The 230,686-nt window shown below is 63.9% G+C and carries 190 protein-coding genes and 5 tRNA genes (2 of these 195 only partly in view); 78 read left to right on the forward strand and 117 right to left on the reverse strand.

Features of this window, described 5'->3' with window-relative positions; translation table 11 throughout:
* A protein-coding gene (locus NFI08_RS16710; RefSeq protein ID WP_124804829.1) for a LysR substrate-binding domain-containing protein crosses the window boundary here: on the forward strand, positions 1–342 show its final stretch. The gene continues 588 nt to the left of window position 1, outside the view; 342 of the gene's 930 nt are visible here — the last part of the coding sequence; its start codon lies beyond the left edge, outside the window; the stop codon is at positions 340–342.
* A gap of 258 nt (positions 343–600) precedes the next feature.
* Complete coding sequence (locus tag NFI08_RS16715; RefSeq protein ID WP_124804893.1) at positions 601–1,548, forward strand: Gfo/Idh/MocA family protein; 948 nt, start codon at positions 601–603, stop codon at positions 1,546–1,548.
* 83 nt (positions 1,549–1,631) lie between these two features.
* Here the strand turns inward: NFI08_RS16715 and NFI08_RS16720 are convergent, their stop codons facing one another.
* A complete protein-coding gene (locus NFI08_RS16720; protein WP_349590843.1) occupies positions 1,632–2,858 on the reverse strand; it encodes an ROK family protein in 1,227 nt (408 codons plus the stop codon).
* Positions 2,859–3,528: 670 nt separating this feature from the next.
* Here NFI08_RS16720 and xylB point away from each other — a divergent pair.
* Both xylB and NFI08_RS16730 read left to right on the forward strand, forming a co-directional pair.
* Positions 3,529–4,302, forward strand: a complete 774-nt coding sequence (gene xylB / locus NFI08_RS16725) for a D-xylose 1-dehydrogenase (RefSeq protein ID WP_349590846.1) — start codon at positions 3,529–3,531, stop codon at positions 4,300–4,302.
* Between the two features lie 46 nt (positions 4,303–4,348).
* Positions 4,349–5,773: a sugar porter family MFS transporter gene (locus NFI08_RS16730; protein WP_108133332.1), complete on the forward strand. Its 1,425-nt coding sequence runs from the start codon at positions 4,349–4,351 to the stop codon at positions 5,771–5,773.
* 103 nt (positions 5,774–5,876) lie between these two features.
* Here NFI08_RS16730 and NFI08_RS16735 read toward each other — a convergent pair whose 3' ends face one another.
* From NFI08_RS16735 to tmpA, 17 genes are all read right to left on the reverse strand, one after another.
* Complete coding sequence (locus NFI08_RS16735) at positions 5,877–6,506, reverse strand: CDP-alcohol phosphatidyltransferase family protein (RefSeq protein ID WP_349590850.1); 630 nt, start codon at positions 6,504–6,506, stop codon at positions 5,877–5,879.
* A 105-nt stretch (positions 6,507–6,611) separates the two neighbouring features.
* Positions 6,612–7,376, reverse strand: coding sequence for a FadR/GntR family transcriptional regulator (locus NFI08_RS16740; protein ID WP_349590853.1), 765 nt, complete (start codon positions 7,374–7,376; stop codon positions 6,612–6,614).
* Between the two features lie 165 nt (positions 7,377–7,541).
* Positions 7,542–9,671 (reverse strand): site-2 protease family protein, encoded by a 2,130-nt coding sequence (locus NFI08_RS16745; RefSeq protein WP_349590856.1) that lies wholly within the window; start codon positions 9,669–9,671, stop codon positions 7,542–7,544.
* A 98-nt stretch (positions 9,672–9,769) separates the two neighbouring features.
* Positions 9,770–11,200 carry an efflux RND transporter periplasmic adaptor subunit gene (locus tag NFI08_RS16750; RefSeq protein ID WP_349590859.1) on the reverse strand — a complete coding sequence of 477 codons (1,431 nt, stop codon included), beginning with the start codon at positions 11,198–11,200 and terminating at the stop codon, positions 9,770–9,772.
* The gene (locus NFI08_RS16755) at positions 11,197–12,033 is read right to left on the reverse strand and encodes an efflux RND transporter periplasmic adaptor subunit (protein WP_348826463.1); all 837 of its coding nucleotides are present in this window, start codon (positions 12,031–12,033) and stop codon (positions 11,197–11,199) included. The genes NFI08_RS16750 and NFI08_RS16755 overlap by 4 nt, the downstream gene beginning before the upstream one ends.
* Positions 12,023–13,618 (reverse strand): TolC family protein, encoded by a 1,596-nt coding sequence (locus NFI08_RS16760; protein WP_348826462.1) that lies wholly within the window; start codon positions 13,616–13,618, stop codon positions 12,023–12,025. Before NFI08_RS16760 ends, NFI08_RS16755 begins: the two co-directional genes overlap by 11 nt.
* Before the next feature lie 23 nt (positions 13,619–13,641).
* On the reverse strand, positions 13,642–23,562 hold the full coding sequence (locus tag NFI08_RS16765; protein WP_349590864.1) for a VCBS domain-containing protein: 9,921 nt from the start codon (positions 23,560–23,562) through the stop codon (positions 13,642–13,644).
* Positions 23,563–24,029: 467 nt separating this feature from the next.
* Entirely contained in the window at positions 24,030–24,770 is a 741-nt protein-coding gene (locus NFI08_RS16770) for an ABC transporter permease (RefSeq protein WP_348826460.1), read from the reverse strand.
* 1 nt (position 24,771) lies between these two features.
* A complete protein-coding gene (locus NFI08_RS16775) occupies positions 24,772–25,485 on the reverse strand; it encodes an ABC transporter permease (protein WP_348826459.1) in 714 nt (237 codons plus the stop codon).
* Positions 25,486–25,623: 138 nt separating this feature from the next.
* A complete protein-coding gene (locus NFI08_RS16780; RefSeq protein ID WP_348826458.1) occupies positions 25,624–26,466 on the reverse strand; it encodes a transporter substrate-binding domain-containing protein in 843 nt (280 codons plus the stop codon).
* 30 nt (positions 26,467–26,496) lie between these two features.
* Positions 26,497–27,309, reverse strand: a complete 813-nt coding sequence (locus NFI08_RS16785) for an amino acid ABC transporter ATP-binding protein (protein WP_108133341.1) — start codon at positions 27,307–27,309, stop codon at positions 26,497–26,499.
* Between the two features lie 7 nt (positions 27,310–27,316).
* On the reverse strand, positions 27,317–28,501 hold the full coding sequence (locus tag NFI08_RS16790; protein ID WP_348826457.1) for a pyridoxal phosphate-dependent aminotransferase: 1,185 nt from the start codon (positions 28,499–28,501) through the stop codon (positions 27,317–27,319).
* Positions 28,498–29,253 carry a class II aldolase/adducin family protein gene (locus tag NFI08_RS16795; protein WP_222569465.1) on the reverse strand — a complete coding sequence of 252 codons (756 nt, stop codon included), beginning with the start codon at positions 29,251–29,253 and terminating at the stop codon, positions 28,498–28,500. The genes NFI08_RS16790 and NFI08_RS16795 overlap by 4 nt, the downstream gene beginning before the upstream one ends.
* On the reverse strand, positions 29,250–30,200 hold the full coding sequence (locus NFI08_RS16800; RefSeq protein WP_052704501.1) for an ABC transporter substrate-binding protein: 951 nt from the start codon (positions 30,198–30,200) through the stop codon (positions 29,250–29,252). Before NFI08_RS16800 ends, NFI08_RS16795 begins: the two co-directional genes overlap by 4 nt.
* Positions 30,201–30,283: 83 nt before the next feature.
* Positions 30,284–31,990, reverse strand: coding sequence for a 5-guanidino-2-oxopentanoate decarboxylase (locus tag NFI08_RS16805; protein ID WP_349590872.1), 1,707 nt, complete (start codon positions 31,988–31,990; stop codon positions 30,284–30,286).
* Positions 31,987–32,610 carry an HD domain-containing protein gene (locus NFI08_RS16810; protein WP_348828127.1) on the reverse strand — a complete coding sequence of 208 codons (624 nt, stop codon included), beginning with the start codon at positions 32,608–32,610 and terminating at the stop codon, positions 31,987–31,989. The genes NFI08_RS16805 and NFI08_RS16810 overlap by 4 nt, the downstream gene beginning before the upstream one ends.
* Before the next feature lie 17 nt (positions 32,611–32,627).
* The gene (tmpA, locus tag NFI08_RS16815; RefSeq protein ID WP_108450133.1) at positions 32,628–33,809 is read right to left on the reverse strand and encodes a 2-trimethylaminoethylphosphonate dioxygenase; all 1,182 of its coding nucleotides are present in this window, start codon (positions 33,807–33,809) and stop codon (positions 32,628–32,630) included.
* Between the two features lie 304 nt (positions 33,810–34,113).
* Between tmpA and NFI08_RS16820 the strand changes: the two genes are divergently transcribed.
* Positions 34,114–35,166, forward strand: coding sequence for a GlxA family transcriptional regulator (locus NFI08_RS16820; RefSeq protein WP_240184324.1), 1,053 nt, complete (start codon positions 34,114–34,116; stop codon positions 35,164–35,166).
* A gap of 20 nt (positions 35,167–35,186) precedes the next feature.
* On the opposite strand, the gene NFI08_RS16825 is transcribed toward NFI08_RS16820, so the two are convergent.
* A complete protein-coding gene (locus tag NFI08_RS16825) occupies positions 35,187–36,455 on the reverse strand; it encodes a TauD/TfdA family dioxygenase (protein ID WP_349590877.1) in 1,269 nt (422 codons plus the stop codon).
* A 305-nt stretch (positions 36,456–36,760) separates the two neighbouring features.
* Complete coding sequence (locus NFI08_RS16830) at positions 36,761–37,810, reverse strand: GlxA family transcriptional regulator (RefSeq protein ID WP_311767538.1); 1,050 nt, start codon at positions 37,808–37,810, stop codon at positions 36,761–36,763.
* A gap of 187 nt (positions 37,811–37,997) precedes the next feature.
* Here NFI08_RS16830 and NFI08_RS16835 point away from each other — a divergent pair, with 187 nt between their 5' ends.
* Positions 37,998–38,993 carry a GlxA family transcriptional regulator gene (locus NFI08_RS16835; RefSeq protein ID WP_045994548.1) on the forward strand — a complete coding sequence of 332 codons (996 nt, stop codon included), beginning with the start codon at positions 37,998–38,000 and terminating at the stop codon, positions 38,991–38,993.
* Positions 38,994–39,005: 12 nt separating this feature from the next.
* On the opposite strand, the gene NFI08_RS16840 is transcribed toward NFI08_RS16835, so the two are convergent.
* On the reverse strand, positions 39,006–39,680 hold the full coding sequence (locus NFI08_RS16840; protein WP_124804812.1) for a Fe2+-dependent dioxygenase: 675 nt from the start codon (positions 39,678–39,680) through the stop codon (positions 39,006–39,008).
* Between the two features lie 218 nt (positions 39,681–39,898).
* On the opposite strand from NFI08_RS16840, the gene NFI08_RS16845 reads away from it, so the two are divergent.
* The gene (locus NFI08_RS16845) at positions 39,899–41,254 is read left to right on the forward strand and encodes a 4-helix bundle domain-containing protein (protein WP_349590883.1); all 1,356 of its coding nucleotides are present in this window, start codon (positions 39,899–39,901) and stop codon (positions 41,252–41,254) included.
* Between the two features lie 168 nt (positions 41,255–41,422).
* Here the strand turns inward: NFI08_RS16845 and NFI08_RS16850 are convergent, their stop codons facing one another.
* The 5 genes from NFI08_RS16850 to NFI08_RS16870 all read right to left on the reverse strand — a co-directional run bounded on the left by NFI08_RS16850 (position 41,423) and on the right by NFI08_RS16870 (position 46,126).
* Positions 41,423–42,814: a BCCT family transporter gene (locus tag NFI08_RS16850; RefSeq protein ID WP_045994800.1), complete on the reverse strand. Its 1,392-nt coding sequence runs from the start codon at positions 42,812–42,814 to the stop codon at positions 41,423–41,425.
* Between the two features lie 130 nt (positions 42,815–42,944).
* A complete protein-coding gene (locus NFI08_RS16855) occupies positions 42,945–43,763 on the reverse strand; it encodes an alpha/beta hydrolase fold domain-containing protein (RefSeq protein WP_108450127.1) in 819 nt (272 codons plus the stop codon).
* A gap of 40 nt (positions 43,764–43,803) precedes the next feature.
* Positions 43,804–44,256 (reverse strand): thioesterase family protein, encoded by a 453-nt coding sequence (locus NFI08_RS16860; RefSeq protein WP_108133353.1) that lies wholly within the window; start codon positions 44,254–44,256, stop codon positions 43,804–43,806.
* Positions 44,256–45,209 (reverse strand): L-carnitine dehydrogenase, encoded by a 954-nt coding sequence (locus NFI08_RS16865; protein ID WP_349590888.1) that lies wholly within the window; start codon positions 45,207–45,209, stop codon positions 44,256–44,258. Before NFI08_RS16865 ends, NFI08_RS16860 begins: the two co-directional genes overlap by 1 nt.
* A complete protein-coding gene (locus tag NFI08_RS16870) occupies positions 45,206–46,126 on the reverse strand; it encodes a beta-keto acid cleavage family enzyme (protein WP_108133355.1) in 921 nt (306 codons plus the stop codon). Before NFI08_RS16870 ends, NFI08_RS16865 begins: the two co-directional genes overlap by 4 nt.
* Positions 46,127–46,360: 234 nt before the next feature.
* Here NFI08_RS16870 and NFI08_RS16875 point away from each other — a divergent pair, with 234 nt between their 5' ends.
* Positions 46,361–46,936, forward strand: a complete 576-nt coding sequence (locus tag NFI08_RS16875; RefSeq protein WP_349590891.1) for a carboxymuconolactone decarboxylase family protein — start codon at positions 46,361–46,363, stop codon at positions 46,934–46,936.
* Positions 46,937–47,316: 380 nt separating this feature from the next.
* On the opposite strand, the gene NFI08_RS16880 is transcribed toward NFI08_RS16875, so the two are convergent.
* Together NFI08_RS16880 and argF are read right to left on the reverse strand one after the other, a co-directional pair.
* Positions 47,317–47,619 carry a hypothetical protein gene (locus tag NFI08_RS16880; protein WP_045994794.1) on the reverse strand — a complete coding sequence of 101 codons (303 nt, stop codon included), beginning with the start codon at positions 47,617–47,619 and terminating at the stop codon, positions 47,317–47,319.
* An 84-nt stretch (positions 47,620–47,703) separates the two neighbouring features.
* Positions 47,704–48,624 carry an ornithine carbamoyltransferase gene (gene argF / locus NFI08_RS16885; RefSeq protein WP_045994793.1) on the reverse strand — a complete coding sequence of 307 codons (921 nt, stop codon included), beginning with the start codon at positions 48,622–48,624 and terminating at the stop codon, positions 47,704–47,706.
* Positions 48,625–48,861: 237 nt separating this feature from the next.
* On the opposite strand from argF, the gene grxD reads away from it, so the two are divergent.
* Positions 48,862–49,212, forward strand: coding sequence for a Grx4 family monothiol glutaredoxin (gene grxD / locus NFI08_RS16890; RefSeq protein ID WP_045994792.1), 351 nt, complete (start codon positions 48,862–48,864; stop codon positions 49,210–49,212).
* A 172-nt stretch (positions 49,213–49,384) separates the two neighbouring features.
* On the opposite strand, the gene rnt is transcribed toward grxD, so the two are convergent.
* Positions 49,385–50,050 carry a ribonuclease T gene (rnt, locus tag NFI08_RS16895; RefSeq protein ID WP_045994791.1) on the reverse strand — a complete coding sequence of 222 codons (666 nt, stop codon included), beginning with the start codon at positions 50,048–50,050 and terminating at the stop codon, positions 49,385–49,387.
* A gap of 207 nt (positions 50,051–50,257) precedes the next feature.
* Between rnt and NFI08_RS16900 the strand changes: the two genes are divergently transcribed.
* The 6 genes from NFI08_RS16900 (at position 50,258) to NFI08_RS16925 (ending at position 55,614) form a co-directional block, all read left to right on the forward strand.
* The gene (locus tag NFI08_RS16900) at positions 50,258–51,475 is read left to right on the forward strand and encodes an argininosuccinate synthase (RefSeq protein ID WP_045994790.1); all 1,218 of its coding nucleotides are present in this window, start codon (positions 50,258–50,260) and stop codon (positions 51,473–51,475) included.
* Positions 51,476–51,510: 35 nt separating this feature from the next.
* The gene (locus tag NFI08_RS16905) at positions 51,511–51,813 is read left to right on the forward strand and encodes an HlyU family transcriptional regulator (protein ID WP_045994789.1); all 303 of its coding nucleotides are present in this window, start codon (positions 51,511–51,513) and stop codon (positions 51,811–51,813) included.
* A gap of 194 nt (positions 51,814–52,007) precedes the next feature.
* Entirely contained in the window at positions 52,008–52,682 is a 675-nt protein-coding gene (locus NFI08_RS16910; protein ID WP_349590898.1) for a glutathione S-transferase family protein, read from the forward strand.
* A 314-nt stretch (positions 52,683–52,996) separates the two neighbouring features.
* A complete protein-coding gene (locus NFI08_RS16915; protein ID WP_045994787.1) occupies positions 52,997–53,962 on the forward strand; it encodes a sulfurtransferase in 966 nt (321 codons plus the stop codon).
* Between the two features lie 210 nt (positions 53,963–54,172).
* On the forward strand, positions 54,173–55,381 hold the full coding sequence (locus tag NFI08_RS16920) for a YeeE/YedE family protein (RefSeq protein WP_349590901.1): 1,209 nt from the start codon (positions 54,173–54,175) through the stop codon (positions 55,379–55,381).
* Between the two features lie 38 nt (positions 55,382–55,419).
* Positions 55,420–55,614, forward strand: a complete 195-nt coding sequence (locus NFI08_RS16925; protein ID WP_045994785.1) for a hypothetical protein — start codon at positions 55,420–55,422, stop codon at positions 55,612–55,614.
* Between the two features lie 187 nt (positions 55,615–55,801).
* Here the strand turns inward: NFI08_RS16925 and NFI08_RS16930 are convergent, their stop codons facing one another.
* From NFI08_RS16930 to NFI08_RS16980, 11 genes are all read right to left on the reverse strand, one after another.
* The gene (locus NFI08_RS16930) at positions 55,802–56,095 is read right to left on the reverse strand and encodes a hypothetical protein (RefSeq protein WP_045994784.1); all 294 of its coding nucleotides are present in this window, start codon (positions 56,093–56,095) and stop codon (positions 55,802–55,804) included.
* A 209-nt stretch (positions 56,096–56,304) separates the two neighbouring features.
* Positions 56,305–56,940 (reverse strand): endonuclease III, encoded by a 636-nt coding sequence (nth, locus tag NFI08_RS16935; RefSeq protein WP_108133358.1) that lies wholly within the window; start codon positions 56,938–56,940, stop codon positions 56,305–56,307.
* Positions 56,941–57,002: 62 nt separating this feature from the next.
* Positions 57,003–57,710 (reverse strand): electron transport complex subunit E, encoded by a 708-nt coding sequence (locus tag NFI08_RS16940; protein ID WP_108449417.1) that lies wholly within the window; start codon positions 57,708–57,710, stop codon positions 57,003–57,005.
* Positions 57,707–58,249, reverse strand: coding sequence for an RnfABCDGE type electron transport complex subunit G (locus tag NFI08_RS16945; protein WP_162816501.1), 543 nt, complete (start codon positions 58,247–58,249; stop codon positions 57,707–57,709). The genes NFI08_RS16940 and NFI08_RS16945 overlap by 4 nt, the downstream gene beginning before the upstream one ends.
* Positions 58,250–58,366: 117 nt before the next feature.
* Entirely contained in the window at positions 58,367–59,401 is a 1,035-nt protein-coding gene (locus NFI08_RS16950) for an RnfABCDGE type electron transport complex subunit D (RefSeq protein WP_349590907.1), read from the reverse strand.
* Positions 59,398–61,152, reverse strand: coding sequence for an electron transport complex subunit RsxC (gene rsxC / locus NFI08_RS16955; RefSeq protein ID WP_349590910.1), 1,755 nt, complete (start codon positions 61,150–61,152; stop codon positions 59,398–59,400). Before rsxC ends, NFI08_RS16950 begins: the two co-directional genes overlap by 4 nt.
* On the reverse strand, positions 61,139–61,705 hold the full coding sequence (gene rsxB / locus NFI08_RS16960; RefSeq protein WP_108133363.1) for an electron transport complex subunit RsxB: 567 nt from the start codon (positions 61,703–61,705) through the stop codon (positions 61,139–61,141). The genes rsxC and rsxB overlap by 14 nt, the downstream gene beginning before the upstream one ends.
* Positions 61,702–62,292: an electron transport complex subunit RsxA gene (gene rsxA / locus NFI08_RS16965; protein ID WP_045994778.1), complete on the reverse strand. Its 591-nt coding sequence runs from the start codon at positions 62,290–62,292 to the stop codon at positions 61,702–61,704. The genes rsxB and rsxA overlap by 4 nt, the downstream gene beginning before the upstream one ends.
* Before the next feature lie 63 nt (positions 62,293–62,355).
* A complete protein-coding gene (gene metG / locus NFI08_RS16970; protein ID WP_349590915.1) occupies positions 62,356–64,398 on the reverse strand; it encodes a methionine--tRNA ligase in 2,043 nt (680 codons plus the stop codon).
* 120 nt (positions 64,399–64,518) lie between these two features.
* A complete protein-coding gene (thiI, locus tag NFI08_RS16975) occupies positions 64,519–66,006 on the reverse strand; it encodes a tRNA uracil 4-sulfurtransferase ThiI (RefSeq protein WP_349590918.1) in 1,488 nt (495 codons plus the stop codon).
* Between the two features lie 131 nt (positions 66,007–66,137).
* The gene (locus NFI08_RS16980) at positions 66,138–66,419 is read right to left on the reverse strand and encodes a hypothetical protein (protein WP_045994775.1); all 282 of its coding nucleotides are present in this window, start codon (positions 66,417–66,419) and stop codon (positions 66,138–66,140) included.
* A 485-nt stretch (positions 66,420–66,904) separates the two neighbouring features.
* Between NFI08_RS16980 and NFI08_RS16985 the strand changes: the two genes are divergently transcribed.
* The 5 genes from NFI08_RS16985 to NFI08_RS17005 all read left to right on the forward strand — a co-directional run bounded on the left by NFI08_RS16985 (position 66,905) and on the right by NFI08_RS17005 (position 79,560).
* Complete coding sequence (locus NFI08_RS16985) at positions 66,905–68,749, forward strand: TolC family outer membrane protein (protein ID WP_240184261.1); 1,845 nt, start codon at positions 66,905–66,907, stop codon at positions 68,747–68,749.
* A gap of 271 nt (positions 68,750–69,020) precedes the next feature.
* On the forward strand, positions 69,021–71,126 hold the full coding sequence (locus tag NFI08_RS16990) for a type I secretion system permease/ATPase (RefSeq protein ID WP_349591295.1): 2,106 nt from the start codon (positions 69,021–69,023) through the stop codon (positions 71,124–71,126).
* Entirely contained in the window at positions 71,126–72,544 is a 1,419-nt protein-coding gene (locus tag NFI08_RS16995) for an HlyD family type I secretion periplasmic adaptor subunit (protein ID WP_349590923.1), read from the forward strand. Before NFI08_RS16990 ends, NFI08_RS16995 begins: the two co-directional genes overlap by 1 nt.
* Positions 72,544–73,143 (forward strand): response regulator transcription factor, encoded by a 600-nt coding sequence (locus NFI08_RS17000; RefSeq protein WP_349590926.1) that lies wholly within the window; start codon positions 72,544–72,546, stop codon positions 73,141–73,143. The genes NFI08_RS16995 and NFI08_RS17000 overlap by 1 nt, the downstream gene beginning before the upstream one ends.
* A 348-nt stretch (positions 73,144–73,491) precedes the next feature.
* Positions 73,492–79,560 carry a retention module-containing protein gene (locus NFI08_RS17005; RefSeq protein ID WP_349590929.1) on the forward strand — a complete coding sequence of 2,023 codons (6,069 nt, stop codon included), beginning with the start codon at positions 73,492–73,494 and terminating at the stop codon, positions 79,558–79,560.
* Between the two features lie 95 nt (positions 79,561–79,655).
* On the opposite strand, the gene NFI08_RS17010 is transcribed toward NFI08_RS17005, so the two are convergent.
* Entirely contained in the window at positions 79,656–80,237 is a 582-nt protein-coding gene (locus tag NFI08_RS17010; RefSeq protein WP_162816499.1) for a hypothetical protein, read from the reverse strand.
* 24 nt (positions 80,238–80,261) lie between these two features.
* Between NFI08_RS17010 and NFI08_RS17015 the strand changes: the two genes are divergently transcribed.
* Positions 80,262–85,265: a DUF5801 repeats-in-toxin domain-containing protein gene (locus NFI08_RS17015; protein WP_349590932.1), complete on the forward strand. Its 5,004-nt coding sequence runs from the start codon at positions 80,262–80,264 to the stop codon at positions 85,263–85,265.
* A gap of 76 nt (positions 85,266–85,341) precedes the next feature.
* Here the strand turns inward: NFI08_RS17015 and mtnN are convergent, their stop codons facing one another.
* The 3 genes from mtnN to folD form a co-directional block, all read right to left on the reverse strand.
* The gene (gene mtnN, locus NFI08_RS17020) at positions 85,342–86,079 is read right to left on the reverse strand and encodes a 5'-methylthioadenosine/S-adenosylhomocysteine nucleosidase (RefSeq protein WP_289105313.1); all 738 of its coding nucleotides are present in this window, start codon (positions 86,077–86,079) and stop codon (positions 85,342–85,344) included.
* Between the two features lie 28 nt (positions 86,080–86,107).
* Positions 86,108–86,575, reverse strand: a complete 468-nt coding sequence (locus NFI08_RS17025) for an S-ribosylhomocysteine lyase (RefSeq protein ID WP_108133369.1) — start codon at positions 86,573–86,575, stop codon at positions 86,108–86,110.
* Positions 86,576–86,658: 83 nt separating this feature from the next.
* Positions 86,659–87,537, reverse strand: coding sequence for a bifunctional methylenetetrahydrofolate dehydrogenase/methenyltetrahydrofolate cyclohydrolase FolD (folD, locus tag NFI08_RS17030; RefSeq protein ID WP_349590936.1), 879 nt, complete (start codon positions 87,535–87,537; stop codon positions 86,659–86,661).
* A 203-nt stretch (positions 87,538–87,740) separates the two neighbouring features.
* Here folD and NFI08_RS17035 point away from each other — a divergent pair.
* The 11 genes from NFI08_RS17035 (at position 87,741) to NFI08_RS17085 (ending at position 98,348) form a co-directional block, all read left to right on the forward strand.
* Positions 87,741–87,817 (forward strand) — tRNA-Pro (locus NFI08_RS17035).
* Positions 87,818–87,886: 69 nt separating this feature from the next.
* Positions 87,887–87,963 (forward strand) — tRNA-Arg (locus tag NFI08_RS17040).
* Between the two features lie 67 nt (positions 87,964–88,030).
* A tRNA-His gene (locus NFI08_RS17045) sits at positions 88,031–88,105 on the forward strand.
* Between the two features lie 58 nt (positions 88,106–88,163).
* Positions 88,164–88,238, forward strand: a tRNA-His gene (locus NFI08_RS17050).
* A gap of 286 nt (positions 88,239–88,524) precedes the next feature.
* A complete protein-coding gene (tig, locus tag NFI08_RS17055; protein ID WP_045993753.1) occupies positions 88,525–89,865 on the forward strand; it encodes a trigger factor in 1,341 nt (446 codons plus the stop codon).
* Between the two features lie 73 nt (positions 89,866–89,938).
* Positions 89,939–90,559, forward strand: a complete 621-nt coding sequence (gene clpP, locus NFI08_RS17060) for an ATP-dependent Clp endopeptidase proteolytic subunit ClpP (RefSeq protein ID WP_045993752.1) — start codon at positions 89,939–89,941, stop codon at positions 90,557–90,559.
* Between the two features lie 75 nt (positions 90,560–90,634).
* Positions 90,635–91,924 (forward strand): ATP-dependent Clp protease ATP-binding subunit ClpX, encoded by a 1,290-nt coding sequence (clpX, locus tag NFI08_RS17065; protein WP_045993751.1) that lies wholly within the window; start codon positions 90,635–90,637, stop codon positions 91,922–91,924.
* A 163-nt stretch (positions 91,925–92,087) separates the two neighbouring features.
* Positions 92,088–94,496 carry an endopeptidase La gene (gene lon, locus NFI08_RS17070; RefSeq protein ID WP_045993750.1) on the forward strand — a complete coding sequence of 803 codons (2,409 nt, stop codon included), beginning with the start codon at positions 92,088–92,090 and terminating at the stop codon, positions 94,494–94,496.
* Between the two features lie 177 nt (positions 94,497–94,673).
* Positions 94,674–94,946, forward strand: coding sequence for a nucleoid-associated protein HU-beta (gene hupB / locus NFI08_RS17075; protein WP_045993749.1), 273 nt, complete (start codon positions 94,674–94,676; stop codon positions 94,944–94,946).
* 193 nt (positions 94,947–95,139) lie between these two features.
* Complete coding sequence (locus tag NFI08_RS17080) at positions 95,140–96,960, forward strand: SurA N-terminal domain-containing protein (RefSeq protein WP_349590942.1); 1,821 nt, start codon at positions 95,140–95,142, stop codon at positions 96,958–96,960.
* A gap of 326 nt (positions 96,961–97,286) precedes the next feature.
* Positions 97,287–98,348: a CobW family GTP-binding protein gene (locus tag NFI08_RS17085; RefSeq protein ID WP_349590945.1), complete on the forward strand. Its 1,062-nt coding sequence runs from the start codon at positions 97,287–97,289 to the stop codon at positions 98,346–98,348.
* A gap of 62 nt (positions 98,349–98,410) precedes the next feature.
* On the opposite strand, the gene NFI08_RS17090 is transcribed toward NFI08_RS17085, so the two are convergent.
* On the reverse strand, positions 98,411–99,193 hold the full coding sequence (locus NFI08_RS17090) for a UDP-2,3-diacylglucosamine diphosphatase (protein WP_345840315.1): 783 nt from the start codon (positions 99,191–99,193) through the stop codon (positions 98,411–98,413).
* A gap of 58 nt (positions 99,194–99,251) precedes the next feature.
* Positions 99,252–99,752 carry a peptidylprolyl isomerase gene (locus tag NFI08_RS17095; RefSeq protein WP_045993746.1) on the reverse strand — a complete coding sequence of 167 codons (501 nt, stop codon included), beginning with the start codon at positions 99,750–99,752 and terminating at the stop codon, positions 99,252–99,254.
* Positions 99,753–99,924: 172 nt separating this feature from the next.
* On the opposite strand from NFI08_RS17095, the gene NFI08_RS17100 reads away from it, so the two are divergent.
* Positions 99,925–101,604, forward strand: coding sequence for a glutamine--tRNA ligase/YqeY domain fusion protein (locus NFI08_RS17100; RefSeq protein ID WP_045993745.1), 1,680 nt, complete (start codon positions 99,925–99,927; stop codon positions 101,602–101,604).
* A 1-nt stretch (position 101,605) separates the two neighbouring features.
* A complete protein-coding gene (cysS, locus tag NFI08_RS17105; protein WP_108133375.1) occupies positions 101,606–102,991 on the forward strand; it encodes a cysteine--tRNA ligase in 1,386 nt (461 codons plus the stop codon).
* A 2-nt stretch (positions 102,992–102,993) separates the two neighbouring features.
* Here cysS and NFI08_RS17110 read toward each other — a convergent pair whose 3' ends face one another.
* A complete protein-coding gene (locus NFI08_RS17110) occupies positions 102,994–104,133 on the reverse strand; it encodes a DUF1853 family protein (RefSeq protein WP_349590950.1) in 1,140 nt (379 codons plus the stop codon).
* Between the two features lie 87 nt (positions 104,134–104,220).
* Here NFI08_RS17110 and osmF point away from each other — a divergent pair, with 87 nt between their 5' ends.
* The 8 genes from osmF (at position 104,221) to NFI08_RS17150 (ending at position 114,175) form a co-directional block, all read left to right on the forward strand.
* Positions 104,221–105,123, forward strand: coding sequence for a glycine betaine ABC transporter substrate-binding protein OsmF (osmF, locus tag NFI08_RS17115; protein WP_045993742.1), 903 nt, complete (start codon positions 104,221–104,223; stop codon positions 105,121–105,123).
* Positions 105,124–105,144: 21 nt separating this feature from the next.
* On the forward strand, positions 105,145–106,299 hold the full coding sequence (locus NFI08_RS17120; RefSeq protein ID WP_342586445.1) for an ABC transporter permease: 1,155 nt from the start codon (positions 105,145–105,147) through the stop codon (positions 106,297–106,299).
* Positions 106,296–107,240: an ABC transporter ATP-binding protein gene (locus tag NFI08_RS17125; protein WP_045993740.1), complete on the forward strand. Its 945-nt coding sequence runs from the start codon at positions 106,296–106,298 to the stop codon at positions 107,238–107,240. Before NFI08_RS17120 ends, NFI08_RS17125 begins: the two co-directional genes overlap by 4 nt.
* Positions 107,233–107,967, forward strand: a complete 735-nt coding sequence (locus NFI08_RS17130) for an ABC transporter permease (RefSeq protein ID WP_045993739.1) — start codon at positions 107,233–107,235, stop codon at positions 107,965–107,967. The genes NFI08_RS17125 and NFI08_RS17130 overlap by 8 nt, the downstream gene beginning before the upstream one ends.
* Before the next feature lie 344 nt (positions 107,968–108,311).
* On the forward strand, positions 108,312–109,520 hold the full coding sequence (locus tag NFI08_RS17135; RefSeq protein ID WP_045993738.1) for a thiamine pyrophosphate-dependent dehydrogenase E1 component subunit alpha: 1,209 nt from the start codon (positions 108,312–108,314) through the stop codon (positions 109,518–109,520).
* Position 109,521: 1 nt separating this feature from the next.
* The gene (locus tag NFI08_RS17140) at positions 109,522–110,499 is read left to right on the forward strand and encodes an alpha-ketoacid dehydrogenase subunit beta (protein WP_045993737.1); all 978 of its coding nucleotides are present in this window, start codon (positions 109,522–109,524) and stop codon (positions 110,497–110,499) included.
* A 21-nt stretch (positions 110,500–110,520) separates the two neighbouring features.
* The gene (locus tag NFI08_RS17145) at positions 110,521–112,206 is read left to right on the forward strand and encodes a dihydrolipoyllysine-residue acetyltransferase (protein ID WP_349590957.1); all 1,686 of its coding nucleotides are present in this window, start codon (positions 110,521–110,523) and stop codon (positions 112,204–112,206) included.
* Between the two features lie 64 nt (positions 112,207–112,270).
* Positions 112,271–114,175, forward strand: a complete 1,905-nt coding sequence (locus NFI08_RS17150) for a protein kinase domain-containing protein (protein ID WP_045993735.1) — start codon at positions 112,271–112,273, stop codon at positions 114,173–114,175.
* Between the two features lie 140 nt (positions 114,176–114,315).
* On the opposite strand, the gene NFI08_RS17155 is transcribed toward NFI08_RS17150, so the two are convergent.
* From NFI08_RS17155 to NFI08_RS17170, 4 genes are all read right to left on the reverse strand, one after another.
* The gene (locus tag NFI08_RS17155) at positions 114,316–114,528 is read right to left on the reverse strand and encodes a YlcI/YnfO family protein (protein WP_108449394.1); all 213 of its coding nucleotides are present in this window, start codon (positions 114,526–114,528) and stop codon (positions 114,316–114,318) included.
* 287 nt (positions 114,529–114,815) lie between these two features.
* Positions 114,816–115,502 (reverse strand): DNA-binding transcriptional regulator CsiR, encoded by a 687-nt coding sequence (gene csiR / locus NFI08_RS17160; RefSeq protein WP_108449393.1) that lies wholly within the window; start codon positions 115,500–115,502, stop codon positions 114,816–114,818.
* 281 nt (positions 115,503–115,783) lie between these two features.
* On the reverse strand, positions 115,784–117,496 hold the full coding sequence (locus tag NFI08_RS17165; protein WP_045993732.1) for a SulP family inorganic anion transporter: 1,713 nt from the start codon (positions 117,494–117,496) through the stop codon (positions 115,784–115,786).
* A 99-nt stretch (positions 117,497–117,595) separates the two neighbouring features.
* Positions 117,596–118,753, reverse strand: coding sequence for an NAD(P)/FAD-dependent oxidoreductase (locus tag NFI08_RS17170; protein ID WP_349590963.1), 1,158 nt, complete (start codon positions 118,751–118,753; stop codon positions 117,596–117,598).
* Positions 118,754–119,038: 285 nt separating this feature from the next.
* On the opposite strand from NFI08_RS17170, the gene NFI08_RS17175 reads away from it, so the two are divergent.
* Entirely contained in the window at positions 119,039–121,468 is a 2,430-nt protein-coding gene (locus NFI08_RS17175; protein ID WP_349590966.1) for an EAL domain-containing protein, read from the forward strand.
* Here the strand turns inward: NFI08_RS17175 and rarD are convergent.
* On the reverse strand, positions 121,444–122,343 hold the full coding sequence (rarD, locus tag NFI08_RS17180; protein WP_349590969.1) for an EamA family transporter RarD: 900 nt from the start codon (positions 122,341–122,343) through the stop codon (positions 121,444–121,446). The genes NFI08_RS17175 and rarD overlap by 25 nt on opposite strands.
* A gap of 208 nt (positions 122,344–122,551) precedes the next feature.
* Between rarD and NFI08_RS17185 the strand changes: the two genes are divergently transcribed.
* Together NFI08_RS17185 and NFI08_RS17190 are read left to right on the forward strand one after the other, a co-directional pair.
* The gene (locus NFI08_RS17185; RefSeq protein ID WP_045993728.1) at positions 122,552–123,367 is read left to right on the forward strand and encodes an amidohydrolase; all 816 of its coding nucleotides are present in this window, start codon (positions 122,552–122,554) and stop codon (positions 123,365–123,367) included.
* The gene (locus NFI08_RS17190) at positions 123,367–124,062 is read left to right on the forward strand and encodes a pseudouridine synthase (RefSeq protein WP_045993727.1); all 696 of its coding nucleotides are present in this window, start codon (positions 123,367–123,369) and stop codon (positions 124,060–124,062) included. The genes NFI08_RS17185 and NFI08_RS17190 overlap by 1 nt, the downstream gene beginning before the upstream one ends.
* Before the next feature lie 155 nt (positions 124,063–124,217).
* Here NFI08_RS17190 and NFI08_RS17195 read toward each other — a convergent pair whose 3' ends face one another.
* The 7 genes from NFI08_RS17195 to gloB form a co-directional block, all read right to left on the reverse strand.
* Entirely contained in the window at positions 124,218–126,512 is a 2,295-nt protein-coding gene (locus tag NFI08_RS17195) for a sensor domain-containing diguanylate cyclase (RefSeq protein WP_222516775.1), read from the reverse strand.
* Positions 126,513–126,717: 205 nt separating this feature from the next.
* Positions 126,718–128,307 carry an ABC transporter ATP-binding protein gene (locus NFI08_RS17200; protein ID WP_349590973.1) on the reverse strand — a complete coding sequence of 530 codons (1,590 nt, stop codon included), beginning with the start codon at positions 128,305–128,307 and terminating at the stop codon, positions 126,718–126,720.
* Complete coding sequence (locus NFI08_RS17205) at positions 128,297–129,370, reverse strand: ABC transporter permease (protein ID WP_231498690.1); 1,074 nt, start codon at positions 129,368–129,370, stop codon at positions 128,297–128,299. Before NFI08_RS17205 ends, NFI08_RS17200 begins: the two co-directional genes overlap by 11 nt.
* 2 nt (positions 129,371–129,372) lie before the next feature.
* Entirely contained in the window at positions 129,373–130,446 is a 1,074-nt protein-coding gene (locus NFI08_RS17210; RefSeq protein ID WP_349590977.1) for a microcin C ABC transporter permease YejB, read from the reverse strand.
* Between the two features lie 190 nt (positions 130,447–130,636).
* A complete protein-coding gene (locus tag NFI08_RS17215; protein WP_349590980.1) occupies positions 130,637–132,463 on the reverse strand; it encodes an extracellular solute-binding protein in 1,827 nt (608 codons plus the stop codon).
* 45 nt (positions 132,464–132,508) lie between these two features.
* Positions 132,509–133,702 carry a transglycosylase SLT domain-containing protein gene (locus tag NFI08_RS17220; RefSeq protein WP_045993723.1) on the reverse strand — a complete coding sequence of 398 codons (1,194 nt, stop codon included), beginning with the start codon at positions 133,700–133,702 and terminating at the stop codon, positions 132,509–132,511.
* Positions 133,703–133,776: 74 nt separating this feature from the next.
* Positions 133,777–134,544: a hydroxyacylglutathione hydrolase gene (gene gloB, locus NFI08_RS17225; RefSeq protein WP_108449381.1), complete on the reverse strand. Its 768-nt coding sequence runs from the start codon at positions 134,542–134,544 to the stop codon at positions 133,777–133,779.
* A 208-nt stretch (positions 134,545–134,752) separates the two neighbouring features.
* Between gloB and NFI08_RS17230 the strand changes: the two genes are divergently transcribed.
* The 4 genes from NFI08_RS17230 to nudC are packed head-to-tail and all read left to right on the forward strand — an operon-like array spanning position 134,753 to position 137,512.
* On the forward strand, positions 134,753–135,454 hold the full coding sequence (locus tag NFI08_RS17230; RefSeq protein WP_231498691.1) for a class I SAM-dependent methyltransferase: 702 nt from the start codon (positions 134,753–134,755) through the stop codon (positions 135,452–135,454).
* Positions 135,451–135,912 carry a ribonuclease HI gene (rnhA, locus tag NFI08_RS17235; protein WP_045993720.1) on the forward strand — a complete coding sequence of 154 codons (462 nt, stop codon included), beginning with the start codon at positions 135,451–135,453 and terminating at the stop codon, positions 135,910–135,912. Before NFI08_RS17230 ends, rnhA begins: the two co-directional genes overlap by 4 nt.
* Before the next feature lie 47 nt (positions 135,913–135,959).
* Complete coding sequence (gene dnaQ / locus NFI08_RS17240; RefSeq protein WP_253556376.1) at positions 135,960–136,736, forward strand: DNA polymerase III subunit epsilon; 777 nt, start codon at positions 135,960–135,962, stop codon at positions 136,734–136,736.
* Positions 136,736–137,512: an NAD(+) diphosphatase gene (gene nudC, locus NFI08_RS17245; protein WP_349590986.1), complete on the forward strand. Its 777-nt coding sequence runs from the start codon at positions 136,736–136,738 to the stop codon at positions 137,510–137,512. The genes dnaQ and nudC overlap by 1 nt, the downstream gene beginning before the upstream one ends.
* A gap of 38 nt (positions 137,513–137,550) precedes the next feature.
* Here nudC and NFI08_RS17250 read toward each other — a convergent pair whose 3' ends face one another.
* Positions 137,551–137,859 carry an SCP2 sterol-binding domain-containing protein gene (locus NFI08_RS17250; protein ID WP_045993717.1) on the reverse strand — a complete coding sequence of 103 codons (309 nt, stop codon included), beginning with the start codon at positions 137,857–137,859 and terminating at the stop codon, positions 137,551–137,553.
* 143 nt (positions 137,860–138,002) lie between these two features.
* Between NFI08_RS17250 and sohB the strand changes: the two genes are divergently transcribed.
* Positions 138,003–139,034, forward strand: a complete 1,032-nt coding sequence (sohB, locus tag NFI08_RS17255; RefSeq protein WP_108133389.1) for a protease SohB — start codon at positions 138,003–138,005, stop codon at positions 139,032–139,034.
* A gap of 175 nt (positions 139,035–139,209) precedes the next feature.
* On the opposite strand, the gene NFI08_RS17260 is transcribed toward sohB, so the two are convergent.
* A complete protein-coding gene (locus NFI08_RS17260; protein ID WP_045993715.1) occupies positions 139,210–139,539 on the reverse strand; it encodes an ArsR/SmtB family transcription factor in 330 nt (109 codons plus the stop codon).
* An 851-nt stretch (positions 139,540–140,390) separates the two neighbouring features.
* Between NFI08_RS17260 and NFI08_RS17265 the strand changes: the two genes are divergently transcribed.
* Both NFI08_RS17265 and NFI08_RS17270 read left to right on the forward strand, forming a co-directional pair.
* On the forward strand, positions 140,391–141,080 hold the full coding sequence (locus NFI08_RS17265) for a 7-cyano-7-deazaguanine/7-aminomethyl-7-deazaguanine transporter (protein ID WP_108133390.1): 690 nt from the start codon (positions 140,391–140,393) through the stop codon (positions 141,078–141,080).
* Positions 141,081–141,294: 214 nt separating this feature from the next.
* A complete protein-coding gene (locus tag NFI08_RS17270) occupies positions 141,295–142,074 on the forward strand; it encodes an alpha/beta fold hydrolase (RefSeq protein WP_306168763.1) in 780 nt (259 codons plus the stop codon).
* Between the two features lie 295 nt (positions 142,075–142,369).
* On the opposite strand, the gene NFI08_RS17275 is transcribed toward NFI08_RS17270, so the two are convergent.
* The gene (locus NFI08_RS17275; protein WP_349590992.1) at positions 142,370–143,590 is read right to left on the reverse strand and encodes an ABC transporter substrate-binding protein; all 1,221 of its coding nucleotides are present in this window, start codon (positions 143,588–143,590) and stop codon (positions 142,370–142,372) included.
* A gap of 188 nt (positions 143,591–143,778) precedes the next feature.
* Here NFI08_RS17275 and NFI08_RS17280 point away from each other — a divergent pair, with 188 nt between their 5' ends.
* Positions 143,779–145,485 (forward strand): potassium/proton antiporter, encoded by a 1,707-nt coding sequence (locus tag NFI08_RS17280; RefSeq protein ID WP_306168761.1) that lies wholly within the window; start codon positions 143,779–143,781, stop codon positions 145,483–145,485.
* A 122-nt stretch (positions 145,486–145,607) separates the two neighbouring features.
* Here NFI08_RS17280 and NFI08_RS17285 read toward each other — a convergent pair whose 3' ends face one another.
* Both NFI08_RS17285 and gdhA read right to left on the reverse strand, forming a co-directional pair.
* Positions 145,608–146,384, reverse strand: coding sequence for a hypothetical protein (locus tag NFI08_RS17285; RefSeq protein WP_124804776.1), 777 nt, complete (start codon positions 146,382–146,384; stop codon positions 145,608–145,610).
* Between the two features lie 231 nt (positions 146,385–146,615).
* A complete protein-coding gene (gene gdhA, locus NFI08_RS17290; protein ID WP_306168760.1) occupies positions 146,616–147,968 on the reverse strand; it encodes an NADP-specific glutamate dehydrogenase in 1,353 nt (450 codons plus the stop codon).
* Between the two features lie 215 nt (positions 147,969–148,183).
* Here gdhA and NFI08_RS17295 point away from each other — a divergent pair, with 215 nt between their 5' ends.
* Positions 148,184–148,981 carry a M48 family metallopeptidase gene (locus tag NFI08_RS17295; protein ID WP_306168759.1) on the forward strand — a complete coding sequence of 266 codons (798 nt, stop codon included), beginning with the start codon at positions 148,184–148,186 and terminating at the stop codon, positions 148,979–148,981.
* A 62-nt stretch (positions 148,982–149,043) separates the two neighbouring features.
* On the opposite strand, the gene NFI08_RS17300 is transcribed toward NFI08_RS17295, so the two are convergent.
* The 4 genes from NFI08_RS17300 to NFI08_RS17315 all read right to left on the reverse strand — a co-directional run bounded on the left by NFI08_RS17300 (position 149,044) and on the right by NFI08_RS17315 (position 153,780).
* Positions 149,044–149,241 carry a hypothetical protein gene (locus tag NFI08_RS17300; protein ID WP_124804775.1) on the reverse strand — a complete coding sequence of 66 codons (198 nt, stop codon included), beginning with the start codon at positions 149,239–149,241 and terminating at the stop codon, positions 149,044–149,046.
* Between the two features lie 70 nt (positions 149,242–149,311).
* The gene (locus NFI08_RS17305) at positions 149,312–151,696 is read right to left on the reverse strand and encodes an arylsulfatase (RefSeq protein WP_349590997.1); all 2,385 of its coding nucleotides are present in this window, start codon (positions 151,694–151,696) and stop codon (positions 149,312–149,314) included.
* A gap of 295 nt (positions 151,697–151,991) precedes the next feature.
* The gene (locus tag NFI08_RS17310; RefSeq protein WP_306168757.1) at positions 151,992–153,317 is read right to left on the reverse strand and encodes an MFS transporter; all 1,326 of its coding nucleotides are present in this window, start codon (positions 153,315–153,317) and stop codon (positions 151,992–151,994) included.
* A 373-nt stretch (positions 153,318–153,690) separates the two neighbouring features.
* A tRNA-Ser gene (locus NFI08_RS17315) sits at positions 153,691–153,780 on the reverse strand.
* 319 nt (positions 153,781–154,099) lie between these two features.
* Between NFI08_RS17315 and NFI08_RS17320 the strand changes: the two genes are divergently transcribed.
* From NFI08_RS17320 to NFI08_RS17345, 6 genes are all read left to right on the forward strand, one after another.
* Entirely contained in the window at positions 154,100–154,771 is a 672-nt protein-coding gene (locus NFI08_RS17320) for a Bax inhibitor-1/YccA family protein (RefSeq protein ID WP_045991749.1), read from the forward strand.
* A gap of 121 nt (positions 154,772–154,892) precedes the next feature.
* A complete protein-coding gene (gene tusD, locus NFI08_RS17325) occupies positions 154,893–155,285 on the forward strand; it encodes a sulfurtransferase complex subunit TusD (RefSeq protein WP_045991750.1) in 393 nt (130 codons plus the stop codon).
* 81 nt (positions 155,286–155,366) lie between these two features.
* Positions 155,367–155,747: a DsrE family protein gene (locus tag NFI08_RS17330; RefSeq protein WP_108449308.1), complete on the forward strand. Its 381-nt coding sequence runs from the start codon at positions 155,367–155,369 to the stop codon at positions 155,745–155,747.
* Positions 155,748–155,859: 112 nt separating this feature from the next.
* Positions 155,860–156,150 carry a sulfurtransferase complex subunit TusB gene (gene tusB, locus NFI08_RS17335; RefSeq protein ID WP_108449307.1) on the forward strand — a complete coding sequence of 97 codons (291 nt, stop codon included), beginning with the start codon at positions 155,860–155,862 and terminating at the stop codon, positions 156,148–156,150.
* A gap of 9 nt (positions 156,151–156,159) precedes the next feature.
* Positions 156,160–156,513, forward strand: coding sequence for a TusE/DsrC/DsvC family sulfur relay protein (locus NFI08_RS17340; protein WP_108449306.1), 354 nt, complete (start codon positions 156,160–156,162; stop codon positions 156,511–156,513).
* Between the two features lie 10 nt (positions 156,514–156,523).
* Positions 156,524–157,099: an acyl carrier protein phosphodiesterase gene (locus tag NFI08_RS17345; protein WP_108449305.1), complete on the forward strand. Its 576-nt coding sequence runs from the start codon at positions 156,524–156,526 to the stop codon at positions 157,097–157,099.
* A 68-nt stretch (positions 157,100–157,167) separates the two neighbouring features.
* On the opposite strand, the gene NFI08_RS17350 is transcribed toward NFI08_RS17345, so the two are convergent.
* The 11 genes from NFI08_RS17350 to NFI08_RS17400 all read right to left on the reverse strand — a co-directional run bounded on the left by NFI08_RS17350 (position 157,168) and on the right by NFI08_RS17400 (position 168,029).
* Positions 157,168–158,391, reverse strand: a complete 1,224-nt coding sequence (locus NFI08_RS17350) for a molybdopterin molybdotransferase MoeA (RefSeq protein ID WP_108449304.1) — start codon at positions 158,389–158,391, stop codon at positions 157,168–157,170.
* Positions 158,381–158,893 (reverse strand): molybdenum cofactor biosynthesis protein B, encoded by a 513-nt coding sequence (gene moaB / locus NFI08_RS17355; RefSeq protein ID WP_108133422.1) that lies wholly within the window; start codon positions 158,891–158,893, stop codon positions 158,381–158,383. Before moaB ends, NFI08_RS17350 begins: the two co-directional genes overlap by 11 nt.
* A 20-nt stretch (positions 158,894–158,913) precedes the next feature.
* Positions 158,914–159,243, reverse strand: coding sequence for a DUF1244 domain-containing protein (locus NFI08_RS17360; RefSeq protein WP_045992216.1), 330 nt, complete (start codon positions 159,241–159,243; stop codon positions 158,914–158,916).
* Between the two features lie 149 nt (positions 159,244–159,392).
* Positions 159,393–160,436 (reverse strand): formate dehydrogenase subunit gamma, encoded by a 1,044-nt coding sequence (locus tag NFI08_RS17365; RefSeq protein WP_108449303.1) that lies wholly within the window; start codon positions 160,434–160,436, stop codon positions 159,393–159,395.
* 9 nt (positions 160,437–160,445) lie between these two features.
* On the reverse strand, positions 160,446–161,069 hold the full coding sequence (gene fdh3B / locus NFI08_RS17370) for a formate dehydrogenase FDH3 subunit beta (RefSeq protein ID WP_045992214.1): 624 nt from the start codon (positions 161,067–161,069) through the stop codon (positions 160,446–160,448).
* A gap of 34 nt (positions 161,070–161,103) precedes the next feature.
* Positions 161,104–163,959 (reverse strand): formate dehydrogenase subunit alpha, encoded by a 2,856-nt coding sequence (locus NFI08_RS17375; RefSeq protein ID WP_349591007.1) that lies wholly within the window; start codon positions 163,957–163,959, stop codon positions 161,104–161,106.
* An 18-nt stretch (positions 163,960–163,977) separates the two neighbouring features.
* Positions 163,978–164,190: a twin-arginine translocation pathway signal gene (locus tag NFI08_RS17380; protein WP_349591010.1), complete on the reverse strand. Its 213-nt coding sequence runs from the start codon at positions 164,188–164,190 to the stop codon at positions 163,978–163,980.
* 2 nt (positions 164,191–164,192) lie between these two features.
* Positions 164,193–164,852, reverse strand: a complete 660-nt coding sequence (locus tag NFI08_RS17385; protein WP_349591013.1) for a TorD/DmsD family molecular chaperone — start codon at positions 164,850–164,852, stop codon at positions 164,193–164,195.
* Positions 164,849–166,675 carry a 4Fe-4S binding protein gene (locus tag NFI08_RS17390; protein ID WP_349591016.1) on the reverse strand — a complete coding sequence of 609 codons (1,827 nt, stop codon included), beginning with the start codon at positions 166,673–166,675 and terminating at the stop codon, positions 164,849–164,851. The genes NFI08_RS17385 and NFI08_RS17390 overlap by 4 nt, the downstream gene beginning before the upstream one ends.
* A gap of 119 nt (positions 166,676–166,794) precedes the next feature.
* The gene (locus NFI08_RS17395; protein ID WP_306168756.1) at positions 166,795–167,601 is read right to left on the reverse strand and encodes a DUF3306 domain-containing protein; all 807 of its coding nucleotides are present in this window, start codon (positions 167,599–167,601) and stop codon (positions 166,795–166,797) included.
* Positions 167,598–168,029 carry a DUF3305 domain-containing protein gene (locus NFI08_RS17400; protein ID WP_045992209.1) on the reverse strand — a complete coding sequence of 144 codons (432 nt, stop codon included), beginning with the start codon at positions 168,027–168,029 and terminating at the stop codon, positions 167,598–167,600. Before NFI08_RS17400 ends, NFI08_RS17395 begins: the two co-directional genes overlap by 4 nt.
* 223 nt (positions 168,030–168,252) lie before the next feature.
* Between NFI08_RS17400 and NFI08_RS17405 the strand changes: the two genes are divergently transcribed.
* The gene (locus NFI08_RS17405) at positions 168,253–169,110 is read left to right on the forward strand and encodes a formate dehydrogenase accessory sulfurtransferase FdhD (protein ID WP_045992208.1); all 858 of its coding nucleotides are present in this window, start codon (positions 168,253–168,255) and stop codon (positions 169,108–169,110) included.
* Between the two features lie 31 nt (positions 169,111–169,141).
* On the opposite strand, the gene NFI08_RS17410 is transcribed toward NFI08_RS17405, so the two are convergent.
* Together NFI08_RS17410 and NFI08_RS17415 are read right to left on the reverse strand one after the other, a co-directional pair.
* Positions 169,142–169,774, reverse strand: coding sequence for a helix-turn-helix domain-containing protein (locus tag NFI08_RS17410; RefSeq protein WP_045992207.1), 633 nt, complete (start codon positions 169,772–169,774; stop codon positions 169,142–169,144).
* A 312-nt stretch (positions 169,775–170,086) separates the two neighbouring features.
* Positions 170,087–171,022: a histone deacetylase family protein gene (locus tag NFI08_RS17415; protein WP_213227883.1), complete on the reverse strand. Its 936-nt coding sequence runs from the start codon at positions 171,020–171,022 to the stop codon at positions 170,087–170,089.
* A 228-nt stretch (positions 171,023–171,250) separates the two neighbouring features.
* Here NFI08_RS17415 and NFI08_RS17420 point away from each other — a divergent pair, with 228 nt between their 5' ends.
* Positions 171,251–173,998, forward strand: a complete 2,748-nt coding sequence (locus NFI08_RS17420; RefSeq protein ID WP_222516791.1) for a bifunctional acetate--CoA ligase family protein/GNAT family N-acetyltransferase — start codon at positions 171,251–171,253, stop codon at positions 173,996–173,998.
* A 78-nt stretch (positions 173,999–174,076) separates the two neighbouring features.
* Here the strand turns inward: NFI08_RS17420 and pdxH are convergent, their stop codons facing one another.
* Positions 174,077–174,718, reverse strand: coding sequence for a pyridoxamine 5'-phosphate oxidase (gene pdxH, locus NFI08_RS17425; RefSeq protein WP_108133409.1), 642 nt, complete (start codon positions 174,716–174,718; stop codon positions 174,077–174,079).
* 264 nt (positions 174,719–174,982) lie between these two features.
* On the opposite strand from pdxH, the gene NFI08_RS17430 reads away from it, so the two are divergent.
* Complete coding sequence (locus tag NFI08_RS17430; RefSeq protein WP_108449296.1) at positions 174,983–175,810, forward strand: cytochrome b/b6 domain-containing protein; 828 nt, start codon at positions 174,983–174,985, stop codon at positions 175,808–175,810.
* 12 nt (positions 175,811–175,822) lie between these two features.
* Here NFI08_RS17430 and NFI08_RS17435 read toward each other — a convergent pair whose 3' ends face one another.
* The 5 genes from NFI08_RS17435 to NFI08_RS17455 all read right to left on the reverse strand — a co-directional run bounded on the left by NFI08_RS17435 (position 175,823) and on the right by NFI08_RS17455 (position 178,399).
* On the reverse strand, positions 175,823–176,311 hold the full coding sequence (locus NFI08_RS17435) for a c-type cytochrome (protein ID WP_045992202.1): 489 nt from the start codon (positions 176,309–176,311) through the stop codon (positions 175,823–175,825).
* 131 nt (positions 176,312–176,442) lie between these two features.
* A complete protein-coding gene (locus NFI08_RS17440; protein WP_045992201.1) occupies positions 176,443–176,847 on the reverse strand; it encodes a DUF2069 domain-containing protein in 405 nt (134 codons plus the stop codon).
* Complete coding sequence (wrbA, locus tag NFI08_RS17445; protein WP_045992200.1) at positions 176,844–177,464, reverse strand: NAD(P)H:quinone oxidoreductase; 621 nt, start codon at positions 177,462–177,464, stop codon at positions 176,844–176,846. Before wrbA ends, NFI08_RS17440 begins: the two co-directional genes overlap by 4 nt.
* Positions 177,465–177,535: 71 nt before the next feature.
* A complete protein-coding gene (locus NFI08_RS17450) occupies positions 177,536–177,886 on the reverse strand; it encodes an arsenate reductase family protein (protein WP_108133412.1) in 351 nt (116 codons plus the stop codon).
* An 81-nt stretch (positions 177,887–177,967) separates the two neighbouring features.
* A complete protein-coding gene (locus tag NFI08_RS17455; RefSeq protein ID WP_045992198.1) occupies positions 177,968–178,399 on the reverse strand; it encodes a gamma-glutamylcyclotransferase family protein in 432 nt (143 codons plus the stop codon).
* A gap of 169 nt (positions 178,400–178,568) precedes the next feature.
* On the opposite strand from NFI08_RS17455, the gene smrA reads away from it, so the two are divergent.
* Both smrA and NFI08_RS17465 read left to right on the forward strand, forming a co-directional pair.
* A complete protein-coding gene (gene smrA, locus NFI08_RS17460; RefSeq protein WP_349591025.1) occupies positions 178,569–179,186 on the forward strand; it encodes a DNA endonuclease SmrA in 618 nt (205 codons plus the stop codon).
* 245 nt (positions 179,187–179,431) lie between these two features.
* Positions 179,432–179,878, forward strand: coding sequence for a hypothetical protein (locus NFI08_RS17465; RefSeq protein ID WP_349591027.1), 447 nt, complete (start codon positions 179,432–179,434; stop codon positions 179,876–179,878).
* Positions 179,879–179,936: 58 nt separating this feature from the next.
* On the opposite strand, the gene NFI08_RS17470 is transcribed toward NFI08_RS17465, so the two are convergent.
* The 5 genes from NFI08_RS17470 to metH all read right to left on the reverse strand — a co-directional run bounded on the left by NFI08_RS17470 (position 179,937) and on the right by metH (position 188,775).
* The gene (locus tag NFI08_RS17470) at positions 179,937–180,926 is read right to left on the reverse strand and encodes an AraC family transcriptional regulator (RefSeq protein ID WP_306168754.1); all 990 of its coding nucleotides are present in this window, start codon (positions 180,924–180,926) and stop codon (positions 179,937–179,939) included.
* 404 nt (positions 180,927–181,330) lie between these two features.
* Positions 181,331–181,873: a DUF934 domain-containing protein gene (locus tag NFI08_RS17475; RefSeq protein ID WP_124804746.1), complete on the reverse strand. Its 543-nt coding sequence runs from the start codon at positions 181,871–181,873 to the stop codon at positions 181,331–181,333.
* Positions 181,866–183,518 carry a nitrite/sulfite reductase gene (locus NFI08_RS17480; RefSeq protein ID WP_124804745.1) on the reverse strand — a complete coding sequence of 551 codons (1,653 nt, stop codon included), beginning with the start codon at positions 183,516–183,518 and terminating at the stop codon, positions 181,866–181,868. Before NFI08_RS17480 ends, NFI08_RS17475 begins: the two co-directional genes overlap by 8 nt.
* Positions 183,519–183,658: 140 nt before the next feature.
* The gene (locus tag NFI08_RS17485; protein ID WP_185696458.1) at positions 183,659–185,074 is read right to left on the reverse strand and encodes an MATE family efflux transporter; all 1,416 of its coding nucleotides are present in this window, start codon (positions 185,072–185,074) and stop codon (positions 183,659–183,661) included.
* Positions 185,074–188,775, reverse strand: a complete 3,702-nt coding sequence (gene metH, locus NFI08_RS17490) for a methionine synthase (RefSeq protein ID WP_349591032.1) — start codon at positions 188,773–188,775, stop codon at positions 185,074–185,076. The genes NFI08_RS17485 and metH overlap by 1 nt, the downstream gene beginning before the upstream one ends.
* A 320-nt stretch (positions 188,776–189,095) precedes the next feature.
* Here metH and nfuA point away from each other — a divergent pair, with 320 nt between their 5' ends.
* The gene (gene nfuA, locus NFI08_RS17495) at positions 189,096–189,686 is read left to right on the forward strand and encodes a Fe-S biogenesis protein NfuA (RefSeq protein ID WP_045992189.1); all 591 of its coding nucleotides are present in this window, start codon (positions 189,096–189,098) and stop codon (positions 189,684–189,686) included.
* Positions 189,687–190,329: 643 nt separating this feature from the next.
* On the opposite strand, the gene NFI08_RS17500 is transcribed toward nfuA, so the two are convergent.
* The 4 genes from NFI08_RS17500 to NFI08_RS17515 form a co-directional block, all read right to left on the reverse strand.
* On the reverse strand, positions 190,330–190,557 hold the full coding sequence (locus NFI08_RS17500; RefSeq protein WP_124804743.1) for a hypothetical protein: 228 nt from the start codon (positions 190,555–190,557) through the stop codon (positions 190,330–190,332).
* A 398-nt stretch (positions 190,558–190,955) separates the two neighbouring features.
* Positions 190,956–191,318, reverse strand: coding sequence for a hypothetical protein (locus NFI08_RS17505; protein ID WP_349591036.1), 363 nt, complete (start codon positions 191,316–191,318; stop codon positions 190,956–190,958).
* Positions 191,296–196,116 (reverse strand): polymorphic toxin type 17 domain-containing protein, encoded by a 4,821-nt coding sequence (locus NFI08_RS17510; RefSeq protein ID WP_349591039.1) that lies wholly within the window; start codon positions 196,114–196,116, stop codon positions 191,296–191,298. Before NFI08_RS17510 ends, NFI08_RS17505 begins: the two co-directional genes overlap by 23 nt.
* Before the next feature lie 107 nt (positions 196,117–196,223).
* A complete protein-coding gene (locus tag NFI08_RS17515) occupies positions 196,224–199,472 on the reverse strand; it encodes a type VI secretion system Vgr family protein (protein ID WP_349591042.1) in 3,249 nt (1,082 codons plus the stop codon).
* Here NFI08_RS17515 and NFI08_RS17520 point away from each other — a divergent pair.
* Complete coding sequence (locus NFI08_RS17520; RefSeq protein WP_349591045.1) at positions 199,471–199,848, forward strand: hypothetical protein; 378 nt, start codon at positions 199,471–199,473, stop codon at positions 199,846–199,848. The genes NFI08_RS17515 and NFI08_RS17520 overlap by 2 nt on opposite strands.
* A 17-nt stretch (positions 199,849–199,865) precedes the next feature.
* On the opposite strand, the gene NFI08_RS17525 is transcribed toward NFI08_RS17520, so the two are convergent.
* Positions 199,866–200,900 (reverse strand): DNA-binding protein, encoded by a 1,035-nt coding sequence (locus tag NFI08_RS17525; RefSeq protein ID WP_181248715.1) that lies wholly within the window; start codon positions 200,898–200,900, stop codon positions 199,866–199,868.
* A gap of 537 nt (positions 200,901–201,437) precedes the next feature.
* Between NFI08_RS17525 and NFI08_RS17530 the strand changes: the two genes are divergently transcribed.
* A complete protein-coding gene (locus NFI08_RS17530) occupies positions 201,438–202,646 on the forward strand; it encodes a tyrosine-type recombinase/integrase (RefSeq protein WP_349591048.1) in 1,209 nt (402 codons plus the stop codon).
* A gap of 87 nt (positions 202,647–202,733) precedes the next feature.
* Here NFI08_RS17530 and NFI08_RS17535 read toward each other — a convergent pair whose 3' ends face one another.
* Positions 202,734–202,892 (reverse strand): hypothetical protein, encoded by a 159-nt coding sequence (locus NFI08_RS17535; RefSeq protein ID WP_156088610.1) that lies wholly within the window; start codon positions 202,890–202,892, stop codon positions 202,734–202,736.
* Positions 202,892–203,311, reverse strand: a complete 420-nt coding sequence (locus tag NFI08_RS17540) for a hypothetical protein (protein ID WP_349591051.1) — start codon at positions 203,309–203,311, stop codon at positions 202,892–202,894. Before NFI08_RS17540 ends, NFI08_RS17535 begins: the two co-directional genes overlap by 1 nt.
* Before the next feature lie 172 nt (positions 203,312–203,483).
* On the opposite strand from NFI08_RS17540, the gene NFI08_RS17545 reads away from it, so the two are divergent.
* Positions 203,484–203,909 (forward strand): SufE family protein, encoded by a 426-nt coding sequence (locus NFI08_RS17545; RefSeq protein ID WP_045992080.1) that lies wholly within the window; start codon positions 203,484–203,486, stop codon positions 203,907–203,909.
* Between the two features lie 34 nt (positions 203,910–203,943).
* On the opposite strand, the gene yidD is transcribed toward NFI08_RS17545, so the two are convergent.
* The 6 genes from yidD to NFI08_RS17575 form a co-directional block, all read right to left on the reverse strand.
* On the reverse strand, positions 203,944–204,243 hold the full coding sequence (gene yidD, locus NFI08_RS17550) for a membrane protein insertion efficiency factor YidD (protein WP_197037158.1): 300 nt from the start codon (positions 204,241–204,243) through the stop codon (positions 203,944–203,946).
* Positions 204,244–204,343: 100 nt separating this feature from the next.
* Positions 204,344–204,787: a phosphoribosyl-AMP cyclohydrolase gene (gene hisI, locus NFI08_RS17555; protein ID WP_349591055.1), complete on the reverse strand. Its 444-nt coding sequence runs from the start codon at positions 204,785–204,787 to the stop codon at positions 204,344–204,346.
* Positions 204,788–204,792: 5 nt separating this feature from the next.
* Positions 204,793–205,311 carry a Fur family transcriptional regulator gene (locus NFI08_RS17560; RefSeq protein ID WP_349591058.1) on the reverse strand — a complete coding sequence of 173 codons (519 nt, stop codon included), beginning with the start codon at positions 205,309–205,311 and terminating at the stop codon, positions 204,793–204,795.
* A 72-nt stretch (positions 205,312–205,383) separates the two neighbouring features.
* On the reverse strand, positions 205,384–206,364 hold the full coding sequence (locus NFI08_RS17565; RefSeq protein ID WP_045992077.1) for an alpha-L-glutamate ligase-like protein: 981 nt from the start codon (positions 206,362–206,364) through the stop codon (positions 205,384–205,386).
* A 3-nt stretch (positions 206,365–206,367) separates the two neighbouring features.
* Entirely contained in the window at positions 206,368–207,882 is a 1,515-nt protein-coding gene (locus NFI08_RS17570) for an inactive transglutaminase family protein (RefSeq protein WP_349591062.1), read from the reverse strand.
* A gap of 61 nt (positions 207,883–207,943) precedes the next feature.
* Entirely contained in the window at positions 207,944–208,795 is an 852-nt protein-coding gene (locus NFI08_RS17575) for an ATP-dependent zinc protease family protein (protein WP_124804736.1), read from the reverse strand.
* A gap of 450 nt (positions 208,796–209,245) precedes the next feature.
* Between NFI08_RS17575 and NFI08_RS17580 the strand changes: the two genes are divergently transcribed.
* The 3 genes from NFI08_RS17580 (at position 209,246) to NFI08_RS17590 (ending at position 210,770) form a co-directional block, all read left to right on the forward strand.
* Complete coding sequence (locus NFI08_RS17580; protein ID WP_349591067.1) at positions 209,246–209,929, forward strand: type 1 glutamine amidotransferase domain-containing protein; 684 nt, start codon at positions 209,246–209,248, stop codon at positions 209,927–209,929.
* 41 nt (positions 209,930–209,970) lie between these two features.
* Positions 209,971–210,186: a hypothetical protein gene (locus NFI08_RS17585; protein WP_349591070.1), complete on the forward strand. Its 216-nt coding sequence runs from the start codon at positions 209,971–209,973 to the stop codon at positions 210,184–210,186.
* Between the two features lie 71 nt (positions 210,187–210,257).
* A complete protein-coding gene (locus tag NFI08_RS17590; protein ID WP_349591073.1) occupies positions 210,258–210,770 on the forward strand; it encodes a GNAT family N-acetyltransferase in 513 nt (170 codons plus the stop codon).
* A 395-nt stretch (positions 210,771–211,165) separates the two neighbouring features.
* On the opposite strand, the gene NFI08_RS17595 is transcribed toward NFI08_RS17590, so the two are convergent.
* From NFI08_RS17595 to gorA, 12 genes are all read right to left on the reverse strand, one after another.
* Complete coding sequence (locus NFI08_RS17595; RefSeq protein ID WP_306169061.1) at positions 211,166–211,924, reverse strand: FadR/GntR family transcriptional regulator; 759 nt, start codon at positions 211,922–211,924, stop codon at positions 211,166–211,168.
* Positions 211,925–212,176: 252 nt separating this feature from the next.
* Positions 212,177–212,989, reverse strand: a complete 813-nt coding sequence (locus NFI08_RS17600) for an NAD-dependent epimerase/dehydratase family protein (RefSeq protein WP_306169060.1) — start codon at positions 212,987–212,989, stop codon at positions 212,177–212,179.
* Between the two features lie 50 nt (positions 212,990–213,039).
* Positions 213,040–213,903, reverse strand: coding sequence for an amidohydrolase family protein (locus tag NFI08_RS17605; protein ID WP_306169059.1), 864 nt, complete (start codon positions 213,901–213,903; stop codon positions 213,040–213,042).
* Entirely contained in the window at positions 213,900–215,042 is a 1,143-nt protein-coding gene (locus NFI08_RS17610; RefSeq protein WP_306169058.1) for a mandelate racemase/muconate lactonizing enzyme family protein, read from the reverse strand. The genes NFI08_RS17605 and NFI08_RS17610 overlap by 4 nt, the downstream gene beginning before the upstream one ends.
* Positions 215,043–215,115: 73 nt before the next feature.
* A complete protein-coding gene (locus NFI08_RS17615) occupies positions 215,116–216,396 on the reverse strand; it encodes a TRAP transporter large permease (protein WP_306169057.1) in 1,281 nt (426 codons plus the stop codon).
* 2 nt (positions 216,397–216,398) lie between these two features.
* A complete protein-coding gene (locus NFI08_RS17620; RefSeq protein ID WP_231498708.1) occupies positions 216,399–217,028 on the reverse strand; it encodes a TRAP transporter small permease in 630 nt (209 codons plus the stop codon).
* 57 nt (positions 217,029–217,085) lie between these two features.
* Positions 217,086–218,093 carry a TRAP transporter substrate-binding protein gene (locus NFI08_RS17625; protein ID WP_306169056.1) on the reverse strand — a complete coding sequence of 336 codons (1,008 nt, stop codon included), beginning with the start codon at positions 218,091–218,093 and terminating at the stop codon, positions 217,086–217,088.
* Between the two features lie 587 nt (positions 218,094–218,680).
* Positions 218,681–219,652, reverse strand: a complete 972-nt coding sequence (locus NFI08_RS17630) for a SphA family protein (RefSeq protein ID WP_052704298.1) — start codon at positions 219,650–219,652, stop codon at positions 218,681–218,683.
* A 258-nt stretch (positions 219,653–219,910) separates the two neighbouring features.
* Positions 219,911–220,303, reverse strand: a complete 393-nt coding sequence (locus NFI08_RS17635) for an ectoine synthase (RefSeq protein WP_045992068.1) — start codon at positions 220,301–220,303, stop codon at positions 219,911–219,913.
* A 194-nt stretch (positions 220,304–220,497) separates the two neighbouring features.
* A complete protein-coding gene (gene ectB, locus NFI08_RS17640; protein ID WP_045992067.1) occupies positions 220,498–221,763 on the reverse strand; it encodes a diaminobutyrate--2-oxoglutarate transaminase in 1,266 nt (421 codons plus the stop codon).
* A gap of 85 nt (positions 221,764–221,848) precedes the next feature.
* Positions 221,849–222,427: a diaminobutyrate acetyltransferase gene (gene ectA / locus NFI08_RS17645; protein ID WP_045992066.1), complete on the reverse strand. Its 579-nt coding sequence runs from the start codon at positions 222,425–222,427 to the stop codon at positions 221,849–221,851.
* A gap of 322 nt (positions 222,428–222,749) precedes the next feature.
* Positions 222,750–224,111: a glutathione-disulfide reductase gene (gene gorA, locus NFI08_RS17650; protein ID WP_239452524.1), complete on the reverse strand. Its 1,362-nt coding sequence runs from the start codon at positions 224,109–224,111 to the stop codon at positions 222,750–222,752.
* Positions 224,112–224,333: 222 nt separating this feature from the next.
* Between gorA and can the strand changes: the two genes are divergently transcribed.
* The 6 genes from can to NFI08_RS17680 form a co-directional block, all read left to right on the forward strand.
* Positions 224,334–224,981 (forward strand): carbonate dehydratase, encoded by a 648-nt coding sequence (can, locus tag NFI08_RS17655; RefSeq protein WP_045992064.1) that lies wholly within the window; start codon positions 224,334–224,336, stop codon positions 224,979–224,981.
* A gap of 397 nt (positions 224,982–225,378) precedes the next feature.
* Positions 225,379–226,950 (forward strand): ABC transporter substrate-binding protein, encoded by a 1,572-nt coding sequence (locus tag NFI08_RS17660; RefSeq protein WP_108133617.1) that lies wholly within the window; start codon positions 225,379–225,381, stop codon positions 226,948–226,950.
* A 104-nt stretch (positions 226,951–227,054) separates the two neighbouring features.
* On the forward strand, positions 227,055–228,101 hold the full coding sequence (locus NFI08_RS17665; RefSeq protein WP_045992062.1) for an ABC transporter permease: 1,047 nt from the start codon (positions 227,055–227,057) through the stop codon (positions 228,099–228,101).
* Positions 228,098–229,039: an ABC transporter permease gene (locus NFI08_RS17670; protein WP_045992061.1), complete on the forward strand. Its 942-nt coding sequence runs from the start codon at positions 228,098–228,100 to the stop codon at positions 229,037–229,039. Before NFI08_RS17665 ends, NFI08_RS17670 begins: the two co-directional genes overlap by 4 nt.
* Before the next feature lie 10 nt (positions 229,040–229,049).
* A complete protein-coding gene (locus NFI08_RS17675; RefSeq protein WP_349591088.1) occupies positions 229,050–230,072 on the forward strand; it encodes an ABC transporter ATP-binding protein in 1,023 nt (340 codons plus the stop codon).
* Positions 230,073–230,137: 65 nt separating this feature from the next.
* Positions 230,138–230,686: the 5' portion of an ABC transporter ATP-binding protein gene (locus NFI08_RS17680; RefSeq protein ID WP_349591296.1), read on the forward strand. 480 nt of this gene lie beyond the right edge of the window; only the first 549 of its 1,029 coding nucleotides appear in the window; the start codon lies at positions 230,138–230,140; its stop codon lies beyond the right edge, outside the window.

Below are 230,686 nucleotides of genomic sequence, written 5' to 3' on the forward strand. Positions count from 1 at the left end.
GTGGCCAACGCCGGCTGTGCCTGGCGAAAGCTTGCCCTGTCGGCGCTGGATGGGGCCAATGTCGACTATCGCATCGCCTACGTCAGCGAGAACTGCGCCGGCCATCTGGCGATACTCGACGCCGACCTGGCGGTGTCCGCCTTGCCTCGCAGCCTGGTGGAGCCGCCACTGGTCACCCTGGCAGAGTCCGAAGGGCTGCCGCCCCTGGGGCACTATCAACTGGTGCTGTTGCGAACACCAGGGGCAACCGCTGCGGTCGACGCCCTGGCCGAAGAAGTGGCCTCGGCGTTCAAGCAGTGGTCAAGCTCCGGCGCCCACCGCCCCGGCCTCCTGGGTGGCTGAAATCCCTGGTCCGGCGGCAGACCGTCTGGCCTGGCCCTGGCCCTGGCACCTGCTCTTGCCCTTGTTCTTGCGATAAGCTGGCGGCCTTTCGTCGGCCCGCCTGACGGTGGCGTGCGTCGACGGGAGGAAGGCAAGAGAGGGGGGAGAGGAAAGAGAGGAAAGAGAGCCAAGAGAGGCAGGAAAGAAGACGGGGGCGCTGATGGAGATGGAAGAGATGGATGAGGGGAAAAGTTGGAGGAGAGGGGAGAGATGGAGCAGATGAAAGCGAAGCCGTTTCGACTGGGCGTGGCCGGCGCCGGCAAGATCGTCCGAGACCAGCATCTGGACGCCATCCGTGCCACCGAAGGACTTGAGCTGGTGGCGTCGGCGGACCCTCATTCGCGCCTGGAGGGCGTGGCGTCCTACGCCAGTCTCGAGGAGATGCTCGACGCCGCGCCGGATATCGACGCCGTGGCGATCTGCACCCCTGCCCATCTGCGCCACAGGCTCGCCAGTCATGCGCTGGCCCGTGGCAAGGCGGTGCTGCTGGAAAAGCCGCCGGGTGCCACCCTGGCCGAGGTGCAGGACCTCAAGGCACAGGCCGAAAAGGCGGGACTTACGCTGTTCGCCGCCTGGCACTCGCGCTTTGCCCCGGGCATCGCCGCGGCCGCCGAGTGGCTCGCTGGACGCCGGGTAGAGAGCGTCGATATTCGCTGGCACGAGGACGTGCGGGTGTGGCATCCAGGCCAGGCCTGGCTGTGGGAAGCCGGCGGCATGGGGGTGTTCGATCCGGGCATCAACGCCCTGTCCATCGTTACCGCACTGCTGCCCGATCCGTTCTTCTTGAAGCGGGCCAATCTGGTGGTGCCCGCCAACGCCCAGACACCCATCGCGGCGACGCTTGAATGGCGTACCGCCGATGGCGTCCTGCTGAGCGGTGACTTCGACTTCCGCCACGAGGATCCGCCGTGCTGGGAGATGACCTTCGTCACCGATGGGGGAAGCTTGACCCTGGAGGCGGGGGGCGCCCGCCTGATCGTCGATGGCAAGACCCTGATCGATGAGCCGGAGCGCGAATACCAGGGGGTCTACGCGCACTTCCACAGCTTGCTCGAGGCTGGCCAGCGCGATATGGACATCACGCCGCTGCAGCAGGTGGCCGACGCCCTGATGCTGGGGCATCGTCAGGCCACCGAGGCCTTCGTCGACGATGATGGCAGCGCCTGAACACGCCACTTCGCGTCGATCTCTCGATGACCCACGACGTCGTCGCTCACTTGGTGTGAGCTGAACCCGCCAGAAGCAGCGGGTTACTCGTCAGTGGCGAATTCGTCGTGGCGAGCCAGCAGCTGGCACAGTACCTGGGCGGCAGCGCCGCGGGCGGCGGTCGCCAGGCTGTCGTCGAGGATGCGCACCGGGATCGGCGGCGCCTGCGGCAGCAGATGGTTCTGATGACGAGTGAAGAACGCAAGCGCCGGGTCCAGCAGCGGTGCGCCGAGCTTCACCAGCGAGCCACCGATGACGATGCGCTCGGGATTCAGGGTGAGGTGGAGATTGAGCAGCAGCAGGCCCAGGGCTTCCCCTGCCTGGTTGAGGGTCTCGGCCACCAGGTCGGGGTCGCGGTGATGCTTGATGCCTTCGCTCAAGGAGGCGCCGGCCTCGATACCCAGGGCATCTCGCAGGGCCCAGCCACTGACCAGGGTCTCGGCGCAGCCGTGGTTACCGCAGTGACATGGCTTGCCCCCCGGCGCCAGGAGTGTGTGGCCGATCTCGCCGGCCAGCCCATGCACGCCGCGAATCACCCGGGGCGGCGTACCTTGCACCACCAGCCCGCTGCCGATCCCGGTAGCCGCGCTGACGTACAACAGTGAGGACGGCGTCGCGGCTTCCTGGCCGCTGGACGGGCTGCAATAGAGCTCGCCAAAGGCCGCCGCCTTGGCCTCGTTGTCCATGCACCAGAATCGTCTCGAATCATCGTCGAGTTCCGGCAGGCGCTGCCTGAGCATCTCGAGCAGCGGGACGTCTCGCCAGCCCAGGTTGGGCGCCAGGCTAAGCCGCGACTGCTCCGGCGACGTCGGCCCCGGCACCGCCAGTCCCACACCGAGCAGTGTCCTGTGTGAAAGCGCCGTCCGGATCAGCTCGCGCACCATGGGCACGATCTGATCCAGGGTATCGTCTGGCCGGGTCGGCACCACGGCCTGGTGTCGCTGGGCCAGGATCAGGCCATGAAAGTTGATGGCCAGCACGTGCAGCCCATGGACCCCGATCTCGATGCCCAGGATGGCATGACTGTCGGGATTGAGGGACAGCGCCCGTCCGGGGCGGCCGCTACCCCCACGCAGCAGATCGCCTTCGACCAGCCAGCCCTGGTCCAGCAACGTCTGCACGGCGGCGCCGACGGTTACCTTGGTCAGGGCGGTGCGTTGGGCAAGCTCGGCACGGGTCAGGCCGGGCTGGCGGCGCAGCCACTCCAGCAGAGAGGCGCGGTTGCGTGACTTGAGCGCACCGAGGTCGCCGGCGGTGGAAGAGGCGGTCATGAACGAAAGTCTCCGACCCTGATAGGGATGGGGAAGGTCGCGTCGAGTGTATCAAGGCGGGCGACGGGCCGCAGCGCCGGACTTTAGGGCTTGTCTGAAAAGTGCCTGCGCTCGGTAATACGGCGTTAAAAATCGGCTGGTGCGCCAGCCCGGTCAAAATGCTCATTTACACCCCGTAAACTGCGCTTTCTCACCGATTTTTGCCTTGTCTAACCTTCGCTCGTCGACTTTTCGGACAGCGCCTAGCGCCGTACAGTAGCGCCCGACTGCATCGGCCGAACAAGGATCCAGAGTGAATCCGTGCGACGCCTGTGCCGCTTTTTAGAAGAGCACTGGATTTCAGAAGACCACCGGGCGCCATCAAGCACCTTTCCGCAGGGAGGCTACTGTTCGACATAAGTGCAATGGCACAAGGCGTCCGACTCGACAAGACTGTGCACTTAGTTAGGACAAATTACTAACGAAATATTAGTAAAGAGAAATAACAAACATCTCTCGTCGAACGCACGGATCTCGCCAGACCAACGGCTTCGCCGATCGAAAGGCGAAAGCGGTGACGCGCGCCGCCTCCAACAGGCCAAGCCGATACGTCGACGAGCGCAGGCGCTTCCAGGCAAGTCCTGGATGGCTTAGGTACAACCCCTACAACAGCAACGGGAGTCACGCTGACATGACGAAGGAATCTCGAGCGCCGGTGGCGCTTTATCCAGGCCTTGCGGGCAGGCGGGTGGTCATCACCGGTGGCGGCTCGGGAATCGGAGAGGGGCTGGTGGAGGCGTTTGTCGAGCAGGGCGCCGAGGTGCACTTTCTCGACCTCGCCGAGGCGCCATCACAGGCGCTGGTGGCGCGTCTGACTGAGCAGGGTGCCGGCCGCGATCGGCTGCAGTTCCATTACTGCGACCTGACCGATCTGGCGCGTCTCGACGAGGTGCTGAGCGCGATCGGTGATGTCGATGTGCTGGTCAACAACGCGGCCAACGACGATCGCCATCGTCTGGCGGACATCACCCCGGCCTATTTCGACGAACGCATCGCCGTGAATCTCCGCCACCTGGTGTTCGCCACCCAGGCGGTGGCGCCGGGCATGGCCAGGCGTGGCGGCGGTGCGGTGATCAACCTCGGCTCGATCAGCTGGCACCTGGGCCAGGCAGGCCTGGCGCTCTACGAGACGGCCAAGGCCGGTATCGAGGGGCTGACCCGGGCGCTGGCCCAGGAACTGGGTGAACAGGGCATCCGGGTCAACTGCGTGATCCCCGGCAACGTCAAGACGCCGCGCCAGTCCCGCTGGTACAGCGCCGAACAGGAGGCCCAGATCGTCGCCGAGCAGAAGCTCAAGGTGCGCCTCGAGCCTCATCACGTCGCGGCGATGGTGGTATTTCTCGCCTCCGACGCGGCCAGCGGCTGTACCGCGCACAACCACTGGGTGGACGCCGGCTGGCTGTGACCCAGCCTTTCTTCCATCGCGATATCACAACAACAAGGAGTTCAGCATGCCTATCGTATCCTCAGCGGCGGACGCCGCCTCGCTCAAGCGACAACGCTATGTGTTCGCCATCTGCTGTATCGCCGCCATCGGCGGTTTTCTGTTCGGCTTCGACAGCGGCGTGATCAACGGCACCGTCGATGGTCTGCAGACGGCCTTCGACTCCGACAGCGTCGGCACCGGCTTCAACGTGGCCTCGATGCTGCTGGGTTGCGCCATCGGTGCCTTCTTCGCCGGCCGCCTGGCCGATCGCTACGGCCGGCGTGCGCTGCTGATCGTGTCGGCGGTGTTCTTTCTGGTCAGCGCCTGGGGCTCCGGGGTGGCGACCGGCTCGCTGGAGTTCGTGATCTACCGGGTGCTCGGCGGCATGGCGGTGGGCGCTGCCAGCGTGATGACGCCGGCCTACATCAGCGAGGTGGCGCCGGCCGAACGGCGCGGACGGCTGGCCACGATCCAGCAGGTGGCGATCATTTCGGGGCTGTTTATCGCCTTCGTCAGCAACTATGTGCTGGCCAAGATCGCCGGTGCCTCCACCGCCAGTCTGTGGTTCGGCTTCGACGCCTGGCGCTGGATGTTCTGGATCGAGATGCTGCCGGCGGCGATCTTTCTGCTGGCACTGCTGGGTATCCCGGAGAGCCCGCGTTTTCTGATCAGCCGCGGACGCGACGACAAGGCGACACGGGTGCTGGTCACCCTGCTCGGCGAGCAGGCGGGGCAGGCCAAGGTCGCCGAGATCAAGGCGTCGCTGAACGCCGACCATGTGCCGAGCCTCAGGGACCTGATCAACGCCACCAGTGGCAAGGTGCACGGCATCGTCTGGGTCGGTATCGGGCTGGCGGTGTTCCAGCAGCTGGTCGGGATCAACGTGGTGTTCTACTACGGCGCGGTGCTGTGGCAGGCGGTGGGCTTCTCCGAGGGTGATGCCCTGCTGATCAACGTGATCAGCGGTGCGGTGTCTATCGGCGCCTGTCTGATCGCCATCGCGCTGATCGATCGGATCGGTCGCAAGCCGCTCTTGTGGGCAGGTTCAGTGGGTATGGCGCTGACCCTGTGCCTGTTGGCCTACGCCTTCTCCACCGCCAGCATGGTCGACGGAAAGCTGGCCTTGGCCGGTGACATGGGGGTGCTGGCGCTGCTGGCGGCCAACGCCTATGTGCTGTTCTTCAATGTGTCCTGGGGGCCGGTGATGTGGGTGATGCTCGGTGAGATGTTCCCCAACCAGGTGCGCGGTTCGGGACTGGCGGTCTCGGGGCTGTTCCAGTGGCTGGCCAACTTCGCCATCACCATGACCTTCCCGATCATGCTGGCGGGAATCGGCCTTGCCGGGGCCTACGGTGTCTACGCCTTCTTCGCGGCCTGCTCAGTGGTGTTCGTGATGAAGTGGGTCAAGGAGACCCGTGGACGGGAGCTTGAGCAGATGGCCTATGAGTAACCCATGCGTTCGGGTTGGACAGCAGGCGGGTTTCCCATGGTGAACGGGGCTGTCGTCCTGCATCTTAGGTGCCACGCCTGCTGATGGTGGGACCCCGGCGAGATCAAGGCGCCGGGGTCTTGTCGTCTCCAGTGACCTCGGCGATGCCACGGCGGACACGCAGGTACAGCGAGACCAGCATCATTGCCGCCATCAGCCAGAAAACTGCTGCGATAAACCAGCTTGCCGCCAGGCCCACCGCCACCACCAGGGCGAGTATGCCGATGACCAGGGCGCGATCGCTCTTGCCCATGGGGCCATCATAGCGTCGGGTCGCCCCGACCAGGGGGCCCATGACACCGGCGTATTCGACGATGATGGCCAGTACCAGGGCGAAAATGACGGCATTGGTACCCGCATCGGGCAGCAACGCGAAGGGAACGAACAGTGCAGCGTCCGAGACCACGTCGCAAAGCTCGTTGAGATAGCCGCCCAGGGCCGTCTGCTGGCCGTGTTCACGGGCGAGCATGCCGTCGATGGCGTTGAGCGCCATACGCAGGGGAAGCCACAGTGCGATCAGTACGAACCAGAGCTGCGTCTGCACGTTGAGGCCAACCACTGCCGCCACCAGCAGTGACAGCACGGCGGCCAACAGGGTGACCTGATTGGCGCTGACGCCACGCTGGTGAAGGCGGCCCACCAAGGGACGCAGCAGGGCTTGAAAACGAGGCTTGAAATCATACACGGAGGCCATGTCAAAGATCCTTTTTGACGGGCTAGGCGAGGGGGACGGGGCTGGCGGGTGCGTGGGCTGCGCCAGGCCGCCAGCTTAGCATGGCGGCTCCCACAGGACCTTGACTCAGCCGGTAGGAGGCAACTCCAGGTCGCTGCCGAGTATCGAGTCGCCGGGTTTGATGCCCAGGGCGTCGGCGGTACCGGCGAGCACCGCCTGGGCGGCGCGAAAGGCGTCCTGGGGGCGCCGCGTGCGGATCGCCTCCATCAGCTCGCGGTGACGCTCGAGGCTGTCCTCGGGGTCGCTGGCGCTTTCGTTGGAGGTCTCGATCAGCAGGTAGATCGAGGGGCGCAGGATATGCGAGAGCTGGGACCAGACGATATTGCGGGTGGCCTTGAAGATGGCCACATGGAAGGCGATGTCGTGATCGCTGTGCAAGCGCTTGGCGTCGCCCTCGGCGGCGTTCATGGCGCTCTCCATGCCCTCGAAGGCCTCCTCGATGGCGACCAGATCGCGGGCCGTCGCGCGGCGGGCTGCAGTCATCGCCACGTAGGGCTCGACGTCGAGGCGGAAGCTCAGGATCTCGCGCTGGATCTCGGGGTTGGGAGCCGCGTAACGGGTCATCCAGTCGGTGACCGACGGGTCGAGGATGTTCCAGGCCTCGACCTCGCGCACCTTGGAGCCGTGGCCGGAAATGCGTTCGATGATGCCCACGTCCACCAGCTGGCGCAGGTCGCTCCTGACCGCCGAACGGTTCAGCGCAAACTGTTCGGCCAGGTCGACCTCCTTGGGCACGAAGTCGCCGGGGCGATAGCGTCCGCCGAAGATGGCCTCGGCCAGGTAGTCGGCCACGCTGGGGCGTTTGCTGTTGCTGCGAGATGGGACGGCCACTGACTTGCTCCTGGCGAATGCAGTGACGATGCTAGCGAATGTGCAACATAGTGACAATGCGCCTTAGTGACAACGCGGCACAGTGACAACGGGGCATAGCGACAATAGGGCACAGTGGCAGCGCTGGTGGGCTCGCGGGCAGGCAGTCTAGAGGGAACCGTCTTCTCAGAAGCCACTCTCGCGGATCACCACCGAAGCGAGCCAGGTAGTGAACTGGCCGACCAGGCTCTGACGCTCGGCGTCGATGTGCAATTGGCCAGCGGCCTGCCTGCCGCCTGTCCAGGGGCTGTCCAGGCGGGCTTCGATCGCGATCAGCGCGCGTTCAAGACGCAACTTGCCGCGCTCCTCCGGGTCCTCGTAGGTGGACAACGGGCCGCCGTGGCGTGCCGCCAGCAGGGGGTGACTCAGGTGCTCGGCGCGGGTGGCACCGATGCTGGTGACGTGTCCGGCCAGTGGTCGGGTGTGCCCTTCCACCAGAAAGCGCACCCGAGCGCCAGGACTCAGGCGGTGGACCTCGTCCTGAGGCACGTAGGCATCGATGACCCAGGTCGAGGGGTCCACCAGTACGCCCAGCGGCTCCCGGGTGGCGACCCATTGCCCCGGCGTCTGTTGTCGATCGAAGCGCTGCCATTCGCCGGCGAAGGGGGCGTTGATGACCAGTCGCTGCTGCTCCCGCCGGGCGGCCTCTCGTCCGCTTTCGCTGACGCGGTGTAGCGCCAGGGTAGCGCTGTCGCGATTACGCCCATCGTCGGCGTCGAGCAGCCCCGCCAGTTCGGCCTCCAGCAGGTCGAGCTCGCTTTCCTGGGCCAGCTCGCGACGTCGGATATCCGGCTCGCTCAGCCGCACCAGGGCCGCCTCCCGCTCGACCCGTCCGGAGACGGCGATGGTCTCCAGGCGTGCGGGAAACGGCGAGTACAGGGTCAGTTCGCGCTCGGCGTGGAGCACGCCAGGCCCGCTGACGCGGGTCTGCAGGGGCAGGCAGGCCAGCAACAGCAGGGTGCCGAGGGCCAACAGCCAGGCCAGGCGAAAGCGCCGGGGGACGGCGCGGCGATGGGACCACCAGTGCTGCAGTTCTCGGGTGACAGGCATCAGGATGAACCAGGCTATTTCCACGGCGAACAGGACGATGCCCAGCGCCTTGAAGAACAGATGATAGACGGCCAGGGCGATGCCGAGGAACAGCACCAGCCGATACAGCCAGGTGGCGAAGGCGAACAACACCAGCGAACGTCGCTGATGACGGGGAAAGGGCTCCGGCCAGGCCTCGTCGAGCCCCAGCAGTCGACGGCGCAGCCACACACGGGCCTGGGCGCCGGCGCGCTCGTGCAGGTTGGGGAAGTCGAGCAGATCGGTCAGCACGAAGTAGCCGTCGAAGCGCATGAAGGGACTTGCGTTGATCGCCAGGCTCAGCACCCAGCTGGTGGTGGCCAGGTACAGAAGTGCCGAATTGACGGCGCCCGGCTCGGTCAGCACCCAGCCAAGGGTCGCCAGGCCTGCCAGGCCAAGCTCCACCAGCATGCCCGCCGACGAGATCGCCAGCCGCGATCGGCTGCGCCTGAGTTTCCAGCTCTCGCCGGTGTCGGTGTAGAGCATCGGCCACAGCACGATAAAGGCGACGCCCATATGCGCCACCTTTACCCCCAGCCGGGTCGCCACCAGGGCATGGCCGAGTTCGTGGCAGGCCTTGGCCACCACCAGCGCACAGGCGAAACTGAGTATGCCCGACAGCGAGAAGGCGTCCATCACCGCGTGGGTAAAGTGGTCCCAGCGGCGCACCACCAGCACCAGCCCGAGCAGTCCGAGCAACAGCACCGCCGTGACCATGCCACGGCTGAACAGCCAGGGCAGGGCCCGCACCACGGCGCCAAGAAAGCGCTGCGGGCGCACCAGCGGCAGGCGAAAGAACAGATAGTGATGCAGCCACCAGGACAGCTTGCGCCAGGCGGCGCCTGTGGCGGCCTCGCGGGCCATGCGGTCGGTAGCGTCGGGCCCGGCCCGCAAGAGACGGTGATGCTCGAGAAAGTCCACTAGTTCGAGCACCTGCTCGAGCGACGGCTGCATCGGCGTCTGGGCGGCGATCTCGTCGCGAATCCGCGCGGGACTCGCCCCCCAGCGCGCCAGACACTCGAACTCGAGCCAGCCGATCCGGTAGAAGCGATTGGTCACCGGGTCCTGGATCGACCACTGGGGCTCGCCATGGCGATCACGGCCCGCATCCACCAGCACCAGGTCCTCGCGCAGCGGTGGCGGCGAACGATCCGAGCGTTCATCGACGCCGGCGGTGTGATGGGCCATCGTCGCGCTAAAGGGACTGGCGTGGACGTCCGTGGGTGAGGCAGCCGCGCTATGGGAAGCCCCCGGGCCATGGCGTGCGGGTGTCGCTGAGGCCATGGCTACCACCCCGTCCAGGCGCGCAGGGCCGACAGCGGCCGGCGCAGCAGGTAGTAGCCGAGACTGACCTCTTCGCCGTAGACCTTGGCGGTGCCGTGCAGCCCCAGGCGTACCTTGTTCGCTGTCGAGTCGGCCTGGGTATTGGTCCCCTGGTCGAGGCTCTGTCCGGCGCTGTCTTTCACCTCGGTCGGCGCAAGCTCGGCCAGCAGGCGATAGGCGGCGACGCCATCTGCGTCGGTCGAGGCTTCGTAGCTGGTCTGGGTGAGGCGCGCGCCGATCGGTTCCAGCGGCCGGGCGCTGAGGAACACCTTGACCTCGGCCCCCGCTGCCAGGGTGATGGCGTCGGCGGCGGCCAGCTGGATCTCCACCGCCGGCTGATCGGGGTCGGCCAGGCGCAGGATGCGCTCGCCGGTGGCGACGGGGCGTCCTTCCCAGTCGTCGGGGTCGCTGTAGACCGCGACTCCCGCCGTCGGAGCCGTCACCAGGGTGCGTTCGAGCCTGGCCTCCAGTGCCTCCAGTTCGGCCAGGCGCTGTGCCTGCTGGCGCCTCAGGCGACTTATGTCGGCGAGCCGTGAGCGGTCGTCGAAGGCCAGGTTGCCGGCGGCGTCGAGCTCGGCGCTGGCCACCTCGAGCTGACGCCTGAGTACCTCGGCGCGGCCTTCGAGTTCGCTACGGTCCAGGCGAAACAGGGGGGTGCCGGCCTCGACGCGTGAGTTGGGCTCTACCAGCATCTCGGCCACCACACCGTCCAGCGGGCTGGTGATGGCGGCGCTGTCCAGCGACACGATCTCGGCCGGGGCCAGGGCCGACTGGCGCACCGGCAGGAACATCGCGGCGATCACTGCAACCAATAACAGCCAGCCGAGCCGACGACGCGGTAGCTGCCAGGCGCGTCGGCGTGGCGCCAGGGCCTGCCAGCAGTAGCGCCAGGTGGCGGCCAGGCCACCGAGCTGCTGGCGCAGCGCCTGGGGCGGCGGCTGCTCGAGCAGAAACAGCGCCCAGGCATGGTCGGTGGTCGACTTTCGGTCGGCGTCGGCACCGCCGGGACCCAGCGGCACCAGCCACAGCACCTCTGGCCACCACTGGGCCCAGCCTTCGGACAGGTCGTCGGGGAGTTCAAGTTGATCGCGCAGCAGCAGCCTGGGGCCATCGACGTCGTGTTGATCGAGCAGCCAGGCGCCGAGCCTTTCCACCCAGTTGACGAAGGGGGTGCGCTCGGTGGGCGTGGCCAGCCCCGAGACACAGCGCAGCCTGACCGCGCCTCGGGCGCGGCCCTCCACCACCAGTGCCTGACGAAAGCGCAGCAGCGGATAGGGGTCGTTGGCGATGGAGAAGGCCAGGGTGGTGCGCGAGTCGGCGTCCAGCGCGCGATCTCGCAGGGCCAGGCTCAATGACGCCAGCGACGCCGGGCGTGGGTGTTCGCTGGCGCTCATGGCGTGCCTTCGTCGCTGTCCTCTGTGGTGGGCGATTCGGCCACCAGGGTGGCACGCCCGGTCATGCCCGGCATCAGCTCGTCATGGGCCTGGTCGAGGCGTGCCTCGAGCTCGACGGTCTGGGCCACCGCATCGATGCGGGCACTCACCGCGCTGAGCGTGGCGGGGTAGCGCTTGCCGGTCTCGCTGACGTCAAGACTGAGTGGCTGGCCTTCGCCGAGCTCGGCCAGGTGCGCCGAGGGCGCATTGAGCCTGACCTTGAGAGGGCCATCACCGACCAGATCGACGATCGGCGTACCGGCGGCCATGGTCTGAAAGGGCTTGACATGTACCGCGGCGATGCGCCCGGTGAAGGGCGCCTTCAAGGTACAGCGATCACTCTGGACGGCGGCAAGGTTCAAGGCGCTCTGGGCCTTGTCGACCTCCGCGCGGGCCAGCGCCACCTCGAGATCGCCCACCGCGTCCAGGCGGCGCAGGCGGTCCTTGGCCTGGCTGTTGAGCCGGGCCACGCCGAGTTCGGTATTGGCCACGTTGACCCGGGCCTGTTCGATTCGACAGTCGAAGCGGGCAAGCACATCGCCCTCGGCCACCGTAGCACCCAGCGACACGGCCAGCTCGTCCAGGGTGCCTTCCATGCGGCTCGACAGGGTCGCCTCCTGCTGGGGGGCCAGCAGGGCGCGCATGGTCAGCTCGCTTCGGTTCTCCTGTATCGGCTGCTGGGTCGATTGAGGTGCCGACTGCTGGGCCGATGCCAGCGCCGACAGCCCGAGCAGGGGCAGTGCGAGGCCGAGGAACATCCCGGCCGAGCGCGGGCGAAGGCGACTAGACGGCATCGGTGCCCCCCTCATCGGCGCCTGTCCCCGGCTGCGGGCGACGCGGCTCCAGGGTGGGCCCGCCGGCTGGCGCCGGTGGCTGGCCCGGGTGAGGCGCAATGATGCCCTGGCGCTCGTGGGTGGTCATGATCCGTTCGATCTCGCTGGCCAGGGTCTGTACATCGTGCTGGGCGACGGTCTCGGGCAGCACGTCCAGGCCCACCGAGTTGAACAACCGGCCCCAGGCGGCCTGGGCGCGGGAGTAGGCCGCCTCGCGCTGGTACTGGGACAGCAGGTAGCGGCTCTCGGCGCGAATCACCTCAAGCTCCGAGCCGATGGAAGAGGAGGCCGCGGCCTTGGCGTAGGCCAGCAGGTCCTCGTCCACCTCGAGGCTCTCGTCGCTGTACTCGAGCTCCTCGCGGGCCAGGTGGTAGCGCAGGGCGCCCACCCGAACCTGGGTCAGTACCGCCATGGACAGCGCGGTACGGCGCAGGTCGTCGGCATCACCCTGGGTGTCCTGGGCTTCGTTCAGATCGGGATAGGACAACAGCTTCAACAGGTTCAAGGACACATTGACGCCGGTCTCGGTCCAGTCGTTGTTGTACAGGTAGTCGTTGGAGTCGTACTCGATGCCCGCGCTGACCGTGACGTTGGGCCACAGCCTGAGCTTGGCGGCTTCCAGGTCGTTCTGGTTGACCCGCTTGCGGTACCACTCCTCCATGATCTCCGGGCGGTGCTGCAGCGCCAGCTGTTCCAGGCGCTCGATATCGCTGACGTCCGGGGGAAGATCCGGTTCCGGTTCGTCGGCCAGGATCAGGCGGGTACCGGGGGGCAGCGACATCAGTGCGGCCAGTTCGGTCTTGGCCAGCTCCAGATCCTGGCGGCGCGCGGTCAGCAGGGTGGTGGAGTCGAGCAGGGCGCGCTGGTAGGCCAGCACCTCCTGTCGTGGCAGCAATCCCTGGCGCTGGGCCTCACGGGCGGCGTCCAGCGCTACCTCGGTGCGCGCCAGCAGCACATTGAGACGAGGAATCAGGCGTTGGGCGGCCAGCGCCCGCCAGTAGGCGTTGCGCACGTCGCGCAGCACGTTCTGGGCGACCTTGCGCCGACGTTCCTCGGCCATCAGCATCTGGTCGGCCTTCTGCTGGTTCTCGTAGTAGGCCAGGCCGAAGTCGAGCAGGCTCCAGGACAGGCCAAGGCCCGCGGTGGAACGGTAGCGCTGCTCCGAAGTGGAGGGCCGCAGGCTTTCCTCGCCGTCCTCGATACCGATGGAGGTGCCGCCGGAGTCGTTGCTGCGATCGCTGTAGCCGGCGTCGGCGACGATGCGTGGCAGCAGTTCATGGCGCGAGACGTCACGCAGGTTCGAGGCCAGGGCGCTTTCCATCAGCTTCAGGCGATAGTCGAGGTTGTACTTGAGTGCCCGGGCGGCGGCCTCGTAGAAGGTGACCGGCTGATTGAGCGGCTCCTGCAGGCGATACATCTGGGCCTGGTCGCTGATCGCCCGCTGACGGATCTCGGTGGCGTCGAAGGGCTGGGGCTCGAGGCTGGAGCAGGCACTCAGGGTCAGGCCGGCGGTGACCGCCAGCGTGGTGAGCGGTAGTCGATGCATGCGGTGTCCTTGTCGTTCGAATCTCACAGGTCGTGCTCCCCTCGCAGCGGCGCGGTGGAGCCGGCCATGGCCGTCAGTTGTGCGCGGAAGCCCGAGGCCACCCGCGGAGAAGCGCCGGAGGTCTCATCTGGCCCGCGCCAGCCGTCCTGGGCCAGCGCTGCCGACGCGAGGCGATCGCCCTGGTCACCATCGGCGATCCATTCGGCCCCCGGCGGCAGCTCAGGCCGGCCGTCATCTGCCGCGTTGCGGTTCGGCGCCTCGGCCGAGCCAGGTTGAGCGTCGCTCGGCGTCGAGCTTCGCGTCGGAATCGTCGGTTCGCTGTCGGCACCAGAGGCGTTGTTCAGCAATTGTTCACGGGTGGGAGCGTAGACGGAGGGATCGGCCAGCAGGCCATCCGCCGTCAGATCGGTGCGGCCGTGGCGGCCCAGCAGCAGCAATTGATCCTGCTCGGCATATAGGCGACTCAAGGCTACGCCGCGCAGCACGTACTGGCCTGGCACCTCCCCCAGGCCGTTGGCCAGCGACGGGATCTGCGTCTCCAGCGGCCTGACCAGCCAGGGCTGGGCGCCGTGGGACAGGCGCAGGTAGTCGAAGACCTGACGGCTGTTGCGCTCGACTTCCGGGGTGACGTAGACCACCGGGTCGACATCGCCGAGGGTGGCGCGCGACTGGCGCCCATCGTCCGGGCGCAGGAAATGGGGCCCGGCGCCATCCCTGATCGGAATATAGGGTGCGGCGATATCCAGGGTCAGGGTCAGGGTGGCGGTGTCGCTGGCGCCGGCCTGGTCGGTCAGGGTGTAGACGAAGACCTCCTGCAACAGCGGACCCAGGCCGCTGGCGCGCAGCACCTCGCTGTTGGTGCGGTCGATAAAGTAGCGGTAGCTGCCGTCCGCCTCGATGATCAGGGTGCCGTAGCGGCCCGCCAGGCGCTCGCCGGGCGCCGCGGTGACGCCATCCTGGGTCACCAGGGTGACACTCTGGGTCTCGCCGTAGCGCTCGGCGTCGACGTCTGTGTCGTTGGGCAGCACATTGCCGGTGGCGTCGGGGCGGCTCGCGCCTCCGCCGATGTCCACGGCGTCGCCGCTGTCGTCGCGGGCCGTCGGTGCGTCGTTACGCCCATCGATGGTGATCGTCAGGTTGGCACTGGCGGGACCGCCCCAGCGATCTTCCAGTGCATAGGTGAAGACGTCGACCAGGGTCTGACCGCTTTGACGCAACGCCTGGACCTCCGGGTTGTCGTCATCGACCTGGTAGCGGTAGCTGCCGTCGGCCTCCATCACCAGGCTGCCGTAGCGGCCCACAAGCGCGTTGCCGAGGGTGCCTTCGGTGCCAGCGCTGGGGTCATCGCCGGTGCGAACGCCGGTCACTGTCAGATTGGGGCCGAGCAGGTTGACGCCGAGGTTGATGTCTCCATCGACGTCGCTGTCGTTGTCGAGCACATTGCCCACGGCGTCCGCCCCGGGCGTGGCGTTGTCCCGGCCGCCGGCCTCCACCGCCAGGCCACCGTCGGCGCCGGGCAGCGGCGCCTGGTTCTGGCCGCGCACGAACACCGTCAGTTCGGCCAGGTCCACCAGTCCCGCCAGATCACGGGCCTCGTAGGTGAAGACGTCGCGGCGGAACTCCAGCGGGCCAAGCCCGAGGATCTCGGCGTTGGTCTGGTCGACCGCGTAGCTGTAACTGCCGTCGGTGGCAAGCGACAGGGTGCCGTACTGGCCTGTCAGGGTTATCGTGCCGGCGCTGGGGGTGGACAGGGCCCCGCCTGCGGCCTCGGTGCCGGGGCGGGCACCACTCGCGGCCAGTTGGTCACCGGCGTCGATATCACTGTCGTTGTCGAGCACATTGCCGCTGGGATCACGGCCGGTGCCCTGATCGCTGTCGGCCACCGCCAGGGCGATGTTGTCGGCGGCCACCGGGGCGTCGTCGCGTCCCTGAATGGTCACGGTCAGGCGCGCCGTGGTACTGACGCCCAGGGGATCGACGCTGCGGTAGACGAAGACCTCGGTGAGGGTATCGTTGGCGGTTCTTAGGGCCTCCACCGTCGGATTGCTGTTATCGACCACGTAGGAAAAGCTGCCGTCGGTGTTAAGGGTCAGGGTGCCGTAGCGTCCGGCCAGCGGTTGGCCGGCGGCCACCGTGGTAGCGTTGAAGCGGACCTGATCGACACTCAATGGCTGTCCATCCACGTCGTTGTCGTTGGTCAGGACATTGCCGGTAGGGTCGACGCCTGGGGTGGCGTTGGCGGTGCCCCCGGCCTCCACCGCGATGGCATTGTCGGCCACCGAGATCGGCGGATCGTTGGCGCCGGTGACGGTGACCACCAGCTCGGCCAGGTCTGGATTGCCGGCACTGTCGATCAGCCGGTAGGTGAATATCTCGCTCAGGGTGGCGCCTGCCGCCAGGGCCTGTACGGCGGCGTTGTCGCCGTCGACCACGTAGCGGTAGCTGCCGTCGGCGTTTACCGTGAGGCGCCCGTACTGACCATCGACGCTGGCGCTGATACCGCCGAGGCTAGTCATGGCGCCGCCGGCCGCCACGCTGCCGGGGCGAATGGCGCCGATGGAGAGTGCGCCCTGGTCGATCGCATCGACGTCAACGTCGACGCCATCGCCGTCGTTATCGCCGATCAGATTGCCGGTGCCGTCCACCGCTGGCGTGGCACCGTCGGTGGACGGTGCCTGGGCGCTGGTGGTGTTGTCGGTGGCGACGGGGTTGTCCTGGGCACCTTCGATGGTGATGGTCAGCACCGCGATGTCATCGAGTCCCAGGGCGTCGGTGATCCGGTAGCTGAAGGTCTCGCTCAGGGTCTCGCCTGCCGCCAGGGCCTCGACCGCCGCGGTATCGTCCTCGACGACGTAGCGGTAGTTGCCATCGGGGGTGATGGTCAGGATGCCGTAGCTGCCGAACACGTCGGTGGCGCCACTTACGTCGGTAAAGACGCCGAGAGGCTCATCGCCAACGCGGAGCCCGGACACCGCCTTGCTCTCGCCGTTGAGGTCGACGTCGGTGTCGTTGCTCAGCACATTGCCGCTGGCGTCCTGGCCGGCGGTGGCGTTGTTGATGCCGCCTTTCTCGATGGCCACGCCGCTGTCGTCGACGCCCACCGGGGCGTCGTTGGCGCCTTGGATGGTGATGGTGATGGTGGCCTGGGAGGTGACGCCCGCGCGATCACTGATTTCATAGACGAAGGACTCGGGCAGTGTATTACCGCTCAGCCTCAGGGCCTCTACGGCGGGGTTGTCGTTGTCGAGCTGGTACTCCGCCGAGCCGCTCGAGGAGATCACCAGGGTGCCGTAGGTGCCGACGATAAGGGTAGGTGAGGCGGGGTCGCTGTTGACCGCCTGCAGTGAGCCCGCAGTGGTGCCCGCCCGGACCACCGTCAGCACGTCGGGGTCGGCGTCATTGAGGTCGGCGTCGGTATCATTGAGGATGACCAGGCCGTTGGGATCGATACCGCCGAGATTGAAGCGTCCCCCGGCCTCCACGGCGATGGCGTTGTCGTTGGTCGCGATGGGGTCGTCGTTGACCGCGATCACTTCGATGGCCAGGGTATCGCGGTCGGTCAGGGCGTCGGCGCTCTCGCCGGGGGTGCCGTCGCCGGTGTCCGGGTGGTCGCCGAAGTTACCGTTGTCGCTGGTGACGATGGTCAGGGTATCGTTGCCGTTGAAGTTGGCGTTGCCGGTATAGGTCAGGGTGGCGAGGGCAGCATTGATCTGGGTGACGCTGCCGGTGAGGATCAGCTCGCTGGTGCCACTGCCTGACACACTGGCGCCACCGGCGCTGGAAGCGTTCAGGGTGCCGTTGTTCACACTCAACGTCGTGGTCAGGTTCTGGGCCCCGCTGGTACCGGGTGTCAGGGCGTCGGGATCGGCAATCGAGATGCCGGAGATGGCAAATTCGGTGTCTTCGTTGCCGGAGGCCGGCGAGGCCGGCAAGGCGTGGACCGGGGCGTCGTTGAGTTCGACATAGCCGATATTGGCGTCGAAGGTGGTGGCACCGTCGACGGCGCCGGTGATCAACGACAGGCTGCCGTCGCCGAAGGTGCCGCCATCTGAGTCGAGGCGCGCCTTCAGCTCGCCAGAGGTGGCGTCGGTGAGGCTTTCGCTGGCCGAGATCCGATAGCTGCCCTTGGCCAGCACACCGAAGGAGTAGTTGCCGTTTGCGTCGGTGAGCGTGGTGTAGCTGACGTCGTCGGCGTTGCCGAAGGTATCATCGCTGCCTGCCCAGGTCAGGGTCACACTGACGCCGGCCAGGCCATCGCCATCGGGTGCGGTGCTGGCGTCGGCGGAAAGGGTGTCATTCCACAGCGTGCCTTCGACAAGTCCGAGACTCGCCCCGGCGGTCAACACATAGTCATTGAGCCCGCCGCTGCCGTCGGCATCGGTACGCTCGCCGGTTGCCGTGCCGTCGGCGCCGACATCGCTGCCACCAAAACCATCGAAGCTGCCGTCGTCGGGCAGGCTGGACCAGGCAAGACGGGCCTCGGCGGCGGTGGCCGCCACTACCGCATCGTTGGGTACCTCGAGGCGATAGGACACGCTGACCTCGCTGCCCGGCTCGAGCTGTGCAAAGGTGAGCTCGATTCCCGAGGCGGTGGCGCTGGCCGTGACTCCTGCCGGCAGGCCGCCCAGGCTGTAGCTCTGGCCATCGATGACCACACTGTCGATGACATAACCGCTGCCCGAGGGAAAGGCGTCGGTCAGCTTGACGTCATAGGCGGGCATGCCGCCGTTCTGGGTAAAGGCAACGGTGACGCTGGCGGTACCGGTGGTGTCATCCGGGGCGGGATCGAAGGCCACCACCGTCTTGGTCATGTCGGTGAAGGACGGCTCGACGATACGTTCGATCAGGGTGGCGCTCTCGCCCCGGACCGTGTCGGCCCCGCCTCCGCTCGCGTCAATCAGTTCCCTTGCCACCACCGCGAGCTGGTCGCCTGACTGATTGCCCGACACATTGTCGACGCGCACGTTGAAGTCGATGGAGATGCCTTCGCGATTGGCGTCGGCGGTTTCGCTGTTTTCGAGCCGGCGGAAGTCAAAGGTGAGCACCTGCTTGCCGCCAACGGTCGTGATGGTCAGGATGCCGGCAGCGTGCAGCTGTATTGCCGTGGGTGACACCGCCTGGCCAAGGGTCAGTGCCTGGGCCAGGGCGCTGGTCTCGTCGCCGGCCTCGTTGAAGTCATCACCGATGCCCCGAATGTCGAGTGCCGAACTCGACAGCCCCCCGGCGTCGGAGATCAGTGCCAGGTTGATGCGGTTATCGCCAAAGTCGACAAAGGACAGGCCCGAATCCAGGGTAACCTCAAGCTTGTAGGACTGGTTGTCGCCGTCGGGGGCCAGGGCTACCACCCTATAACGGATGATCTCGCCCACCGCCACGTCGTTGCTGGCGGCCTGGCTGTCGCTGGCGTCGCCGGTGCTGGCAAGGCCACCGATGCGTGAAATATCCAGATAGCTCGCCACCGGTATCGCCAGGGTATCGCTGGTCCGGTAGTCATTGAGGACATTGACGCCAGGCTCGCCGTCGGCGCCGGTGCGCTCGACCACTGGGCTTGCCGGGTCGCCGTCGAGGCTGGTCCACTGCACGCTGGTCGAATTGTCCAGCGTCACCTGGTTGGGGGCATTGGCCGATACCGTCCCCTCGATGGTCAGGGTGACGACGTCTCCGTCCGCCAGGTCGAGATCGAATCCACTCTTGACGCTGACTTGATAGCCGTCGGTGGCGTTGCCAGTGATCTCGAAGGGATTGTCGGCGCCGCTGACGTTAATGACGGAGCCATTGGTCGTCACTTGGCTGATGGTGGGCGACACCAGTTCGGGCGAGATGTCGCCGTTGACGTCCAGATCGAAGGCATCGACTCCCGAGGTATTGGACAAGGTGATGGTGTAGCTGACGGGGTCATCGGCATCGACGCCAAGGCCCGGATCGGAAGGAGTGGTCAGCGCCTGTTCGATGGTGACCGTGGGTTCCACCAGGGTGGTGGTCGGGCCCGTACCGGGCTGACTGACGTCGCGATCCACGGCGGTGCTGCCGTTGACCTCATCACCGTCGACGTCCTGGTAGGTGAGGCTGGCCTTGTGTTCGTGCTCGGTACTTTGCTGGTTGTCGAGGGTATTGCTGGCGATCAGGCGTACCCGCAGCACGAAGGTGTTGTTGCCGGTGTCGTTGTCGCCGGTGGCGCTGGCGGCGCTGAAGGTGTACTGGGCATCGACGCCGTCAGCGCCCAGGGTGCCGCCGCTGCCGGCAAGCGCGCTGACGGAGACGCTGCCGGCGAAGTCTGCGCTCAGGTTGTCGCTGTCGGCGGCCAGGGTGATCAGTTCATAACCCGAGCCATTGAAGCTGGTATCCAGCGCCATGCCCGGCGGTATCAGGTCATTGATCACGAGGCTCTGGGTAGTGCCTTCCGGCAGGGTCACCACGATGTCGTAGAGCATCGACTCGCCGACCACCAGGTCGGCGCCGTCGGTGTGGCTGGCGCTTGAGTCGTCGTCAGTGGCGGCGCCGCCGTCCGCGAAGGTGGTGGTGATGGTTGGCGCCGCCACCTGCTGGGTGGCGTCGTCATCGAGATCCGTCGGGGTAAAGTCGCTGCCACCGTCGACGCTGGCGTAGTTGGTGAGCGTTGCCGTGGTGCCGAGGGTGCGACTGGCACTGACCGCCGCGGCCACGGTCACGTCGTAGGTGATGACGATGATGTTGGTGCCGGCGGCGTCGCTGGCGCTGCCATCCCGCCCGGCCTGCAGGGTGGCCTGGCCGCTGTCGTCGAGCAGGGTGATGGTGTTGCCACTGACGCTGTAGTCGGTGCCCTCGATCAGCACGCTGCCGTCACCGAGCGTCAGGGTCAGGTTGGCATCGCCCAGGCTGCCACCGACAAAGGCCAGGTCCGTGGGCAGCGCGATCTCGGTCGTCACGTCGAAGGCACCACCGCCGCCGGTGTTCTCGAGCAGCGTGGCCAGGCGCAGTGTGTCGCCGGCGTCGATGTCGGTGACGTCGCCGTCCACCGCCGCCGGGTCGGTAATGCTGCCGGTGAAGGGCGCACCCGCCGTGCCGGGCGCATTCCAGCTGCCGCTGGTGCCGCTGACGCTGCCGTTGGTCGAGGACACCGCCCCATGGGTGATGGTGACGACCGGCTCGGCCACCGACTGCACCTTGACCACGTCCTGGGTCACCAGTTCTGTCTTGTCGAGAGTGGTGGTCTGGCGCGATTCGGCCAGCACATCCAGCGAGCGGCCATCGGCGAAGGGCTGATCCCCCACCGTCATGGTAAAGCTCAGGGCGATGGTGCTGGCCTCTGTCGTGGTCAGGTCTGCCAGGGTAAAGACGATGGCGTTGCCGGGACCGCTCGCTACGCTGGTGATATCGCCCGCCCAGCTGTTGTCCGCTGCCAGGGACCACTGGCCGGGGCCAGTCCCTTCTGTCCAGCCGATGCCCGAGGTGTCGAGCAGCGGCAGCGGCAGGTAGGCGATCAACTGGAAGTTTTCGTGGTCGCCGGTGACCAGCTCGTAGCGCAGGGTGAAGGTCACCTGGTCGCCGGGGGCCAGTTCGCTGACGCCTCCTTCGATGGCGATGTCCACCTGGCCGGTGGGCACCGTCAGCGCTGTGCTGGAGTCGTCGGTCTCGCTCTCGCCGGTCAGGTTGTTCGGGTTGAGCAGCAGGGTGGCATCGACCTCGGCGGCATTGCCCAGGCTGTCGCCTTCGTTGATGGCAGGGTGGTCGGTCACGTTCGCGTAGGCGTCATCGATGACCGCGCGATAGCTGATCAGCGCACGGGTGGCGCCGGCGTCGATCACCCCATCGAAGGCGGCGTCGCCGGCGAGCCAGGCCTGGTCATCCAGGGCGTTCTCGATCGACTGGGCGATATCGAAGACAAGGGTGGTGGTGCCATCGGCATTGACGCTGGTGGTGACCACCAGATCGATGGTGGTGGCGTCATTACCGCTGTAGAGGATCAGCGTCGGGGTACCCGTGAGGGTCTGGCCATTGCCGAGGGTATCGGTGACGACAAACTGACCGTCGAGCTGAGTGTCCTCGCCGAAGGCGAAGTAGTCCGACAGTGCCATCTCCAGCTGGTATTCCAGGGTATCACCCGGGGTCAGGTCGCTGGTGCCGGTATCGATGGCAAGGGTGGCGGTCTTTTCCAGGGTGATCGACTTGGCAACGAAGCTCAGCGCATCGCCGGTCCCCTCGAAACTGACCTTGCCGTCGGGGTCGTCGGGATTGCGGTCGCGATCGTCCAGCGGCAGCCAGACGCCGCTGCCGGTCGGCGCGCCAAAGGTGATCGTCTTGTCGTTGCCGGTCACCGGGTCGAGGACAGGGTCGCCGTTGGCATCGGTCTCCGGCACATAGAAGTCTACCCGGCTGGACTGGGCCTCGGTGAGGTTGGCGTAGGTCACCGTGTAGGAGGTGATAAATTCGTCGCCGTCGATCAAGTCCTGGATCTCCGAGGCGTCGGTGTAGGTGCCACCGCTGGCCAGGGTGATGGAGGTCAGGGTGCCGTTGCCGGGATCGATGGCGGTGACCTGAACGTTGGTCGGCACCGGCTGGGTGATGACCACGTCGGTCAGGGTCTGGGCGGTGGCCCCGGCGCCTGCCGGGCGCACCGTGGTGACCAGGCTGTGGGGGTAGTTCTCGCCGGTGGTGGTGTCGCCCTCGCTCATGTCGAGGCTCTGCTCCACCGCGATGACCGTGGGGGTGATGGTGAAGGCGACCGCACTACCGATCAGGCTGGGGTCCTGTTCCGGGTTGGACAGGGCGTCGTTGCCAAGCTCGAAGCCGGCCATGGCCTGGATGACCAGGTTCGGACTGCCGTTGGTCTGGGAGGTATCGGCCAGTTCGCTCAGCTCGCCGGTAAAGGTAACGTCGATGCTTGGCTGGTCGCTGGTCAGGCTGGCAAAGGGTAGTGCCGCCACCACCAGGGTGTCGCCGGCCTGGGCCCCATAGGCCGAGGCCAGCACGGTGATCGGGTCGCCATTGGCGTCCTTTGCCAGGGGGTGCACCGCCTCGCCGTTGGCGTCGAAGGTCACCTGGTAGAGGTCGAGTTGCCCCCCCAGGTAGCTTGCCGAGGTGATGATGACGCCATCGTCGACCTCGGCGCCGGCGCCGTCCTTGCCGGTGGCGGGCACGATCAGCTGGACAAAGGGGGCGTAGCCCTCCTGGGCAGTGGAAGCATTGGACACGCTGACGGTGAACTGAAATTCCTCACCCAGCGGCACCTCTGTTGCAGATTCGCCGAGCGACGCCATGGGCTCGGCGTCGGCCAGCAGGCCATCCAAGGGTGCCAGGGCGGCGAGTGCCACGCCACGGTCGTCAGCCATTTGCCCCTGTTGACGCTCCAGTTCCCAGTCGCCGCCCAGGCCACTGTGGCCGGTATCATCGGTGGAGGCGCCCACGTCCATGCCGGTGGCGCTGGCGAGACCTTCCACCAGTTCGAGCCCAGCGTCGGTGGCGCCGATGCGACAGCCGTAGAGCAGCAGGTCGGCGTCGGCCGTCAGTGCCTCGCGCCACTGGCCGAGGCTCGCCGTCAGGCTCGTGAGAGTGTCGTTGCCGACCCGGGTATCGCCGAGCTGAAACTGTCCTGAGGCGCCGTGGCTGAAGATCTCCACGCTCTCGACCTGGTCCATGCCGGCCAGGGCTGCGGTGATGGCCTCGATACCGTTTTCGTCGGCGTCCACCTCGAGCAGTTCGGCGTCGTCGGCAAGACCCTCGCGGATCGTCTGGCGCTGGGCGTCGGAGAGGCGGGCGTCCACCACCACCAGGTGGCGAGCGGGAGCCCCGGCGCCAGCGGGGCTGTCAGCCTGGGTGGCCGGTGCCTGGCCGTCGCCGTCTGTCGGCTGGTGCTGGTTGGGTTTCCCACCGTCGCCATCGCTGGCGGGGTCGGGGGTGGCCGCCATGGCGCCATCGAACAGCAGGCGTGGCTCCAGCGCGATCAGCCGTGAACGAGTTCCCTTCATACCGACTCCTGCCTTTCCTTGTTGTCACTGTATCGATGGCAGATGACGCTTTTAATGCCATTTCTGCACAATACCCTAAACATAGACGCTGAATCTCTTTCTGTGCCGGAAAATTGGGGGGGCAAATGCTCAAGTCAAAACGTCGGGGGCAGGACTATGGTAGGGGACAGTGATCCGATACCTGGCCCTTCACCTGAGGGCTGGCGGCTACCTTTTTCGAGGTAGGGTGGATGCGAAAATAACTTTTCAGCATATAAAGTAAGCTTTGGCACCAAAAATCAACGCAAATCACAGGCGGCCCGCAAAGACGATTACCTGGTTGGCGGGGCGGGCAACCGTGAGCCTGCATCTGGTAGAGGGGCATCGACAGAGGTGTGCCAGCAAATGGTGGTCCATTGCCGGCACAGGAAAGGCGGGAAGGTCACATCGACATGGGCGTCGATGCCGGTGCGGATGGCGAAGCGCCTTTACACCCGACGAGGTTGTCCAAAGGGGCGCCAGGCGCGACGTACCGGTTGTACCCCCGGGAAGTGGTGCTCGACCTGACGCAGGCACAGCGTCAGCACGATGGTCAGCAACAGATAGACGGCGGCGATCAGCAGCAGCGGTTCGTAGGTCAGGAAGGTCTCGTCGCGAATGATGTTGGCCGCCTGGAGCAGATCCATCATGGCGATGGTCGAGACCAGCGGGATCGACTTCAGCAGCAGGATCATCTCGCCGGAGAGGGTGGGCAGACACAACTGTACCGCGCGGGGTAGCCACAGACGCCAGAATACCTGGAACGGACTGAGGCCGAAGGCCCGCCCGGCCTCGCGCTCGCCTGGCGGTACGCTGAGCAGGGCGCCGCGCAGGATCTCGCCGCTGTAGGCGCCGACCGAGAGGGTGAAGGTCAGGGTGGCGTAGAAGAACGGGTCGCGCAGCAAGCCCCAGAAGATGCTGTCCTGGATGCCGGGGATGCCTTCCAGCAGTCGACCCACGCCGTAGTAGAAGAAGAACAGCTGCACCAGCAATGGGGTGCCGCGAATGACCGAGGTCACCGCCGTGGCCGTCCAGGCCAGCGGTCGGGGGCCCCTGATGCGTGCCATGGCCATGCCGACGGCCAGGGTGAGGCCGGCGATGGCCGATACCAGCAGCAGCCACAGGGTATTGATCAGGCCTTCGATGAGGTATTCCTGATAGAAAGGGTCGCTCAACCAGCTGAAGTCCATGTCAGGTCTCCCGGCTCTGGGGCTGTCCACGCCTGACCCGGCGCTCGATCAGCGCGAAGACCAGGTTGGACGACAGCGTCATCATCAGATAGAGCACACCGGCGGCGGCGTAGAACAGAAAATGCGCACGGGTGCTGGCGGCGGCCTGTTGGATGGTGAAGAACAGTTCGCTGTAGCCGATCACGCTGATCAGGGCGGTGTCCTTGATCAGGATCAGCCAGAGGTTCGACATCCCTGGCAGGGCGTTGGGCAGCATCGCCGGCAGGGTGATGTGGAGAAAGCGTGCCCAGGGGGAAAAGCCGAAGGCGTCGGCGGCCTCGAGCTGGCCCTTGGGGATGGCGGAGATGGCGCCGCGGAACACCTCTGTCATGTAGGCGCCCTGGACGAAGGCCAGCACCCCCACGGCGGTGACGAAGCCGTTGATGGCGACCTGTCCGGGCAGGCCCAGGGCGTTGGTCACAGCGGTCAGGGCCTGGGAGCCGGCGTAGTAAAGCAGGATGATCAGCAAAAGCTCCGGCACCGCACGCACGCCGGTGGAATAAGCGCCGCCGATTCCGCGCAGCCAGGCGTGTCGAGACAGCCGGCAGGCGGCTCCGACAAAGCCAAGAAGCACGCCGATGGCGTAGGCCAGGCAGGCGATCTGCAGGGTGGTGAGGGCGCCGTCGAGGATCGGTCCGGCCCAGTCGGCCAGCCCCTCCTGAGAAGCGTTGTTCATGGGGCATTCTCGTCGTGGGTGAAAGTCGCGATGGCAGGGGGCCTGGTGCGCATCCGGCGGCTGTTGCCGGCGTTCGCCCAGGCCCCGGCCTCAGGCAGAAGCGTCGTTCACACGAGCGCAGACATTTTCGTACAGGCCCTAGCCCACGCAGACGTCGGTGCCGAAGTAGCGCTCGGACAGCTCGCTGCAGATGCCCTGCTGATTGACCGCCTCGATGGCGGCGTTGACGTCCTCGGTCAGGGCGTCGTCCTCCTGGCGCAGGCCGATGCCGACGCCTTCACCGTAGGCCTCGTGGTGCGGCGCCGTGGCCTTGATCTCGAAGTCGGCGGCTTCATCGCGTTCGACCAGCTCGGTCATGGCGATCTCGTCGGCCAGGATCAGGTCCAGGCGGCCGGAGAGCAGGTCGCGATTGACCTGTTCGGCTTGGTCGTACAGACGGATGTCGACGCCGCTGTCGCGCAGGGCGCGACGGGCGTAGGTGGCGTTGGTGGTGGCGCTCTGCACCCCCAGCACCTTGCCGTCCAGGCCCTCGGGCGGCTCGATGTCCAGTGAGCGGGCGGCGACGTAGGCACCGGGCGTGAAGTAGTAGGGCGAGCTGAAGTCGATGACTCGCAGGCGCTTCTCGGTGATCGACATGGAGTTCATGATCATGTCGATGCGTCCGGCCTTGAGCGAGGGGATGATACCGCTCCAGCCGGTCGGGGTGATCTCGCACTCACGGCCCATCTGGTCGCAGATGGCCGATGCCAGTTCCACCTCGAAACCGGTCCAGTCACCGTCGGAGGAGGTGTAGGTGAAGGGCGGATAGGGTTCGGCGGAGATGCCGATCTTGAGGGGCTCGCCAGCGTCCTGGTTGGCTGCCTGGTCGGTCGCATGGGCGCTGCCGATGGTGGCGGCGCCGAGGGTCGTGGCGAGCGCGACGCCCAGGGCAAGGCGACGAGCGAGGTCGGCTGACGGGCGCAGGGAATGGGATACGGTCATGGGAACTCCTGGTTGTTGTGTGACTGGCAGTCAAGCTGCGGGGGCGATGAAGCGCCGGCAGCGTTCGTTGTCGCTGTGTTCGAAGATGCGCTCGGGGGGGCCGGCTTCGCCGACGACGCCGCGGTCGAGGAACACGATCTGGTCGGATACCTCCCGGGCGAAGGCCATCTCGTGGGTCACCATCAGCATGGTGCGCCCCTCGTCGGCCAGGCCGCGGATGACCCCCAGCACCTCGTTGACCCTTTCCGGGTCCAGCGCCGAGGTAGGCTCATCGAACAGCAGGATCTCGGGCTCCATGGCCAGCGCTCGGGCGATGGCCACACGCTGCTGCTGGCCACCGGAGAGAAACGCCGGGTAGGCGTCGGCGCGCTCGGCCATGCCGACGCGCTCCAGATAGTGGGCGGCCAGGGCGTTGGCCTTCCTGCGTGAGATTCCCTTGACCCGCACCGGGGCCTCGCTGACGTTGCCGAGCACGGTCAGGTGCGGCCAGAGGTTGAACTGCTGGAATACCATGGAGACCTTGCCGCGCAGGCGTTGCAGTTGATGGCGACTGAGCGGCATGTCGGTGTGGCTGCTGCGGGGGCCCTGCTCGGTGAAGCGGATGCGTTCATCGGCGATGGACAGGCTGCCCTGCTGGGGCCGCTCCAGCAGGTTCATGCAGCGCAGCAGGGTGCTCTTGCCGGAGCCACTGGCGCCGATGATGGTGGTCACAGTGCCTTCGGCGACGCTCAGGGAGACGTCGCGCAGCACGCTGGTGTCCCCGTAGCGCTTAACGAGGTGACGAGCCTCGACCACGGGGGAGGTCGGGCTCAAGTCGTCGCTGGTGGTGACGGATGGTGGCATAGGCGACTCAGGGGCTGGTGACAAGACAGGCATCGGCAAACTCACGAAGCCGTGTTGCGGCGCGACTCAGGCGCTCCGGGGGCTGGGTCAGGCTCAGCCTCACAAAGCCAGCCGCCGAGGGGCCGAAGGCCTCGCCGGACAGCACCGAGATGCCGCATTCGTCGAGCAGGCCATCGGCGAACTCGGCCGATGACAGACCAGTGGCGCGGATGTCGACCATCACGAACATGCCGGCGTCCGGGCAGATCGCCTTGACCGAGTCGGCGCCGTCGAGGGCGCGGCAGACGCTGTCGCGGCGCTCGCGGTAGGCGGCGTGCATGGTGGCAAGCTCGGGGAGGTCGCTGTCGAGCGCGGTGATCGCCGCGTCCTGGATAAAGTCCGGGCAGCCGTACAGCATGCACAGCGCCAGATTGTCCAGGTGCTCGATCAGCGCCTCGGGCGCGACCACCCAGCCCAGCCGCCAGCCGGTCATGGCGTGGGACTTGGACAGGCTAGAGATCACCACGCTGCGATTGGCCATGTCGGGCAGCGCCAGCGGGCTGTGGTGCTCGCCCTCGAAGATCAGCTCGGCGTAGACCTCGTCGGAGATCAGCCAGAGGTCATGGCGGTGACACAGCTCGGCGATCTGCTCCCACTGCTGCCGGGTCATCGACTGGCCGGTGGGGTTGTGGGGGCTGTTGAGCAGGATCGCCCGGGTGTTGTCGGTGATCGCGGCGGCGATATCGGCCACGTCGAGTCGAAAGCCGGCCTCTGGCCGCAGCGGCACTCGGGCCAGTCGTGCACCGGTCGACTGGATCACCGCCTCGTAGGTGACGTAGCTTGGCTCCGGCACGATCACCTCGTCGCCTGGATCGAGCAGGCACTGGGCGGTGGCGTAGAGCCCGCACTGGGCGCCGGCCATCACGATCAGCCGCTCGGGGGAGACCTCGACACCCTGATGGCGACGATAGTGGCGGCTGATGGCTTCGCGCAGTTCACCCTTGCCCTGGACGTCGGCATAGTGGGTCGCGCCGCGGTCGAGGCTTTGCTTGGCCGCCTCGATGATCGGGGCGGGGGTGGTGAAGTCGGGATCGCCCACCGACAGTACGGTGATGTCTTCACCGCTGGCCTGGCGCTTCAGCGCACGCACATGGATGTCCCAGGCCGCGGCGCCTTCGCCGGCGATGCGTTGGGTCAGGGCGGAGACTTTCATGGTGAAGGGTCCTTGTTGTCGGAAGCGGCGGGAGCATCGATGCCGAGGCGGCGCAGTTCCGCCCGCCAGGCAAGCTCGGTGCCCTGGGGGCTCGCGGCCCAGTCGTCGTACTGGCGGGCGACCTTTTCGCAAAGCTCAGGACTGGCGCTGACCAGCGCCGCCCCGGTGGCCTGGGCCGCGAGCTGGGCCTGGCAGGAGCGCTCCAGGTCGCGCATGCGCAGAAAGGCGTCGCCGACGCTTTCGCCGACCACCAGCAGGCCGTGCTGGCGCAGGATCATGCTCATGTGCTCGCCGAGGTCACGCACCAGCCGTTCGCGCTCGTCCAGGTCGAGGGCGATGCCCTCGTAGTCGTGATAGCCGATGCGCCGATAGAACTGCATCGCCCACTGGTTCAGCGGTGCGAGGCCCTGCTCGAGGCAGGACACGGCGACCCCGGCAACGCTGTGGGAGTGCAGTACACAGTGGGCGTCGGGACGCGCCGCGTGGATGGCGCTGTGGATGGTAAAGCCGGCCGGGTTGATGCCGAGGCCGGTGGGATCGTCGAGCACCTGGCCGTGCTCGTCGACAGTCACCAGAGAGTCGGCGGTGACCTCCTCGAAGCGCAGACCGAAGGCATTGAGCAGGAAACGCCCCGGGGCGACTCGTGCCGAGATATGGGTCGAGATGCCGTCATCCATGCCATCCATGGCCATCAGCCGGTAGGCGGCGGCCAGGTCGCGGCGGATGCGCTGCTGGCGGCTGTCTTCGCTCACAGGCTCGCCTCCAGGGCGGCCAGGGCGTCATCGCCGTCGCGGGTGGTGACGCCTTCGAGGAAGGCAGCGCGCTTGTCGGGATGCTGCTCGAGCCACTCTCGGGCGACCTCATCGAGGTCACGCTCCTCGAGGCTGAAGGCCTTGATGAACTCGCTCTGCTCATGCGCGCTGAACACGAACTGGTCGAGCAGTCGGGTCAGGTTGGGATTGGCCTCGGCGAACTCGCTGGCGACGATGGTCTTGACGTCGCTGCGGCCGTTGTCGGGGCCGAACACGCCTTCGCTGTCGTCGAGAATGTGCACGTCGTACTCGGGGATCATCCAGTGAGGCGTCCAGCCGTAGAAGACGATCCAGCGTTGTTCGTTCACCGCCGCCTTGACCTCACTCAGCATTCCCGGGGTCGAGGAGGACATGACCTCCCAGTCACCGAGCCCGTGGGTGTCGCTGTCGATGGCGGCGTGGATGAAGTCGGTCACGGTGGAGCCGCTTTCGATCGAGTAGAAGGTGTGCTCGAAACGCTCGGCGTTCTGCGCCTCGCCCAACTGGGAAGCGTCGGTGATACCGGCCTCGGCCACGTAGCCGGGCACGGCGAATCCCATGCGCGCGCCGGTCACGTTGTTGCCTAGATCGACGATGGCGTCCGCCGCCATGGCGGCGTCGTAGCTTTCCTGCTGGGCCGGCAGCCAGCCGGCCAGAAAGGCGTCGCTGTCGCCGGTGGTCAGGGTCTTGTAGCCCACCGTGGAGCTGAGCTCCTGGCGTTCGACCTGGTAGCCCAGGGGCGCGACGAGCTGCGCCAGGATCTCGCTCTTGACGGTGACCCCGGGCCAGGGCGGGACGACCAGGCTCAGCTCATCGTCGCGGTCAGCGGCCTGGGCGGAGGCGGCGGCAAGGCCGAGCGCGGCTGCCAGGGCGATGGAACGGGGCTTGTGCGAGAAACATCGAGTCACGGGGAACTCCTTCGTTATTTTATGGATGCATAAGTGATGCATGGTCGGGACGCCGTCGATCCGCTCGGTGCCGGCGTCCTGCCTCAGTGTTCGAGCTGGCGACACCAGGCCAGGGCGTCGATCTCGACGATCAGCGGTGAACCGGCATCATTCAGGCTTGAAAGCGCCGACGCCAGGTCGTCGGCGCTGGCGGCCTGACGATAGCGGCAGTCGAAGGCCTGGGCGAGAGCAGCGAAGTTCGGAGGCGCCAGATCGACACCCACGTGAGCCACACCGTCGGCGCTCATGTAACGGCGTATCTCGTCGTAGCCGTCGTTGTTCCAGATCAGGATCGCCAAGGGCCTTGCCAGGGCGGTGTCGGCGCAGGCCGCATCGCTCGAATCACGGTCGATTGCCCCCTGCTCGGCGCGAGCGCGGTCGGCCTCCAGGGCGATATCCCGGGCGGTGGCTAGCTCTCCCAGCACGAACTGCAGGCCGCCGTCGCCGACCAGCGCCACCACCGGCAGATCCGGTCGTGCCAGCCCCGCGCCCAGGGCCGCAGGCAGGCCGTAGCCCAGGGTGCCGAAGCCGGTGGCGGCGTTGAACCAGCGACGTGGCGCCGGGCGCCTGGCCACCACGTTGCCGGCGTACACCGGGCCGGTGGAGTCGCCGACGATGATCGCCTCGGGCAGCACCTCGTCGAGGGTGGCAAACAGCGGCCGATACCGCGCGAGCTCCGGGTCATCGGCGAGGGCCAGCTCGTGGCGCACGCGCTCGCAGCGCTCGCGACCGACCTCTCGTTGCGGCCGGCCTTCATCTTCGCCGCGTTCCAGTGCGACCAGCAGGGCCTCGGCGGTCAGCCCGATATCGGCCACCAGGGCCAGGTCGGCGATGTGACTGCGCGCCAGCTGCTCGGCGTCCAGATCGACCCGGATCAGGCTGCCCTCGAGCTTGAAACTGTCGTCGAACACCAGGTCGTAGTCGGTTTCGCCGAGTTCGGTGCCAAGGGCCAGGATGACGTCGGCCTGCCGGGCCAGTCGGCGTGTCGCCGGCAGGCTGGCGGTGGCGCCCAGGTCCAGCGGATGGTCGGCACCGAGCAGCCCGCGGGCATTGATGGTGGTCAGGGTGGGGGCGTCCAGGTGTTCGACCAGGGCGGTGACGCTGGTGGCGGCGGCGCAGGCGCCACCTCCCACCAGTACCAGCGGGCGCTGTGCCTCGCCCAGCAGTCGGCTGGCGGCCGCGACGGCCTGGGGCGCTGGCGCCGGGGGAAAGACGCGCATCGCCGCAGGCATCGGTGCCTTGACCGGGGCGGCGAACAGATCGATGGGGATCTCGATATGCACCGGCCCCGGGCGTGCGCCCTGGAACACGGCGAAGGCGCGGGCCAGCACTTCGGGCAGCGCCTCGGGATCGAGCAGGGTATGGCTGAAGCGCGCCACCCCGGCCAGGGTCTGGCCCTGATGGGGCATCTCGTGGAGACGGCCCTGGCCGCGCCCAAGCGTCGACACGGTATTGACGCTGGAAATCACCAGCATCGGCACCGAATCGGCCAGCGCCTGGCCCATGGCGGTGGCGATATTGGTCATGCCCGGGCCCGTGATGATGAAGCAGGCGGCGGGTCGCCCGCTGGCCCGGGCGTAGCCGTCGGCCATGAAACCGGCGCCCTGTTCGTGGCGTGGCGTGACGTGGCGAAGTCGCGAATGCTCAAGGCCCCGGTACAGCTCGACGGTGTGCACGCCGGGAATGCCGAAGACGGTGTCGATTCCCTGGGCCTCGAGCAGCTCGATCAGGCGCTGGGCGCAGGTGGTCATCGGCAGGCCTCCTGGGCATTCGCCTGGGGCTCGGGGCTCGAGTCGCTGTCCTCCACCACGCTCGGCAGGCCGCCGAAGGGTTCGCGGCCCATGACGTTTTCGATCATCGGCAGGAAGGCGTCCAGTGGCAGGGTGTCGTAGTCGGGGTCGAAGCTGGTCTGGTCCCAGTCGTCGCAGAAGCGCACCGTGCGGGCGTAGGCCGGGTGGTCGCGATAGGCCTCACGGGCGTGGCGATCCTGGCCGAAGAAGTGGCGGTAGTGGTAGCCCTGAAACAGCTCGTGGTGACGGATCATCCAGACATTGAGCGGGTCGACGAAAGGCTCGAGGATGGCGGCGGCGATCTCGGCGTGATTGGCCGGGGCCAGGTCGTCGCCGATGTCGTGGAGCAGGGCACAGACCACGGTCTCTTCATCGGCGCCGTCACGCAGCGCGCGGGTGGCGGTCTGCAGACAGTGCTCGTAGCGGTCCACCGGATAGCCGTGGGTGTCGCCCTTGAGTCGCTCCAGGTGGGCGAGCACACGACGGCAGGCGTCGCTCTGGTAGGCACGAAAGTGCCGGTCGATCAGGCGCCACTCGTCGGCGGTGCTCTGGTCAAAGCGCGCGAAGCGGGCCTGGGTCAGTGCGAGATCGCTGGTGCTCATACGCTGGCCCCCTGGGTGGTTCGTGGGAGGTTGTCGGCGGTACCGGCTTCCGAGTCGTGTGCGGGCTTGAGCCGATCCTTCAGCAACAGGCGTCGACTGGCGGTGCTGTCACGGTCCACGTAGCCCTGGCGCAGGTGGCGTACGCCGCCTTCGAGCTGAAAGGCGGTACGCCCGTGCAGCAGGCGGTAGTTGTCCATGATCAGCATCTCGCCAGGGGACAGCTTGAGTTCGAGGGTGAGCTCGGACGAGCGAATCAGTTGGTAGAAGGCCTTGCGGGCGGCGTAGTAGCGGCGCAGCAGGGCGCTGTCCATCAGGTCGATACGCTCGGTGCGGTTGGAGTAGCGTACCCGCGTCACCTCGCCCCGGGCGTCGAGCTCGATCAGCGGACCTTCGCTCTCTAGACGGGTGGTCTCGTCGTGGTAGCGAAAGCGCGGGGTCACTTCAGTCAGGCAGGCGAAGGCGTCGGGATCCTGCAGACGCAGGCGTCGAGCGGCCTCGAAGCCGTCCACCAGGGTGCTGTCGCCACCATCGGCGGCGTTGGTCAGACAGTGCAGCCAGATGTAACCGGGGATCGGATCGCGATAGGGGTTGTCGGTGTGGGGCTCGAGGCCGCGCTGGGTCATGGTCAGATCGTAGGCGTTGGCCACCGACTTGACGTCGGCGATGCCGCCCCAGTTGGTCCGGCGCAGCGGGCCGATACGGTCGATCAACGGCTGCATGCCGTCTTCGCTGACAGGTACGTCCGTGACGCGCACGAAACCGAAGCGATGCAGCTGGTCGAGCAGATCGAGCAGCGCCGGATCGCTTTCCAGTGCTTGCTTGAAGCTGGCCTGCGGGGGTGTGGCGAGCGTCGAGTCCCAGTACACCCGTGAGGCGTTGTCGTCCGAGCGCTGGCAGCGCACGGCATCCACGAGTTCGTCGATCGTGATGCTGCCTCGATGGCCATCGGAGAAGGCCACGACCAGCCGCCCATCCTGGACGTCTGCCTGGGTGAGGATCAGATCCAGCGGTAGTTCGGCGGCCTCGATCAGACGCTGCCCGGTCTGGGGGTCCAGGGTTTCGGCATCGGGCAGGCGTTCGCGCAGCCACAGGGCATCAAGACGGTGATGCCCTTCACCAAGGGTCAGCGCCAGTTGGCGGCCGTCATCGGTCAGTTGCGGGGGCGTCTGCTGGGTCATCGTCGAGGCTCTCTCCGGATTCGATCGGTCTGGCGTTGTAAAAGGCTCACCAGGTCGAGGAAGGGCGGTTCGACACCTGGCGTCGCTGTCTGGGCTACAGGTTACTGTGCTATTTGGGATACAATTTGATCAAATTCGCCATAGCCTTGATAAAATTCGCCCCATGTCGGACGTTGATCACCACTTGCACAGTGACACAGAAAGCCACGCCAACAGCCACGCCAACCGCCGTGCCAACCGCCCGGCAGACAGCGAGGCCCGCTGGCCCGACAGCCATCCCTATCCGCGTCCGGACTCGCCGCCGCTGTTGTCGCCCGACCAGGCCGAACACACCCTGGACGTGTGGCTGGTGCCCAAGTTTTCGATGCTGACGCTGTTCTGCCTGCTCGAGCCGCTTCGGGTGGCCAACCGTTTTGGTCGGGATCTGTTTGCCTGGCGCCTGCTGTCCGCCGATGGCGAGGCGGTGACGGCCAGCAATGGCGTACGCATCGATGTCGATGGACGTCTGTCGGAGGTTACCGAGGCCGACTGGTACCAGGGGCTGGCGTCCAAGGGGCGTCTGATGGTGGTGTCGTCCTATGAGCCGGAAGCCTGTATCGGTGCCGAGGATCTGGCGCTGCTCAAGCGACTGGCGGCCCATGGCGTCTGGCTTGGGGGGGTGGACACCGCACCCTTTATCCTGGCCAGGGCGGGCGTACTGGAGGGCTATCCGGTGGCGCTGCACTGGGAAAGCGTGCCGGCCTTTCGCGAGGAGTTCCCTGAGCTGGAAGTGCGAGCGGACAGCTACGTCTGGGAAGGCGGACGTCTCACCGGCTCCGGCGGCGCCGCCAGCATCGACATGATGCTCGAGTGGATCGTGACCCTTTATGGTCCTTCGCTGGCCGAGGCGGTGGGGCGACAGATCGTGCATTCGCGGCCTGCGGAGGCGAGGGGAGCCGCAACAGCGCAGCAAGCAGCAGGGAGGGCTGGGGCCAGCACCGGCTGGGTAGCGGATCGGGCTTCGCCCAGGGAGCTGCCGCGTGGGGTGCTGCGCGCACTGGCGGTAATGGAGGCCAATCTCGCCCAGGCGCTGCCGATTCCCGACGTCTGTCGTCTGGCGGGCCTGTCCCAGCGCCAGTTGACCCGGCTATTCGTGCAGGAGTTCGGCGAGACGCCCAAGCAGTGCTATCTGAACATGCGGCTGGACCAGGCCCAGCGCATTCTGGCCGACAGTCGCATTGCGGTGACCGAGGCCGCGGTGGCGGTGGGCTTCAGCCACCTGGCGCACTTCTCCAGAGCCTACCGCAAGCGCTTTGGCGAGGCGCCGAGCGTGACCGCCCGGCGTGGGCTGCGGCCACCGGCGTCGGCGGAAGGCTAGCCGGTGGCCTTGCCTCGCCGCTAGGCCTGTCCGGCCTCGCCCAGTTCCCGCTCGCGGCGACGGCGCTGGACGATGCGATAGCGCGAGCGCACCTCATCGCGCTCGAGGTAGCAGCCCTGCAGCCAGCGGTGGCCGGAGTCGCCTTCAAAGGCGTCACGAGCGTGCAACAGGCGGCGATTGTCGAAGATCACCAGGTCGCCGGGGGCGTAGGTGAAGCGCAGGGCGAAGCGGGGCTCGCGCAGGCGCTGCTGGAGCGCCATCAGTGCCCGGTAGGCCTCCTCGACCTGGTCGAAATCGGTCATCAGCGGGCCGCGCAGAAAGTCGGCGATGCGCACCTCGAGCAGTTGCTGCTGTTCATCGAGCACGATCATCGGCGAGTGCCAGACGTAGTCGGTGGTCTTGGCGGTATTGGCGTAGCGCCAGTGGACGCGAGTCAGGGTAGCGAAGGCCTCGGGGTCTTCCTCGCGCAGTGCCTCGGCCACCGCGAAACCATCGAGCATTACCGCCTGGCCGCCGGCCACGCTGTTCTCGAGACAGTGCAGGAACTGGAGACCGGGATGGTACTCGCGGGTCGGCAGGTCCACGTGGGGCGGAAGGGCAATCGAGGTGTAGGCGTTGGAGTCCGGGTCCGGCTTGGCGCGAACGTTGAACAGGGTGCCGAAGTTGGTGGCCCGCAACGGCCCGAAGCGCTCGGCGATGTTCTCCAGGGTGCCGGGCTCGGTGGGCAGGCCGCGCAGCCGCACGAGGCCATGGCGCAGCAGCGCGTCAAGCGCCGGCGCCAGGATCGTCTCTTCTTCGGGGCTGTCGGTCTGCGTCGCGGTCCAGCCGCCGGCGTCCAGGGTGACCGGTTCCTTGTCCTGGCCGCCGAGCCAGGTCTCGACCGGTACCAGCGGCGCCAGCGGATCCTCGGTGTTGTCGTAGTCGTGGGCTCTCAACCAGCCGGGGTGAAAGCGCAGGCTGCGCTGTTCCGGCGTCATCAGCAGTTCGACGGCGCCGCTGGCGTCCAGCGTCGCTTGGGCAATTTCCGGCCAGGCGTCCAGGCTCGACAGATCGAGGATGCGCTCCCTTGTCGCCGGATTGATGGTGCTGTCGTCGGCGGCGTTTTCGCGCAGCCAGACGCTGTGATAGCGGCTGACACGGCCGTCCTGCCAGTTCACGGTCAGCACCCTTGGCGTCGAGGCTACGCTTGCGATGGGCACCTCGATGGGCCAGGCGTCATAGTCCGGGGTGCGCGGTAGATCGACCGACGCGGACTGCTGGTGTTCGCTGGTGTGCTGTGGCTGGTTCATCGGGACTCCGTCGAAGCTGGGACGGGCGCGTGGTGCGTCATGGATGACAGCGCCCGTGCTGTGCGTCATGGATGGCAGCGCCGGCTGGCGCTCAAGTGGGGACCAGCTTGCCTGTCAGGCAGCACCGAAGTCGTGCATAAATCGACAGGTATCGTGCAGAAGCCGACATTCAGGGCACGCCAGGTATGCCAACTGGCCAGGGCGAACAGGGCGACAGATGGTGGCCCGTGTCAAAGGAGGCGTCGTCTTGGCTCCCGGGGGGCTGGCGCCGTGGCGTGTAGTAGACAGAAGTTGGTGGGCCAGTGTTAAAGGAGGCGTCGTCTTAGCTCCCGGGGGCTGGCGCCGTGGTGCTGGCGAAAGGCGCGGGTGAAGCTCGAGGCGGAGGCGAAGCCGCTGGCCAGGGCGATGTCCATGACGCCGTGACGAGTGCTGGTCACCAGATGGTGGGCCAGCGCCAGGCGGCGCTCCAGATACAGCCGGCTCGGGGTACGGGCCAGGTGGTGCTGACAGTCGCGCTCGAGCTGACGCTCCGACAGGCCGATCTGGGCGGCCAGTTCGGCGATGGCCAAGGGGGACTCCAGGTGGCTGTCCATCAGGCCGATGACCCTGGTCAGGCGTTCGGGCAGCCGCTCGAATTCGCTGGCGTCACGCTGGCGACTGGCCGGCAGGCGACGATGGTCGTGCACCAGTTGCTGCTTGACCCGCCGGGTCAGGGCATCGCCGTGGCGGCGGCGGATGGTATCCAGCGCAAGGTCAATGGAGGCGCTGGCGCCGGCGCCGTAGAAGCCGACCGGGCCGACCTCGTAGAGCGACTCCACCGCTTCGATGTCGGGATGGCGACGGCGAAACTCGGGCAGGCTTTCCCAGTGCAGGGTCACGGTGTCCTCGATCAGCCCGGCGTCGGCCAGGCAGAAGACACCGGTGTCCAGCGCCCCCAGACAGGCGCCCTGAACCCGGCGCAGCGTCAGCCAGTCTTTGAGCGGCTGGTCCACTGCGGCCATCGGCTCGAAGCTTGCGCACACCGCCAGACTAGGGAGCCAGGGGGCATTGTCCAGGTCATGCTCGACGCTCAGGGGAATGCCGTTGCTGGCGGTGACCGGCTCGCCGTCGCGGCTGATCAGGTGCCAGCGAAACAGCGGCTGTCCGGCCAGACGATTGGCGATTCGCAAGGGGTCGATGGCCGAGAACAGCGCCACCATGGAGAAACGCGGCAGCAGCAGAAAGCCGATGGGTTCCGGGACAGGGCCCTGGTAGGTCAGACGCATGGTGGCCTCATGGATGGCGGGGGCGGGACGGCGCTGGCCGCGCCAGGATCGGTGGTTCGGGTATCGGCGCACCAGCGGCAGCGGATTCACGATCGGCTCGGTCCGCACCGCGCTGCAAGGGTGCCACCCTCGTACGCTGCTCTCAACTCAGGGCGCAGGCGAGACACGGCCAGCCAGGAGGCGCGGCCCCACTCTACTCAGCCTTTGGACGTTATCGTCGATGCCCTCATGCTATGCTGCGCCGCAGTCACGGGCGTCGGTAAGGAGGCGGACAGCGATGGTAGAGCTCAGTGGTCAACGCCTGGAGGCGAGCGCCGGTGAAATCGAGCAGGCCGAACAGCGGCTGGGTTTTCTGCTGCTGCCGCAGTTCTCGATGATGGCGTTTTTCTCGGCGGTGGAGCCGCTGCGCATCGCTAACCGTATCGCCGGTCGCGCTCTTTATGACTGGACGCTGATCGGGCTGGGCGGAGGGCCGGTGACCGCAAGCAACGGCATGACCCTGCTGGTGGACCACCCCATGGAAGACGTCCGCAATCTGCCGTGGCTGGCGGTATGCAGCGGCTTCGATCCGGAATTGTGGATCGGCCACGGGCTCAGCGCCTGGCTCAACCGGCTCGACCAGGGGGGCTGCTGCATCGGCGCGCTGGACACCGGCGCGGTGGTGCTGGCGGAGGCCGGCTTGCTCAGGGGGCATACGGTGACCCTGCACTGGGAGACGCTGCCCACCTTCAACGAACGCTATCCCTCGATTCGCACCTGCGACGAGCTGTTCCTGCTGGAGGAGCGGCGCTTCTTCTGTGCCGGCGGCGCGGCGGCCATGGACATGACCCTGGAGATGATCGCCCGTCGCCACGGTATGGCGCTGGCGGTGGACGTGTCCGAACAATTGATTCACGACCGCCTGCGCTCGCGCACCGACCAGCAGCGAATGAGCCTGGTCAGGCGTCTTGGCACCCACCAGCCGCGGCTGGTCGATGCGGTAGCGCTGATGGAGTCGCACCTGGAAACGCCCCTGCCGTTGGCCGAGATCGCACGCCGCAGCCGCGTGTCGAGTCGCCAGCTACAGCGCTTGTTTGCCGATGTGCTGGGCACCTCTCCCAGTGCCTACTACCTGTCGCTGCGCCTCAAACGTGCCGCCCAATTGCTCAAGGATACCGACCTCGATGTGCTGGCGATCGGGCTCAGCTGTGGATTTGGCTCGGCGTCGAGTTTTAGTCGCGCCTTCCGCAGGGCGTTCGGAACGGCGCCGCAGGCCTTTCGACACCACGGCTGACCGGGCCTCAGGTCAGATCTCGGCCCACATCCGCAGCAGATTGGCCAGGCTCTTGGAGATGCTGTCGAACTCGGCGGTCTTGCCGTCGCGCTCGAAGATCTGGCGGCGAGTGGTGTCGAGGTCGAACAGCACTTCACGCTGTTCAGGCTGGCGTACCTGGCTCTGCAGCCAGCCCACCGCGGCCAGTCGCTGCCCCTGGGTGACCGGGTCGACGCGATGCAGCGTCGAGGACGGGTACAGGATCATCGAACCCGCCGGCAGCTTGAAGCGCTGTTCGCCCTGGGTGGTCTCGGTGACCAGCTCTCCGCCCTCGTAGCTGTCCGGATCCCCAAGGAAGATGGTGAAGGACAGGTCGGTGCGCATCGGCCCCTGGGGGGTGGGCATCACCGCGTCGTCGACGTGATTGCCGTAGGTCATGCCTTGCTGGTAGCGACTGAACATGACCGGCTTCATTCGGCGCGGGCGCGCGGCGATCTGGAACAGGGTGTGTGCGGACAGGGTCTGCATGACCTCGTCACGCAGGGCGGCGATGGCGGGCTCCTGGCTGCTCGCCTGCTGGTTGCGCTTGACCGTGCGCGCATGCCAGCCGGCGGTCTCCCGTCCGTCACGAAAGTCGCTGGCGTCCAGTGTCTGGCGAATACGCTGGAGCTGGTCGTCGGTCAGCACCTTGTCGATACACAGAATCATCGGAGGCTCCCGCAAATGGCCGTCAGTATACCCGACTGTTAATCGTTTGCATTACACTTCGTGACACGCCAGTCTAGTGGGCAGGCACCTGATGGTTTGACTGGCGCAGACATTGCCAGATCGGACATGGGGTTGCGGCAAGTGGACCCTGGTTCCATCGAGCGCGAGCCCTGAACAAGAAATTGGCCCCAAGTAGACGTAGAAGGAAGGAGCACCCCATGACGCAAGAGACTCGTACCAAGCTGTGGATTGGCGTTGGCGCCAGCATACTGCTCGGATCCAGCGCCGCCTGGGCCGACCATCACGGCGATGGCGACGATATGCATAAGGACGACGCTGCCTACGAACAGAGCCACGGCGGTGAAGGTGGCGAAGGTGGCGAAGCCGGCCACGGTGGTGAAGGTGGCGAGAAGGGCCACGGTGGTGAAGGCGGCGAGCATGGCCACGGTGGTGAAGGCGGCGAAGGCGGTGAAGGTGGCGAAGCCGGCCACGGTGGTGAAGGCGGTGAAGGTGGCGAGCACGGCCACGGCGGTGAAGGTGGCGAAGGTGGCGAGAAGGGCCACGGCGGTGAAGGTGGCGAAGGTGGCGAGAACGGCCACGGCGGCGAAGGCGGCGAGCACGGCCACGGTGGTGAAGGTGGCGAAGGTGGTGAATCTGGCCACGGTGGTGAAGGTGGCGAAGGTGGTGAATCTGGCCACGGTGGTGAAGGTGGCGAGCACGGCCACGGCGGCGAAGGCGGCGAAGGCGGTGAAAGTGCCTCCCTCGCCAGCGATCCCTATGCGGTCTTTGCCTATCTGACGGCGTCTTCCGGTGGTGAAGGTGGCGAAGGCGGCGAAGGTGGTGAAGGCGGCGAAGGCGGTGAAGGCGGCGAAGGTGGTGAAGGCGGCGAAGGCGGTGAAGGCGGTGAAGGTGGCGAAGGCGGCGAAGGTGGCCACGTCGACGCGGCCAACCCTGGCGTCTACACCACTGAGCTCGCGCTGATGCTCGGCCACCTTGAGGTCGCCAAGGAGCTCTACACCGAGGGGGCCAAGACCGCGTCCTACCCCCACTTTGGTCATCCCTACCACGAGGTGTACCCCGGCATCGCGCCGGCGCTGGAAAGCCGTGGCATTGACGCTTTCGATACTGAGCTGGAAGCCTTCTCCGGCAAGGTGCAGCAGGGCGGTGACTGGAGCGAGGTCGAACAGGATTACGCATCGCTTCGCGAGACCATCCTCTCGGCCATGGCCGACGTCGACGATGGCCTCGAGCAGGATGCGGGCTTTCAGGCCAAGGTCCAGCTGGCGCTGTTGAAGACCGCGCTGCACGAGTACGAAGAAGCCGTGGATGACGGCGAGTTCAAGAACGTGGTCGAGTATCAGGACGGGCGTGGCTTTGTGCTGACCGCCCGGGAGTCGCTGGAGCGCCACGCCGACATGTTCCGTCAGGCGGGTGCCTACGATGCCCTGGTCGAGGGCTACGACGGGCTGCTCGAGGCCTGGCCGACGGCCAAGGCGCCGGAGTCTCCGGTGATGACGGTAGGCGAGCTGTCGGCGGCGATGTTCCCGCTGGAGGCCGAATTGGGCAAGTTCTGATGGAACTGCCCTTGAGCTAGCATCCCAGAGCTAGCGTGAAGGGGCCGGCGTCTGCCGACGCTGGCCCCTGGACGTAAGTCCGCCAACCACACCTGGTCATGACGCAGACAGGGCCTGTTTACAGGCCCTGTCTGCGTTGGTCGTTGGGGTGGCACTCGACAATGCGGCTCAGGAGTCCTGGCCCTGCCTGTCGCTCAGATCATCGTGTCTGCCTCGGATGCGCACCAGGAAGGCGGCGACCAGGGCGAAGATTCCGAAGGCGACAGGCACGGCGGCGACCGAGATCAGGGTCAGAATGACCTTGAAGATGTCGCCTTCCAGCCAGTTGATCACCACCGCCAGGGCGGCCATGGCAACGATCCAGAAGGCTCGTGAGCGGCGCACCGTCAGCATCTCGCAGACCAGTCCCGCCGAGTCGGCGCTGGTGACGAAGAACAGCAGGATGTTGAGCGCCAGGACGGCCGACAGCACGCCATGGCTGTCGAGGGTCGCCATCAGGGCGAAGACGTCCTCGGAGCCGGTCTCGAGTCCGCCGAGGCCGAAGGTGGTAAACCACAGGCAGGAGAACAGACTCGGCACCAGCATCACCCCCAGTACCAGCTGGCGCAGGGTGCGGCCCTTCGAGATACGCGCGATGAATACGCCGGTGAACACAAACCAGCCGTACCAGGCGGCCTCGAAGGCGTACAGCCAGTCCGCCAGCCAGGCCTTGTGCTCGGGATCGCCGAGGCCGATATCGGTCGCCATCGCCGGGTACTTCACCAGGTATTCCGGCAACAGTCGGGTGAAGGTGCCGAGGATGTCCAGCGGTGAGGTCAGTACGAAGACGCTGACCATCAGAAACAGGGCGAACAGCGTGTTGTAGTTGCTCAGCCACTTGATGCCACGCTGGAGACCCGAGGCGCTGGAGGCGATCGCGAACAGCGACAGCACCAGGATGATCAGGGTGGGGCTGGCGTCGATGCCGAAAAACTGCTCGAGGCTCTGTTTGAGCGGATCGGTGGCGTAGGAGAAGGTCAGCGACAGGCCGATGACGGTAGACACCACCAGGCTGACCAGGTTGAGCTTGCTGAGAAAGCCGCCACCAAGCAGCGTCTCGGCGGGCTTGTCGATGTTCAGGTTGTACATGGCGTGAGCGAAGATCACGCCGATCGCCAGATAGCCGGCCCAGGCCAGCAGGCCCCAGTGGTTGAAGGCGTACAGCAGGGCCTGGTCGGTGCTGTGGCCGGCATCGACGTGGTAGCGCGGTTCCAGCACGCCCCAGGTCACCAGGCCGATGCCCATGCCGGTGGCGAACAGCATGCCGAGCCAGGCCAGGGTGGAAAACTCGGGATCTCCCTGGCCGAACCTGAGCCGCCCCAGGGGAGTGAACATCAGCACGGTAAAGACGATGGAGGCGGCGAAGGCCGGGTAGGTGAAGATGAAACCGAAGTTGCCGATGACGTTGACCTTGATGGCGTCAAGCAGCGTCTGGAAGGGGCCTGGGGCGAGGGCGGCAAAGGAGATCAGGGCGATGACGGTGGCCACGGTGGCGACCGAAGTGGTGATGTTCTGGTTCATTGGCGTCTCGTTGTCGTTTTGGAGGGGCGGGCGGTCGGCGGTGTCCTCGGTTGGGCAGGGTAAAGGCGACGAAAATGTGCTGGATAGTCGATTCAAGCACTTGAAAAACAAGGCGTTTAGAGAAAAGACTCTAGTCAAGATGTGCGGCAAGCGCACGGCAGAATGCTCGCCAGGCAGCCTCCATGGCAGGCAGTGACGAGCGCGCGTGCAGGGCGCCGTGCAACATGCCCTCGGCCATATGCACACCGACCTGGTGGTGGCAGCGGCGCCATTCATCCAGTGTTGCCAGTAGAGGGGGCGTCAGCGGGTCATGCTCCACGGCCAGGCACTCGATGGCCCGGCTGGCGGGCAGGTCGTCGCCGATCCGGCGAGCCTGTTCGGCGATCATTGACCAGGCTGCCAACACGTCCTGACGGCTGAGCAGCGGCGCGTCCGGCCCGAGGCTTGTGTCGCTTGGCGTGCCGAGCAGCGGGTAGACCAGGCCCAGGGGGCTGTCATCGGCAGCACGCCTGGCGGCGTCCAGCACCAGCCGGGCACCGGCGCTGTCGCCGATCAGGGCAACCGGCGCAAGCCGCTGACGGACCACCTCGACGTCGTCGAGCAGCGCGAGATAGCTCGCCTCGGGCATCAGCCGGTAGTTCAGGCTGACCACCTCTCGCCCGAGGGCCTGGGCAAGACCGGCGGCGACACCCTGGTGGCTCTCTACCGAACCGATGGTGAAGCCGCCACCGTGGGCGTAGAGCACGACGCCGTCGGCGCCGAGGTGCGGCCGATAGCGGCGCACGCCGACGCCGTCGATGACCTCGTCGGTAACTGCGATCGTGGCCGGTACGGGGCCGGCGAAGCTGGCGCAGAGCTCGTCGTAGTGGCGCCTCGCCTGGTTCATCGGCATCGTCGCCATGGCGTCGAGCCCGGCCTGGAAACGTTCGGCGAAGTCATCGATGGTCATGGTCTGGTGTTCCCTGGCCGAATCTGCGCTGATGGCGCCGTCAGCGTCGGACGATGCCGATACGCCGCCCGAGTCCCTCGGGAGCGGGCGATGAGATGACCGGCAGCGCAGCGATGGCGGTGTCCACCGCCTCGGGGAAAGGTCCCGGGCGCCCGCTGTCGAGGTCGATGCCCATCAACATCTGTTCGCTGGTGGCCAGCAGCTGTTCGCCGCTGTACAGCTCGAACCACAGATGCAGGCGCTTGGCGTCACGATCGACCAGCGCGACCTCGACCTGAAGGGGCTGCCCCTGGTGGGCCTCGCGCAGGTAGCGCAGATGGGTCTCCAGGGTGTAGAGGGTGTAGCCGTGCCGGTGGCGCCCGGCCTCGTCGAGGCCGATGCGCTCCATCAGGGTGTCGACCGCCAGGGAAAACACCCTGGCGTACTCGGCGTCGTTCATATGGCCGTTGTAGTCGACCCAGTCAGGCTTGACGTCGGTGTCGAGCAGCGCCATCAGATGCGCCCCTCGAGGCCTTCCGCCTCCGGCCAGTACTTCTGGACCAGCCCGAGCAGCTCGACCAGAAAGTCGTCACGACGGCGATCCAGCTCGGACACGCTGCGACCCGCGGCCTGGTGCTCGCAGCCCTCGACCACCCGATCGATCAGCTCGTCGGTCAGCTCCGGGGCCTCGAGCTTGGTCCAGGGCAGTTTCAGGGCGGGGCCGAACTGTTCCAGCATGTGGCGCATGCCCTGATCGCCGCCGGCCAGATGGAAGGTCAGGAAGGTGCCCATCAGTGACCAGCGCAGGCCGCAGCCGTAGACCACGGCGGCGTCGATCTCTTCGGTGCTGGCGACACCGTCGTTGACCAGGTGCAGGGACTCCCGCCACAGCGCCTCCATCAGGCGATCGGCGATATGCCCTTCGATCTCGCGACGCACCACCAGCGGGCGCATGTCGAGTGCCTGGTACAGCGCCTGGGCCCGCTCGGTGTGCTCGGCCTGGGTGGCCTCGCCGCCGACCAGCTCGACCAGCGGCAGCAGATACACCGGGTTGAAGGGGTGGGCGACGATGACCCGGCCGGGCGCGTGCTGACAGCCCTGTTGCAGGTCGCTGGGCTTGAAGCCCGAGGTCGAGGAGCCGATCAGCACCTCAGGCGGCGCCGCGGCGTCGATCTGGGCCAGGATGCTGCGCTTGAGCTCGAGGCGCTCGGGCACGTTTTCCTGGATCAGGTCGGCGCCGTCCACCGCGGCTTCCAGCGACGTCGCAAAGCGCAGGTTGTCGGGGCTTGCGCCCTCGGCCAGGCCCCGTTTTTCCAGTGACGGCCAGGCATTGTCGACGAAGGCACGGGTGCGTGCCTCGGCCTTGGGGTCGGGGTCAAAGGCGGCAACACGCCAGCCGTTGGCCAGGGCTCGAGCGATCCAGCCGTTGCCGATGACGCCGGTACCGATGACGGATAGCTGTTTCATGCATCACCTCCAGCGCTGTCGCCGGCGATCTGACCGGTGGACGGGTCGCGCAGCTTGAGGAACTTGCGGGTTTCGGCCGGGGTCATCACGTTGGCGCCAAGGTGGTTGATCATCCGACCGGCCTTCTCGACCAGCTGGGCGTTGGAGGCCAGTACGCCCTTTTCCAGGTAGAGGTTGTCCTCGAGGCCGACGCGGGCGTGGCCGCCGAGCAGTACCGCCTGGGCGGCCATGGGCATCTGGTGGCGACCGATGCCGAAGGCCGCCCAGTTGGCGTTGGTCGGCAGTTTGTTGCGCATGGCCAGCATGGTCTCGGTGTCGGCCTCGGCGCCCCAGGGGATGCCCAGGCACAGCTGGTAGAGCGGGTCACCGTCGATCAGGCCTTCGGCCTGGAGCTGGCGGGCGAACCATACATGGCCCAGGTCGAAGCACTCGAGCTCCGGCTTGACCCCGGCGGCCTGCACCAGGCGGGCGTGTTCACGCAGCCAGTCGGCGGAGTTGACGTAGATCATGTCGCCAAAGTTGAGGCTGCCGCAGTCCAGGGTGCACAGCTCAGGCAGCAGCTCGCCCACCGGCTCATGGCGCTGGGCCGGGGTCTGGATGTCGGTGCCGGGGCCGCCACGGGTCGGATCCTGGCTGTCCGGAATCCAGTCCCCGCCACCGCCGGCGGTGATGTTCATGACGATGTCGGTGTCGGCCTCGCGCACCCGCTCCATCACCTCGCGGAAGTGATCCAGCGAGTGGCTGACGCCACCGGTCTCGGGGTCGCGCACGTGGATGTGGGCGATGCTGGCGCCGGCCTTGGCGGCCTCGATGCAGTCGTTGGCGATCTGCTCGGGGGTGACCGGTACCTTGTCGCTCTTGGCGGTGGTGTCGCCGGCGCCGGTCACGGCGCAGGTCAGAATGACGTTGCGGTTCATGATGCTCTCCTCGTCGTGAATGGCCGCAGTGTGGCGAAGATGATGGCCTGTCACTTGGCACCAAGCGTCGTTTCGTTGACGCCATGCGACATCCTTGGTGTCGCTGCCAGTCTGTGCCAGAACAGGCGTGATGAGGAGGGTAGGGAGAGTGCGGGGAAAGGATTCGGCAACGAGCGCCACCAAGTAGCACGTTCATCGACGTATCCCTTCACCTCTGTATTGGAATAGAGACCCATGACCGACTTTACTCAGCACGATCTGTCCAGCGCCCCCGAAAAAAGCCGCCCCCTGCTCGAGAAGGCGCAGAAGGAGATGGGCATGATTCCGGCCCTGTATAGCGTGATGGCCGAAGCGCCGGGCGTGCTGGAGGCCTACCAGCGACTGCATGAGCTGTTTCTCGCCTCGAGCTTCGATGCCGCCGAGCAGACGGTGGTATGGCAGGCGATCAACGTCGAGCATGATTGCGAGTACTGTGTGGCCGTGCACACGGCGGTGGCCGGCATGATGAAGGTGGACCCCGCCATCACCCAGGCGCTGCGCGACCAGAAGCCGCTGGAAGACGCTCGTCTGGAACTGCTGCGCCAGACCACGCTGGCCATCGTGCGTGATCGCGGACGTCCGGATCCGGCCGTGGTGGAGCACTTCCTCGAGGCGGGTTTCAGCCGGCAGCAGCTGCTGGATATCGTGCTGGGGGTGAGCCAGAAGATTCTGTCGAACTACGTGAACCACCTGGCGGACACGCCCATCGACGACGCCTTCAAGCGCCACGCCTGGACGAAGGGGGCTGCAGGTACCGACGCGGCGGCCTGATCGAGAGGGCCTTTAGGGGGCCTTCACCGGCGACGCAGTGGCGGGCAGCCAAGCGGCAGACTGCTGTTTGCATAGTCCGTAGGTAACAACGACCGCCGCTGGAATAGGTAACAACGACCGCCGCTGGAAAAGGCCAAGGGTAACAACGGATATTGGCAAGAACCGCTACTGGTAAAAACGAATAGTGGCAAGAGCCGATACGCCCAAGAGCCGATAGCAGAAGCACCAAGGGCGCCCGCTGGGCGCCCTTGGCATATCTGGCCGGTGTCAGGAGACCGCCGGGCTATTTATCGCCTTGCTATTTATCGCCTGGCTGTTGATGGCTGGCGACACCCAGACAGCACCGTCGGTCGCTCGCTCGCTTTAGACCTCAGGAGACCTCAGGCGCTGGCGTGAAGGTCGGCGGCGCCGACACCATAGAGATCAAAGGCCAGTTCACGTCCGGTGGTGGTGAGCACCAGCCGCCCCTGGCTATTGTGGGCCACCAGCGCCTGGCGCAATAGGCGGCGCAGACGCGAGGCCTGGGACCGTGAGCGGGTCAGGGAATCGAGCCGCTCGGCGCTGAGTCCGCGACTGGGCTGGGTGATCGCCTCCAGCACCTCGCCATCGCGGTAGAGGTCCTCGATGAAGGCGGTGAGGTCGATGCGCTGGGCGGTGTCGTTGTGATCAGCGGTGAGGGCCATGGTCCCATCCCGAATAAGAAGATGGGACCAGTATACGACAATCGTCGAATTAGACCAAAGTCTATAAGTACGTCGACCAGGATCTCAGCCGTTGACCTGACCCAGCATCAAGAACTCCAGCAGCGCCTTCTGGGCGTGCAGGCGGTTGCCGGCTTCCTGCCAGACGACCGCGCGGGGATCGTCGAGCAGGGTCTCGCTGATCTCCTCACCGCGGTGGGCCGGCAGGCAATGCAGGAACAGCACGTCCTTGGCGGCGGCGTCGAGCATCGCTTCGGTGACCTGGAAGCCGGCAAAGTCCGCCTCGCGACGAGCCTGCTCTTCCTCCTGGCCCATGGAGGCCCAGACGTCGGTGGTGACGAGGTCGGCGCCGGCCACGGCGGTCATCGGGTCGCGCTCGATCACCACCCGATCACCGGCGGCGGCCAGGATATCCTCGCGGGGGTCGTAGCCCTCGGGGCAGCAGATACGCAGCTTGAAGTCGAACTGGCGCGCGGCGTTGATCCAGGAGTGGCACATGTTGTTGCCGTCGCCGATCCACACCGCGGTGCGGCCCTTGACGCTGCCGCGCAGCTCGGTCCAGGTCATGACATCGGCCAGCAGCTGGCACGGATGGTAGTCGTCGGTCAGGGCGTTGATCACCGGCACGTCACTGGCGGCGGCGAATTCCTCGAGACCCTGGTGGGAAAAGGTGCGGATCATCACCGCATCGACCATCTCCGAGAGTACCCGTGCGGTGTCACCGATGGGCTCGCCGCGCCCAAGCTGGGTGTCGCGCGGTGACAGAAACAGGGCGTGCCCGCCAAACTGCGCCATGGCGGTCTCGAAGGACACCCGGGTACGGGTCGAGGATTTCTCGAAGATCATCGCCAGGGTGCGGTTGGTGAACGGTGTGTAGGTCGGGCCGTGGGCCTTGAGGCCGTTCTTGATGGTGATGGCGCGCTGGATGAGGTAGCGCAGTTCATCCTGGCTCAGGTCCAGTAGGGTCAGGAAGTGGCGGGTGGCCATGGCATCTCTCCAACGAGGTAAAAAACGACCATCCTAGCCAGCCCCGAGGGGATGCGCAACGCGCCGCCGGGCCGTACAATGCGGCCATGCAAAGGCCGAGTGTGGCCATCGGGTATTGCCTCCTGCGAGGTAGTCCGCCGGGGCTGCATTGAAAATGGGGCGGGATGCCCCCATTGTCCCGGTCTGCGTCACTTAGCAAGGGCGAGCAAGCCAAGCCCGTTTCAACGAGGAGCCGTGATGAGTACCACCGTCGAGAATATTCAGCGCCAGATCAGCGAAAATCCTATCCTGATCTACATGAAGGGGTCTCCGCAGCTGCCGCAGTGCGGCTTCTCCGCCCAGACCGTGCAGGCGCTGATGGCCTGTGGCGAGCGCTTTGCCTTCGTCAATGTGCTGGACAACCCCGACATCCGCGCGGAGCTGCCCAAGGTGGCCAACTGGCCGACCTTCCCGCAGCTGTGGGTGGAAGGCGAGCTGGTCGGCGGCTGCGACATCGTCGTCGAGATGCACAACAACGGCGAACTCGAGCCGCTGGTCAAGCAGGCCGCCGAGCGTGCCCGCCAGAACGAGGAAGGCGCTGCCGACTAAAGAGCGCTGTTGGTGGCCGTGCGCCCGCCAGGCCAACGCCTCTCCATAAATCGTTGTCCGGCGGGACCACGTCGACCGGCTGCCGCGAAAGCTTCGCACCTACGATAAAGGCCCCGATGGTCATCGACCATCGGGGCCTTTATCGTCTTGAGACTTTAGCGACCGAAGGGGATCAATCCTCTTCCATGCCCTGTTCCTGCTGGGCCAGCCGCCATCCTCCCAGGTCCTTGTAGCGATTGACCATGGCGCAGAACAGCTCGGCGGTGCGCTCGGTGTCGTAGCGGGCCGAGTGCGCGGCGTTGTTGTCGAACTCGATGCCGGCGGCGCGACAGGCTCGGGCGAGCACGGTCTGGCCGTAGACCAGGCCGGCAAGCGAGGCGGTGTCGAAGCTCGAGAAGGGGTGGAAGGGATTGCGCTTGATCTCGCAGCGATTGACCGCGGCGTTGAGAAAGCCGTGGTCGAAGGCGGCGTTATGGCCCACCAGGATGGCTCTGGTACAGCCGTGGGCCTTGATCGCCTTGCGCACCGGACGAAATATCTCGCCAAGCGCCTCGGACTCGCTGACCGCCACCTGCTTGCGCAGCGGGTCATCGAGGCGGATGCCGGTGAAATCCAGCGCTGCCTGCTCCACATTGGCACCGGCAAAGGGTTCGATGTGGTAGGCGAAGGTGGCGTCGGGCAACAGGTTGCCTTCCGGGTCCATGGTCAGGGTGACGGCGGCGATCTCCAGCAGGGCGTCGGATTCCGGGTTGAAGCCGCCGGTCTCGATATCCACCACCACCGGCAGAAAACTGCGAAAACGTTGCGCCATGAGTTCGCGGGCGATCAGCTCGCTCATGCACCTCTCCTTAGTCGGGCCGTGTGGGGTCAGGGGGCCTGCTGTTGGCAGGCCGAAACGGCGAAAGTCTAGCAGTTTGGGGCAGCGGCGTCCCGTGGCCGGTATTCGGCACCCCAGATGCACGCTATAATCGGCGCTCTTCGGGCGTTATTCGCGCCGCGAATGCGTTGGTCACACCATGGTTGGTTACAAGAAGGAGCCCCTAGCATGTCCGATGTAAAGAAGGTCGTGCTCGCCTATTCCGGCGGACTGGACACATCCGTCATCGTCAAGTGGTTGCAGGAAACGTACGACTGCGAGGTGGTGACCTTCACCGCTGACATCGGTCAGGGCGAGGAAGTCGAGCCTGCCCGTGCCAAGGCCGAGGCCCTGGGCGTCAAGGAAATCTACATCGAGGACCTGCGCGAAGAATTCGTGCGCGACTACGTGTATCCGATGTTCCGCGCCAACACCATCTACGAGGGCGAGTACCTGCTGGGCACCTCCATCGCCCGGCCGCTGATCGCCCGCCGCCTGATCGAGATCGCCAACCAGACCGGTGCCGACGCGATTTCTCACGGCGCCACCGGCAAGGGCAACGATCAGGTGCGTTTCGAGCTTGGCGGCTATGCGCTCAAGCCCGGCGTCAAGGTGATCGCCCCGTGGCGCGAGTGGGACCTCAACTCCCGCGAGAAGCTGATGGCCTACTGCCAGCAGCACGATATTCCGGTGGACTTCAGCAAGAAGAAGAAGTCGCCGTACTCCATGGACGCCAACCTGCTGCATATCTCCTACGAGGGCGGCATCCTCGAGGATCCCTGGGCCGAGGCCGAGGAAGACATGTGGCGCTGGAGCGTGTCGCCGGAGGCCGCCCCCGATACCCCGACCTACGTCGAGCTGACCTTCGACAAGGGTGACATCGTGGCCATCGACGGCGAGCCGATGAAGCCCCACGAAGTACTCGAGAAGCTCAACAAGCTGGGTGGCGACAATGGTATCGGCCGTCTCGACATCGTCGAGAACCGCTACGTCGGCATGAAGTCCCGCGGCTGCTACGAGACACCCGGGGGCACCATCATGCTGCGTGCTCACCGCGCCATCGAGTCGCTGACCCTCGACCGCGAAGAGGCCCACCTGAAAGACGAGCTGATGCCGAAGTACGCCGAGGTGATCTACAACGGCTACTGGTGGAGCCCCGAGCGCCGCATGCTGCAGGCGGCCATCGACGAGACCCAGAAGAACGTCTCCGGTGTGGTGCGCATGAAGCTCTACAAGGGCAACGCCATCGTCGCCGGTCGCCGCTCCGACGAGTCGCTGTTCGACGAGTCCATCGCCACCTTCGAGGATGACCAGGGCGCCTACGATCAGAAGGACGCCGAAGGCTTCATCAAGCTCAACGCCCTGCGTCTGCGCATCGCTGCCGGCAAGGGTCGTCGTCAGGACTGAGTGGTAACGTCGCGCGACAGGCCAAAGGAGTTCCCATGCTGAAGCAACTGTTCGGAGCGCTGTTCAAGGGGGACGGAAAGTCGTCGTCCCGGGCCGCGCCCGAGGCCGAAGCGGTCGAGTACCGTGGTTACCTGATCATCTCGCAACCCGAGGAGCAGGGCGGTCAGTTCCGCGTCAGCGGTGTCATCCGCAAGCCCATCGAGGGCGGCGAGACCCTGGAGCATCGGTTCGAGCGTTCTGACCTGGTGCCGGGGCGGGAAGCCTGTGACGCCCTGATGCGGCAGAAGGCCGAACGCTACATCGATGAAGTCGGCGACGAGATGTTCGAACCGCGCTGATTGCTCACCGCGACAACGGCGCCCTCCGGGGCGCCGTTTGTGTCTGTGGGGCGGTTGTTTCAGGCAGGGCGTCGCCGCGCCCGTCAGCCCATCCAACACGCCCCGGCCCATGTCGGGGAGAGCCACACCTCAGGCCATTGCCTGTCTCAGGGAAAGACCCGCCTCAAGGCATGACTCGTTCCAAGGAGAGCCCCATGATCGTCGTGCACCATCTGGAAAATTCGCGTTCACAGCGTATCGTCTGGCTGCTGGAAGAGCTGGGCGTGGACTACGAGATCCGCCAGTACGCCAGAGATCCGAAGACCATGCTGGCACCCGCCGCACTCAAGCAGGTGCACCCGCTGGGCAAGTCCCCGGTAATCACCGATGAAGACGCAGGTAGCCGCGTGGTGGCAGAGAGCGGCGCCATCATCGACTACCTGCTCAGGCGCTTCGATGCCGAGCATCGACTGTGGCCCGAGCCGTCAAGCGCCGACACCACCGACTTCGTGTTCTGGATGCACCACGCCGAGGCCTCGGCTATGCCGCCACTGGTCATGAATCTGGTGTTCAGCCGACTTGGCAAGCCGCCGGTGCCGGCGCTGATGAGGCCCCTGGGCCGGCTCTTTGCCGAGGGCGTGCGCAAGCAGTATCTGGGGCCGGAGATCCGCCGTCTGATGGACTTCTGGGAGCATAGCCTGGAAGGGCGAGAATGGTTCGCGGGCGAGCGCTTCAGTGCCGCCGACATACAGATGAGCTTCCCGCTGCTGGCGCTGGAAGGTCGTGGCCAGCTGGGCGACCACCCGCAGCTTGGCGCCTTTGTCGAGCGCTGTCGCCAACGGCCCGGCTATGCCCGCGCCGTCGAACGGGGAGGCGAACTGTCACTGTAACCTGGTGCGGAAGGCCGCTCGCGCATCATCTGGCAGAAAGGATCCTGTGGGAATGGCCGAAGGACCTTATGGCAAGCACCTTGTGGGAAGGACATTGCATGAGGAGCGTGACAGTAGGAGCGTGCACGAGGGATGTGCTACCAAGCGCCTTGCCTGACAAGGCATTGCGCCTGCTGCGTTGCTCGGCATTCGCTGGAGCGAATATTCATGTCGGCAAGTTATGAGCGTGAAAATTATTATTCATTGCAAGCATATTGAGTTTGCTGCTCCGAGCGGGATAATGGGCGTCAACACCCACCTAGGAGGTCAAGATCATGCTGAGGTCCCTGACATTTGCCGGTGCCTTGCTGGTGGCAGGCTCCGCCCAGGCGCTTGAGGTCGATCCGCTGGTCAGCCCCGCCTGGCTGAGCGAGCATCTGGACAACGACAATCTGGTGGTGCTGGACATTCGCTCCAGCATCGACAATGGCGGCGATCGCTCGAGCTTCGAAGACGCCCATATCCCAGGCAGCCTGTACTCGAGCTATACCGAAGACGGCTGGCGCGAGAGCCGTGACGGCGTCACCGGGGTGATGCCGCCGGTGTCGAGTCTACAGCGGCTGATCGGTGGGCTCGGTATCGACAACGACGATACCGTGGTGCTGGTGCCGGCGGGCACCGGTGCCACCGACTTCGGCAGCGCGGCACGGGTCTACTGGACCTTCAAGGTACTCAGCCATGACCAGGTGGCGATCCTCGACGGTGGCTTTGCGGGCTGGAAGGAACAGGGGCTGGAGGTCGTCAGTGGCCCCGTCGAATATCCCGACCCGGTGCGCTTCGAGGGCGCCCTGGACGAGTCACTGCTGGCCACCACCGAAGAGGTCGAGGCCGCACGGGAGTCCCAGGGGCAGCTGGTCGACGCTCGCCCCGAGGATTACTTCAAGGGGGACAATCAGTCGCCGGCGGCGGCGGCTCCTGGCACCATCCCGGGTGCCTTGAACCTGCCTCACCAGAGCCTGCTGGCCAACGATGGCGGCGCCTGGCGTCTGGACACCGCCCAGGTGACCTCGCGGATACAGGCGGCCGAGCTGGACGCCAGCGCCAAGACCGTGGCCTTCTGCAACACCGGCCACTGGGCCGCCACCGACTGGTTCGTGCTCAGCGAAATCGCCGGCTTCGACAATGTGGCCCTGTATGACGGCTCCATGGCCGAGTGGACCCAGGACGAGTCACGCCCGTTGGCGGTGGCCAAGCAGGGACTGGGCAAGGTGCTCGACGCCCTGGGCCTTGGCGACGACTGATCGCCCTGAGGCTCCGGTTGCCCTGAGGCTCCGGTTGGCGCCTTGTTAAAGCGTCGATTTCGCGCAATTGCTGCGCCTTTGCTACGTTGTCGTTGCCTCGCTTCTGCGTCCGTGCCGGACCTGTTGCTGGATGGCAGGGTTTGACGCTATCGCCACGCCGCCGACCCCGGGTCGCCGGCGTGGCCCTCTCATCACGAGTAGATCACTACCATGACACAGACTTCCGCTGCGGCCCCCGTCCAGGGCCGCCTTCCTGTCGATCGTTTCGTCGTCGGCGTGGCCCTGGCCGGGATGCTGATCCTGGGCGGGCTGGTGTGGCTCGAGACCGCTCCTTTCCTGGTGGCGCTGTTCGGCGTCGGTATCGCGCTGGGGATGGCGCTCTACCATGGGGCCTTTGGCTTTACCGCCGGCTGGCGCAACCTGGTCACCAAGCGTCGCGGCGCCGGCATGCGTGCCCAGTTGATCCTGTTTGCACTGACCTCTGCGCTGATGATTCCGCTGCTCGGCAGCGGTGAGCCCGGCATGGTTGGCGCGGTGGCGCCCATCGGCACCTCGCTGGTGGTGGGCTCCTTCGTGTTCGGCCTGGGCATGCAGTTGGGTGGAGGCTGTGGCTCAGGCACGCTGTTTACCGTCGGCGCCGGCAACCTGCGCATGCTGGTGACACTTGCGTTCTTCATCATCGGTGCGGTGGTCGGTTCGATCCACCTGCCGTGGTGGCTCGACCTGCCGAGCCTGGATCCTGTCAGCCTGATCGACAGTGTCGGTGTCTTCGGCGCCATCGCGGTACAGTGGGCGGGACTGGCGCTGGTGATGCTGTGGGTCAATCGCGTGGAACGCCGCGCCCACGGTTCGCTGGAACGTTCCGAGCTGCGCCTGGCACCTGCCGAAGGCGGGGTGCTGCGCACCCTGGTGCAGGGACGCTGGCCCTTCGTCTGGGCGATCCTGGTGCTGGCGATCGGCAACACCCTGACCCTGGCCATCGGCGGGGCGCCCTGGGGCATCACCTTCGCCTTCAATCTTTGGGGTGCCAAGGCGTTGCAGGCCATCGGCGTGGACATGAGTCAGTTCGAGTTCTGGACCTGGGACTACCCGGCCATGGCGCTGGCCGATTCGGTGCTGGTCAACATCACCTCGGTGATGAACTTCGGTCTGCTGCTGGGTGCCATGCTGGCGGCGGGTCTGGCCAATCGCTTCAATGAAGCCAGCCGCAAGCCCATCGAGGGACGTCAGTTCCTGGCGGCGGTCATCGGCGGCCTGCTGCTGGGCTACGGTGCCCGCCTGGGCTTCGGCTGCAATATCGGCGCGCTGTTTTCGGGACTGGCCTCGGGCAGCCTGCACGCCTGGGTGTGGTTCGCCTGCGCCTTCGTCGGCTCGCTGGTGGGGATTCACCTGCGCCCCTGGTTCCGACTGCCCAACTGATCGACCGACCCACTGATCCATTGTTCAAGGTGATTCCCATGAAAGCCGCCTATCATCGAAGCCGCGTCATCGGTCTGTTGCTGGCGATTCTGGTATTGATCATGGCCGACCACCTGGCCAGTCCCACCTTCGCCTTCAACATGGGCGACGGCCACGCTCGAACCTCGCTGAACCAGCGTGACGCCAGCGCCTGTGCGCCCTGTGGGGCGCCGTGCCCGTCCACTCGCCAATAGGGCTTGCATGAAAAGTGCCTGCGCTCGCCGACTTTTCGTAGAAATCCTGGAATTATGCCTGCGCTCGGTGACGGTTCTCGGTCCAGGCCCTGTGGGCTCACCCTAGTGTGAAGGCATTGGCGATAAAAGAGGCGCCCCTGCCATGGCAGGGGCGCCTCTTGTGGTCGTCAGTCTGACGGGGAGACGATCATTCTCGTGGGTCCTGTTCGCGGCGGGGGATCTTCGGCCCCAGCGGCCCGAGCCACAGCCAGACCTGAAGCACTACCAGGATCGGTAACAGCCAGGTCGGCGCGCCCACCGTCCACACCAGCACCTGGTGGATCATGAAGGCGGTCAGGCCGCCGAGCAGGCCAAGCACCGGGAACATCAGAGGCCGCTCGGAGCCCGGGCGGCCACTAAGCCGGAACAGCGAGCCGGTGAAGGCGCCGAAGCTCACGGCCATGGCCAGCGGAATCCAGAGTTGCTGTAGCACTTCCTGCATCGTTAACCGCTCATGTTGAGACTTGGGCCCTCAGGCTAACGCGTCTGGCCGCCGGCTGCGCTTGAACTTTGGCGTAATTCGCCTGGCTTTCGGCTTTCGGCTTTCGGCTTCCGGCGCTGCATCCTTGGTGATGGGCGCTTTCGCCTGTGGTGCTGGGGGCCAGGACGGGCGAAAACCGTCGCTGGGTGCAGTCGCGGCCCATGCAAGGTCTAGATGTCGGTCTTGTCCTTGAACTCGCACAGATCCTCGATGACACAGCTGCCGCAGCGTGGCTTGCGCGCCACGCAGGTATAGCGGCCATGGAGGATCAACCAGTGGTGGGCGTCCTGGCGAAATTCGCGGGGCACGTGGCGCACCAGCCTTTCCTCGACCTCCACCACGTTCTTGCCCTTGGCGATGCCGGTGCGGTTGGAGACCCGGAAGATGTGAGTGTCCACGGCGATGGTGGGCTGGCCGAAGGCGGTGTTGAGTATCACGTTGGCGGTCTTGCGTCCGACCCCGGGCAGGGCCTCCAGCGCCGGACGGGTGGCCGGTACCTCGCCACCATGGCGCTCGATCAGCAGATGGCAGGTCTTCATCAGGTTTTCGGCCTTGGTGTTGAAAAGGCCGATGGTCTTGATGTGTTCCTTGAGCGCGTCGATCCCGATATCGATGATCGCCTGGGGTGTGTTGGCCACCGGGAACAGGCGAGCGGTGGCCTTGTTGACGCCGACGTCGGTGGCCTGCGCCGACAGCAGTACCGCGGCCAGCAGTTCAAACGGTGTGCTCCAGTTGAGCTCGGTGGTCGGCTCGGGATTGTGGGCCCGCAGGCGGGTAAAGATCTCGTGGCGTTTGGCAGCGTTCATGCTCGTCTCTTTGGTTGGCAAGCCAGGGGCTGAATCGACAGCGGGCCAGTCCGGGCGGATCTTCAGCGCACGACCCCGGTAACCCGCACTCGGCGTTCGTCTCTGGGCGTCCGGGTCGGCGCCGGGCGGCGGCGCTTCACGGCGTCGTCGATGGCGTTCTTGGCGGCGATCAGCAGCCCGGTGACCAGAAAGGCCCCCGGCGGCAGCACCAAAAACAGCATGCCGCCATCACCCGGCAGGTGCAGTGTCCAGTCACCGGCTGCGTCGCCCAGCAGCAGGTCCATGCCGGCGAACAGGGTGCCTTGCCCCAGCAGTTCGCGGATACCCCCGATCAACACCAGCACCAGAGAGAAGCCGAGGCCGTTCGTCAGGGCGTCGAACAGGGCCGGCTTGAGCGGTTGGCGGGAGGCAAAGGCCTCGACCCGAGCCAGGATGGCGCAATTGGTGACGATCAGCGGCAGGAAGATGCCGAGCACCTGGTAGAGCTCGTAGGCCAGCGCCGCCATGGCCAGTTCGACGCAGGTCACGAAGGCAGCGATGATCAACACAAATGCCGGCAGGCGTACCTCAGGGCGTACCTGGTGGCGCAGCGCCGAGGCCGAGGCGCTGGCGCCGAGCATCACCCCCAGGGTGGCGATCCCGAGCCCCAGGCCATTGACCACACTGCCGGTGACGGCCAGTAGCGGACACAGGCCGAGCAACTGGACCAGGGCGGGATTGTTGCTCCACAGCCCCTTGATGGCGATGTCGCGAGCGTCGCTGCGGGTCATGGGATGGGCTCCTGGTTACTGGCGTCTGGCGTATCACGCGGCGACCCGGCAGCCAGCACCGCTTCGTTCACCGCCCGGATGACGGCGCGAGAGGTGATGGTGGCACCGGTCAGGGCTTCGATGGCGCCCTGCGGGGCCAGGTCCAGCTGGCGGCGCGCGAGGCCTTCGAACTGATCGATCCAGGGGCCCTTGCGGCGCTCGATGGCGTCGCCGAGCCCCGGCGTCTCGTGGTGATCGACGACGCGCACTGCCGTGACACGCCGCTGCGGTGTCAGTGCCACCAGCACCTCGACGGGGCCTGCGTAGCCGAGCGCTGACGAGGGTTGCAGGGTGGCGAGCAGCGTGTCGCTTTGGTCCAGCGCCTGCCAGCCTTGGTCACCGGCCGGCGCCGGCACCAGCCTGGCGGTGCCCTGAGGCGCCAGGCTTTGCAGCAGGGCGTCCTGATGGGCCTGGCGATTGGCCTCGATACGCCCCTCGCTGAGCGCCTGGGTCAGGCTGACCGCACCCAGGGTCACCAGGGCGAACAGGGCAAGTTTCACGGCCAGTGTTCGCGGAGCCGAAGTGTTGCTATCAGGGGTATTCATCAGCGCAGTTTATCAGTGCTTTCCAAGTGAGGCGGTCGTCCATCAGCGCTCTTGACCAAGGCGGGTCGCTGGCTAGCCGTCATCGTTGTGCCTCCGGCTGGCTCGAGCATTCGATGGCCGGTCGGGCACCAGCTGGTCGAGCAGGGGGGCGGCGAGGTTCATCAGCAGCACGGCGAAGGCCACGGCGTCGGGGTAGCCGCCGTAGGCACGGATGATCATCGTCAGGGCGCCGATGCCGGCACCATAAGCCAGGCGTGCACGACGACCGCTGGCGGCGCTGACAGGGTCGGTGACGATAAAGAAGGCGCCGAACATGGCCGCGCCCCCGAGCAGGTGGAAGCCGACTCCGCCGCTGGCCGACAGTTGATCGAACAGCCAGGCGAGCAAGGTCATGGAGGCGAGCATGGACAGCGGCAGGCGCCAGTCGATCAGCCGGCGATAGAGCAGGTAAAGACCTCCGGCCAGCCAGGCCACGGCGACGTTGCGCCAGGCCTCCAGCGCCGCTGGTGCCACTAGCTCGGCGAGGCTGGCGTCTGCAGCGCGATGGCGGTAGGCGTCCAGCGGTGTGGCACCGCTCAGCGCATCCAATGCGGCTGCTGGGTGCTGGCCCAGCCAGCGTGCCAGCCAGGTCGAGGGCTCGACGGCGTCGGGGCCGAATAGCCCCGAGGGTGCGGGCCACAGGCTCATCTGGGTGGGGAAGGACACCAGCAGCAGGGCGTAGCCCACCATGGCGGGGTTGAACAGATTCTGGCCGAGCCCGCCGTAAAGGTGCTTGGCCACCGCCACGGCGGCAAGCGAGCCGATCAGGATCAGCCACAGGCTGGTGCCGGCCGGCAGCGCCGCACCCAGCAGTACCCCGGTCAACAGGGCGCTGCCATCAGCGATGGTTGGCGAGACGGGCCGCCGACGCGCCGCCAGCATCATCGCCTCGATCAGCACACAGCAGGCCGCCGCTGTGATGACGTTGGTGACGACGCCAAGGCCGAAGAACCAGCACTGGGCGATGAGTCCGGGCAGGCAGGCCAGCGTCACCCGACGCATCAAGGTAGCGCTGTCGTGTCCACGGCGAGCGCTGTCTGCGCTGGTGTGGCGGTGAAGATGGCTCATGGCCGGGTTTCCTCCTGACGGGCGGCCTTGAGCCGAGCATCGGCGGCGGCGAGATGCTGTCTGGCGGTATCCAGCTGAGTCTCGAGGTCGGCGAGGACATCCGCCGATTGCTGCTGCTGGGCGGCGCGCTCCAGCGCCTTCTCAGCCTTGCGTGCCGCGGCCTTGGCGGCTGCCTGGGCGATGCGCAGGCCACGCACGTCCGCGACGTTGGCGGTTGCTTTGGTGTCGGCTGAACTATCCTTGGCGCTGCTTGCGTCGCGCTGCTGGCCGCGCCGGGCGGCGGCCTGACGACGGGCCTGGCGACGGGCTTCGCGCTCGGCCGCCTCGCGCTGCTCGCGGGCCTGGCGTGCCTCGAAGCGGTGGCGGGCCTGGTCGGCCCGGGCGCTCTCGGCGCGCGCGGTGCGCAGGCGCTGCTTGGCCTCGCCGAAGCCGTTGGCCAGCGGCAGATGGCTGGGGCAGACGTAGTCGCAGGCGCCGCACTCTATGCAGTCGAACAGGCCGTTGGCCTCGGCCTTGTGGTCTTCGCCTGCCTGGGCGTGCCACCACAGCTGTTGAGGGGCAAGGCCCGCCGGGCAGGCCGGCTGGCAGTCGCCGCAACGGATGCAGGGGCGTGCGGGGGGCGGCGTCGGCAGTTCAGCCGCGTCAGCGGCGATCAGGCCGTTGGTGGTCTGGGTGATGGGTTGGTCAAGCGATTCGATCGCCTGGCCCATCATCGGACCACCTTCGATCACCCGCGACAATCTGGCGCGATCGAGGCCGGCGTCCTGCAGCAGGTGTTCGATGGCGGTGCCCAGGCGCGCGGTGACATTGCCGGGGCGTGCCAGTGCTCGGCCCGCCAGGGTCAGGGTGCGCTCGATCATCGGCTTGCCGAGCGCCACCGCGTCGTGGATGGCCGCCAGGGTCCCGGGATTGTGACACAGCACGCCGGCGTCCACCGGCAGCTGGTCCGAGGCGAGACGGCGGCCAAGTAGGCGCTCGATCAGCTGGCGCTCGCCGCCGCTGGGGTAGCGGGTGGGGATCACCTCGAGTCGTGCCGGGCAGGGCAGCTCGCCTAGCCGGGCCTGCACGGCGCTGGCCGCCTCGGGCTTGTCGTCTTCGATGCCGATGACAATAGAGCCGGCCCCGGTGGCATGGGCCACCATCGCTGCACCGGATAGCACCCGGTCGGTGTGCTGGCGCAGTGTCTGGTCATCGGCGCTCAGGTAGGGTTCGCACTCGGCGGCGTTGACCACCAGGGTATCGATGCCCGCCTGGCGTGCCGCGCGGACCTTGAGATGGGCCGGAAATCCGCCGCCGCCCATGCCGGCGATGCCGGCGTCGGCAATCCGTTGGATGATCTCGCCGGGGGCCGCGCCTTGCCAGTCGAGCGGCGGCAGCCAGTGGTGCTGTGAAGCGCCGTCTGACTCGATCACCACGGCAGGTCGGTGTTGTCCGTCGGGGGCCGACTCGTCGTGCATGAACAGCGCGCTGACGTGGCCCGAGATGGTGGCGTGCACCGGCAGTGCCAGGTGGCCGACGGCGCGTGCCACTGGCTCGCCGGCACGCACGTACTGGCCTGGCTTGACGATAGGCTGGACCTCTCGCCACGGCTGGTCGCGGCCATCTTCTAGCCACAATGTCACCCTGGCCGGTAGCGGCGGCGTGCGTATGCCCAGGTCACGGGTCTGCGATTTGCGGGTAGGGGGCAGCACGCCGCCGGCGGGCCGGGTGCCCGCCGACAGTGATCGCCAGAGTCGCTCAAGTACTGCCATGAAGCGTCTCCGTGGTGCGGTCGCTGGCGATGATGCCGGCGGTCCAGCGGGGTTGTGGCTCTCTTGGCAGCATGTCGATGCAGTCCACCGGACAGGGGGCGATACACAGATCGCAGCCGGTGCATTCGTGTGCGATGACCGTGTGCATCATCTTCGAGGCGCCGAGGATGGCGTCTACCGGGCAGGCCTGGATGCACTTGGTGCAGCCGATGCATTCATCTTCCCGAATAAAGGCCACCCGGGGGGTATCGTCGGCGTCGCCGTCGAGCGCCAGGGGTTCCCGACCAAGCAGTTCGGCCAACTCAAGGATGGTTGCCTCGCCGCCCGGTGGACAGCGATTGATGGCCTCTCCCTGCTCGACGGCTTCGGCGTAGGGCCGACAGCCGGGATAGCCACACTGGCCACATTGGGTCTGGGGCAAAAGGGCGTCGATCTGCTCCACCAGGCCATCCTCGCCGTCCTTGAAGCGACGGTTCAGCCAGCCCAGCAGACCGCCGCAGACACCGATCAGTGCGACCATCAGGACCACGCCGACAAGACTCGTCAGGCTCATGGAGAGCCCCCGGTGGCAAGTCCGGTGAAGCCCATGAAGGCCAGCGACATCAGGCTGGCGGTGATCATGGCGATGGCTGCACCGCGAAACGGGCGCGGTACATCGGCGCCCGCCAGGCGTTCGCGCATGGCCGCCAGCAGGATCAACACCAGCGAGAAGCCCAGAGCGGCGCTGAATCCGTACAGCAGCGCATCGAAGAAGCCGCCGTCGCGACCCAGGCTCAACAGCGCCACGCCCAGCACCGCGCAGTTGGTGGTAATCAGCGGCAGGAAGATGCCGAGCACCCGATGCAGCAGGGGGCTCAGGTGGCGCACCATGACCTCGGTGGCCTGGACTACCACGGCGATCACCACGATAAAGGCGATGGTGCGCAGGTATTCAAGATCCAGCGGCACCAGCAGATAACGGTGCAGCAGGTGACTGGCCGCCGATGACAGGGTCAGCACGAAGGTGGTGGCAAGGGACATGCCCAGCGCCGATTCCAGCTTCGAGGACACCCCCAGGAAAGGGCATAACCCGAGAAACTGCACCAGCACGAAGTTGTTGACCAGGGCGGTACTGACGAGGACGAGAAGAACGTCGGTCATGGAATGCACGAGGTAACGGCCGGCGGGCAGGGCCCCGCCGGCGCATGGGCGTGATGGAACCCCTTAGCTGACCCGCTGGCCGGGTTCTGCGCCACTGTGGGGTTCGAGCAGATAGATGCCGTCGTCGTTGCCAGCCGCCAGCACCATGCCTTCGGAAACACCAAAGCGCATCTTGCGCGGTGCCAGGTTGGCCACCATGACGGTCAGCTTGCCTTCGAGGGCCTCCGGCGAATAGGCGCGACGGATGCCGGCGAAGACCTGACGGCTTTCGCCGCCGAGATCCAGCGACAGCTTGAGCAGCTTGTCGGCCCCTTCGACGTATTCCGCCTTGGCGATGCGGGCGATACGCAGGTCCACCTTGGCGAAGTCGTCGAAGCTGATCTCGTCGGCGATCGGCGTCTCGGCCAGCGGTCCCTTGGGCGTTTCCTTGAGCTTCTGTTCTTCCACCAGATCCTCCTTCGATGCTTCGATCATGGCATCGATACGATCGTTCTCGACCCGGGTCATCAGCGGCTTGAACTTGTTGACGGGGTGATCGCCCAGCCAGGTCTCGCGGCTGTTCCAGTCGAGGGTGTCGAGATTCATGAACAGTCTGGCCTGTTCGGCCATGGCCGGTACCACCGGGGCCAGGTAGACCATCAGCTGACGGAACAGGTTGATTCCCATGGAGCAGATGTCGAGCACTTCCTGCTCGCGGCCTGCCTCCTTGGCCAGTACCCAGGGCGCCTGGTCGGCGATGTAGCTGTTGGCCTCGTCGGCCAGCTCCATGACCTTGCGCATGGCGCGGCCGAACTCCCGCTGTTCATAGTAGTCGGCGATCTCGTCACCGGCGGCGATGAAGCGTGCCAGCATGTCCGGCTCGGCGCAGTGAGTCGACAGCTGGCCACCTCCGAGCTTCTTGACGAAACCGGCGCAGCGGCTGGCGATGTTGACCACCTTGCCCACCAGGTCGGCATTGACCCTGAGCGCGAAGTCCTCGAGGTTCAGGTCGAGGTCATCGACCCGGGAGGTGAGCTTGGCGGCGAAGTAGTAGCGCAGGTACTCGGGATTGAGATGCTCGGCGTAGGTCGCGGCCTTGATGAAGGTGCCGCGTGACTTGGACATCTTGGCGCCGTTGACCGTGACGAAGCCGTGGCAGTTGACTGCGGTGGGGGTGCGCATCTCGGCCCCGTGCAGCATCGCCGGCCAGAACAGGGCGTGGAAGTAGACGATGTCCTTGCCGATGAAATGGTAGACCTCGGCCTTTGAATCGCGCTCCCAGTAGCTGTCGAAGTCCAGCCCCTCACGCTCGCACAGGTTCTTGAAGCTCGCCAGGTAGCCGATCGGAGCGTCCAGCCAGACATAGAAGTACTTGCCTGGCGCGTCAGGAATCTCGAAGCCGAAGTAGGGCGCGTCGCGGCTGATGTCCCACTCGTTGAAGCCGGACTCGAACCATTCCATCAGCTTGTTGCGGATCTGTGGCTGGACATGGTCGTCCTTGATCCAGGCACTGAGGAAGTCGGCGAAGTCAGGCAGCTTGAAGAAGTAGTGGGTTGAGCTGCGGACTTCCGGGGTGGCGCCGGAGATCGCCGATACCGGATCGATCAACTCGGCAGGGGTATAGGTGGCACCGCAGGCCTCGCAGTTGTCGCCGTACTGATCCGCGATGTGGCACTTGGGACAGGTGCCCTTGATGAAACGATCGGCCAGGAACAGACCCTTGACCGGATCGTACATCTGCTCGATGTCACGGGTGGCGATGTGCCCCTTGTCGCGCAGGCGCTTATAGATAAGCTCGCTGAAGTGGCGGTTTTCCTCGGAGTGGGTCGAGTGGTAGTTGTCGAAGGCCACGCCGAAACGGGCGAAGTCCTGCTGGTGTTCGCGGGATACGCGGTCGATCAGCGCCTCGGAGGTGATGCCCTCCTGCTCGGCACGCAGCATGATCGCGGTGCCGTGGGCGTCATCGGCGCAGACGTAGTGGCACTGATGGCCGCGACTCTTCTGGAACCGCACCCAGATATCCGTCTGGATGTACTCCAGCAGGTGGCCCAGGTGAATGGCGCCGTTGGCGTAGGGCAAGGCGCTGGTGACCAGAATCTGGCGCTTGTCGGGTGCGGTGATGGACATGATGTGACGTGATATCCCGTTGAAAATCAGGCGACGATTGTAGCTAGGATCGAGGTCGTGTGCATCCGCTATCGTGCTCGGACGCAGCCATGAAAAAGCCGTTGCGCAGACGGTGCATTGTCAGGAGGACGCCACCAGCAGGCCGACATGCTCAAGGCCTCGGTCCTTGAGGTGCAGCGCCTGGAGGCGGCTCATGACACCCTGGTCACAATAGAGGAGATAGCGGGTGTCGGGATCAAGCGCATCGCTGCGGGTCGCCAGTTCATAGAAGGGAATATGATCGACGGGGCAGGCGAGTGGCCCAAGCGGACGGCGCTCGACGTCGTCCGGGGGCCGCACATCGATGACCCGGGTCGCCGTTCGGGCGAAGTCGTGGAGCCCTCCAAAGGAGACTTCTGCCAGGGGCTCCTGGGAGGGTGCGCTGACACCTTCGGATACTGGCGCATCGACAGGCTGGCGAGTGGCGCTGGCCAGGGCGCGATCCAGCAGGTCGGCCGGTAGCGCGGCCTCTGCCACCTGAAGTTCCTTCAGCGACGCCTTGACCCTGGGGCGGCTGGACATCCCGCCGCAGTACTCGGGCATACGGCCCGACGCCTCAGCGGTAGCGATCCGGTGGGCCTCATCGATGATGGTCTGCTTGTCATCGGTCAGCAGCGGTCGCAGCACCGGCAGGTGGCTGGCGCGGTCGATCAGGCCGAGATTGGTCAGTGTCTGGCTCGATACCTGGGCGATCGCCTCTCCTGTCACCAGGGCGGGGATGCGCGCGCGTTGCGCGACTCTTGCGGCGGCCTCGATCATCAAGCGCTTGAGCACCAGCGACACCAGGCCATCAGGTACCTCGCGACGCAGTGTCTCGACCACTTCCTCGAAGGGAACGGTGATGAAGTTGGCCTTATGGGAGGCGCTGTATCGTTGCCACAGGTCTCGGGTCAGCGCCTTGACCGCGCCTTCCTGTTCCTGTCCGCCAAGACGAAAGAGGACAAACTGACACTTGATGCCGCGCCTGAGCATCCGATAGGCCGCCACCGGAGAGTCATAACCCCCGGACATCAGTACCAGTGCCTCTCCCTGGGTGCCCAGTGGAAAGCCACCGAGGCCCGGCCCAAGGTCGACTTCCTCGATCAAGGTGTCGCCATCGATGCGCAGTGGCACCACTACCTCCGGGGTGCTCAGGTCGACCCTGGCATCAGCAGCATGGGCGAGCAGCGCTGCGCCCAAGGCGCGTTCCACCTCCACCGAGCCGAAGTCGTGTTGCCCCTTGCGCTTGACCTTGACCTTGAAGCGCTTGCCTTCGAGCTCCACCGCTCGTTCGCGTGCCAGTTGTTCGATGCTGCTACGCCAGTCCCCAAGCGGCCTGTTGCGGGTCCTGGCCACGCGCTGAACGCCCGGTATCCGGGTCATGCTCGCTTCAAGTGCCTGACGATCCTTGCCAGGCAGGTCTCGCGGAAGTCTTACGACCAGATGGTCCCATTGGGCAACGACCTTGGTCTTGGGCTCCTGGCGCCTGAGTGCATTGCGCAGATTGGTGGCCAGGCAGCGACCCATGTGACGTCTCACCGAGGCGGACTTGGTGGCGATGTCGGCAGAAAGGGAAAGACGATATTCCATGGTGTGAAAGCCGGGACTACGATGTAAGAATAGTAACGTTGATCTAGATCAAGTTTGATTGAGATCTTCAAGATTCCGCCGACGGCAGGTTGGGCGATCGGCGGGGGAAGGAGGAAGGAGAAAAAAGTCCGTCAGTACAGCGCTTTTTCTTCCTGAACGACCTCTTTGAGCAGCTCCAGGAAGAGCCGATCGGCTTCGGAGTGCTCCTCGGCGCTGTCAGGGATGTGAATGCTGGTGGTGTCCGAGATTTCGTTGGCAATGTCGGCCATGACGCCACTATCGCTTCCACTTTCCAGATGACGGCGGGCGATCTCGAGAGAGGTCTCCAGGACCTTGGGGTCCTGTAGCAACTTCTTGATAAAGCCGGTCAATTCGTTGATGACACGGGTTTTTTGAATTTCGGATGAGGCCATCGGTGACTCCTTGGCTAGGCGCTTGATCCAAGGGGTTACGATAGCATGTTTGTGGACCGCTACGGGACAGGTTTGCCGTAGAACGATGTTGATGGCTCTGTCAAGTGGTGCCTTGCCAGATCAGGATGGCACTGAATGACGAGATGTTACCGAATGTGTTCAAGTGTGAGAGTATTGTAGTTGTAGTTGGATGGGATATTAGCAGCGTTGGGGAAGCGCTCGACAATCGGCGCTACAGGGAAACTGCTCGCCCATCCTGGGGATGATGAGAATGGTAGCGCCGAAGCAGCACGGCTGGTCCTGCAGAATCCGGGGTTGTTGGGCTAGTTCGTTGGTACTAGATTCAACTGTACTGGCTGCGGCCATTGATAATTAAGGGAACACGAATGAAAACGATCTGCCGAGAAGCTCGCTCTTCCATGGTGCGGCCGCTGGTAAGTGCCATCGCATTGGCCTCTACGTCAATGCTGATGGGGTCAGGAGTCATGGCCCAGGACGCGCAGGCATTGCCGCCTGGCACGACATCGCCGGGGGCGGCGACCCTGCGTGACGTCGTGGAGCAGACCATCAATACCAATCCTGAGGTGCTGGCGGCCTGGAACGGCTTCCAGGCGGCGGGCCACGATGAGCGGGTGGCCTTTGGAGGCTATCTGCCTCAGATTGACGTCAATGCAGGCGTTGGTCTCGAGGATCGTCAGAACGATCAACAGGGCAGCTACGACACCGACTATGTCGAGGTGACGCTGAACCAGATGATCTATGACGGCTTCGCTACCGCCAGCGAGGTCGAGCGTCTGAGCCGGGCAGAACTGGTACGCTACTACGAGCTGCTGGGGGCGAGTCAGGACGCGGCGTTGGACGCAACTAATGCCTATCTTGATGTTCAGCGCTACCGTCGCCTGGTGGGCCTGGCCCAGGACAACTATCAGAAGCATCTGGAGGTCTATCAGCAGATCGAGGCCCGCGCGCTGGCGGGTGCCGGTCGTCGCGTGGACCTGGAGCAGATCAGCGGTCGTCTGGCGCTGGCTGAGTCGAATCTGATCACCGAAGCGTCCAATCTGCACGATGTCTCTGCGCGCTTCCAGCGCCTGGTGGGTGAACTGCCGCCGGAAGCTCTGGCGCCAGCGCCGACCTTCGCCGAGCAACTGCCCACCGACGTGGCCCAGGCATTGCAGTTTGCCTACGAGGGTAACCCGGACTTCCATGCCGCCATCGAGAACATCGAGGCCGCCCGCGCCGAGCGTGAAGGCACCAAGTCGCCCTTCCATCCCAGGCTTGACCTGGTGGGCCGCAGTGGTACCTACAAGGGCAGTGATACCGACGGTGACTTCATCTCCGACAATGATCATGAAGACCGTCACAGCATCGAGCTGGTAGGTAGCCTCAATCTGTATCGCGGCGGCAGCGACCTGGCGTCGTTCCGCGCCGCCAGTGATCGCGTCGAGCAGGCGGTCAATCTGCGTGACAAGGCATGCGTCGACATCCGTCAGACCACCACCATCGCCTACAACGACACCCGTCGTCTGCGCGACCAGCTGGAATACCTGAACGAGCACCGTCAGACGACCGATCGCGTGCGCGGAGCCTACAAGCAGCAGTTCGATATCGGTCAGCGTTCGCTGCTCGACCTGTTGGATATCGAGAATGAGTACTTCGAGGCGAGTCGTGCCTATGTGAACGCGCAGTATGACGTCGCTCTGGCCGACGCGCGCACCCTGCGTGCCACGGGTAGCCTGCTGGAGGTGCTGGAGGTGCGCAAGGATGGGCTGCCGACCCTCGCCGAGCTGGACAGCAACGGTGTGTCGATCACGCCGGATATCGTCTGTCCGGCGGTAGGCCCCCGGTCCTACAGCATCGAGGAACTCACCGGCTCCACACGGGCTCCGGACGTCGTCATGCCTGCGGACGCTCTGTTCGAGATCAACAGCTACGTGCTGAGCGCGAGCGCCAAGCAGGAGCTGAGTGCGTTGGCAGACCGTATCCGTGGTCGCAACGACCTGGTCCGGGTGTTCATCGCTGGCCATGCGGACATCTCCGGTACCGATGCCATCAACGATCCACTGTCGCGTAATCGAGCGGCAGCGGTGGGGCAGTACCTGGTCAGCCAGGGCGTCAATGCTTCACTGATTGAAACCCGGGGCTATGGCTCGCATCGGCCTGTTCAGTCCAATGACACCGTCGAAGGTCGTCGCCAGAACCGTCGAGTGGAGATCACACTTGAACGCAGCGGCGAGAATCTGGACATGGGGGCATTGCCGGGTTCCGCCGGTGATGACAGTGTGTCGCTTGCCTGGGCGCGAGGGCAGGATCGCCGCAGCCTGGAGGGCTAGAAGCTCAGTGGAGGATAGCGCCCTCCTCTAGTGGGGGCGCCATTTCCCGGGATGTGAATGCAACTGCCACGTTCTGGTCCTTGCATTGCAGCAAAGGGAGCCGTGACGACAGCAGGGATGACAGGCCGGGTCGCACGGAAAGGACGTTCTGGTACAGCCATCGGCCGACAGAGAGGTTTACGTGGACGATTCACGAGTTGCGGACGAAGCAGAATTTACAACACCTGAAACGCAGGAGCAGGATGAAGACAGAGGCCCGGTCAAGGATGAATTGCTGGAAGTGCTGCTGTCGATTGCTCACTATCACGAGCATGATGTCAGTGCGGATTCCCTGACTGCGGGCCTGCCGCTGGAAGATGGCGCACTGACGCCAGGGATATTTCCCCGGGCGTCGGAACGTGCCGGGCTGACGGCGCGACTCGTCAAGAGTCGCCTCGTTCAGTTGAACCCTGCGCTATTTCCTGTCGTGCTGTTGCTGGAGCCGGGGCGCGCCTGCGCCTTGCTGGATATCGACGTCAAGGCGCGTACCGCGCAGGTGATTTACCCGGAATTGGGGCAAGCGTCGGTAGAAATCTCCCTGGACGAGCTTCATGAACGTTACAGCGGGACAGCGATCTATACGCGTCCGCGGTTCCGTTTCGACGCCCGGTCAAAGGATGTCAACGAGAAGCGCTCTGGGCATTGGTTCTGGAGCGTGATCAAGGAAAACAGACGCCTTTATCGTGACGTTATACTGGGCTCCGTCGCCATCAATATCTTCGCTCTGGCGATGCCCCTGTTCGTTCTCAATGTCTATGACCGCGTGGTGCCGAATCACGCCACCGAGACGCTGTGGGTCCTGTCCATCGGCGCCCTGATCGTCCTGGCATTCGACTTGACGCTAAGGTTGATGCGTTCAAGCTTTGTCGATCTTGCGGCCAGTCGTGCTGACGTCAAGCTCTCTTCGCGTATCATGTCTCGTGTCATGGGGATGCGGATGGAGGCCAAGCCTGCCTCGACCGGTTCCTTTGTCTCGATGCTGCAATCCTTCGAGTCGGTTCGGAGCTTTATCGGCTCCGCCACCGTGATCGCCATGGTGGACCTGCCGTTCGTTCTGATGTTCATCGCCATCATTGGCCTGATAGGTCCCGCGCTGGTGATTCCTATCGTGGTTGGCGTGCTGTTTATCTTGCTCTACGCCCTCGGTGCCCAGGGAAAACTGCACGACTTGTCGGAAACCACCCTGAAGGTAGGGGCGCAGCGTAACGCCACCCTGGTGGAATCGGTCTCCCAGCTCGAGACGGTCAAGACGCTGCGGGGCGAGAGCCGAGTTCAGGGGCAATGGGAGCAGGCCAGCGCCTTTCTCTCGCGCACCGGGGCCCAGTTGAAGTTCCTCGGAACCTCGGTCACCAGTATCGCCCAGTGGACCCAGAACACCGTCGGTATCTGCGTCATTCTTATCGGCGTCTATCTAATCATCGACGGCAATCTTTCCCAGGGCGGGCTGATCGCTGCCTACATGCTGTCGTCTCGTGCGCTGGCACCGGTCAGCCAGGCCGCCGCACTTCTGGCTCAGTACCATCAATCCGCCACGGCCCTGGAGTCTCTTGATCGAGTGATGGACATGCCGGTGGAGCGAGAGGAAAAGAGCTACATCGATCGTCCCGCCGTCAAGGGACTGGTGAAGTTTGACAAGGTCACCTTCCGCTACCCCCAGGCCGAGAATGACAGTCTCCGCGACGTCTCTCTGTCGATAGCACCAGGCCAGAAGGTGGCACTGCTGGGACGAGTTGGCTGTGGCAAGACCACGTTGCAGAAGTTGTTGCTCGGTCTGTACCAGCCAACGTCGGGAGCGGTGCTGATCGACGATGTGGACATTCGTCAGTTCGACCCCCTGCAGTTGAGGCGACATATCGGCTATGTGCCTCAGGACGTTCGCCTGTTTTATGGCTCATTGAAGGACAACATCATTGCCGGTGCCGGCAGCGAAGGGGTGGATGACGATCTGCTGCTCAAGGCCATCCGAATCAGTGGACTCGATGGACTCGTCAGCACGCACCCTCAGGGCGTCGAACTGCAGGTAGGCGAAGGCGGACAGATGCTCTCGGGCGGTCAGAAGCAGGCGGTAGCGATCGCGCGTGCCATCGTGCACGATCCGGCGATCTTGTTGCTGGATGAGCCGACCAGCGCCATGGACCATGCCAGCGAGGAGGCCCTCAAGCGCAACCTCAAGGACTACGCTGGCGGCAAGACGATGGTGGTGGTGACTCACCGCACGTCCCTGCTGTCGCTGGTGGATCGTATCGTGGTCATCGACTCCGGCAAGGTGGTCGCAGATGGTGAGCGTGACAGCGTCATGGATGCGCTGCGCAAAGGCCAGATCGGGAGGGCCAGCTGATGTCCAGCAAGAGTGCTGAACAGAAGGGATTCGAAGGCGTCGGTCGCGTATCACGTAAAGGTGGCAAAGTCTTCCGTCCCTTTATCGACCGGTTGTTTGCGCGCCGTGTCAGCGCATCCCATCTCAACAGAGACTGGGCGAGTGATGCTGACTGGGCGCGAATGCAGCAGGATCCGCTGCGCGCCAGGCTGATGCTGTACATGGTCGTGGTAGCGATCATCTGCGTGATCGTCTGGGCCTGCTTTGCGCCGATCGATGAGGTGACACGCGGCAGCGGCAGGGTCATACCCTCCAGCCAGCTTCAGCGGGTGCAAAGCTTCGATGGAGGCGTGGTTCAGGAGATTCGCGTCAGCGAAGGTGACTTCGTTTCCACTGGTGATCTGCTGATGCGCATCGACCCGACGCGTTTTCTGTCGAATTTCAACGAGAACCGGGCGAAGGCGGAAACCCTTCAGGCCAAGGCCGAGCGGTTGAGGGCGTTGGCGACCGGATCGGACTTCTCTCCATCGGAGGCATTGATCGAGCAGGCGCCGAATATCGTCTCCCGCGAGCGCGAGCTGTATCACAGCAGTCTGGAAACGCTGGAAGAGCAGAAGCAGATATTGCAGGAACGACTGGAGCAGCGTCGGGCAGAGCTCAACGAGGCAACTGCGCGTCGCAACGCAGCCAGTCGTGAGCTGAATCTCGCTAGCCAGGAACTCAACATGACGCGCCCTCTGCTGTCCAGTGGCGCGGTCTCCGAGGTCGAAGTGCTGCGCTTGCAGCGTGAGGTCTCCAGGGCGAGTGGTGAGCGCAATCAAGCGACGGCTCAGGTGTCGCGGCTGGAGTCGGCGATTCAGGAGGCGCTGGGCGAGCTTCGCGAGGTCGATGCGAAGGCACGCAATGAGTGGCGTCAGGAGCTGTCGGCGACCCTGGGTGAACTGTCGGCCCTGGACGAGTCCAGCGAGGGGCTTCAGGACCGGGTGCGTCTCTCCGAGATCCGCTCGCCGGTCGATGGTGTCGTTCAGCGTCTGGCGATCAATACGATCGGCGGGGTGGCGCAACCCGGTCAGGAGGTGGTCGATATCGTACCGACCGACGACGCCCTGGTGGTCGAGGCCAAGATCGCGCCGCAGGACATCGCGTTTCTACGCCCGGGCCTGCCTGCGACCATCAAGTTGACGGCTTATGACTTCTCCATCTATGGCGGGCTGGATGCTCAGTTGGAGCACATCAGTGCAGACACCACCACCGATGAAGAGGGCAACACCTACTATCGGGTTCGTGTGCGAACCGACGACAGCGCGGAAGCCGAAGCGGTGGATGTCATTCCGGGCATGACCGCTCAGGTTGATATCCTGACCGGCAAGCGAACAGTGATGCAGTTCCTGCTGAAACCGGTGCTGCGTGCCTGGGGTAACGCGATGGGAGAGCGGTGATGACCCGATACCTGGTCTATCAAGGAAGTAGCGAGGTGCCGCGGTGGGACGACGCATTCAGTGATCTGGAGGTGGTTGCTCCGCACAGCGTCATCGACCACGCCGTCAAGGGGGATCTCGCCTGGGTGGTGGTTGAAGCCGGCGACTGGACGGGATTGTGCACGCGTTTGACCAGCAAGGGAGTGCTGGTGTCGGTGCTGTCCTTCAATCCGCATTCAGCAGAGGCATACCAAGCCTTCACCGCTGGCGCCAGGGGCTATGTCCACGCACTTTCGACCCCCGAAGTGCTACGTCAGGTCGATGTCGTGGTGAGGCACCGGGGTATCTGGCTCTGGCCCGAGTTGATGGACAGCCTGGTGGGCGGCGTCTTCAAGGCCATGGGAGGAGCGCCTGCCGTGCACCACGACATGCTGGAAGGTTTGACCGAGCGCGAGAAGGATGTTGCGCTGGCTGTCGCGGAGGGCCAAAGCAACAAGCTGGTGGCACGAGAACTCGGTATTACCGAGCGAACCGTCAAGGCCCATCTCGGGGCAGTCTTCCGCAAGTTGGGGGTCAAGGATCGGATGCAGTTGATCCTGCGCCTCTCCAGGGAGCGTTGACGGAGAAAGAAGTGGTCAATACAGCGCGACAGTTTGAAGGGGGCTTTCTGCCCCCTTTTTCTGTGGTAGAACGGTTGATCTGATGTCGTCCAGTGCAGGCGTCTCGGTCTCTGCACCTTCTCCGGAAATAGAGCCCTGGAATAGTGCCGTTACTTTCCGGTCTTGGAAAGTCGTTGGTTGAAGTAAGAGATTATCTTTATATTTTGCAATAAACACTTCTTAACTGTGCTTTTGTGGGTTGTTCCGATGGGGAACTCTCCCACTTGACCTACTAGACAGTATCGCCCGCACGGGGCCGTCCCTATTTTCTGTGGAAACCCAATAAGCAGAAAACACGGGGCTAAACCCATGAATATCATTGCTACCGCAGGAAGTGTGTGGATTGTCGACCAGGCAGGCGAACATCGGGTGGCCAGGCCCGGCGACGTGCTGCAGCCAGGGCAGCGTCTTGTCGCCGGAGATGATGGGCGGGTGGTTGTCTCGTCAAGTTCCGGACAGGTACCCCTGGTGCTCGAATCAGGCGAGATAATGGATATGCCGATGGGTCAAGGCGACGCCCAATCGCTTCCGTCCGATGAGTTGCTTCTTGCGCAGAATGCACCGGCCGAGTTGATTCAGGCTTCACTGCTGGAAGACGAGCAGTTGGATGAGGTGCTCGAAGTGCTGGAATCGGGCCGGGACCTCTTCGATGTGTTCGAGGACCCTGACGCGGGTCCCGGTGCTGGCCCCGGCAACGACAATGGGCATTCTTTCGTCCGTCTTTTGCGTATTCTCGAGCAGGTTTCTCCACTCGCTTTCGAGTACGGCCTGGACTCGGCCGATGGTCAGGAACCCCGGCTATTCCTGGGGGATATCGTCGATGGTGACAACCCCGGCGAGGAGGAAGGCGAAGAGGGAGAGGACAACGATGTCAGCCTTGGTGGGCTGGAAGGTGGTCCAGATGGCTCCGGTATCGCCCCTGAAGGCGGTGATCTTCCGGGGGGGCTGGAAGGCGCTGAGCTGGTGGTGCGTGAGTCGGGACTGGCCCAGGGAAGTCAGCCGTCAACAGACGCCTTGCAGCAGTCCAGCAGCTTCAACTTCGACACTCCCGACGGCCTAGGCACGCTGACGTTGGGAGGGACGCTCTCCTTGACGCTGGCGGACCTTCAGGCCCTGGAGGGGACTCCCAGGTCCCTCGATACGCCCCATGGCATCCTCTGGCTGGATGGTTTTCAGGGTGATGCCACTGGCGGGACCGTGCTTTACCACTTTGAGTTGACCAGTGCCGTCGACAATGACGAGACGCAGGGGGCCACCGATGGCGGCTTCCTGGAGCAGATCGAAGTGACGGTGACGGATGTCGATGGTGACGGCCGCACTGCCAGCCTGGATGTGCTGATTCTCGACGACGTTCCCGGCATCGAGCTGGGCGGTCCCGCCGAGGTGGGGGAAGGCAATACCATCGAGGGGAGCTGGAGCGCCGTCGATGGTGCCGATGGTGTCGCTAGCCTCGTTGTGTCGGTCGCTGGCATCGATGAGTCCTTTGCGCTGGGACAGGAGATCGTGCTCGAGGAAGGACGGTTGATCGTGGAGGCAGATGGAAGTTGGTCGTTCACCGCTGCCGTCGGACTCGATCAGGGCACATTTCCGTCGGTGGAGTTCAGTCTGGTACAGACCGACGGGGACGGTGATCAAACCGATGCTCTCCAGCGTATCGAGATCTTCGACGCAACAGTCCCGACCACGCCCACCGACGGAGGCGATCCGGATGCGGCGCCTGCCGAGGTGGTGCTCGACGAGGACGGCCTGGATGGCGGCAACCCCGGCGGTGATGGCGATGTCGCTGGTGAGGCCACGGTGATCACGGGTGTGCTCGGCTACGACTTCGGCGATGACGGGCCGGCAGCCAGCGGTGCCTTCGCCTGGTCACTGGCGGGCCTGCCGGCGTTGAGCTCCAGCGGTGAGGTGCTGAATTTCGCCCTGTCGGGGGATGGCCTGAGCCTGGTGGCGGCCACGGCAGCGGGCGACGAGGCGCTGCGCATCACCCTGACAGACCTTGCCAGCGGTGCCTTCGAGGTGAGCCTGCTGCGTCCGCTCGACCATCCGGAAAATTCCACCGAGGACGAACTGGCCATGTCGGTCGGCTATACCGTCGCCGATATTGACGGTAGCGAGGCATCCGGCCAGCTCGACATTCGCATCGACGATGATACCCCGGTGGCGTCGGTGACCATGGGGAACACCCTGATCGACGCCAACGCCAGCTCAGGTGTTATCCAGGTGGCCGAGGGCGCCACCGTCGAAGGCAACTGGTCTCTGAGCCCCGGCGCGGATGGACTGTCCGTCATCGACGTGCTGATCAATGGGGCGCCCCTGAGCTTTTCCAGTCTGCCTGGCAGTGACGAGCAGACCACGTTGACCCTGGCGCAGGGCGACCTGACCCTGAGAGGCGACGGTAGCTGGTCCTTTACGGCAGCCAGCGGGCTCGACAACGGTACGCCGCAGAGCGTCGATGTCGTGCTTCGCGTGACAGATGGTGACGGTGACGTCGTCGAACTGGATATCAGTGGCGAGATCCTGGACGCATCGGGTCCCACCACGCCCACCGACGGAGGCGATCCGGATGCGGCGCCTGCCGAGGTAGTGCTCGATGAGGACGGCCTGGATGGCGGCAACCTCGGCGGTGATGGCGATGTCGCTGGTGAGGCCACGGTGATCACCGGTGTGCTCGGCTACGACTTCGGCGACGACGGGCCGGCAGCCAGCGGCGCCTTCGCCTGGTCCCTGGCGGGCCTGCCGGCGTTGAGCTCCAACGGTGAGGCGCTGAGTTACGCCCTGTCGGGTGATGGCCTGAGCCTGGTGGCGGCCACGGCAGCGGGCGAAGAGGCGCTGCGTATCACACTGACAGACCTTGCCAGCGGCGCCTTCGAGGTGAGCCTGCTGCGTCCGCTCGACCATCCGGAAAATTCGACCGAGGATGATCTGGCCATGTCGGTCGGCTATACCGTTGCCGATATTGACGGTAGCGAGGCATCCGGCCAGCTCGACATTCGCATCGATGATGATACCCCGGTGGCGTCTGTGACCACGGGGGACACCCTGATCGACGCCAACGCCAGCTCAGGCGTTATCCAGGTGGTCGAGGGCGCCACCGTCGAAGGCACCTGGTCTCTGAGCCCCGGCGCGGATGGACTCTCCGTCATCGACGTACTGATCAATGGGGCGCCCCTGAGCTTCACCAGTCTGCCTGGCAGTGACGAGCAGACCACGTTGACCCTGGCGCAGGGCGACCTGACCCTGAGAGGCGACGGCAGCTGGTCCTTTACGGCAGCCAGCGGGCTCGACAACGGTACGCCGCAGAACGTCGATGTCGTGCTTCGCGTGACCGATGATGATGGTGACGTCGTCGAACTGGATATCAGTGGCGAGATCCTGGACGCCTCGGGTCCCACCACGCCCACCGACGGAGGCGATCCGGATGCGGCGCCTGCCGAGGTGGTGCTCGACGAGGACGGCCTGGATGGCGGCAACCCCGGCGGTGATGGCGATGTCGCTGGTGAGGCCACGGTGATCACCGGTGTGCTCGGCTACGACTTCGGCGATGACGGGCCGGCAGCCAGCGGTGCCTTCGCCTGGTCACTGGCGGGCCTGCCTGCGTTGAGCTCCAACGGTGAGACGCTGAGTTACGCCGTGTCGGATGATGGCCTGAGCCTGGTGGCGGCCACGGCAGCGGGCGACGAGGCGCTGCGCATCACGCTGACAGACCTTGCCAGCGGCGCCTTCGAGGTTAGCCTGCTGCGTCCGCTCGACCATCCGGAAAATTCCACCGAGGACGATCTGGCCATGTCGGTCGGCTATACCGTTTCCGATGTTGACGGTAGCGAGGCAGCTGGCCAGCTCGACATTCGCATCGATGATGATGCGCCGGAGGGCATCGTCTCGGAAGCTTTACTGCTTGAAAATGGCAGCACTGGTGATCTGGTGCTGCCGGGCGGGTACGGCGCGGATGGGCAAGGGGCGCCTATCCGCTTCGACGGTGCGCTGGATGGGGCGCCGGTGGAAGACGTCAATGGCAACGTCATCATGTTGGATGGCGGACCACTGTCCTGGAGGCTGGCCGACAATGGGGTCGAGCTGGATGCGGTAACGGCGACCGGGCAGGCAGGCTTCAGCGTGGTGCTGGATGAATCGGGCAATCAGGCCCGTCTGGTCGTCGAGGAAGGTGAGCTGTCTGTCTTCACTCGGCTTGATGGTGACATCGTGGCGACCGCCATTTCGGAGAGCGCGACCCAGGGTGTGCTGGATGTCTCCGAGAGCGATCTAGATGTGCAGCTGGTGTTCTCTGCGGTGGCCGGCGTTGCGACTGCCGGAGGGACGCTCACTGTCGGTCCGGGTCTGATTGAGGATGGAGACCAGCTGCGTGTCGATATGGTCGCGGGGGCCGAGGAAACCGGCGGTGTGGTGTCGTGGGACTCTCACGTGCGCGTCGGCGAGTTTCGCCAGAGTGTCGAGATCGCTGGCGCTGATAATGCGCGAGCCACCCTTGTGCTCAGCGCCCGGGCCTACTCGTCGCAGCAGGGGGAAGACGCGCCTCTGCCGCTGTCGGCCGGGGACCTGCGCATTCTCGATCAACGGGGCGTAGATGTGACCTCGGAAGTGCAGATCGATGTCATCGATGGGGATCTCAGGGTCGAAGGCTTGCAGGATGGCTGGTCCTTTGTCATCAACAGCGCCGAGGGCATCCAGGCCATCATCATCGAAGGCGGGAACGGTGAACCCTTTGGCCTTGGCAGCGTCGGCATCGTCAGTGGTGCTGCTCCAGGAGACGCAGAGGTGCTGCTGCCACTCGAGGCTGCTGATGGCGATGGTGACAAGGCGCCGGGTGACCTTTCCCTGGTTCTGGCAGGCCCGGGCGAATTCGTGGTCAGCAACAATGCCAACAATGCTATCACCACGGGTGGGGGCGACGACGTTGTCATTGCGGACAAGGGCGGAGCAACGATTATCATCGACCCTGCGGGCAACTATAACCTCTCTTTCATCCTCGACTCGTCGGTCAGCATGAATGCGGAGGTCGATACCGCCAGGCCGGATGGAACGGGTAACTATACCCGCCTTGAACTGCTCAAGGCGGCGATGTTGCGACAGCTCGAGACCCTGGCAGACTTCGAAGGTACCTTGAACCTCCAGCTGATCGATTTCGATGGCGTAGCGCGAAATCCTGTCGTGTTCGAAGACTTCAGTAGTGCTGACCTGGCTGCGGCCAGGGCCTATATCCTCGGTATGGAAGCCAAAGGGTCCACCAACTTCGATGCAGGCTTCGTTGCCAGCAGTGAATTCCTTACCCGCATGGCGGACATCAACAGCTTCGAGTCGACGGCGGTCTTTGTCACCGACGGGCTACCGACAATCTGGCTGGATGAGGATGGCAAGCTGGTGATCCCGGATCCGCTGGAGCCCGGTTCTCTTGCGGCGGTGGAGGAGTCGGTGGCGTCCTTCGAAGCGCTGTTGGAAGTGGCCGATTCGGTCCACGGGATCGGCATAGGGGAAGATAGTCTGGTCGACTACATTCGCCATTTTGACAATACCGACATCCTGGCGAGTGACGTCGAGACGGTGTTGGAAGACGGCAATACCTACACAGGTAGTGCCGGTGAGATCAACGTGGTCAACACCGAGGAAGATCTGAATCTTGCTCTTGATACGGGGTCAAGTACCTCGGATCTAGAACCCTTGGGCAGTGACCAGGTATTTGCAGGGGCGGGGGATGATCTTGTATTCGGAGACACGGTCAACTCCGATGATCTCGAGTGGGTTAATGGCGATTCCGGGGAGGAGTTTTCATCGGGAGAGCACAATGGTCTAGGCTATGAAGGCCTCTATGAGTTTCTGAAGTGGTCTCCCGATTTTGGCAATGGCACAGCGCCAACGGCTGATGAAGTCAAGGCGTATGTTCTGGCCAACGTAGATTCACTGATGAATCTGGAGCGCCAGGACGGTGGTATCGATGAGCTATATGGTGAAGAGGGCGATGATGTCCTGATAGGCGGGGCAGGGCAGGATGTGCTCGTGGGTGGTGAAGGGGATGATGTGCTGTGGGGAGGCCTAGATAGTGATCAATTTGTATGGGATGCAGCAGACGCCGAGGCGCCTTCTGTTGATCGTATAGAGGACTTCACTCTCGGAACCACCGATCAAGCTGACAAGCTCGATCTGAGCGGTCTGTTGATCGATGGCGCTGCGTCGGACCTGTCCAGCTATCTGGTGGCTGTCGACGAAGGCGAGGATATCCTTCTGAAGATCAAGACCGATGGCGGAATCGACGCGTCCGGGAACAACGCTGACCTGACCATCGAGCTGGGTGGTCTCAGGGCTGCTGGAAGTGGTGAGCAGGTACTGCAGCAGATGATTGATGATGGGCAATTGATTGTCGACTGAAGTCACATTCTTGCAAATGGGCCTGGCGATGCCGGGCCTTTTTTATGTGCGCTATTTGAAAGGTAAACACTCTTGCCAAGCTCGGTTTCCGATGGCTACCGGTAATGGATGCGACGAGTGCCGATAGCGAAGGTCGTAGGCAGTATCACCCAATGGTGGGTTTTTTTGGAATGATGGTTGTATTTTGTTTTGCTGATTCGATGGTTTTTTCTCTTTTTATGTAAAGATTGTCCTTGAGTACAGTGTGTGTGACCCCTTGCCTTACATATTTTGTGTTGTATGGATGCAAACATGTCAGGTAAAGGGAAAGTATCATGGAAGATGCCGTAATTGTCGCCGTTTCCGGGGACGTTTGGATTAAAGACGCCGATGGAAACCTGACGGTAGCCGAGGTAGGGGATCGCCTTGAGGAAGGGTGTGTTCTGGTAACAGGGCCGACGGGAATGGCTCGAATAGATTGGGGAAAAGAGGGGGAGTTGCTCCTCGTCGATGCAAATCAGAAGTTGAGCATACCCTTTGGTCAGGGGGATGGGAGTGATTTTCAGTCGGGCGAGCCACTCGAAGGGGAAAGGCTCGATCATCTTCTGCAGGCGCTTGATGGAGGTGGTTCGAACGATGCAGATATTTTTCCCCAGTCCGGTTCTCCGGGAGGCGTGGGTGATGGTAACGAAGGGCATGAATTCGTTCGACTTCTGAGGATTGTGGAAGAAATTACGCCACTCAAGTATCAGTTCGGCCCGCTGCCCCCCGATGAGGTGCTACCCCGGGCGGGGGGAGCCAATAGTCATGATGGAGATCTGCAAGACGACCGTCTGGCGGGCGCCCCCGATGACATCCCGACCACGCCGGACAGTGACGGCGATCCGGCGACGCTGACGCCCCAGGGCCTGCTCGACGAGGACGGCCTGCCCAAGGGGATCGCCGGCGGACCCGGCGACGCCCCGGGCACCGAGGTGGTGATCACCGGCTGTCTCGACTACGACTTCGGCGATGATGGCCCTGCGGCCAGCGGCGCCTTCAGCTGGACCACCGAGGGTCTGCCGATCCTGACCAGCCAGGGTGAGATGATCAGCTGGACGGTATCCGACGACGGCCTGACCCTGAGCGGGGTGGACGAATCCGGTGAGCCGGTGCTGACGGTCACGGTGACCGACCCGGCCAGCGGCGAGTACGAAGCCGAGCTGCACCAGGGATTGGATCACTCGGACCCGACCACCGAAGACGACATCGTGCTGACGCTGGGCTACGAGGTCACCGACGGTGACGGCGACACGGCCAAGGGCAGCCTGGTGCTGACCGTGGACGATGATATGCCGACGGTGACCATCGAGGGCCCCGAGGCACGCAACGAGGACGGCAGTCTGAGCGGCACCTGGGTCCAGGATGGCGGTGGTGACGAGCAGGCCGAGATTGTGGTGACCCTGCCCGGCGATGACACCAAATACCCGCTGGACACGCCGATTGACACCGATGGCGGCACCCTGGTGGTCAAGCCGGACAATACCTGGACCTTTACCCCTGATGAGCCGGGCGACGGCTCGCCCGCCAAGGTGCCGGGTTTCGAGATCACCATCACCGATGGTGATGGCGACAGCACCACCGCGAGCTATCCGCCAGCCCCCGATGACACCCCGACCACGCCGGACAGTGACGGCGATCCGGCGACGCTGACGCCCCAGGGTCTGCTCGACGAGGACGGCCTGCCCAAGGGGATCGCCGGCGGACCCGGCGACGCCCCGGGCACCGAGGTGGTGATCACCGGCTGTCTCGACTACGACTTCGGCGATGATGGCCCTGCGGCCAGTGGCGCCTTCAGCTGGACCACCGAGGGTCTGCCGGTGCTGACCAGCCAGGGTGAGATGATCAGCTGGACGGTATCCGACGACGGCCTGACCCTGAGCGGGGTGGACGAATCCGGTGAGCCGGTGCTGACGGTCACGGTGACCGACCCGGCCAACGGCGAGTACGAAGCCGAGCTGCATCAGGGACTGGATCACTCGGACCCGACCACCGAGGACGACATCGTGCTGACGCTGGGCTACGAGGTCACCGACGGCGACGGCGACACGGCCAAGGGCAGCCTGGTGCTGACCGTGGACGATGATATGCCGACGGTGACCATCGAGGGCCCCGAGGCACCCAACGAAGACGGCAGTCTGAGCGGTACCTGGGTCCAGGACGGCGGTGGTGACGAGCAGGCCGAGATTGTGGTGACCCTGCCCGGTGATGACACCGAATACCCGCTGGACACGCCGATCGACACCGATGGCGGCACCCTGGTGGTCAAGCCGGACAATACCTGGACCTTTACCCCTGATGAGCCGGGCGACGGCTCGCCCGCCAAGGTGCCGGGTTTCGAGATCACCATCACCGACGGTGATGGCGACAGCACCACCGCGAGCTATCCGCCAGCCACCGATGACACCCCGACCACGCCGGATAGTGACGGCGATCCGGCGACGCTGACGCCCCAGGGCCTGCTCGACGAGGACGGCCTGCCCAAGGGGATCGCTGGCGGACCCGGCGACGCCCCGGGCACCGAGGTGGTGATCACCGGCTGTCTCGACTACGACTTCGGCGATGATGGCCCTGCGGCCAGCGGCGCCTTCAGCTGGACTACCGATGGACTGCCGTCGGTCACCAGTCAGGGCGAGACGGTCAGCTGGACGGTATCCGACGACGGCCTGACCCTGAGCGGGGTGGACGAATCCGGTGAGCCGGTGCTGACGGTCACGGTGACCGACCCGGCCAACGGCGAGTACGAAGCCGAGCTGCATCAAGGGCTGGATCACTCGGACCCGACCACCGAGGACGACATCGTGCTGACGCTGGGCTACGAGGTCACCGACGGCGACGGCGACACGGCCAAGGGCAGCCTGGTGCTGACCGTGGACGATGATATGCCGACGGTGACCATCGAGGGCCCCGAGGCACCCAACGAAGACGGCAGTCTGAGCGGTACCTGGGTCCAGGACGGCGGTGGTGACGAGCAGGCCGAGATTGTGGTGACCCTGCCCGGTGATGACACCGAATACCCGCTGGACACGCCGATCGACACCGATGGCGGCACCCTGGTGGTCAAGCCGGACAATACCTGGACCTTTACCCCTGATGAGCCGGGCGACGGCTCGCCCGCCAAGGTGCCGGGTTTCGAGATCACCATCACCGACGGTGATGGCGACAGCACCACCGCGAGCTATCCGCCAGCCACCGATGACACCCCGACCACGCCGGATAGTGACGGCGATCCGGCGACGCTGACGCCCCAGGGCCTGCTCGACGAGGACGGCCTGCCCAAGGGGATCGCTGGCGGACCCGGCGACGCCCCGGGCACCGAGGTGGTGATCACCGGCTGTCTCGACTACGACTTCGGCGATGATGGCCCTGCGGCCAGCGGCGCCTTCAGCTGGACTACCGATGGACTGCCGTCGGTCACCAGTCAGGGCGAGACGGTCAGCTGGACGGTATCCGACGACGGCCTGACCCTGAGCGGGGTGGACGAATCCGGTGAGCCGGTGCTGACGGTCACGGTGACCGACCCGGCCAACGGCGAGTACGAAGCCGAGCTGCATCAGGGGCTGGATCACTCGGACCCGACCACCGAGGACGACATCGTGCTGACGCTGGGCTACGAGGTCACCGACGGCGACGGCGACACGGCCAAGGGCAGCCTGGTGCTGACCGTGGACGATGATATGCCCACGGTGACCATCGAGGGCCCCGAGGCACCCAACGAAGACGGCAGTCTGAGCGGTACCTGGGTCCAGGACGGCGGTGGTGACGAGCAGGCCGAGATTGTGGTGACCCTGCCCGGTGATGACACCGAATACCCGCTGGACACGCCGATCGACACCGATGGCGGCACCCTGGTGGTCAAGCCGGACAATACCTGGACCTTTACCCCTGATGAGCCGGGCGACGGCTCGCCCGCCAAGGTGCCGGGTTTCGAGATCACCATCACCGATGGTGATGGCGACAGCACCACCGCGAGCTATCCGCCAGCCACCGATGACACCCCGACCACGCCGGACAGTGACGGCGATCCGGCGACGCTGACGCCCCAGGGTCTGCTCGACGAGGACGGCCTGCCCAAGGGGATCGCCGGCGGACCCGGCGACGCCCCGGGCACCGAGGTGGTGATCACCGGCTGTCTCGACTACGACTTCGGCGATGATGGCCCTGCGGCCAGTGGCGCCTTCAGCTGGACCGCCGACGGTCTGCCGATCCTGACCAGCCAGGGTGAGATGATCAGCTGGACGGTATCCGACGACGGCCTGACCCTGAGCGGGGTGGACGAATCCGGTGAGCCGGTGCTGACGGTCACGGTGACCGACCCGGCCAACGGCGAGTACGAAGCCGAGCTGCATCAGGGACTGGATCACTCGGACCCGACCACCGAAGACGACATCGTGCTGACGCTGGGCTACGAGGTCACCGACGGCGACGGCGACACGGCCAAGGGCAGCCTGGTGCTGACCGTCGACGATGATCGTCCTGTCATCGAAGCCACTGTCGATGATGATGCGGCAAGCATGGTCGAGAGCGGTACTCAAGGAGGAAGCTGGAGCGGCGGAGTCGGCGCAGACGAGGGCAACGTCGTGATAAGAATACCCGGCGTCACCGATGCCTTTGCGCTGGGAGAGGAGATAGCCACCGGCACTGGTACCCTGGTGGTTGCACCGGACGGTACCTGGAGTTTCACGGCAAAGGAGGGACTTGACCAGTCGCAGGATCCCTGTCTGGAGTTCACGATCGAAGGTATCGATAGTGAGGGCGATTCAGCCAGGAGCAGCATAAAGGTTGTGATCACGGACGGCGCTGGACCCGCAACGCCAGACTCGGACGGGGATCCCTCCACTGAGTCGGTATCCGTCGCCGTCAACGAAGATGGGTTGCCCACGGGCAATGCGGGTGGGGAAGGGGATCTGGAGAGCTCCAGTGACAGCGCGAGCGCCAACCTCGGGTTTGATTATGGGGCTGATGGAGCTGCCGAGCAGGGTGCTTTCCGCTGGGACCTCGACGGGCTGCCTGAGTTGACCAGCCGAGACTCTCCAGTCGAGTTTGTGGTGAGTTCAGACGGCTATACCGTGATGGGCAATGATGCTGATGGCGAGCGCGTCTTGACCATTAATCTGGCGGATGCCGAAACCGGTGATGTGGTGGTCTACCTGAGCAAGGATGTGGACCACCCGGAGGGCGGCCAGGAAAATGATCTGGCGCTCGAGTTGGGCTACACCATTACCGACAAGGACGGCTCGACAGCGAGCGGGACGCTTGAGGTGGTGATCAATGACGATACGCCAACCATCACCGGCATCGATCCGGAGAGCTTCATGGCTGCGATGGGAGGGGCAACTCGAGCAGCCGCGCTACCGCTGTTGGCGGAAGAGGATGAGCTGGCCTGGAACCTGGGAGAGCCCGCTTCCAGCGCTGACATCTCCCACGCCACTGCGGTCGATGCCTCGGGCAACATGCTGGATCTAAGAGAGTTGCTCGAAGACATCGATGATCTGGAAGGTGGTGAAAAGGTCCTGGCCATCGCAGATGGCGACGACACCGTGGTCCACGTAAAGCTCGATGGAGGGCTCTTGCAGGACGGCAGCAATGCGGATGTTCAGGTGACTCTGACGGGGGTGTCCATGGACGGAAGCAGTGACGACTTTCTGGTCAAGTTGCTGGAGAGCTCACAGTCGGATATCGAGTGAGCGAGTGCCAGCGCGCCCGGCTATAGCCGGGCGTGCTGGCAGGATGACGGCAGTGCTTTCTGGCGAGACAGGAATGTCAGGCCGGCTGCTGTCGGTCAACGGCAGGTTGCGGTGACGCCAGTCGTTGCACCATTGCCGTCACCATGCGGCTGGAGTGATCCGCCGCCTGCTCGAGGAATTCTTCGAAGGACAGGTGGTTGTCACCTTGCCCGGCGATATCGGACAAGGCGCGAATCACCACGAAGGGGCAACCGTAGAGATGGCAGGTCTGGGCAATCGCGGCCGCCTCCATTTCTGCCGCCAGCATGGTGGGAAAGCGGGTGCGGGTGCGCGAGACAAGATCGGGGCACGCCATGAAGACGTCGCCGGTCGCGATCAGGCCCTCGACCACCTTGACCTCAGCCATGCCTTCGACGCAGTCCCGTGCCACCCGAACCAGGCGTTCATCCGGGAGATAGGCCGCCGGCATGTTGGGCACCTGGCCATGTTCGTAGCCGAATACCACCGCGTCGACATCGTGGTGGCGCACCTCGCTGGACACTACCACGTCGCCGATCGACAGTCCTTCGCCGAACCCGCCTGCGGAACCCGTGTTGATGATCGCCTCGGGCTGGTAGTTGTCCAGCAGCAGAGTCGCCCCGATGGCGGCGTTGACCTTGCCGATCCCGGATTGCAGCAGTACGACCTCGACCCCATGCAGGCGGCCGATGTAGAAGGTGGAGCCGACGTGGGTGCGGGTCCTGACGTCTTCCAGCTGGGCCGCCAGTTGGGCGACTTCCTGCGCCATGGCTCCGATGATGCCAATGCGTTTCATGCTATTCCTCTTGAGGTGAAGCCTCGGCTCAGGCGAAGACCTGGTGCCACTCGTCACGCTTGGCCAGCAGGCCTTTTGCCAGCTCCTGGGCGCCTTCCAGGCTGTGGGATGCGGCCCAGCCACACTGCATTTCGTTGCAGGCAGGAACTTCGGTCGCTGACAGCACGTCGTTGAGCGTACCCTCGATCAGTGCCAGCACGTCGTCGTAGTCGTCGTGGTTGATCATGGCGATATAGAAGCCGGTCTGGCAGCCCATGGGGCTGATATCGACAACCTTGTCCGAGTGGTTGCGCGACAGCTCGGCCATCAGGTGCTCCAGGGAGTGCAGGGCAGGCATCTCCATGTGCTCCTTGTTGGGCTGGCAAATCCGCAAGTCATACTTGTGGATGCGATCGCCGTTGGCGCCGGTCTTGATATCTGCCAGACGTACATAGGGGGCGCGAACCTTGGTGTGGTCGAGGTTGAAGCTCTCGACATTCATCTTCTTGTCGCTCATGGAGTGTCTCCGTGATCCGGTGTTGGATGGGCGCGATGCTACGTCAATTGAGTCCATCACGCATGGATGTCGCAAGTGCAGGTTCAGGCGTCTGGAGTTTCGCGATGCTGGCCGTCATGAATGTCGGCGGCCATCAAGGTGTTTTCCAGCAGGCTGGCTACCGTCATCGGGCCAACACCACCCGGGACCGGTGTGATGTGACCTGCACGTCGGGCGGCCTCGTCGAAGTCGACGTCGCCCACCAGGCGTCCATCTTCCTGTCGATTGATGCCCACATCGATGACGATCGCGCCGTCACGTACCCATTCGCCTTTCACCAGTCCTGGTTTTCCGACCGCAACCACCAGCAGTTCCGCCTTGCGCACCTGGGCCTCGAGGTCACGGGTAAAGCGGTGGCAGACGGTGGTCGTGCAGCCCGCCAGCATCAATTCCAGTGCCATCGGCCGTCCTACGATATTGGAGGCACCGACCACCGTGGCGTCGAGGCCTCGCACCGCCAGACCCGAGTGATGCAGCAGCGTCATCACGCCCTTGGGGGTGCAGGGGCGCAGCAGCGGCAGACGTTGGGCCAGCCGTCCCAGGTTGTAGGGATGGAAGCCGTCCACGTCCTTGCTTGGCAGAATGCGCTCGAGGATAGGGCGAGCGTCCAGGTGGTCGGGCAGCGGAAGTTGAACCAGAATGCCATCGATGGATGCGTCGGCGTTGAGCTGGTCGACCAGGGCTTCGAGCTCTGCCTGTGAAGTGGAAGCGGGCAGGGCGTGTTGAACAGATGAAATACCCGCCTGCTCGCAGGCGCGATGCTTGTTGCGTACATAGACGTGGGAGGCGGGGTCTTCACCGACCAGCACCACAGCAAGCCCCGGGATGCGTTCTCCGGCATCGATCCGCGCCTGTACCTGACGGGCGACCTGCTGGCGTACTGTGGCGGCAATGGACTTGCCATCGATGAGCTGGGCGGTCATGGGGTTCCCTCGGTCAGAAGTGGGTGTGCTGGATGAAATTGGCGGCCACGGATTTTCGCACGCTCCGCCATCCAGGCAAAGCTTGAGCCCGAATGACAACAGGAATGTCTCGGTAGCCTGTTGACTTGGCGGGAAAGTTCCGTAGAATACGCAGCGCTTGCAGAGACTGCTTCGGCGGTTTGCATGGCCGAGCGGCTGGCCGGCGGGGTGTAGCGCAGTCTGGTAGCGCGCCTGCTTTGGGAGCAGGATGTCGGGGGTTCGAATCCCTCCACCCCGACCACAACAGCTTGTTGGAGAAGAAGTTTTTCTCGAAAAGCGGGTTGTGGTGAAGAGTTCGGTTCTGTAGAATGCGCCTATAGCTCAACCGGATAGAGCAACGGCCTTCTAAGCCGTAGGTTGCAGGTTCGAGTCCTGCTGGGCGCGCCAGTGAAGTTTGCTGGTAGCTGCTTTTGACAGGCTCGGGCAAAGGTTGTAGCGGTGTTGTCCTGATATGGTGGATGTAGCTCAGTGGTAGAGCCCCGGATTGTGGCTCCGGTGGTCGTGGGTTCGATCCCCATCATCCACCCCATTCAGGCGATGCAAGTGTGGTCAAGCCCGAGCGTGTGTTCGGTAGCTGACAGGTTGTGGTGGATGTAGCTCAGTGGTAGAGCCCCGGATTGTGGCTCCGGTGGTCGTGGGTTCGATCCCCATCATCCACCCCATCAACCTGATTCCTTCCCCGAGTTTCTTTCTTGAACAAGTCGTTGTCGAATCTGAAGCTGGCAGGCCAAGTTGCTTGTCCGGCGTTTTGTCGTGCCTGTGTTTCGCCCTCGTCGGCGGTCGTGTCGTCATTCGGTGGCCACGAATTTTCCGATAGCCCCTTGTAAAAGACATGCCAGGCCCCATGTTGTGGGCGTTGGCGCTTGCCAGTGCCCGGCGGGATTCTTAGAATCTCCCCTTTGACGTTTTCAATTTTTCAGTACGCCCCCAGTCGGTAGAGGATTATTCATGCAAGTTTCCGTCGATACGACCTCCCAGATCGAACGCCGCATCAACGTCCAGGTGCCGGCCGCCGAGATCGACGAGGCCGTCGCCGCCCGTCTCAAGGATGCCGCCAAGAACGTTCGTCTCGACGGTTTCCGCAAGGGCAAGGTGCCGATGTCGGTCATCCGCCAGCGCTATGGTGCTGATGTGCGCAACGAGGTGGTGGGCGAGGTCATGCGTGAGCGCTATGTTCGCGCCATTACCGATGAGAAGCTCAATCCGGCCGGCTACCCGCAGATCGAAGCCACCGTCAACGAGACCGGCAAGGACCTGGAGTTCACGGCCACCCTCGAGGTCTATCCTGAGTTCGAGCTGGCGACCATTGAAGGCGCCGAGGTCGAGCGTCCGGTGGTTGAAGTGACCGATGCCGACGTCGACGAGATGATCGAGACGCTGCGCAAGCAGAACGCTGCCTGGGAAGAGGTTGAGCGTGCTGCAGAGCAGGGCGATCAGGTCAATATCGACTTCCAGGGCTTCCTGGGTGACGAGCCGTTCGAAGGCGGCAGTGCCGAGAGCCACGATCTGGTGCTGGGTTCCGGCAGCTTCATCCCGGGCTTCGAGGATCAGCTCGAAGGTGCCAAGGCGGGTGAGGACAAGGTCATCAGCGTGACCTTCCCCGAGGACTACCAGGCAGAGCAGCTGGCCGGCCAGGAAGCGACCTTCAAGGTCAAGGTCAATGCGGTCAAGGGTCAGGCGCTGCCGGAAGTCGATGCGGAATTCATCGAGAAATTCGGTGTCGAAGGTGGTGACGTCGAGGCGTTCCGCGCCGAGGTCAAGAAGAACATGAGCCGTGAGGCTGACCAGGCGGTCGAGAATCGCGTCAAGCAGCAGGTGCTCGAGGCCCTCAAGCAGGCCAACGAGATCCCCGTTCCCGAGTCGCTGGTCCAGCAGGAGGTCGATGGCCTCAAGCGTCAGGCGGCGCAGCAGTTTGGTCTGGGCGAGGACTTCGACGTCAGCCAGTTGCCCAACGAGCTGTTTACCGAACAGGCCAAGAGCCGCGTGCAGGTCGGTCTGCTGCTGGCTGAGGTGATCAAGGTCAACGAGCTGGATGCTTCCGACGACGAGATCAAGGCAAAGGTCGAGGAGCTTGCACAGCAGTATCAGGAGCCCGAGCAGGTCGTCGAGTACTATATGGGCAACGAGCAGATGAAGACCCAGGTCAAGTCTGCACTGCTGGAAGAAAAGGCCGTCGACGCTTTGCTCGATCAGGCCAATGTGAAGGACGTGGAAATGTCCTACCAGCAGGCCCTGGCTGCCGCGCAGCAGCAGCCGGGCGACGAGGCGGAGGAAGGCGAGGACGCTTGAGGCGCCTCTCCTGGCCGGCCCCGTCGGGCCGGCTTCGTCGTTTTGTCACGCAAGGAAACAAGGACATCTCCTCATGAACACCGAGTTCGATATCAACGCTGCCGGCGGCCTTGTGCCCATGGTGGTCGAGCAGAGCGCCCGCGGCGAGCGTGCCTACGACATCTACTCCCGGCTGTTGAAGGAGCGGGTGATCTTCCTGGTGGGGCCGGTCGAAGACTATATGGCCAACCTGCTGGTCGCCCAGCTGTTGTTCCTGGAGTCCGAGAACCCGGACAAGGACATCCACCTTTACATCAATTCGCCCGGCGGTTCGGTGACGGCGGGGATGTCCATCTACGACACCATGCAGTTCATCAAGCCTGACGTCTCGACCGTCTGTATCGGTCAGGCGGCGAGCATGGGAGCCCTGCTGCTGGCCGGTGGTGCCGCTGGCAAGCGCTATTGCCTGCCCAACTCGCGGATGATGATCCACCAGCCGCTGGGTGGCTATCAGGGGCAGGCCTCGGACATCGAGATTCACACCCGTGAAATTTTGGGCATCCGCGAGCGACTGAACCAGATCCTGGCGCACCACACCGGCCAGGATATCGAGACCATCGCCAAGGATACCGATCGCGACAACTTCATGAACGGCGCCCAGGCCGCGGAGTATGGCCTGATCGACGCAGTGCTGGATAAGCGCCCGGCATCCTGATAGCGTGATAGCTCGCGCGATGACTACGTGATTACCGGTGGCCCCTGGGGCCACCGCTGCCAGAGAGGTACGCGAATGGCCGACGGCAAAGGCAAGGACGACAACGGCAAGCTTCTGTATTGTTCGTTCTGTGGCAAGAACCAGAACGAAGTACGCAAGCTGATCGCCGGTCCGTCCGTTTATATCTGCGATGAGTGTGTCGATCTCTGCAACGACATCATTCGCGAAGAAGTTCTCGATGCCGATGCCGAGAGCGACGAGGAGCGTCTGCCCGTTCCGCGCGAAATTCGACACACTCTCGACGACTACGTGATCGGTCAGGACCGCGCCAAGACGGTGCTGTCGGTGGCCGTGTACAACCACTACAAGCGTCTGCGTCACAGTGGCAAGGATGAGGTCGAGCTCGGCAAGTCGAACATCCTGCTGATCGGGCCCACCGGTAGCGGCAAGACTCTGCTGGCGGAGACCCTGGCGCGGTTGCTCAATGTTCCCTTCACCATCGCCGATGCCACCACGCTGACCGAAGCGGGCTACGTCGGCGAGGATGTCGAGAACATCATCCAGAAGCTGCTGCAGAAGTGCGACTACGACGTGGACAAGGCCGAGCGTGGCATTGTCTACATCGACGAGATCGACAAGATCTCGCGCAAGTCGGACAATCCGTCGATCACCCGGGACGTTTCCGGCGAGGGCGTGCAGCAGGCGCTGTTGAAGCTGATCGAGGGCACCACGGCCTCGGTGCCTCCGCAAGGTGGTCGCAAGCATCCGCAGCAGGAATTTCTGCAGGTCGATACCGGCAATATCCTGTTTATCGTCGGCGGTGCCTTCGCCGGCCTCGACAAGGTTATCCGGGATCGTGCCGAGACCGGTGGCATTGGCTTCAATGCCGAGGTCAAGAGCAAGGATGAGACCAAGGGTGTCGGCGATCTGCTGCTGGACGTGGAACCCGAGGATCTGGTCAAGTTCGGCCTGATTCCCGAGTTCGTCGGACGTCTGCCGGTCATCGCAACCTTGACCGAGCTGACCGAAGACGCGCTGATTCAGATTCTGACCGAGCCGAAGAACTCGCTGGTCAAGCAGTACGCTCGCTTGTTCGACATGGAAGGCGTCGAGCTGGACTTCCGCGAGGATGCCCTGCGCGCGGTGGCCCACAAGGCAATGGCGCGCAAGACCGGCGCCCGTGGCCTGCGTTCGATTCTCGAGTCGGTACTGCTCGACACCATGTACGAGATTCCCTCTCTCGAGGGCGTCAGCAAGGTGGTTATCGACGCCTCTGTCATCGGTGGGGAGAGTGACCCCCTGCTGATCTACAGCCAGGCCAGCGACGCTGAGGAAGACACTCGCGTGGACGGCACCGACGGCTAGTCCGTCAGCGCTTCCCGCGACGCCGTCAAAAGGGGCCGCAGACGCGGCCCCTTTGTCTGCCGGAGCCTTCGATGGCGATTCGGCTAGGCGTTTCCCCTTGCAATGCCTCGGGGCTGCCCCCATCCCCTTAGGTTTCACCCGCTAAGTTTGAGGAACGTCTGCGATGCAGCAGAACGCCGAACAGACTATGAGTCTGCCCCTTTTGCCACTGCGTGACGTGGTGGTATACCCGCAGATGGTCATCCCCTTGTTTGTCGGCAGAGAGAAGTCGATCCAAGCGCTGGAAGCCGCCATGGCGGATGACAAGCGGGTCTTGCTGGTCGCCCAGCGTGAGGCGAGCAAGGATGATCCCGATGACGAAGATCTGTTCGCCATCGGCACGGTAGCCGAGATCATGCAGCTGCTGAAGCTCCCGGACGGTACCGTCAAGGTACTGATCGAGGGGGAGTCGCGCGCCGATATCGGTGAGATCTCGGTAGCCGAAGAGGGTTACTCCACGGCCCAGGTGATACTGCGTTCCAGCGAGCCCCTGAGCGAGCGTGAGCAGGAGTCGTTGGTGCGGGTGCTGCTCAACCAGTTCGAGCAGTACGTCAAGATGTCGAAGAAGGTGCCTAACGAGGTACTGAATTCGCTGTCCGGGATCGAGGATCCCAGCCGTCTGGTGGATACGATCTGCGCCCATCTGTCGCTGAAGATCGGCGACAAGCAGGAATTGCTCGAGATGGATCGGGTCCGCGATCGTATCGAGCACCTGATGGCGCTGATCGAAGCCGAGATCGACCTGCTGCAGGTAGAGAAGCGCATTCGCTCCAGGGTCAAGGACCAGATGGAGAAGTCCCAGCGCGAGTACTACCTCAACGAGCAGATGAAGGCCATCCAGAAGGAGATGGGCGAGCTCGAGAACGCGCCAAACGAGGCCGACAAGTACGAGCAGGCCATCAAGGACTCCGGGATGCCCAAGGAGGCCGCCGACAAGGCCAACCAGGAGCTCGGCAAGTTGCGCATGATGTCACCTTCCTCGGCGGAGGCGACGGTGGTGCGCTCTTACCTCGACTGGCTGGTGTCGGTGCCGTGGAAGAAACGTACCCGGGTCAAGCACGATCTGATCAATGCCCAGAAGGTGCTCGACGAGGACCACTATGGACTGGATGAGGTCAAGGAGCGCATCCTCGAGTACCTGGCCGTGCACAAGCGGGTCAAGAAGCTCAAGGGGCCGGTGCTGTGTCTGGTGGGGCCTCCCGGCGTCGGCAAGACCTCGCTGGGCAAGTCCATCGCCCGGGCGACCAATCGCAAGTATGTGCGTCTGGCCCTCGGCGGCGTGCGTGATGAATCGGAAATCCGTGGGCATCGTCGGACCTATATCGGCTCTCTGCCCGGAAAGCCGATCCAGCGCATGGCCAAGGCGGGGGTGAAGAACCCGTTGTTCCTGCTTGACGAGGTCGACAAGGTCGGCATGGATCATCGTGGAGATCCTGCGTCTGCGCTGCTTGAGGTGCTGGACCCCGAACAGAACAACACCTTCAGTGACCACTACCTGGAGCTGGACTACGATCTGTCGGAAACCCTGTTCATCTGTACCGCCAACTCGATGAATATTCCGGGGCCGCTGCTGGACCGCATGGAGGTGATACGCCTTCCGGGGTACACCGAGGATGAGAAGCTGGCCATCGCCACGCGCTATCTGGTGCCCAAGCAGCTGGCCGCCAACGGCTTCAAGGAAGATGAGCTGAGCTTTGGTGAGGATGCGCTGCTGGAGCTGATTCGCTACTACACCCGCGAAGCCGGCGTTCGCGAGCTCGAGCGGCAGATTGCCAAGGTCAGTCGCAAGGTGTTGCGTGAGCGGCTCGAGAAGGAGGGCAAGGAAGGCGCCCTGGGCTCACAGACGCTGGCGGCCGAGGATATCGAAGCCTACGCTGGCGTGCGGCGTTACAGCTACGGTCTGGCCGACCAGCAGGACCAGGTCGGTCGTGTGACCGGACTCGCCTGGACCTCGGTGGGAGGTGAGTTGCTCAATATCGAGTCGGTGGTGACGCCTGGCAAGGGGCGTCTCAACAAGACCGGTTCACTGGGTGACGTCATGAAGGAGTCGGTGAGTGCCGCCCAGACGGTGGTACGGGCCCGCGCCGAGGCCCTGGGGATCGATCCCGAGCGGTTCGAGAAGGAAGACCTGCATATCCACGTGCCGGAGGGAGCCACCCCCAAGGACGGCCCCAGCGCGGGTATCGCCATGGTGACCGCCATGGTCTCGGCATTCTGCAACCGTCCTGTGCGTTGCGACGTCGCGATGACCGGTGAAGTCAACCTGAGAGGCGAAGTCATGCCGATCGGTGGGCTCAAGGAGAAATTGCTGGCGGCCAGGCGCGGTGGTATAAAGACGGTGCTAATACCCGAGGAGAACCGTCGCGATCTCAAGGAGGTCCCTGAAAATATCAAGGATGCTCTGACGATCCATCCGGTTCGCTGGATTGATGAAGTGCTCGAGCTCGCTCTGTCACAAAAGGTGGATCAAAAAACCGACGATTCACTGTCGACAGAGTCGTCTGCGACACACTCAATGGTCAGCACACACTAGTGACGTTTTTTCCATGATCTTGGGTGTAGAATGCCGAGTTCATGCGGATTGGCAAGGAAGGTTGCTTGACAGGTCTTTTGCAGCATTGCTATAAATTATCGCCATGCTGCGATCGAGCCTGTCGGCAAGAAGTATCGCCGTTTCGAATTTTTTTCTGTAATAGTCAAGGGGTGAAGTGTGAACAAGTCCGAGCTGATTGATGCCATTGCCGCGTCTGCCGATATTCCGAAGGCCGCCGCTTCTCGCGCGCTGGATGCTATGGTGGAATCCGTGACCGAGAGCCTGAAGCAGGGCGACAGCGTTTCACTGGTTGGCTTTGGTACCTTCTCCGTCAAGGAGCGCGCTGCACGTACCGGCCGCAACCCGCAGACCGGTCAGCCGATCGAAATCAGTGCCGCCAAGGTGCCGAGCTTCAAGGCCGGCAAGGCTCTGAAGGATTCCGTCAACTAAGACGCGTGGTCTCGGCGGCACGTCGAGCATCGTCACGTTGACACGAGTCTGGCGGCCACCGCCTACGCCGGACTCGCCAAGGGCGCATCGCTATCGCGGTGCGCCTTTTTCATGAGTTTGGGGGAGGTCGCGCCAGGCCCTCGGGTGCGTATACTGGTGCGCGACGAATCCCCATCCTTTCGCAGAGGCATGCATGCTGCAGAGTATTCGCGACCGATCCCAGAGCTGGATCGCAAAGATCATCATTGGTGCCGTGATCGTCACCATGGCACTGTTTGGCGTGGAGTCGTTGATTGGTCTATTCGGACAATCCGGCGATGAGGTCGCCACGGTCAATGGTGAGCCCATCAATCGCCAGCAGGTCGAACTGAATGTCCAGCGCGCCATGCGCTCCAACCAGGTGCCAGCCGACCAGGAGCGCGCGCTTCGCGGCGAAGTGCTTGAAGGCTTGATCAGTGACCGCTTGATGATCGATTACGCCAAGAACGGCGGACTAGCGGTTTCGGACAATCAACTCGACCAGTTGATCGTCAGTCGCCCGGAGTTTCAGAATGCCGATGGCCAGTTTGACCAGGAGCTCTTCCGCAGCCGTCTATCAAGTGTCGGCTATACTCCATTGTCCTTCCGAGAGCAGCTTAGTCGTGACGTCATGCGCGGCCACATCCAGCAAGGCCTGATCGCCAGCGACTTCACCTTGCCAGGTGAACGCGAGCGGCTTGCCGAGTTGCAGCGCCAGACGCGTAGTTTCCGCTACCACCGACTGACCGAGGCGGACCTCGAGGCGCCTGTCGAGGTGTCTCAGGCGGAAATGACAGCCTACTACAACGAGCATCAGCAGGAATTCCTGCGGCCGGAGCAGGTCAAGCTCGGTTACATCGTGCTCGATCAGGAGGCCATGGCCGCCGATATCGAGGTGAGCGAGGAGGACCTGCGCGAAGCCTGGGAAGCCCAGGCAGAGAACGCCGATCGTCAGATATCACACATCATGGTGACCTTCGGCGACGAGCGCAGCAGAGACGAGGCCGAGGCCCGTATCGAAGCCATCAAGGCGCGACTGGCCGATGGCGACGCTTTCGACGATCTGGCGGCCGAGTTCTCCGATGACACATCCACCAGCGACGACGGTGGCGATCTTGGGGTGATCACCCGGGGTATCTTCGGCGAGGCCTTTGAAGAGGCCGCCTTTGCCCTCGACGAGGGCCAGGTCTCCGAGGCGGTCGAGACCGACAACGGACTGCACCTGATCAAGGTGACCGAGATCGATCGTGCGGACTTTGCTTCCGAGCGTGACCGTCTGCGTGATCAGCTTGCTCAGGCACAGGTGCGCGACGCCTTCAATGACAAGGCCCAGCAGTTGATCGACGAGAGCTTCGCTGCCGACGATCTTCAGAGTGTGGCTGACGACCTTGGACTCGAGCGTCAGACCAGTGATTGGGTCGGTCGTGAAGGCGCTGAAGGCGTACTGGCCGAACCTGGCGTGATGGATCAGGCCTTCAGCGATGAGGTGCTTGGAGAGGGCTTCAACAGCGAGGTCATCGAGCTGGATGGCTCACGGCGTCTGGTGCTGCGGGTACTCGATCACCGCGACGCGGCGACGCTCCCACTGGAGCAGGTGAAGGACCAGGTCGAAGCGGCGGTGCGTCAAGCCAAGACCCGCGACGCCTTGATCGAGCTTGCCGAAGAGCGAGTGTCGCAGCTGCAGGGCGGGCAGTCGCTGGACATCGATTGGCAGCGTGCTGACAACATCAGCCGTCAGGATGCGCCCAGCGTACCCGATGCAGTGCTGACCACCGCGTTCAAGCTGCCGCATCCTGAAGAGGGCCAGGTGGTTTACGGCCGGGCGGTCGATGGCGCCGATGTCAGTCTTATTGCCCTGGAGAGCGTTGGCCAGGGTGAGGGTAACCAGCAGATGGAGCAGTTTGTCGCCAGCATGGCCGAGCGGCTGCGCGCCCAGGCGGTGCTGGATGGCCTCTTGACCCATCTACGCGATACCGGCGAGATCGAGCGTTACTAGCCAACTCGTCTAGCCAGCGCGCAGAGAGGGGCCGCACGCGCGTCGCGGTCCCCCCCTGCTGTCGAAAAGGAGCGCCATCTGGCGCTCCTTTTCGTTGGCGCCGGCCTGTGAAGTCCTGGTGGAACGATTGTTGGAGCGATGTTTCGGGTGTTGCGCGCCTGTTCGATAGTTCTTTTTATACCGTTATCTTGCGTTCTGAGAGAACGCATACGGCGTTCAGGGTATAGCGTCGTACAAGGCCTCCGTATAGGCTTTTTGTATTTATACCGTTATCTTGCTTGGTCGTCATCTGCTGCCAATCTTCTAGCCCGGAGCCACAAACCGTCATGCAACCACTGGCCAGCATCCCCACCCATGTCATCACCGGCTTTCTCGGCAGCGGCAAGAGCCAGTTGATCCGCCATTGGATCGATCGCAAACCCGTTGGTGAGCGGTGGGCAATCCTGATCAATGAGTTTGGTCAGGTGGGCATCGACCAAGCGATAGTCGGGGAGCGCGACGACGTTACCGTGCAGGGGGTGCCAGGAGGGTGTCTCTGCTGTCAGGTGGCGACGGTCTTCCGCTCGGTGCTGGTGCAGTTGCTGCGCCGCGAACGGCCAGATCGACTGCTGATCGAGCCCTCCGGGCTCGGTCACCCGGCCGGCCTGCTGGAGGTGCTGGGGGGCGGCGATCTTGCCCAGGTGCTGGATCTCCGCCAGGTCATCACTGTGCTCGATGCACGCCGTCTCGATGATCCCAGAGTCACGAACCACTCTACCTTTGTCGATCAGTTGGCAGTGGCCGAGGGATGGGTGCTGTCCATGCAGGACCTGCTCGAGGACGAGCATCGCCAAGGGGTCGAGCGATGGCGCCAGGAGAGTGGCTTGGCACCATCCTGGATGGTCGAAAGCGGCGCGAAAGGGTTGCCGATCAGGCATCTGCTCGACTCCCCGGCGCGAGGCCGTCAGAACGCTCGTCGCGATGCTCAGAGTCTGCTGCTGCGTCGGCCTTCGCTGCATGCCGAAGCATTCGACTCTCCGCCTAGTACGTCGGAGGCCCCGGCGCCCATCGCCGGTGGAGCAGCAAGACAGAACGGTCACGGCCTGGGCTATCGCTCCGCCAGCTGGCATTGGCACCGCGAGGAGTGTTTCGATCTCGCAGCGCTGGAGCAGTGGTGGAAGCAACTGCCATCTGGCGTGCGGGTGAAAGGGGGCATGCGAACCGGCCGGGGCTGGCGTACCTTCCCGCTTCCGTCCGTTCCCGGCAACGAGGCTCAGGCGTCCTGGCGCAAGGATTCGCGGCTCGAGATGATCTGGCCAGAGGATATGGAACTCGATATCGATGGCCTGGAGCAGGCGCTGGAGCGGTGTCGACGTCGGCCGTCGGGAGAGGAGGGGCCGGACGCCTGAGCGTCCGGCGTGTCATCGGCGCCCGAAGGCCCGGGGCGGGCAGGGCGTCGATAAAGGCTGCGTCAGAAGGAAAAGCGGTTGAGTGATGGGGCCTCGCCGTCTTCGATGCGCACCTCCCAGCCCTGATCGTGGGCCCAGTCGCCGACCACGATACGTTGCGCCGACACGGGCTCGCCCTGAGGGCTGGTAAGGCTCAAGTCATGCACGGCGGGACGATGGGTATGACCGTGAATCAGCCTGCTAACCCCGTGGGTCTGCATCACGTCGACGACTTCCTCGGGGGTGACGTCCATGATGTCAGCGGCTTTGGTGCTGTTGGCCTCGCCGGACTGCTGACGCAGCTGGCTGGCCAAGGCCAGACGCTCCGGGATCGGCATGGCAAGGACTCCTGCCTGCCACTGCGGGTCACGGGCCTTGGCGCGAAACGCCATGTAGGCTTCATCGCTGGTGCACAGGCTGTCTCCGTGCATCACCAGGGTAGGCTCACCGCCAAGGTCAAGTCGTTGTGGTTCGTCGAGCAGGGTGGCGCCGGCCCGCTGGGCGAAGCTTTCGCCCAGCAGGAAGTCCCGGTTGCCGTGCATCAGGAAAAGTCGCATGCCGGCGTCGCTGGCAGCCTTGAGGCGTTCGGCCACCTGGCAGGCCAGTGCCGCGTGGCCAGACGGATCCGCGGCGCCGAGGTCCATCAGGTCATCGCCGATCCAGGCGTCGAAGATGTCACCGATCAGGTAAAGATCGGTGCCTTCGGCGGTGTTGCGCTCGAGGTAGTCGAAGAATCCCTGGGTGATCTGCGGCGCCTCGGGATGCAGGTGCAGGTCAGCGATCAACAGAGTGGTCATGGTGTTCATGGTCTCCTGAACGCAGCACGCCCGCAGCGCGGGCGTGCTCGGTGGAAAGACAGGAGGATCAGGCGTCGTCCTTGACGTAGGCGCGCTGGATGATCACGTCCTCGGCAGGCACGTCGGCGTGCATGCCGCGTCGGGTGGTGGCCACGTCCTTGATCCGGTTGACCACGTCCATGCCGTCGACCACACGACCGAAGACACAGTAGCCCCAGCCCTGCATGTTCTTGCCGGTATGATTGAGGAAGTCGTTGTCGGCCACATTGATGAAGAACTGGGCGGTGGCGGAGTGAGGGTCCTGGGTCCGCGCCATGGCCAGGGTGCCGGTGGCGTTCTTGAGGCCGTTGTCCGCTTCGTTCTCGATAGGGTCACGAGTGGGCTTCTGCTCGAAGTTGCTGTCGAACCCGCCGCCCTGGACCATGAAGCCGTCGATCACGCGATGGAAAAGGGTGCCATCGTAGAAGCCATCGCGGACGTACTGCTCGAAGTTGGCCGCGGTCTTTGGCGCCTCTTCATGGTTGAGTTCGATCGAGATGTCGCCAAAATTGGTCTGCAGAATGATCATGGAGTGGTCCTGTAGCGTTTACAGCGCCTCTTGGCGCCTTTCTCGTTCTCGGCCCGGCTTGGCGCCGGGCCCTGGCGTGACGCTATAATAGCCGTTTTGCTTCGCAGCGCGAAGCCGGGGGCGGATCTGTGCCCTTCAAAGCCCTTACTTCACCAGAGGTTGATTCATCAACATGACCACCGAGACCAGCAACGCGCCGAATTTCATTCGCAATCAGATTCGCGAGGAAATCGAGGCCGGACGGTCACAGAAGATCGTGACGCGATTCCCCCCCGAGCCGAATGGCTTTTTGCACATCGGGCACGCCAAGTCGATCTGTCTCAACTTCGGACTCGCGGAGCAGTTCGGTGGTGACTGCCATCTTCGCTTCGATGACACCAATCCCGCCAAGGAAGAGCAGGCCTACATCGACGCCATCAAGGAAGACGTGCACTGGCTGGGCTTCCAGTGGGCGGGCGACATTCGTTTCGCCTCCGACTACTTCGACCAGCTCTACGCCTGGGCGCAGCATCTGGTGAAGGAAGGCAAGGCCTATGTCGATGATCTGTCTCCGGACGAGATTCGCGAATACCGCGGTACCCTGACCGAAGCCGGTCGCCCCAGTCCCTACCGCGACCGCAGCGCAGAGGAGAACCTCGATCTGCTCGAGCGCATGCGCCAGGGGGAATTTGCCGAAGGCGAAAAGGTGCTGCGCGCGAAGATCGACATGGCCTCGCCCAACATCAACCTGCGCGACCCGATCCTGTATCGCATTCGGCATGCCAGCCACCACCAGACCGGCGACAAGTGGAAGATCTATCCGTCCTACGACTTCACCCACGGCCAGTCTGACGCCATCGAAGGGATTACCCACTCGGTCTGCACCCTGGAGTTCGAGGACCACAGGCCGCTCTACGAATGGTTTCTGGAGCAGCTGCCGGTGCCGGCCAAGCCCCGGCAGATCGAGTTTGCGCGCCTGAATCTGAACTATACCCTGACCTCCAAGCGCAAGCTCAAGCTGCTGGTCGACAACGGCATCGTCGATGGCTGGGATGATCCGCGCATGCCTACCATCTCCGGGATGCGTCGGCGCGGTTATACACCGGCGTCGATTCGCAAGTTCTGCGAGATGATCGGTGTGACCCGGGCCGACGGCGGTCTGGTGGACATCGCCATGCTGACCCATGCCATCCGCTCCGACCTCGAGGACAATGCGCCTCGTGCCATGTGCGTGCTGAAGCCGCTCAAGGTGGTGTTGACCAATGTCGACGCCGACCACGAAGAGGTCTATGAGGTGGCGGGACACCCGGCCCGTGACGACATGCCGGTGCGCCGTATCCCCTTTACCCGAGAGCTGTGGATCGACCGCGACGATTTCATGGAAGAGCCGCCGAAGAAGTTCTTCCGTCTGGCCCCGGGCAAGGAGGTTCGCCTGCGCAACAGCTACGTGATCCGTTGTGACGAGGTGGTCAAGGACGAGGCGGGCGAGATCCAGGAGCTGCGTTGCAGTGTGGACTTCGACACCCTGGGCAAGAACCCGGAAGGGCGCAAGGTGAAAGGGGTCATCCACTGGGTCAGTGCCAGCCACGGGGTGCCGATCGAGGTGCGGCTCTACGACAATCTGTTCCTGGTCGAGCAGCCGGACAAGGACAAGGACGCCGATTTCCTCGAGCACCTGAACCCCGAGTCGCTGGTGACCGTCCAGGGTGTCGGCGAGCCGAGCCTGGCCGATGCCGGCAACGAGGATCGCTATCAGTTCGAGCGCGTCGGCTACTTCTGTGCCGACCGCTACGCCAGCCGCCCCGATCACCTGGTGTTCAATCGCACGGTCGGTCTCAAGGACACCTGGGCCAAGATGCAGAAGAAGGGCTGACATGCAGATCTACAACACGCTGAGCCGCACCAAGGAAGAGTTCACGCCCATCGAGCCGGGCAAGGTACGCATGTACGTCTGTGGCATGACGGTATATGACTTCTGCCACCTGGGACATGCCCGGGTCATGGTCGCCTTCGATGTCATCAGCCGCTATCTGCGCCATCGTGGCTATGACGTCACCTACGTGCGCAACATCACCGATATCGACGACAAGATCCTGCGTCGCGCCGAAGAGAACGGCGAGAGCATCGGTGAACTGACCGAGCGCATGATCGACGCCATGCACGAGGATGAAGGTCGACTGTTTGTCCAGCGTCCGGACCAGGAGCCCAGGGCCACCGGTCACGTGGCCGAGATCATCGCCATGATCGAGGTGCTGATCGACAAGGGCTTTGCCTACGCGCCGGGTAACGGCGATGTCTACTATCGCGTGCGCAAGTTCGAAGGCTACGGCAAGCTCAATAATCGTAACCTCGACGATATGCGCTCCGGCGCCCGCGTCGAGGTCGACGAGCACAAGGAAGATCCGCTGGACTTCGTGCTGTGGAAGGGTGCCAAGCCGGGTGAGGCCAGCTGGGCCTCTCCCTGGGGCGAGGGGCGTCCGGGTTGGCATATCGAATGTTCGGCAATGTCCACCTGCTGCCTGGGCAACACCTTCGACATCCACGGTGGAGGTCCGGACCTGACCTTCCCGCACCACGAGAACGAGATCGCCCAGAGCGAGGCGGCCACAGGCGAGCGCTACGTCAATACCTGGATGCACGCCGGAGCGGTGCGGGTCGACAGCGAAAAGATGTCGAAGTCCCTGGGCAACTTCTTCACCATTCGCGAGGTGCTGGAGCACCACGATCCAGAGGTGGTCCGGTATCTGCTGGTGGCAAGCCACTATCGCAGTGCCATCAACTACGCCCCGGAGGCGCTTGGCGAGGCACGCAAGTCACTCGAGCGCTTCTATACCGCGCTTGACGGTGTCGCGCTGCCGGCGGAAATCGAAGTAGGGCCGGGCGACTACGCCGCACGCTTCAGCGCCGCCATGGACGATGACTTCAACACGCCGGAGGCCCTGTCGGTGCTGTTCGAACTGGTACGCGAGCTCAATCGTGCGCGCAAGGAAGGCAGCGATGACGTTCCTGCCCTGGCGCTCGAGCTCAAGCGTCTGGGCGGTATCCTGGGCTTGTTGACCCAGGAGCCGGCTGCCTTCCTCAAGGGTGGTTCGGTAGCGCTGTCCGAAGACGAGATCAATGCGCGTATCGCGGCGCGGGCGGAGGCCAAGAAGGCCAGGCAGTTCGCCGAAGCGGACCGCATTCGCGACGAGCTCGCCGCCCTGGGGATCGTGCTCAAGGACTCCCGCGAAGGTACCACCTGGGTGGTCGACAAGGGCTGAGCTCAGCCCTTAGTCGCCTGTCGCTTGTGCACCGCGCGGGGCGGCAGGGGGACCTGTCGGGGCCAGTCGTCGCCGACCACGAAGATGCGCCGTCCGCATGCCGCGGGCGGCGCATTTTTCGTGTGCGGGGTGGCAGGCTCATCGGCATCCTGGCCAAGGACCCATGAGCCATCCAGCGGCGGGTCCAGTGCCTCTCGCTCGAAGCGCAGGGGGTCCTCGGTCAGCATCACCTGTACCGGTGTCGCATAGGTGGCAAAATGTGCCGCCAGCGCGCGTGTCAGGTCGTCACGGCTGCTCCAGTGTCGCGGTTGTGGCGGGGCCAGCCAATGGGGTTTCGCCAGGCAGGTACCGAAGCGCATGTTCTCGAATTGTCGGCACAGGGTCGACCAGTCGCGCCAGTGACACCAGAGCCCCTGTAGCGCCGAATCCGGCACGCCGCGGGGTAGCGCCATGGGACAGTGCCAGGGTTGAAACAACACCCCGGGCATCGCCAGGTGGGCCTCGATTCCGTGTTGCAGTGACGCCAGGGGAGCCCCTTTGATCGTGTTGGCGGGGCCGTCATTCAGGCCCAGACGCAAAAGCTCTCGGGCGCGCTGGCTCTGCAGCAGGGGCAGTTGATGATGCAGCAGATGGTTGACCTTCAGCGCCAGGCTGTCCAGCCCCCCGGGGCCTATCCAGCGACAGGTATCGCCCGAGTCCCCCGGACCGCAGGGGAGGCCGAGAAAGAACTTGATCGCCACTTCCAGGTGTTGAAGGCGCCCATCGGCGTTGCGGTAGAGCAGGTCCAGTTCGCCCAGGGTCCGCTTTTCTTCTCGAATAGGCACATTGTGAGCCAGCAACTCGGTAGCCGGTGCCGTAGAGAGCAAAAATTGCCAAAGAAACTCGTGATATTGTCCAAGCCGGGTGGTGGCGGTGCGTCCCACCATCGCCTCCAGTGCGCTCGGGTCGGCGTCGATGGCCGCCAGATAGGCGTGTCGGTGCTCCGGCTCGCCCAGCCCGAGCTGGGTCAGACTCGGACGCCCGGGCCAGTCGGTGTCGATCAGGTCGGGAGCCGTCATCAGCCATGCCAGATCACGCACCATGGGATGGTTGGGTACTGCGCCGAGCTGGACGGCGGTGGTTGCGCCTTGGCATGAGGTCATGATGGACTCACGTTGGTGAAACGTTCAGCAGGCTTGGCCTTGCCTCCTTATACTCAGCATACACACACAAGGAATTGGGTGAGATATATGAAACGTCCCCTGGTGTTAGCCGTGATGGTCGCCTCTGCCCTGGCGGGGCAGGTTCAAGCACAGGACCCGCTGGTGGTGTCCTCCAAGATCGATACCGAGGGCTCCGTGCTGGGTCAGATGATCCTGCAGCGCCTGGAAGCGGCAGGGCTCGAGGTCGAGGATCGGCTTCAGCTTGGCGGCACCAGCATCGTGCGCGAGGCCTTGATCAACGGCGAGATCGATATCTATCCGGAATACACCGGCAACGGTGCCTTCTTCCACGACATGACCGACAGCCCGGTGTGGCATGACGCGGACAAGGCCTATGAAACGGTGAAGAGCAAGGACGCCGAGCAGGGGCTGGTATGGCTCGAGCCGGCCTCGGCCAATAATACCTACGCCATCAGCGTGCGCGGAGACGTCGCCCGTGACAACGGGCTCGAGACCCTCGAGGACATGGCTGACTTCATCAACCAGGGGGGCGAATACAAGCTCGCGGCCAGTACCGATTTCGTCGAGTCCGCCTTTGCCTTGCCGGCGTTCGAGGAGGCTTACGGCTTTTCTCTGGACGATGATGACCTGCTGGTACTCTCCGGGGGCAACACCGCCGCAACCATGCGCGCCGCGGCCCAGCAGACCAGCGGCGTGAATTCTGCGATGACCTACGGCACCGATGGTGGCCTGCAGGCGCTGGACCTTACCGTGATGACCGACACCAAGGGTGTCCAGCCGGTCTATCAGCCGGCTCCCGTCGTGCGCAAGGAGGTGCTCGAGGCTCACCCCGAAATCGAAGAGGCCCTGGCGCCGGTGTTCCAGTCGCTGGATCTGGAGACCCTGCAGCGTCTCAACGGTGACGTGGCGGTGAACGGTCTGGACCCGGCGAAGGTGGCCGCCGACTACCTGTCGACTCTCGAGGACTGAGCCATCGGTCTCTTGAGTGCAGTGAACGGTGAGCGCGGCAATACGGTATTGCTGACTCTGATGCTGGTGGGGCTCGGTGCCTGGTGGGCCTTGCCTGTGGTCAGCGTCGCACCGAATCGTATTGTGCCCGGCGAGGCTCTCTACGCCTGGGAGGTGGCCGGGCCCGCCATGGCGCTGCTGGCCAGCCTGCCCATGGGCCTTGCGGCATTGTCGGCGCGTAGCGCTGACCCCGGCTGGCGCTCGCTTGGGCTGGTGCTGCTGGCGCTGGCAGGCCTGCCGCTGTGGCTGGTGTTGGCGGTGCACCAGCTCATCGATCCTGAGCTGCCCCAGGCGCGGCTCGGGATCGGTTCAGGCATCTGGTGTGCGCTGTTTGTGCTGATGTTGGCGCTTTTGGACCTGCGGACTCGACAGCGGCTGTCGACAGGGGTGTCCTGGCTCTTGATGCTGACTCCGCTGGCGCTGCTCGCCGTCTGCCTGCCGCTGGGGCTGAATCGTCTGGCGTTGTGGCAGGAGTACCAGGGCCGTGCCGATGACTTCTGGCTGGCCATCGGCGAGCACCTGCTGCTGGTCACTACCACCGTCGGCGTCAGTCTGGTCCTCGGCGCCGGGATAGCGCTGCTGATGCGGCGCTACCCCGAAGTGCAACGAGGCGCCTTCGCGGTACTCAATTTCCTGCAGACGATCCCCAGTCTGGCCTTGTTCGGCTTGTTGCTCGGACCGCTGGCGTGGCTTGCCAATCGCTACCCCTGGGTCGATTCGCTCGGCATCAGCGGCATCGGTTGGGCGCCGGCGCTGTTGGCCCTGGTGGCCTACAGCCTGTTGCCGATGGTCAGAAACACCTTTGTTGCCCTGGAGGGCGTTTCCCCCGGTGTGATCGAGGCGGCGCGCGGCATGGGCATGAGTCGGTTGCAGATCTTCTTTCAGGTGCGCCTGCCACTGGCGGTGCCGGTACTGCTGGAAGGGGTGCGCATCACCACGGTGCAGGCCATTGGCCTGACCGCGGTGGCGGCCCTAATCGGCGCCGGTGGGCTCGGGCGTTTCATCTTTCAAGGGCTGGGTCAGGCCGCCATGGATCTGGTGCTGTTGGGGGCCTTGCCCATTCTGGTGATGGCAATACTCGCCGATGCGGTACTCGGCAACCTGTCGAGGCGACTGGGGAGAGGAGAGGCCGCATGATCGAATTGATCAATATCAGTAAGCGTTTCGGGTCGACCACTGCGGTGGACAGCATTTCGCTGAAGGTGGAGAGCGGGGAGTTCTGCTGCCTGGTGGGGACCTCCGGCTGCGGCAAGTCCACCACCCTGAGGATGATCAACCGGCTGATCGAACACAGCGATGGCGAGATCCATATCGACCAGCAGCCCATTCGCAGCTTCAGGGAAGAGACGCTGAGGCGTCGGATCGGCTACGCCATCCAGAGCACCGGTCTGTTCCCCCACTGGACCGTGGCGCGCAACATCGGCCTGGTGCCGCGACTGCTCAAGTGGCCAAAGGCCAGGATCGACGCACGGGTCGAGGAGCTGATGGCCTTGCTGGGGCTGTCGATGGACGAATTTGCCGGCAAGTACCCCGACCAGTTGTCCGGGGGTCAGGCGCAGCGGGTCGGGGTCGCCCGCGCCCTGGCGGCGGACCCGGATATCCTCCTGATGGACGAGCCGTTTGGCGCCCTGGACCCGATCACCCGCGAGAGCCTGCAACTGGAGCTGCGTGATCTTCAGGCGCGGCTGGGCAAGACCATCGTATTCGTGACCCACGACATGGACGAGGCCCTGACCCTGGCTGACCGGCTGGTGGTGATGCACGAAGGGCAGATCATGCAGCAGGGGCATCCATTGAGCGTGCTGAGAGACCCCGCCAACGATTTCGTCGCCTCGTTGCTGGGGGGCGAGGATCGCGGCCTCAAGGAGGCAGCGCTACTGCCGGTCAGCGAGCGTATGATGCCTCTGGGCACCGGTGGCGTGGCGCGCGAGCGGATCGACCAGGGCGCCTCGCTCAGGGAGGCGCTATCGGTGATGCTATGGCGCCGGGTCGAGCGCCTGGCAGTGGTCGATGACGATGATATTCCGATCGGCGAACTGAGCTTTCGTCGGCTGGTGGGAGCCCGGGGCCATGACTGAGCACTGGGCCAGCCGCTGGCGGGTTCCTGTCATCTGGGGGCTGTTGCTGCTGGCGGGTTGTCTGTTGATGGGGCAGCTGGAAGCGCTGTTTCGCTGGGTCGAGCCCGATAGCCGTGACGTGATCTTCTCGCGGGTGGACTTTCTGGTGTTGTTGGGACGCCATCTGCTGGTGGTCAGCGTTGCCGCCGTGCTGGCTACCTTGATCGGGGTGGGCGGCGCCATCGCCGTCACCCGTCCGGGAGGACGCGATTTTCTGCCGCTGGTCGCCCAGGTGGCATCGCTGGGACAGACGTTTCCTCCGGTGGCGGTACTGGCGCTGGCGGTGCCGGTGCTGGGTTTCGGCACCCTGCCCATCGTGGTGGCATTGCTGCTCTATGGTCTGCTGCCCATCGTGCGTAACACTCTCGCCGGGATCGAGGGTATCGATCCCTCGGTGCGGGAGGCCGCCCGTGGCATGGGCATGACCAGTGGCCAGATCCTACGCCAGGTGGAATTGCCGCTGGCGGCACCGGTGATCCTGGCCGGTATTCGCACCTCGGTGACGATCAACATCGCCACCGCCGCCCTGGGTGCTACCGTTGGTTCAAGCAACCTTGGGGACCCGATCATCTCCGGTATCGTCAATGGCAACACCGCCTACATCGTCCAGGGCGCAGTGCTGATTGCACTGCTGGCGCTGACGGTGGACAGCGTGTTCGCGCGCCTGGCTCCTGCTCGCCGGGCCTGATGGCGTCGTCCGGGTCCGAACACCGAGACCTGGTCCGCTTTCCCTTTCCTGATCTCCGTATCCGCGAAGCCCCCGTGCAGAGAGGGGGGGCTTCGTGGTGGCCTGCGTCTCTCACCAGCCAGTCTCCCCGTCACGGTGGCCCGGTTCGGGCGTCCCATGGTGCTCGCCGCAAAGCGGTCCATCGAGGCAATTCGAGACGAATTTTCGACCAAAGTCGCGGCTAGGCAGGCGTCTCAGTTTACGTTAACGTCAAGTCAGTGCGTTGGTCCCGCCACGGGCAATCCCCTGGCAAGGGGCGGGAATAAAGACAACACTGCCCTCAAAAGGGGCAAAGGAACAGCACGATGACGACGACCGCACAGACCCACCGCCCGGACTTTCTGTCCGGCGACGAATACAGCATTCCCACCTATGCGGTGCTATCCCAGGACGGCACCCTCCATGACGGCGCCGAAGGGCCGGATCTCGAGCGCGACAAGGCGCTGAGAATCTACCACGCCATGGTGGCCACCCGGGTGCTGGATGAGCGCATGATGGCGGCGCAGCGTCAGGGACGCCTGAGCTTCTACATGCAGTGCACCGGCGAGGAAGCGGCGGTCATCGGCAGCGCCGCCGCCCTGGACGACGCCGACATGATCATGGCTCAGTACCGAGAGCAGGGCGCCTTGGCCTATCGCGGCTTCAGCTTCGACGAGTTCATGAACCAGTTGTTCGGCAATGAACTGGACTACGGCAAGGGCCGGCAGATGCCGATCCACTATGGGTCGCGCAAGCTGCACTACATGACCATTTCATCACCGCTGGCGACTCAGATTCCCCAGGCAACGGGCTATGCCTATGGCCAGAAGCTGGCGGGAGAGGGCCTCTGCACCATCGTCTACTTTGGTGAGGGCGCGGCCTCCGAGGGCGACTTCCACGCGGCGCTCAACATGGCGGCGGTACACGAAGCGCCGGTGATCTTCTTCTGTCGCAACAATGGCTATGCCATTTCCACGCCGTCGGTGGAGCAGTTCGCCGCGGATGGCGTGGCGCCCAGGGCGCTGGGATACCGCATGCACGTGATCCGCGTCGACGGCAACGACGTGCTGGCGGTCTACCGGGCCACCGAAAAGGCACGACGTCTGGCGGTGGAGGAGAACAAGCCCGTACTGATCGAGGCCATGACCTACCGTCTGGCGGCCCACAGCTCTTCCGATGACCCATCGGGCTATCGTTCGCGCAAGGAAGAGGACGCCTGGCGGGCCAAGGACCCGATCCGGCGCATGCAGCTGTGGCTCGAGGCCCAGGGCTGGTGGAGCGAAGACGAGGAAAAGGCGTTGCAGGACGAACTGCGTCGCGAGGTGCTGGAAACCATGAAACGGGCCGAAAAGCGCCCACCTCCGGCGATCGATACCATGGTCACCGACGTCTATGCCGACGTGACGCCTGCGCTGCAGCATCAGCTCGATGCTCTCAAGCAGCATGTTCGTCGCTACCCGGAGGCCTATCCGCGTGGGGCCAGGTCGCTGGACCCGGCGTTGAGCCATCGCGATGCCGACCAGGGAGGGGACTGAGATGCCGACCATCAATATGCTGCAGGCCATCAACCAGGCGCTGGACATCGCCATGGCCGAAGACGACAAGGTGCTGTGCTTCGGTGAGGACGTCGGGGGCTTCGGTGGCGTCTTCCGTGCGACCAGTCACCTTCAGGAAAAGTACGGCAAGGCGCGCTGCTTCAACACGCCATTGGTGGAGCAGGGCATCATCGGCTTCGCCAATGGGTTGGCGGCCCAGGGATCGGTGCCGGTGGCGGAGATCCAGTTCGCCGACTACATCTTTCCGGCCTTCGACCAGATCGTCAACGAGACCGCCAAGTTTCGCTACCGCTCCGGCGATCTGTTCAACGTCGGCGGGTTGACCATCCGCGCGCCCTACGGCGGTGGTATCTCCGGTGGCCTCTATCACTCCCAGTCGCCCGAGGCCTATTTCGCCCACACCCCGGGGCTCAAGATCGTGGTGCCGCGCAATCCCTACGAGGCCAAGGGCCTGTTGCTGGCCGCCATTCGTGACCCAGATCCGGTGCTGTTCTTCGAGCCGAAGCGCCTCTATCGCGCCTCCACCGGCGAGGTCCCGGAAGAGGATTACCAGCTGCCGCTGGGAGAAGCCGAGGTGACCAAGGAAGGAGCCGATATCACGCTGCTGGGCTGGGGGGCTCAGATGGAGGTGATCGATCGGGCGGTGGAGATGGCAGAAAAGGACGGGGTGTCCTGCGAAGTGATCGATCTGCGCAGCATCCTGCCCTGGGACGAGGATACCGTCGCCGAGTCGGTACTGAAGACAGGCCGCCTGGTCATCACCCACGAGGCGCCCCGCACAGGGGGCTTCGCCGGAGAAATCGCCGCTGCCATTCAGGAGCGCTGCTTTCTTTACCTGGAGTCGCCGATCCAACGGGTGACCGGCATCGATACACCTTTTCCGCTGACGCTGGAGAAGGAGTATCTGCCCGACCATCTGAAGATCTACGAGGCCATCAAGACCTCACTCCACTACTGAGACGGCGCCGGGAGCCAAGACATGACAGAGTTCAAGCTGCCTGACATCGGCGAGGGCATCGTCGAGTGTGAGGTGATGGAATGGAAGATTGCCGAGGGTGATACCATCGCCGAAGACCAGCCTGTGGTCGAGGTGATGACGGACAAGGCGCTGGTGGAAATCACCGCCCCGGAAGCCGGCGTCGTTACCAGGCTGCACGTGGCCAAGGGGGAAATGGCGCGAGTCCATGCGCCCTTGTTTGCCTATCGTGGCGAGCATCAGGGCGGCGATGGGCAGGGCGGAGAGGCCCAGGCAGAAAGCGAAGACAACACACCGGTGCAGGCGGAGAGCGCCGCAGAGGCGCCTGTCCATAAGCAGGCAGAGCCAGTAGAACCGCCGTCGAGCTCCAGCGAAAAGGGCGGTGCGGGGCGACGGGTAGACTTTATTCTGCCCGATATCGGTGAGGGCATCGTCGAGTGCGAGATCGTCGAATGGCACGTGGCCCAGGGTGACGAGATCAGCGAAGACCAGCGACTGGTCGATGTCATGACCGACAAGGCCATGGTCGAGATCACTGCGCCGGAGGATGGGGTCGTCGCCGAGCTGTATGTGGCCAAGGGCGAGATGGCCAAGGTCCATGCGCCGCTGTTTGCCTATCAGGTGGCGGGTGCCGCCGCCGCTGGTGAAGCGCTGGTGGTCGAGGAGGCGTCGCCCCCGACCCCGACCCGGAAGAGTGACTCTCCCGCGCACACGGCTGCGTCCGAGGGGGGCAAGGGCCCCTACGGGCGCATCCCGGCGAGCCCGGCGGTACGCAGACTGATCCGAGAACACCAGCTGCGACTCGAGGACATTCCCGGCAGCGGTCGCCAGGGCCGCGTGTTGAAGGAAGACGTGCTGAACTTTCTCGATGGCGCTCGACACAGCGGTGCTGCTTGCGCGGCCGATTCCGGGTCCGATTCCAGGTCCGAGTCAGCAGGGGCGGGCTCTCTCGCCGGCACCGATGCAACAGCCCGCGACGAGGGAGAGGTGCGAGTGGAACCGCTGCGCGGGGTCCGGGCGGCCATGGCGCGCCAGATGGTGGCGGCGGCCAGCAGCGTGCCGCACTTCCAGTACGGTGAAGAGATCGACGTCACCGACCTGCTGGCCCTGCGCGGCCGGCTCAAGCCCCAGGCCGAAGCCAGGGACGTCAAGCTCACCCTGATGCCGTTTTTCATCAAGGCGCTGGCGCTGGCGATCGACGAACATCCCCTGGTCAATGCGCGTCTCAATGACGAGGCCACCGAAATCCACTATCCGCCCCACTGCAACGTGGGCATGGCGGTGGACGGCAAGGCCGGCCTGATGGTGCCCAATATCAAGGGCTGTGAGCGCCTGAGCCTGCTTGAGATCGCCGCCGAGGTGCAGCGCCTGACCGAGGCCGCGCGCGAGGGGCGGGTGGCTGCCAGCGACCTCAAGGGAGGCACGATCAGTATCTCCAACATCGGTGCCCTCGGCGGGACCTATGCCGCCCCCATCATCAATATCCCCGAGTCGGCGATCGTGGCCATCGGCAAGACCCAGTGGCTGCCACGCTTCGACGAGGCAGGGCAGGTCGTGCGTCGGGGCATCATGACGGTGACCTGGGCCGGTGATCATCGCTTGCTGGATGGCGGCACCATCGCGCGTTTCTGCAATGCCTGGAAAGGCTATCTCGAGGACCCTGAAAGCATGCTGCTTCACCTGTCCTGAACGGTTGTGACGGCGTGCGCCCGAGGCGCCGCCGTGGCATCGTGTATCGGTGGAGGATACCGCCATGCCCCAGGCCCCGTTGCAGCAGTTCTACATCCCGGAAGATCAGTCGATCTACCTGCTCAGCCAGGACGACGCGCGCAAGCTCAAGGAGTGGGTCGCGCTGTGTCGTACCCAGCTCGAGCAGCTGGGCTATCGGCGCATCGAGCTGGTCGGCAAGGGCGCCTACGGTTTCGTGTTTGCCGGGGTCAGTCCCGACCAGCGCCATCACGTCTTCAAGTTCAGCCGGGTCACGTTGCCGCAGCACCTGCAGGATCGCCTCGAGGAAGAGGCCTTCATGCTCGAGCAGGTGGTGCATCCCCGTGTGCCGGCGCTGGTCGCCTATCAACGGGTGCGCCACCAGGCGATTCTGGTGATGGAGCGGGCTCCGGGGCTCAATCTGGAGGAGGTATCGCTGCGTCAGGGTCGGCTGTCACCACGGCTGGTGGTGCGTATCGCCACCCAACTGGCGGATATCCTGCGTGAGCTGAGGCGTGAAACCACCCCCGCCGGCGCCCCGAGAAAGCCGGTGGTCCATGGCGACATCAAACCGTCGAATCTGGTGTTTGACGCCCGCGACGAAACGGTGGCGCTGATCGACTGGGGGTCGTCGGTATTTGCACAGCTCGACGCACGGCTGCAGTTCGTCACCGCCAACGTGATGGAGCTGATGTCCGACAATCTGCAGCAGACCAACGCCAGGCTCGGGGACGTCTATTTCATCGGCGAGGACCAGCTTGGGGGCGCGCTGTCATCACCGCGCTTCGACGAGCAGGGTGTCGCCGGGACCCTCTACGCGCTGGCCTCGGCGCAGTCCTGCCGTTTTGGACATCGCGCCATTCCCGCCACCTCGCTGGGTCTGCCGATGGAGTTTGCCAGGACCCTGGACGGGATGCTCGATCCCGACCCCGAGGTGCGGTTGAGGGCCGGCGACCACTTCATTACCGAAATGCCGCGCCTGGGACGGTTGGTGATGCTCGATCTGCCGCGGCCCCAGGAAGTGGCACAGGTGCCGGTGTGGAGCCGCGCGCTGAGTCGCGAGATCGATACCGTGGTGTACAGCTCGCGCAAGGCATTTCTGAGGGAAGAGGGCGTGGAGGAGACGCTCAATGACGTCAACGATGTTCAGCTCGATCGCTACTATCGCAACTTCATGCAGGGCATGGGGGAGACCGAAAAAGCCTTTCTGGCCGCCGTCAGCCGGCTGGGCAAGTACCCGGTGGTCGGAGGACTGGCGGTGCGCTGGGAGGCCGATGGCGTCTATATCGACTCGTCATTGAATCTGCACGACGCAGGGCTCAAGCGAGCCTTCGTGGCGGCGGTCAACAACATGGTGACCCTGGCGCGGGCGATCCATCGGCGGGGCATCTTCAAGAGCTGCCTGTTCAATGCCCGCGATACCCTGCACCTGGAACGGACCAGTCCGGATCACCCCTTCGTGGTCGATCCGTCGCTGAAACTGTCCTATGAGGTCAGCGCGGTGCCGGAACTGGAGGATCGCTCCCGTCTGCACAGCTATTTCGAGGACGGTCCCGACCCTGAGGAATTGCTGGTCCTGCCGGAGGCGATCATCACCTCGTTGCAGGCGCTCAATGATATCCACCACACCGGCATGATCATCTTCGAGGTGCTGCCGTCGCATCTCAAGATTCACCACCACTATCGGCTGCTCGACCCTTCAAGGGAGCAGGAATTCCATGACTGTCTCGAGGACATCGTCGATGCGGTGAAGCTGATCGAGGGACTGGGTATCTCAGGCTTCATGAAGATGCCTTACAAGGACACGCGGTTCTTTCCCCACGTGGCACGTCAGCCGGAACGCTACTATCCTCGCGACCCCAGAGCGGCGCTGGCAAGAGCGATGTCCGAGCAGCCGGCCGGGGGGGAGTCAGAAGCGCTGCGAGAAGGTCTGCACCAGGCGCAGCGCTAGCCTTTGTCCGAAAAGTTGACGAGCGAAGGTTAGACAAGGCAAAAATCGGTGAGAAAGCGCAGTTTACGGGGTGTAAATGAGCACTTAAAGCCGATTTTTAACGCCGTATTACCGAGCGCAGGCACTTTTCAGGCGAGTCGTCAGGCGCCGAGCCCGCTTTCGCGCAGAAGTTGATCGATGGAGCGCTCCGCACGCTGGCTGCCGGCGCCCTCGTGGGCCAGCTCGGCTTCGAGGATTTCGGCGCCTTCGCTGACCAGACGTTCGATCAGTGCAGCCTTCGACAGGCCGGTCTTTTCGGCCAGGAAATCCAGGCGTGCCTCCAGGTCCCGCGAGAATCTGAGTAGATGGGGCATGGTATTCCTCCGGTGGCAACGCGTACGGCTATCAGATTTATGAAAAGTCTAGGTGTTACGGGTGACAGTCCGGTGACAATCCCGGGCCCTGTCTAGACGGTGCCCGCGCCCATCGAGGTTCAGGACCAGGCACGGTGCACTTCCAAGTGTGCAGCTATCCGTCTGGCGCTGTCGCTCTCCCTTGGGGAGTAGCTCACTGCGCGCCGAGGCGGGAGTGTGGCCCTTCTTTGAGCGCAGGTGAGCGCAGGCCAACTGCCTTGCTCAAGCGTAAGCGCCGTCATGGTGACTCAATCCAGGCCGCGCCGGGCCATCACTTCGGTGATGATCGGTACCGGCGTCATCAGATGGTCACGCATCATGCGCCGGGCCTTGCCGGCGTCCCGACTCAATACCGCCTCGGTCAGTGCCGCATGTTCGTCACGCTTGACCGCCAGGGCCTCGCTGGAAAACACCGTCTCGCGAAGCCACAGGTGGCGGTAGCGCTCGACCTGGTCGAACAGGGTGTCGCGCACCTGCATCAGGTGAGGCGAGTTGCAACCGGCCACGATGGCACTGTGGTAGGCCTTGTGGCGACTGTCCCAGATATCGAGCAGCTCCTCGGAGGAGCTGACACTTTCGACCTTGGCCAGGGTGTGCGCGGTAGCGATGATATCGGCTTCCCAGCGATCGTCACCGCGTTGGATGGCCAACTCCAGCATCAGCCCCTCGAGCTGGGCGCGGGCATCGTACAGATCCTCGAGCTCCGCCAGCGACATGGGGGCCACCCGATAACCGCGTTGACTGATGGCAACCACCAGACGGTCGGCAACCAGCTGGGACAGGGCTTCGCGCAGCGGCCCCACGCCCAGGTCGTAGCGTTCTTTCAGCCTTGCCATCAACAGCTTTTCGCCCGGGGCGAAGACGCCACGAATGATGTCCTGCTTGAGCCAGCGGTAAGCGCTGATGGCGAGGTTCTGCTTGGGTGAGTCTTCCATCTCGTGGCCCGTCCATGTATCACCGGGCCATCTTACCGCAATGCCGACAATGTCGATATTCTCCTAAGGCATCGGTCGGCACCCAGTTGTGTCGATGGCAGCAGGTCCGGCTTTTCTATCTGCGGCAACGATGGCTCGAGGCGGGCCCTTTGACCCGCAAGATCGACACGGCTCCAGCCTCGCCTGGTGGTTGTCGGGCAGCTACCGGGCAGCTACCGGGCAGCTACCGGGCAGATACCGGGCAGCTACCGGGCATCGTCCGGCGAGGCGAGTCTGGTGGATCAGTCCCGGGTGCGTCGAAGCTCCGTCCAGGCGGCATAGGTACTCAGGAACACGCGGCCGGTCAATTCATCGAGAAAGTCGGAATGCTTCAGCCGGTCCATCACCGGCCCCTTGACCTCGGCCAGGTGTAGGGTGACGCGAGAGTCCTTCAGACGGGCATTGATCGCGTCCAGGCTTTCCAGCGCCGAGGCGTCGATCAGATTCACTGCAGAGCAGATAAGTACCACGTCGCTCAGCTCGGGGCGCTGGGCCACCAGTGTATAGAGGGTGTCTTCGAGATAGCGGGCGTTGGCGAAATAGAGGCTTTCGTCGACCCGGAACAGGGCGAGATGGCTGACGGTCTCGACCTGATGCCGGGTGATCGAGCGGAAGTGCTCACTGCCAGGGATGCGACCGACGATGGCGCTGTGGGGGCGACTGGTACGGTACAGGAAAAGCGCAATCGAGAGACCTACCCCGGCGATGATGCCGGCTTCGACGCCCTCCACCAGCGTCAGCAGCATGGTCACCGCCAGGGCCGAGAAGTCGCTGCGGGAGTAGCGCCAGGTCTGGCGAATCAGCGGGATATCCACCAGCGTCAGTATGGCCACGGTGATGGTGGCGGCGAGGGTGGCGATCGGAAGATGTTCCAGCAGGGGAGTGAGCGCCAGGGTCACCACACCGATACCGATGGCGGCAAACAGACCGGCCATGGGGGTGCGTGCACCAGACTGCTGATTGATCACGGTGCGCGACAGTCCGCCGGTGACTGGCATGCCGGCGGTGACAGCAGCGGCCAGGTTGGCGCCGCCGAGTCCGATCAACTCCTGATTGGGGGAGACGCGCTCGCGGCGCTTTGCGGCCAGCATCTGGGCCATCGAGATGGACTCGACAAAGCCCACCACACTGATCAATAGCGCCGGCACCAGCAGCGCGTGCCACAGGCCCAGCTCGAATGTCGGCAGACCGAAGGCTGGCAGGCCGGCGGGGATCTGCCCCACGGTCGCAACCCCCCTGGAGGCAAGATCCCATCGCCAGCTGATCAGCGTGGTGATGACCACCGCCGCCACGGGACCTGCGCGTACCAGCATGCTGGCAGGCCCCCTGGGCAGGCCCAGTGCCGTCAGAGCGTGTTGCCCATAGCGGCGGGTCGCCCACAGGAAAAGCAGGGTCGAGGCGCCCATCGCCAGGGTCATCAGGTTAGTCTGGTCGAGGTGGGATAGCTGGCTGTAGATCAGTGCCAGGGCGGTATAGCCACCGGCCTCGATGCCCAGCAGGTGAGATAGCTGACTGATGGCGATCAGCAGTCCCGAGGCCGAGAGAAAGCCACCGATGACCGGGTGGCTGAGAAAGTTGGCGAAAAAGCCCAGGCGCAGCATGCCCATGGCGGTCAGCATCAGTCCCGACAGCAGTGCCAGCACCAGCGCCGCCTCGACGTACGCGGCGCTACCGGGAGTGGCCACCTTGGTCAGAGCGGCGCCAGTCATCAGAGCGATGATCGCCACCGGGCCCACCGCCAGCGACCGGCTGGTGCCCAGCATGGCGTAGACCACCGCCGGTAGCAGACTGGCATAGAGTCCGACCACGGCAGGCAGACCCGCCAGAATGGCGTAGGCCAGCGACTGGGGGATCACCATGACGGTGACGATGATACCCGCCAGCAGATCGCCCCCCAGCAGACGCGGCGTATAGTGTGGCAACCAGGCAAGAATCGGAAGGTAACGCTTGATCATGGAAATGCCGACGTCCTAGTCAGGGTATTGGGGGCCTGGCGCAGGCGCTTGCCGAGAAACCTCTAGCCTAGCCGAAAGCGGTGAGCGAGTAGAGTCTTGTCAGCGCAGACGCCTGGTACGCTGCATGAAATTCAGGTCCAGATGACGTTTCAGACGGCTGGCCAGTCGTCCGCCCCACCAGGCGTTTCCGTAGAGCGCTAAAGCTTCGCCGTGGCCGAGATTGACGATGGACAAGGCCCGCGCAGGCGGGCGGTAAGAGGTCAGTGACGCCTGCGGGTCCAGCGATGCGATCAGGTTGCGAGCCAGTACGGGGCCCTGACGAACCCCGTGGACGCCCAGCCGTGGCAAGGGATGGTCGATCAGTGCAGCACAGTCTCCGCTGGCAAAGACGCCGTCGGTCCCCTGGACCTCAAGCGACGGGTCGATGGCTATGCCGCGACCATCGATCGTCGGCAGGCCGAACCTCTCGAGTCCTCGCGGAGGACCCAGCCCAGTGGCGTCGATGATGTCGGACGCCGGCAGATGTCGGTCATGGAGGCTGTCGACGACAAGGATTCCGCGACGCTCCAGGGCTGCCAACAGGTAGCGTCGGGCTCGCGCGGGCGCTTCTGGCAAGGGGCCAGAGCCGCGATGTCGCAGGCGAATGGTCAGAGCACCAGCGGCGAGCTGGTGGCGGCGGCCGAGTGCTTCGATGGCGCAGGCGATCTCGACCCCGCTGGCGCCGGCACCGAGAATCTCGACACTCACCGACTGTCGGCACTGAAACCGACGCTCGAGGCTGCGCCGCAGCCGCACCAGGTGGGGGATGGGCTTGATCTGCCAGTGTGTCTGCTTGTCGCCTGGTAGCGAGGCTGCGCTATCGCCGCTGGCTTCATCATCGCTCGAACGCAACGCAGGAGCAGAGCCCAGATTCAGCCCCAGTCGATCAAACGCCAGAGAGGTCCCGTTGGACAGCAGCGCCTGGCGCATGTCGGTGTTCAGCGCACAAAGACGCGCCCTGACCAGCGCAACCCCTCGCCCATGACAGATCGCCGCTGGATCGATCCTGTCGGTCGCAGGGGAATGGTCGCCGGCCAGCACGCCGCTGGCCAGGCCCGAGTACCAGAAGGCGCCGGGGTCGACCAGGGTGACATCGAAGCGCGACAGCAAGGAGCTCTGGTGCAGCAGATGCAGATGGGCGTGGCCTGCCCCGATCAGCAGCAGCCGTGGCTTGCTGCCGATAGCGGTGGGGCGGGATCGCGCGGTGGTCGAGGACATGGGCGGCCGTCATCCTGAAAGCGAGTAGCGATCATCCCGGCTGACATGCGCGAGGTCAAAGACGGTGCGCGCTGGACCTAACCCCATCTTCAGTCCATCGCTACCTCCAAAGGGAGCGCGAGCGGAGCATCGGTGGCTTCTAGGCTTCATCTACGGGGCGAGACAGCACTTGATCGAACGTCGCCAGCAGACGCTCCCGTGGGAGCCTTACTCATGCACATCCTGCTCGGGCCGTGCCCTCTCCCGTGGTTGAGGTCACTGCTACTGGTGAGACTCAGGAGACTTGTGCCGACCACCCTTGGCCTGGTGGCCATGGTCGCTTCTGCGATGCTATCGGGTGATGAACTGGACGAGTCGCAGGGTGCTTCACTGACACTGTTGACCTCTTACCACCAGGGGTACCGGTGGAATGACGATGTGGTCAGCAGTGTCGAGGCGCGTTTTCGTCACGAAGCCAGCGCAGACCGACAACTGCTGGTGGAGTATGTCGATGCGCTGCGACTGGCGCGGCCGCTGGCCCATGAGGCCCTGCTCCAGCGATTGACCGCCAGCACCTTGAATGAAAGCGGCAGTCTGATCATTGCCGATGACCCCGCCATGGCCTTCTATCTGGAGTATCGTGACGAGCTCCCCTGGCCGCGCAAGGTGGTGGCACTGGGACTCAATGATGACCGCTTCAGGGAACAGGCCCAGGCGCTTGGAGTGAAACTGCTCAAGTCCTACCCGGTCATGGCGCAGTCGCTCAATATGCTGGTGGAAACCTTTGGCTCACCGGTGCCTTTGATGCTGCTGGCCGAAGACTCCGAACACGCCTTCAATGTCGTCGATGACATGGTGGAGGTGATCGGCAGTGTCGCCGATGTGACCCTGGTCGATGTGGTCACTGGCTGGACCCCGGAAGAGGTGATCGAGCGATTGTCCCGAAGCCCGCCGGGTACTCGACTGTACATGCAAGGGGGGCAGGACTCCGGTTGGTCCGAAGGGGCGGGAAGTACCGCCCATCGACTGGAAGCGCTGGCCGCCCAGGGCTATCCGGTGTTCTGCCATTTCGAATTCCAGATGGCGATAGGCTGTGCCGGCGGGGCGATTCTCGATGTCGACTTCCTTGCCCACGCCGCCGTGGAACTGGCGCTGACGCCAGCCTTTGACCTGGTACCGGCCAGTTCCTCGGTGATGGCCCAGCGTCACCTGATCGATGCCCGCTGGTACCGTCTGTTCGAGGGCCATGACAACCTCCCGTTCCAGTGGATCGGCGTTCGCGGGCGGCTGGAGCAGGTCGCGCGGGAGTATCGTCAGGCGTTGTACGGGGTGTCGGTGGTGGCGGTTGGCTCGCTGCTGGGCGTGGGGGCCTTGCTGGTGGCGCGCAACAGGTCGCGACGTCTTCGTCGCAAGTTGATGGTCGATCAGCGCTTTGGTCTGCCTACCAGGCTGGCGTTGGTAAGCGACTATCGAGGCAGTCGATGCGAGGAGGTGGAGTGGCTGTTTGTGCTGGTCTCACCCGAACTCAGGAGCTATCGCAGGCGCTTTGGCAGCGGCAGCCTGGAGGGTCTTCTACGGATCAGTATCGATGTCTTCAAGGCGCACCTCCCCAAGGGCTGGCGGCTGTATCTGGGGGGCGAAGAGCAGCTGATCGGCATGGTCCCTGCCCAGGCCCACGGACCCGATGTGGAATCCCAGCTCGATAGCTACCTGGCCCTGGTGGGGCAGTTTCAGCAACGCGACAGCGCACGGGTCCTGCGCTGGCATGCCAGTGTGGTGGTGGTGCCCGGCCATTCCACCGACTTGACCAACTGTCTGGCTTCGCTGGAAGAGGGGGTGCAGCGGCTGGAAAGCGAAGGCTGGGTACGTCCGGTGCTCAGGGTGACCGCGGCGGGTCCCTATCACGAGACTCAGCTGCGTTGGCTGTGCCGGCAGGTCAGTCTGCTGATCGAGAATCCCGGCAATCAATGGCGTCTGGTGGCCCAACCCAAGATGGCGCCCTCGAGCAGAACCCTGGTCGGTGCCGAGGTGTTGATCCGCTGGTGTCATCCCGACGCGGGCAATATTCCGCCACCGGAGTTTCTTCCGGTCATTCTGATGCTCGGCCTGGCGGAGCGTTTCGACCGTTGGGTGATCGGCCGCACCCTCGACTGGCTGATGGAACTGCGAGGCGCGGCCTGGCTCGGTACCGTCTCGGTCAATGTCCACCTTTCGACGCTCGTGGCCGATGACTTCCCCGATTTCATGGTGACTGAACTGGCGCGACGTCGGCTGCCTCCACGCTGCCTGGCACTCGAACTGGTGGAGCACGAGCATGTCGATGACGTCGAGCGGGTTCAGCGACAGATGAGGCGGCTCCACGAACGCGGTATTGGCGTCGCCCTGGACGACTTCGGTAGCGGCTACACGGCCTTCAACCTGCTTCAGCGCCTGCCCCTGGCGGCGATCAAGCTGGATTATTCATTACTTCACGCCGCGCGGCGTTTCGATCAGGCGCGACAGGCTTATGCGGCGCTGGTGGGACTCTGCCATCGCATGGAACTGACGGTGGTGGCGGAAGGCGTCGAGACCGTCGAGGACGCAAGTTGGCTGATCACCCTGGGGGTCCAGGAAGGGCAGGGCTACTTCTTCGCGCCACCGATGGAGCTGGAGGATCTGGTCGCGGTCTATGGCGAGAAGCCAGCGGGCCCCATACCGACGACGGTATTGCGTCAGGTGGGCACTCGGCGCTGCTGACGCAGGCTCGACCAGGAGTAGAGCGCCAGCGCGATCCAGATCAGCACGAAGGTAGTAAGCTGCTCGACCGCCAGGGGCTCGTTGAACACCCACAACGCAATCAGAAACTGCAGCGTCGGGTTGATGTACATCAGAAACCCCAGAGTACCGAGGGTCAGCCGGCGCGCAGCGCCGGCAAAGGCCAGCAGCGGTAGGGCGGTCAGCACCCCGGAGGCCATCAGCAGCGCGGCGCTGTAGGGAGCGGTGAAGAATAGCGCCCCGTCGAAGTGGCTGACCGGAAGCTGTTGTATCAGCAGCAGCGCCAGTGGAAGGAGCAGCAGCGTTTCGATGAACAGGCCCGACAGCCCGTCCAGCGCAAGCTGCTTGCGCAGCAGTCCGTAAGTGCCGAAAGACACCGCCAGGCACAGGCTCAGCCAGGGCAAGGTGCCCAACTGGAATAGCTGCAGCACGATGGCACCTAGGGCAAGGCCAATCGCCAGGCGCTGCGTCGGCGCGACGCGTTCCTTGAGCACCACCACGCCCAGCGCCACGTTGACCAGCGGTGTCATGAAATAGCCCAGGCTCGCCTGCAGCACCCGGTGACTCTCTACCGAGTAGATATAAAGGCCCCAGTTGGCACCGATGAGCAGAGCGCAGGCGAGCGCCGGCAGCAGTTGCCGAGGTGCCTGGCGAATGTTGGCGATGACCGACCAGCGCTTGAGCAGACTGATGACCAGTGCCAGAAACAGGCATGACCAGATGACGCGATGGGCGAGTATCTCGAGTGCACCCACGCCGTCGAACAATGCGAAGAAAAGGGGGAATCCACCCCAGGTGCCATAAGCCAGCAGCGCAAAGGCGACGCCCTGGGCCGAGGGTGTGGAGAGTCCTTTCATGCCGCGAATTCCCGTTCAGAGTTGGTGCCGAAGTTGGTGTCGACGTTGGTATCGATGTTGGTAGCGAAGGTTGAGCTGATCGCCGCGTCGCGTCAGGCCGGATGACGGTGGGTTTTCCGGGGCCTGGGGCATTCGACCGTCGCCACCTGCTGCGACAAGGCGCTGTGTCGTTTAGGCTAGGGGGACGACGTCAATTGATGAGACTACCATGACACAGCTGCGTACGACGCTTGTCCAGTGCAACCTTCACTGGGAAGATCCCGAGTCCAACTGCCGGATGCTGGAGGACAGCCTGGCGGACCTGGGCGCCAACGATACCGACCTGATCGTGCTGCCGGAAATGTTCGCCACCGGGTTCACCATGAACTCACGCGAGATGGCCCAGCCCATGGCGGACAGCAGCGTGGTGGCATGGCTTGTGGATCAGGCTCGCCAACGAGGCTGCGTGGTCACCGGCAGCGTTGCCATCGAGGAGCAGGGCGAGTACTTCAACCGCCTGGTCTGGGCGCGACCGGACGGCGACATCAGCTGGTATGACAAGCGCCATCTCTTCCGCATGGCAGGCGAGCATGAACGTTACGACATGGGGCGTGAGCGCGTGATCGTCGAGCTCAATGGCTTCCGCATCCTGCTGAGCGTCTGCTACGACCTGCGCTTTCCGGTATGGCTGCGTCAACGCCAGAACCCATCGACCCACTTCGAATATGACGCCCTTCTATGTGTTGCCAACTGGCCGGCGCCGAGGCGCCACCCCTGGCGCACGCTGCTGCAGGCGCGTGCCATCGAGAACCTGGCCCCGGTGATCGGTGTCAACCGCGTCGGTGAGGACGCCAAGGGCCTCGCCTACTCGGGTGACTCCATGTTGATCGATGCCAAGGGTGAGGCGCTGATCGACGAGGCGCGTGATGAGCCCTTTATCAAGACCGGTGTGCTCGACCGCGACGAATTGGCGGCATTCCGGGAGAAGTTCCCGGCATGGCAGGATGCCGACGCCTTTCAACTCGCCGATGACGAGGCCAACTGATGCGCCTGGACCGCTTTCTCAGCGAGACCACCGACCTGACGCGCAGCCTGGCCAAGCGGGCCCTGGTGCGCGGGGAGGTAACGGTCAACGGCGAGCTTGAAAAGAAGGCTGCGCGACATGTGGCGAGTGATGACGAGGTGCGCTGGGAGGGACGACTTCTTGAGCTGGTTGGACTTCGTTACATCATGCTGCACAAGCCCGTCGGGGTGGAGTGCACGGCCAGACGGGGACTCTATCCGCGGGCGGTTGACCTGATCGATCTGCCCAAGGCCGAGCGTCTGCAGCCGGTAGGGCGGCTGGACGTCGACACCACTGGCTTGCTGTTGTTGAGCGACGATGGCCAGTGGTCCCACCGCATCACCTCGCCTCGTCATCGCAGCGCCAAGATATACCAGGCACTGCTGGCACGGGACCTGGACGACCCTGACGAGGCCGTCGCGCGTTTTGCCGAGGGCATCATGCTGGAGGGCGAGGAGACCCCGACGCGTCCCGCTACCCTGACCTGTCACGGGCCGAGGGAGGTCGAACTCGCCATCGTCGAAGGGCGTTATCATCAGGTCCGTCGCATGTTCGCCGCCATCGGCAACCATGTCGAAACGCTGCATCGCCACACGATCGGCCCCTTGACACTGGATGCGTCACTCGAACCCGGCCAATGGCGTGAATTGACAGCCGAGGAACGCGAGCTGTTCTAAAAGCGCGGGGCCGGGCGCTGGTGTGAGAGCGCTGGTTTGGATTGCAGCAGCGGGCGCTGGATTGACTGCGCTGGTTTGGATCGCAGCAGCGGGCGCTGATTGGATAGCGCGGGGCCGGGCGCTGTCGCTAATGTGCTTCAGGGCTCCCCAGCCGGCTAGCCGTTCTCGTGAGGCGTGGCGAGTGCGATGCGAGCCCGCCCTGCGTGCTTGGCCCGATATAGGGCGCTGTCTGCCATCGCCAGCAGGCAGCTCGGATCGTCGCTGGTGGCCGGGAAGCTGGCGATGCCGCAGGATACCGATACCGTACCCAGGCTCTGGCCCTCGTGGCGGAAGCTCGCGCTGGCCAGGGCGTGGCACATGCGCTGCATGCGATGATGAGCGTCGTCGGCCTCGGCGCCGGGCAGCAGCACGACGAACTCCTCTCCACCAAAGCGACAGACCACGTCGATGTCACGAAAGCTGTTGGCCAGCATTCTGCCGACCCCTTCAAGCACCGTGTCACCCGCCGCATGACCATAGCGGTCATTGAATTTCTTGAAGTGGTCGATGTCCAGGATGACCACCGCCAAGGGGCTCTTCTTGCGCAACGAAATAGCCGTCTCGTGGGCAAAAAGCTCATCGAAGTAGCGACGATTGTGCAGTCCGGTCAGATCATCGCGATAGGATAGCGCCGATAGTTCTTCCTGCAGGGCGATGCTCGACAATACCAGGGCCAGGCGGCTGACGCCGAGTTCGATGAAGCTGCGGGTGCGATCCCAGTACTGCGGGCGCTTGACCAGTGGCCCGTCGGGCACGACGCAGATCACGCCCAGTCGGCGGTGCTGGCGATCCGGGCCGGTCAAGTCCAACGGAAAGATCCAGTGAGGCAGGTTGTCGGCAGGGGAAGGTGCCGAAGGGTCCGAGGGCGGCCTCCTGGTGGAGATCGTGAGCAGGTCGTCCAGGGCGGGCAGGCTTTCTTCCGTGCGCGTTCGAAGCGGCGGAATCGCGGTGGTGTCCAGCCAAGCCGGGGGGCGATAGGTGGTGGGCCAGAACAGTTCCAGCGTCATGTTGTCCGGCTGATCCTGAGGCCGGTAGAAGGCGCCCTGCATCGGTTCCAGTATCTCCGGCATGGCCCGCTGGGTCAGGCATAGCGCTTCCTCGAGGCTGGTGCATGCCTGCAGCGTGTCGATCAGGCTGGCCAGTCGCTGGGTCTTGTGGTGTTCGGTGGCCAGCACCAGGGCACGTTGTCTCTCCTGTTCTGCGAGGCTTTCCAGTTGCCGGGTACGCTCGGCCACCTCTTGCTCGAGGTGATCGTTGAGTCGCTGCAACTGGCGTTGGGAGCGAGCATAGTGGCGCGTGGAGATGACGATCATGGCGACGATGAAGGCCAGGGCACCAAGATGCACCGGTACACTGATCCAGCCCACCAGGCCGTGGGCCACCAGCATGTCGGTGATGGCGATGGCAGCAAAGATGGCGTAGCTCGCGACGATCAGGCGTTGGTCGCTGTCGAACTCTCGTCGATAGCGAAACAGCCAGCGTGCCATATAGGCCAGCGCCCCGAGCAGTATCAGGTCGAACAAAGGAAAGGTCGGAGGAAGCGATACCACGTCCAGCATCGCCAGCGCCGGGGCGATGATGGCGTAGGCCAGCAAGCCTAGCCACAGACGTCGCATGCCCTGTCGCGGGATCTGCGGAAACCAGTGCTCGAGGATCAGCGCCATGGCCACCGGCAACGAAAAATAGGCGATGGCGGCCACATAGTCCCATGCCAGGGGCGCGAACACGATCAGTTGGCTGGCGTCGCTCTCGGCCAGCACCATGAGTCCGACCGCCAGCGAGAAGAGCCCGAGGCTACCCAGCCGCCAGCGTTCGGGCTGGGTCAGGATCAACACGAGCGCCAGGGCTGCGACGATCAGGCAGGCAAGCGCGATCACTAGTTCGCCCTTGGTGGCCTCGAGAATCGAGGGCAGTATCCGTGACTGTTCCATGATCACGACCTTGCCCCAAAGCCCGATGTCCTTGTAGGACGACTTCAGGCGCAGGTACAGGGTCTTGCCCTGGGTGGGCGAGGGCAGCTCGATGGCGTGCCAGGTCCAGCCGGCGAAGGCCCCGGCGTCCGGTCCTTCGAGCTGACCGTGGCGATAGACGTGTTGCCCATCGACGTAGGCTTCGGCGACCAGGTTGAGGCTTGAGACGAACAGCGCCGGCTGAAGCCAGTCACCGGCGGGCAACTCCCGACGCAGCCAGAGGCTGTCGCGACCGTCACGACCCGGGGGATTGCCGATGCCCTCCAGGGACTTCCATTCCCCTTCAGCGGCAGTGAGCCACTCAAGCTCTCCGTCAGGAGTGCGGGGCGAGTCCCCCCAACGATATTGCCAGTCATCATTCAACGCGAGCTCGCCAGCCAGTACCTGACTGCCGGGCAGCCAGAGCAGGGCGAGTACAAGAAGCGTGATGCAGCGGAACATGGCGAGACCTATGGACGGTAACCCGGCCAGTATAGAACGAGGTGGCAATAACAACATTCGACGGCATAGTCGAAAGAATAAACGTTTGAGGCCTGGACGGCCCCAGTCCCGGCATGAACCGCCATGGAGCGCATTTGGCTGCAACCGCGCTCAGATGCCATGCCTTCTACCGCCCCCTGTCGGGACACCTCCTGTCAGCCTTGCTTCAACCCTGGGGCTCAAGCCCCGCCGCCTTGACCAGAGCCCTGGTGTAGGGATCGGCCGGCCGGGAAAGTACGTCCATGCAGGCCCCCTGTTCGATCAGACGGCCTTCCTTCAGCACCATCACCCTGTGGGCCATGGCGCGCACCACCGCCAGGTCGTGGCTGATGAACAGATAGCTCAGTCCGCGCCGTGCCTGGAGGTCCCTGAGCAGGGCGATCAGTTGCTTCTGCACTGTCCTGTCCAGTGCCGAGGTCGGTTCATCGAGTACGATCAGGCGCGGCTCGAGGATGATCGCTCGGGCCACCGCGATGCGTTGGCGCTGACCGCCGGAGAACTCGTGGGGATAGCGTTGGGCGACGTGTTCGGGGAGCTCCACCTCACGCAAGGTCGCACGGACCCGAGCGCTGACTTCCTGCTCGGAAAGCTCAGGCTGATGATAGCGAAGTCCCTCGCTGATGATATCCGCCACCGGCATTCGCGGAGAGAGAGAGCCGTAGGGATCCTGGAACACGATCTGCAGATTTCTGCGCTGCTGGCGCAGTGCCTTGCCCGATAGCTGATCCAGCCTGGCGCCGGCGAAGTCGATGACCCCCTTGGCCTGGTTCAGGCGCAGCAGAGCGGAGGCCAGGGTGGTCTTGCCGGAACCCGATTCGCCGACCACGCCCAGGGTCTCGCCGGCGGCGATGTGCAAGTCCAGCGGGGCCAGCGCTTCGAAGCCGGGCTGGGGACGCTGGAACAGGCGTCGGCGCCGTTCGAAGGTGACGCTTAGCTGGCGGGCCTCGATCAGGGGCGGGGCATCGCCACAGGGGGTCGGGACACCTTCCGGCTCGGCGTCCAGCAACTCCCGCGCGTGGGCGCTCTGGGGTAATTGGAAGACCCGCTCGACGGTCCCGGTTTCCTGGTGCTCGCCATGACGCATGACACACACGCGGTCGGCGTGTCGACGCACCAGATTCAGGTCGTGGGTGATGAACAGCATGCCCATGCCGTGCTGATCACGCAGCTCGGCCAGCAGGGCGAGTACCTCCTGCTGTACGGTCACGTCCAGGGCGGTGGTGGGTTCATCGGCCACCAGCAGCTCAGGCTGGTTGGCGATGGCCATGGCGATCATTACCCGCTGACGCTGCCCGCCGGACAGCTGGTGGGGCCAGGCATCGAGCAGTTCCTCTGCTCGCGGCAGTTTTACCTGTTCCAGCAGTTCGCGGCAGCGGTGGCGAGCCCCGCGGCCTCGCAGGCCCTGGTGCAGGCGCAGGGTCTCCGCCAGCTGTCGTCCGATGGTGTGCAGCGGATTGAGCGAGGTCATCGGCTCCTGAAACACGAAACCGACGCGGTTGCCGAGCAGCCCCTGCCATTTGCGCGGCGTCAGCCGCGACAGGTCGGTGTCGCCGAGCCATCTACCGCCTTTGATTGTGGCGTTGGGCGGCAGCAGGTTGAGCGCGCCAAGCGCGGTGACCGACTTGCCGGACCCCGACTCACCCACCAGCGCCAGGGTCTCTCCGCGCCTGACGTCCAGCGACAGTTCCTTGACCACGGTGGTGTCGCCGAAGCCGATCGACAGCCGATCCAGCGACAGCAGGGTGTCATTGTTCATGCGCGGGGCTTCCTTGCGGTGTCGTGTTGCCGCTGGCGCTTTGGACGTGGCGCGGATCGAAGGCGTCGCGGATCCCCTCGCCGATGAACACCAGCAGCGACAGCATGACCGCCAGGGTCATGAAGGCGGTAATCCCAAGCCATGGCGCCTGGAGGTTGTTCTTGCCCTGGGCCACCAGCTCGCCCAGGGAAGGCGAACCTGGCGGCAGCCCGAAACCGAGAAAATCCAGCGCCGTGAGGGTGGTGATGGCGCCGGTGAAGAGGAAGGGTATGAAGGTCAGGGTCGCCACCATGGCGTTGGGCAGCACATGGCGCCACATGATCAGATGCGACGGCAGCCCCATGGCCTTGGCCGCCCGTACGTACTCCAGATTGCGCGCGCGCAGAAACTCGGCACGCACGATATCCACCAGTCCGAGCCAGGAAAACAGCAGCATGATCCCGAGCAGCCACCACAGATTGGGTTCCACCAGGCTGGCCAGGATGATCAGCAGGAACAGCACCGGCAACCCCGACCATATCTCGGTCAGGCGCTGGCCGATCAGGTCGACCTTGCCGCCGAAATAGCCCTGCACCCCACCGGCCAGCACCCCCAGCACCAGCGACCCGGCGGTCAGCACCAGAGCAAAGATCACCGAGAGGCGAAAACCGTAGATCACCCGCGCCAGCACGTCACGTCCCTGGTCATCGGTACCCAGCCAGTGGCGGCCATCCGGGGGTGACGGCGCAGGGTGGTCGAGATACTCGTCCAGGGTGTCGTAAGAGAACGGAATCGGCGCCCACAGCATCCAGCCATCCGACTCGATGGCGTTTCGGGTAAAGTCATCGTGATAGTCCGCCGCGGTCGGCAGAAAGCCGTCGAAGACGGTATCCGGATAGTCGACCAGCATCGGGAAGTACCATTGCTGCTGATACTGCACCAGCAGTGGCTTGTCATTGGCGATGAGTTCGGCCCCCAGGCTGAGCACGAACAGAAGGCCGAAGGCCCACAGTGACCACCAGGCACGGCGCTGGTGGCGAAAGACGGCGAGGCGACGGCGGGTGATGGGAGAAAGGCTAGGCACGATCAGGATTCCCGTGTCTCGAAGTCGATGCGCGGATCCACCCAGACGTACGTCAGGTCGGATACCAGTTTGAGTATCAGGCCGATCAGGGTGTAGAGGTAGAGGGTGCCGAAGATCACCGGATAGTCACGCTGCATGACCGCCTCGAAGCCGAGCAGGCCCAGCCCGTTGAGCGAGAAGATCACCTCGATCAGCAGCGAGCCGGTGAAGAAGATCCCGATCAGCGCCGACGGCATCCCGGCAATGATGATCAGCATGGCGTTGCGGAAGACGTGGCCATAGAGCACCCGCCTGTCACTGGCACCCTTGGCCCGGGCGGTCAGCACGTACTGGCGGTGGATCTCGTCGAGAAAGCTGTTCTTGGTCAGCATGGTCAGGGTGGCGAAGCTGCCAATGGCCGAGGCGCTGACCGGCAGCACGATATGCCACAGGTAGTCCTTGACCTTGCCCCAGGCGCTGAGCTCGGAAAAGTCCGGTGACGTCAGCCCTCGCAGCGGGAAGACGTCGAAGTAGCTGCCGCCGGCGAACAGCACGATCAGCAGGATAGCGAACAGGAAGCCAGGAATGGCGTAGCCGACGATGACCAGGCCGGAGGTCCAGACATCGAAGGCGGAGCCGTGTCTCAAGGCCTTGCGTACACCCAACGGGATCGACACCAGATACACCAGCAGGGTGGTCCACAGACCTAGCGAGATCGACACCGGAAGTCGCTCGAACATCAGGGTGGTGACCGCCTCGCCGCGAAAGAAGCTCTCGCCGAAGTCGAAGGTGGCGTAGTCCACCATCATGTCGATAAAGCGTTCATGGGCCGGCTTGTCGAAGCCGAACTGCTGCTCAAGCTGGGTGATGAACTGCTCGGGGATCCCGCGGCTGCCGCGAGACTCGCCGCTACCGATGGTCTCGCCGCCACCGCCCTGCAGGCGCGTACTGGCCTCGCTGGAAAAGCCCTCGAAACGTGCCAGCAACTGGTCGATGGGCCCGCCCGGCGCGGCCTGGACGATGATGAAGTTGAGCAGCATGATCCCCAGCAAGGTGGGGATCATCAGCAGCAGACGGCGCAGTACGTAGGCACCCACGGCATTTCCTTGAGGATTGGGTTTGCCAAGGCGAAGCGTCGTTTCGCACGACGCTTCGCACCACCAGAAACATTTTCTGTATCAGGGCCGCCGGCGTGGTCGGGCCTGCCGTTCGGGCTGGACACGTGCGCCTGCCCTCTGAATCTTTGACCTTCTTACCACAGCACGGCGCCCTTGGGCTGTCGTTGAATCAACGGCTACGCTGACGATCCTCGATGACCGCTTCGCGTTCAGGGTCTACCCACCAGGCGCTCAGGTCCAGCGTGTACTCGGGGAAGGGCTCCTGCCAGGCAAACTTGTCCCACACCGCGATGCGGTGGGCGGCCAGATGGAACTGCGGGACCACGTAGAAGCCCCAGCGCAGCACTCTGTCCAGCGCCTGGGCGGCGGTGTCCAGTGCCTGGCGCGAGTCGGCGGCGATCAGGCGATCGACCAGAGCGTCGATGACGGGATCCTGAAGGCCGATCAGATTCCGGCTCTGGGGGCGTTCGGCATACTCGCTGCCCCAGAACTCACGCTGTTCATTGCCGGGACTCAAGGACTGCGGAAAGCTGCCCACCACCATGTCGAAGTCGAAGCTACGCAGACGATTGAGGTACTGATTGACGTCGACGGTACGGATATTGCCCTGCACCCCCAGTCGGGCCAGCCTTCGCAGCAGCGGTTGGGCGATGCGCTCGAACTGGGTGCTGTAAAGCAGGATCTCGACGTGCAGGGGCTCGTTATTCTCGGGGTCGATCATTACCCCGTCACGGGCCTCGTAGCCGGCCTCACGCAGGAGTTCCAGGGCCTTCCTCAGGCGTGGACGCATCTCCTGTGGCTGCTGCATCGGCAGTGGCTCGCTGAAGACGCTCTGCGGTAGCTGGTCGCGGAAGGGCTCCAGCAGCGCCAGCTCGCCTTCGGACGGCAGGCCGGTGGCTTCCATCTCGGAATTCTCGAAGTAGCTGTCGGTGCGCGCATAGGCGTCGTAGAACAGGTTTCTGTTCAGCCACGGGAAGTCGAAGGCAAGAGTGATCGCCTCGCGCACGCGGCGATCCTGAAACTTGGCCTTGCGCAGGTTCATGATGTAGGCCTGCATGCCGGCGGGCTGGCCGTCATGGACCTGAAGCTGCCTGACAAAGCCCTGCTCGCGCGCCGGGAAGTCGTAGGCCGTGGCCCAGTTGCTCGCGGAATTCTCGAGACGGAAGTCGAGATTGCCGGCCTTGAAGGCCTCCAGTGCCACCGTCTGGTCGCGATAGTAGTCGTAGATCAGCCGTCCGATATTGTGTCGGCCGACGTTGACCGGTACCTCGCTACCCCAGTAGTCGTCGACGCGCTCGTAGACGATGCGGCGGCCCGGATCGACCTCGGCGATCCGGTAGGGGCCGGAGCCGAGCAGCGAATCGCGGGTCACCGCCTCGAAGTCGCGATCACGCCAGTAGTGCTCAGGCAGGATCGGCATCTGGCCCAGGATCAGCGGCAGTTCGCGGCTTTCGCTGTCACCCAGATCGAAGTGCACGGTGTCGCTGTCGATGGCGGTGACGCTGTCGACATCGCTGTAGTAGGCGCGGTAGAAGGGCTGCCCCTTGGTGGTCAGCGTCTCGAAGCTGAATACCACGTCCTGGGCGTCCACGGGTTCGCCGTCATGGAAGCGCGCTTCGGGTCGCAGGTCGAACTCGACCCAGCGCCGTTCGGGGTCCAGGCGGATACCCTCGGCCAAGAGCCCATACATGGTGAAGGGCTCTCCCGGGTTAGATTCGAGCAGGGTGTCGTAGATCTGTGTAAGGCCAGAGGCTGGCGTGCCACGAACAATAAAGGGATTGGTCGAATCGAAGCTGCCCTGGGCGGCGCGAATCAGATCACCGCCTGACGGAGCATCAGGATTGGCATGGGGAAAGTGGCGAAAGTCAGCCGGCAGGGCCGGCTCACCATAGAGCGGAAGGGCGTGCACGGTGGGCACGCTGGAAACGTCTGCGGCCTCGCTGGTGGTCGCCAGCAGGGCGCCCAGCAGGCAGGCGCCGATTGCCACCTGTCGCATGGCGGTGGAGTCCTTGTCCTGAGGGGCGCCACCGTGGCGCCCGCTTTACCGACCGGAAAGTGTCAGTTGCTGACCGGGTTGAAGAGCCTGCGGGTTGTCGATGCCATTCCAGCGTGCCAGGTCCCGAGGCGAGATGGAATGAAGCATGGCGATGCGGTTCAAGGTGTCTCCGCTCTCGACGACATGGGTCTCGTCGGAGGCGCTGGCCACTTCGATCTGTCCCAGGTTGCTCAAGGCATTGCGCAGGGTGGCGGCGCTCTCTGCCGGCACCAGAATCTGACGGGTGTGACGCGGGTTGACGTTGCGCGACTTGAGTCCGGGGTTCAGTTCGCTCAGCTCGTGGGTGGTCACTCCGGCCAGAGCGGCTGCCTTGTTCAACGAGATCGGTGCGGTGACCGAGACCTTGGCAAAGGCCGCCGAACCGCTGATCTCCGGAAGGTTGACGCCATAGCGCTCGGGATCATTGATGATCCGCGAGATGGCCATCAGCTTCGGCACGTACGCCATGGTCTCCGAGGGCAGGTTGAGATCCCAGTAGTCGCCGGCGAGTCCGCGAGCCTGCGCCGCACGGCGGGCATTGTTGACGGTGCCGGCGCCGGCGTTGTACGCCGCGAGTGACAACTGAAGGTCGCCCTCGTACCACTGATCCGCCTGCATCTCGATGTAGTCCAGGGCGGCGCGGGTGGAGGCCACGACATCATTGCGGCCATCCCAGGCACCATTGCGCTTGAGGCCGAGGGCGTCACCGGTACGCGGCATGATCTGCCACAGTCCGACGGCGCCAAAGTGGCTACGTGCCTTGGGATCGAAGGAGCTCTCGACGAAGGGGATCAGCGCGATCTCGCCCGGCAGACCACGTGATTCGACCTGCTGGGTGATCCAGGCGAGCCAGGGGCGGGCGCGCTCGGTGATCTCCGCCACGTTATGGGGGCTGTCCTGGTAGTAGTCGATCCATTCCTGCACGCGGGCATTGACCGGCTGGTCCTGCCACTGGAAATCCGCCCGCAGACTCGTCCACGCATCCTGCGGCTCGAGTTCCAGGGCATCCCAGAAGTGGCGAGTCAGGTGTTGATGCGAAGGCGCGGCGCTTGCGTCAGCGCTGGTTCCGCCATATGGCATGGCGCCACCGGGGGGGAGTGGCGAGGCCTGGGATGTATAGGCACCGGCCATCAACGAGCCAAGGAGGGCCAGACTGCTGGCCGCGCCAAGAAGTCGTCTACGGGTCGTGTGAAATGTCATGCGTACAGAAACTCCTGGCCCGCGATGCTTATCGCGGGCGTCCTGTGGGACGATGGTTCAGGACGCCGAGCCGTTCAGAAGGAATCCTTCCAGGCTCTTAGCGTGGCAAAGGTGGCGTCCGTGCTATCGGTCGACCCATGGGCTGAGGCAGCGCGCTTGACATCTTCATCATCGCAACGAAGGAAGGGATTGATGCGGCGCTCACGTTCCATCGTTGTAGGCAGCGTGGGTCGGTCCAGATCTCGTGCCTTCTGACATTCGTCGAAGGCGGTGGCAACGTCGGGGTTGCCGGGGTTGGCCGCCTTCGCAAAAGCGAGGTTGGCCAATGTATATTCGTGCGCGGAGAATACCAGTGTATCCGCCGGCAGGGAATTCAGTCGGTCGAGGGACCCCTTCATCTGCTCCGGGGTACCTTCGAACAGGCGTCCGCAGCCACCGCTGAACAGGGTGTCCCCACAGAACAGCAGCGGCGGGATACCAGCGGTAAAGAAGGCCAGATGGTCCAGGGTATGCCCAGGCACCGCCATCACCTCGAACAGGCGGCCCATGACGCGAAACTCGTCACCGTCACGCACGATCTCGTCGATGCCTGCGATCTCGGGGTTATCCGGCCCGATCACCCGGGGCGAATAGCGCTGGATCAGTTCGGCAACGCCGCCGGTGTGGTCATGGTGGTGATGGGTCAGCAGGATGCAGCCCAGGCTCAGCCCTTCACGTTCGAGAAAGCGCAGAACAGGCTCGGCGTCACCGGGATCCACGACGCAGACCTCTTGACTCGAATCCTGGCGCAGCAGCCAGATATAGTTGTCGCTAAAGGCTGGAATCGGTGTCACGCTTAACATGGTCGGCAGGGTCCTCGGAGCGAGCCTTGAGCGGGCAGCATCTAGCTGGGCGGCCGGCGCAGACTTCAGTAAACTTCGTTTTTTCGCCTTGCAAAATCAGACACTTTGGAGGCACAGGTCGACTATGTCAAATGCGTCGGAGCCGATGGAGCTCGCGTGCCTGGTGCGGCACGCTCGACGCTATTGGTCCAGTGACAGCGGATGCGCCGTGCGGCGTTCCGAACGAGCCTGCCTGGGTCCGCTGGCCGAACGCTGGTGCGGCCAGCACGGTCTTGAAATGTCACTGGCCGAGCCACTGGCCGACATGAGCGCGGTGCGCCACTGGATACGGTGGTCTCCGACCAGGGAGCTGGCGGAAAGTTCCAGCACGCTGGTTTGCCGTCCTGAGCGCTTGGCACTGCCCGACGGAGCGATGGACGTGGTGGTGCTCAATCACTTGCTGGAGGTGGTGTCCCACCCCCACCAGCTTCTGCAGGAGGCCGCCCGGGTGGTCTCGCCGCAGGGGCGACTGGTGCTGCTCGGCTGGTCCCCGCTGTCATCGTCGGGCTTGATGAGGGTTCGGCCTCGCCGCCGGCGGCAGCTGCCGGGGCAGGGCGTATGGCGAACGCCGCGGACGATGAAGGACTGGCTTCAGTTTGTCGACTTCGAGATCGAGCGGGTAGACTACTGCCGATTTCGCCTGCCGGGGCTCGCCGGTGGCAATGGCATGCTGGAGACCCTTGGCCGGCGCCACAACCTGCCCCTGGGCGATTGTTATATCATCCAGGCTCGCTGCCGCTCGCAGCTGGCCTGTACCCAGGGAAAACGCCCGCTGTTCGGCTTGCCGGTCGGTAACACCGCACTCGGCACCACCAGGCTCGAGCCCAGTGTGCGGCAGACCCCCAAGCAGAAGAAGGTAGCAATGCGTTGACCACTCCCGATTCACTCCCTGTCGTGACCATTTACACCGACGGGGGTTGCCGCGGCAATCCCGGACCCGGCGGCTGGGGAGCGCTGCTGGAAAGCGGGGATCACCGCAAGTCGCTCAAGGGCGCCGAGCGTGATACCACCAACAACCGAATGGAGCTGACCGCCGCGATCATGGCGCTGAAGACGCTCAAGCGCGAGTGTCACGTGGATCTCTGGACCGATTCGGAGTATCTGCGCAAGGGCATCACCGAATGGATCCATGGCTGGATCAAGCGTGGCTGGAAGACGGCTTCCAGGCAGCCGGTGAAGAATGCCGATCTGTGGCGCGAGCTGCATGAGCAGACACGCCGACACCAGGTCAGCTGGCATTGGGTCAAGGGGCACAGCGGCCACCCTGGAAACGAGGCCGCCGACGCCCTGGTCAACGAGGCCATCGACGAGTTGCTGGAAGGCGCCTGACGCCGTCGGCCCACACCCCACAGCCCATCCGACTTCAGGGACCCAGAATGCGACAGATTGTACTGGATACCGAGACCACCGGTATCGAGACTCGCGACGGCCACCGTCTCATCGAGATCGGCGCCGTGGAGATGATAAACCGGCGTCTGACCGGAAATTCCTACCATCAATACATCAATCCCGAGCGTGAGATCGATGCCGAGGCGATCGGTGTCCACGGCATCACCAATGAGCGGGTCGCCAATGAGCCGGTGTTCGCCGAGGTGGCGGCCGACTTCTGGGAGTTTATTCGCGGGGCCGAGCTGGTCATCCATAACGCGCCCTTCGATGTCGGCTTCATCGACCACGAATTCAAGCTGCTGAAGGCCACCCACCCCGAGCTATATGCAGGGCCCGTCAAGGATCACTGTCGTATCCTCGATACCCTGACCATGGCACGGGGACTGCACCCGGGGCAGCGCAACAGCCTCGACGCGCTTTGCAAGCGCTACGACATCGACAATGGTCACCGCGTGCTGCACGGGGCCTTGCTCGATGCCGAGATCCTGGCAGACGTCTATCTGGCGATGACCGGTGGGCAGACCGCCCTGACCCTGGATGCGGGCAACGACAGCGACCAGCAGGCGGCGGTGCCCGGCGAGCTTTCGGTGCGTCGGTTGTCATTGGAACCGGGGCGGTTGAGCGTGGTACGCCCGACAGAGCAGGAGATGGCGGCCCATCTGGCCAAGCTCGACAAGGTGCGTGGCAAGGCAGGAGAGTGTCGCTGGGACGACCTGGACCCTGCTTACGCCGGCCCCGGCAGCGCCACGCAGGACGGTGCCTGATGCTGCATCGGGAGCTGCCAAGAGGTGTCGAGTCAGGGCGTATCATTCGCCTGTCGAAAGGCTGTATGGCGCCTGGCCTGGACAATACGCCGCTGGGGCCGGTCGAGCCCTGGGATGAGCGTGTTCAGCCGTTGTGCTGGTGGTCGGACGAACCGGTGGGGCTGCGTCTTGAAGACAGCCCAGGCGCCGACTGGCCAGACGGCCGTAGCTGGCTGTCGAGGTTGCCCGAGTCATGGTACGGGCTGGTGTCAACGGCGCTGCAGGTGGGCGCCTGGATGGACAACCATCGCTTCTGCGGGCGTTGCGGCAGCCAAGCGAGGCGCCTGGAACACGAGTTTGCGATGCACTGCGACAATTGCGGCCATCGCAACTACCCGCGCATCTCGCCCTGTATCATCACCCTGGTGACCCACGGGGAGTCGCTGTTGCTGGCTCGTAGCCCGCGTTTTCCACCCGGACGCTATTCCACCCTGGCAGGATTCATCGAACCGGGAGAGTCGGCGGAGCAGGCGGTGCATCGCGAGGTCCACGAGGAGGTCGGTCTGAAGCTGGGGCGGCTGCGTTATATTCGCAGTCAGGCCTGGCCTTTTCCCCACTCCCTGATGCTGGGCTATCTGGTCGAGGCGGCAAGCCGACGCATCGTGATCGACGGCCACGAGATCGAAGACGCCGCCTGGTTCTCGCCACGGCAGCTACCGCAGTTGCCGCCGCTTTATTCGATCTCGCGGGAATTGATCGAGTTGCACCTGTCTGAGGTGCGTGACGGTCGGTCCTGACGGGCAGTCGCCGGGAGGAGCCACTGCCCATTTGAGCATCACTTCTCGGGAAACAGCTCGGTCAGGCGGGTCGCCAGCATGATATTGCCGGTCGCCTTGAGCTTGCCGGTCATGAAGGCTGTCATGCCGTTGATATCACCGGTCATGATGCCCTTGAGGGTGTCGCTGCTCATACTCAGGCTTACAGAGGGGTCGTCGTGCTCGCCCTGCTGGATGTCCAGTGCGCCATCGTCGATGACGACATAGTGATCCTCGGTATCGCTGAAATGGAACTGGAAGATCTCGTGCATGCCCTGGGCAGCGTCGGGATTGAAGCGAGAGCGTAGCGTATCGAGTGTCTGTGACATGAGAATTCCTTGCAGTTGTGTGAGTCGCTGTCAGGCAGCGTATTTCAAACGAATGTTTCAATCAAGGCCGGGCGCCGTTCAGGGCCTATGACCGTCAAGGTCCAGGTCTTTGCAGAATTGTGCCGGCTGACAGGGAGAGAGCGATGGAAGACTGGCTGGGTGAGATCCTGACCTTTTTTGTTCAGCTACTGCTGGTGGCAGGGGTCGTGCTGTTGGCGCTGATCGTGCTTGCCCGGGCCAAGGGTGGCGGCAGTGTACCCAGGGAGCAACTCAGGATCGAGGACCTGGGTCAGCGTCAGCGTCAGTGGCGTGAGCGTTTGATACACGCCAGGACAGGCACAGAAAAGCGGTCTCGCCTGCGCTGGCCGTGGCGTCGGGATACCAAGCCCAGGCAGGACGAAGGCGTGGCATCGAGCGCCACCACCTGGGTGATCGATTTTCATGGAAACCTCAAGGCCAGCGGCGTGGACCGCCTGGCTCGCGAAGTGTCCTTGCTGCTTGGTGTGGCTAAGGAAGGGGACGAGGTGGTCATTCGGCTGGAGAGCCCCGGAGGCCTGGTCCACACCTATGGGCAGGGTGCGGCGGAACTGCACCGGCTCACCGAGGGGGGCCTCAAGACCACGGTCTGCGTGGACAAGGTGGCGGCCAGCGGCGGCTACCTGATGGCGTGCAACGCACACCGCATCCTGGTGGCCCCGTTTGCGGTAATCGGCTCCATCGGGGTGGTGGCCCAGATCCCGAATGTCCACCGCCTGCTCAAGCGCCATGACGTCGATGTGGAGCTGGTGACCGCCGGGCGCTACAAGCGCACGCTCACCGTGCTGGGCGAAAACACCGAGGAAGGCAGAGACAAGCTGCAGGCGGACCTCGACGCCATCCATGCCAAGTTCAAGGACTACGTCGACCAGCGCCGCTCCGGCGTGGATATCGACGCCGTGTCCACCGGCGAGGTCTGGTACGGAGAAGAGGCCGTGTCCAGAGGGTTGGCGGATGAGGTCACCACCAGCGAGGCTTATCTCAGCAAGGCGATGGAACGTGGCAAGGTGCTGAGCCTGAGGCTTGCGGCGGTGCCATCACTGGCCGAGCGTCTTGGTTTTTCCGCCTCTGGCATGGTCGAGCAGGCGCTCGACCGGGTGGAAGAGCGTGTCGATGCGTCCGGCTGGGAGCATCGGTAGGCGAAGCGTGCGTCGCGGTTCATAACATTGGATCGCAATATTGGATCGCAATACTGCCTGACCTGAGCCGCCCCAGCTCCGCCTGCCCGTGTCGTTCTGTCCATCGAGCGAGCCCGATGCCCTCCAGCGAGGGCTATCGGGTACGAAGCGCCTGACCAGAGTCTGTGGTCGCGCTTCAGTCGTCGTTGGCTGCGTTCATCTTGACGATGGCGGCGATCATGATGCTCGCGCTGTCGCCTTGCAGCGAGTAGTAGATGGTCTGGGAGGAGCGCCGAGTACTGACCAGCTCGGCTCGCCTGAGGATGGCAAGGTGCTGGGATAGGGCCGACTGGCTCAGGCTCAGGCGTTGATTGAGCTCTGTCACGGACAGCTCGTTGCCTTCAAGTAGACACAGGATTCTTAGGCGATTGTCGTTGGCGATGGCTTTCAGCAGGCCGCTCGCTCTGTCTACCACGGCATCTCCACCCTCAAGCAGGCGGCCGGCAACACGTTGTGAGCTGTTCATCAGCACTCTCCCTTGCAGCGGTGACTGACACGAATTTCACCCGTTGGACGTCGTGGCGCTAGGCGCCACCCGAGATGGACGGCAATAGGGATCGAGGTGTTGTGCATGGATGGCTTGTCATCCTCATCGAAGAGATCCGCTAGTCGGATTCGGCGTATCCGGCTCCTCGGAATAGTGTTGGTCCGGGGCGCAGGACTCCTTTCATTTGGTCGCGGATGAAAGCCGAAGCCTTTCTTTCCGTTAGTGATTAAGAAACTTCTCAATAATAGCGCATTGTTGAAGTAAACGCGTCTTAAACGCGTGTTTGTGACCGTTTCGGCAGAATTAGATAATAAGTTTTTCAAAGTGTGTCCATCGCGTTGTTTCTTGTATTTGTATTTAGCAGACTGACAATATTGTGCAATATCAGGTTTCTCTAGGTATCCTGTATGGCACATCTGGTGCCTGGATCTGCAGTTATCTGATTTTGCCCGTCTACCCGGGGTGGCATGTGGGTAAAGGGGAAGGGGGCGAGCAAGGGAGTGCTGGCAAGGCGCAGGCTTGTCTCGTATAATTTCTGCCGCCAAATTTGCACCCCACGCGGTGGCGTGAGACTTATCGCCATACGGCTCGAAATCTTGCGCCATCCGGCTTGGAATTCTGAGCCATCCGGCTCGGCCCGGTCGGTGCGATTCGCGTCAGTCGTCGTGTGCCACTGAGCAGACGATGGCGAGTCGACGGCGAAACAGCACCAGGTATTGCTTGAGCAGGCATGCCGCAGCGCCCTCCAGAGGTATCGCAGCCGGGCGTGCCTGTACCCGTATTGTGTTTGTTCCCAGGGTTCCCTCACCCCTTGCGAAAAAGGAATCATGATGTTCACTCTGTCCTTCGAACAGCGCCGTCGTCTGCTGGCGTTGATGGTCGTTTTCCATATCGTCGTTATCGCCGCCAGCAACTACCTGGTCCAGTTGCCGTTTACGGTGTTTGGCTTGCACACGACCTGGGGCGCTTTCAGCTTTCCCTTCATCTTCCTGGCCACCGATCTGACGGTACGCCTGTTCGGCAAGGGGCCGGCGCGCGCCATCGTGATGCGCGTGATGCTGCCCGCACTGGTGGTGTCGTACGTTGTCTCGGTGGTCTTCCCGCAGGGCGGCTTCGCTGGCCTTGCCGCCTTCGATGGTTTCGATCTGTTCGTCGCCCGGATCGCACTGGCCAGTTTCATGGCCTACCTGCTTGGACAATTGCTCGACGTGCAGGTCTTCGACCGGCTCCGGCGACTCAAGCACTGGTGGGTGGCGCCGGCGGCTTCGACCCTGGTCGGTAATCTGGTGGATACCGTGGCGTTCTTCTCCATCGCCTTCGAGGCTGGCCCTGACCCGTTCATGGCGCAGCATTGGCCAGAAATCGCAGCGGTCGACTACGCCATCAAGCTCGCGATCAGTCTGGTCTTTTTCCTGCCCCTGTACGGCGTGCTGCTGCGTTATCTGAGCCAGCGACTGGTGGCGGTGACCGGCAGTCAGGACGTCTGGCCGGAGCAGGTCGCTCGGGGAGAGGGACGCTGATAAGGGCCTCGATCCCCGGCGGTTGAGCCTGCTGGGCCGGTGTTACGATCTGGTTCTGCTCTGGTCCCGATCTAGCCCCGCCCTGGTTTGCTCTGGCTGTGCTTGCTGCCTGGCTCCGCGCCCCGCCTGGCACGTTCAGTACTATGCTGGTGTCGTGAAGCACGACGTTCTACCGGCTCTCTACCAACCTTCGATCGCTCAAAGGAGTGCAGCTATGACGGTTTCCCTGGAATATACGGACAGTGGTGGTCAGGGAGAGCCATTGGTCATCGTTCATGGCCTGCTGGGTAGCGCCGACAACTGGCGCTCCCATGTCAAACAGTGGTCGGGCGAGCGCCGTGTGATCGCCCTGGATCTTCGCAATCATGGCCGTTCTCCTCATGCCGAGGGTATGGACTATGCCCAGATGGCCGAGGACGTGGCAGCGGTGATGGACCGCTGCGGCGTCACCAGAGGGCACCTGCTTGGCCACTCCATGGGCGGCAAGGTGGTGATGACCCTGGCCAGGCTGCATCCTGAGCTGGTGGCGTCGCTGATCGTTGCCGATATCGCGCCGGTCGCCTATGAACACCGGCACGATAGCGTCTTCAGCGCACTGCGGCGTGTCGAGCAGGGTGAGCCCACCGACCGGCGAGAGGCCGATGCCTTGATGGCTGAGGTGATCGACGACAAGCCCACCCGCATGTTTCTGGCTACCAATCTGGTGCGCGGCGACGATCGCGTACTACGCCTAAGGGTCAATCTCGATGCGATCGAAGCCGGCTACGGCCAGATCATGGCACCGCCCGGTGGCGAAGGAAGCATCGATGTGCCGACGCTGGTGTTGCGCGGTAGTCGCTCCGACTACGTCGCCGATGACCTGCTTGAGTCGCTGCGCGCCGTCCTGCCCAGGGCCGAAGTCAAGACCCTGGACGCTGGTCACTGGCTTCACACCGAGCGGGCGCAGGAGTTTCAGGAGCAAGTGGCCGAGTTTCTGGCCTCTCTGGAAAACTAGCCACTGCAATCAAGGCGCCGGTGATTGGCCGGGGGCCTTGCCCAGGCGCCAGTGATGAGCCGGGGTCCATGCCCAGGCGTCTGTGGTTTAGCCGGGGTGCTTGCCCAGGCGCCAGTGATGAGCCGGGGTCCATGCCCAGGCGTCTGTGGTTTAGCCGGGGTGCTTGCCCAGGCGCCAGTGATTAGCCGGGGTCCTTGCCCAGGCGCCAGTGATGAGCCGGGGTCCATGCCTAGGCGTCTGTGGTTTAGCCGGGGCGCCGCTGATTAGTCGGGGTCCTTGCCCAGGCGTCTGTGGTTTAGCCGGGGTCCTTGCCCAGGCGCGAGATCGGGGTCAAGCGTTCGACGATCTGCTGGTCATGTAGATAGCGCTCCAGGCGACGATAGCGGCCGTGGTCCATGGCGCCGGGGCGCAGGCTGAGTCGGCGCCTGATGTCGGGCCAGGCCTCGGCATTGGCGGGGCTGTCCATGGTCGGCTCGAGTCGAGTCATGATCTCCCAGCTCGCGGCGGGATGGTCGATGATCCAGCGCGTGGCGTCTTCCAGTGCGTCGACGAAGGCGCGAATGGCGTCCTTCTGTGCCTGAAAGTGGTCCTGGTTGGCCACGACGACCAGGCCGTCGTGCACCGGGATACCCAGTGTCTCGGTCGGCATGGCGCGGGTAGCGATGCCGAGGTCGGCGAGCTCTCGCGGCAGGGACAGTGCCGCGCCGCCGATAAAGGCATCGATCCAGCCTTCGTTCATCGCGCGTATCACGCTGAAGTGCACGTCCTTGGCCTCGACATGGGATAGGTTCAACCCTTCGTGTTGAAGGATGGCCCTGAGCAAGACGTCTTGTCCCGAGCGCTGCGCGTAGCCGATCCGGTGATCGATCAGTCCCAGCACCGAGTCGATGTCCGCATCTTCGCGTACCAGCAGCGCCGACAGTGGCAATTCGCTCAAGGTGGCAACCCTGATGATGGGGCGCCCCTGGTCCACCAGTCGGTGCAAGGTCAGCTGGTCGGTCAGCGCCAGATCCGCCTGGGATGCCGCCACCAGCTTGGCAGGTACGTCGGGATCGGCGGGCGTCTGCAGCACGACGTTCAGTCCGCGCCGCGAGAACAGCCCCCTCTCTTGAGCCACCAGCAAGGCAGCGTGCTGGGGCCCGGGTGACCATTCCAGCACCACAGTCAGCTCGGTGACCGGCGGCGGCGCGATCGGATCGGCAGGAGCCGCTGTGGCCGACGGTGCCACCGGCATCGCGGGCGTGTCGATACCGGGTCCACCAGGCAATCCACGGTAGCGCTCGAGGATATCGCGCACCACCGTTGCTTCGGCGCTTGTGGGGGGCGTTCCGTCGACCGAAGAAGTCTCGACCTGTTGCTCCTGGGCGAGGGGAGGCGTTGCCTGTTGCTGCGCTGCGGCTTCAGCGGGCGCCTCCGGCTCGGCCAGGGCAGGGGACAACGCGCCGAGGCTTGCCAGCAGCAAGCTCAAGCCCGCAAGCCGGATTAGCCGGTGTTGCCTGGGCGACGACTTGGGCATCAACAATCTCCATGGGTCAGGCATTCGTACCAGCGCGCTAGTGTATCCAAGGGCGAGCTTCGTTCACCAGCGGCATCCATCAACATCCTGGTAATTCGAAGTGCGCTCGATGAATCACGTTACACTCGACAGATCGCGGCGTGGGGCCGGGCGTGAGACAATCACGATGAACGTTGCAAGGGATGCGCATGGATTCGATCAATAGTCTCTTTCTTCTGTGTGGAACGCTGATTGCGCTGAGTGTGCTGGCCAGTCGGCTGTCCGCTCTGGCCGGTGTGCCACTGCTGGTGCTGTTCCTGATACTCGGCATGCTGGCGGGTGAAGACGGCCTGCTGGGTATCGACTTCGACAACTACTCGCTGGCCTTTGTCATCGGCCATCTCGCCCTGGCGATGATCCTGCTGGATGGTGGCCTGAGGACACGGCTCAAGACCTTTCGTGTCGGTTTCAAACCGGCCCTGGGGCTCGCTACCGTCGGGGTCTTCATCACCAGCGGTCTGGTCGGTCTGCTGGCGATGTGGGTCTTCGATCTATCGTTGCTGCAGGGCCTGCTGGTCGGGGCCATCGTCGGTTCTACCGACGCTGCGGCGGTCTTCTCGATGCTCAGTGGCAGAGGGCTCAACCTCAATGAACGGGTCGGCGCCACCCTGGAAATCGAGTCCGGTACCAACGATCCCATGGCGATCTTTCTCACCCTGGTGCTGGTCGAGGCGCTGGTGGGGGACCTCGGTGGCCCCCTGGACATGCTGCTGTTCTTCGTTCAGCAGTTCGCCATGGCCATCGCCATCGGGCTTGGCGCGGGCTGGCTGATCGGTCGCTTGCTGCGCTATGTGGATCTTGCGCCGGGCCTATACTCACTGCTGGCCCTGGCGTTGGGGTTCTGCGTCTTTGGCTTGACCAGTGCCCTGGGGGGCAGTGGCTTCCTGGCGATTTATCTGGCCGGATTGATGATCGGCAATCAACCGGGGCGGCACCTCAACTTCATCTTGCCGGTGCATGACGGACTGGCCTGGCTAAGTCAGATCGGGCTATTTCTGGTGCTTGGCTTGCTGGTGACACCTTCGGCACTGCTGGAGGTGCTGTTGCCTGCATCGGTGGTGGCCCTGGCGCTGATCTTCGTGGCGCGTCCGTTGGCGGTGGTACTGACGCTCAAGCCGTTCTTCCATTTCCGCTGGCGCGAGGTGGGATTCATTTCCTGGGTGGGACTTCGTGGTGCGGTGCCCATCGTGCTGGCGATCTTTCCTGTCATCGGGGGCGTCGAGCAAGCCGGCCTCTACTTCAATGTGGCCTTCGCAGTGGTGTTGCTGTCGCTGTTGATCCAGGGCGGAAGCTTGCCCTGGATGGCACGCCGCATGAAGGTCATGGTGCCGGACAGTGCCACTCCCAATCATCGGGGGCCACTTGGCATCCTGCCTGAAAACGACTTCGAGATGTTCGTCTACAAGGTCGAAAATGCCGATCTCGAGGACATCCCGATTCGGCTGCTGCGCTTTCCCTCAGGTGCCTTGATCTCTGCCCTGTTCCGCCAGCACGTGATGCTGCACCCCAAGGGCAGTACACAGTTGCGCATCGACGACATCATCTGTGTCATCGGCAAGAGCGACGATCTGCCAGCATTGAACCGGCTGTTCAACGGCGATGCCAAGCATCGCCAGCAGCGCGCCTTCTTCGGCACCTTTACCCTGGATGCGGATGCCAGGATGGGCGATGTGGCCGATGCCTATGCGTTGACCCTGAGCCCCGGCGAGGCCTCGCTGACACTGGGTGAATTCATGGGACTACGCTTGGGCGGGCATCCGGTGGTAGGCGACGACGTCGACTGGCATGGCATCCACTGGGTGGTGAGCGAGATGGAAGGCAACCATATCACCCGTGTGGGTCTGCGCCTCTACTGAGGCGCAGCGTTCCAGTATCGGAAAGAATCGAGCGGAAAGCATCGAGCGGAAATAACCGGGCGGAAATTATCGAGCGGGGTCGGTCGAGAAAGCCCCTTGCAAAAATGTCCTGGAAGACCCCGTCAGGGCACCAGCAACTTGAACTGCAGCGAAAATTGGTCTTCGGGCACGGCGTAGTCGTCGGCGAAGTTGTGCTCATACAGACCACTGATCTGCAGCGGGGAGTCTCCCAGCTTTACCAGTTTGCTGAGTCGGCCACCCACGGGCAGGCTGCTCCAGTCGCTGTGCTCCCAGTCGTAGGTGATGTTCATCTCCGAAGTGCCCACTGACCAGCCCTGGCCGAGCCCGAGATTGATGATGGGCTGCAGGATGCTCAGGTTGACGTCCTCGCGATCGTCCTCACCGGCGACACTGAAGATGTTCTGGTTGAAGGCGCCATACAGGAAGGAGCCCCGCGAGGCCGCAAACCCGACCGCCGGACCCAGACCCCACTGTTCGGCGCCACGATGCTCACCGCCGGTCGGCAGAAGGGCGACCACACCGAAGCCAGAACGACCCCAGGAGTGTTCGAAGGTGGTGAGGTCGAACACCGTAGAATCGCTAAGGCCGGTGGAACCGCCGGGATCCTCGGTCAGTGAGGGCACCGTCAGGCGAAAGATGTGCTGGTGGCCCGCCAGCCGGTAGGGCAGCGCCGTTCTGAACTGGACGATGTTCTGTGAATCATTGGTGCCGTGGACTTCCGGGCTCCAGGAATTCTGTAGCTGGAAGTTCATCAGTGGCGCAGTGGGGTCGGAGGCGGCCTGTCCGAGTTCCTGCTCGGCCAGGACTCCGGGGCTGATCGCCAGTGTGCCGATCAGCAGCGCGGCACCAACGGATCTGCTGGCTAACGGAACGTTCACCCTCAGGCCATTCTGTTCGCAGAGCTCGCCGCCCCGAATCCTGACTCTTCCCTGATGCATCCCGACATTCCCCCAGCCGATGAGAGAGCCCCTGCAATGCGGGCTCGATTGCTATTTCGGCATAGTGTAGTCGGTCTTGCATGTAATATGCGTTTTTGTGCTTATCTGCCGGCGGTTAGATCGGCAGGGTCCTTGTTGCCAACCGTCCCCCGGACAAACCTGTCCCGGGATTTACCAGGCCCCCTGGTCGATCATGGCATTGGCGACGCGCCTGAATCCCGCAATGTTGGCGCCCAGCACCAGGTTGTGGGGCTCGCCGAATTCCTCTGCGGTGGACGCACAGCAGCGATGGATATTGGCCATGATCGCCTGGAGGTGGGCATCGACCTTCTCCAGCGGCCAGATCTGCATGCTGGCGTTCTGCGCCATTTCCAGTTGACTGGTGGAGACGCCGCCGGCGTTGGCCGCCTTGCCGGGGGCGTAGGCGATGCGGGCCTCCAGCAGACGGTCCACCGCCAACGGCAGGGTCGGCAGGTTGGCCCCCTCGCATAGACACTCGAGCCCATTGGCGAGCATCGCCTCGGCGTCGGCCAGGGTGACCTCGCCCTGGGTCGCGCAGGGAAAGGCGACCTGGCCAGGGATGCGCCAGACGGCGTGGCCGTCGGCGGGGTAGTCGTCCAGCGCAATGAAGCGGGCCCGGGGGTGATCCTTCAGGTAGCCCTCAAGCGAGACGCGCTCGACCTCCTTCAAGCGCTTGAGAGCCTCCAGATCGATGCCGTCCGGGTCGTGGAGGCAGCCACCGGAATCGCTGCAGGTGACCGGCAGGGCATCCAGCTGATGAAGCTTCTCGATGGTATAGATGGCGACATTGCCTGCGCCGGAGACCAGGCAGGTCTTGCCGCGCAGTTCTTCACCCCGGGCTGCCAGCATGTGCTGGGCAAAGTAGGCGGCGCCATAGCCGGTGGCCTCCTTGCGGCCCAGCGATCCGCCCCAGTCCAGCCCCTTGCCGGTAATCACCCCTTCGTGACGTCGCGTCAGTCGCTTGTACTGGCCATAGAGGTAGCCGATCTCTCTGGCGCCGACGCCGATATCGCCCGCAGGGACATCCACGGTGGGCCCAAGATGATCCACCAGTTGGGTCATGAACGCCTGGCAGAAGCGCATGATTTCCCCGTCGGAGCGTCCGCGCGGGTCGAAGTTGGCGCCGCCCTTGGCGCCACCGAGCGCGAGTCCGGTCAGAGCGTTCTTGAAGATCTGCTCGAACCCGAGAAACTTGATGATGCTGGCGTTGACGCTGGGGTGAAAGCGAAGGCCCCCCTTGTAGGGGCCGAGAGCCGAGTTGAACTGGACACGGTACCCCTTGTTGACCTGGATCTTGCCGTTGTCGTCGGTCCAGCAGACGCGAAACATCAGCTGGCGCTCGGGCTCCACCAGTCGCTCGATGATGGCGTGCTCGAGGTAGCAGGCGTCTGACTCCAGCAGGGGCCTCAGGGACGCCAGGATCTTCTCTGCAGCGGCATAGAACTCCGCCTGGGCGGGACTGGTGGCTTTCAGCCCTTCCAGAGTGTTGTGCAGGTAATCCACGGCCGCGTCTCCTTTCTTGAGGCTTCCTTCGGCGTTGTGCCGTCGCTGGCTCGTTCACTATAGGAGTGGGGCGGCTTGTCAGACAGCAGGATGCGCTTTATGGCGAATTCCAGATGCGTCTGACGTCGGCCGTAGTCAAACACCGTGACAAACGGCATCATTCAGACGATAGGGCGATGGTCGCCCAGCAGCTTTTCATGAAAAGGTCAGGCTCGATGAAACGATCCTATTTTCCCGTGGTACTGACGCTATTGCTGGCCGTCGCGCTGGGGGGCTGTGACGAGACACCCACCGGGCGTAGCCAGCTTGCCTTGGTGCCTGGCTTCGTGATGAGCGACATGGGGGGTGACGCCTTTGAGCAGATGCGAAGCCAGCTACCGCTTTCCACCGATGCCGCCATCAAGGCCGAGGTCCAATGTGTCAGCGACGCCTTGATCAAGTCGGCGCGGCTCGTCTATCCCAAGGTCGAGATGCCTGACGACTGGCAGGTGGTCGTGTTCGACAATCCCTCGCCAAATGCCTTTGCCTTGCCGGGAGGGCGCATTGGCGTGCACTCGGGGCTGTTGCAGGTCGCTCAGACGCCCGCCCAGCTGGCCGCGGTGGTCGGTCACGAGATCGCCCATGTGCTCGCCGACCACGGCAACGAGCGATTGACCCAGCAGTTGGGCATCAAGGCCGTGCTGCTGGTGGTAGGACTGATGAGCGAGGGCGACGTGGGGCAGGAACCCTTGCTCCAGGCGCTGGGCATCGGCAGCCAGCTCGGCATCGCCTTGCCGTTCAGCCGTGCCCATGAGTCCGAAGCCGACGTGATGGGGCTGGCCATCATGGCGCGCGCCGGATTCGATCCCGGCGAGAGCGTCGCCCTCTGGCGCAATATGGCATCGGTTGGCGGTGATCAACCGCCGGAGATCCTGTCCACCCATCCGGGGCATCAGTCACGTATCGAAGGGTTGCGTGCCGAGATGGTGCAGGCCAAGGAGGTTTACAGAGGCGTTTCGCCCAGCCGCTGCTAGGGCTTGTCTGAAAAGTGCCTGCGCTCGCTAATACGGCGTTAAAAATCAGATCAACAGGTGGGTCAGACGTTGGTGGGCGTTCGACCGAGCTTGTCTTCAAAGGCCAGGGCCGCGGCGGCGGCCCTGGCTTCGTCCTGTCCATCGTGGCGAGAGACCACCCGCCGTGAGGCGTTGGGAGAGGAATCCGAAAATGCCACCACCGCCCAGCGAGTGCGCTTCATCGTTCTTGTCTGATAACTCTCCACACGATAATGCTTCATGTCCATCCATCTCGGCATAGTTCACGGGTATGACCCTGATTGCCGACGTAAAGTTCGAAAGCCTCACCAATTAGAGCAGCTCGATCGTAAAGGCTTCTATCTTGCCGCCAAAGGCGAAAGGGCGTCGCTCTGCGTAGTGGCGTGAGACGGAGGAGCCCAGATCGCGGCCCACGTCGAAGGTCTCGCTGGCGCTGAAGGCCAGGGGAACCGTCGCGGGCACCTGACCTTCCGCCGCGGTTTGCCCATCCACCTCGATCGTCACCTGCGCCGCTTTCCCGGGCACCGGGATCCGGGTGGTGATGACGATGTCGTGGCTGCCCGGGGCCAGGGCGGCTGTGTGAATGCGGGTATTCTCCATCAGCAGCATATTGTACTCGTAGGTCAGCCTGCCCTGATCAAGATAGACGCTGAGCCCGCCGCCGGCACCTCCGATGGCATACAGCACGCCCTCGGCATCGCCCTGGCCGGTGTCGATACGCAGGCTGGCCCGGGTGCTCTGGCGACCAACGCCGGGGGCCGAAAATTCCGGCATGCGTTGAGTTGTCTGGGTAAAGGTCCAGTGATCGTAGCGCGTCTTGACCCGGTCCTCGGGGTGGACGCGAAGCCAGTTGCCCGCACCGGTGGGGAAGGCCTTGTTGTCCTCGGCGATATCCATGAAGCGTTGTTTCATCATGGCCAGTCGCTCAGGCTGAGCGTGGGCCAGATCTCTGGCCTGGGAAAAATCGCTTCGCAGGTCGTAGAGTTCCCACACATCTTCGGCGGAATCCCAGTCGGCGATCCGCTGTGCCGCGCTCGAGGTATCCCAGGGAACCAGCGGGCCAAAGGTACCGGCAAAGTAGCCATCCAGGTAGAGCCCTCGACTGCCGTTATTGTCGAAGAACTGGTGGTGCTTGCGTCCGGGGGCATCGGCGTCGTCGAAGGTGTAGGCCAGGCTGATACCGTCCATCGGCATCTGCGGGTAGCCGTTGACGACGTCCGGCAGCGGGATGTCCAGAATGTCGTAGAGGGTCGGGGCAATATCCACCACGTGGTGGAACTGGTGACGTACCTGCTCATCCGGTGCGATATGGCCGGGCCAGGAGATGACCATGGGGTTGCGGGTCCCGCCGAAATAGGCACCGAGCAGCTTGGTGCCCTTGAAGGGAGTGCTGCCCGCCCAGGCCCAGCCGGCGTGGTACATGTTTTCGGTCTGGGGGCTGCCGAGAACATCGAGGCCGCCCATGCGATCCAGTACCTCTAGCTGCTGGGCGACACTGCTGCCGATATTGTTCTGGGCCAGCAGTTCGCTGATCGAGCCGTGCTGGCCTTCGGCACTGGAGCCATTGTCGCCGACGATGTAGATGACCAGGGTATTGTCTCTGAGCCCCATTTCCGCCATGCCCTCGAGCAGTCGCTCGACCTGGCTGTCGGTGTGCTCCACGAAGCCGGCGTAGATTTCCATCAGGCGAGTCTGGAAGTCGCGCTGGCTCTCGGGAATCTCGTCCCACCCTTGCAGGCTGTCGTCGCGTGGCGTGAGTTCTGTGCCCGGCGGAATGATGCCCATCTCGAGCTGTCGCTGGTGGGTGCGCACGCGGTAGGCATCCCAGCCATCGTCGAACTGGCCGTCGTAGCGATCGGCCCATTGCGGTGCAACGTGATGGGGGCCGTGGGCCCCACCCGGCGCCCAGTACATGAAAAACGGCTTGTCCGGATCGAAGGCCCGGTAGTCGGCGAGCCACGCGAGCGCCTGGTCGGTCAGGTCCTCGGTCAGGTGGTAGTCGGGATCGTCTTCGGGGGGCTCGACATGCAGGGTGTCCACGGTCAGGCGTGGCTCCCACTGAGACGTCTCGCCCCCCAGAAAGCCGTAGAAGTGCTCGAAACCATAGGCGGTAGGCCAGCGATCCTTGGGGCCGATCGCTGTCGTCTCGACCGCCGGGGTGTTGTGCCACTTGCCGAAGGCGGCGGTGTGGTAGCCGTACTGCTTGAGCACCTCGGCCATGGTGGCGGCATTCTTCGGAATCACGCCGGTATAGCCGTCGAAGGCCACCGCCCGTTCGGCAATGGTACCGGAGCCCACCCGGGTATGATTGCGACCGGTCAGCAGGGACGCCCGCGTGGGAGAGCAGATGGACGTGGTATGAAAGCCGGTGTACTCGATGCCTTCATCGGCCAGGCGCGACAGCGCTGGCATCCTGATCTCGCCACCGAAGACCTCGGACACCCCGAAGCCCACATCGTCCAGCATGACGATCAGAACATTGGGGGCGTCTTGCGGCAGGTGGGACGGCTGGTCCGGCCACTGCATGGTGGCGTCCTGGAGGCGAGGTGGTACATCGCTCGGCATGGGGGCGGGGGCGAAGGGTAATAACGCTCCGTCCGTCTCGGGCCGACCGGTCTCGGGCTGGCTTGCCCCAACCGGGCCCGATACGGGAGAGAGCAGCACCAGGCCGGCGAGGACGCCGACCATGACTTGCATGGACCTTTGCATGGACCTCTGCATGACATACCTTCCTCGATAGCGGATTGCTGCGCATGGAAACGCTGGCTCGTCGGGCGTGTCCCTGGCGACAATCGTTGCTGTGTTTCGGTGGCGACTCGTTCCGAAATTATGGGTCACTCATCACAGCAGGCCGAGCTATCGGCGGCGATAACACTGAGGAGAGATGTCGCGGCGTTATCTGGGGTGATTGACCCCGGTCAGGATTGCCGCATGGTCCTGGCAGGGGCATGGCTTATGCCGGGCATAGCGCTATTTGGGGCTGCGTCTTGGGTCAGCCCCGTTCTGCTTTATGGCTGTGTTCAAGACCGGCGGTCGGCTCATCTCGTGGGTCTTCTCCAGCCAAGTATTCAGGGTCCTCCAGTGGCTCGCCCGCTTCGTTCTGCAGCTGCAGATCGTAGGCGGACTGGAGGCCCGGAGGATCCTCCACCTCTTCATCGCCCACCTGATGAATATGGCCTGGGTACAAGGGCGACAGCAGGGCAACCAGGATGCCGATTGACGCGAAGATGGCGAACCCCTCGGCATAGCTGAAGACATTGAGCAGAGCGCCGATGACCGGCGAGCCGGTGGCCTGGCCAAGCGACACGGCCATGAAAGGCAGCACCGGCCCCATCGCCAGGCGCCCGGGCAGCAGGCGAATGCCGGTCATCAGGTAAAGACCCGTCAAGCTCATGTAGGCGAGGCCAAAGACCAGAGCGGAGAATGCCGCCAGCACGGGTTGGGCGGGGCTGGCGGCAAGCAATGCCAGGCTTGCCGCCAGCATGGTCAGCATCAAGGCCTGGGTGATGGGCGGATTGTTGCGGTCGGCCAGATCCGCCACCACCGCACCGCCGAGACCGGCGATGCCGACGGCGAGCCACAGCCACCCCGTGGCGCTTGGCGACAGACCGCCAAGGGTCACCACCAGGTCCGGAGCAAAGATCCAGTAGGCTGCCGAGATGAAGCCCATCGCGTAGGAAAACAGGGTGAGCCTCACGAGCCGTGACCACGGCAGTTCACGCAATGCAGGTGGGTCGGCGGCGTTGGAAGGCGTGATGCGCGACACCGAGGGTAGGTACAGCCAGGTAGCGCACACGCCGATGACCGTCAGCAGGGCGAAGGACAGATAGGCCAGTCGCCAGGCGTCCGCCATGAACAGTACCGTTGGCACGGCGACGATCACGCCGATACTGGTTCCCGCATTCATGACCGAACTGACACGAGCATGCAGTGAGCGTCTCACCAGCGCCTGCATCCCGGCGGTGAGTGCGGGCATCATCAGGCCGGTACAGATGCCGCAGGCGAACACCCCGATGCTGAGCATGGTCGCATCGGCCGCACGGCTGATCAGTGCCAGGCCGACGATACCGAAAAGCCCGGACAGTACCGCTGCGTAGCGGGCACCAAGACGATCGGTGGCGTAAGGCGCCACCGCCGTGGACAGCAGGAAGCTGATCAGGGGAAGGGCGCCGATGATGCCGATGGCATCAGGCGTCAGCGACAGCTCATCGCGAATCTGGGGGACAAACAGGCCGAAGGCAAAACGGGCGAGTCCGTAGCTGATGGCGACCAGGGCCGCGCCGAAAACCGCAAAACCGGTGCTGGAAAGAGACCTCATGCTAGCTCCTCCGACATGCACGTTGCGCCACCTGTAGTTATCTGGCGCCTTGATGCATCGTGTCTGGTTCGTCCCTGTCGTGCTGCCTGGAGCAACAGATGCAAGCAGGGTGCACGATTTGCGGCGTTGTCGCCAATCCATCAACGACAATCGGTGACCTTTTCACGACAACCGGTGAACAGACCTTGCTGCTGGGGCTGGTGTGCAGAACCAGATGTGCAGTCACTGGTGTGAAGAACCATGGCGGGGCAGCGCCTCGAGACCGTCGAAGGATTGGCGTGCCGAAAGGCAGGGAGCTGTTGAAGGAAGAGGGAAGAGGGAAAAAACGAAGAAGGGGATCAGTCTGTCGACTGATCCCCTTCTGGATTCGAGGTGGCGGAGGGACAGGGATTCGAACCCTGGAAGGGCGTTAACCCTTGCCGGTTTTCAAGACCGGTGCATTCAACCGCTCTGCCATCCCTCCGGCTCACGGCGGTGTACTTTACCAGCTTTTCTCCCCACGTCAACACTTGTGTGCGATCAATGTCTTACGCGATAGAGCGACACCCCTCCCTGATGCCTTCAAGGGAGCTGTTGCAATAGGGTGACTGCGCAAAAATTGTGCAGCTAAGCAATTTTTTGTCGCCGATAGGAAACAGTGTTCGCGCCGCCCATGGCGGGCCCATGGGCCAGTCTGATCGCTTGAATGGCGTTGAAACCCCGTCGCCAGGCGGCTTGCGTCGGGAACTTGCTGGGGGCATGCTGTGTCGAATGCATGTCAACCAACAGGGAGCTCTGGATACATGGCTTATCAAGAGTCACAGGTGAATCGTCAGACCCAGACGCAGGTCGCTGCGACGAACAAGGTTCTGCGCAACACCTACGGCTTGCTGGCGATGACACTACTGTTCTCTGCCATCACCGCAGGGGCCGCCGTGGCCCTCGGTGTACAGCAGATGAACATTCTGGTGTTCTTCATCGGCGCCTACGGCCTGATGTTCCTGGTCCACAAGACCGCCAACTCGGCCCTCGGCCTGCTGGCGACCTTTGCCTTCACTGGCTTCATGGGCTTCACCCTCGGCCCGATCCTGAGCGCCTATCTGACGCTGTCCAACGGTCCCGAGCTGATCATGACCGCACTGGGCATGACCGGCCTGACCTTCTTTGGTCTGTCAGCGGTGGCGTTGATCACTCGCAAGGACTTCAGCTTCCTGGCGAACTTCATGATGGCTGGCGCCATCGTGCTGATCCTGGCCATGGTGGCGGCGTTGATCTTCAACATTCCGTCGCTGTCGCTGATGGTATCGGCTGGCTTCGTGCTGTTCTCCTCCGCGGCGATCCTGTACCAGACCAGCGAGATCGTGCACCGTGCCGGCGAGACCAACTACATCCTCGCCACCATCACTCTCTATGTGTCGATCTACAACCTGTTCATCAGCCTGCTGTCGCTGCTGGGCGTGGTAAGCCAGGACTGATCGTCGCAAGACGTTCTGGCACAACTGTCGTACACTGTCGGCCCCGCCTTGGCGGGGCCGACGTGTTTTTGATGACCCGCTTTGTTCAACTCCCGACGTTGGCGGGAGCCAAGGGAATACCATGCGTTATGCCATCCTGCTGCTGGGTGCCCCCTACAGCCATCAGGCCGCACACAGCGCGCTGCGCTTCGCCCGTGCGGTGATCGCCCGCGGTCACCACCTGGAGGCCGTCTTCTTCTATCGCGATGGCGTTCACAACGCCGCGCGCCTGGCATCGCCGCCCCAGGACGAGCCTCATCTGGTCGACGGCTGGACCACGCTGAACCAGGAGCATGGCGTGCGTCTCGAGGTGTGCATCGCCGCCGCACTGCGCCGAGGCATCGTCGACGCCGACGAGGCGGCCAGGCACGGCAAGCAAGGCCACAGCGTCCAGGCGCCGTTCGAGCTGACCGGCCTCGGCCAGCTGGTGGACCTGGGCCTCGAGTGTGACAGGCTGGTAACCTTTGGTGCCTGAACAACACCGAGCTGCTGCCGACTGCCGCCAGGCAATGGGTCCCGAGCAGGGCAACGCTGAACCGAGAAGAGTGAAAGGTCGATGATTGAGGAACCCAACGACGATTCGGGGGATCTGCTGGTGATTCTTCGTCATGGCCCCCATGGCACCAGCTACCTGAAAGAAGGTCTCGACACGGCGCTGGTGGCCGCCGCCTTCGGACGCCGGGTATCCCTGTTGTTCCTGGCCAGTGGCGTGGCGGCACTGGTGCCGGGGCAGGGCGCCGGCCCGCTGGGGCAGAAGGGCACCCAGCCGACGCTGGCCATGCTCGAGATGTACGACATCGACCGGCTGTTCGTGGATGGGGCAGGACTTGCCGAGTTGGGCGTGGCGCCCGAGACGCTGACGCCGGATGCCATTGTCATCGAGGGTGACGCCATTGCCGCCCTGATGGCGGAGCACGCATTGGTGCTGACCTTCTGAATCGGCGTCACAGACGACTCCAGACCGCGTCTCTGTCGGGGCTCGCTCCCGCCAGGTTTTACCCATCGACGTCAGCCACTGGACTCACCCACGACCACTACCAGGAATCGGGATGATACTGCACACCCTCAATCGTTCACCGCTGGAGTCGACGGTCTATCGGCAGGCGCTACGGGCGTTGGCAGAAGACGACAAGCTGTTATTGATCGAAGACGCCGTGCTTGGCGCTCTGCCGGCCCAGCAGGCGCTGTGGTCGTCTCTGCCCGGTCGTCTACTGGCGCTGGCCGAAGATCTCGAGGCGCGCGGCTTGAGCGAACACTGTGCCACCGGCATCGAAGTCGTCGACGTGGACGGTTTTGTCAGGCTCACCGAAGAGGCCGATAAAGTGGTCAGCTGGTACTGAGGTAACACGATGGCAAGCACTGAAACTGCACGAACCCTGGAACTCGGCCAGGCCTCCGTCCCCCTGGACCCGGAAGGCTATCTGATCAATCTCGATGACTGGAGTCCCGCCGTCGCCGAGGCGCTGGCGGCGGAAGAGGGCATCACCCTCGGCGACGAACACTGGCAGGTGATCGACGTCCTGCGAGACTTCTATGCGCGCTTCGAGCAGGCTCCGGCCATGCGCCCGCTGGTCAAGGCGGTGGGCCAGGCGCTGGGCAAGGACAAGGGGAGCTCGCTGTACCTGATGAAGCTGTTCCCCGGCAGCCCCCCCAAGCTGGGCGCCCGTTTGGCGGGCCTGCCCAAACCAACCAACTGCCTGTAGACGTGCGGCGTTGAACTTTCTCGCCCACGCCTGGCTCGCCCGTGCCGGTGACGACGACTTTCTGCTCGGCAACCTGATCGCCGACGGCGTCAAGGGGCGCGATCTCGGCCAGTGGCCCGAAGGCGTCGCAGCAGGCATACAGCATCACCGGCGGGTGGACGCCTTCGTCGATCGTCATCCCTCGGTACTTGCCGCTCGACGTCGGGCACCTGCGGCGAGTCGTCGTGTGGCCGGTATTGCCCTGGATCTGATGTGGGACCACTTTCTCGCTCGGGATCTGGCTACCAGCGACCCACACGAGCGCGAGGTCGTGATCGAGCGATGCTATCGACTGTTCGAGTACCACGGCGCACCGCAGCGGCTGGCCACCATGGTGCCGGTACTGGTGCGTGAGGACTGGCTGCGTCGCTACGCCAGCCTCGCCTTCACCTGCCGTGCCATCGCCGGCATTGGCTCACGCCTGTCCGGGCCCAACCGACTGGCCGAACTGGTGCCGCATCTGCGCGATGACTATCGTCAACTGGACGACGACTTCGCGACCCTGTGGCGCGATACCCGCGCGGAACTCGAGACCTCGGGTTCCTAGGGCTCTAACCTTCGCTCGTCGACTTTTCGGACCGCGCCTAGCGACTACCGCGCTGCTTCAGCGGACCGCTACCAGGTCCGCAGCCACAGGCATTCCACCTTGTCGCCCGGCGCTATCTCGCAATGGGGCGGGATCACCGCCAGGGCGTCGGCATCAATGCAGGATGACAGTACCCCGGAATTCTGGTCGGAAAACGCCAGGGCGCTGACGCCCTGTGGGCCGAAGGCGAGGCGCACCCGCATGTAGTGCTGGCGCGGACCGGTGGAGGTGGCAAAGTCGCTGCGGGCCCATAGCCGCGGTAGCTCCGCCATGGATTCACAGCCCTGCAGGGCACCCAGCAGCGGGCGCAAGAATAGCCAGGCACCGACATAGCTGGACACCGGATTGCCGGGCAAGCCGACAAACCGCACCGGCGTGCCGCCAGGTCCTTCCATCTGACCCAGGGCCAGCGGCTTGCCGGGACGAATGGCCAGGCGCCACAGGTTCAGCGTGCCCAGTGTCTCCAGCGCCGCCTTGACGTGATCTTCCTCACCGACGCTGACGCCGCCGGTGGAGACCACCAGGTCCGCTACCTCGGCGGCCTCCTTCAGACAGGCGCGGGTACCCTCCGGGCTATCCGGTACGCTGCGCGTGAGCACTATTTCGGCGCCGAAGCGCTCCAGCAGGCTCTTGAGCATGGGGCGGTTGGAGTTGTAGATCTGGCCAGCTGCCAGGGGCTTGCCCGGATCGATGATCTCGTCGCCGGTGGACAGCAAGGCCACCCTGGGTCGGCGGTGGACGTCCACTTCGACGATACCCTGGCCTGCCAGGTGGCCAAGTGCGGCGGCGTCGAGCCGAGTGCCGGCGTCCAGCAGCGGGGCGCCTGCGCGTACGTCGCGGCCCCGCCGGCGCACGTTGTCGCCCGCCGGGATGTCGGCGGGAATGACGGCCTCATCACCCTCGCGCTGGACCTTCTCCTGCATCACCACACAGTCGGCGCCTTCGGGCAGCTGGCCACCGGTAAAGATGCGGGCACAGCGGCCGCGCTCCAGTCGCTCGCCCGGGGCCCCGGCGGCCACTCGCAGGGCCACCGGCAGGCGTTGTCCGGCGTCTTCATGGTGCAGGGCGTAACCGTCCATGGCGCTATTGTCGAACGGCGGTACATCCAGGGCCGCCACGACCGGGGCTGCCAGCACACGGCCTTCGGCCTGTTCGCAGGGCTGGCGCTCCACCGGCAGCGGCGCGACGCCATCGAGCAGGGTGGCCAGGGCGTCCTCCATGGGCGCCAGTGACGCTGCGTGGCTAGACGTCATGCTGCCCCCGCTCCGGTATCACCAGATTGGCGAAGTTGCAGGGCCGGTGACGGCTGTCGAGCTGCTCGGCAAGGATGCCGTCCCAGGCGGTGCGGCAAGCGCCGGTGGAGCCCGGCAGGCAGAACACCACGGTGTGATTGGCCATGCCTCCCAGGCAGCGGCTTTGCACGGTGGAGCTGCCGATTTCCTGATAGGACAGCTGGCGGAACAGCTCGCCGAAGCCCTCGATGCGCTTGTCGAGCAGGGCCGATACCGCCTCCGGGGTGGAATCCCGTCCGGTGAAGCCGGTACCGCCGGTGGTCAGGATCACCTGCACTTCGGGGTCGGCGATCCAGCCTGACACCACCGCACGGATACGATAGATGTCATCGATCACGATCTGCTTGTCGGCGAGCTGGTGGCCGGCGGCCTCGAGCCGCTGCACCAGCGCCTGACCGCTGCGATCGGTGTCTTCGGTGCGGGTGTCGGAGACGGTCAGTACCGCCACCTTCAACCCGATCATGGTGTCCTGACTCACTGGCGTCACTCCTTGTCACCGGTACGCTGCTGCTTGGCCTGCTGGCGAGCCTCGAAGGCCGCCATCTGTTCGGGGGTGGCCTTGGCCTGATACCTGTCCTTCCATTCGCTGTAGGGCATGCCGTAGACGTGTTCACGGGCGCTTTCGTAGTCGAGCGTCTCACCGCGCTCTTCGGCGGCGGCGACCAGCCACTTGGACAGGCAGTTGCGGCAGAAGTCCGCCAGAATCATCAAATCGATGTTCTGCACATCCTTGTTGTCGTCAAGGTGGCGAAGCAGGCGGCGGAAGGCGGCCGCCTCGAGTTCGGTGCGAGTGGCCTCATCGAGGTGCTGCATGGGGGACTCCAGTAACAGAAAACGATCAGTCGGGCGACTGTCCCACGATGGTAACGCAAGACCGTCACAAGAACAGCGGCAAAAGAATGCCGCCCCGAGTGAGCCCGGGGCGGCGAGAGGGATAGCGGTCACCGTGGGTGGGGCTGCGCTCAGGAGGGGCTGGGTGATTCCGGTTTGGTATCGTCGGTGGCCTCCACGTCAGCCGGCGCCTCGGCCTGATCCTTGACCTCTTCGTACCACAGGTTGTGGTGCTGCTTGGCCCAGCTTTCGTCGACGTAGCCGGTGGTCATGCCCTCGAGCGCACCCTCGGTCCCCAGGGTGCCGATATAGATGTGACCGAAGGAGACGGCGGTAAGCGCGAGGGCACCCACCGCATGGATGATGTTGGCCCACTGCATGGTGTCCCGGCTCTGGTCGAAGTTCGGGAAATCCAGTACCAGGCCACTGACGAAGACAACCATGCCGGCCGTGGCCAACAGCCAGAACCAGGCCTTCTCGCCTCCGTTGGCAAAGCCGGCGTCTGGATGCTTGTCGCCGACCATGCCGCCGCCTTGCTTGAACCACTCGATATCGTGGGCCTTGATCCAGTTGTGCTTGAGAAAGCGCAACAGCACGAAGATCAGCAGCAGACCGAAGAACGGACCGATGTAGTTGTGCAGGAACTTTGTGCCGCTGATCATCGCAGCCCAGAAGGCGTCGCCAAACACTGGCTTGAACACGAACTTGCCGTAGAGAATGTTGAGGCCCGTCAGCGCCAGGATGATGAACAGCGTCGCCAGGGTCCAGTGCAGCGCCCGGCTGAGTACCGACCAGCGCAACAGCTTACGCCCGGTGCGTGGCTCCTCGAGGCGGCTGCGACCGACGATCAGATAGAAGATGGTGATCATCACCAGCATGCCGCCCACGGCGATCAGCCCGAAGGGCGAGACCCACTTGTTGCGCCATTGGCGCCAGCTCTCGCCGCTCTGGTTGATCAGGCTGTAGGTCGAATCGTGGCGGGTATCGATAAAGGACTCGCCATCCTTCACCTGGCGCCAGGTATCGGCGTCGGCGCTGGGTACGGCGGTGGCGATCTCGGCATTGGGGTCGGCACCCATGGCGGGAGCGGCGCAGGCCAGCAACAACAGCAGCAGTGCTGGCAGCACCAGCCCCAGGGCTCCACCCGGTCGAGGCAAGGCATCACGAAGGTTCATGGGGCCTCCTCACTGGTTACGTGTGGCGTCGTAGGCCATGGCGTCGATCGCCGAGGGCGAGCCATTGCCGATATCCGACCAGGCGCCATCCTTGTGACCACGGCGCACCACCCGCTCGCGGAAGATGTCGGCAACGGTCTGGGCATCGCCTGCCAGCAGCGCCTTGGTCGAGCACATTTCGGCGCACAGCGGCAGCTTGCCCTCGGCGATGCGGTTGGCGCCGTATTTCTCGTACTCTTCTTCGGGGCTGTCGGCGGGGCCGCCGGCGCAGAAGGTGCACTTGTCCATCTTGCCGCGCTCGCCGAAGGCGTCCTGCTGGGGAAACTGCGGCGCGCCGAAGGGGCAGGCGTACAGGCAGTAACCGCAGCCGATGCACAGATCCTTGTCGTGCAGCACGATGCCGTCGTCTGTCTTGTAGAAGCAGTCGGTGGGGCAGACCGCCATGCAGGGTGCGTCATCGCAGTGCATGCAGGCCACCGAGATGGACACCTCGGACGGCTCGCCGTCGTTCAGGGTGACCACCCGGCGGCGCTGGATGCCCCACTCGACCTCGTTGGCGTTCTTGCAGGCGGTGACGCAACCATTGCACTCGATGCAGCGCTCGGCGTCACACATGAATTTCATCTGGGCCATGTCGAAACTCCTGTTGGTTCGGTGACGTCGGTGTCTAGCTGGCGAGTTCGATGCGACACAGGGTGCACTTGGTTTCCTGCATCTGGGTCACCGAGTCGTAGCCGTAGGTGGTGGCGGTGTTGACCGCCTCACCGATCACGTAGGGCGTGGTGCCATCCGGATAGCGGTCGGCCAGGCTTTCGCCCTGGAACATGCCGCCGAAGTGGAAGGGCATGAACACCACTTCCCGCGCTACCCGAGGCGTCACCATGGCCTTGACCTTGATACGGCCGCCTTCGGCGCCTTCCACCCACACCATGTTGCCGTCCTTGACCCCCAGGTCGTTGGCCAGGGCAGGGTTGATCTCGACGAACATCTCCTGCTGCAGCTCGGCCAGCCATGACATGGAGCGCGTTTCCTCGCCGCCGCCTTCGTACTCGACCAGGCGGCCAGAAGTCATGATGATCGGGTACTTCTTGCTGGCATCATTCTGCTGAATGCTCTGGTACAGCGTCGGCAGGCGGTAGTGCGAGGCGACGTCATCCCAGGTGGGGTAGTCCTCGACCAGATCCCGGCGTGAGGTATAGAGCGGCTCGCGGTGCTTGGGAATCGGGTCGGGGAAGGTCCAGACGTTGCAGCGCGCCTTGGCGTTGCCGAAAGGTGAGCACTCATGGGCGATGGCAACGCGCTGGATGCCGCCGGACAGGTCGGTCTTCCAGTTCTTGCCTTCCGCCGCGGCCTTTTCTTCGTCGGTCAGTTCATCCCACCAGCCCAGGTCCTTGAGCATCTGGGCGCTGAACTCGGGGTAGCCGTCCTCGAGATCGGAACCGGCGCTGAACGAGTTGTCGGCGAGAATCGGGGTGCCTTCGTGCTCGATGCCAAAACGCGCACGGAAGGTCAGGCCGCCCTGGGATACCGGTTTGCTGGTGTCGTACAGAATGGGGGTGCCGGGGTGATTGAGCTCCGCGGTACCCCAGCAGGGCCATGGCAGGCCGTAGTAATCGCCGTCGGCCGGGCCGCCTTCGGCACGCAGATCGCGGAAGCTGAAGGTATGCCAGTTCTGCTGGTGGGTCTTGAGCCGCTCGGGGCTCTGCCCGGTGTAACCCACGGTCCACATGCCGCGGTTGAACTCCCGGGTGATGTCCTCGATCAGCGGCTCCTCGCCGTTGATCTGAATGTTCTTGAACAGCTCGTCGGCAAATCCGAGGCGCTGGCTCAGCAGGTACATGATGCTGTGGTCGGGCTTGGCCTCGAAGGCCGGCTCCACCACCCGGTCACGCCACTGCAGAGAGCGATTGGTGGCGGTGACGCTGCCGTAGGTCTCGAACTGGGTGGCCGCCGGCAGAAGATAGACGCCATCGCTGCGATCGTGCATGACCCCGGCGACGGTGGGATAGGGGTCGACGATGACCATCATCTCGAGCTTCTGCATGGCTTTCTGCATTTCGGTGCCGCGGGTCTGGGAGTTGACCGCGTGGCCCCAGTAGAACATCGCCTTCAGGCTGGTGCGCTGGGAGATGTCCTGGTCTTCCTCGAGGACGCCATCGATCCAGCGCGATACCGTGATGCCGCTGGAGTGCATGGGGTAGCCGTCGGCGTACTCGGTCTGATCGAAGCGGCTCTTGAGCCATTCGTAATCGAGGTCCCAGATCTGCGCCCAGTGCTTCCAGGCGGCTTCCGACAGACCGTAATAGCCGGGTAGCGAATGTGACATCAGGCCGAGATCGGTCGCCCCCTGGACATTGTCGTGCCCCCGGAAGATGTTGGCGCCGCCGCCAGACTTGCCGATATTGCCCAGCGCCAGCTCGAGGATGCAGTAGGCACGGGTGTTGTTATTGCCGGTGGTGTGCTGGGTGCCGCCCATGCACCAGACGATGCAGCCGGGGCGGTTTTCCGCCAGCCGCCTGGCGGTGTCGTAGACCGCGGCTTCCGGCACCCCGGTGATGCGCTCCACTTCGCTCGGCGGGAAGTTGGCGACCTCGTTGCGGACCTCGTCCATGGCGTAGACGCGCTGATCGATGTACTGCTGGTCTTCCCAGCCGTTCTCGAAGATGTGCCAGAGCAGGCCCCAGATGAAGGCCACGTCGGAACCCGGCCGGATCCGCACGTAGTGGTCGGCCTTGGCCGCCGTGCGGGTGAAGCGCGGATCGACGACGATGATTTCGGCCTGGCTGCGCTCCTTGGCCAGCAGGATGTGCTGCATCGCCACCGGGTGCGCTTCGCTGGGGTTGGAGCCGATGAACATGATCGAGCGGCTGTTCTGGAGGTCGTTGAGCGAGTTGGTCATCGCTCCGTAGCCCCAGGTATTGGCGACGCCCGCCACGGTGGTGGAGTGGCAGATGCGCGCCTGGTGGTCGGTATTGTTGGTACCGGCCAGCGCCGCGAACTTGCGCATCAGGTAGGCCTGTTCGTTGCTGAACTTGGCCGAGCCGAGCCAGTAGACGCTGTCCGGGCCATGCTGCTCGGTCAGTTCCAGCACCTTGGCACCGATTTCGTCGATGGCCTGGTCCCAGGACAGACGTTGCCACTCGCCCCCGACCAGCTTCATCGGGTACTTGAGGCGGCGGGTGGAGTGACCGTGCTGGCGTAGTGAAGCGCCCTTGGCGCAGTGGGCACCGCGATTGATCGGGTGATCGAAGGCCGGTTCCTGGTGGGTCCAGACCCCTTCCTGGACCTCGGCGTAGACGCCACAGCCCACCGAACAGTGGGAGCAGATGGTGCGGCGGGTTTCCACCGGAGCATCGCTGTAGGGCGTCTTCTCGACCGCCTCGGCGCGTTGCATCATTGGTGAGCCGAACAGTCCAAGACCGGCGACACCGCTGGTCGCCGCGCCACTGCGCTTGAGGAACTGGCGCCGGGAAATGCCGAGACCGGAGACCTTGGGTGTGGTGGAGGTACGTGTCAGTCGCATGGCAGGCTCTCCTTGTTGTCAGTCGCGCAGGGATGCGTAGAAGGCACGTACGTGTTCTGTCTCGCGGTAACCGGCGCTGTCATCGGCTTTCTCGGTGGTGGTCGTGGCGCTGTCATCGCGTGCAACCGCTACCGAGGCCTGGCCGACCACCACCGCGGCACCGGCGGCCACGGTGCCGCCCCCCAGGGCCTTGAGAAGACGACGGCGTTGAGTGTTGGGCGTTGTGCTCATGCTCATTCTCCTGCTCCAAGGGCCTGGCCTCGGTCCTCGTGGACGCTGGTGCCGGGCACAGGGGTTCCAAGGGTAGTGTTGTCGATTAGGATGGCGCTCTCGCGCTGGAAAAACAGCGTCGCCAGTTCACCCAGCGCCGCATAGAAGGGGGTGTCGACCCGGGCAAGATCGTGCATGCAGCGGTTGGCCCAGGGTGCCAGGTGGCGATGGAAGAAGCTGCCGGCTCGCTGATCGTTCTGGCCGATCAGCATCGCCATGACCTCGCACATTGCCGCCAGATGATCTTCCGGCTCCGAGACGTCGGCAGAGCGCTGGATGCCCAGCGTCTTGAGATCCCGTCGCAGTGCGACCAGTGATGCTTCCATCAGGCCGCCCTCGCGGTAGTAGGAGGCGTAGGGCAGCACGTCGCCCTGGATGACCCCGATCAGATGACGAAAGTGGGCACGCTCCAGGCGTTCGACGTCGCTGTCGGCAGCGGCGGCGGCCAGCCGACTCCAGGCCTGGCTCAGACGAATGTCGTCCGGCTCTCCCTCGAGGCCGCCAAGCCACTGGCGAAGGGCTTCGCTGGGGGGCTCGCGCAGCAGTGCCGCCAGCAGGGCGTAGATGCCGGCCCTCAGATCGGCTTCTTCGGTGCGGGAGTCAGGAATGTCGTGCGTGGTCATAGCTTGAGCTGGGCCTCCGGATTGGTCGCCATCTCGTGCCATACGTCCTTGACCCGGCAGTCCTGACACATTTCCAGCCGACGTGCCTGGTCACCACTGAAGTACGCATGGTTGGCCAGCTTCTGCTGGATGGCGGCGATGGTGCGGGTGTTGGCGAAGGCGCTGCCACAGACGATGCAGTGAAAGGGTTCGTCTTCGTGGCACACTCGCCACTGGCTGCGTTCCGCGCTGGCAAGGAAGCCGGGAGACAGGCGGATGGCGGATTCCGGACAGCTCTTGCTGCACAGGCCGCACTGGACGCAGTCTGCTTCGCGAAAGTCGAGGCGCGGGGTGTCACCTCCGGCGCCGAGCGCGCCGGTCGGGCAGCTGGCAACACAGCCCATGCACAGAGTGCAGGCACCGGCATTGACCTCGATGCCACCGAATGGGCTGCCCGGAGGCATCGGGTGCCGCTCGCCGTCGACATGGCCAGTGGCGGCCAGATGGTCCAGTACCAGGGTGAGACGCTCGCGCTTGCCGGGCGCTTCTGCGCCATCTGTTGCCCCTGTATTGCCGGGTCGTCCGCCGGCCATTTGTACCGTGGCCGACGGGGTGTTCTTGTCGCTCCCGAACACTTGAGCCTGTTCCAGGGAGCGCAGCCGAGGCGTCAGACCCGCATGGCGAGGCAGGGCGAGCGAGCTTTCCTGCTCCTCGTCGCTGAACCACTGCAATCGGCCGGGATCATGCCCCAGCGCCTCGAGGATCGCTCTGCCCTGGGCCAGCTGATCCTCCAGGTGAGCGACCAGCCTGTCCGGCATGTCGGAGTAGGCCTGGATGCGCACTTCGCAGGCGCCGGCGGCAATGGCCGACAGCCAATGGTCGACGCCGGCAGAACCCAGATCTTCCAGCGCCACATCGATGACGTGGCCGGCCGCGTCGGGTTGCAGGTGCTGGGCGTGATCGGCCTGAACGAAGCGCAGCACCGCCGACTGGCCGCCGGCGGCGTGGTAGTGGTCGAGCCAGGCGAGCAGGGTGTCCTGCTGGCGCAGGCTATGCGGTTGGCGGAATTCGATGGCCCCGGTGGGGCAGGCGCTGGTACAGCTACCGACCCCCTGACACAGGTAGGGATCGATCTCGATGCGGGCATCGATGCGTCCGGGGACGCTCTTGATGGCGTCGGCGGGACACACTTCCAGACAGCGGGTACAGCCACCGAAGCCACGAGTGGAGTGGGCGCAGCGATCGGCGTGGACCTCGAAGTAGCGGGGCTTTTCGAATTCACCGATATAGTCGCCGAGGCCGTCGATCAGTGTCGTGCGCGCTTCACCGGCGACCGGGGCATGAAAATAGCCGGGAGGTGGCAGTTCCAGGGGCAGGCGCGGTGTCGGTGTCAGATCCAGCACCAGGTCATGGTGTTCTCGGCCCAGCAGTGCCCGGGCAAGCTCGATGGGGCCCTCATGGCCGTCGAGCCAGGCGCTGAAGTGGCCAAGGTAGCCTTCCAGGTGCAGCCGTCCGAGTTGGGAGGCGAGTAGCGGCTGGAGCTGCACATCGGCAGCCTCGGCACGCTGCAACAGAGCATCATCCGGCACATCGGTCACCACCAGCGTGATACTGGCAAGCCCTTGTTCAAGCCCTTGTTCAAGCCCTTGTTCAAGCCCTCGTGCACGCTCCAGCACTTCCAGCAGGGACGCGCTGTCGCCAATCGCCAGTAGATGGCCATGGCTTTGGTAACCCACCGTTGCTGCGACGAGATTGAGCGGCCAGGAGACGGCGCCAAGGGCTCGCTCACGGGCCTGCCGGTTGACCTCGGTGTCCACCGGCACGGTTGCGATTTTCTGGTTCATGCTGACTCACGGTCGAAAACTTTGTGTTCGTTATGATTTTTTTCTTATGTGTCATCCCCAAGTGTGAGCGCTGTACATCAAATGCGCCAACACTCCTTGGTCGAAGGCGGTAAGCACCGCTATGACGAGGTGGGACCAGGCCCCTCGGGATCTTCCTCGCTGGCAGCCAGCGCCCGGCCAGCGGCTGGCGCTGTACGGCCTGCCTTGGCGGATGCGGAGGTGTGGCTGACACCTCGTTCGCCAGCTTGTGTCATGGCCTCCGACGTTGTGGCGTTGGTTTGCGACTGTGACTGTGACGGTGATGGCGTCGTGGTGGTATCGGCGACGTCCTCGTCGCTAGCGCCGTCTCCCTGATCGCTGTGCCCTGGCGGGGTGTCTGGCAGGGCGTCTGGCGGGGTGTCTGAAAGAGCGTCTGGCGTTTCGCCCGCAGAGTCGGCGACGCTATCTTCCGCGGCCTCCTCGTCATCGACGTTATCCCACCACCGGCGCAGGCGCTGGGCGGTCTCGCTGGGCAAGGGGGTCAGCTTGGCGCGAAAGTCATCATCATAGTCATCCAGCCCGTCGCGCAGGTTGTAGCGTTCACCGCGAAACAGCTGGCGCAGGGCGCGTTTCTTGAGCGCCCGGTCCACGCCCGAGGCGAGGTATGCCCGAATATCGCTGCCTGGGGCCAGCGACTCGGGAGGCGGTAGCTCGACGTCCGCATCAGAGGTCGCGTCCACAATTGATGCGCCGTCGTGCGCATCGTGCTCGGGCGCGGCAGCGGCATCGGAGTGGGACGGTTCGGCATCGCTGCCGGAAATTGGGGCGGCGGGGGCTCGCTGCGTGTCGAGAGCAGCATCACTGGCGGCGGTTGCGTCAGGGGGGGCGCCGTCGACAACCGACGGGTCCTTGAGCTTTCTGCGGGACCACTGTGACAGGCGACTCATGGGGTGTTCTCCCGCGCACGTCCGGCACCCTTGCGCTTTTTCTTGCGTCCCTCGATCGGCGCCTCGCCATGGGCCACCAGATAGGCCTCTATCCAGGCCTGGATCGCCAGTGGCATCTCTGTGGCGAGCACGCGGTGTTCTCCGTCCATCCAATTGGCCGCGACGTCCTGGCTGGCGGTGATGGCATCGATATGGGGCTCTCCGTCGCTGTGTCCGGCGCGGATAAACAGACGTGGGGCAGCGGCCTGAAGGTTGAACCGATAAGCCGCCCGCTCGGTCAGGCTGAGCACCAGCGTCACGACGCTGGGCCCCTGATCGCCAGGCTCCAGACGCTCGACTGCCCAGCTGCGCTGGCGAAAGCCCTTGATTACCTTGTCCTGTGGCGTGATCGTCACACTGAGTGGCCGGCGATTGGCTAGCCTCGTCATGGCGTAATGTCCTTGGCAATGGCAGGATGCGGTCAGTCATGCCGTCGAACCTGATCCGTGGTTCCGACTGCTTTTATCGGCCGACTCGTGTCAGCAAGCAGTATTAGCAAAGCAGTTTCCGCATCACGCCGTCAATTCGACGTTATCCGGCCACCTCAGCGCTTATTGTCCGATGGGAAGGTCGATCGGAAAGGCCTATCGGAAATGTTTATCGGGGATCGAGATGTCGACCATACAACGTAGTCACGCCCTGTTGCCGCCCACCATCGAGATCGACGTCGTCGATGAGTTCGGCGAATCGCACCGTCAGGCTATCGCCGCGGAGCGCTCGCTGACGGTCTACCTCAACCGGCGGGAAATCGTCACCCTGATGTCGCTGGGAGCGGACCCGGAGGCATTGGTGGTGGGCTATTTGCGCAATCAGGGGTTGATTACGCAGCGCGAAGACCTCGAGGCGGTGATGGTCGACTGGGAAGTCGAGGCTGCGGCGGTGGTCACTCGCCATTCGCCGGAGGATCTGGAGCAACGGCTAGGCCAGCGCACCGTTACCACCGGCTGCGGTCAGGGCACGGTATTCGGCCGCCTGCTCGATGCGGTGCCACAGACCCGGCTGTCCCAGGCCAGGGTGAGTCAGTCGGTGATCTATCGGCTGCTCGACAACCTGGGAGACTACAACGAGACCTACCGCAGCGCGGGGGCGGTCCATGGCTGTGCGTTATGTCGCCAGACCGAGGTGCTCGACTTTGTCGAAGACGTGGGCCGGCATAATGCGGTGGACACCCTGGCTGGCCGAGAGTGGCTCGACGACCTGCCGCTCGGCCAGGCGGACATCTTCTATACCACCGGACGGCTGACGTCTGAGATGGTGCTCAAGGTGGCCCAGATGGGTATCTCGGTGCTGGTGTCGCGCTCAGGCGTTACCCAGAAGGGCGTGGAGCTGGCCCGGCGCTTCGGCGTGCTGCTGATCGCTCGGGCCAAGGGGCGCAGGCTCCAGATTGTCCATGGGCGCGAGCGCTTCGACTTCGACGCACAGCCGGCCCGGCGTCCCGGAGATATCAAGCGCCGGCAGACGAAAGACTAGGCGTGATCGGAGGCGTTCCAGACGTTGTCGCTCAGGTGTTCTCGCGACGGGTACAGACCGACAGTACGGTGGCGTCCTCTTCACTCACCGAAACCAGCGCGTGACCCATGTCGCTGTCGAAGTAGATGCTGTCGCCTGCAACCAGGCGCAGCGGCTCGTAGAATTCCGAGTACAGCAGAATCTCGCCGTCCAGCACCATCAGGAATTCCTCGCCATCATGGCGCACCCACTCGGAAAATTCCTCGAAGTGTCTGGCGCGCACGATGGTCTTGAACGGGATCATGCGCTTTTGCGCCAGCTCACAGCTGAGCAGCTCGTGTTCGTAGGTTGGGGTAGGGTGGCGCTGGCCTTCGCCGCGGCGCGTCATGTCTCGCCTGCCCATGGTGCGGGTCTGCTGCCTGGGCGGTGACAGCAGTTGGGGCAGGTCGATGTCGAGGCCGCCGATCAGCTTCTGCACGGCGGTAAAGGTCGGCGAGATCTGATCGTTCTCGATCTTCGATAGGGTCGAGCGCGCGAGACCGGTCTTCTGGCTGACGTCCTCCAGGGTCCACTGGTTGGCCAGACGAATCTCCTTGAGTCGCTCCCCCAGACGAAGGGGTTCGACGAAGGCCTTGCGGCCGGAGGCGATCTTGAGCGCCGCCTCCTGATCGGTGTGTTGCGCCATGTCGTGTTCACAATAGGAAACCAGGTTTCCTCTAGGCTACCACAGCGTCGCCACTCCCTGCCTGTGTCTCAGCGGGCCTTCGACCCGGGTTTTCTATCTGAGCTATCTGCCCCGGCCTGCTATTGGAGGCCTGGCAGCCGAGTCCATCATGAGGCAGTTCGGCGCGTCGATATCTCCCGGACATGTTTCCCGGCATCGGGAAACACAGGCCGACGGAAGGGGCTGGGGCAGGGCAAAGCAAGGACAAGGGCAAGGGGTAAGCCAAGCCACCAGGTGAAAGGCGATTCGCCATGACGGCTCCAGTCGCCGTCGTCAGGGCTGGTAGGCCAACCCCAGCAGGGCCCGTAGATGGGCTTCCACCGAACGTCCCAGCGCCGCCAGGTCATAGCCCCCTTCCAGCACCGAGACGACGCGGCCCTCGGCATGTCGCCGGGCAATATCGAGGATACCCTGGGTGATCCAGTGGTAGTCCTCGTCGGCGAGACACAACTCTGCCATGGGGTCGTCGCGATGGGCGTCGAAGCCCGCCGAGACCAGTATCAGTTCCGGGCGGAAGTCTTCAAGAGCGGGCCACCAGTCACGCTCGATGGCCGCGCGAAAACCAGCGCTTTCGGTGCCGGCGGGCAGCGGCGTGTGGACCACGTTGGGGTAAGGGGTATCCAGATAGCGCCAGGGGTAGAAGGGATACTGGAAGCTGGTGCAGACCATCACCTCGGGGTCATTCTTGAAGATGTCGATGGTGCCGTTGCACTGGTGGACATCGAAGTCGAGGATGGCGATGCGCCGCGCTCCGTGGACGGCGCGGGCGTGGGCCGCGCCGACGGCAACATTGTTGTAGAAGCAGAAGCCCATGGCCTCCTGGGCCTCGGCGTGGTGACCGGGAGGCCTGACCGCACAGAAGACATTGTCGGCCTGACCGCGGAACACCTGATCGACCCCCTTGACCACGGCGCCGGCGGCCAGACGTGCGGCCTGCAGGCTGTCGCTGTTCATCAGGGTATCGGCGTCGATCGAGGCGTGCCCCTCCTGGGGCGAAGCCTGCTCCAGCCGAGCGAGGTGCGCCTCGGGATGCACGCGCTGCAACTGCTCTTCAGTGGCCTCCCGAGCGTCTGCCTGCATCGCGTGTTGCAGCACGCCAGAGCGCATCAGTTGCGCCCTGATGGCATCGAGTCTCAAGGGACTCTCCGGATGATCCGGCCCCATGTCATGACGCTGGCAGTACGGGTGACTGAGAAAGGCTGTGATCATCGATATCTCCGACTGGTCTGGCGCCACCTTAGGAGTAATACGGACCCCGAGACAGTGGCAAATGGTCGAAGCGTGATGCCAAGGATGCCTTGTTCCTGGTCAAGCTAGCGCTGGACGTGGTTGTGGGGTAGCGCCACACTCCGGCACTATTTCCATAACGTTCAAGTGCGCAAGTCCGCACAATTCGCCGCCAGGGTGTCGGCTACCCGTCGCCTGAGGAGACCACCTGTGAGCACCCAGTTTCTTCGTCGCTTTTTCGATCCCGCCTCGATCGCCGTGGTGGGTGCCTCCGAGAAGCCAGAGTCCACGGGTGGGCAGGTCATTCGCAATCTGCTTGACGGCGGCTACGGCGGCAAGCTGTGGGCGGTCAACCCCAAGGGGTACGCCAGCGTCCACGGGGTCGAGTGCGTCGCTCGCACCTCTCAACTTCCCGAGGTGGTGGACCTGGCGATCCTGTGTTCGCCGGTCTCGACCCTGCCGAAACTGTTGAGCCGGCTGGGTGAACGCGGGGTGCGAGCGGCCCTGGTGCTGTCCGGTGGCAGTCAGCTGGAACAGGACGAAGGCGGCAAGTCGTCGATCCGCCAGCGCATGCTCGATGCGGCCCGGTCCTCCGGCATTCGAATCCTGGGGCCGGAGTGCATGGGCTTGATCGTGCCGGGACGACGGCTCAATGCGTCCTACTCCAGTCATACGGTGCCCAGGGGCAAGGTGGCGTATCTGGGGCAGTCGGGCATGCTGGCCAACGCCATGATCGACTGGGCGGCCGGGCGCGGGATCGGCTTTTCTCACCTGCTGACGTTGGGGGAAAGCGTCGATGTCATGCTTCCCGACCTGATCGACTACATCAACCAGAATTCGCCCACCCAGGCGATCCTGTTGCACCTTGAACGGGTCCACGACGCCCAGCACTTCATGACCGCCGTGCGTGATGCGTCGCGCAATCGGCTGGTACTGGCGATCAAGAGTGGCAGGACCAGCCAAGCCGACCTCAGCGGCCTGCCACCGACGCCAGGCGTCACCCATCGTGATCGGGTCTTCGATGCGGCCTTCGCGCGTGCGGGCGTGGTAAGGGTCAACGATTCCGACGAGCTGTATGACGCCCTGGAGACACTGTCACGGATGCGCCCACTCAAGGGTGACCGTCTGGCGATCGTATCCAACGGGCTGGGGCCGGCCATGCTGGCCATCGACAAGTTGATCAACGCCGGAGGTCGTCTGGCCGAATTCGAGGAGGCTACCCAGACATCGCTGCGTGAGCGAGACCTCGATATCAGCAAGCCCGGCGAAAACCCGGTGGATCTCGGGGGCTACGCCACCCCGGAACGCTTCGTGGCGGCGTTGGAGATCGTCGCCGCCGACCCCAATGTGGACGCCGTGCTGGTGGTCCATGCTCCGACGCGTCTGGCGCCTTCCAAGGCGACCGCCGAGGCGCTGATCCGTGAACGCAAGCGCTTTCGGCGTAACTTGTTGACCAGCTGGATGGGCTTCGAACAGGCGATCGGCGCTCGTCACCTGTGTCACGAAGCGGGTGTACCCACCTATCTGTCGCCGGAGAAGGCGGTGAAGGCCTTCATGCACATGGTCGACTATCAGCGGGTCCAGTCGTTATTGCAGCAGACGCCCCCGAGCCTGCCGTTTTCGACCTCGGCCGAGGTGCGAGAGCGCTGCCACCGGCTGATCGACGAGGTGCTCGCCGATGGTCGCGAGAGCCTGACCCATAGCGAGACCGCCCAGGTGCTCAAGGCCTACGGCCTGCCAGTGGCGGAGAGTCGCTATCCCGACGGTGCCCAGGCCGCCGAGGAGGCCGCCCGGGAGCTGACGGGCCCCTTCGCGATCAAGATCGTGCACGACGGCAACAGTCGGCCATTTCGTTACCGGCGACATCCTCACAAGCTGTCGGCGGGGCTGGTCCAGGATCTGGCCAGACCCGGCGACGTGGCCGAGGCGGTGGATCGCCTCAGCGAGAAGGTCTCCGAGAAATTTCCCGGCTTTCGCGTGCGAGAGTTCTGTCTCCAGCCCATGCAACGGGGCAAGCATTCGATGCAGCTGTGCGCAGGCATCACCCGGGACCCGGTCTTCGGACCACTGATTCTATTCGGCATCGGCGGCTACAAGGTCAATATTCTGGCGGATCGACAGGTCTCTCTGCCGCCCTTGAACATGACGCTGGCCGCGGACATGGTGTCTCGTACCCACGCCGCGCGGCTGATTCGTGAGCACTCGAGTGATCCAGAGCGCGATGAACAAAGGCTGTGCCAACTACTGGTGACCCTGTCGCAGATGGCCACCGACCTGCCTCGGCTGCGTGGTCTCGAGATCAACCCGCTGCTGCTCAATCGAGACGGCATGGTGGCGGTGGACTTCGCCATGGACCTCGGTTCTCCGGCGCGCTTCGCGATCATGCCCTATCCCGAAGAACTGAGGGAGTGGGTCAAACTCAGAAACGGCTGGGACGTCGAGTTCAGGCCCATTCGGGCTGAAGATGCCCCTCTGATTACCGACTTCCACGGGCAGTTGTCCGAGGAGAGCATCCGCTTTCGCTACTTCCACAACAAGACCGATTTAAGCCAGGGCGATCTGTCGCGCCTGGCCCATATCAACTACGACCGACAGATGGCGTTTATCGCCGAGCGTCTTTGCGAAGACGGCAGCAAGGAGATGCTGGGGGTGGTTCGGGTCTGGAACGATCCCGACAATATCCGAACCGAGTTTTCGATCATCATCCGCGATGACCTTCAGGGGCTCGGTATCGGCAGTCGTCTGATGGAAAAGATGATCCGCTACTGCAAGGGGGTCGGCACCCTGGAGATGGTCGGCAAGATCATGATCGACAATCACCCCATGCGCGCACTGATGAAGCACCTCGGGTTCCGACAAAGCTTCAACATGGAGGAGCAGGTGGTGGACGCAGTGCTGCGCCTCAACGAGCCGGGCAACGATTGGCAGCGCCACCGCCTGGAACGGCCGATGGAGTAGCAGGTCGGTTCGATTCCAGGACCGCCGGCCTGGCCTCCCGCCTGTGCTTGCAAGGCGGGAGCCGGTCGGATGATTCGTTCAGGGTGCCAGCCGCACCACTTCCCAGTGGCCATCGCGGCGGCCGTAGCGAACCCGGTCATGCAGGCGACTGGGCTGTCCTTGCCAGAACTCGATCATTTCGGGGACGACGCGGTAGCCGCCCCAGTGCACCGGGCGCGGGATATCCTGGCCTTCGTAGGCCTTCTCGAAGCGCCGCTGGCGCTGCTCGATCCAGTCGCGATCGGGGATGACCACGCTCTGGGTGGCGATCCAGGCCCCGAGCTGACTGCCGCGGGGACGGCTTGCAAAATACTCGTCCGACTCCTGCTCGGCGACCTGCTCGGTGCGTCCCTCGATGCGCACCTGGCGCGCCAGCTTGGGCCACCAGAAGGTCAGGGCCGCATGGGGGACGTTGGCCAGTTCGCTACCCTTGTGGCTGTGATAGTTGGTGTAGAAGACCATCCCGTTTTGATCGAACCCCTTGAGCAGCACCACCCGCGCGTGGGGCAGGCCCTGGCTGTCCACGGTCGACAGGGTCATGGCATTGGCATCCTGGGGATCGGTATCCAGGGCCAGGGCGAACCACTCATCGAACATGGTGAAGGGATCCTTGGGTACCTGGCCTTCGTCCAGGCTGCCGCCTTCATAGTCACGTCGAATGTCCGCAATATCACGGGTCATCGGTATCTCCGGTGGAATCAGACAAAAAAAGGACGGCCACTAGGGGTACCGTCGTCCAATTGATAAATCATCGCACCTTGTGTCCGAGATGTCGCCCCGCGTCGCCGGGAACACCACCGTCATCGTCGCGAGTCATGATGAATGTCAGCTGCTACAGCTTTAGCAAGTACCGCTTTGGCAAGGCGCCACCACAGGGAGTGGCTATCTTGAGTATATCGTCACTGGCGCCAGGCGTGGTGCCTTTATCAGCGAGGGGGAGCGACCATGCCATCTGTCGAGTCAACGTCAGCCGCCGAGCACCGGCCGTCAGGGCGTAGCCGGCGTGTCTGGAGCCTGGCCATCCGGCTATTCCACTGGGGACTGGTGGCCTGCGTTGTACTCTCATTCCTGACCATGAAGGTGGAGACCGACCTGTTCGACTTTCCGCAGAACGTGCACGCCAGGGCTGGGCTGATAGCGCTTGGGCTTTTGCTGTTTCGCTGGGGGTGGGCACTGGTCGGCGATTACCACGCGCGCATCGGCTCCTGGCTGCGATCTCCCTCGGTAACGCTGTCCTATGCCAGAGACCTGATGAAGCGACGTGCCGATATCTTTGCCGGTCACAATCCGCTGGGGGGCTGGGCGGTGCTGGCGATGCTGACGAGCCTGACGATTCAGGCGCTGACGGGGCTCTTTGTCACCGATGACATCTTCTTCGAGGCGCCGCTGCATACCCTGGTGCCAGCAGCAGTCAGCGACACGGCTCTGTGGATTCATCACCTCAACGCGAATGTGCTGCTGGCGCTGATCGTGCTTCACCTGGGGGCTCTGCTAGCCCATCGCTGCCTCGGCGAGCGACTGGTAGGCGTCATGTTCAGCGGCCGAAAGACGCTGCCGCGGGGTGCGCACTGGGCCGAGACGGACACAGAGACCCACCAACAACCAGAGCAACAGTCAGATCAAGAGCTAGATCGGGCGTCAGATCAGCAGCAGGGGCGACGTGGAAGCAGCGGCAAAGGGGTAGAGCCTGGCCGCTCGGCCCTGATGGTACGAGCGGCGCTGCTGGCCCTGTTCAGTACGGGGTGTGTGATGTGGCTGTGGGGGCGCTTGTGAAGCGGCGAAGGGTCACTCGGCGCGGAAGTTGTCGTGACACCCCTTGCAGGTATTGCCGACGGTGGCTACCTGCTTGAACAGCGCATCCTGGTCACCACCATCGGCCATCTCGGCGAGTTTTGCGGTTTCCTCGATCAGGGTGTGGTAGCGCTGGTCGAAGTCTTCGTAGTCATCGGCGATGTCCGCCAGGGCATCGGTCTCGACGCCATGGTCGTCTCCCTGCAGTGAGCCCTTGACGAAACCTTCCCAGGGTAGCGGCGCCACGGCGGCGAGGCGACGCGCCTTCTCGAGAAACAGTTCGGCGTCGAAGTCGCGCTTGCCCTGGGCCATCGCGCCCAGCGGGCCGATCTGCCAGGCCATCACGCCCAGCGCGTCCTGACGGTATTCGATGGCGTCTTCGATCTCGACGCTGGCATCGGGGAGTTCCTCGGCGAGTGCACAAGCGCTGGCCAACGTTAGTCCAAGTCCGGTCACGAGGGCATGCAACGGGGTCACGGTCATTGTCCTTACTCCTTGCCTGGCGACATGGGCCGGGCGTTGTCGAGGATGGCGTCGCGAATGCAACGACATCCTCAAGATAGCAAGGAGAGCGGCTGCCGCCAGAAGGGCATGACGGTCGGCCTGAACAAGAGCTATGAATTGCCCTGGTGCTGTCGCATCTGACGAGAGCGAAAGCGTGCGTAGCCCATGCAGCCGGTAAACAGCACCAGCGCCACCAGTGCCTCAGCGACGCCACGCAGACCTAGTCCCGGCAAGGTGGCGATCATCACCCCCTGGGCGAAGTAGAGCAGACTGACGAAGGCCAGCCAGGCATGGCCCCGTGGACGGCGGGTCAGGATGGATGGCAGAAACAGCACAAGAGGCAGCACGAAGGCGATCATCGGACCGAAACGATTGCCGTCGGCTTCCACCGCGATACCGCGGTACACCATCATTGCCAGCAGCAGGCCAAAGCCGACCAGCACCAGCTGGCGCGACTGTCGGGTCAGGCGGTCAAGCCCGCGCCGCTGTTCTACCCCCTCAAGCCAGGCTCTCATGAGGCCCCCTTGCGGGCGTCAGCCAGAGCGAGCGTCAGCCGCGCCAGGCGCGCGCCCTGGGCGAAGGCCAGCTCACGCTCGTGTTCGTCCAGCGGGCGATCGCTGCGAACGCCAGCCAGGTGGCTGACGCCGTAGGGGGTGCCTCCGCCCTGGGTGCGGGTCAGGGCCGTCTCGCTGTAGGGCAGCCCGGCGTAGACCATGCCATGGTGGAGCAGCGGCATCAGCATCGTTACCAGCGTCGTCTCCTGGCCGCCGTGCAGGCTCGAGGTGGAGGTGAAGGCGGTGGCGGGCTTGTCGATCAGCGCTCCTGACAGCCACAGCTCGCTGGTGCCGTCGAGAAAGTGCTTGAGAGGAGCCGCCATGTTGCCGAAGCGTGTGGGGCTGCCGAGCGCCAGGCCACTGGCGTTGCGAAGATCGTCGAGGTCAGCGTAGATAGCGCCTTCGGCGGGAATTTCCGGGTCCACCGCTTCACAGGTCGGTGACACCGGAGCCACGGTACGCAGGCGAGCATCGACGCCGGCGACAGACTCGACACCGGCGGCGATGCGCTCGGCCAGCGCCCGGGTGGCGCCCTGGCGGGAGTAGTAGAGGACCAGAACGTAGGGCAGATCCGACATGCACTTTCCTTATGGCAAGAGCCTATGGGTTGACGAAAGCCCGAGGCAACGGGCGAAGAGGCTGGCTGGCCTCAACTCTCCAGCAGTGACGTGATGGCCTCGGGCGGGCGGCCGATTACCGCTCGCTCGCCGTTGTCGAGAATCGGGCGCTGGAGGATTCGAGGATGGGCCAGGATGGCAGCCACCACCTGGGATTCATCCTCACGGTCGGCGCCCAGACTCTTCCATTCGGTCTCGTTGGCGCGCACCAGGTCGCTGAGCTTGCCGTCCAGCCGGGCGATCAGGCCACGCAATTCCTCACCGTCCAGGGGATCGTCGAGGTAGCGGCGGACCTGGACCTCGGCGCCGGCCTGCTCCAGCAGGGCAAGGGCTTCGCGGGACTTCGAACAGCGAGGATTATGCAATAGCGTGAGTGCGGCCATGACAGCTCCGGTCGAGTGGGAATCGGCAGCTATTGTAGATCGCCGGCGCGACCGGCCACAACGACGCGCCGCCAAGGCAGGTCATTGCTCGAGAAGGCGATAGGCCCAGACCTCATCGCCGCGAGCGAGGGTTAGCCTGACGCGTTCATAGCGCACGCCCAGACGCTCGTAGCGGTCCAGTTCGGCCAGGGTCTCGCTATCCACCGCCAGTAGCTGTCCGGCCACCTGGTCATCACGATCGACCTCCAGGTCGAGCCCCTCTCGGCGATACCCCGGGAGCAGTGCGGGCGTCGACTCGAGTCTTTCTCCGGTCACCAGCCAGCGCACCCAGGGGGAGCGCAGGGTGCCGTAGACAAAGACTCGGTGGGGGCCGTCAGCGGACTGCTCCATGGCGGCCGGAGACGTATAGCCATAAGGGCTCTGGTAGGTGTACCAGAACCAGCCGTAAAGGCCGATGATCAGTGCGCCAACAAGACAGAGCAGGCGGGCAAGCCAGAGCGTCAGGGTGTTCATGGGGGACCAATGACAAATGAGCGGTGTGTGCAGGAAATCGAAAGGCGGCGTGTCTCGCTTGACTAGCCTCTCACCAGGCGGCCGGCTTGTCGAACCGAGGTTTCCCTCTATCGGCGGCGGTCCCGGCCTTGCTAGGATAAAGATTCCCGCCAAGACGAGGAGGTGCCCCATGAGCGAATTTCTCCGCGCCGAGTCTTTTGATGGTGCCCATGATGATGTGGACTTCAAGGCCATGATGGGGGACGTCCAACCACTGCGCCAGGCCAACAATCGTGCCGATGCCGGCCATCGCCGAGGCGCGCCAACCGAATCACAGCTGGCCAGGCGTCGTCATGCCCTGAGTGGAGACGACGGGCTTGACGGTCTCAGTGACGACTTCGTCGACCTGGTGCCTCCCTTCGATCCGCTGGAATACCGCCGCGATGGCATTCAGACCGGGGTGGTCGAGCGCCTGCGGCAGGGCGGCTATCCGGTGCAGGCCAGTCTTCACCTGCTGCGGCGCCCGTTGCATGAATGCCGGGGGAGTCTGCCCCAGTTCATCCGCGACGCCTACGCGGCCGATCTGCGCTCGGTATTGATCGTCCATGGACGCAGCCGCGAGATCGATGGCGCCGCCAATGTGCTGCGCTCCTGTCTGGCCAAGTGGCTACCCGCCCTCGACGAGGTCCAGGCGTTCGTGTCTGCTCAGGAGGCTGACGGTGGACTCGGCGCCACCTGGGTGATGCTCAGAAAGAGCGAGCGTGCCCGCGCGGCGAACCGTGAACGCCAGCAGAAGCGTCGCGGATAGACCTGGCGAAGCCTGTTGCGGCTTCCCGGCGGCTTTCCTGCATCGATCCTCTTGTTACTTCCTTTCCACCCGGCGCCATCCTGCAGATGGCGCCGTATCGCTTGCGTGGCCTCGCCAAGGACGCCATCGAGACAATCGGCATCAAGTTGGAACAGTCTGCACTGGCTGCCGCGACTAGGGTTCCTATAGCGCGATAGTGGCAAGCAATGCGCTGGCAGGGTCACGGCAAGGTGGGGAGCGACTTGATGAGTCATCCACTGCCGGCGCAGTGGCCTTACGACGTCATTCAGTTGGCAGGGGGCTACATGATCATCGCGGAACTTCACGACCACTGGCAGTGGTTCAAGCATCACTCGATACCTACCTTGGGGCACCGCTACTGGCACTGTGATGAGCTGATGCCATTGCTGCGCCGGCTGGACCGGGCGACCCGGCGGGTTCAGGACTTCGGCCCGGTATTCACCGACCATGACCAGCAAAAGCTGGATCGTCTGCGTGATCGGGCCATGGCACTTGTCGAGCAGGCGAGTGAAACGGCGACAAGGTGTCAGCAGCGACTGGCGCTGGGCGACCAGGGGAGCTCTCGACCGCTTGACGAGCAGGAGCGGGCCTTGCTGCTGTCTTTCTACATGCTTCACGTCATCGAGCCTCTGGAGGATGCCCGGGCCCATCTGCTCGAAGAGCTTGGCTAGTCGACCTCTGGCATCGGGTGGGGGTGACGCCAGACACGGCCATTGATGTCGCCAGACATCAGAGCAGCAACTGACGCTCGCACCACTCTCGGTGCCAGTCCTGGGGGCTGGCACCGTATTGACGCTTGAAGGCACGGGTGAAGCTGGCCGCGTTAAGGTAGCCACAGTGGTACGAAAGCTGATCGATGCTGGGCGGATGGCGGGTCTTGAGTCTGGCCCTTGCCTGTTCCAGCCGGGTGCGCCTGAGCGTCTCGGCCACGCTCTCTGGGTGGTCGCTAAAGGCGCGGTAGAGCCCGGCACGGGAGCAGCCCAAGGCGTGAGCGATGCTGTCGACGTTCAACCGAGGCTCACCGGCGTGCAGTTCGATATAACGACAGGCGGCATTCATCAGGCTTTCGCGCTGGGTCGCCTCCCACTCGAGCGACAGCGGCCCTTTCAACTGCGCCAGCGCTACCAGGCTCATGTCGCGAGCGGTATCCAGTGCGCAGGCCAAGTCCTCGCCGGCGAGGGCCTCTTGCTCCTTGATGACGCCAAGCAGATGGGTCGTGAGCAACCGGGTCATGGCGTTGTCGGGAAGGCTGAAGGGGCTCGACTCGGCCCGCGTCAGCGCATCAGGCGCCCTGGCCTTGACCTGGGGTCGGGGAATCATCAGGTACAGCATCGAGTGCTGCATGGCGAGGCTGGACAGGGGCTGGAGGCTATCCAGCACCACCAGACCACTCTGGCTGGTGACACGATGTCGCTGGCCGTCGGCTTGCTGTAGGCGTGCTTCCCCCGCGAGCGTCAGGCTGACCAGCACAAAGTCGCCATTGTCCTGGGCGAAGTGGGCGCTGGTGTCATCGTTGGTGCACCAGCCAAGGACCGTGCCCTCGGTGCTTGAAGCGTTGATCAGGTTGGCACGATAGTCGCCGGCATGGCGGCCCTGGGGAAGGTCGAGCGCTATGGAGGGATGAAGACTGCGCCAGTAGTCAAAGCGTAACTCTGGTGCAACCACCATCGTCGAGTGACGCTGAAAGGCCGCCAGGGGGGATGGCGCTTCGCTGGACATAAGGAGCCTGAACAAGGTCTGGGGTGCGTGATCATCATCTGTTGCGCGTTCGAGCAGCGCTTGTTCAGCATAGATCACTACGCCAACTGGTTCGGCGGCCAGTGGCGAGCTACCTCCAATGCCTGAGAAAAAGATGAGATTGGCTCGTCTTTCAGGATCTATGGCTTACATATTGTGCATGAATAAGCATGGATGGGCATGAACGGGTATAAAGCGCGGCACATCGATATCCCATCTGCTGGTGCCCCTTCCACCAGACACGACAATGCCGCGATTCCTGCTGGCGCCAGCCTGTCACCACTGGGGCGATGGCGCCGGAGATCGCGGCATTGTTGATGGTGATGCTTCCTGCTTGCCTGGCAGGAGGTCGGTCGAACCAGGCAAGCTGTCCAACCCGGATAGGGTCAGGCGACGGCAGTTTCCCGCTGGCGTTCACGCGCCTCGCGCTGACGGCGCAGGAACATCGGCTCCGGGTTGTCGACGGACACCTGGTAGTGGCGCGAGAACACCGTGAGCGAAGCCAGGGCGTCTTCCACGACCTGGTCTTCGCGCAGCGAAAAGGCGTCGAAGCCACAGCGCGCCATATAGGACAACTGGTCGATCAGCACGTCGCCCACGGCACGGATCTCGCCCTTGAAACCGTGACGCTCCCTGAGTACCCGGGCCAGCGAATAGCCGCGGCCGTCGGTAAATTTGGGAAAGTCGATGGCGACCAGCGGCGCGTCTCTGAGTGCGGCGACGGTGTCCTCATCGAGCTGGGTGTCGCTGGGCAGCCAGGGCGCCAGGTCGTCGCGACGCTCGGCGGCCAGCCAGACGTCCAGGCGGACGATGGTCATGGGCTTGACGGGGTTTGCACCCTCGTCATCGACGTCAGACTGGAGCACCCAGGCGTCTTCCACCAGGCGGCGTTCCTTGATAAGCGGGCGTTGCGGCGTCTGCTCAGGCATAAACGTGCTCCTTGAAGGGTTTCAGACCGATGCGGCGATAGGTGTCGATGAAGGTTTCGTCGGCTTCGCGGGCGCCAACATACACCTGCAGCACCTTGTCGATGACCTCCGGCACATCTTCGCGGAAGAAGGAGGGGCCGAGGATCTTGCCCAGCGAGGATTCGTTGCCCTGACTGCCGCCGAGGGATATCTGGTAATACTCCTCGCCTTTCTTGTCCACGCCGAGAATGCCGATGTGGCCGACGTGGTGATGACCGCAGGCGTTCATGCAGCCGGAAATGTTGAGATCCAGCGGGCCAAGGTCGTAGAGGAAGTCGAGGCTGTCGAAGCGCTCCTGGATCGCCTGGGCCACCGGAATGGACTTGGCGTTGGCCAGGGCGCAGTAGTCGCCGCCAGGGCAGCAGATAAGGTCCGCCAGGGTGCCCACGGTGGGGTTGGCCAGGCGCAGCTCCTCGAGCTTGTGCCACAGTTCCTCGATGCGGTCGACGGCCACGTCGGACAGCACCAGATTCTGCTCGTGGGTCACCCGCAGCTCGCCGAAGCTGTATTCATCGGCCAGGTCGGCGATCTGGGCCATCTGCTCGGAGGTGACGTCACCCGGCGAGTGACCACTGCGCTTGAGTGACAGGGTGACGGCCTTGTAGCCCGGCACCTTGTGGTCGGTGACGTTGTTGGTGACGAAGCGGGCGAAGGCCCGGTTGTCCCGACGCAACGCCTCGAAGGCCTCGATGGCGGCGTCATCCACCTTGCGACGGGGCGGATCGACGAAGTGCGCCGCCATGTCGTCGATGGCCTGCTGATTGAGGGTCTGGGCGCCGTCCTTGAGGTGGGCCCATTCTTCCTCGACGCGCCGACGCATCTCGTCGATGCCGAGTGCCTTGGTCAGGATCTTGATGCGCGCCTTGAACTTGTTGTCGCGGCGACCGAACTGGTTGTAGACCCGCAGCACTGCCTCGAGGTAGGTCAGCAGGTGCTGCCAGGGCAGGTCCTCGCAGATGGTCTCGCCGATCATCGGAGTACGGCCGAGACCGCCACCGACCAGCACCTTCACGCGGACGTCGCCGGCGTCGTTGCGCCACAGACGCAGACCGATGTCGTGGACCTGAATGGCGGCACGATCCTCGGCGGCGCCGGTCACGGCGATCTTGAACTTGCGCGGCAGGTAGTAGAACTCCGGGTGGAAGGTCGACCACTGACGAATCAGCTCACACCAGGGACGCGGATCCACTTCTTCATCGGCGGCGATGCCGGCGAACTGGTCGGTGGTGGTGTTGCGGATATCGTTGCCGCTGGTCTGGATCGAGTGCATCTGCACGCTGGCGAGCTGTGCGAGCATTTCGGGCACGTCCTCGAGCTTCGGCCAGTTCAACTGAAGATTGGTACGGGTGGTGAAGTGGCCGTAGCCGCGGTCATAGCGGGCGGCCAGCTCACCGAGCTTGCGCAGCTGGTAGGAGGCCAGCATGCCATAGGGGATGGCGATGCGAAGCATGGGCGCGTAACGCTGTACGTACAGACCGTTCTGCACCCGGATCGGGAGGAATTCTTCCTCGCTGATCTTGCCTTCGAGGTAGCGACGCATCTGGTCGCGGAAATGTGCGACGCGTTCGTCGACCAGGGTCTGATCATGGTTGTCGTAGCGATACATTCAGCGCGTTCCTGCAGCCAGGGAATGACGGGACGTTGCGGGTTACTCTACCTGCACGCCATTATGCTATAAAAGAATAAATAGTCATAGTTTGGGTGCAAAAGGTAATTAAAAGGTGTTGATAGGCGTCGTGCGGGGCGCTACACCTTCAGACTCTGCCAGCGGCGGCGTTGCCAGATCACCGCAAAGCACAGCGAGTTGAGCGCGCGGTAGCCTAGCTGACACCACCAGATGCCGGCCAGGCCGAAGCCTTCATGCACGCCGAACCACCAGGCCAGCGGCAGGAAGACCAGCCACTGACCGGTCAAGGTCAGCTGCATCACCGTACGGTTGGCGCCGGCGCCGAGCAATGTCTGGGTGAACACCAGGGCGGCGGCGTCGAGCACGATCATCAGCGCGGTCAGGCGCAGCGGATCGACGCCCAGGGCGATCAGTTCGGGGTTATGCAGAAACAGGCCCAGCACGGCTTCCGGCATCAACGCCATGGGCAGGGACAGGGCAGCGAGCAGCAACCAGGCCATGTGCACCACCTCCCAGCCCCAGCGGTGGGCCCTTTCCGGCGACTCGCGCCCCAGCGCCTCGCCGACCAGGCTCATCGCTGCCATGCCGAGGCCCACGCCGGGCAGAATCAGCAACAGCGATAAGTTAACCAGCACATGGCCCACCGCCACGCTGGCGGTGTCGACCTGGCCGAGGATCCAGAACAGCACGGCGTAGCCGGCGGCGAACCAAAGCTGCTGAAAGGAGTGCGGCGTGGCCAGCTTCAGGGTGGTGGCCATGGTGCTGCCGCCGAGTCGCCAAGGCGAATGACACGGCCTGTGACGAGTGCCGCGATGGCCAGGCGTATGGCTCAACCAGGCCCAGATGGCGACACCGGCAAACAGCGACAGGCTGCTGCCGAGCCCGGCACCGCTGACGCCCATGGCGGGCAGGCCCCAGTAGCCGAAGATCAGGCCGATGCTGGCCAGCAGGTTGACCAGATGCATTACCAGCATGATCCGCAGGTACAGGCCGGTCTGCTGGATGCCGTTCCAGTAGCCTCGGTAGCAGAAGATCATCGCCACCGGCAGCAGCGCGATCAGACGCCAGCGAAAGTAGTCCACCGCCATCGACGTCACCAGCGGATCGTCGTTGAGCCAGGCCATGATCGGACCGGCCTGCCACAGACACAGAACCATCAACGGCAGGCCGATCATGACGGCCAGGGTAAGTCCCGCCGCCAGCGGCTCCCCGCGTGGATCGTGGCGCAGCTCAACGCCAAGCTCGGCGGCCGCCGAGGCAACGGGCGTCTGATGGCGTTCGCCATGGCGCCGCGCTACCTGGGCCTGAACCCCCGACGACAGCCCGAACAGGCAGGCGGTGACCATGAACATGGCGTAGCCGCCGATGCCGGCGGCGGCCAGCTCGGTCTCGCCGAGCCGGCCCACCAGGGCGGCATCGACCAGGTTCATCAGGCTCTGGCTCAACATGCCGGCCATGATCGGCAGCGCCAGGCGCAGGATCAGACGCCAGCGCGTCAGGTCGGGCAGCAGGGCCTGTTGTTGCAGGGAACGCATCAGGCGTCGTAGGACAGTACCGGCGACAGCCAGCGTTCCATGACGTCCAGCTCCATGCCCTTGCGACTGGCCAGGGCCTCGACCTGATCCCGGGTAATCTTGCCGGTGGCAAAGTACTTCGACTGCGGGTGGGAGAAGTACCAGCCGGACACCGCCGCCGCCGGCCACATGGCAAAGCTCTCGGTCAGTTCGAGTCCGGTGCTGGCCTCGGCGTCGAGCATGCGGAACAGCGTCGCCTTCTCGGTGTGGTCAGGGCAGGCGGGGTAGCCGGGGGCAGGGCGGATGCCCTGGTACTTCTCGGCAATCAACGCCTCATTGTCGAGCTGTTCCTCGGGTACGTAGGCCCAGAACTCCTTGCGCACCCGTTCATGGATCAGTTCGGCGAAGGCCTCGGCCAGGCGATCGGCCAGCGCCTGCACCATGATGGCGTTGTAGTCGTCGCCCTTGGCCTTGTAGGCCGCAGACAGCTCCTCGACGCCGTGACCGGCGGTGACCGCGAAGCCCCCGATCCAGTCCGGCTTGCCGCTGTCCTTCGGGGCGATGAAGTCGGCCAGGCTGTAGCAAACTCCCTCTCGGTTCTTGGTGGTCTGCTGGCGAATATGGTGCAGACGCTCGATCACCTCGCCGCGGGTCTCGTCTGAATAGACTTCGATGACGTCGTCATCGACGCTGTTGGCGGGCCACAGGCCGATGACCCCGCGCGCCTGAATCAGGCGCTCATCGATCAACTTGCGCAGCATCACCTGGGCCTCGTCGAACAGTTGGCGTGCGGCTTCGCCGACCACCTTGTCGTCGAGGATCTTCGGATACTTGCCGACCAGCTCCCAGCTCATGAAGAAGGGCGTCCAGTCGATACGATCGACCAGTTCGTTGAGGTCGTAGTCCTCGAACACCTTGAGACCGGTAAAGGTCGGCGCCGGCGGGGTATACCCCTGCCAGTCCAGCGCCGGCTTGCGCGCCCGGGCATCGGCGTAGGACAGGTCGGCGGCCTTGGGGCGGCGCTTGGCGTTGCGCTCGCGGACCTTGACGTACTCGTCTCGAATCTCGTTGACGTAGGCCTCTTTCAGCCCCGGTGACAGCAGCTTGCCGGCCACGCCCACGGCACGTGAGGCGTCGGTCACATAGATCACCGGCTGTTCGTACTGGGGTTCGATCTTGACCGCGGTATGCGCCTTGGAGGTGGTGGCGCCGCCGATCAGCAGCGGCAGCTCGAAGCCCTGGCGCTGCATCTCCTTGGCCACGTGGACCATCTCGTCAAGCGAGGGGGTGATCAGTCCCGACAGGCCGATGATGTCGGCGTTCTCTTCCCGGGCGGTCTTGAGGATCTTGTCGGCGGGCACCATCACGCCGAGGTCGATCACCTCGTAGTTGTTGCACTGGAGCACCACGCCGACGATGTTCTTGCCGATGTCGTGGACGTCGCCCTTGACCGTGGCCATGACGATCTTGCCCTTGGCCTGGGTGTCTTCGCTCTTTTCCGCCTCGATGTAGGGGATCAGGTAGGCCACCGCCTGCTTCATCACCCGCGCCGACTTGACCACCTGGGGCAGGAACATCTTGCCGGCACCGAACAGGTCGCCGACTACGTTCATGCCATCCATCAGCGGCCCCTCGATCACCTCGATGGGGCGAGTCGCGCGCTGGCGGGCCAGTTCGGTGTCATCCTCGATGTAGGCGGTGATGCCCTTGACCAGAGCATGCTCGATGCGCTTCTCGACCTCCCAGCTACGCCACTCGAGGTCCTCCTTCTTCTCACCGCCGGAGCCGTCGCCCTTGTACTTGTCGGCGATATCGAGCAGCCGCTCGGTGCTGTCATCACGGCGATTGAGAACCACATCCTCGACGGCTTCGCGCAGCTCTTCCGGCAGGTCGTCATAGACCGCCAGCTGGCCGGCGTTGACGATGCCCATGGTGAGCCCTGCGCGAATCGCGTGGTAGAGAAATACCGAGTGGATCGCCTCGCGCACCGGATTGTTGCCGCGAAACGAGAAGGACACGTTGGAAACGCCGCCCGACACCATGGCGTGGGGCAGGTGTTCGCGAATCCAGCGGGTGGCCTCGATGAAGTCCACCGCGTAGTTGTTGTGCTCGTCGATGCCGGTGGCGATGGCAAAGATGTTGGGGTCGAAGATGATGTCTTCGGCGGGGAAGCCGATATCGTCCACCAGCACCCGGTAGGCGCGCTGGCAGATTTCGGTCTTGCGCGCGAAGGTGTCCGCCTGGCCGGACTCGTCGAAGGCCATCACCACCACGGCGGCGCCATGACGGCGGCACTCGGTAGCCTGGTGGCGGAAGGCCTCTTCACCTTCCTTGAGCGAGATCGAGTTGACCACCGCCTTGCCCTGGATGCACTTGAGGCCGGCCTCGATGATCTCCCACTTGGAGGAGTCGACCATGATCGGCACCCGCGCGATGTCCGGCTCACCGGCGATCAGATTGAGAAAGCGCACCATGGCTTCCTGGGACTCGAGCATCCCCTCGTCCATGTTGATGTCGATCACCTGGGCGCCGTTCTCGACCTGCTCGAGCGCCACCTCCAGGGCGGTGGTGTAGTCCTCTTCCTTGATCAGTCGCTTGAAGCGAGCAGAGCCTGTGACGTTGGTACGTTCCCCGACGTTGACGAACAGCGAATCGTGCTCGATGTTGAATGGCTCCAGGCCAGACAGACGGCAGGCTCTGCTGCGGTCTGGAATCTGGCGCGGGGGCAGGTCCTTGATCGCGCGGTGGATGGCGGCGATATGCTCGGGGGTGGAGCCACAGCAGCCACCGATGATGTTGACCAGGCCACTGCGCGCGAACTCGGCGACGATCTCGGCCATCTCCTCGGGGGTCTGGTCGTACTCGCCAAACTCGTTGGGCAGACCCGCGTTGGGGTGAGCCGAGACGAAGGTGTCGGCCTTGGTCGACAGCTCCTCGACGTAGGGGCGCAGCTCCTCTGCGCCGAGGGCACAGTTGAGGCCCACGGTCAGCGGCTGGGCGTGGCGCACCGAATTCCAGAAGGCCTCGGTGGTCTGGCCCGACAGGGTGCGCCCGGAGGCGTCGGTAATGGTGCCGGAGATCATTACCGGCAGGCGCTCGCCGGTCTCGTCGAAGATCTCTTCGAGGGCGTAGATCGCCGCCTTGGCGTTCAGGGTGTCGAAGATGGTCTCGATCATGATCAGATCGGAGCCGCCTTCGATCAGTGCCAGGGCTGCCTCGCGGTAGTTGTCACGCAGGGCATCGAAGGTCACGTTGCGCTTGGCCGGGTCATTGACGTCCGGCGACAGCGAGGCGGTGCGCGAGGTAGGGCCAAGCACCCCGGCCACGTAGCGGGGCACCCCGGTCTCTTCGCCGACGTCGTCGCACACCTGGCGGGCCAGCCGAGCGGCTTCGCGATTGAGCTCCGGGACCAGCTCCTCCATGCCGTAGTCCGACTGGGACAGGCGAGTCGAGTTGAAGGTATTGGTCTCGAGGATGTCGGCACCCGCCAGCAGATAGTCGCGATGGATGCGCGCCACCAGATCCGGGCAGGTCAGGGCCAGCAGATCGTTGTTGCCCTTGAGGTCCGACGGCCAGTCCTTGAAGCGCTCGCCGCGGAAGTCTTCCTCGCTCAAGGCCGCATTCTGCAACATCGTGCCCATGCCGCCATCCAGCATCAGAATGCGGTCTTTCAGGCTATCGATGAGGCGGGCTGTCTGAGGGGTCGGTGCTGCTACGGCCATGGGCGGGTGTGTCTCCAGCTAGACGCTTGTCAGGTCGACGAACGATAAAATTTTTATGGGCCAGCGCTTGTGTCCACGCGGCAGGACCCCCATGTGCATGCCGGAATACACGGCGATGTCTCGGGAGTCGGTCGAAGGGGCCATATGGTACCAAAGCACCGGGCCTGGCGGCAGGGGCAGTGCGCCTGCGAAGGCGGAAACCAAAATCCGAGTAAAATACTCGGGATTGAGTCTGACGCAGGTGTCGCTTACCATGGTCCTGACCAAACCCGCGGGGCCACAGCGCCCGCTGTCAGGCGGGGCGAACTAGCGAGAGACCCATGAGCGAGAATATCCAGATCACCGACAGCGCACAGGACTACCTGGCGGAGCTGCTCGAGAAGCAGAACGTCGAAGGTATCGCGGTGCGGATCTTCATCACCCAGCCGGGCACGCCCTACGCCGAGACCTGCCTGGCGTACTGCCGGCCGGGCGAGGAAGAGCCCAGCGACGAGCGCCTGGAGCTTTCCAAGATCGCCGTCTATCTCGACGCCAACAGCATTCCGTTCCTGGAAGAGGCGGTGGTCGACTTCAATGCCGACCGCATGGGCGGCCAGCTGACCATCAAGGCGCCCAACGCCAAGATGCCCAAGGTCAACGCCGACAGCCCGCTCGAGGATCGCATCAACTACATCCTCTACAGCGAGATCAACCCGGGCCTGGCGGCCCACGGTGGCGAGATCAAGCTAATGCAGCTGACGGACGACCAGGTGGCGGTGCTGGCCTTCGGCGGCGGCTGTCAGGGCTGCGCTGCGGTGGACCTGACCCTCAAGGAAGGCGTCGAGAAGACGCTGATGGAGCGCATCCCGGAACTCGCCGGCATCCGCGACGTCACCGACCACACCGATACCACCAACGCCTACTACCGTTGACGTTCAACCGGCCGACTGGCCCACTGAGGCTCCGCCCTCAGGATCAAAGGTGAATCAACAACGCCGCTTCAGAGAGCGGCGTTGTTGTGTTTGGGCAAACCATTAGGGGTAGGGGCGCGCGAGACTGGTTGGGGAGTGACAGGCACCCCCCCTGTCGAGCCGGTGTCTGCGATCAGCCATCCACCGAAGTCATAGCGGAACTGCCGGCGGTCGCTGTTCTGGTTGGTTAGCGCCGAGAGCCGCAGCAGGCGGTCGCACTGGTAGGCTTGAATATAAATAATAAGAGCTGGTCCATGGGGGCACGGCGCTCGATGAGCTGGTCCTTGCATGCGCGGCAGGGTGTCATCGCCCGCGGCGGGTGCATGGGTGTAGTGACAGGCCTCGATCAGCCAGTGTTCGGGGTCGTACTGCTAGTGCCAGGTCTCACCACTGGGGGCGATGCGTCGGGTCAGGTTGCTGCTGGCGTCATAGTGGTTGTGGGTGCCGGCGTAGCGCTTGAGCAGGTTACCCATGGCCGGCGACAGGCTAGCCGGTGCGCCAGGATGATATCGGGTGCGATGATAGCGGGTGCGTTGGCCGGTGGAGACATCATGATGTCACAGATGCTCTCTGTGATACAATTCACATCCAACTTCGCAGATCCCTAACTTTCTGGCAACTCGGATAGTAGGTCACAGAATTCCTGCTCGCTTAACTCAAACTCTTCGCCCATATCCATTGCCATCAATGTGAGAAGTATGTTCTCTGTTTTTGAGGATATATAAATATCACTTTGTTGGTGTATGATAAATGCAGCTCTAGATATAGCATGTGCATCGTATTTTCCAGGGCATACTTTTTTGAGCTCCTTCGCAATGTGGGAATCACTCATTTCTGCTCCAGTTCTTAAGTTCGTAGCCGGTCGGGGGGGGGAGTGTTGGGAGCTTTGGGAGTCTAACGTCTTCCCATTAATGCTCTTCGGGTGTACCCGAATTACTGATCCAGACTGATCAAGACCTTCCATCCATTGCCTCACCGAACCAGAATTTTGATTATACTCTGTTACAAAAAATGCCCCTTAGTCGGACCCTCTGTACGCGCAGGAACTTCTTGAGTGTAGTAGCGTACTCTTCCATCAGGGAGAGTGCGAGTTGTAGCGGCATTTTGCTGTGCTTTTTGTAGTCCTGATAGCTTAGCTCTTAAAGCTGCCTGAGCATTCACATTTGCACAATACCCACTCAACCCCAGCGGATCCACCCATCCTGTCGGATTCGGAGCGTACATGTAAAATCATAAATCTATGTACTCTAAGCTGGCCCATTTTATATTTGGCATGGGAAATGGCTTTCCCTTTGTTTGGTATAGAATCAAGCTATCTCCAGCTTTCTTCCACCTCCCGCCTAAAATTTTGGATATTTCTTGGGGTGTGTTTTTCGATATAATTGGACTGCCGATTTCTATCGAGAATTCATAATATTCTGGAATCTTCCAATACCTTTTTAGTCGACACAACTCTATTTCTTCATACGCCTCTAGTTTCTGGAGTAGAATATCACCTGCTGCACGCGCTTGCTCCACATCTGCAGCCTCAGTAAAAACATGAAGATTGACTATTCCTTTCAAAACTGGATCACCTGTGAGTAATTTTTCCATCAAGCGAAACATTAGCGTGTGTTCCGTCTCTTGTCGTCCATCCTATCTGCTCGCGACCAGTTCTTGATAACTGGACATCCCATTCAAAGGGCTCTCCGGCTGTTCGAGAAGGGCCTTTAGTCCACTCGTTCCCAAATCGATCAAGAGAGCCTCGGTTGGGGCCCCTTGGAATTGGAGTTGAACCATCCCAACTCTCTGGAGGTACATATCGAATTCTTCCTGAGGTTGGCAACTGAGCATCTTTGATCCTAGCCGTTTTTGTCCTCGGTCTACTGCCGCGAGATTCCTCACAACACCGACTCAGCCCCAGCGGATCCACCCATCCTGTCGGATTGGGGGCGTACATGTACAGGTTTTCGCCGCCGGCCAGGCCTATCGGGTCCTGGGTGGTGAAGCGTCCCGTCTCTGGATCATAGTACCGATGGCGGTTGTAGTGCAGCCCGGTTTCTTCATCCAGGTACTGACCCTGGAAGCGCAGCGGATTGTCGGTGGTGCTGGGATTGCCGTGGCCGTCACTGGCCTGGATGAGCTTGCCCCAGGCGCGGTAGTGGCCGACCCAGGCGAGCTTGCCGTTGGACTTGCCGTCGCATTCTGCCAGCTCCATCGGGGTGCCGAGGTGGTCGGTGTGGATGCTGTAGAGGGTCGGCTCGGTTGGCTGGTGTTCGGTATAGAGCACCGCCCCGGTGCCGCTGCGGGTGTGGACGGCCTCGAAGCGGTTCTCGAGCTTGGCGGCGGGCACGAAGCTGTCGGGTTCGAACAGGTAGATCACCCGCCGTTCGGGGGTGAGGCCGGGGTACTCGAGCCGATGGCAACGTTGGGCGATGGGCAGCGAGTGAGGCCGCTCGGGATTCTCGCGGGCCAGTTCCAGGCGTTCGGGGTGAAACAGCGGCGGCAGGCCTCCGACAAAACGCTCTTCGCTTTGCAGCAGGTCACCGTCCCAGTTGAACACCGTCAGCTCACTGGGCTGGCCCTGGCGGTTCACCTCTTTCCACACCCGTCGGCCGAGGCCGTCGTAGGCGTAGCGGGCGCGCATGCGCGGCAGGGTGTCATCGCCCGCGGCGGGGGCATGGGGGTAGTGGCAGGCCTCGATCAGCCGGTGTTCGGGGTCGTACTGGTAGTGCCAGGCCTCACCGCCGGGGGCGATGCGTCGGGTCAGGTTGCCGCTGGCGTCGTAGTGGTAGTGGGTGCCGGCGTAGCGCTTGAGCAGGTTGCCCATGGCCGGCGACAGGCTGGCCGGTGCGCCTGGGTAATCGAGGCGAATGCGCTCCTCGGATCCGTGGTCGAGGTGATCGCGGGGGCGCTCGCGTCGCCAGCGGGTGGCGTCGGAGGTTGTACCTTCGTTTCCTTTTTCGCCTTTTGCTTGTGGTGGCACGGGATCGACCAGATTGCCGGCCGGGTCGAAGGCGAACACTTCCTCGAGGCCGGGGGCGCTTGCCTGGCGCAGCCGGCCCAGTGGGTCGTAGCCGTAGCGGGTGGTGCCACGCAGGTTGTCGTCCACCTGGCTGAGCAGGCCGTTGGCGCTGTAGTGCCACTGGCGTCTGACGGTGGGGTGTCGGGGGCGGTCCTCGACGGATGCTTCGAGGGTGCGGATGTGCTGCTCGATCAGGCGTCCCAGCGGGTCGAAGCGTGATTCGACCTCGCGGCTGCCCTGGTGACGGCGTACCTCGCGATGCAGGTCGTCGCGCTCGAAGGCCATCAGCTCGCGCTGGTCCAGGGTCATGGCGTGGACATGGCCGGAGCCATAGCGCAGCCAGGCCAGGGTCTGACCGTCGGGTAGGGTGGTGGTCTCGCGGTTGCCCAGGGCGTCGTGGGTGTGGCGGGTGACGCTGGAGTAGTCACCGCCGTTGGGCAGCTGATGACGCTGCACCTCGGCGATCAGGTTGTCGGCGGTGTCGAAGTGAAAGCGCGTCTCGCTGTGGCGGCTGGCGGCGCGGGTCAGGCGTCCCAGCGGGTCGTAGCCGTAGCGGGTGGTCAGCGCGGGCTGGCCCGGTCGCTGGCTCTCGCGCTCCAGCACCCGGCCCATGGCGTCGCGGGTGAAGGTGGTGACCAGCTCGCCTTCGCGGCGCTCGATCAGGGCGCCGCCATCGTCGTAGCGGTAGTGGCGGGTGCGCCCGTCGAAGCCGGTGTCCTCGATCAATCGTCCACCGCCGTCATAGCGGAACTGCCAGCGGTCGCCGTTCTGGTTGGTCAGCGCCGAGAGCCGAAGCAGGCGGTCGTAGTGGTAGGCGAAACGCTGGCCCATGGGGTCGCGGCGCTCGATCGGCTGGCCCTTGCCATTGTAGCGATAGCGGGTGCGCTGCCCGGTGGGATCGAGATACTGAGTCAGCCGGCCTTCGCTGTCGTGGGAGAAGTGCTCGATGGCGCCGTCGGGGTGCTCGACGCTCAACAGCAGGCCGGTGGCGTCACGGGTGTAATAGGTGCGATGCCCGGCGGCGTCACGGCGCTCGATCAGCCAGCCGCGGTGGTCGTAGCGAAACTGGGTGGTCTTGCGTGAACAGTCGCTGGCACTGGTCAGCTGACCCTGGTCGTTCCAGCGGTACTGATAGGTGTTGCCGGCGGCGTCGGTCATCGCCGTGAGCAGGCCGCGCGCGTTGTGACGGAAGGTGGTGACACGCCCGCTCGGGGCGATTTCCTGCAGCGGCAGGCCGCGTTCATCGAAGCGTAGCGAGCGTTCGCGTCCGTCAGGTTCGGTGACGTTTATCGGCAGGCCCTGGTCGTCGTAGTCGATGCGGGTGCTCAGGCCCTGGGGGTCGACCGTCTCGATCAGCCGGCCCTGGTCGTCATAGCGATAGTGGGTGGTGCGTCCTTCGCCGTCGATATGGCGGATCAGCCGGCCGTGCTCGTCCCAGCGCCAGTGCTCGCTGCCCAGCGCCGGGTGGAAGGGGTGAGTGATCGACTCGATCTGGTTGTGATAGTTGTAGCGGTAGAAGGTCACCACGCCGTCGGCGTCGGTGACGCGGGTGTACCACAGGCCGCGATGGTACTCGAAGCGGGTGTCTTCGCTGCCGTCTTCCAGGCGGTTGCGTACGCAGCGCGCATCGTGAGCGGCGGGCAGGGCGCCCTCGGCCTTGCCCGGCCAGTCCCACTCGAGCTCCACCGCCAGGCCACTGCGGTGGGTGTAGCGGGTGACCAGATGGTGCTGGTACTGGTACTCGCGGGTGTAGCCGCGCATATCACGACTTTCGATCAGATCACCGTCGGCGCTGTGCTGGTAGCGGACCAGCACCTCGGGCTCGTGCGCCTCGGCGGCTTCGTCATTGTGTTTGGTGACGTCCGCCCCGGGATAGTGGCGCACCACCTTGGCCAGCAGCCCCGCGCTGCTGTAGTGAAAGCGCAGCAGCAGGGCGGCGCCGTCGGTCAGCCGGTCCAGTCGGCCCTGGCGATAGCTCAGGTGCAGGGCGCGGCCGTCGCGCTCGCGCTGCTCGACCAGGCGGAAATGGACGCGCTCGCCCGGCCCGGACTTGCCGATGCGGCGGTAGAGCTCCTGACTGCCGTCGAGGTAGTGAAGCCGGTAGTGCTCGCTGTCGGGGTGTTCCAAGGTCACGCTTTCACGCGGCAGGAAGCGGCTGCCGCCCACCTCGAGGGGGGCGATGGGCAGGGCGCGGTTCAGGCTGTCGATAAAGGTCAACTGCTCGCCCAGGGCCTCGAAGCGGGTATGGAACGGGCTGCTCCAGCGGGCGCCAAGCTCGCTGTCATCGAGTTCGTCGATGCTGGAGCGGTAGTAGCGGGTCCATTCGACGTCGATCAACCCCGGTACGCTGAAGTCGGTGTGCCACAGGTTCTCGTCACCCATCACATAGTCCACAGGGTTGGGACTGGTGGGGGTGGGGCGATGCAGCGAGCACACGCAGCCGGCCGGAGTGGCGCTTGGCTCGGCTTCGTGGCGGGTGGTCTGGCGGTTTTCCGCCGACAGGTAGTGGACCGTACGTTGCCCGGTGACGGCGGTGCCCTGGTGATTGACGTCCCCACGTTGCGACGACCGGCGGCGAGTCGCCTGGGCCAGGTCGCGTATCATCGGCAACAGGCGCTCGAACCCGGCGTTGACCATGGACCTGGCCATCCCGCCGAGCTGGCCGAGGAAGGCGATGAGGCGCTGACGGTCGTCACCAAAGGCCTCGAGCAGGCGGTCAAAGGCAATGAATACGACACGCTTGCCTTTCTCGAGAAGGTTCCACCACTCGGGGTTCTCGTCGATCAGTTTGAGCTGTGTGGCGGCATCGACCGGGTTGTTGATGAACTCGGCGAGTTTGCCGACGATGGTGTCAATTTCGCGCAACAGCTTCGGTTTCTGTTCCTCGAGCTTGGATTCGAGTTCTGCCAGAAAATCCATCGCCGCACCGCTGGCCTGGTTGACCAGAATCTGAGCGACGATGTCGACGCCTTCACCGCGGGCAAACGCCTGTATGCCTTCGCGGATCCCCGCACGTGCAGGTCGGGAGGCGTTGCCAAAGGCGGGCACCAGACCGATGGCGTCGATCACCAGCACCGCCCAGAGCCAGACGTTCTGGTAGTTCGGCGTGCCGTCTGCGTCGTTGCCATCGAGGTCAACCACGTCGCGAGCGACGTCGCCGATGGCCATGACGTTACCGACCACCGGCAGCATGTAGGCGGCCTGGACGACCACGTCGAGTACCGTGACGGAATCTTCCTCCACGTCCATCATGATCACGGCTTCCGGGGTCTCGCCTTCGCTGTAGGGCTCGGCGGTGATCACCCGGCGATGGTTGAGTGCCTCTTTCAGAGGGTCCTGGTCCAAACCTGGAATGACGTGGTTGCCCCAGCTTGTTCTCGCGGCCATGCTAAGTTTCCTTCCTTATGTCCCCACAAGAGGGCGCCATCCCTGATGCATTCAGTGAGGTATTGACCGCTACCCACCGAGCCCCTTGGCGATATTGGCCTGTCGACTCAGGAGCGTTTCTTCGGTGATCCACCCGGCCAGCCTGGCGACGTCAGGTCGGTGTCCTGAGCGTGAGGGGTATCCTTGAGGTCGCCGAATGTCGGACTGGTGGGGACGTCACCTTTCCAACCGGGTGATGACAGCTCGGTATTGCCAAGCCCTGGGAGCTGCTCCTGAAGCTTCTCCTGCGCGATCTTTTCGAGTTGTGCCCGGGCTTGCTGCTCGACTCGCCCCGCAAGATCGCTCGGAATGTCACCTGGGATGGTTGGCAACGGAGGCCCCTCGGGCCAACCTGGCGACGATAGACCCACGCCGGAAGTGTTTGGCCTTCCTCCAGGCGTACCACCTGTCCAGCCGGGAGACTGAAGGAGGCTGGGCGCTTGGAAGGGAGATCCCTGATCTCTGGAGCTGCCTGACACAGCAGTCTGGGTGTCGCTGGACGTGGTGGCGTACGTTGGCTTGATCGGCACCTTGACGGGCCATGCCTGGGGCCGTTTGTCGATTTCTCGCGGGTCCTGGAAGTACTCGACCTGGACTCCCCCCAGAGGCAGCCCAGACAGCGTTGCCTTGCCGGCGGCGTCCAGCACCCCTTGGCGTACCGAGCCATCGGCGAGGAAAGCGCGATAGCGGGCGCCGGGCACCGGCCGACCGTTGCCATAGAGGTGTTCAAGATCCAGGTTGGAGGGTTCGGTTTCAGGAAGGTTGTCCAGCGGATAACTCAGACTCGTAGGCCCGCCAAACAGGTGCTGGCTGCCCTTGACGTCGATAGTGCCGGGGGCGTGAATTTCGATGTCGCCGCCCTTGAGTCGGATATAGCCGCCACCGCAGGTCAGCAGCACTTCCTCGGCAGCGGCAATGTGCACGGCGTCTTCGGTGGAGGTGATGCTGAGCTTTTTCTCTGCAGTCAGCGCCATCTCGTCGCTCTGGGCCTGCACCTCGACCTTGCCCTGGGCGGCGAACAGCTTGATCCCGGCGCGCTGGACGAACAGCGACAGCCGGTCGGCGATGCTGGCGACCAGGCGTTTGCCGGCGGCCAGGTTGATGTCCTCGCTTGCGGTGACGCTCAGTGACTTGCCTTGGGCCAGGTGGGTGGACTGGGGGGTGCTGATGGCGATGCCCGCCGGGGAGGCCAATTGCAGCCAGGGCTCCTTGAGTCGCGCGGCCTCGCCACGCCCACCTTTGCTTGCCGTTGTCGCACTGCTGCCGTCGAAGGCTGTGGCAGAGTCGGCACTACCGTGGCGCCCCTGGGCGTCGTCGCTGGCCTTGTGCAGGTCGGTGCGGCTGGCAAGCGCCTCGGCGTCGTGGTCGACAGCGCTGTCGCTGAGACTGTCGGCAAGCTGCCAGGCGCTTTGTAATTCGCGCCAGGCGGGGCGCATGTCGAGCTGCTCACCGTTGGCACCAAGCTGTCCCCAGCTGCTGACCAACAGGCCCTGGTTGGCGCGCACGGCGCCGTAGGCGTCGGTGCGCAGCTCGAAGCCGGTGCCGCGAAAGTCGCCGCGGGTATTGCCGTGCTGGTGGATCAGATAGCCGAGGTTCAACTGGCTCTTGGCGTGCTCGGAGTTGAGCCGCACCCGCTCCTGGTCGGTGGCGTCATCGAACACCAGCTCGTTGTACTTGCCGCCACGATAGGTCTTCGACTTGAAGCCCGACAGCAGGCCGTTGGAATGCCATTCCGGACGTTCATCGCCGTTGTAGACCCGACCGGTGATCAAGGGGCGATCCGGGTCGCCCTCGAGGAAGTCAACGATCACCTCCTGGCCGATGCGTGGGACGAAGACCGCGCCCCAGCCAGCGCTGGCGTTGGGCTCGCTGACCCTCAGCCAGCAGCTCGAGCCAGCGTCGTGGTGACCCAGCCGGTCCCAGTGAAACTGCACCTTGACCCGGTTGAGCCCGTCGGTGTGGATTTCCTCGCCTTCCGGCCCCACCACGGTGGCGGTCTGGGGGCCTCCCATCACCGGGCGCGGATGGTCGAGGCTCGAGCGATAGGGCAGGCACAGGCGCTGGGTCTCGATGTCGACCAGATAGTGGCCGGTGCCGGCGCGCTGGTAATCGTCACGGTGGAGGCTGGAGCCTTTATCCGAGAGACCCAGCCCGTGGGCGCGACGCGCCTGATCGAGCTGTTCCTGCAAGCTGCCGGGCAGGGTCGACAGATGCGCCGATACCGGCAGGGCATTCTCGGCATGCACGCTGAGGCCCAGCACCAGGAACTCTCGCTCGCTGTCGTCGCCGCGCTCATGTTGGCCATGCTGAGTCAGGGTGAAGTGGCCGCCTACCTGGAGCTGGCGGGCGCCACCGGCGCCATGGAAGCGCTTGGCGCGGGACTCCAGGGCTTCCAGACGATTGACCGCCAGTCGTTCACCGCGACGGTGGTCCGGGTAGTAGTACTCGCCGGGATAATCGTAGACCTCGGTGTCCGGCAGGTGGCCCTGGTCGCGGATGGTGTCCTGGGCGATGTCGCTGGGGTGGCGAGGCTGCTTGTAGTTGAAGGTGGCGAGGCTTACGCGGGTGGGCTGCTGCTGACGGCGCCCACCCCACTGGGTCAGTGCGTCCTCGGCCTCAGTGGCGGCCTGGCGATGGAAGCGGATGGCCTGGGGGGTGACCGCTGGGCAGGTATCTACGCTGTCGGTGATCACCAGGCAGTGATCGCCGTCGGCATCGGTGGCAGCCCCCGCGCCTTCGCCATGGCTGAAATAGAAAAACAGTCCTTCTTGTTCCATCAGCCGGTTGACGAAGTGGAAGTCGCTCTCTCGATACTGCACGCAGTAGCTGCGCGTGGGGTAGTCGCGACGAAGATCAAAGCGGTAGCGCCCCTTGGCGATCTCGCGGTCCTGGAACACCGCCTCGATCACCTCGGTGACGTTCTTGTCCTGGAAGATGCGGCTGTCACGACCGAGGCTCAACAGGGATAGCCAGGGCACCAGCACCAGTTGGTAGTAGTAGACGCCACCGTCTTCCCCGAGCAGGGCGGCGGAGTCGACCAGGCCAGAGAGCGGACGGTAGCCGCCGTCGGCCTGGCGGATCTCGATCAATGCCGGCTGGGCGATCAGCGACTTGAGTTCGATGTCGCCGCGCTGGGAGATCACGTCGAGGGTGTAGCAGAAGGGGCGCGAAATGGCCTCTTCGCCGACCAGGCGATGGGGGATCAGCGATTGCCCGCCCAGATGAAACTTGAGCAGGCGCTGATCCTGACTCAGTGTGACGTCAAAGGCACCCAGCAGGTCGCTTGGGCGATACGAGGACCAGGAGGGGTCGTCCATGCTCAGCACCCTCCTGCCAAACGTGCCCACTCGGTGGGCGCCGCTGGAAGACGCAGTGATGAGCGCAAATGCTGGGGAGCAGATGGCATGGCGGTTCCTCCCTGAACGATTCCGTCAGTCCGAATCTGGAGGATCTTACCGGCGGGACGGGGCCCGGGCAGCAGGGGAAAGGCGTTTTCAGAAAGGGCTTACGCAGGAAAACGACATGTCGAGCAAGCTGTGCCTTGGCAACACCGCAAACCGGGCATTGAAGGAGGCGGTGCACGCCGCTTGGGCCCTGAATGGCGGCTTGTGGTTTGCAGTGCCGCTGCGCTGGATCCCGGGCGTGCCGTGTGAACGCCACCCTAGGCAATCACACGGCCAGGCCGCTGCCTGAATCCTGGAGGCGCTGCCCTAGGGCGAAGAGGTCTGTTGTTTGGCGTTTCCGCTGGATGTGCCTTCGTTGTCATCGGGGCGTTCGCGCTGTTGCCTGGCCAGCGCCCAGATTTTCTCGTCCAGCTTGGCCTCGAGGGCCTTGAGTCGCTCTGACTGATTCGCCAGCAGGCGCCTCTGCTCTTCGATACGCTCGTTGAGCAGGTCTACCTCGTGGCCTCGAGCGCGCAGGTTCTCCTCGGCTCGCGAGCGTTCCATCTGCGTCTCGCGGTGGCGCTTTTCCTCTTCTGACAGTTCGCCCCGAAGTGCCTGAAGCTGCTGCTGCAACACCTCCTGGCGCTGATCGGCCTGCTTGAGCCGCTGGGCATGGGCCTTTTCCGCACTTTGTCGTTCCTGGCGTGCCTCATCCAGCATGGCCATCAGCCGCGCCTCGGCGGCCTCGTGGCGCTGTTCTTCCTGGGCCAGGCGTTCGCGATGCTGCTTCTGCTGGTCATCCAGCGCCTGCTGGTACTCCCTGCCTTCACGCTCCTTGTCCTGCTGCAGACGATCAAGCTGAGCTTCGAGCTGGGTGGCGCGCTCGCCTTCCTTGATGAGCTGCTGCTCCAGCGCTTGATTGGCGCTCGCCAGCCTTGCCGATTCCGAGGCCGCCTCCTGCAGGCGCTGCTCCATGGATGACAGATGGGCCGACAGGGCGCTTTCGCGCTGTTCGGCGTCCTCGGCTCGACGATCGGCGGCGGCCACCTTTTCAAGCGCGCCTTCCACGTTGCGATCGGCCTCCTGGCGATAGTGGGCCAGGTTTTCCGCCGCTGCCTCCTGGGCCTTGCTCCAGAGCTCTTCGGCCAGTCCCTGAAGCTCCACGGGCATCCCCTGGGGGGGCGGAACGTCTCGTCGCTCTTCCCGGCGTGAACGCCATTCGCGCAGATGTTCGCTGATGGTGGTGAAGCTGCCGGTGCCGAGTATCTCTCGGACCTTCTGAACGCTGGGGGCTTCCTGCTGCTTGAGCAGGGTATCCACCGCTCGTTGAACGTCGTCGTAGGTGATCCCGGTACGGGCCATGAAGCTCTCCTTGTGCGGTGGTCGATTCCGCCAGCGGCTGATCATGCCTGAATGCCCCCTCGCTCGCCATGCTCCGGTTCGCTTTCTGTGACACCCGTTGGCACTGCCTAGCGGCGTCGTCATGTGAGCGGTGCTCACATTCCTGCGAACCCCTGCCTGCTCCGTGAGGGGGCGGCTGATGCCGCCAGCCATCATTTCCATTAAGCAAAGGCGATAGTACGTGTAATTACATAAATCGTAAATACGTAGAAATATTTATGATATTCGACAATAAATCAAGATTACGCGCCTTATCTTGAGTTTTTGCTCCTACAGCTGCAGTATTCAAAGGGGAGAGGGCGCATAAGGGCGCATAGAGGCCCGGGTGTAGCGAGAGGGGGTGGCAAATGGCGTGGCCAGAGCCAGAGAGTAGAACAAAGGCGGCGCGTGATATCACGCGTGCTGCGACAGGAAAGGACGCGAAAAGCACTACAACTTCAGCGATCATCCATGAAAAAGGTGTCTTTGGTCTGATGTGGATTCAAGGTGTGACAATGCATGAGTAACCATCCCACAGTACCGGCACAGGACGGCAGGGCGGTCGTCGGCAGAACGCCGGGGGGCACCCTGGTCGAGGGCGAATTACCGTCTTCGTCGTCCCCGCAGGCCCTGATCGAGGCGGAAGATGACTGGCAGGCGGTGGCCCACTGGCTTGCCGAATACGCTGGCAGTGCGCAGACCCAGCGCGCCTACCGCCGCGAGGCCGAGCGGCTGCTGCTGTGGCTTGAAGAGCGCCGCCTTTCGTTGACCCAGATGACCCGGGGTCACCTTGATGAGTTCGAGGCCTTTCTCGCCGACCCGCGCCCCCGTGAGCAGTGGGTAGGCCCGGTCAGGCCGCGTCAGGATCCTCGTTGGCGACCGTTTCGTGGCCCACTGTCGCCGGCAAGTCGACGCCAGAGCCTGGTGATCCTGCAAGGCATGATGGCCTGGCTGGTGGAGGCGGGCTGGCTGTCGCGCAACCCGTTTCGATTGATGCGCGACAAGCGCAGGCGCCTCAACAATGGCCAGCGGCGTGTCGAGCGCTATCTGGAGCGTCCGCTGTGGGACTGGTTGTGGGCCTGGCTCAATGAGCCACTGGAGCCAGGTGCCGACCGACGAGCCAGATTTCTCTGGACCAGGCGGCGGCTGGTGTTCGGCTTTGCCTACCTGCTGGCCCCGCGGATCAACGAGATGAGCCAGGCGCGCATGGAGGACCTGGTGAGGCGGGAAGGGCGCTGGTGGTGGCAGGTGGTCGGCAAGGGCGGCAAGTTTGCCGAGATTCCGGTGCCGCCCGACATGATCGAGCTGGTCCGGGAGGCGCGGACGCTCTACGGCGAGCCGGCAGATCCCGCCGGAGCCCCGGCGCCACTGTTGAGACGCCTGGATGGAAAGACCGCGCTGGGTGACAACCAGTTGTACCGACTAATACGCACGACCTTCAGTCAGGCCGCGGGCTGCCTGGAAGAGCAGGGCGGGGATCCCCAGGCGGTGGCACGGCTACGACAGGCTACGCCGCACTGGCTCAGGCATACCGCTCTGACCCATCAGGCCCAGGCGGGCGTGGAGCTTCGTTATCTGGCGCAGTCGGCACGTCACTCACGCCTGGAGACGACGTCACGCTACCTTCACACCGAAGACGAGGAATGGCATCGCCAGCAGTCGCTGCACGGCCTTGGCCAGGCAGAAGGGGCAACATGGGGGAAAGGGATGGGGGAGAATAAGGAATGAAGAAACAGCCCCTTGGACAGGTTTCTGGCTGAGGGCGGCTAGCAGAGCCCACCAGTGGAGCCCGCTAATGGAGCCAACCAGGCAAGCCTAGTGCTCGAGGGGGCCGCGCTTTCGGGCGATATAACGATTGGCGTGCTCGGTGAGCGCCTTGACGTCGGACTTGTAACCACGGTCGAGTCGGTAGGCGGCCACCGCCAGCGCCAAGGTGGCGCCCAGCATGATCAGCATGGCGATATGGAATGTCATCACTTGTCCCTCCAGGTGAGCAGGGCCTTGGCATAGGATGCCACGAGTGCCAGGCCAAAGCCAACGAAGGCGCCCCAAAGCGGCTTGGCCGTGCTGGCCACCACCAGCGTCGCCCCCGAGCTATCCTTGTCGGCGAAGAACAGCGCAATCAGCGAAAGCGCGCCGACGGTGGTGCCCGCGCGATCGGCCAGATCCAGCAGATTGGTAAGGATGGCCGCTCGCTTGGCCCGCCGCTGGGCGGCCAGGTGAGCGATGATCTCTTCCAGCTGCTGCTGCGTCAGGCCTCGCTCGGAGGCCGGCGTGCCGGTCTTGCCGGCCCGTGACGAGCCCAGGTACTGGTCGAGCTCCTTTTCCAGTGCATCGAGTCGTCTATCACGTGCGCGATGCGGGCCCTGTCCTTGGGGGTCTGGCGCTTGCATGTCTATCTCTTTGCGTAGCTTAGGTGGCGAGCGACAGCGAGTGCTCCGTTGTCACCCGCTCAGGGCGAATTCTAGCATGACGCTGGCCGGGTTCTCCGAACCGGGGCTGACCGGGGGAGGACGACGGCGGGGCCTGGCAGGTATAATCCTGGCAGCATTCTAGGGAGTCACCATGACCACGACGAGTACCGCAGAACAGGCCCAGCAGGAGCTGCTGGAAGAGTTTGAACTGTTCGACAACTGGATGGACCGCTATCAGTACATCATCGACATGGGCAAGGCATTGCCGGCCTTCCCCGATGAGCACAAGCGTGACGAGCTGAAGATTCAGGGCTGTCAGTCCAATGTGTGGATGCACCACGAGCGCCAGGGCGACACCCTGCACTTTGCCGCCATCTCGGACGCCGCCATCGTGTCAGGGCTGATCGCCGTGCTGATGCGCATCTACAACGATCGAAAGCCCAGCGACATCCTCGCCACCAGTCCGCATTTTCTCAAGGACCTGGGCCTCGACAAGCACCTGTCGCCGACCCGCAGCAATGGCCTCAACGCCATGCTCGAGCGCATCTATCGCGTCGCGGAGCAGGAAGCTGCCTGACGCTTGAACCCTGGGCGTCGACGAGGCGCCCGCGTCAGTCCGCTGATCTCGAGTCGCTGTCGCCGCGCACCTCAAACCGCTCGTCGAGCTCCGGATCCTGGCGGCACAGCCTCTCGCTGGGCCCGCCAGGCACAGGATCGATGCCGCCCTTGGCGCCAGGATGGCAGCGCAGAATACGCTTGAGCGCTAGCCAACCGCCCCGTATCGGACCGTGAACCGTTATGGCTTCGTGACTGTAGTGCGAGCAGCTTGGCCAGTAGCGACAGCGTGGGCCCAGCAATGGGCTGATGACACCCTGGTAGAGGCGAATCAGCGCCAGTAACGGCCATGCCAGCCAGCGCTTCGGTCCGCGCGCCCGGGGTGATGGCTCCTGCGCGGGGGGCGATCGATCATCGCGACCACGGCCGCTGTCAGCCCCGGCCGTCGCCGGTGACTCAGGATCCCTTGGTGTAGAGCTCATCGGGATCGATCAGCGCAGCGCTGTTGATGCGGGCGCTGTCCGCTTCCAGGGACAGATAGAAACAGCTGCGACGGCCGGTATGGCAGGCCGGACCGGTCTGCTCGACCTGCAGCAGCAGGGTATCGCCGTCACAGTCCAGCGACGCACTCTTGAGATGCTGCTGCTGGCCGGAAGACTCGCCCTTGCGCCACAACCTGGCGCGGGAGCGGGAGTAGTAGCATACCCGGCCAGTGCGCAGCGTTTCCTCCAGCGCCTCCCGGTTCATCCACGCCATCATCAGCACTTCGCCGCTATCGTGCTGCTGGGCGATGGCCGGCAGCAGGCCATCGCCGTTGAATCGCACATTGGCCAGCACCTCTTCGAGAGAATGACGGCTATCGCAGGGTTCGCGCTCGAGGCGTTTGAGCAGGTCGGTCATGGGGCTCAGGTGGCGTCCTTGGGGGTGGAAGAGGCTGTATTGACTGGATCAGCGTTGGCGTCGGCACGCTCCTCGGCACCATCGTTGTTGCCGCCTTGGCAGGCCTGGCACAGGCCAAGCAGTTCGATGGTCTGGCGCTGTACCTGGAAGCCCAGCGTCCTGGCACGGCTTGCCAGTTGCTCGTTGATCTCGTCGAGGTGCAATTCCTCGACGCGCCCGCAGTCACGGCAGATCAGCAGCTGGAAGCGATGTGCATGCTCGGGGCAGGGGCAGGCGACGTAGGCATTGAGCGACTCGATGCGATGTACCAGCCCCTGTTCGATCAGGAACTCCAGCGCACGGTACACCGTCGGGGGGCGCGCGGCGGCGTGATCCTTGGCTAGCCGATCCAGCAGATCGTAAGCCTTGAGGCCGCCACTGGCCTCACCGATCAGTTCCAGTACACGTCGCCGGATGGGGGTGAAGCGCACGCCACGATGTGCGCAGTGAGCTTCAGCCTGTTGTAGCAGGGCGGTTTCGGTCATGGGGTCCAATATTCACGAAGCGGCAACCTAGTCTACGCGCTGGCCCGCCGGCGGGCCAGGCACGCGAAACTGTCAAATGGCTTCTGCCGGGGCTTCCTGCAGCTCGCCCTGGCGGGCGAAGTGGTGCTGGGCGAAGGCCACCCGCTCGGCAGCGCTGCGCTCCTCGGTCTGAGCCTCGATCAGATCGAGGCGTCGCCGCAAGCCTTCGCCATTGGCCATCTGGATCGCCAGGCCAGGGCGGGCGTTCAGCTCGAGCAACATGGGGCCGCGGTCACGATCGAGCACCATATCGGTGCCGAGATAGCCAAGCCCGGTCATCTCGTAGCAGCCGGAGGCGAGCTCAAGAAGGGTGGTCCAGCCAGTGATCTGCAGGCTGGCCAGTTCGTGGCCGGTATCGGGATGATCGGTGCGCGAACGATCGAACTGGACGCCTCGCACGGCGCGCCCGCTGGCGATATCGATACCGACGCCCACCGCACCCTGGTGCAGGTTGGCCTTGCCGTCGGAGGCGGCGGTGGACAGCCGCATCATCGCCATCACCGGGTAGCCTTTGAACACGATGACACGGATATCCGGCACCCCTTCGTAGGTATAGGCAGCGAAGGTGGTATCGAAGTTGATCAGCCCCTCGACCAGGGCAACGTCCGGGGAGCCCCCAAGCGAATAGAGCCCCGAAAGGATATTGGAGACGTGGCGTTCGACATCCTCGATATCCAGCTCAGCGCCGCTGGGCTTGATGAAGTGCTTGCCCTCGACTCGCTCGATGACCAGGATGCCCTTGCCGCCGCTGCCCTTGGCCGGCTTGATCACAAAACCGTTGTGGCCCGCCAGCATCTCGCTGATGTGCTTGACACTAAACTGGGTCGACACCGTGCCGATATGCTCCGGCGTGGTGATGCCGTATTCCTGTGCCAGCAGCTTGGTCTTGAGCTTGTCATCCACCAGCGGATACAGCTTGCGACTGTTGTAGCGACCGATGTAACGGATGTTACGCCGGTTCATGCCGATGATGCCCTTGGCCTTGAGCTTGCCGGGACTGGTCCAGTTGAGCATGGCTCAGTCCTCCGTGACCGGCTTGAAACGACGCAGTTCGAGCAGCCGGTAACCGGTGTAGTTGCCCAGCAGCAGGATCAGCGCCATCAGGATCAGCTGCAGGCCGAGGAAGTTGAAGGTGATGTGGCGAATCCAAGGATTGTTCATCGCCAGATAGGCCAGTACCGCGGTCAGCAGGCTGCCCCCGCCCTGGATCAGCACCTCCTTGGGGCCTTCTTCTTCCCACAGGATCGACATCCGTTCGATGGTCCAGGACAGGATGATCATCGGGAAGAAGGTGATCGTCAGGCCCGCATTGAGGCCAAAGCGATAGGACAGCACGGTGAAGATCGAGATGATCGCTATCACCGTTATTATCACCGCCGTCACCCTGGCCACCAGCAATAGATTCAAGTGTGACAGATAGCTGCGTATGACCAGACCGACGGCCACTACCAGCAGAAACCCGACCAGGCCGGTGAGCAGGGTGGTCTGGATGAAGGCCAGGGCAATCAGTACCGGCATGAAGGTACCGGACGTCTTGATGCCGATCAGCACGCGCAGCAGCACCACCACCAGCGCACCGATCGGGATCAGCAGGATGGTCTGGAACAGCGCCTGCTCCTCGAGCGGCAAGCTGTGGATCGAGAAGTTGAGCAGGGTGTCGCTGTCCTCGGCGAGCTGGCTACGTACTGCCGCCGCGGCGGGCTGGTTGCGTACCAGCATGGAGAAGGAAATACGTGAATCGCGACCGCCTTCCACCTCGAGCACGGCATTGCCAGCGCTTTCCCACATCAACAGGTTGTCGGGCTTGCCCTGTTCGCCGGTGGCCGGATTGAACAGTGCGCGCTTGTCGCCGTCATAGACCTGTATCCACGAGGTCAGGCTCTGGCGCCGACGGCCGCTGTCGAGCATCAGGCCATTGACCTCACGGGCGGCAACGCCGGCCTGGTTCAACAGGCGCACGGCCAGCGGCACACGATCGAACTGGGTCAGCAGTAGCCTGGCATTTTCCCCCTGGCGGTCATCGGCGAATTCGCTCAGCAATTCACGGGCGAAGGTAAAGGCGTCGGACGAGCGTGCCCAGGCGCGGTCGATCACCTGCTGGGCGGCGGTGTCGTAGGGACGCTCCCAGGCGACATCGGTCACCGGCGGCGGCGGGGGCGGAGCAGTTGCCTTGCGGGCACCTTCGGTCACCAGTACTTGGGCGGTGTAGTAGAGGCGCTGATCGCCCACCGCCTCGCGGGTGGACCACTCGGCGCGACGTGCGCCGTTTTCCTGCAGGAACGCCAGGCCATAACCCGGCGAGGCGGTGTGCTCGGTCAGCACCCGAAAACCGGCCTGAGAGGAGGGCAGGGCCATGTCCACCTTGGCCGGCTCGCCCTGGCCATCGAAGGTGACCTGAGCCTCGATTTCCCAGACCTGGCGCTGTTCACCCGGCGTCCAGGGGACCTCGAATTCCACGTGGCGGTGAATGCTCATCGCGATGCCAACCACCATCAGCAGGGCGACGATCAGATAAAAGGGCAGTCTGGACATGGGTCTTCCTTAATCGGGAGCGAAAGGCCGACGCCCCGGGGCGTCGGCACACAGCGTTATCTCAGGGCTGTTCCTGATCATCACGATCGGCCGCTTCCTCGTCGGCGGCTTCGCTGGCCGATTCCCCTCCTGGGAATTCGGGACGGTCGTGCAGGTAGTGGCGTGCCACGTCGATGACGGCGATATCCAACAGGAAACGACGGCCAAGCAGGACGGGATAGCTCAGGTGGGTGCGGTCGTTCAGGGTGAATTCGACCTGTTCACGCAGCGGGCCGAGGGTCATCAGCAGGCTGACCACGGGGCGGCTTTCTTCACCGTTGGCCTGGACGATGGTCACCTTGCGTTCTACCGGTGCCTCGATCCATTCATCGCGCACGGCCTCGACCACCGAATCTTCTTCATTGAGGCCCAGCTTGAAGCGCACCCATTCGTCACCATCCCGTTCGAAGGTGGTGACATCGGTAGCGGACAGCGATGAGGTATTGGCCCCGGAGTCGATCCGCGCCTTCAGATAGGTGCCCACATCGGGCAAGCCAACCCACTCGCTGCGTCCCAGCAGTTCCTTGTTGTCAATACCGGATTCGGTGCTGGCCTCACACTGCGTCGTCCGAGGACCGGGCTCCGCGCTGCCGCGCTCGAGCCCGGCCAGATCCTGGCGTACGCCGCGCAGCAGGCTACCGACTTCGCGGATATCGGCGGTCATGCGGCGATCCTGCGCCGCCTGTTCACTGAGCATGTCGTGGGTCAGGTCGCAGCGTCCCGCCAGGCGAGTCTCGAGCCCTCGGATCTCGGCGTGGAATTCCGAAGGCGTGAGAGGTTCGGGGGGAGGCGGAGCGTCGACCGGTGCCAGTGCACAGCCACCGAGCATCGCGGCGGCGGCCAAGGAAAGAAAACAAGTCGGTCGGAGGGGCATGACGCTAGCGTCCTTGTATCGGCATCGACAAAAATGGTGAGACTCGCAAAGATCGCTCCCGAAGAAGCCCATCGAACGAGACAAATTGAAGCGATGATAAGGAGCGACGCCAGCGCTGTCCATGCTGGGGCCGGGTTGATCACGCCTCAGGTGCTCCGCTGTACTGCTGAGAACCGCCTACAATCCCGAGCCCGCACCCCTGGAAAAGCGCTAGGGTGTCTACTGGGCGGGGCTCATATCTACCTCATCAGGAATCGGGACAATAGAACCAAGGAGTTGCCTGAGTATTGTCGGCTACACAAGTCCCTATACGCGCCCTTGGGCATTCCACTTCTACTATGCAGAACCTTTCGTGCTTTGCTGAAGCTAGCACGAGGCTGACTACAATAACGCAACAAGATAGCGACAGAGTCGACTACAAGGTTCAACGTTCTCGTCGGAGCCCTCGCCATGGATAACAAGATTCTTGTGGTAGTGACCAGTCACGCCAAGTATCCCAATCATGATCGAGCCACGGGTCTGTGGCTAGGTGAAGCCGTGCATTTCATCGATCATATCGAACAGGCTGGCTGGACCTGCGACATCGCAAGCCCCAAGGGGGGCTATACGCCCATCGATCCCCACAGTCTGGCGGCCGCCGAGGCGATTGACTGGGACTACTATCAGAACAAGGACTTCATGAACCGCCTGGGTACGACGCTGGCCCTGGACGAGGTCAACGCAGCGGGCTATCGGGCAATCTATCTGGCGGGCGGGCATGGGGTCATCTGGGACTTTCCGGGCAACGAGACGCTCCAACTCCTGTGTCGGGACATCTACGAGGCAGACGGTATCGTATCCTCTGTGTGTCACGGTGCCGTGGGCTTGCTCAATGTGACCCGGGATGATGGGGAATTCCTGATCAAGGGCATGAAGGTGACCGGCTTTTCCAATCACGAGGAGCACCTGGCCAAGCTCGACGACATCGTGCCGTTTCTTACCGAAACGGAGCTTGTCGAGCGTGGCGGGCTCTATTTGAAGGCGGATCGCGCCTGGGAGCCATTCGCCGTAGTCGATGAGCGGCTGGTCACCGGGCAAAATCCAGCCTCGGGCCGACGCGTGGCCGAACTGGTGCTGGAAGCGTTGGGCGACTGATCACCGTCGGTCAGCAAGATCTTTTCTATCCGGACATCACCATGGCAGCCAGACATCGTCAGGGAAGACGCACGATAGCGATTATCGTCACCACGGCGCTGGTCGCCGGACTCGTCATGGGGTTCTACGCAGGAAGCCGCTACCAGCTCTGGCATCTCCAGGACGCCTGCCTGGATGCCGGAGGACGGGTTTCAGACGACGGTGTGGCACGATGTGAAATCGAACGTGAGATCGAGCGTGAGTTCGCCCCCAGGTAGCCTTGGTTCGAACCTGTTGGCGGCGGCAACCGTGTCGGTCTTGGGTATGTGCACGCCATCGGAGATCGCCAATGATTGTTCGTGAAGAAGTTCCAAGGGATCACGACGCCATCGAAGCATTGATCCTTGCGGCCTTCGACGGCCATCCCCAGCACGCACCGGGCGCAAGGCCTACCGATCACCTGATCGTCAGGGCGCTGAGGGCAAGCGAACGCCTAACGCTGTCCTTGGTGGCGGACAACCAGGGCATGATCGTCGGGCATCTGTGTCTGTCACCGGTGCTGATCGATGGCCAGGCGACAGCCTGGTTTGGGCTTGGCCCTGTAGCAGTAGCGCCGGCATGTCAGCGCAAGGGCATCGGCGCACGCCTGATCCGCGAAGGACTTGGGCGCATGCAAGAGCAAGGCGCCGCTGGTGTGGTCGTGCTGGGTGAGCCCGAGTACTACGGGCGCTTCGGCTTTTCGCGACATCCGGGGCTATGGCTCGCCCAAGTGCCGGCTGAGTTTTTTCTGGCGCTGCCGTTTGGTGACCGCAATGCCGTGCCGACCGGGGAGGTCACGTATGATCCGGCGTTTCTATCCTGAACCTCCAGAGGTGCAAGCGGCGATGAGCGTGTTAACAGAGGGGAGCCGGGTGGATGGGGCAGAAATGGATGGGACAGAAAGCCGGCACGGATCATTAACGTCCATCGATAGGGATGATGCAGAGCGCGGAGGCTTGTTCGGGATAACCGGCAAATACCGCATTTAACATAATATAGATTATGCGAACCATGAGTCATGAGAGCTTGTGAAGGCTGATAACAGGCTCTTGTCACCTGAACCCCGCGTCAATCGCTGTCCTTATCTACCTCGAACTTACCTCGAACTCGGCGGTAGCTTCCCACCGAGCCCAACGGATTTAGATCATCGAACTGGCAGTCCTGTCGAGCGGACTGCGTCAACCGATGACAACTGACGTACTGGCGGCCGGCACTGACTCAACCCTTCTCCTTGAACCGCTGGTAGGTCTCCCGGGCGCGTTCCAGGTGGCGCGCCATGGCGGCTCTGGCGGCGTCGGGGTCGCGTGACAGGATGGCGTCGAGAACGTCCTGGTGCTCGGCTTCCACGCGCTTGAGATAGGTGCTGGTGGAGTCGGTATTGACCTCGCTGGTCGCGAGCTTCGAGCGTGGAATCGCGCTCAGGTTGAGCTGCTCCAGCGCCTGAGGGAAGAACGGATTGTGGGTGGCCCTGGCAATCGCGTGGTGGAACTCGAAGTCCTCGTTGCGAGCCTGACTACGCTGCTGACGGGCCTTGACGAAGGCCGCATGGGTATCACGCAGGCGAGTCTCGTCGTCGGCCTCGAAGCGCTCGGCGGCCAGTGCTGCCGCCGCAGGCTCCAGATTAAGCCGCAGCTCGATGACATGCAGGATATCTTCGACGGTGGTCGGGCGAATCCGCTTGGCGGGCATGGCCTCGGCCGGTGCGGCCCGGATCACCGTGGTGCCGACGCCACGCCGTGCCTCGACCAGGCCCAGCGACTTGAGGTGAGCCACCGCCTCGCGAATCACCGTCCTGCTGACACCGAAGGAATCACACAGGCCGCTTTCTGTCGGCAGCTTCTCGCCGACGGCGATGGTTCCGGCGGTGATCAGACCTTCCAGCTGGTCGGCCACGTTCATCGACAGACTGCCTTCACGCGTCAGCTTCTTGACGTTTAGCGGTGCCGGTTCCGTGCGGGGTGCTGGCTTGGCTGCCATGGTCGATTCCTCTTCAGTTCGCGTGGCGATGACGCGACGTGCCGCAAAGCGCTATCACTGGGCTACTTTTCAGGGCTATTTATCAGGGCTGTATATCAGCACTGACTATCAGGACGCCAGTGTATCAAGGCGATGGCGTCAGGTCCCCGGTGTCAGGCTGCTCGATCCTCTATCCCTCTATCCCTCTGTCCCTCTGTCCCTCTGCCAGTGCCGGAGACGGATGCCTGGTGGCTTTCCGCGACGATTCAGTGGCTATTCATCGTCAGGGTGGCCCTGGCCTGCAAACTTGCCGCCCTGGAAGCGCACCGAAGGGTCATCGGGAGCCAGCCGCCCTCCCCTGGCCTCGATCTCGGCACGCCAGGGTTCCGAGCTGTCCCTGGGCACCCAGCCCAGAAAGCCTGCTTCGCGATTGTCCCACCATTGTTCGGCGTTGTTGGAGGCGCCGTAGACCACGGTGTAGCCCAGTTCAGGGACGCAGAAGGCGCGCTCGAGCAGCGCCACAAAATCCTCGACGCTCATCCAGGTGGCCATCATGCGGGCATCGGCGGGCTCGGGAAAGCAGGAGCCGATACGCACCGCCAGGGTCTCGACCCCGAACTTGTCGAAGTACAGGCTGGCGAGGTCCTCGCCGAAGCCTTTCGACACGCCATAGAGCGAATCCGGGCGTTTCGGCACCTTGGCGTCCAGCCGCTGATGCTGTGGGTAAAAGCCGATGACGTGGTTGGAACTGGCGAATACCACCCGCGGCTTGTCATGACGGCGCACCGCCTCATAGAGGTGATAGGTGCCCATGATGTTGGCCGGCAGGATCTGCTGCCAGGAACGCTCCACCGATACACCGCCCAGGTGGATAACACCATCGCAGCCTTCCACCAGGCGAGCGACAGCATCGACGTCGGTCAGGTCTGCCGTGACGATCTCTTCATGGCGGGTGTCGTGGGTCACGTCCTGGTCGACGGCGACCATGTCGGACAGCCGGACCTTCTTTGCCAGGCGACTCAAATGAGGTCTCAGAGCGGTGCCCAGGCCCCCGGCGGCGCCGGTGACCAGCAGTCGATTCAACATGTCAGAATTCCTTCTCGTGTGTCGTGTCTCGTGTCTCGTGATACGCGCCTTCAGCGACCGAAGCCGTACAGTTCGGCGGGATTGTCGACCAGGATGCGTTGGCGCTGCTGCTCATTGGCCCAGGCCAGCAGTACGTCGAGCTGGTCAGGGTCGTCTGGATACTGATCTCGCGGGACACCAACATGGGGCCAGTTGCTGCCCCAGAGGATGCGCTCCGGGGCGTGGTTGATGACCCGCCGGGCGATGGCGCCGACGTCGTCGTAGTCGGGCCCTCCGCTCAGACTGGTTTCATAACCGGCGCAGATCTTGAACCAGGCGTTGCCGCGATCGAGCAACCTGAGAATGGCGTCGACGCGAGGATCATCGGCCGGCACCGGATCGATGAACTTGCCGATATGATCGATGATGTACGGGCACTCGATACGTTCCAGCATCGGCAGGTGCTGGTCGAGCTCGCGGCCATTGAACTGCACCATCAGGTGCCACCCCAGGGGCGCGATCAACGGCTCGACCTCGGGCAGGCGAGCCAACGGCATGGCGCCTCCGCCCAGGTTCATGATGCGTGCGCCGCGAACACCTCGGCCATGCCAGTCTTCGAGGGTTTCCACTGGGGTGTCAGGACTGACGACGGCGACCCCGCGGGCCTTGTCCAGGCCCAGTTGGTCGAGTGATGCAAGCAAGGCGCCATTGTCGAACTGATAGGCGTTGGACTGGGTCACGACCACCCTGTCGAGCCCCATCCAGCGCTGATAGCGCCTGAAGTCCTCGAGGGTCGCGAGCTCCTTGATCGGTGCGGCCTGCGGGTGTCCCTCGAAGCCTTCCAGAAACAGGTGGGCATGGCAATCGGTGGCGCCGGCGGGCGCCTTCAGCCTGGGCGCGCGCCCTTCCAGCGGACGGGTATTGGCCGGTATCACTGTCTTGTCTCCTTGAGGGCGAAACGTGTCAGGGCGTCGCGATCGATCTCGATGCCAAGTCCAGGGCCGTCGGGGATACCGACCCAGCCCTGATGATGCTCCAGCGGCTGGGTAACAATGGCCTGGCGGAAGGGATTGTGGGTCCGATCGAACTCCATGATGGGTTCGATCGGCTCACGTCTGGGCGGATTGGGCGGCAGCGCCGCCATGGCCTGAAGGCTGGCGGCGATGCACACGGCGGTGCCCCACACATGGGGGACCAGACGCACGCCATGAAGCGCCGCCATATCCACGACGCGCCGCATCTCGGTGAAGCCGCCGACGCCGCATATGTCGGGCTGGCAGATATCGATGGCGCGACTGGCCAGCGGCTCCTGCATGGCGTAGCGGCCATGCCAGTTCTCGCCACTGGCGACCGGTAGAGGCTGGCCATCGCGCACCGCGCGATAGGTATGAATCTGCTCCGGCAGTACCGGTTCCTCGAACCAGTCGACGTCGAAAGCCGCCGCCCGCTTGCCGACCTCGAGGGCCTCCAGCAGGTCATAGCCGTGGTTGGCATCGATCATCAGACGCCGATCGGGACCGATGGCCTCGCGCACGGCGGCGATGACCCGAAGATCTTCCTCGACGTTGAAGCCGATCTTGATCTTGACCCCGTGAAAGCCTTCCTCGGCGTAGCCCGCCACCTCCGCGGCGATATCACTGACCCGGTCCACGCCATCGCGACGAAAGGAGCCGGTGGCGTAGGCCTGGACGCGTTCGCGAAAACGCCCTCCCAAGAGCTCCGACACGCTGGCACCGTAGTGCTTGCCCTTGATGTCCCACAGCGCGATGTCGATGCCGCTGAGGGCGGTCATGGTCAGCCCCCGCTGGCCCTGGTCACGCAGCCGGTTGTAGAGCACGAGCCACAGTCTTTCATGCTCCAGCGGGTTGGCGCCGATCAGGGTGTCGGCGTAGGTGGCCACCACCGCGGCGTTGGCCTGGGCCGGACCGAGGCACTCCCCCCAGCCGACGGTGCCGTCTTCGCAGGTGATCTCCACCAGGCAGTGCTGGCGGCGTTCGAAGCGCATGGAAGCACTTTCGAAGGCCTGTTCAAGGGGATGATCCAGCAGATGGGTCTCGACCCTGGCGATCTTCATCGGTGTGCCTCTTTTCCTGTAGGTGGTCAGCGGCGTGTGACGCCTCGTCGAAGGGGGCTTGGCATGGTCGCCATCACTCCAGCATGTTGGGCAGCGCCATGGACAGTGCCGGAACGTAGGTCACCAGCATCAGGGCGCCGAACAACGCCAGGTAAAACGGCCAGATGGTGCGAACGGTCTGTTCGATCTTGATCTTGCCGACCACGCTGCCGACAAACAGGCAGGCACCCACCGGCGGCGTGCACAGCCCCAGCCCCAGATTCATCATCATCATGATGCCGAACTGGATCGGATCCATGCCGAACTGGGCGGCAATCGGCAGAAAGATCGGCGTGCAGATCAGGATCAGCGCCGCCATGTCCATGATCATGCCGAGTGCCAGCAGGATCAGGTTCAGCATCAGCAGGATGGCGAGCGGATTGTCGGTGATCCCGAGCAGCGTGTTGGACAGCAACTCCGGCACGCTATAGAGGGCGAGCAGATAGGAGAACGCCGAGGCGCAGCCGACCAGGATCATCACCAGCGCGGTGGTGCGCACCGACTGGTAGACCGCCTGCTTGAACGATGCCCAGTGCAGCTCGCGATAGACCAGCGCGGTGACGACGATGGCGTAGATGGCCCCGAAGGCGCCTGACTCGGTCACCGTCAGCACGCCAGACAGCACGCCGCCCACGATGATGACCGCGGTCAGCAACCCTGGCAGTGCGGCGGCAAAGCTGATCGCCAGCGCCTGCCAGCCCGGAAAGCGTTCGCCCTGGTAACCACGCTTGACCGCTACCAGATAGGCGGCAAGGGCCAGCAGGCCACACATCAGGATGCCCGGCACGATGCCCGCCATGAACAGCTTGGTGATGGACAGGCCGCCACCGGCCGCCACGGCGTAGAGGATCATGTTGTGGCTGGGCGGAATCACCACCCCGGCCACCGACGAGGTCACCGTCACGTTGACCGCGTAGTCCGCGTCGTAGCCCTTCTCCTTCATCACCGGAATCAGGATGGAGCCGAGCGCTGAGGTGTCCGCCACCGCGGAACCGGAAATCCCGCCGAACAGCATCGAAGAGGTCACATTGACCACCCCGAGCCCTCCGCGCACTCGGCCCACTGCGGCAGAGGCCAGGCGCACCAGGCGCTGGGAAATACCGCCGTGCAGCATCAGCTCGCCGGCGAAGATAAAGAACGGAATGGCCAGCAGGGAAAACACCGAAATGCCCGAGAGGATGCGCTGGAATGCCACGAACAGCGGCAGTCCCTCGTAGAGAAAGCCCCCTACTGCTGCCAGTCCTACCGCAAAGGCCACCGGAGCGCCGACGGCCAGTCCCAGGGCAAAGAGTCCAAAAACGATAGCGAGTCCCATGCTCAGTCCTCCTGGGTCGGGTTGTGCCGGCCGCCAAGCCGCTTGACGATGTTGGCCACAGCGAACAGCACCATCAGCGCACCACAGATCGCCAGCGGCGCGGCACGCCAGCTTTCGGAGAGTCCGAGCATCGGGATAGGTCGTGCCAGGTTGGTCATCATCAACTGCCAGCCCTGCCAGGCCATGAAACCGCCAAAGGCCACCACGAACAGATCCGCCAGATGGTGCATCAGACCCTTGATGGGCGCCGGCATGTTGTCGCGCAGCAGGTCGATGGACAGGTGGCTGTTGTGACGAACGCCGGCAGCGGCGCCGAGAAAGGTGATGTAGGCCACGCTCAGAAGCGCCGTCTGCTCGACCCAGGTGGGGGTGTCATTGAGCACGTAGCGGCCAAATACCAGCCAGCCAAAGGTGATGATCAGCAACACCAGCAGCACCCCGGCCACCATGATGCAACCATGGGCGATACTGTCGAGGATGCGGTCCAGTCGGCTGGGTGTTTCACGCTTGTAGCGTATGCTTCGTGACTCCGGCGATGCCGGAGGAAAGGCACCACGGCGTACCGTGGCGCCCTCTTGCTCTGACTCGGTTTGCTCGGACCCGACGTCAGAGGTGTCGGTGGGTGCGTTCACGCATCAGCCTCCCCGCCCGCCCCCGGCACCGGGGACGGGGCTCTCGTATCAATGGGATCAGTCGGCCTGAGCCGCGCGAATGTCGTCGACCAGCGAGGCCAGGTCCGGGTTCTCGGCAAGAAAGCCCTCATAGACCGGTAGCATCAGCGCCTGGAATTCTGACTTGTCCGGAACCTCATTGATCTCGACGCCTGCATCCAGCGCCGTTTGCCGACTGGCCGCGGTACGCTCTTCCCACAGTTCACGCTGCTGCTCGGTGGCGACCTGCCCGGCCTCCCGGACCGCCGCCTGGTCTTCTTCGGACAGCTCGTCCCAGGTACTGCGGGCCATGCACAGGCACTCGGGAATGACCAGGTGGTTGGTCAGCGAGTAGTAGCCGGCAACCTCGTAGTGGCCGCTGGATTCGTAGGACGGGAAGTTGTTCTCGGCGCCGTCGATCACTCCGGTCGTCAGCGATTGGTAGACCTCACCGTAGGCCATGGGGGTGGCGTTGCCACCCAGCGCATCGATCATGTCGACGTAGAGGTCGTTGTTCATGACCCGGACCTTCATGCCCTCGACATCTTTCGGAGTCTCGACCGGATGGTCGGTGTTGTAGAGGCTGCGCGAGCCTGCCCCGAACCAACCCAGCGCGACCAGGCCCTGCTCCTCCATCGCTGCGGCGAAGCGTTCGCCGATCTCGCCATCCATCAGTTCGTACATGCGCTCTTCACTTTCAAAGATGAAGGGCAGCGAGAGGACGTTGGCAGCCGGCACCATCGGACCCATGGGGCCCATGTTGAAGTTGCCGAAATCCAGAGCACCGTTGCGGGTCTGCTCGATGGCATCGGGCTGATCCCCCAGCACGGCGTTGTGATAGACCTTTGGCGTGATGCGCCCTTCCGTTCGCTCGTCCACCTCCTTGGCGAAGGTCTCCAGCGCAATGCTGTTGGGGTACTCGGGAGGATGAATGTTCCAGCCGCGCCACTGTTCGGCCAGGGCTGGCGTTGCCAGCAAGGCGGTGGTCGCGGCCAGGCCGGCAAGATGGATGGCGCGGGTGAGCTTGCGTGAAGCGGCGGGATTCATGGCGAGTCCTCTGGTTGACCTTGTTGGCGTTGTTGTCATACCCGGTTGGGCAAGTGTCCGGCCCTCTCGTACTGCCATCACATGGCGATGGCCTGAGCCGTTTTCTGGAAACCATGGCATACTATGTATGACAAAGTAGAAGAGAGGACTTCCTGGCTGCAACCCCTTCCTGACACTTTTTGACTAAAGTGCAATGCCTCTGTCGAGGTGCGTTAGCCAAGGCGGCCAGCATGATCGACATTTTTCGGAAAAGCTCTTTATTCGCGGGCAATAACGATCTGTCCGAAACCTGTTCCTGGTGCAAAGACGCCCCGTTGCAGCGGCAGTTTATTTGTAAAATGCTGTCACTTTTTGGCGTGACGCGTGGCCCGCTGTGTCCATGTGCAGCATGAGCTGCATAGGCGACAGGAAGTCTCGTGGGACGTGCAAGGCCTCGGCTGATAAAGACATTCAGCGCACAATATCGATGCAGAACAACGGGAGAATCGGGCGCCGCTGAGCGCCCGAGAACATGGTGGAGATTCGTTCGGGGGAAGGATCGAGGCGGCGCGCCCGAATCATCGGATCGGGCGCTGGTCGGGAGGTGGCTAGAAGGCCCAGGCCGCCGACAGCGACACCGTATCGCCATCGAAGCGATTTTCGGATGACACATCGTGAAGCCACTTGCCGATCAAGGTGACCGGCGCCTGGCCCAGTGAGACGCTCTTCATGAAGGCCGGCCCTACTCCTGCCCCGCTACTGCGAAAACCATCTTCCAGGCGATCCGGTACCGGGCCCGAGTCCGACTCGAGCTGCTCGTAAACGTACCCGGCCAGACCCAGTCCGAAGCTTGGCGTCAGGTACTTCGCCGCCAGCACGTCCAGGTGAAACTCGTCGCCGGTGGTGTAGTCGGTGGCATCGTTCTTGAAGTTGAACAGGATGCCCGCGGTCATCGACAGGTCCCATCCGCTTTCGGGCAGCCAACTGTAGGTAATGGTGGGATCGATCGACCAGTAGTGCCGCCCCAGGTTGATCCGATCATCCTCGTCGTAGCGCCCCACCGGAATATTGATGCCCACCGCCGCCGTGGTGTGGTGAGTCCCGTTGGCCCAGTTGAGGGCGACCGGCACCAGGTACGGATCACCGAAGCCGCTGTTGCTTCCGGTGTTGAAGCGTTCCTGGCCCGGGATGCTGGCCTCGAGATCGACGCTGACGTCAAACACGTAGGGAAGATTGATCCCGGCGATGTAGGTGGCACCGAGCCACTCGACGTCGGTCACCCAGGTCAGCTTAAGCAGGTTGAACCACAGCGTCTGGTCGAGACCCGCCGACAGCCGCCCGCCCAGGGGGCGCGCGCCGATATCGCCCTCGTAGCGCACCAGGTCGTTGCGCGCATAGACCCCGGGTGGCGGGGCCAAGCCTGCGGCAAAGTCGTTATAGGCGCCCGGTACATAGATGCTGCTGCCACCTTCCGAGGCATGAGCCGTCGCTGGGGCCAGCAGTGCTGCACCAAGGATCGGCGCTGCCAGCAGGTAGTGATACATACCGGAGGTCAGGAGTCGGGGGCGACAAATGGCCATGGGGACGGTTCCATTGAGAAGTTTGCTGCAAAGTATAGGAAGCACTACGAACTTTTGGGCACAATTTTGACGTACCTGCCTCCTATGCCCCCACGTACCCTGCTGCTCTTCCCGTGACGTCTACCTCCAGCGTCCTGCGACTACTCCGTTCGTCCTGCGATTACTTCGGTCGATTGGCCAGATACGACAACGGCGCCCCAAGGGGCGCCGTTGTCGGGTGCGGGAAGCGAGTTCCTGTTCAATCCTGGCGGGACGCCCTTACTCGCCGGCGGGCGCGTAGGAGCCATCTTCGCGGTGCACTTCCTTGCCCGTCAGGCCCGGAGTGAACACGCAGGCCAGGTGCATGGTCTTGGAAGCACGCAGCAGGTGCTCGTCGTGCTGATCCAGGATGTAGATGTCGCCCGGCTTGATCGGCCAGATCTTGCCGTCGGCCAGGGTCTCCACTTCGCCTTCGCCCTCGATGCAGAACACCGCCTCGAAGTGATGCTTGTAGTGGATGTGGGTCTCGGTACCCTCGAAGATACGGGTGATGTGGAAGGAACACTGACCGCCGTCATCGGCGAGCATCAGGCGGGTGCTGTCCCAGTTACCGTTCTCTGCCTTTACCAGGCGGTCGGTCTGACGGGCTTCTTCCAGGTTGCGAACGATCATCGAATTCTCCGTTGTCGGGTGTCGGGGGCGTCGGCGGTGCCGGGCATCGAAAGGCCCTGTGCGAGGCTTCGAGCGCTGGTGGCGTCCGCAGAAAAAGCGAGGGCGAGCCCTCGCTTTACATATTGCTCAGGGCAGGATCAGCGGCACCTTGCTGCTGGCGCCTGCCCGCAGATAGCCTGCGGGCGTATCCTGTTTCAGCTTAGCGCCTCGTGGGTGCTGCGCTCGAGGATATCGAGACCTTCGATCAGATCCTCGTCGGTGATGGTCAGCGGACACAGGCACTTGACCACCTCACCGTCCTGGCCACTGGTCTCGATCACCAGGCCGTTCTCGAAGGCCTTGGCGGTGATCTTGTCGGCGATATCGCCGCTTTCCACGTCGATGCCGCGCATCAGGCCGCGGCCACGCTCGGATGCCGGATACCCCTTGTCGCTGAGCCAGGCGGCGATCTTCTGAAAGCGCTCTTCCACGATCCGCGCCTTGCGCTGGATGTCACGCTCGAAGGTATCGTCGCTCCAGTACTTGCGCATGGCAGCGGTAGCGGTGACGAAGGCCAGGTTGAAGCCACGGAAGGTACCGTTGTACTGACCCGGCTTCCACTTGTCGAGCTCCGGGCGCATCAGCACGTGGGCGAACGGCAGGCCGAGTGCGGACAGCGACTTGGAGTTGGTGACGATGTCCGGTGTGATGCCGGCGTGCTCGAAGCTGAAGAACTTGCCGGTGCGACCGCAGCCCGCCTGGATATCATCGATGATCAGCAGGATGTCATTGTCGCGGCAGATGCCCTCGAGACGCTTGAGCCAATCCAGGCCGGCCACGTTGATGCCGCCCTCGCCCTGGACCGTTTCGACGATGACCGCGGCGGGCACGTCGAGACCGCCGGACTTGTCGCCGAGCAGCTTCTCGAAGTAGTCCAGGGTATCGGTCTCGCTACCCATGTAGCCATCGAAGGGCATGAAGGCTGCACCCTGGGTCGGAATACCGCCGGTCGCCTCGCGGAACTTGCGGTTGCCGGTGGTGGCCAGCGCTCCCATGGTTACGCCGTGGAAGCCATTGGTGAAGGTCACGATGTTGTGACGACCCTTGGCCACACGAGCGAGGCGAATGGCAGCCTCGACGGCATTGGTGCCGGTCGGCCCCGGGAGGTGGACCTTGTAGTCGAGACCACGCGGCTTGAGGATCACCTCTTCCAGGGTCTCCAGATAGTCGCGCTTGGCGGCGGTCCAGAAATCAAGACCGTGGATGATGCCGTCGGTGGCCAGATAGTCGACCAGCGCCTGCTTCAGGTGCGGGTTGTTATGGCCGTAGTTCAAGGTGCCGGCACCGGCCAGAAAGTCGATGTACTCGCGGCCTTCCTCGTCGGTCAGGCGAGCGTTCTGCGCCTTGGTGAAGACCACCGGAAAGGAACGGGAATAGGTACGAACTTCGGATTCCATGCGTTCGAGGATCTGGGTCTGCATTGCGACCTCCTGTCGGGTTCGTAGGGGAAGTTATCGGGTATCGGTGGCGACGGACGCTGGCGCCCTGTCACCACCCTGGAAGCCGTTAGATACGCGTCGTGTCGAAGGGACCGATGCGCACCAGGTTTTCCGGATCGTGCTCTCCACCCAATTGGTCGGTAGAGAAGTACTCGCGGCTGTTCAACGGCGCCTGCCAGCGATCGGCCAGGCGGCGGAACAAGCCCCAGGAAGCCTGGTTATCCGGTGTGATGGTGGTCTCGAGGTGGTGGACCTCGGCAAATTCAGGGCGGGTCAGGATGGCTTCGACCAGTCTGCGGGCCAGGCCGGTACCGCGGGCCTTCTCGCCCACCGCGACCTGCCATAGAAAGTAGGTGTCCGGAGCATTGGACTTCACGTAGCCGGAGACAAAGCCGACGATCTCGCCTTCCTCGTTGGTGGCAACGGCACAACTGTCACGGAACTGGGTGGCCAGCAACAGGTAGGCGTAGGCGGAGTTGACGTCCAGGGGCGGGCAGGACTTGACCAGCTCGTAGATGCCCCAGCCATCCTCGGGAGTGGACTTGCGAATAAACAGCGGCGCCGCTTCGTGACCCACCACCGCGTCCGCCACCGTAGGCTTGGCGAGGTCGGCTGATGGTGTGAAGGGCTCAGTGCTTGCGGTCATGTTCGTTATGCTTCGCTGTAGCGAATTTGGACAAGCATTATAACAGTCGAGTATGACATTTCAAAATCTGGATTATTCTTAACCCCTGGAAGCATAAAAAAAAATTATGCGAGTAGCGCCAGGCCACGTCTCATGGCGGCTCGGAGCGATCACTGCCGCTCACCTCCCCTATCCCTTTGGCGTAATCGATTGCCTCTCCAACGAGACGATTTCGTCCGCCTGAAGCAGTATAGTCGGCCCTTTCGGATCGGCGAGAAAAGGCCACAAAAAAGGGCACCCACAGGTGCCCTTTCTGGCGTCGGCCGGTTTCTGACTGTCGTCGTCAGGTACGGGTCGGCGTGCGCATGGTGACGAACTCTTCGGCGCCGGTCGGGTGGATGCCTACGGTGGCGTCGAAATCTGCCTTGGTCAGGCCCGCACGCACCGCGATGGCGATGCCCTGGATCACCTCACCGGCTTCCTCGCCGACCATGTGCGCCCCTACCACCACGTCGCTTTCGTCGTCGACGATCAGCTTCATCAGGCAGCGTTCATCGCTGCCGGACAGGGTGTGCTTCATGGGACGGAAGTCGGCACTGTAGACGCGGACTGCCTTGCACACCTCGCGGGCCTTCTCTTCGGACAGGCCAACGGTGCCGATGTTGGGATGACAGAACACCGCTGTGGCAATGTTGTCGTAGTTCATCGGCGCCTTGGGCGCGTCACCGTAGTGGTGTGCAACCAGATGCATGGCCTCGGCCAGGGCCACCGGCGTCAGCTCAGGACCGCCGGTCACGTCGCCCAGCGCCAGGATCGAGGGCACCGAGGTCTCGAAGCGATCGTTGACCTGGATGGAGCCGTTCTCGTTGAGCGCGATGTCGAGCTGGTCCAGGCCCAGGCCTTCAAGATGGGGCTTGCGGCCGGTGGCGGACAGCACCGCATCCACCTCAAGGGTCTCGCCGTTGGTCAGGGTGGCCTTGATCCCGCCTTCGACCTTCTCGAGGGACTCGATGTTGGTGTTGAAGTGCAGGTTGACGCCCTTCTTGGCCATCTCGTCGCGGGTGAACTCGCGCACCTCCTGGTCGAAGCCGCGCAGGAACAGCTCGCCTCGATACAGCAGGTGGGCGTCGGCGCCCAGGCCGTTGAAGATGCTGGCGAACTCCACGGCGATATAGCCGCCGCCAAGCACCAGAAAGCGCTTGGGAAACTCGTCCAGGTCGAAGATCTGGTTGGAGTTCATGGCCAGTTCGCTGCCGGGGAACGGCGGCACCCAGGGCCAGCCACCCACCGCCACCAGGATCTTCTCGGCGCTGATGGTCTCGCCGCCAACCTCGACACGGTGTTCGTCCACCACCTTGGCGCGACCGTTGATCAGGCGCACCCCGGCGTTGTCCAGCAGCTTGCCGTAGATACCGTTGAGTCGCTTGATCTCACCGATCTTGTTGTCGCGCAGGGTCGCCCAGTCGAAGCTCGGCGCCTGGTCGAGCTGCCAGCCGAAGCCGCGAGCGTCGTCGAAAGCCTCGTGGAAGTGTGCGGCGTAGGAGTAGAGCTTCTTGGGCACGCAGCCCACGTTGACGCAGGTACCGCCGAGGTAGCGATCCTCGGCGACGGCCACCCTGGCCCCGGTTGCCGCCGCGGTACGGGCAGCGCGGACACCACCGGAGCCGGCACCGATGACAAAGAGGTCATAGTCGAATTGTGACACTTGCGTCTCCTGATTCTGTTGCTGGGGCCCTTGTTGTCGGGACCGCTTTCGGATCATTAGGGGCCTGGCCTACCAGGGACCTGCCTCGAGGCCCACCAGGATGGGAAACCTTCCCATGATACCAGCGGGCTGGCTACCACGGGAGGGTGCTTGACCACCTTGACCGAGGGGGGTAAAAACATGCACCACTTTAGCCATCCACTGCTTGCACGGGGAAAGTTCATGAGTGATATCGACAATCTGCTCGCCAATAATCGGGCCTGGGCCGACAGAATCTGCCAGGAAGACCCTGATTTCTTTGCCCGCCTTGCTCAGCAGCAAAGCCCGGAGTATCTATGGATCGGTTGTTCCGACAGCCGCGTGCCGGCCAACCAGATCATCGACCTTCCCCCGGGTGAGGTGTTCGTCCACCGTAACGTCGCCAACCTGCTCTACCACAATGACATGAACGCCCTGTCGGTGGTGCAGTTCGCGGTGGACGTGCTCAAGGTACGTCACATCATGATCGTCGGCCACTACAACTGTGGCGGCGTGCGCGCTGCGGTCACCGGCGGCGAGAACGGTATGGTGGACAACTGGTTGCACAGCGTACGCGAACTCTACAGCATGCATCGCTCGGAACTCGAGCATCTGCCGCTGGACGAGCAGGTGGACCGCATGTGCGAGCTCAACGTCAAGTCTCAGGTCAAGACGCTGTGTCGTACCAAGATCGTCCAGCGTGCCTGGCAGCGCGGCCAGGCGCTGTCGGTACACGGCTGGGTCTATGGCCTCAGCGACGGTCGCGTCACCGACCTGGAATGCAGCGTCCACGGCCTGGATCAGGTCGCCCAGCTCTATCGTATCGATCGCGTCTGCCCGCCCCAGCAGTGACGGCTGGTCTGAACTGACCGATTGACCGCCAGGCGACCCTGGACACCACTGTCGCCCCGGCGCTGTGTCGATTGCCCTTTCGCGCCCCCGAATCGCGTTCGGGGGCGCTTGCACTTGCGGTTACCTCACTCGCCTCCGCCGGCTACCTCAGCTCCTCTATTTTCCCTTGCTTTCCCGTCTGCGCCACCTTCTCGTCGCTCAGCGCTTGTCTGCTCCTTGAGGACACGCTCCCCGGGCCCATATTCGTTCCTCGCATGGGTGCTGTCACAATTTCGATTGTGTTTAAACGCGACACCTCACTATGTTGATGCAGGACATTGACTAGCCGGCGCTTACAACATTGACCAAGGCGCCCGACTGGCAATTACAACAACCTCAACAAGCAGGAACTCCTTCCATGTTCAAGAAGACCCTTCTGGCCGGTGCCCTCGGTGCCGCCATGCTGACGGCTGCCCTGCCCCAGACCGCACTGGCCGAAAACACCCTGCGCATGGCCTACGACGCCGATCCGGTGTCGCTGGACATCCATGAGCAGCTCTCCGGCGGTATCCTGCAACTGTCGCACATGGCCTTCGATCCGCTGGTACGCTGGACCAAGGACTTCGAGTTCGAGCCCAGACTCGCCACCGAGTGGGAGCAGGTCGACGACACCACCATGCGCATCAGCCTGCGCGAAGGGGTCACCTTCCATTCCGGCAACCCCTTCACCGCCGAGGACGTCGCCTGGACAGTGGAGCGCCTCAAGCGCAGCCCGGACTTCAAGGCGATCTTCGAGCCCATCGAGACGGTCAACGTGGTCGACGAGCACACCGTGGAGATCATCTCCAAGCGGCCCAACCCGCTGCTGCTGAACATGGCCACCTACATCTTCCCGATGGACAGCCAGTTCTATTCCGGCGAGACCGACGGCGGCAAGGCCAAGGACGAGATCGTCAAGAACGGCAATTCCTACGCCTCGCGCAACATCTCCGGTACCGGCCCCTTCCAGGTGACCAACCGCCAGCAGGGCGTTCGGGTCGACTTCGAACGCTTCGATGACTACTGGGACAGCGAGTCCCCGGGCAACGTCGACGCCATCACCCTGACTCCGATCGGCGAGAACGCCACCCGCGTCGCCGCCCTGCTGTCCGGTGACGTCGACTTCATCGCGCCGGTACCGCCCAACGATCTGGAGCGCATCGAGAGCGACGAGGACACCAACCTGGTGACCATGTCGGGCACCCGCATCATCCTGTTCCACATGAACCAGGAGCGGGTCGAGGCCTTCCAGGACCCGCGTGTTCGCCAGGCCTTCAACTACGCGATCAACCAGGAAGGCATCGCCGATCGTCTGATGAAGGGCTTCGCCACCCCGGCCGCCCAGTTCTCGCCCGAGGGCTACTCCGGCCACAACCCGGATCTCGAGCCGCGCTTCGATCTCGACCGGGCCAAGGAACTGATGGCCGAAGCGGGCTATGAGGACGGCTTCTCGGTCAGCATGATGGCGCCCAACAACCGCTACGTGAACGACGCCAAGATCGCCCAGGCGGTAGCCGCCATGCTGGCGCGGATCAACGTCACGGTGGACCTGAAGACCCTGCCCAAGGCCCAGTACTGGGGCGAGTACGATGATCGCGCCGCCGACATGATGATGATCGGCTGGCACTCCGACACCGAAGACTCCGCCAACTTCCACCAGTACCTGACCGAGTGCCCGGATGCCGACAGCGGTGGCGGCCAGTACAACGCCGGCAACTACTGCAACGAGGAGCTCGACCAGCTGATGGTCGACGCCAACCTCGAGGTGGATCTGGAGAAGCGTGGCGAGATGCTGCGTGAGCTCGAGCAGGGCCTCTACGACGATGCCGCCTTCATTCCGCTGCACTGGCAGAACCTGGCCTGGGCTTCTGCGGCCAACGTCGACATCGAGCCGGTGGTCAACGTGATGAACTTCCCCTACCTCGGGGATCTGGTCATCGAAGAAGAGTAAGACGACAGGCACCGCCACGCGGTGCCTGCAAGCTCCCATTCAGCAGCTGCCTCGGCTCCGTGACATGGTCGCGGAGTCGAGCGCCTGTACCCTGGACAATCCCCATGATCGCATTTCTGATCAAGCGCCTCTTTCATGCGCTGCTGGTGATGTTTGTCATCAGCGTGATCGCCTTCGCCATCCAGGACAACCTGGGTGATCCCATCCAGCAGATGGTGGGTCAGTCGGTGCCCGAGAGCGAGCGCGAGGTGCTGCGCGAGGAACTGGGGCTCAACGATCCCTTCCTGGTGCAGTACTTCCGTTTCGCCGTCAACGCCGCACAGTTCGACTTCGGCTATTCGTACATCTACAACGAGCCGACTACCGAGGTGGTCCTGCGACACCTGCCGGCGACCCTGGAGCTGGTATTCGCTTCGACCCTCCTGATCATCTTCCTGTCGGTGCCGATCGGCGTCTACAGCGCGATCAAGCCCCGCGCCTGGCTGTCCCGTTTCTTCATGGGGGTGTCGATCATCGGCATCTCCATCCCGGTGTTTCTCACCGCTATCGTGTTGATCCAGCTGTTCGCCATCGGCGTGAGCTTCACGCCCTTCCCCGCCGATACCGGCTGGGGCGCCTGGCTCAACGGCCTGCTGTCCACCGAGGGCGGCATGCCGGCCTACGGTCGCGGCGACCCTATCCACGTGTTCGGCACCTGGACCACCAACTTCGCCTCGCTGGAAGGCCTGACCTACCTGGTGCTGCCGGCCATCTCGCTGGCCTCGATCATGCTGCCGCTGTTCATTCGCCTGATCCGCGCAGAGATGCTCGAGGTGATGCAGTCGGAGTACGTCAAGTTCGCCCGGGCCAAGGGCATCTCGATGCGTCGCATCTACTTCCTGCACGCGCTGAAGAACACCATGTTGCCGGTCATCACCGTCGGCGGCGTGCAGATCGGCACCCTGGTGGCCTACACCATCCTCACCGAGACGGTGTTCCAGTGGCCCGGCATGGGCCTGATGTTCCTCGACGCCATCGAGCGCTCGGACATCCCCCTGATCGTGACCTACCTGATGATCGTCGGCCTGATCTTCGTGATCACCAACACCCTGGTCGACTTGATCTATGGCCTGGTCAATCCCACCGTCAAGCTGACAGGTAAGCCCGCATGAGCACCCAGAGCACTGCGACGAGCAGCCGGTGGGAGCGGTTTCGCGACTCCTACCTCTTGTACAGTTTCAAACGCGACCTGATCGCCCAGACCAGTCTTCTGATCTTCGTGGTGATGGTCCTGGCCGCGCTGCTGGCGCCCTGGCTGGCGCCGGCCGACCCCTACGACCTGGCCCAGATCGACATTCTTGCATCCGAGCTGCCGCCGTTCTGGATCGACGGCGCCGACCCCCAGTACCTGATGGGTACAGATTCCCAGGGGCGCGACCTGCTCTCGACCATCCTCTACGGCATGCGGGTGTCGCTGGTCATCGGCTTCGGCGCCGTGGCGCTGCAGGCCACCCTGGGGGTGTGCTTCGGTTTGCTGGCGGGCTACCTGGGTGGGCGCGTCGACGCCTTTCTGATGCGTCTGGCGGATATCCAGCTGTCGTTCTCGACGCTGATGGTGGCCATCGTAGTGGGCGCCCTGTTCAAGGCGATCTTCGGCGGCGCCACCTACTCCGACTATGCCATGTGGCTGCTGGTGCTGATCATCGGCCTGGCCGAATGGCCCCAGTACGCCCGTACCGTGCGTGCCTCGGTGCTGGCAGAGCGCTCCAAGGAGTACGTCGACGCCGCCCGGGTGATGGGCCTGCGCAGCCGGCGGATCATGTTCCGTCACATCCTGCCCAACACCCTGTCGCCGATCTTCGTCATCTCCACCGTGCAGGTGGCCAATGCCATCATTTCCGAGGCAGCGCTGTCGTTTCTCGGCCTCGGCATGCCCGAGACCCAGCCGTCGCTGGGCTCGTTGATCAAGTCCGGCTTCGACTACATCCAGTCCGGTTCCTGGTGGATCACCCTGATTCCGGGCCTGGTGCTGGTGGTGCTGGTGCTGGTGATCAACCTGCTCGGCGACTGGCTGCGCGACGTGCTCAATCCACGACTGTACAAGGGCTGAGGTAGACATCATGGCACTACTCGACGTCAATCACCTCGACGTGCGCTTCGCCCTGCGACAGGGCGACGTGAAGGCACTGCGCGATGTGTCGTTCAGCCTGGATCGTGGCGAGCGTCTGGGCATCGTGGGCGAATCCGGCGCCGGCAAGTCGGTCGCCGCCTTCAGCCTGCTGAATCTGATCGCCAAGCCGGGCTATATCGCCGGTGGCAGCATCACCTTCGATGGCCAGGAACTGACCGGACTCGGTGAACGCGCCCTGCGCAAGGTGCGTGGCCACCGCATCTCGATGATCTTCCAGGATCCGATGATGACGCTCAATCCGGTGCTGTCCATCGGTGAGCAGATGGTGGAATGCCTCAAGGCCCACCGCCGAATCTCCGGCAAGGAAGCCCGCGCGATCTCGCTGCGCAAGCTCGAGCAGGTGCAGATCCCGTCGCCGGAAAAGCGCCTGGACCAGTATCCCCATGAGCTGTCCGGCGGGATGCGTCAGCGCATCATCATCGCCATCGCGCTGCTGCTCGACCCGGATATCATCATCGCCGACGAGCCCACCACCGCCCTGGATGTGACCATTCAGGCGGAGATCATGGCGCTGTTGCTGGAGCTGTGCGAGAAGCACAACGTCGGCCTGATCCTGATCACCCACGATCTCGGCGTGGTCAGCCAGGTGACCCAGCGCATGCTGGTGATGTACGCCGGCCGGGTGATCGAACAGGGCCCGACCCGAGAGATCATCAATGATCCGCAGCATCCCTACACCCAGGGACTGATCAACGCCCTGCCCCAGATGGCGACCCCGGGCGAGCGGCTCAACCAGATACGTGGCAGCATGCCGTCGTTGAGCCAGCTCCCCAGCGGCTGTCCGTTTCATCCGCGCTGCGACTTTACCCAGCGCCACGACGGCAGCGAACGGACACCCTGCAAGACCGAGGTACCGGCCTTCGTGCGCTCCGGCAACTGTGAGGTGGCCTGCCATATGGTCGCCGAGATGCAGGATGCCGAACGCATCGTGGCCAGGGAGGACAACTCATGAGCCAGACCACTCAGGCAGCCGTCAAACCGCCGACCGAGCCGATTCAGCAGGACGGCCCCGCCGACATGAACCCTGCCGCTGGAGGCGACAGCCTGCTCGAGATCCGCGGGCTGGAAAAGCGCTTTTCGCTGTCCGGGGATTTCCTCGAGCAGCTCAAGTTCCGGCGTGGTCGTATCGTGCGCGAGCAACAGCACGTGCACGCGATCAACGGGGTCGACCTGGACATCCGCCGCGGGGAGTCGCTGTGCGTGGTGGGCGAGTCCGGCTGTGGCAAGTCGACGGTAGCGCGCACCGTGATGGGCCTGCTGCGGCCCAGCGCCGGCGAGATCCGTTACGACGGCGAGCGTATCGATCATCTCGATTCGAAAGCATTGCTGCCTTTCCGTCAGCGCATGCAGATGATCTTCCAGAACCCCTACGCCTCGCTCAATCCGCGTATGACCATTCAGCAGACGCTGGAAGAGCCGATCCGCCTTCACCACCCCGACTGGAAGCCACAGCAGGTCGTCGACAAGGTCCACGAGGTGATGAGCTCGGTGGGCATCGCCCCGGACTGGGGCTCGCGCTACGGCCACGAGTTCTCCGGTGGCCAGCGACAGCGTATCGCCATCGCC

Source organism: Halomonas sp. EF61 (assembly GCF_040147045.1).
In the GTDB taxonomy this organism is placed as follows: domain Bacteria; phylum Pseudomonadota; class Gammaproteobacteria; order Pseudomonadales; family Halomonadaceae; genus Halomonas; species Halomonas litopenaei.

Bases quoted from the DNA above. Each gene is read 5' to 3' on its own strand.
- NFI08_RS17610 (WP_306169058.1), bottom strand. From the start codon at position 215,042: ATGAAGATCGCCAGGGTCGAGACCCATCTGCTGGATCATCCCCTTGAA.
- NFI08_RS17525 (WP_181248715.1), bottom strand. From the start codon at position 200,900: ATGGCCCGTACCGGGATCACCTACGACGACGTTCAACGAGCGGTGGAT.
- NFI08_RS17270 (WP_306168763.1), top strand. From the start codon at position 141,295: ATGACGGTTTCCCTGGAATATACGGACAGTGGTGGTCAGGGAGAGCCA.
- NFI08_RS16985 (WP_240184261.1), top strand. From the start codon at position 66,905: ATGGCCCAGGACGCGCAGGCATTGCCGCCTGGCACGACATCGCCGGGG.
- NFI08_RS16910 (WP_349590898.1), top strand. From the start codon at position 52,008: ATGATCGTCGTGCACCATCTGGAAAATTCGCGTTCACAGCGTATCGTC.
- NFI08_RS17275 (WP_349590992.1), bottom strand. From the start codon at position 143,590: ATGCCCAAGTCGTCGCCCAGGCAACACCGGCTAATCCGGCTTGCGGGC.
- NFI08_RS16855 (WP_108450127.1), bottom strand. From the start codon at position 43,763: ATGACCATCGATGACTTCGCCGAACGTTTCCAGGCCGGGCTCGACGCC.
- NFI08_RS17400 (WP_045992209.1), bottom strand. From the start codon at position 168,029: ATGACGAGGCTAGCCAATCGCCGGCCACTCAGTGTGACGATCACGCCA.
- NFI08_RS16770 (WP_348826460.1), bottom strand. From the start codon at position 24,770: ATGGACTTCAGCTGGTTGAGCGACCCTTTCTATCAGGAATACCTCATC.
- NFI08_RS17375 (WP_349591007.1), bottom strand. From the start codon at position 163,959: ATGCGACTGACACGTACCTCCACCACACCCAAGGTCTCCGGTCTCGGC.
- NFI08_RS17215 (WP_349590980.1), bottom strand. From the start codon at position 132,463: ATGCGACAGGTGGCAATCGGCGCCTGCCTGCTGGGCGCCCTGCTGGCG.
- NFI08_RS17320 (WP_045991749.1), top strand. From the start codon at position 154,100: ATGGCTTATCAAGAGTCACAGGTGAATCGTCAGACCCAGACGCAGGTC.
- NFI08_RS16980 (WP_045994775.1), bottom strand. From the start codon at position 66,419: ATGGCCTCATCCGAAATTCAAAAAACCCGTGTCATCAACGAATTGACC.
- rarD (WP_349590969.1), bottom strand. From the start codon at position 122,343: ATGAAAGGACTCTCCACACCCTCGGCCCAGGGCGTCGCCTTTGCGCTG.
- NFI08_RS16825 (WP_349590877.1), bottom strand. From the start codon at position 36,455: ATGAACCAGCCACAGCACACCAGCGAACACCAGCAGTCCGCGTCGGTC.
- NFI08_RS17415 (WP_213227883.1), bottom strand. From the start codon at position 171,022: ATGATCACAGCCTTTCTCAGTCACCCGTACTGCCAGCGTCATGACATG.
- tusB (WP_108449307.1), top strand. From the start codon at position 155,860: ATGATACTGCACACCCTCAATCGTTCACCGCTGGAGTCGACGGTCTAT.
- grxD (WP_045994792.1), top strand. From the start codon at position 48,862: ATGAGTACCACCGTCGAGAATATTCAGCGCCAGATCAGCGAAAATCCT.
- metH (WP_349591032.1), bottom strand. From the start codon at position 188,775: ATGGCCGTAGCAGCACCGACCCCTCAGACAGCCCGCCTCATCGATAGC.
- NFI08_RS17145 (WP_349590957.1), top strand. From the start codon at position 110,521: ATGACAGAGTTCAAGCTGCCTGACATCGGCGAGGGCATCGTCGAGTGT.
- NFI08_RS17395 (WP_306168756.1), bottom strand. From the start codon at position 167,601: ATGAGTCGCCTGTCACAGTGGTCCCGCAGAAAGCTCAAGGACCCGTCG.
- NFI08_RS17545 (WP_045992080.1), top strand. From the start codon at position 203,484: ATGACCACGACGAGTACCGCAGAACAGGCCCAGCAGGAGCTGCTGGAA.
- NFI08_RS17010 (WP_162816499.1), bottom strand. From the start codon at position 80,237: ATGCCCTTCGTTACCATCACCCACGCCTCCCGGAGAACCGGACTGGGG.
- NFI08_RS17025 (WP_108133369.1), bottom strand. From the start codon at position 86,575: ATGAGCGACAAGAAGATGAATGTCGAGAGCTTCAACCTCGACCACACC.
- NFI08_RS17330 (WP_108449308.1), top strand. From the start codon at position 155,367: ATGATTGAGGAACCCAACGACGATTCGGGGGATCTGCTGGTGATTCTT.
- NFI08_RS17280 (WP_306168761.1), top strand. From the start codon at position 143,779: ATGGATTCGATCAATAGTCTCTTTCTTCTGTGTGGAACGCTGATTGCG.
- NFI08_RS17560 (WP_349591058.1), bottom strand. From the start codon at position 205,311: ATGACCGAAACCGCCCTGCTACAACAGGCTGAAGCTCACTGCGCACAT.
- NFI08_RS17405 (WP_045992208.1), top strand. From the start codon at position 168,253: ATGTCGACCATACAACGTAGTCACGCCCTGTTGCCGCCCACCATCGAG.
- can (WP_045992064.1), top strand. From the start codon at position 224,334: ATGAGTGATATCGACAATCTGCTCGCCAATAATCGGGCCTGGGCCGAC.
- NFI08_RS17185 (WP_045993728.1), top strand. From the start codon at position 122,552: ATGACACAGCTGCGTACGACGCTTGTCCAGTGCAACCTTCACTGGGAA.
- NFI08_RS16920 (WP_349590901.1), top strand. From the start codon at position 54,173: ATGACACAGACTTCCGCTGCGGCCCCCGTCCAGGGCCGCCTTCCTGTC.
- gloB (WP_108449381.1), bottom strand. From the start codon at position 134,544: ATGTTAAGCGTGACACCGATTCCAGCCTTTAGCGACAACTATATCTGG.
- NFI08_RS16930 (WP_045994784.1), bottom strand. From the start codon at position 56,095: ATGCAGGAAGTGCTACAGCAACTCTGGATTCCGCTGGCCATGGCCGTG.
- NFI08_RS16785 (WP_108133341.1), bottom strand. From the start codon at position 27,309: ATGCCACCATCCGTCACCACCAGCGACGACTTGAGCCCGACCTCCCCC.
- fdh3B (WP_045992214.1), bottom strand. From the start codon at position 161,069: ATGGCCCAGATGAAATTCATGTGTGACGCCGAGCGCTGCATCGAGTGC.
- NFI08_RS17600 (WP_306169060.1), bottom strand. From the start codon at position 212,989: ATGTTGAATCGACTGCTGGTCACCGGCGCCGCCGGGGGCCTGGGCACC.
- NFI08_RS17480 (WP_124804745.1), bottom strand. From the start codon at position 183,518: ATGTATCGCTACGACAACCATGATCAGACCCTGGTCGACGAACGCGTC.
- NFI08_RS17190 (WP_045993727.1), top strand. From the start codon at position 123,367: ATGCGCCTGGACCGCTTTCTCAGCGAGACCACCGACCTGACGCGCAGC.
- NFI08_RS16765 (WP_349590864.1), bottom strand. From the start codon at position 23,562: ATGAAGGGAACTCGTTCACGGCTGATCGCGCTGGAGCCACGCCTGCTG.
- NFI08_RS17150 (WP_045993735.1), top strand. From the start codon at position 112,271: ATGCCCCAGGCCCCGTTGCAGCAGTTCTACATCCCGGAAGATCAGTCG.
- NFI08_RS17350 (WP_108449304.1), bottom strand. From the start codon at position 158,391: ATGACGTCTAGCCACGCAGCGTCACTGGCGCCCATGGAGGACGCCCTG.
- NFI08_RS17155 (WP_108449394.1), bottom strand. From the start codon at position 114,528: ATGCCCCATCTACTCAGATTCTCGCGGGACCTGGAGGCACGCCTGGAT.
- NFI08_RS17580 (WP_349591067.1), top strand. From the start codon at position 209,246: ATGGATAACAAGATTCTTGTGGTAGTGACCAGTCACGCCAAGTATCCC.
- moaB (WP_108133422.1), bottom strand. From the start codon at position 158,893: ATGATCGGGTTGAAGGTGGCGGTACTGACCGTCTCCGACACCCGCACC.
- NFI08_RS17450 (WP_108133412.1), bottom strand. From the start codon at position 177,886: ATGGCCGCACTCACGCTATTGCATAATCCTCGCTGTTCGAAGTCCCGC.
- NFI08_RS17535 (WP_156088610.1), bottom strand. From the start codon at position 202,892: ATGACATTCCATATCGCCATGCTGATCATGCTGGGCGCCACCTTGGCG.
- folD (WP_349590936.1), bottom strand. From the start codon at position 87,537: ATGACCGCCCAGCTCATCGATGGCAAGTCCATTGCCGCCACAGTACGC.
- NFI08_RS17430 (WP_108449296.1), top strand. From the start codon at position 174,983: ATGCCATCTGTCGAGTCAACGTCAGCCGCCGAGCACCGGCCGTCAGGG.
- tusD (WP_045991750.1), top strand. From the start codon at position 154,893: ATGCGTTATGCCATCCTGCTGCTGGGTGCCCCCTACAGCCATCAGGCC.
- NFI08_RS17340 (WP_108449306.1), top strand. From the start codon at position 156,160: ATGGCAAGCACTGAAACTGCACGAACCCTGGAACTCGGCCAGGCCTCC.
- NFI08_RS16950 (WP_349590907.1), bottom strand. From the start codon at position 59,401: ATGAGCCATCTTCACCGCCACACCAGCGCAGACAGCGCTCGCCGTGGA.
- rsxB (WP_108133363.1), bottom strand. From the start codon at position 61,705: ATGAGCCTGACGAGTCTTGTCGGCGTGGTCCTGATGGTCGCACTGATC.
- dnaQ (WP_253556376.1), top strand. From the start codon at position 135,960: ATGCGACAGATTGTACTGGATACCGAGACCACCGGTATCGAGACTCGC.
- NFI08_RS17590 (WP_349591073.1), top strand. From the start codon at position 210,258: ATGATTGTTCGTGAAGAAGTTCCAAGGGATCACGACGCCATCGAAGCA.
- NFI08_RS17665 (WP_045992062.1), top strand. From the start codon at position 227,055: ATGATCGCATTTCTGATCAAGCGCCTCTTTCATGCGCTGCTGGTGATG.
- NFI08_RS16780 (WP_348826458.1), bottom strand. From the start codon at position 26,466: ATGACCGTATCCCATTCCCTGCGCCCGTCAGCCGACCTCGCTCGTCGC.
- NFI08_RS16730 (WP_108133332.1), top strand. From the start codon at position 4,349: ATGCCTATCGTATCCTCAGCGGCGGACGCCGCCTCGCTCAAGCGACAA.
- NFI08_RS16875 (WP_349590891.1), top strand. From the start codon at position 46,361: ATGACCGACTTTACTCAGCACGATCTGTCCAGCGCCCCCGAAAAAAGC.
- NFI08_RS16745 (WP_349590856.1), bottom strand. From the start codon at position 9,671: ATGGCCCATCACACCGCCGGCGTCGATGAACGCTCGGATCGTTCGCCG.
- xylB (WP_349590846.1), top strand. From the start codon at position 3,529: ATGACGAAGGAATCTCGAGCGCCGGTGGCGCTTTATCCAGGCCTTGCG.
- NFI08_RS17475 (WP_124804746.1), bottom strand. From the start codon at position 181,873: ATGCCTGAGCAGACGCCGCAACGCCCGCTTATCAAGGAACGCCGCCTG.
- cysS (WP_108133375.1), top strand. From the start codon at position 101,606: ATGCAGATCTACAACACGCTGAGCCGCACCAAGGAAGAGTTCACGCCC.
- NFI08_RS17125 (WP_045993740.1), top strand. From the start codon at position 106,296: ATGATCGAATTGATCAATATCAGTAAGCGTTTCGGGTCGACCACTGCG.
- NFI08_RS17250 (WP_045993717.1), bottom strand. From the start codon at position 137,859: ATGTCACAGACACTCGATACGCTACGCTCTCGCTTCAATCCCGACGCT.
- NFI08_RS17520 (WP_349591045.1), top strand. From the start codon at position 199,471: ATGCTCAGCACCCTCCTGCCAAACGTGCCCACTCGGTGGGCGCCGCTG.
- NFI08_RS17570 (WP_349591062.1), bottom strand. From the start codon at position 207,882: ATGTCCAGACTGCCCTTTTATCTGATCGTCGCCCTGCTGATGGTGGTT.
- NFI08_RS17295 (WP_306168759.1), top strand. From the start codon at position 148,184: ATGAAACGATCCTATTTTCCCGTGGTACTGACGCTATTGCTGGCCGTC.
- NFI08_RS17305 (WP_349590997.1), bottom strand. From the start codon at position 151,696: ATGCAAGTCATGGTCGGCGTCCTCGCCGGCCTGGTGCTGCTCTCTCCC.
- NFI08_RS17165 (WP_045993732.1), bottom strand. From the start codon at position 117,496: ATGATCAAGCGTTACCTTCCGATTCTTGCCTGGTTGCCACACTATACG.
- NFI08_RS17220 (WP_045993723.1), bottom strand. From the start codon at position 133,702: ATGACATTTCACACGACCCGTAGACGACTTCTTGGCGCGGCCAGCAGT.
- rsxC (WP_349590910.1), bottom strand. From the start codon at position 61,152: ATGGCAGTACTTGAGCGACTCTGGCGATCACTGTCGGCGGGCACCCGG.
- NFI08_RS17410 (WP_045992207.1), bottom strand. From the start codon at position 169,774: ATGGCGCAACACACCGATCAGGAGGCGGCGCTCAAGATCGCCTCCGGC.
- NFI08_RS16880 (WP_045994794.1), bottom strand. From the start codon at position 47,619: ATGGCCCTCACCGCTGATCACAACGACACCGCCCAGCGCATCGACCTC.
- NFI08_RS17365 (WP_108449303.1), bottom strand. From the start codon at position 160,436: ATGAACCTTCGTGATGCCTTGCCTCGACCGGGTGGAGCCCTGGGGCTG.
- tig (WP_045993753.1), top strand. From the start codon at position 88,525: ATGCAAGTTTCCGTCGATACGACCTCCCAGATCGAACGCCGCATCAAC.
- NFI08_RS17630 (WP_052704298.1), bottom strand. From the start codon at position 219,652: ATGGCCATTTGTCGCCCCCGACTCCTGACCTCCGGTATGTATCACTAC.
- nth (WP_108133358.1), bottom strand. From the start codon at position 56,940: ATGAACGCTGCCAAACGCCACGAGATCTTTACCCGCCTGCGGGCCCAC.
- wrbA (WP_045992200.1), bottom strand. From the start codon at position 177,464: ATGTCGGATCTGCCCTACGTTCTGGTCCTCTACTACTCCCGCCAGGGC.
- NFI08_RS16865 (WP_349590888.1), bottom strand. From the start codon at position 45,209: ATGAAACAGCTATCCGTCATCGGTACCGGCGTCATCGGCAACGGCTGG.
- NFI08_RS16870 (WP_108133355.1), bottom strand. From the start codon at position 46,126: ATGAACCGCAACGTCATTCTGACCTGCGCCGTGACCGGCGCCGGCGAC.
- NFI08_RS16840 (WP_124804812.1), bottom strand. From the start codon at position 39,680: ATGATTCTGTGTATCGACAAGGTGCTGACCGACGACCAGCTCCAGCGT.
- NFI08_RS17575 (WP_124804736.1), bottom strand. From the start codon at position 208,795: ATGCCCCTCCGACCGACTTGTTTTCTTTCCTTGGCCGCCGCCGCGATG.
- NFI08_RS17385 (WP_349591013.1), bottom strand. From the start codon at position 164,852: ATGACCACGCACGACATTCCTGACTCCCGCACCGAAGAAGCCGATCTG.
- NFI08_RS16860 (WP_108133353.1), bottom strand. From the start codon at position 44,256: ATGGCGCTGCTCGACACCGACGTCAAGCCTGACTGGGTCGACTACAAC.
- NFI08_RS17135 (WP_045993738.1), top strand. From the start codon at position 108,312: ATGACGACGACCGCACAGACCCACCGCCCGGACTTTCTGTCCGGCGAC.
- NFI08_RS17300 (WP_124804775.1), bottom strand. From the start codon at position 149,241: ATGAAGCATTATCGTGTGGAGAGTTATCAGACAAGAACGATGAAGCGC.
- NFI08_RS17635 (WP_045992068.1), bottom strand. From the start codon at position 220,303: ATGATCGTTCGCAACCTGGAAGAAGCCCGTCAGACCGACCGCCTGGTA.
- NFI08_RS16720 (WP_349590843.1), bottom strand. From the start codon at position 2,858: ATGACCGCCTCTTCCACCGCCGGCGACCTCGGTGCGCTCAAGTCACGC.
- NFI08_RS16790 (WP_348826457.1), bottom strand. From the start codon at position 28,501: ATGAAAGTCTCCGCCCTGACCCAACGCATCGCCGGCGAAGGCGCCGCG.
- NFI08_RS17435 (WP_045992202.1), bottom strand. From the start codon at position 176,311: ATGACCGTGACCCCGTTGCATGCCCTCGTGACCGGACTTGGACTAACG.
- nudC (WP_349590986.1), top strand. From the start codon at position 136,736: ATGCTGCATCGGGAGCTGCCAAGAGGTGTCGAGTCAGGGCGTATCATT.
- hisI (WP_349591055.1), bottom strand. From the start codon at position 204,787: ATGACCGACCTGCTCAAACGCCTCGAGCGCGAACCCTGCGATAGCCGT.
- NFI08_RS17660 (WP_108133617.1), top strand. From the start codon at position 225,379: ATGTTCAAGAAGACCCTTCTGGCCGGTGCCCTCGGTGCCGCCATGCTG.
- thiI (WP_349590918.1), bottom strand. From the start codon at position 66,006: ATGGAATATCGTCTTTCCCTTTCTGCCGACATCGCCACCAAGTCCGCC.
- NFI08_RS17530 (WP_349591048.1), top strand. From the start codon at position 201,438: ATGAGTAACCATCCCACAGTACCGGCACAGGACGGCAGGGCGGTCGTC.
- NFI08_RS16995 (WP_349590923.1), top strand. From the start codon at position 71,126: ATGTCCAGCAAGAGTGCTGAACAGAAGGGATTCGAAGGCGTCGGTCGC.
- NFI08_RS17085 (WP_349590945.1), top strand. From the start codon at position 97,287: ATGCAACCACTGGCCAGCATCCCCACCCATGTCATCACCGGCTTTCTC.
- NFI08_RS16805 (WP_349590872.1), bottom strand. From the start codon at position 31,990: ATGACCACCTGCGCCCAGCGCCTGATCGAGCTGCTCGAGGCCCAGGGA.
- clpX (WP_045993751.1), top strand. From the start codon at position 90,635: ATGGCCGACGGCAAAGGCAAGGACGACAACGGCAAGCTTCTGTATTGT.
- NFI08_RS17260 (WP_045993715.1), bottom strand. From the start codon at position 139,539: ATGAACAGCTCACAACGTGTTGCCGGCCGCCTGCTTGAGGGTGGAGAT.
- NFI08_RS17095 (WP_045993746.1), bottom strand. From the start codon at position 99,752: ATGATCATTCTGCAGACCAATTTTGGCGACATCTCGATCGAACTCAAC.
- NFI08_RS17170 (WP_349590963.1), bottom strand. From the start codon at position 118,753: ATGTCCTCGACCACCGCGCGATCCCGCCCCACCGCTATCGGCAGCAAG.
- NFI08_RS16735 (WP_349590850.1), bottom strand. From the start codon at position 6,506: ATGGCCTCCGTGTATGATTTCAAGCCTCGTTTTCAAGCCCTGCTGCGT.
- NFI08_RS16900 (WP_045994790.1), top strand. From the start codon at position 50,258: ATGTCCGATGTAAAGAAGGTCGTGCTCGCCTATTCCGGCGGACTGGAC.
- mtnN (WP_289105313.1), bottom strand. From the start codon at position 86,079: ATGAAACGCATTGGCATCATCGGAGCCATGGCGCAGGAAGTCGCCCAA.
- NFI08_RS17195 (WP_222516775.1), bottom strand. From the start codon at position 126,512: ATGTTCCGCTGCATCACGCTTCTTGTACTCGCCCTGCTCTGGCTGCCC.
- NFI08_RS16915 (WP_045994787.1), top strand. From the start codon at position 52,997: ATGCTGAGGTCCCTGACATTTGCCGGTGCCTTGCTGGTGGCAGGCTCC.
- NFI08_RS17515 (WP_349591042.1), bottom strand. From the start codon at position 199,472: ATGGACGACCCCTCCTGGTCCTCGTATCGCCCAAGCGACCTGCTGGGT.
- NFI08_RS17565 (WP_045992077.1), bottom strand. From the start codon at position 206,364: ATGCTCAACTGGACCAGTCCCGGCAAGCTCAAGGCCAAGGGCATCATC.
- NFI08_RS17670 (WP_045992061.1), top strand. From the start codon at position 228,098: ATGAGCACCCAGAGCACTGCGACGAGCAGCCGGTGGGAGCGGTTTCGC.
- rnt (WP_045994791.1), bottom strand. From the start codon at position 50,050: ATGAGCGAGCTGATCGCCCGCGAACTCATGGCGCAACGTTTTCGCAGT.
- NFI08_RS16850 (WP_045994800.1), bottom strand. From the start codon at position 42,814: ATGAACCAGAACATCACCACTTCGGTCGCCACCGTGGCCACCGTCATC.
- NFI08_RS17615 (WP_306169057.1), bottom strand. From the start codon at position 216,396: ATGGGACTCGCTATCGTTTTTGGACTCTTTGCCCTGGGACTGGCCGTC.
- NFI08_RS16845 (WP_349590883.1), top strand. From the start codon at position 39,899: ATGACGCAAGAGACTCGTACCAAGCTGTGGATTGGCGTTGGCGCCAGC.
- NFI08_RS17110 (WP_349590950.1), bottom strand. From the start codon at position 104,133: ATGACCTCATGCCAAGGCGCAACCACCGCCGTCCAGCTCGGCGCAGTA.
- NFI08_RS17080 (WP_349590942.1), top strand. From the start codon at position 95,140: ATGCTGCAGAGTATTCGCGACCGATCCCAGAGCTGGATCGCAAAGATC.
- NFI08_RS17200 (WP_349590973.1), bottom strand. From the start codon at position 128,307: ATGAACAATGACACCCTGCTGTCGCTGGATCGGCTGTCGATCGGCTTC.
- NFI08_RS17390 (WP_349591016.1), bottom strand. From the start codon at position 166,675: ATGAACCAGAAAATCGCAACCGTGCCGGTGGACACCGAGGTCAACCGG.
- NFI08_RS17485 (WP_185696458.1), bottom strand. From the start codon at position 185,074: ATGCGTTCCCTGCAACAACAGGCCCTGCTGCCCGACCTGACGCGCTGG.
- NFI08_RS16835 (WP_045994548.1), top strand. From the start codon at position 37,998: ATGGTAGAGCTCAGTGGTCAACGCCTGGAGGCGAGCGCCGGTGAAATC.
- NFI08_RS17130 (WP_045993739.1), top strand. From the start codon at position 107,233: ATGACTGAGCACTGGGCCAGCCGCTGGCGGGTTCCTGTCATCTGGGGG.
- clpP (WP_045993752.1), top strand. From the start codon at position 89,939: ATGAACACCGAGTTCGATATCAACGCTGCCGGCGGCCTTGTGCCCATG.
- rsxA (WP_045994778.1), bottom strand. From the start codon at position 62,292: ATGACCGACGTTCTTCTCGTCCTCGTCAGTACCGCCCTGGTCAACAAC.
- NFI08_RS17310 (WP_306168757.1), bottom strand. From the start codon at position 153,317: ATGAGGTCTCTTTCCAGCACCGGTTTTGCGGTTTTCGGCGCGGCCCTG.
- NFI08_RS17380 (WP_349591010.1), bottom strand. From the start codon at position 164,190: ATGAGCACAACGCCCAACACTCAACGCCGTCGTCTTCTCAAGGCCCTG.
- NFI08_RS17455 (WP_045992198.1), bottom strand. From the start codon at position 178,399: ATGAACACCCTGACGCTCTGGCTTGCCCGCCTGCTCTGTCTTGTTGGC.
- NFI08_RS17625 (WP_306169056.1), bottom strand. From the start codon at position 218,093: ATGAATCCCGCCGCTTCACGCAAGCTCACCCGCGCCATCCATCTTGCC.
- NFI08_RS16925 (WP_045994785.1), top strand. From the start codon at position 55,420: ATGAAAGCCGCCTATCATCGAAGCCGCGTCATCGGTCTGTTGCTGGCG.
- NFI08_RS17675 (WP_349591088.1), top strand. From the start codon at position 229,050: ATGGCACTACTCGACGTCAATCACCTCGACGTGCGCTTCGCCCTGCGA.
- nfuA (WP_045992189.1), top strand. From the start codon at position 189,096: ATGAGCGAGAATATCCAGATCACCGACAGCGCACAGGACTACCTGGCG.
- NFI08_RS17510 (WP_349591039.1), bottom strand. From the start codon at position 196,116: ATGGCCGCGAGAACAAGCTGGGGCAACCACGTCATTCCAGGTTTGGAC.
- NFI08_RS16940 (WP_108449417.1), bottom strand. From the start codon at position 57,710: ATGACCCGCAGCGACGCTCGCGACATCGCCATCAAGGGGCTGTGGAGC.
- sohB (WP_108133389.1), top strand. From the start codon at position 138,003: ATGGAAGACTGGCTGGGTGAGATCCTGACCTTTTTTGTTCAGCTACTG.
- NFI08_RS17265 (WP_108133390.1), top strand. From the start codon at position 140,391: ATGTTCACTCTGTCCTTCGAACAGCGCCGTCGTCTGCTGGCGTTGATG.
- NFI08_RS17440 (WP_045992201.1), bottom strand. From the start codon at position 176,847: ATGAGAGCCTGGCTTGAGGGGGTAGAACAGCGGCGCGGGCTTGACCGC.
- ectA (WP_045992066.1), bottom strand. From the start codon at position 222,427: ATGACCGCAAGCACTGAGCCCTTCACACCATCAGCCGACCTCGCCAAG.
- NFI08_RS17360 (WP_045992216.1), bottom strand. From the start codon at position 159,243: ATGCAGCACCTCGATGAGGCCACTCGCACCGAACTCGAGGCGGCCGCC.
- NFI08_RS16755 (WP_348826463.1), bottom strand. From the start codon at position 12,033: ATGCCGTCTAGTCGCCTTCGCCCGCGCTCGGCCGGGATGTTCCTCGGC.
- pdxH (WP_108133409.1), bottom strand. From the start codon at position 174,718: ATGACCCGTGATATTGCGGACATTCGACGTGACTATGAAGGCGGCAGC.
- NFI08_RS17100 (WP_045993745.1), top strand. From the start codon at position 99,925: ATGACCACCGAGACCAGCAACGCGCCGAATTTCATTCGCAATCAGATT.
- NFI08_RS16715 (WP_124804893.1), top strand. From the start codon at position 601: ATGAAAGCGAAGCCGTTTCGACTGGGCGTGGCCGGCGCCGGCAAGATC.
- metG (WP_349590915.1), bottom strand. From the start codon at position 64,398: ATGTCCATCACCGCACCCGACAAGCGCCAGATTCTGGTCACCAGCGCC.
- osmF (WP_045993742.1), top strand. From the start codon at position 104,221: ATGAAACGTCCCCTGGTGTTAGCCGTGATGGTCGCCTCTGCCCTGGCG.
- NFI08_RS16905 (WP_045994789.1), top strand. From the start codon at position 51,511: ATGCTGAAGCAACTGTTCGGAGCGCTGTTCAAGGGGGACGGAAAGTCG.
- ectB (WP_045992067.1), bottom strand. From the start codon at position 221,763: ATGCAGACCCAGATCCTCGAACGCATGGAATCCGAAGTTCGTACCTAT.
- NFI08_RS17140 (WP_045993737.1), top strand. From the start codon at position 109,522: ATGCCGACCATCAATATGCTGCAGGCCATCAACCAGGCGCTGGACATC.
- NFI08_RS17585 (WP_349591070.1), top strand. From the start codon at position 209,971: ATGGCAGCCAGACATCGTCAGGGAAGACGCACGATAGCGATTATCGTC.
- NFI08_RS17505 (WP_349591036.1), bottom strand. From the start codon at position 191,318: ATGGAAAAATTACTCACAGGTGATCCAGTTTTGAAAGGAATAGTCAAT.
- smrA (WP_349591025.1), top strand. From the start codon at position 178,569: ATGAGCGAATTTCTCCGCGCCGAGTCTTTTGATGGTGCCCATGATGAT.
- lon (WP_045993750.1), top strand. From the start codon at position 92,088: ATGCAGCAGAACGCCGAACAGACTATGAGTCTGCCCCTTTTGCCACTG.
- NFI08_RS17595 (WP_306169061.1), bottom strand. From the start codon at position 211,924: ATGGCAGCCAAGCCAGCACCCCGCACGGAACCGGCACCGCTAAACGTC.
- argF (WP_045994793.1), bottom strand. From the start codon at position 48,624: ATGGCCACCCGCCACTTCCTGACCCTACTGGACCTGAGCCAGGATGAA.
- tmpA (WP_108450133.1), bottom strand. From the start codon at position 33,809: ATGACCCAGCAGACGCCCCCGCAACTGACCGATGACGGCCGCCAACTG.
- NFI08_RS17465 (WP_349591027.1), top strand. From the start codon at position 179,432: ATGAGTCATCCACTGCCGGCGCAGTGGCCTTACGACGTCATTCAGTTG.
- NFI08_RS17000 (WP_349590926.1), top strand. From the start codon at position 72,544: ATGACCCGATACCTGGTCTATCAAGGAAGTAGCGAGGTGCCGCGGTGG.
- NFI08_RS17090 (WP_345840315.1), bottom strand. From the start codon at position 99,193: ATGAACACCATGACCACTCTGTTGATCGCTGACCTGCACCTGCATCCC.
- NFI08_RS17470 (WP_306168754.1), bottom strand. From the start codon at position 180,926: ATGTCCAGCGAAGCGCCATCCCCCCTGGCGGCCTTTCAGCGTCACTCG.
- NFI08_RS16775 (WP_348826459.1), bottom strand. From the start codon at position 25,485: ATGAACAACGCTTCTCAGGAGGGGCTGGCCGACTGGGCCGGACCGATC.
- NFI08_RS17005 (WP_349590929.1), top strand. From the start codon at position 73,492: ATGAATATCATTGCTACCGCAGGAAGTGTGTGGATTGTCGACCAGGCA.
- NFI08_RS16750 (WP_349590859.1), bottom strand. From the start codon at position 11,200: ATGAGCGCCAGCGAACACCCACGCCCGGCGTCGCTGGCGTCATTGAGC.
- NFI08_RS17540 (WP_349591051.1), bottom strand. From the start codon at position 203,311: ATGCAAGCGCCAGACCCCCAAGGACAGGGCCCGCATCGCGCACGTGAT.
- NFI08_RS16760 (WP_348826462.1), bottom strand. From the start codon at position 13,618: ATGCATCGACTACCGCTCACCACGCTGGCGGTCACCGCCGGCCTGACC.
- NFI08_RS17500 (WP_124804743.1), bottom strand. From the start codon at position 190,557: ATGAGTGATTCCCACATTGCGAAGGAGCTCAAAAAAGTATGCCCTGGA.
- csiR (WP_108449393.1), bottom strand. From the start codon at position 115,502: ATGGAAGACTCACCCAAGCAGAACCTCGCCATCAGCGCTTACCGCTGG.